General features: G+C 35.9%; 203 protein-coding genes, 1 tRNA gene, 4 pseudogenes and 1 riboswitch (2 of these 209 cut by a window edge). Of the genes and pseudogenes, 117 read left to right on the top strand and 91 right to left on the bottom strand.

Features of this window, described 5'->3' with window-relative positions:
* From LB450_RS01730 to LB450_RS01715, 4 genes are all read right to left on the bottom strand, one after another.
* Positions 1 to 726, bottom strand: partial view of a DNA gyrase/topoisomerase IV subunit A gene (locus tag LB450_RS01730; protein ID WP_224486122.1) — the 5' end (the start) only. Its footprint begins 1,866 nt before the window's first position; the window shows 726 of its 2,592 coding nt (coding positions 1-726); it begins with the start codon at positions 724 to 726; its stop codon lies beyond the left edge, outside the window.
* A complete protein-coding gene (locus tag LB450_RS01725; RefSeq protein ID WP_224486121.1) occupies positions 723 to 1,115 on the bottom strand; it encodes a hypothetical protein in 393 nt (130 codons plus the stop codon). The genes LB450_RS01730 and LB450_RS01725 overlap by 4 nt, the downstream gene beginning before the upstream one ends.
* Before the next feature lie 70 nt (positions 1,116 to 1,185).
* A complete protein-coding gene (locus tag LB450_RS01720) occupies positions 1,186 to 3,066 on the bottom strand; it encodes a DNA topoisomerase IV subunit B (protein ID WP_224486120.1) in 1,881 nt (626 codons plus the stop codon).
* 171 nt (positions 3,067 to 3,237) lie between these two features.
* On the bottom strand, positions 3,238 to 3,588 hold the full coding sequence (locus LB450_RS01715; protein ID WP_224486225.1) for a 4Fe-4S dicluster domain-containing protein: 351 nt from the start codon (positions 3,586 to 3,588) through the stop codon (positions 3,238 to 3,240).
* Between the two features lie 61 nt (positions 3,589 to 3,649).
* On the opposite strand from LB450_RS01715, the gene LB450_RS01710 reads away from it, so the two are divergent.
* From LB450_RS01710 to corA, 11 genes are all read left to right on the top strand, one after another.
* On the top strand, positions 3,650 to 4,687 hold the full coding sequence (locus LB450_RS01710; protein ID WP_224486119.1) for an acyl-CoA reductase: 1,038 nt from the start codon (positions 3,650 to 3,652) through the stop codon (positions 4,685 to 4,687).
* 6 nt (positions 4,688 to 4,693) lie between these two features.
* The gene (serC, locus tag LB450_RS01705; RefSeq protein WP_224486118.1) at positions 4,694 to 5,764 is read left to right on the top strand and encodes a 3-phosphoserine/phosphohydroxythreonine transaminase; all 1,071 of its coding nucleotides are present in this window, start codon (positions 4,694 to 4,696) and stop codon (positions 5,762 to 5,764) included.
* 10 nt (positions 5,765 to 5,774) lie between these two features.
* Positions 5,775 to 6,725 carry an NAD(P)-dependent oxidoreductase gene (locus LB450_RS01700; protein WP_224486117.1) on the top strand — a complete coding sequence of 317 codons (951 nt, stop codon included), beginning with the start codon at positions 5,775 to 5,777 and terminating at the stop codon, positions 6,723 to 6,725.
* Between the two features lie 5 nt (positions 6,726 to 6,730).
* A complete protein-coding gene (locus LB450_RS01695) occupies positions 6,731 to 7,501 on the top strand; it encodes a septal ring lytic transglycosylase RlpA family protein (RefSeq protein ID WP_224486116.1) in 771 nt (256 codons plus the stop codon).
* 8 nt (positions 7,502 to 7,509) lie between these two features.
* Complete coding sequence (locus LB450_RS01690; RefSeq protein WP_224486115.1) at positions 7,510 to 7,917, top strand: DUF6146 family protein; 408 nt, start codon at positions 7,510 to 7,512, stop codon at positions 7,915 to 7,917.
* Positions 7,918 to 7,936: 19 nt separating this feature from the next.
* Positions 7,937 to 8,260: a DUF6787 family protein gene (locus tag LB450_RS01685; RefSeq protein ID WP_224486114.1), complete on the top strand. Its 324-nt coding sequence runs from the start codon at positions 7,937 to 7,939 to the stop codon at positions 8,258 to 8,260.
* Between the two features lie 51 nt (positions 8,261 to 8,311).
* Entirely contained in the window at positions 8,312 to 8,620 is a 309-nt protein-coding gene (locus LB450_RS01680; RefSeq protein ID WP_224486113.1) for a hypothetical protein, read from the top strand.
* A gap of 46 nt (positions 8,621 to 8,666) precedes the next feature.
* Positions 8,667 to 11,078, top strand: coding sequence for a TonB-dependent receptor (locus LB450_RS01675; RefSeq protein WP_224486112.1), 2,412 nt, complete (start codon positions 8,667 to 8,669; stop codon positions 11,076 to 11,078).
* Positions 11,079 to 11,106: 28 nt separating this feature from the next.
* Positions 11,107 to 11,673, top strand: a complete 567-nt coding sequence (locus tag LB450_RS01670; RefSeq protein WP_224486111.1) for a type 1 periplasmic binding fold superfamily protein — start codon at positions 11,107 to 11,109, stop codon at positions 11,671 to 11,673.
* A gap of 194 nt (positions 11,674 to 11,867) precedes the next feature.
* Positions 11,868 to 12,272 (top strand): glyoxalase, encoded by a 405-nt coding sequence (locus LB450_RS01665; RefSeq protein ID WP_224486110.1) that lies wholly within the window; start codon positions 11,868 to 11,870, stop codon positions 12,270 to 12,272.
* Positions 12,253 to 13,362 carry a magnesium/cobalt transporter CorA gene (gene corA / locus LB450_RS01660; RefSeq protein WP_224486109.1) on the top strand — a complete coding sequence of 370 codons (1,110 nt, stop codon included), beginning with the start codon at positions 12,253 to 12,255 and terminating at the stop codon, positions 13,360 to 13,362. The genes LB450_RS01665 and corA overlap by 20 nt, the downstream gene beginning before the upstream one ends.
* On the opposite strand, the gene LB450_RS01655 is transcribed toward corA, so the two are convergent.
* The 21 genes from LB450_RS01655 to LB450_RS01555 form a co-directional block, all read right to left on the bottom strand.
* Positions 13,359 to 14,144 carry a tRNA pseudouridine synthase A gene (locus tag LB450_RS01655; RefSeq protein ID WP_224486108.1) on the bottom strand — a complete coding sequence of 262 codons (786 nt, stop codon included), beginning with the start codon at positions 14,142 to 14,144 and terminating at the stop codon, positions 13,359 to 13,361. The two genes, corA and LB450_RS01655, sit on opposite strands and share 4 nt — an antisense overlap.
* Positions 14,145 to 14,162: 18 nt before the next feature.
* Positions 14,163 to 14,765 (bottom strand): bifunctional phosphoribosyl-AMP cyclohydrolase/phosphoribosyl-ATP diphosphatase HisIE, encoded by a 603-nt coding sequence (hisIE, locus tag LB450_RS01650; protein ID WP_224486107.1) that lies wholly within the window; start codon positions 14,763 to 14,765, stop codon positions 14,163 to 14,165.
* Between the two features lie 127 nt (positions 14,766 to 14,892).
* Entirely contained in the window at positions 14,893 to 15,648 is a 756-nt protein-coding gene (hisF, locus tag LB450_RS01645) for an imidazole glycerol phosphate synthase subunit HisF (RefSeq protein ID WP_224486106.1), read from the bottom strand.
* Between the two features lie 10 nt (positions 15,649 to 15,658).
* Positions 15,659 to 16,384, bottom strand: a complete 726-nt coding sequence (gene hisA, locus LB450_RS01640) for a 1-(5-phosphoribosyl)-5-[(5-phosphoribosylamino)methylideneamino]imidazole-4-carboxamide isomerase (RefSeq protein ID WP_224486105.1) — start codon at positions 16,382 to 16,384, stop codon at positions 15,659 to 15,661.
* 59 nt (positions 16,385 to 16,443) lie between these two features.
* Positions 16,444 to 16,818, bottom strand: a complete 375-nt coding sequence (locus LB450_RS01635) for a four helix bundle protein (protein ID WP_224486104.1) — start codon at positions 16,816 to 16,818, stop codon at positions 16,444 to 16,446.
* A gap of 207 nt (positions 16,819 to 17,025) precedes the next feature.
* Positions 17,026 to 17,625 carry an imidazole glycerol phosphate synthase subunit HisH gene (gene hisH, locus LB450_RS01630; RefSeq protein ID WP_224486103.1) on the bottom strand — a complete coding sequence of 200 codons (600 nt, stop codon included), beginning with the start codon at positions 17,623 to 17,625 and terminating at the stop codon, positions 17,026 to 17,028.
* Positions 17,626 to 18,759, bottom strand: coding sequence for a bifunctional histidinol-phosphatase/imidazoleglycerol-phosphate dehydratase HisB (gene hisB, locus LB450_RS01625; protein ID WP_224486102.1), 1,134 nt, complete (start codon positions 18,757 to 18,759; stop codon positions 17,626 to 17,628).
* Positions 18,756 to 19,796, bottom strand: a complete 1,041-nt coding sequence (gene hisC, locus LB450_RS01620; RefSeq protein ID WP_224486101.1) for a histidinol-phosphate transaminase — start codon at positions 19,794 to 19,796, stop codon at positions 18,756 to 18,758. The genes hisB and hisC overlap by 4 nt, the downstream gene beginning before the upstream one ends.
* Positions 19,797 to 19,805: 9 nt before the next feature.
* The gene (gene hisD, locus LB450_RS01615; RefSeq protein WP_224486100.1) at positions 19,806 to 21,095 is read right to left on the bottom strand and encodes a histidinol dehydrogenase; all 1,290 of its coding nucleotides are present in this window, start codon (positions 21,093 to 21,095) and stop codon (positions 19,806 to 19,808) included.
* A complete protein-coding gene (gene hisG / locus LB450_RS01610) occupies positions 21,095 to 21,952 on the bottom strand; it encodes an ATP phosphoribosyltransferase (protein ID WP_224486099.1) in 858 nt (285 codons plus the stop codon). The genes hisD and hisG overlap by 1 nt, the downstream gene beginning before the upstream one ends.
* Before the next feature lie 207 nt (positions 21,953 to 22,159).
* Positions 22,160 to 22,975: a prohibitin family protein gene (locus LB450_RS01605; RefSeq protein ID WP_224486098.1), complete on the bottom strand. Its 816-nt coding sequence runs from the start codon at positions 22,973 to 22,975 to the stop codon at positions 22,160 to 22,162.
* 11 nt (positions 22,976 to 22,986) lie between these two features.
* The gene (locus LB450_RS01600) at positions 22,987 to 24,999 is read right to left on the bottom strand and encodes a vWA domain-containing protein (protein WP_224486097.1); all 2,013 of its coding nucleotides are present in this window, start codon (positions 24,997 to 24,999) and stop codon (positions 22,987 to 22,989) included.
* Positions 25,000 to 25,008: 9 nt separating this feature from the next.
* Positions 25,009 to 25,755, bottom strand: a complete 747-nt coding sequence (gene fabG, locus LB450_RS01595) for a 3-oxoacyl-[acyl-carrier-protein] reductase (protein ID WP_224486096.1) — start codon at positions 25,753 to 25,755, stop codon at positions 25,009 to 25,011.
* Positions 25,756 to 25,820: 65 nt separating this feature from the next.
* Positions 25,821 to 26,696: a succinate--CoA ligase subunit alpha gene (gene sucD / locus LB450_RS01590; protein ID WP_224486095.1), complete on the bottom strand. Its 876-nt coding sequence runs from the start codon at positions 26,694 to 26,696 to the stop codon at positions 25,821 to 25,823.
* A 74-nt stretch (positions 26,697 to 26,770) separates the two neighbouring features.
* A complete protein-coding gene (locus tag LB450_RS01585) occupies positions 26,771 to 27,181 on the bottom strand; it encodes a hypothetical protein (protein WP_224486094.1) in 411 nt (136 codons plus the stop codon).
* On the bottom strand, positions 27,178 to 28,113 hold the full coding sequence (locus LB450_RS01580; RefSeq protein ID WP_224486093.1) for a UDP-3-O-(3-hydroxymyristoyl)glucosamine N-acyltransferase: 936 nt from the start codon (positions 28,111 to 28,113) through the stop codon (positions 27,178 to 27,180). Before LB450_RS01580 ends, LB450_RS01585 begins: the two co-directional genes overlap by 4 nt.
* A gap of 10 nt (positions 28,114 to 28,123) precedes the next feature.
* Positions 28,124 to 28,690, bottom strand: a complete 567-nt coding sequence (gene efp / locus LB450_RS01575) for an elongation factor P (protein ID WP_224486092.1) — start codon at positions 28,688 to 28,690, stop codon at positions 28,124 to 28,126.
* A gap of 6 nt (positions 28,691 to 28,696) precedes the next feature.
* Positions 28,697 to 29,479 carry an acyl-ACP--UDP-N-acetylglucosamine O-acyltransferase gene (gene lpxA / locus LB450_RS01570; protein WP_224486091.1) on the bottom strand — a complete coding sequence of 261 codons (783 nt, stop codon included), beginning with the start codon at positions 29,477 to 29,479 and terminating at the stop codon, positions 28,697 to 28,699.
* Position 29,480: 1 nt separating this feature from the next.
* On the bottom strand, positions 29,481 to 30,875 hold the full coding sequence (locus tag LB450_RS01565; RefSeq protein ID WP_224486090.1) for a bifunctional UDP-3-O-[3-hydroxymyristoyl] N-acetylglucosamine deacetylase/3-hydroxyacyl-ACP dehydratase: 1,395 nt from the start codon (positions 30,873 to 30,875) through the stop codon (positions 29,481 to 29,483).
* Complete coding sequence (lpxD, locus tag LB450_RS01560; RefSeq protein ID WP_224486089.1) at positions 30,862 to 31,896, bottom strand: UDP-3-O-(3-hydroxymyristoyl)glucosamine N-acyltransferase; 1,035 nt, start codon at positions 31,894 to 31,896, stop codon at positions 30,862 to 30,864. Before lpxD ends, LB450_RS01565 begins: the two co-directional genes overlap by 14 nt.
* Positions 31,897 to 31,920: 24 nt before the next feature.
* Positions 31,921 to 33,150, bottom strand: a complete 1,230-nt coding sequence (locus tag LB450_RS01555) for an HD domain-containing protein (RefSeq protein WP_224486088.1) — start codon at positions 33,148 to 33,150, stop codon at positions 31,921 to 31,923.
* A gap of 37 nt (positions 33,151 to 33,187) precedes the next feature.
* On the opposite strand from LB450_RS01555, the gene porX reads away from it, so the two are divergent.
* From porX to LB450_RS01525, 6 genes are all read left to right on the top strand, one after another.
* Complete coding sequence (porX, locus tag LB450_RS01550; protein WP_224486087.1) at positions 33,188 to 34,738, top strand: T9SS response regulator signal transducer PorX; 1,551 nt, start codon at positions 33,188 to 33,190, stop codon at positions 34,736 to 34,738.
* 4 nt (positions 34,739 to 34,742) lie between these two features.
* Complete coding sequence (gene tsaE, locus LB450_RS01545) at positions 34,743 to 35,153, top strand: tRNA (adenosine(37)-N6)-threonylcarbamoyltransferase complex ATPase subunit type 1 TsaE (RefSeq protein ID WP_224486086.1); 411 nt, start codon at positions 34,743 to 34,745, stop codon at positions 35,151 to 35,153.
* A gap of 57 nt (positions 35,154 to 35,210) precedes the next feature.
* Positions 35,211 to 36,416, top strand: a complete 1,206-nt coding sequence (locus LB450_RS01540; RefSeq protein ID WP_224486085.1) for an alanine dehydrogenase — start codon at positions 35,211 to 35,213, stop codon at positions 36,414 to 36,416.
* 9 nt (positions 36,417 to 36,425) lie between these two features.
* Complete coding sequence (locus LB450_RS01535; RefSeq protein WP_224486084.1) at positions 36,426 to 36,800, top strand: DUF4258 domain-containing protein; 375 nt, start codon at positions 36,426 to 36,428, stop codon at positions 36,798 to 36,800.
* 58 nt (positions 36,801 to 36,858) lie between these two features.
* A complete protein-coding gene (locus tag LB450_RS01530) occupies positions 36,859 to 37,149 on the top strand; it encodes a hypothetical protein (protein WP_224486083.1) in 291 nt (96 codons plus the stop codon).
* A gap of 132 nt (positions 37,150 to 37,281) precedes the next feature.
* Positions 37,282 to 38,706: an MltF family protein gene (locus tag LB450_RS01525; RefSeq protein ID WP_224486082.1), complete on the top strand. Its 1,425-nt coding sequence runs from the start codon at positions 37,282 to 37,284 to the stop codon at positions 38,704 to 38,706.
* Here LB450_RS01525 and LB450_RS01520 read toward each other — a convergent pair.
* The gene (locus LB450_RS01520) at positions 38,703 to 39,881 is read right to left on the bottom strand and encodes a hypothetical protein (protein ID WP_224486081.1); all 1,179 of its coding nucleotides are present in this window, start codon (positions 39,879 to 39,881) and stop codon (positions 38,703 to 38,705) included. The two genes, LB450_RS01525 and LB450_RS01520, sit on opposite strands and share 4 nt — an antisense overlap.
* Positions 39,882 to 40,068: 187 nt before the next feature.
* Between LB450_RS01520 and LB450_RS01515 the strand changes: the two genes are divergently transcribed.
* Both LB450_RS01515 and clpB read left to right on the top strand, forming a co-directional pair.
* Entirely contained in the window at positions 40,069 to 42,297 is a 2,229-nt protein-coding gene (locus tag LB450_RS01515) for a TonB-dependent receptor family protein (RefSeq protein WP_224486080.1), read from the top strand.
* Between the two features lie 219 nt (positions 42,298 to 42,516).
* Positions 42,517 to 45,102, top strand: a complete 2,586-nt coding sequence (gene clpB, locus LB450_RS01510) for an ATP-dependent chaperone ClpB (protein ID WP_224486079.1) — start codon at positions 42,517 to 42,519, stop codon at positions 45,100 to 45,102.
* 73 nt (positions 45,103 to 45,175) lie between these two features.
* Here the strand turns inward: clpB and LB450_RS01505 are convergent, their stop codons facing one another.
* The 3 genes from LB450_RS01505 to rpmH all read right to left on the bottom strand — a co-directional run bounded on the left by LB450_RS01505 (position 45,176) and on the right by rpmH (position 48,787).
* Positions 45,176 to 45,685, bottom strand: coding sequence for a gamma carbonic anhydrase family protein (locus tag LB450_RS01505; RefSeq protein WP_224486078.1), 510 nt, complete (start codon positions 45,683 to 45,685; stop codon positions 45,176 to 45,178).
* Positions 45,685 to 48,537, bottom strand: coding sequence for a carbamoyl-phosphate synthase large subunit (gene carB / locus LB450_RS01500; RefSeq protein ID WP_224486077.1), 2,853 nt, complete (start codon positions 48,535 to 48,537; stop codon positions 45,685 to 45,687). The genes LB450_RS01505 and carB overlap by 1 nt, the downstream gene beginning before the upstream one ends.
* 88 nt (positions 48,538 to 48,625) lie before the next feature.
* Positions 48,626 to 48,787 carry a 50S ribosomal protein L34 gene (rpmH, locus tag LB450_RS01495; RefSeq protein ID WP_224486076.1) on the bottom strand — a complete coding sequence of 54 codons (162 nt, stop codon included), beginning with the start codon at positions 48,785 to 48,787 and terminating at the stop codon, positions 48,626 to 48,628.
* Between the two features lie 134 nt (positions 48,788 to 48,921).
* Here rpmH and LB450_RS01490 point away from each other — a divergent pair, with 134 nt between their 5' ends.
* Positions 48,922 to 49,437, top strand: a complete 516-nt coding sequence (locus LB450_RS01490) for a DUF2892 domain-containing protein (protein WP_224486075.1) — start codon at positions 48,922 to 48,924, stop codon at positions 49,435 to 49,437.
* A gap of 5 nt (positions 49,438 to 49,442) precedes the next feature.
* Here the strand turns inward: LB450_RS01490 and LB450_RS01485 are convergent, their stop codons facing one another.
* The 5 genes from LB450_RS01485 to LB450_RS01465 form a co-directional block, all read right to left on the bottom strand.
* Positions 49,443 to 50,180 carry a response regulator transcription factor gene (locus LB450_RS01485; RefSeq protein ID WP_224486074.1) on the bottom strand — a complete coding sequence of 246 codons (738 nt, stop codon included), beginning with the start codon at positions 50,178 to 50,180 and terminating at the stop codon, positions 49,443 to 49,445.
* On the bottom strand, positions 50,177 to 50,779 hold the full coding sequence (locus tag LB450_RS01480) for a sensor histidine kinase family protein (RefSeq protein WP_224486073.1): 603 nt from the start codon (positions 50,777 to 50,779) through the stop codon (positions 50,177 to 50,179). The genes LB450_RS01485 and LB450_RS01480 overlap by 4 nt, the downstream gene beginning before the upstream one ends.
* Positions 50,780 to 51,273: 494 nt before the next feature.
* Entirely contained in the window at positions 51,274 to 51,642 is a 369-nt protein-coding gene (locus tag LB450_RS01475; protein WP_224486072.1) for a sulfite exporter TauE/SafE family protein, read from the bottom strand.
* 9 nt (positions 51,643 to 51,651) lie between these two features.
* Positions 51,652 to 52,587, bottom strand: coding sequence for a lytic transglycosylase domain-containing protein (locus LB450_RS01470; RefSeq protein WP_224486071.1), 936 nt, complete (start codon positions 52,585 to 52,587; stop codon positions 51,652 to 51,654).
* Between the two features lie 18 nt (positions 52,588 to 52,605).
* Positions 52,606 to 53,256, bottom strand: coding sequence for an alpha/beta hydrolase (locus tag LB450_RS01465; RefSeq protein ID WP_224486224.1), 651 nt, complete (start codon positions 53,254 to 53,256; stop codon positions 52,606 to 52,608).
* A gap of 157 nt (positions 53,257 to 53,413) precedes the next feature.
* Between LB450_RS01465 and LB450_RS01460 the strand changes: the two genes are divergently transcribed.
* The 5 genes from LB450_RS01460 (at position 53,414) to LB450_RS01440 (ending at position 61,395) form a co-directional block, all read left to right on the top strand.
* The gene (locus tag LB450_RS01460; protein WP_224486070.1) at positions 53,414 to 53,713 is read left to right on the top strand and encodes a GNAT family N-acetyltransferase; all 300 of its coding nucleotides are present in this window, start codon (positions 53,414 to 53,416) and stop codon (positions 53,711 to 53,713) included.
* Between the two features lie 117 nt (positions 53,714 to 53,830).
* Entirely contained in the window at positions 53,831 to 56,671 is a 2,841-nt protein-coding gene (gene uvrA / locus LB450_RS01455) for an excinuclease ABC subunit UvrA (RefSeq protein ID WP_224486069.1), read from the top strand.
* A 6-nt stretch (positions 56,672 to 56,677) separates the two neighbouring features.
* Positions 56,678 to 57,364 (top strand): LOG family protein, encoded by a 687-nt coding sequence (locus LB450_RS01450; RefSeq protein ID WP_224486068.1) that lies wholly within the window; start codon positions 56,678 to 56,680, stop codon positions 57,362 to 57,364.
* Positions 57,365 to 57,367: 3 nt separating this feature from the next.
* The gene (locus LB450_RS01445; protein ID WP_224486067.1) at positions 57,368 to 58,591 is read left to right on the top strand and encodes a T9SS type A sorting domain-containing protein; all 1,224 of its coding nucleotides are present in this window, start codon (positions 57,368 to 57,370) and stop codon (positions 58,589 to 58,591) included.
* A gap of 41 nt (positions 58,592 to 58,632) precedes the next feature.
* On the top strand, positions 58,633 to 61,395 hold the full coding sequence (locus tag LB450_RS01440; protein WP_224486066.1) for a metalloprotease: 2,763 nt from the start codon (positions 58,633 to 58,635) through the stop codon (positions 61,393 to 61,395).
* 54 nt (positions 61,396 to 61,449) lie between these two features.
* Here the strand turns inward: LB450_RS01440 and folE are convergent, their stop codons facing one another.
* Together folE and msrA are read right to left on the bottom strand one after the other, a co-directional pair.
* Positions 61,450 to 62,034: a GTP cyclohydrolase I FolE gene (gene folE / locus LB450_RS01435; protein ID WP_224486065.1), complete on the bottom strand. Its 585-nt coding sequence runs from the start codon at positions 62,032 to 62,034 to the stop codon at positions 61,450 to 61,452.
* A 3-nt stretch (positions 62,035 to 62,037) separates the two neighbouring features.
* A complete protein-coding gene (gene msrA / locus LB450_RS01430) occupies positions 62,038 to 62,583 on the bottom strand; it encodes a peptide-methionine (S)-S-oxide reductase MsrA (RefSeq protein WP_224486064.1) in 546 nt (181 codons plus the stop codon).
* Between the two features lie 129 nt (positions 62,584 to 62,712).
* Here msrA and LB450_RS01425 point away from each other — a divergent pair, with 129 nt between their 5' ends.
* The 12 genes from LB450_RS01425 (at position 62,713) to LB450_RS01370 (ending at position 75,805) form a co-directional block, all read left to right on the top strand.
* On the top strand, positions 62,713 to 63,372 hold the full coding sequence (locus LB450_RS01425; protein WP_224486063.1) for an ABC transporter ATP-binding protein: 660 nt from the start codon (positions 62,713 to 62,715) through the stop codon (positions 63,370 to 63,372).
* On the top strand, positions 63,356 to 64,132 hold the full coding sequence (locus tag LB450_RS01420; protein WP_224486062.1) for a TIGR02757 family protein: 777 nt from the start codon (positions 63,356 to 63,358) through the stop codon (positions 64,130 to 64,132). The genes LB450_RS01425 and LB450_RS01420 overlap by 17 nt, the downstream gene beginning before the upstream one ends.
* A 66-nt stretch (positions 64,133 to 64,198) precedes the next feature.
* Positions 64,199 to 65,413 (top strand): sensor histidine kinase, encoded by a 1,215-nt coding sequence (locus tag LB450_RS01415; protein WP_224486061.1) that lies wholly within the window; start codon positions 64,199 to 64,201, stop codon positions 65,411 to 65,413.
* A gap of 5 nt (positions 65,414 to 65,418) precedes the next feature.
* The gene (locus tag LB450_RS01410) at positions 65,419 to 67,341 is read left to right on the top strand and encodes a BatA domain-containing protein (RefSeq protein WP_224486060.1); all 1,923 of its coding nucleotides are present in this window, start codon (positions 65,419 to 65,421) and stop codon (positions 67,339 to 67,341) included.
* Between the two features lie 5 nt (positions 67,342 to 67,346).
* Entirely contained in the window at positions 67,347 to 68,597 is a 1,251-nt protein-coding gene (locus LB450_RS01405) for a dihydroorotase (protein WP_224486059.1), read from the top strand.
* On the top strand, positions 68,587 to 68,940 hold the full coding sequence (locus tag LB450_RS01400; RefSeq protein ID WP_224486058.1) for a hypothetical protein: 354 nt from the start codon (positions 68,587 to 68,589) through the stop codon (positions 68,938 to 68,940). The genes LB450_RS01405 and LB450_RS01400 overlap by 11 nt, the downstream gene beginning before the upstream one ends.
* Positions 68,940 to 69,599, top strand: coding sequence for an alpha/beta hydrolase (locus LB450_RS01395; RefSeq protein WP_224486057.1), 660 nt, complete (start codon positions 68,940 to 68,942; stop codon positions 69,597 to 69,599). Before LB450_RS01400 ends, LB450_RS01395 begins: the two co-directional genes overlap by 1 nt.
* A gap of 19 nt (positions 69,600 to 69,618) precedes the next feature.
* Positions 69,619 to 70,227, top strand: coding sequence for a uridine kinase (gene udk / locus LB450_RS01390; RefSeq protein WP_224486056.1), 609 nt, complete (start codon positions 69,619 to 69,621; stop codon positions 70,225 to 70,227).
* An 18-nt stretch (positions 70,228 to 70,245) separates the two neighbouring features.
* Positions 70,246 to 70,578, top strand: coding sequence for an FtsB family cell division protein (locus LB450_RS01385; protein ID WP_224486055.1), 333 nt, complete (start codon positions 70,246 to 70,248; stop codon positions 70,576 to 70,578).
* Positions 70,571 to 71,974, top strand: a complete 1,404-nt coding sequence (locus LB450_RS01380; protein WP_224486054.1) for a methylmalonyl-CoA mutase subunit beta — start codon at positions 70,571 to 70,573, stop codon at positions 71,972 to 71,974. The genes LB450_RS01385 and LB450_RS01380 overlap by 8 nt, the downstream gene beginning before the upstream one ends.
* A 1-nt stretch (position 71,975) precedes the next feature.
* Positions 71,976 to 74,102, top strand: coding sequence for a methylmalonyl-CoA mutase (scpA, locus tag LB450_RS01375; RefSeq protein ID WP_224486052.1), 2,127 nt, complete (start codon positions 71,976 to 71,978; stop codon positions 74,100 to 74,102).
* Between the two features lie 176 nt (positions 74,103 to 74,278).
* A complete protein-coding gene (locus tag LB450_RS01370; RefSeq protein ID WP_224486050.1) occupies positions 74,279 to 75,805 on the top strand; it encodes a GH3 family domain-containing protein in 1,527 nt (508 codons plus the stop codon).
* On the opposite strand, the gene LB450_RS01365 is transcribed toward LB450_RS01370, so the two are convergent.
* The 5 genes from LB450_RS01365 to LB450_RS01345 all read right to left on the bottom strand — a co-directional run bounded on the left by LB450_RS01365 (position 75,806) and on the right by LB450_RS01345 (position 81,114).
* A complete protein-coding gene (locus LB450_RS01365) occupies positions 75,806 to 76,354 on the bottom strand; it encodes a hypothetical protein (protein ID WP_224486049.1) in 549 nt (182 codons plus the stop codon).
* 49 nt (positions 76,355 to 76,403) lie between these two features.
* Positions 76,404 to 77,282 carry an HAEPLYID family protein gene (locus LB450_RS01360; protein ID WP_224486047.1) on the bottom strand — a complete coding sequence of 293 codons (879 nt, stop codon included), beginning with the start codon at positions 77,280 to 77,282 and terminating at the stop codon, positions 76,404 to 76,406.
* Positions 77,283 to 77,327: 45 nt separating this feature from the next.
* Positions 77,328 to 77,711 carry a hypothetical protein gene (locus LB450_RS01355; RefSeq protein WP_224486045.1) on the bottom strand — a complete coding sequence of 128 codons (384 nt, stop codon included), beginning with the start codon at positions 77,709 to 77,711 and terminating at the stop codon, positions 77,328 to 77,330.
* Positions 77,712 to 77,733: 22 nt separating this feature from the next.
* Entirely contained in the window at positions 77,734 to 80,337 is a 2,604-nt protein-coding gene (locus tag LB450_RS01350; RefSeq protein WP_224486044.1) for an AsmA-like C-terminal region-containing protein, read from the bottom strand.
* Positions 80,338 to 80,424: 87 nt separating this feature from the next.
* Complete coding sequence (locus LB450_RS01345) at positions 80,425 to 81,114, bottom strand: queuosine precursor transporter (RefSeq protein ID WP_224486043.1); 690 nt, start codon at positions 81,112 to 81,114, stop codon at positions 80,425 to 80,427.
* A 113-nt stretch (positions 81,115 to 81,227) separates the two neighbouring features.
* Between LB450_RS01345 and folK the strand changes: the two genes are divergently transcribed.
* Entirely contained in the window at positions 81,228 to 82,370 is a 1,143-nt protein-coding gene (gene folK / locus LB450_RS01340; protein ID WP_224486041.1) for a 2-amino-4-hydroxy-6-hydroxymethyldihydropteridine diphosphokinase, read from the top strand.
* Here folK and LB450_RS01335 read toward each other — a convergent pair.
* Positions 82,362 to 83,411 (bottom strand): flavin monoamine oxidase family protein, encoded by a 1,050-nt coding sequence (locus LB450_RS01335; RefSeq protein WP_224486040.1) that lies wholly within the window; start codon positions 83,409 to 83,411, stop codon positions 82,362 to 82,364. The two genes, folK and LB450_RS01335, sit on opposite strands and share 9 nt — an antisense overlap.
* A gap of 166 nt (positions 83,412 to 83,577) precedes the next feature.
* Here LB450_RS01335 and LB450_RS01330 point away from each other — a divergent pair, with 166 nt between their 5' ends.
* From LB450_RS01330 to LB450_RS01305, 6 genes are all read left to right on the top strand, one after another.
* Positions 83,578 to 84,381, top strand: coding sequence for a serine O-acetyltransferase (locus LB450_RS01330; RefSeq protein ID WP_224486039.1), 804 nt, complete (start codon positions 83,578 to 83,580; stop codon positions 84,379 to 84,381).
* On the top strand, positions 84,374 to 85,261 hold the full coding sequence (gene cysM / locus LB450_RS01325) for a cysteine synthase CysM (RefSeq protein ID WP_224486038.1): 888 nt from the start codon (positions 84,374 to 84,376) through the stop codon (positions 85,259 to 85,261). Before LB450_RS01330 ends, cysM begins: the two co-directional genes overlap by 8 nt.
* A gap of 106 nt (positions 85,262 to 85,367) precedes the next feature.
* Positions 85,368 to 86,339: a 3-oxoacyl-ACP synthase III family protein gene (locus LB450_RS01320; protein WP_224486037.1), complete on the top strand. Its 972-nt coding sequence runs from the start codon at positions 85,368 to 85,370 to the stop codon at positions 86,337 to 86,339.
* A gap of 14 nt (positions 86,340 to 86,353) precedes the next feature.
* Positions 86,354 to 87,178 carry an SDR family oxidoreductase gene (locus tag LB450_RS01315; RefSeq protein ID WP_224486036.1) on the top strand — a complete coding sequence of 275 codons (825 nt, stop codon included), beginning with the start codon at positions 86,354 to 86,356 and terminating at the stop codon, positions 87,176 to 87,178.
* 122 nt (positions 87,179 to 87,300) lie between these two features.
* A complete protein-coding gene (locus LB450_RS01310) occupies positions 87,301 to 89,184 on the top strand; it encodes a T9SS type B sorting domain-containing protein (protein ID WP_224486035.1) in 1,884 nt (627 codons plus the stop codon).
* A gap of 85 nt (positions 89,185 to 89,269) precedes the next feature.
* A complete protein-coding gene (locus tag LB450_RS01305) occupies positions 89,270 to 89,446 on the top strand; it encodes a Lacal_2735 family protein (RefSeq protein WP_224486223.1) in 177 nt (58 codons plus the stop codon).
* Here LB450_RS01305 and holA read toward each other — a convergent pair.
* Positions 89,443 to 90,450, bottom strand: a complete 1,008-nt coding sequence (gene holA / locus LB450_RS01300) for a DNA polymerase III subunit delta (protein ID WP_224486034.1) — start codon at positions 90,448 to 90,450, stop codon at positions 89,443 to 89,445. The two genes, LB450_RS01305 and holA, sit on opposite strands and share 4 nt — an antisense overlap.
* 43 nt (positions 90,451 to 90,493) lie before the next feature.
* On the opposite strand from holA, the gene LB450_RS01295 reads away from it, so the two are divergent.
* The 4 genes from LB450_RS01295 (at position 90,494) to LB450_RS01280 (ending at position 93,038) form a co-directional block, all read left to right on the top strand.
* Positions 90,494 to 90,934, top strand: coding sequence for a type I restriction enzyme HsdR N-terminal domain-containing protein (locus LB450_RS01295; RefSeq protein ID WP_224486033.1), 441 nt, complete (start codon positions 90,494 to 90,496; stop codon positions 90,932 to 90,934).
* A gap of 4 nt (positions 90,935 to 90,938) precedes the next feature.
* Positions 90,939 to 91,943 (top strand): glycosyltransferase family 2 protein, encoded by a 1,005-nt coding sequence (locus LB450_RS01290; RefSeq protein ID WP_224486032.1) that lies wholly within the window; start codon positions 90,939 to 90,941, stop codon positions 91,941 to 91,943.
* Between the two features lie 65 nt (positions 91,944 to 92,008).
* Positions 92,009 to 92,851 (top strand): OmpA/MotB family protein, encoded by an 843-nt coding sequence (locus tag LB450_RS01285; protein ID WP_224486031.1) that lies wholly within the window; start codon positions 92,009 to 92,011, stop codon positions 92,849 to 92,851.
* Between the two features lie 113 nt (positions 92,852 to 92,964).
* Positions 92,965 to 93,038: transfer RNA gene (locus LB450_RS01280), tRNA-Arg, on the top strand.
* Between the two features lie 270 nt (positions 93,039 to 93,308).
* On the opposite strand, the gene LB450_RS01275 is transcribed toward LB450_RS01280, so the two are convergent.
* Positions 93,309 to 93,476: a hypothetical protein gene (locus LB450_RS01275; protein WP_224486030.1), complete on the bottom strand. Its 168-nt coding sequence runs from the start codon at positions 93,474 to 93,476 to the stop codon at positions 93,309 to 93,311.
* A 131-nt stretch (positions 93,477 to 93,607) separates the two neighbouring features.
* On the opposite strand from LB450_RS01275, the pseudogene LB450_RS13890 reads away from it, so the two are divergent.
* From LB450_RS13890 to selD, 5 genes and pseudogenes are all read left to right on the top strand, one after another.
* Positions 93,608 to 93,874: pseudogene (locus LB450_RS13890) on the top strand (transposase); the annotation flags it as partial.
* A complete protein-coding gene (locus LB450_RS13745; RefSeq protein ID WP_224486029.1) occupies positions 93,871 to 94,224 on the top strand; it encodes an IS3 family transposase in 354 nt (117 codons plus the stop codon). The pseudogene LB450_RS13890 and the gene LB450_RS13745, both read left to right, overlap by 4 nt.
* Before the next feature lie 12 nt (positions 94,225 to 94,236).
* Positions 94,237 to 94,692, top strand: a pseudogene (locus LB450_RS01260) (transposase); the annotation flags it as partial.
* A 203-nt stretch (positions 94,693 to 94,895) separates the two neighbouring features.
* Positions 94,896 to 95,891 (top strand): annotated as a pseudogene (gene mnmH / locus LB450_RS13675) (tRNA 2-selenouridine(34) synthase MnmH); the annotation flags it as partial.
* 21 nt (positions 95,892 to 95,912) lie between these two features.
* Positions 95,913 to 96,944 (top strand): selenide, water dikinase SelD, encoded by a 1,032-nt coding sequence (gene selD, locus LB450_RS13670; RefSeq protein WP_262902680.1) that lies wholly within the window; start codon positions 95,913 to 95,915, stop codon positions 96,942 to 96,944.
* A gap of 550 nt (positions 96,945 to 97,494) precedes the next feature.
* Here selD and LB450_RS01250 read toward each other — a convergent pair.
* Complete coding sequence (locus tag LB450_RS01250; RefSeq protein ID WP_224486026.1) at positions 97,495 to 99,633, bottom strand: tetratricopeptide repeat protein; 2,139 nt, start codon at positions 99,631 to 99,633, stop codon at positions 97,495 to 97,497.
* 321 nt (positions 99,634 to 99,954) lie between these two features.
* Between LB450_RS01250 and LB450_RS01245 the strand changes: the two genes are divergently transcribed.
* Positions 99,955 to 100,431, top strand: a complete 477-nt coding sequence (locus LB450_RS01245; RefSeq protein WP_224486025.1) for a PAS domain-containing protein — start codon at positions 99,955 to 99,957, stop codon at positions 100,429 to 100,431.
* A 13-nt stretch (positions 100,432 to 100,444) separates the two neighbouring features.
* Here the strand turns inward: LB450_RS01245 and LB450_RS01240 are convergent, their stop codons facing one another.
* Genes LB450_RS01240 through LB450_RS01220 form a run of 5 tightly spaced genes read right to left on the bottom strand, consistent with a single transcriptional unit; the run spans position 100,445 to position 104,479 of the window.
* Positions 100,445 to 101,968 (bottom strand): PH domain-containing protein, encoded by a 1,524-nt coding sequence (locus LB450_RS01240; protein WP_224486024.1) that lies wholly within the window; start codon positions 101,966 to 101,968, stop codon positions 100,445 to 100,447.
* Complete coding sequence (locus LB450_RS01235) at positions 101,955 to 102,476, bottom strand: PH domain-containing protein (RefSeq protein ID WP_224486022.1); 522 nt, start codon at positions 102,474 to 102,476, stop codon at positions 101,955 to 101,957. The genes LB450_RS01240 and LB450_RS01235 overlap by 14 nt, the downstream gene beginning before the upstream one ends.
* A 1-nt stretch (position 102,477) precedes the next feature.
* Positions 102,478 to 103,062, bottom strand: coding sequence for an SPOR domain-containing protein (locus LB450_RS01230; RefSeq protein ID WP_224486020.1), 585 nt, complete (start codon positions 103,060 to 103,062; stop codon positions 102,478 to 102,480).
* A gap of 34 nt (positions 103,063 to 103,096) precedes the next feature.
* On the bottom strand, positions 103,097 to 103,930 hold the full coding sequence (locus LB450_RS01225; protein WP_224486019.1) for a 1,4-dihydroxy-2-naphthoyl-CoA synthase: 834 nt from the start codon (positions 103,928 to 103,930) through the stop codon (positions 103,097 to 103,099).
* A gap of 12 nt (positions 103,931 to 103,942) precedes the next feature.
* Positions 103,943 to 104,479, bottom strand: a complete 537-nt coding sequence (locus LB450_RS01220) for a cysteine dioxygenase (protein ID WP_224486018.1) — start codon at positions 104,477 to 104,479, stop codon at positions 103,943 to 103,945.
* A 71-nt stretch (positions 104,480 to 104,550) separates the two neighbouring features.
* On the opposite strand from LB450_RS01220, the gene LB450_RS01215 reads away from it, so the two are divergent.
* Positions 104,551 to 105,930: a pyridoxal phosphate-dependent decarboxylase family protein gene (locus LB450_RS01215; protein WP_224486017.1), complete on the top strand. Its 1,380-nt coding sequence runs from the start codon at positions 104,551 to 104,553 to the stop codon at positions 105,928 to 105,930.
* Here the strand turns inward: LB450_RS01215 and LB450_RS01210 are convergent.
* Positions 105,920 to 106,414, bottom strand: coding sequence for a YkgJ family cysteine cluster protein (locus tag LB450_RS01210; protein WP_224486016.1), 495 nt, complete (start codon positions 106,412 to 106,414; stop codon positions 105,920 to 105,922). The two genes, LB450_RS01215 and LB450_RS01210, sit on opposite strands and share 11 nt — an antisense overlap.
* Positions 106,415 to 106,443: 29 nt before the next feature.
* On the opposite strand from LB450_RS01210, the gene LB450_RS01205 reads away from it, so the two are divergent.
* Positions 106,444 to 107,145, top strand: a complete 702-nt coding sequence (locus tag LB450_RS01205; protein WP_224486220.1) for a class I SAM-dependent methyltransferase — start codon at positions 106,444 to 106,446, stop codon at positions 107,143 to 107,145.
* Here LB450_RS01205 and LB450_RS01200 read toward each other — a convergent pair.
* The 3 genes from LB450_RS01200 to LB450_RS01190 form a co-directional block, all read right to left on the bottom strand.
* Positions 107,138 to 108,781, bottom strand: a complete 1,644-nt coding sequence (locus LB450_RS01200) for an amidohydrolase (RefSeq protein ID WP_224486015.1) — start codon at positions 108,779 to 108,781, stop codon at positions 107,138 to 107,140. The genes LB450_RS01205 and LB450_RS01200 overlap by 8 nt on opposite strands.
* On the bottom strand, positions 108,778 to 109,911 hold the full coding sequence (locus LB450_RS01195; protein ID WP_224486014.1) for a hypothetical protein: 1,134 nt from the start codon (positions 109,909 to 109,911) through the stop codon (positions 108,778 to 108,780). Before LB450_RS01195 ends, LB450_RS01200 begins: the two co-directional genes overlap by 4 nt.
* Positions 109,912 to 110,003: 92 nt before the next feature.
* The gene (locus LB450_RS01190) at positions 110,004 to 111,740 is read right to left on the bottom strand and encodes a TonB-dependent receptor (protein ID WP_224486012.1); all 1,737 of its coding nucleotides are present in this window, start codon (positions 111,738 to 111,740) and stop codon (positions 110,004 to 110,006) included.
* Between the two features lie 104 nt (positions 111,741 to 111,844).
* Here LB450_RS01190 and LB450_RS01185 point away from each other — a divergent pair, with 104 nt between their 5' ends.
* The gene (locus LB450_RS01185; protein WP_224486011.1) at positions 111,845 to 113,221 is read left to right on the top strand and encodes an aldehyde dehydrogenase; all 1,377 of its coding nucleotides are present in this window, start codon (positions 111,845 to 111,847) and stop codon (positions 113,219 to 113,221) included.
* Here the strand turns inward: LB450_RS01185 and LB450_RS01180 are convergent.
* The 15 genes from LB450_RS01180 to LB450_RS01110 all read right to left on the bottom strand — a co-directional run bounded on the left by LB450_RS01180 (position 113,193) and on the right by LB450_RS01110 (position 133,100).
* Positions 113,193 to 114,053, bottom strand: a complete 861-nt coding sequence (locus LB450_RS01180; protein ID WP_224486010.1) for a 5-oxoprolinase subunit C family protein — start codon at positions 114,051 to 114,053, stop codon at positions 113,193 to 113,195. The genes LB450_RS01185 and LB450_RS01180 overlap by 29 nt on opposite strands.
* Before the next feature lies 1 nt (position 114,054).
* The gene (gene pxpB / locus LB450_RS01175; RefSeq protein ID WP_224486008.1) at positions 114,055 to 114,762 is read right to left on the bottom strand and encodes a 5-oxoprolinase subunit PxpB; all 708 of its coding nucleotides are present in this window, start codon (positions 114,760 to 114,762) and stop codon (positions 114,055 to 114,057) included.
* The gene (gene pxpA / locus LB450_RS01170) at positions 114,752 to 115,501 is read right to left on the bottom strand and encodes a 5-oxoprolinase subunit PxpA (RefSeq protein ID WP_224486007.1); all 750 of its coding nucleotides are present in this window, start codon (positions 115,499 to 115,501) and stop codon (positions 114,752 to 114,754) included. The genes pxpB and pxpA overlap by 11 nt, the downstream gene beginning before the upstream one ends.
* Before the next feature lie 60 nt (positions 115,502 to 115,561).
* The gene (locus tag LB450_RS01165) at positions 115,562 to 117,100 is read right to left on the bottom strand and encodes a YifB family Mg chelatase-like AAA ATPase (RefSeq protein WP_224486005.1); all 1,539 of its coding nucleotides are present in this window, start codon (positions 117,098 to 117,100) and stop codon (positions 115,562 to 115,564) included.
* Between the two features lie 154 nt (positions 117,101 to 117,254).
* Positions 117,255 to 118,889, bottom strand: coding sequence for a glucose-6-phosphate isomerase (pgi, locus tag LB450_RS01160; RefSeq protein WP_224486004.1), 1,635 nt, complete (start codon positions 118,887 to 118,889; stop codon positions 117,255 to 117,257).
* Entirely contained in the window at positions 118,890 to 119,750 is an 861-nt protein-coding gene (locus tag LB450_RS01155; RefSeq protein ID WP_224486003.1) for an N-acetylglucosamine kinase, read from the bottom strand. It lies immediately after the preceding gene.
* Positions 119,751 to 119,823: 73 nt separating this feature from the next.
* Complete coding sequence (gap, locus tag LB450_RS01150) at positions 119,824 to 120,819, bottom strand: type I glyceraldehyde-3-phosphate dehydrogenase (protein WP_224486002.1); 996 nt, start codon at positions 120,817 to 120,819, stop codon at positions 119,824 to 119,826.
* Positions 120,820 to 120,847: 28 nt separating this feature from the next.
* Positions 120,848 to 121,834: a 6-phosphofructokinase gene (gene pfkA, locus LB450_RS01145; protein ID WP_224486001.1), complete on the bottom strand. Its 987-nt coding sequence runs from the start codon at positions 121,832 to 121,834 to the stop codon at positions 120,848 to 120,850.
* A 106-nt stretch (positions 121,835 to 121,940) separates the two neighbouring features.
* Positions 121,941 to 123,380: an alpha-amylase family glycosyl hydrolase gene (locus LB450_RS01140; RefSeq protein ID WP_224486000.1), complete on the bottom strand. Its 1,440-nt coding sequence runs from the start codon at positions 123,378 to 123,380 to the stop codon at positions 121,941 to 121,943.
* A 62-nt stretch (positions 123,381 to 123,442) separates the two neighbouring features.
* On the bottom strand, positions 123,443 to 125,338 hold the full coding sequence (locus LB450_RS01135; protein WP_224485999.1) for a glycoside hydrolase family 13 protein: 1,896 nt from the start codon (positions 125,336 to 125,338) through the stop codon (positions 123,443 to 123,445).
* A gap of 9 nt (positions 125,339 to 125,347) precedes the next feature.
* Positions 125,348 to 127,456, bottom strand: coding sequence for a glycoside hydrolase family 97 protein (locus tag LB450_RS01130; protein WP_224485998.1), 2,109 nt, complete (start codon positions 127,454 to 127,456; stop codon positions 125,348 to 125,350).
* 13 nt (positions 127,457 to 127,469) lie between these two features.
* On the bottom strand, positions 127,470 to 129,755 hold the full coding sequence (locus tag LB450_RS01125) for a glycoside hydrolase family 65 protein (RefSeq protein ID WP_224485997.1): 2,286 nt from the start codon (positions 129,753 to 129,755) through the stop codon (positions 127,470 to 127,472).
* Between the two features lie 18 nt (positions 129,756 to 129,773).
* On the bottom strand, positions 129,774 to 130,433 hold the full coding sequence (gene pgmB / locus LB450_RS01120) for a beta-phosphoglucomutase (protein ID WP_224485996.1): 660 nt from the start codon (positions 130,431 to 130,433) through the stop codon (positions 129,774 to 129,776).
* Positions 130,434 to 130,436: 3 nt separating this feature from the next.
* On the bottom strand, positions 130,437 to 131,948 hold the full coding sequence (locus LB450_RS01115; RefSeq protein WP_224485995.1) for an MFS transporter: 1,512 nt from the start codon (positions 131,946 to 131,948) through the stop codon (positions 130,437 to 130,439).
* A gap of 108 nt (positions 131,949 to 132,056) precedes the next feature.
* Entirely contained in the window at positions 132,057 to 133,100 is a 1,044-nt protein-coding gene (locus LB450_RS01110) for a LacI family DNA-binding transcriptional regulator (protein WP_224485994.1), read from the bottom strand.
* Positions 133,101 to 133,291: 191 nt separating this feature from the next.
* On the opposite strand from LB450_RS01110, the gene LB450_RS01105 reads away from it, so the two are divergent.
* The 4 genes from LB450_RS01105 to LB450_RS01090 are packed head-to-tail and all read left to right on the top strand — an operon-like array spanning position 133,292 to position 142,331.
* A complete protein-coding gene (locus LB450_RS01105; RefSeq protein WP_224485993.1) occupies positions 133,292 to 136,210 on the top strand; it encodes a SusC/RagA family TonB-linked outer membrane protein in 2,919 nt (972 codons plus the stop codon).
* An 11-nt stretch (positions 136,211 to 136,221) separates the two neighbouring features.
* Positions 136,222 to 138,111 carry a RagB/SusD family nutrient uptake outer membrane protein gene (locus LB450_RS01100; RefSeq protein WP_224485992.1) on the top strand — a complete coding sequence of 630 codons (1,890 nt, stop codon included), beginning with the start codon at positions 136,222 to 136,224 and terminating at the stop codon, positions 138,109 to 138,111.
* On the top strand, positions 138,098 to 139,429 hold the full coding sequence (locus tag LB450_RS01095; protein WP_224485991.1) for a SusE domain-containing protein: 1,332 nt from the start codon (positions 138,098 to 138,100) through the stop codon (positions 139,427 to 139,429). The genes LB450_RS01100 and LB450_RS01095 overlap by 14 nt, the downstream gene beginning before the upstream one ends.
* 58 nt (positions 139,430 to 139,487) lie before the next feature.
* Positions 139,488 to 142,331, top strand: coding sequence for an alpha-amylase family glycosyl hydrolase (locus tag LB450_RS01090; RefSeq protein WP_224485990.1), 2,844 nt, complete (start codon positions 139,488 to 139,490; stop codon positions 142,329 to 142,331).
* A 547-nt stretch (positions 142,332 to 142,878) separates the two neighbouring features.
* Here the strand turns inward: LB450_RS01090 and LB450_RS01085 are convergent.
* From LB450_RS01085 to LB450_RS01070, 4 genes are all read right to left on the bottom strand, one after another.
* Positions 142,879 to 144,711, bottom strand: coding sequence for a CocE/NonD family hydrolase (locus tag LB450_RS01085; RefSeq protein WP_224485989.1), 1,833 nt, complete (start codon positions 144,709 to 144,711; stop codon positions 142,879 to 142,881).
* A 492-nt stretch (positions 144,712 to 145,203) separates the two neighbouring features.
* Positions 145,204 to 146,463 carry an aminotransferase class I/II-fold pyridoxal phosphate-dependent enzyme gene (locus tag LB450_RS01080; RefSeq protein ID WP_224485988.1) on the bottom strand — a complete coding sequence of 420 codons (1,260 nt, stop codon included), beginning with the start codon at positions 146,461 to 146,463 and terminating at the stop codon, positions 145,204 to 145,206.
* 40 nt (positions 146,464 to 146,503) lie between these two features.
* Positions 146,504 to 147,568, bottom strand: a complete 1,065-nt coding sequence (locus tag LB450_RS01075) for a PLP-dependent cysteine synthase family protein (protein WP_224485986.1) — start codon at positions 147,566 to 147,568, stop codon at positions 146,504 to 146,506.
* 74 nt (positions 147,569 to 147,642) lie between these two features.
* Positions 147,643 to 149,778 (bottom strand): S9 family peptidase, encoded by a 2,136-nt coding sequence (locus tag LB450_RS01070; RefSeq protein WP_224485984.1) that lies wholly within the window; start codon positions 149,776 to 149,778, stop codon positions 147,643 to 147,645.
* Positions 149,779 to 149,862: 84 nt separating this feature from the next.
* On the opposite strand from LB450_RS01070, the gene LB450_RS01065 reads away from it, so the two are divergent.
* From LB450_RS01065 to LB450_RS01045, 5 genes are all read left to right on the top strand, one after another.
* Positions 149,863 to 150,180, top strand: coding sequence for a YbaB/EbfC family nucleoid-associated protein (locus tag LB450_RS01065; protein ID WP_224485983.1), 318 nt, complete (start codon positions 149,863 to 149,865; stop codon positions 150,178 to 150,180).
* A gap of 218 nt (positions 150,181 to 150,398) precedes the next feature.
* Positions 150,399 to 151,184, top strand: coding sequence for a polysaccharide biosynthesis/export family protein (locus LB450_RS01060; protein ID WP_224485982.1), 786 nt, complete (start codon positions 150,399 to 150,401; stop codon positions 151,182 to 151,184).
* Positions 151,184 to 153,658 carry an exopolysaccharide transport family protein gene (locus LB450_RS01055; protein WP_224485980.1) on the top strand — a complete coding sequence of 825 codons (2,475 nt, stop codon included), beginning with the start codon at positions 151,184 to 151,186 and terminating at the stop codon, positions 153,656 to 153,658. The genes LB450_RS01060 and LB450_RS01055 overlap by 1 nt, the downstream gene beginning before the upstream one ends.
* A 15-nt stretch (positions 153,659 to 153,673) precedes the next feature.
* A complete protein-coding gene (locus LB450_RS01050) occupies positions 153,674 to 154,954 on the top strand; it encodes a nucleotide sugar dehydrogenase (protein ID WP_224485979.1) in 1,281 nt (426 codons plus the stop codon).
* Positions 154,951 to 155,934, top strand: coding sequence for an SDR family oxidoreductase (locus LB450_RS01045; protein WP_224485978.1), 984 nt, complete (start codon positions 154,951 to 154,953; stop codon positions 155,932 to 155,934). Before LB450_RS01050 ends, LB450_RS01045 begins: the two co-directional genes overlap by 4 nt.
* A gap of 120 nt (positions 155,935 to 156,054) precedes the next feature.
* Here the strand turns inward: LB450_RS01045 and LB450_RS01040 are convergent, their stop codons facing one another.
* Genes LB450_RS01040 through LB450_RS01030 form a run of 3 tightly spaced genes read right to left on the bottom strand, consistent with a single transcriptional unit; the run spans position 156,055 to position 157,746 of the window.
* Entirely contained in the window at positions 156,055 to 156,627 is a 573-nt protein-coding gene (locus LB450_RS01040) for a YceI family protein (RefSeq protein WP_224485977.1), read from the bottom strand.
* Between the two features lie 29 nt (positions 156,628 to 156,656).
* On the bottom strand, positions 156,657 to 157,289 hold the full coding sequence (locus LB450_RS01035; RefSeq protein WP_224485976.1) for an NAD(P)H-dependent oxidoreductase: 633 nt from the start codon (positions 157,287 to 157,289) through the stop codon (positions 156,657 to 156,659).
* A complete protein-coding gene (locus LB450_RS01030; protein ID WP_224485975.1) occupies positions 157,282 to 157,746 on the bottom strand; it encodes a MarR family winged helix-turn-helix transcriptional regulator in 465 nt (154 codons plus the stop codon). The genes LB450_RS01035 and LB450_RS01030 overlap by 8 nt, the downstream gene beginning before the upstream one ends.
* Before the next feature lie 162 nt (positions 157,747 to 157,908).
* Here LB450_RS01030 and LB450_RS01025 point away from each other — a divergent pair, with 162 nt between their 5' ends.
* The 3 genes from LB450_RS01025 to dnaN all read left to right on the top strand — a co-directional run bounded on the left by LB450_RS01025 (position 157,909) and on the right by dnaN (position 159,814).
* Entirely contained in the window at positions 157,909 to 158,220 is a 312-nt protein-coding gene (locus LB450_RS01025) for a rhodanese-like domain-containing protein (protein ID WP_224485974.1), read from the top strand.
* Between the two features lie 3 nt (positions 158,221 to 158,223).
* Positions 158,224 to 158,616 (top strand): rhodanese-like domain-containing protein, encoded by a 393-nt coding sequence (locus LB450_RS01020; RefSeq protein WP_224485973.1) that lies wholly within the window; start codon positions 158,224 to 158,226, stop codon positions 158,614 to 158,616.
* Between the two features lie 76 nt (positions 158,617 to 158,692).
* The gene (gene dnaN / locus LB450_RS01015; protein WP_224485972.1) at positions 158,693 to 159,814 is read left to right on the top strand and encodes a DNA polymerase III subunit beta; all 1,122 of its coding nucleotides are present in this window, start codon (positions 158,693 to 158,695) and stop codon (positions 159,812 to 159,814) included.
* A 78-nt stretch (positions 159,815 to 159,892) separates the two neighbouring features.
* Here the strand turns inward: dnaN and LB450_RS01010 are convergent, their stop codons facing one another.
* Positions 159,893 to 160,252 (bottom strand): DUF4870 domain-containing protein, encoded by a 360-nt coding sequence (locus tag LB450_RS01010; protein WP_224485970.1) that lies wholly within the window; start codon positions 160,250 to 160,252, stop codon positions 159,893 to 159,895.
* 137 nt (positions 160,253 to 160,389) lie between these two features.
* On the opposite strand from LB450_RS01010, the gene mnmE reads away from it, so the two are divergent.
* The 9 genes from mnmE (at position 160,390) to LB450_RS00965 (ending at position 167,779) form a co-directional block, all read left to right on the top strand.
* Entirely contained in the window at positions 160,390 to 161,802 is a 1,413-nt protein-coding gene (gene mnmE, locus LB450_RS01005; protein ID WP_224485969.1) for a tRNA uridine-5-carboxymethylaminomethyl(34) synthesis GTPase MnmE, read from the top strand.
* Positions 161,803 to 162,259: 457 nt separating this feature from the next.
* Complete coding sequence (locus LB450_RS01000) at positions 162,260 to 162,700, top strand: helix-turn-helix domain-containing protein (protein ID WP_224485968.1); 441 nt, start codon at positions 162,260 to 162,262, stop codon at positions 162,698 to 162,700.
* The gene (locus LB450_RS00995) at positions 162,700 to 163,830 is read left to right on the top strand and encodes a tyrosine-type recombinase/integrase (RefSeq protein WP_224485967.1); all 1,131 of its coding nucleotides are present in this window, start codon (positions 162,700 to 162,702) and stop codon (positions 163,828 to 163,830) included. The genes LB450_RS01000 and LB450_RS00995 overlap by 1 nt, the downstream gene beginning before the upstream one ends.
* Positions 163,820 to 164,692: a hypothetical protein gene (locus LB450_RS00990; RefSeq protein ID WP_224485966.1), complete on the top strand. Its 873-nt coding sequence runs from the start codon at positions 163,820 to 163,822 to the stop codon at positions 164,690 to 164,692. The genes LB450_RS00995 and LB450_RS00990 overlap by 11 nt, the downstream gene beginning before the upstream one ends.
* A 151-nt stretch (positions 164,693 to 164,843) precedes the next feature.
* The gene (locus tag LB450_RS00985) at positions 164,844 to 165,197 is read left to right on the top strand and encodes a helix-turn-helix domain-containing protein (RefSeq protein ID WP_224485965.1); all 354 of its coding nucleotides are present in this window, start codon (positions 164,844 to 164,846) and stop codon (positions 165,195 to 165,197) included.
* Positions 165,198 to 165,260: 63 nt separating this feature from the next.
* Positions 165,261 to 165,695 carry a SprT family zinc-dependent metalloprotease gene (locus LB450_RS00980; protein WP_224485964.1) on the top strand — a complete coding sequence of 145 codons (435 nt, stop codon included), beginning with the start codon at positions 165,261 to 165,263 and terminating at the stop codon, positions 165,693 to 165,695.
* Complete coding sequence (locus LB450_RS00975; RefSeq protein WP_224485963.1) at positions 165,686 to 166,039, top strand: hypothetical protein; 354 nt, start codon at positions 165,686 to 165,688, stop codon at positions 166,037 to 166,039. Before LB450_RS00980 ends, LB450_RS00975 begins: the two co-directional genes overlap by 10 nt.
* The gene (locus LB450_RS00970) at positions 166,029 to 167,243 is read left to right on the top strand and encodes a primase-helicase family protein (protein WP_224485962.1); all 1,215 of its coding nucleotides are present in this window, start codon (positions 166,029 to 166,031) and stop codon (positions 167,241 to 167,243) included. The genes LB450_RS00975 and LB450_RS00970 overlap by 11 nt, the downstream gene beginning before the upstream one ends.
* A 92-nt stretch (positions 167,244 to 167,335) precedes the next feature.
* Positions 167,336 to 167,779 carry a hypothetical protein gene (locus tag LB450_RS00965; RefSeq protein WP_224485961.1) on the top strand — a complete coding sequence of 148 codons (444 nt, stop codon included), beginning with the start codon at positions 167,336 to 167,338 and terminating at the stop codon, positions 167,777 to 167,779.
* A gap of 381 nt (positions 167,780 to 168,160) precedes the next feature.
* On the opposite strand, the gene LB450_RS00960 is transcribed toward LB450_RS00965, so the two are convergent.
* Positions 168,161 to 168,367 (bottom strand): hypothetical protein, encoded by a 207-nt coding sequence (locus LB450_RS00960; RefSeq protein WP_224485960.1) that lies wholly within the window; start codon positions 168,365 to 168,367, stop codon positions 168,161 to 168,163.
* A gap of 409 nt (positions 168,368 to 168,776) precedes the next feature.
* Positions 168,777 to 168,874, top strand: a riboswitch (SAM-I-IV-variant riboswitch).
* 57 nt (positions 168,875 to 168,931) lie between these two features.
* Here LB450_RS00960 and LB450_RS00955 point away from each other — a divergent pair.
* From LB450_RS00955 to LB450_RS00900, 12 genes are all read left to right on the top strand, one after another.
* Positions 168,932 to 169,594, top strand: a complete 663-nt coding sequence (locus tag LB450_RS00955; RefSeq protein WP_224485959.1) for a hypothetical protein — start codon at positions 168,932 to 168,934, stop codon at positions 169,592 to 169,594.
* 52 nt (positions 169,595 to 169,646) lie between these two features.
* Entirely contained in the window at positions 169,647 to 170,039 is a 393-nt protein-coding gene (locus LB450_RS00950; protein ID WP_224485957.1) for a hypothetical protein, read from the top strand.
* A gap of 283 nt (positions 170,040 to 170,322) precedes the next feature.
* Complete coding sequence (locus tag LB450_RS00945) at positions 170,323 to 172,029, top strand: DNA cytosine methyltransferase (protein ID WP_224485956.1); 1,707 nt, start codon at positions 170,323 to 170,325, stop codon at positions 172,027 to 172,029.
* A gap of 2 nt (positions 172,030 to 172,031) precedes the next feature.
* A complete protein-coding gene (locus tag LB450_RS00940; RefSeq protein WP_224485955.1) occupies positions 172,032 to 173,777 on the top strand; it encodes a nuclease-related domain-containing DEAD/DEAH box helicase in 1,746 nt (581 codons plus the stop codon).
* Entirely contained in the window at positions 173,774 to 176,263 is a 2,490-nt protein-coding gene (locus tag LB450_RS00935; protein ID WP_224485954.1) for a hypothetical protein, read from the top strand. The genes LB450_RS00940 and LB450_RS00935 overlap by 4 nt, the downstream gene beginning before the upstream one ends.
* A complete protein-coding gene (locus LB450_RS00930; protein WP_224485953.1) occupies positions 176,260 to 180,537 on the top strand; it encodes a helicase-related protein in 4,278 nt (1,425 codons plus the stop codon). The genes LB450_RS00935 and LB450_RS00930 overlap by 4 nt, the downstream gene beginning before the upstream one ends.
* A gap of 1 nt (position 180,538) precedes the next feature.
* Positions 180,539 to 182,851 (top strand): DUF1998 domain-containing protein, encoded by a 2,313-nt coding sequence (gene drmB / locus LB450_RS00925; RefSeq protein WP_224485952.1) that lies wholly within the window; start codon positions 180,539 to 180,541, stop codon positions 182,849 to 182,851.
* An 82-nt stretch (positions 182,852 to 182,933) separates the two neighbouring features.
* The gene (locus tag LB450_RS00920) at positions 182,934 to 183,650 is read left to right on the top strand and encodes an HNH endonuclease (RefSeq protein ID WP_224485951.1); all 717 of its coding nucleotides are present in this window, start codon (positions 182,934 to 182,936) and stop codon (positions 183,648 to 183,650) included.
* Between the two features lie 159 nt (positions 183,651 to 183,809).
* The gene (locus tag LB450_RS00915; RefSeq protein ID WP_224485950.1) at positions 183,810 to 184,688 is read left to right on the top strand and encodes a hypothetical protein; all 879 of its coding nucleotides are present in this window, start codon (positions 183,810 to 183,812) and stop codon (positions 184,686 to 184,688) included.
* A 272-nt stretch (positions 184,689 to 184,960) separates the two neighbouring features.
* A complete protein-coding gene (locus LB450_RS00910) occupies positions 184,961 to 185,260 on the top strand; it encodes a MerR family transcriptional regulator (protein WP_224485949.1) in 300 nt (99 codons plus the stop codon).
* A gap of 600 nt (positions 185,261 to 185,860) precedes the next feature.
* On the top strand, positions 185,861 to 186,157 hold the full coding sequence (locus LB450_RS00905) for a type II toxin-antitoxin system HigB family toxin (RefSeq protein ID WP_224485948.1): 297 nt from the start codon (positions 185,861 to 185,863) through the stop codon (positions 186,155 to 186,157).
* 1 nt (position 186,158) lies between these two features.
* Positions 186,159 to 186,518 carry a helix-turn-helix domain-containing protein gene (locus LB450_RS00900; RefSeq protein ID WP_224485947.1) on the top strand — a complete coding sequence of 120 codons (360 nt, stop codon included), beginning with the start codon at positions 186,159 to 186,161 and terminating at the stop codon, positions 186,516 to 186,518.
* A 391-nt stretch (positions 186,519 to 186,909) separates the two neighbouring features.
* Here the strand turns inward: LB450_RS00900 and LB450_RS00895 are convergent, their stop codons facing one another.
* The gene (locus tag LB450_RS00895; RefSeq protein ID WP_224485946.1) at positions 186,910 to 187,923 is read right to left on the bottom strand and encodes a hypothetical protein; all 1,014 of its coding nucleotides are present in this window, start codon (positions 187,921 to 187,923) and stop codon (positions 186,910 to 186,912) included.
* A 262-nt stretch (positions 187,924 to 188,185) separates the two neighbouring features.
* Here LB450_RS00895 and LB450_RS00890 point away from each other — a divergent pair, with 262 nt between their 5' ends.
* From LB450_RS00890 to LB450_RS00880, 3 genes are read left to right on the top strand one after another with little or no spacing between them, the layout of a single operon-like run.
* Positions 188,186 to 188,647 (top strand): hypothetical protein, encoded by a 462-nt coding sequence (locus LB450_RS00890; protein WP_224485945.1) that lies wholly within the window; start codon positions 188,186 to 188,188, stop codon positions 188,645 to 188,647.
* Positions 188,648 to 188,675: 28 nt separating this feature from the next.
* Positions 188,676 to 190,544: an adenylate/guanylate cyclase domain-containing protein gene (locus LB450_RS00885; RefSeq protein ID WP_224485944.1), complete on the top strand. Its 1,869-nt coding sequence runs from the start codon at positions 188,676 to 188,678 to the stop codon at positions 190,542 to 190,544.
* Positions 190,545 to 190,561: 17 nt separating this feature from the next.
* Entirely contained in the window at positions 190,562 to 191,083 is a 522-nt protein-coding gene (locus LB450_RS00880) for a Pycsar system effector family protein (protein ID WP_224485942.1), read from the top strand.
* A gap of 528 nt (positions 191,084 to 191,611) precedes the next feature.
* On the opposite strand, the gene LB450_RS00875 is transcribed toward LB450_RS00880, so the two are convergent.
* On the bottom strand, positions 191,612 to 192,070 hold the full coding sequence (locus tag LB450_RS00875) for a DUF4494 domain-containing protein (RefSeq protein ID WP_224485941.1): 459 nt from the start codon (positions 192,068 to 192,070) through the stop codon (positions 191,612 to 191,614).
* Positions 192,071 to 192,379: 309 nt separating this feature from the next.
* Here LB450_RS00875 and LB450_RS00870 point away from each other — a divergent pair, with 309 nt between their 5' ends.
* The 9 genes from LB450_RS00870 to nhaA all read left to right on the top strand — a co-directional run bounded on the left by LB450_RS00870 (position 192,380) and on the right by nhaA (position 205,377).
* Positions 192,380 to 193,369, top strand: a complete 990-nt coding sequence (locus tag LB450_RS00870) for a DNA topoisomerase IB (protein ID WP_224485940.1) — start codon at positions 192,380 to 192,382, stop codon at positions 193,367 to 193,369.
* Between the two features lie 58 nt (positions 193,370 to 193,427).
* The gene (locus LB450_RS00865; protein WP_224485939.1) at positions 193,428 to 194,366 is read left to right on the top strand and encodes an endonuclease/exonuclease/phosphatase family protein; all 939 of its coding nucleotides are present in this window, start codon (positions 193,428 to 193,430) and stop codon (positions 194,364 to 194,366) included.
* A 699-nt stretch (positions 194,367 to 195,065) separates the two neighbouring features.
* Positions 195,066 to 195,578: a helix-turn-helix domain-containing protein gene (locus LB450_RS00860; RefSeq protein WP_224485938.1), complete on the top strand. Its 513-nt coding sequence runs from the start codon at positions 195,066 to 195,068 to the stop codon at positions 195,576 to 195,578.
* A gap of 381 nt (positions 195,579 to 195,959) precedes the next feature.
* A complete protein-coding gene (locus tag LB450_RS00855; RefSeq protein ID WP_224485937.1) occupies positions 195,960 to 197,717 on the top strand; it encodes an ice-binding family protein in 1,758 nt (585 codons plus the stop codon).
* A gap of 60 nt (positions 197,718 to 197,777) precedes the next feature.
* On the top strand, positions 197,778 to 199,733 hold the full coding sequence (locus tag LB450_RS00850; protein ID WP_224485936.1) for an OmpA family protein: 1,956 nt from the start codon (positions 197,778 to 197,780) through the stop codon (positions 199,731 to 199,733).
* Between the two features lie 329 nt (positions 199,734 to 200,062).
* Complete coding sequence (locus LB450_RS00845; protein ID WP_224485935.1) at positions 200,063 to 201,172, top strand: AI-2E family transporter; 1,110 nt, start codon at positions 200,063 to 200,065, stop codon at positions 201,170 to 201,172.
* 632 nt (positions 201,173 to 201,804) lie between these two features.
* On the top strand, positions 201,805 to 203,406 hold the full coding sequence (locus LB450_RS00840) for an aryl-sulfate sulfotransferase (RefSeq protein WP_224485934.1): 1,602 nt from the start codon (positions 201,805 to 201,807) through the stop codon (positions 203,404 to 203,406).
* Between the two features lie 174 nt (positions 203,407 to 203,580).
* On the top strand, positions 203,581 to 203,946 hold the full coding sequence (locus tag LB450_RS00835) for a cupin domain-containing protein (RefSeq protein ID WP_224485933.1): 366 nt from the start codon (positions 203,581 to 203,583) through the stop codon (positions 203,944 to 203,946).
* Positions 203,947 to 204,060: 114 nt separating this feature from the next.
* Positions 204,061 to 205,377: a Na+/H+ antiporter NhaA gene (nhaA, locus tag LB450_RS00830; protein WP_224485932.1), complete on the top strand. Its 1,317-nt coding sequence runs from the start codon at positions 204,061 to 204,063 to the stop codon at positions 205,375 to 205,377.
* 576 nt (positions 205,378 to 205,953) lie between these two features.
* Here nhaA and LB450_RS00825 read toward each other — a convergent pair.
* Positions 205,954 to 207,015 (bottom strand): IS110 family RNA-guided transposase, encoded by a 1,062-nt coding sequence (locus LB450_RS00825; RefSeq protein WP_224485929.1) that lies wholly within the window; start codon positions 207,013 to 207,015, stop codon positions 205,954 to 205,956.
* Positions 207,016 to 207,254: 239 nt separating this feature from the next.
* Between LB450_RS00825 and LB450_RS00820 the strand changes: the two genes are divergently transcribed.
* The 4 genes from LB450_RS00820 (at position 207,255) to LB450_RS00805 (ending at position 210,004) form a co-directional block, all read left to right on the top strand.
* Positions 207,255 to 207,596, top strand: coding sequence for an acyloxyacyl hydrolase (locus tag LB450_RS00820; RefSeq protein ID WP_224485928.1), 342 nt, complete (start codon positions 207,255 to 207,257; stop codon positions 207,594 to 207,596).
* A 43-nt stretch (positions 207,597 to 207,639) separates the two neighbouring features.
* Positions 207,640 to 207,888 carry a hypothetical protein gene (locus LB450_RS00815; RefSeq protein ID WP_224485927.1) on the top strand — a complete coding sequence of 83 codons (249 nt, stop codon included), beginning with the start codon at positions 207,640 to 207,642 and terminating at the stop codon, positions 207,886 to 207,888.
* A 32-nt stretch (positions 207,889 to 207,920) separates the two neighbouring features.
* The gene (locus LB450_RS00810; protein ID WP_224485925.1) at positions 207,921 to 208,814 is read left to right on the top strand and encodes a lipid A-modifier LpxR family protein; all 894 of its coding nucleotides are present in this window, start codon (positions 207,921 to 207,923) and stop codon (positions 208,812 to 208,814) included.
* Between the two features lie 113 nt (positions 208,815 to 208,927).
* A complete protein-coding gene (locus LB450_RS00805; RefSeq protein WP_224485924.1) occupies positions 208,928 to 210,004 on the top strand; it encodes an alkane 1-monooxygenase in 1,077 nt (358 codons plus the stop codon).
* A gap of 102 nt (positions 210,005 to 210,106) precedes the next feature.
* Here LB450_RS00805 and LB450_RS00800 read toward each other — a convergent pair whose 3' ends face one another.
* The 3 genes and pseudogenes from LB450_RS00800 to LB450_RS00790 form a co-directional block, all read right to left on the bottom strand.
* Positions 210,107 to 210,436: a nucleotidyltransferase domain-containing protein gene (locus LB450_RS00800; protein ID WP_224485923.1), complete on the bottom strand. Its 330-nt coding sequence runs from the start codon at positions 210,434 to 210,436 to the stop codon at positions 210,107 to 210,109.
* A 1-nt stretch (position 210,437) separates the two neighbouring features.
* A pseudogene (locus tag LB450_RS00795) lies at positions 210,438 to 210,914 on the bottom strand (nucleotidyltransferase substrate binding protein).
* A 357-nt stretch (positions 210,915 to 211,271) separates the two neighbouring features.
* Positions 211,272 to 213,695 carry an alpha/beta hydrolase family protein gene (locus LB450_RS00790; protein WP_224485922.1) on the bottom strand — a complete coding sequence of 808 codons (2,424 nt, stop codon included), beginning with the start codon at positions 213,693 to 213,695 and terminating at the stop codon, positions 211,272 to 211,274.
* A 138-nt stretch (positions 213,696 to 213,833) separates the two neighbouring features.
* Between LB450_RS00790 and LB450_RS00785 the strand changes: the two genes are divergently transcribed.
* Both LB450_RS00785 and LB450_RS00780 read left to right on the top strand, forming a co-directional pair.
* The gene (locus LB450_RS00785; protein ID WP_224485921.1) at positions 213,834 to 214,673 is read left to right on the top strand and encodes a glycoside hydrolase family 16 protein; all 840 of its coding nucleotides are present in this window, start codon (positions 213,834 to 213,836) and stop codon (positions 214,671 to 214,673) included.
* A 280-nt stretch (positions 214,674 to 214,953) separates the two neighbouring features.
* Positions 214,954 to 216,579, top strand: coding sequence for a family 16 glycosylhydrolase (locus LB450_RS00780; RefSeq protein ID WP_224485920.1), 1,626 nt, complete (start codon positions 214,954 to 214,956; stop codon positions 216,577 to 216,579).
* A 77-nt stretch (positions 216,580 to 216,656) separates the two neighbouring features.
* Here LB450_RS00780 and LB450_RS00775 read toward each other — a convergent pair whose 3' ends face one another.
* Positions 216,657 to 217,088, bottom strand: coding sequence for a nuclear transport factor 2 family protein (locus LB450_RS00775; protein ID WP_224485919.1), 432 nt, complete (start codon positions 217,086 to 217,088; stop codon positions 216,657 to 216,659).
* Positions 217,089 to 217,251: 163 nt separating this feature from the next.
* Between LB450_RS00775 and LB450_RS00770 the strand changes: the two genes are divergently transcribed.
* Positions 217,252 to 217,638, top strand: coding sequence for a DUF2784 family protein (locus tag LB450_RS00770; protein WP_224485918.1), 387 nt, complete (start codon positions 217,252 to 217,254; stop codon positions 217,636 to 217,638).
* 286 nt (positions 217,639 to 217,924) lie between these two features.
* Here LB450_RS00770 and LB450_RS00765 read toward each other — a convergent pair whose 3' ends face one another.
* From LB450_RS00765 to LB450_RS00755, 3 genes are read right to left on the bottom strand one after another with little or no spacing between them, the layout of a single operon-like run.
* Complete coding sequence (locus tag LB450_RS00765) at positions 217,925 to 218,707, bottom strand: dienelactone hydrolase family protein (RefSeq protein WP_224485917.1); 783 nt, start codon at positions 218,705 to 218,707, stop codon at positions 217,925 to 217,927.
* A gap of 56 nt (positions 218,708 to 218,763) precedes the next feature.
* On the bottom strand, positions 218,764 to 219,480 hold the full coding sequence (locus LB450_RS00760) for a DUF3307 domain-containing protein (protein WP_224485916.1): 717 nt from the start codon (positions 219,478 to 219,480) through the stop codon (positions 218,764 to 218,766).
* Positions 219,477 to 220,082 carry a SatD family protein gene (locus tag LB450_RS00755; RefSeq protein WP_262902888.1) on the bottom strand — a complete coding sequence of 202 codons (606 nt, stop codon included), beginning with the start codon at positions 220,080 to 220,082 and terminating at the stop codon, positions 219,477 to 219,479. Before LB450_RS00755 ends, LB450_RS00760 begins: the two co-directional genes overlap by 4 nt.
* A gap of 165 nt (positions 220,083 to 220,247) precedes the next feature.
* On the opposite strand from LB450_RS00755, the gene LB450_RS00750 reads away from it, so the two are divergent.
* The 4 genes from LB450_RS00750 to LB450_RS00735 all read left to right on the top strand — a co-directional run bounded on the left by LB450_RS00750 (position 220,248) and on the right by LB450_RS00735 (position 223,365).
* Positions 220,248 to 221,177 carry a phospholipase A gene (locus LB450_RS00750; protein ID WP_224485915.1) on the top strand — a complete coding sequence of 310 codons (930 nt, stop codon included), beginning with the start codon at positions 220,248 to 220,250 and terminating at the stop codon, positions 221,175 to 221,177.
* A gap of 187 nt (positions 221,178 to 221,364) precedes the next feature.
* Entirely contained in the window at positions 221,365 to 222,627 is a 1,263-nt protein-coding gene (locus LB450_RS00745; RefSeq protein ID WP_224485914.1) for a DEAD/DEAH box helicase, read from the top strand.
* Between the two features lie 11 nt (positions 222,628 to 222,638).
* Positions 222,639 to 222,866: a VF530 family protein gene (locus LB450_RS00740; protein ID WP_224485913.1), complete on the top strand. Its 228-nt coding sequence runs from the start codon at positions 222,639 to 222,641 to the stop codon at positions 222,864 to 222,866.
* Positions 222,859 to 223,365, top strand: a complete 507-nt coding sequence (locus LB450_RS00735; protein ID WP_224485912.1) for a DinB family protein — start codon at positions 222,859 to 222,861, stop codon at positions 223,363 to 223,365. Before LB450_RS00740 ends, LB450_RS00735 begins: the two co-directional genes overlap by 8 nt.
* A 46-nt stretch (positions 223,366 to 223,411) precedes the next feature.
* Here LB450_RS00735 and LB450_RS00730 read toward each other — a convergent pair whose 3' ends face one another.
* Positions 223,412 to 223,873, bottom strand: coding sequence for a YehS family protein (locus LB450_RS00730; protein WP_224485911.1), 462 nt, complete (start codon positions 223,871 to 223,873; stop codon positions 223,412 to 223,414).
* Positions 223,874 to 224,060: 187 nt separating this feature from the next.
* On the opposite strand from LB450_RS00730, the gene LB450_RS00725 reads away from it, so the two are divergent.
* Together LB450_RS00725 and LB450_RS00720 are read left to right on the top strand one after the other, a co-directional pair.
* Positions 224,061 to 224,744, top strand: coding sequence for a type 1 glutamine amidotransferase domain-containing protein (locus LB450_RS00725; RefSeq protein ID WP_224485909.1), 684 nt, complete (start codon positions 224,061 to 224,063; stop codon positions 224,742 to 224,744).
* Positions 224,745 to 224,863: 119 nt separating this feature from the next.
* On the top strand, positions 224,864 to 226,435 hold the full coding sequence (locus LB450_RS00720) for an NAD(P)/FAD-dependent oxidoreductase (protein ID WP_224485908.1): 1,572 nt from the start codon (positions 224,864 to 224,866) through the stop codon (positions 226,433 to 226,435).
* 76 nt (positions 226,436 to 226,511) lie between these two features.
* On the opposite strand, the gene LB450_RS00715 is transcribed toward LB450_RS00720, so the two are convergent.
* Positions 226,512 to 228,086, bottom strand: coding sequence for an asparagine synthase-related protein (locus LB450_RS00715; RefSeq protein ID WP_224485907.1), 1,575 nt, complete (start codon positions 228,084 to 228,086; stop codon positions 226,512 to 226,514).
* A 118-nt stretch (positions 228,087 to 228,204) separates the two neighbouring features.
* Between LB450_RS00715 and LB450_RS00710 the strand changes: the two genes are divergently transcribed.
* Complete coding sequence (locus tag LB450_RS00710) at positions 228,205 to 228,651, top strand: Lrp/AsnC family transcriptional regulator (RefSeq protein WP_224485906.1); 447 nt, start codon at positions 228,205 to 228,207, stop codon at positions 228,649 to 228,651.
* Here the strand turns inward: LB450_RS00710 and LB450_RS00705 are convergent.
* Positions 228,648 to 230,192 (bottom strand): hypothetical protein, encoded by a 1,545-nt coding sequence (locus LB450_RS00705; protein ID WP_224485905.1) that lies wholly within the window; start codon positions 230,190 to 230,192, stop codon positions 228,648 to 228,650. The genes LB450_RS00710 and LB450_RS00705 overlap by 4 nt on opposite strands.
* 145 nt (positions 230,193 to 230,337) lie before the next feature.
* On the opposite strand from LB450_RS00705, the gene LB450_RS00700 reads away from it, so the two are divergent.
* Positions 230,338 to 230,686: the 5' end (the start) of a 2-isopropylmalate synthase gene (locus LB450_RS00700; protein WP_224485904.1), read on the top strand. It continues 827 nt past the right edge of the window; the window shows 349 of its 1,176 coding nt (coding positions 1-349); the start codon lies at positions 230,338 to 230,340; its stop codon lies off the right edge, out of view.

Below are 230,686 nucleotides of genomic sequence, written 5' to 3'. Positions count from 1 at the left end.
TCTTATTTCAATGTTTGCTCTAACACGAAGTTTCCCTCCTCTCAATCCGTCATTATAATTAGACACATCCACAACGCCGCCAGTGGCAAAATCAGGATAGATACTAAAACGTTTACCTTCCAGATGTTTTATGGATGCTTCTATAAGCTCAATGAAATTGTGAGGTAGTATTTTTGTACTCAGGCCAACAGCAATTCCCTCAGCACCCTGAGCTAATATCATTGGAAATTTTACTGGAAGATTTACAGGTTCTTGCTTTCTACCGTCATATGAAATTTGCCATTCTGTAGTTTTTGGATTAAAAACCACATCCAAGGCAAATTTAGACAAGCGTGCTTCAATATACCGTGAAGCTGCGGCACTATCACCGGTTAGAATATTTCCCCAATTTCCCTGAGTATCTATGAGAATATCTTTCTGACCTATATGGACAATAGCATCTCCAATACTCGCATCTCCATGAGGATGGTATTGCATGGTATGCCCTACAATGTTAGCGACTTTCGTGTAACGGCCATCATCCAAATCTTTCATGGAGTGTAAAATACGTCTATGAACAGGTTTAAAACCATCTTCAATGGCGGGCACAGCCCTTTCCAATATGACATAAGACGCATAATCCAAGAACCACTCCTCGAACATTCCGGTGACTTTAATGGATTCGTCTTTAGCAGTTGAGTCAAAATCATCTTGAGAACCAGAAGTCAAATCTAAATCGTCACTCATAAGTTAGGTAAGTTTTTTTCTATTATTTTATCGAGAGATAACTTTAAATATTTCGTTTTTTTTGGGCTCAACATACTGATATTTATATGAATATTTTTATCTGTATATTTTGTTGAGTATACAACGCTTAATCTTCTATAAACCAGAAAATTATATATTTGATAAGTTTTAATTTTTTCTTTTTTTATTTCATGAATTTTAGTTCTATAATTCATGAATTCTGATAGAATTGCACCTCTATTGAGAAAACTAACTATACTGCCCTCACTATCATACTCAAAGTATTTTCCAGCAAAATAAATATAAGTTAACCATAAACCAACAAAAATTAATGAAGCATGATAATATTTATCTGAAGGAAAAAGTTGTTTTCCTAATTGCTGATTCAAAAAAATGATTAGAAAAAAGAGTATCACCGAAAAGTAATAGACAACGGGAATTCTTTTGACTAATTTATGATTACTTAATCTCATGTATTTCTTCTTCAACTTCCTCCACTAGGTCGATTTCCACTTTTAAATTATCGATAATAAAATTCTGCCTATCTGGGGTGTTTTTACCCATATAAAACTCTAAAATCTCTGGAATACTTTTGTATTTATCCAACATCACTGGGTCCAATCGAATGTCATCACCAATAAAATTTTTAAATTCATCAGGAGAAATTTCACCTAAACCTTTAAAACGTGTTATTTCCGGCTTCCCCCTAAGTGCCTTTATTGCTTCTCTTCTTTCGGTTTCTGAATAACAATAGAAGGTTTGTTTTTTATCTCTAACTCTAAACAATGGTGTTTGTAAAATATACAAATGTCCTTCTTTAATCAATTCTGGAAAGAACTGGAGGAAAAAGGTAATAATCAATAATCTAATGTGCATCCCGTCCACATCGGCATCGGTAGCGATAACAATATTATTGTATCTTAAATCTTCTAATGAATCTTCAATATTTAAAGCCGCCTGTAAAAGATTAAACTCCTCGTTTTCATAAACAATTTTTTTACTTAACCCGTAGGAATTTAAAGGTTTACCTTTTAAACTGAAAACCGCTTGAGTATTGACATCTCTGGATTTTGTAATACTCCCACTTGCAGAATCCCCCTCAGTAATAAATAGCGTAGTTTCCAGATACCCTTCTTTTTTGGTATCCTCTAAATGAATTCTACAATCCCTAAGTTTCTTGTTGTGAACGCTTGCTTTTTTAGCTCTGTCTTTCGCCAGTTTACGAATTCCAGAAAGTTCCTTTCTTTCCTTTTCAGCTCTAAGAATTTTCCTGTGGAGCAACTCGGCGGTTTCATTGTTTTTATGAAGGAAATTATCCAACTTTTGCTTTAAAAAATCTAAAATATAAGTTCTTACCGTCGGTAAGTCACCTCCCATATCTGTTGAGCCAAGTTTGGTTTTGGTCTGACTTTCAAAAACAGGTTCCATCACTTTGATACTAATCGCAGAAACTATAGATTTCCTGATGTCGCTGGGTTCAAAATTCTTTTTATAAAATTCTCTTATAGTTTTTACAATGGCTTCTCTAAAGGCAGACTGGTGAGTACCCCCTTGAGTCGTGTTTTGTCCGTTTACGAACGAGTGGTATTCTTCTGAATATTGAGCCTTGCTGAAAGTAATAGCAACTTCAATATCATTACCTTTTAAGTGAATGATTGAAAACAATCGGTCTTCCTCTCTTATTGTATCACTCAATAAATCTTTTAAACCTTCTTCTGAATAATATTTTTCTCCATTGAATAGTATGGTTAATCCTGGATTGAGATAGACATAAATCTTAAGCATTTTCTCAATATATTCATTTCTGAAATTATATTTTTTAAAAATTGCTTCGTCAGGAACAAAGGTAACTTTGGTTCCTCGTCTCCTGGACGTTTCATCAAGATCTTCTTTGTTTATTAAATTACCTTGCTCAAATTCAGCAGAAACTGACTTATTCCCTCTTGTAGATTCCACTCTGAAGTAGCTTGATAAAGCATTTACAGCTTTAGTTCCTACGCCGTTTAGACCAACAGATTTTTTGAAAGCATTGGTGTCGTATTTACCCCCAGTGTTCATTTTGGAAACCACATCCACCACTTTTCCCAGGGGAATTCCTCGACCGAAATCTCTTACAATTACTTTTGAATTCTGAATGGAAACCTCGATGGTTTTACCAGATCCCATGACAAATTCATCTATAGAGTTGTCTAAAACTTCTTTTAATAAGATGTAAACTCCATCATCTGCTCCGGAACCATCACCGAGCTTACCTATATACATTCCTGGTCGCATACGAATATGCTGCTTCCAGTCAAGCGATTTGATATTATCTTCTGTGTACTTTGTTTCTTCTGCCATAATTTTTCTAAACACCGAAATATACTACGATTTCTTTAAAATAAAAATCTGAAGCAAATTTAAAATCTAAGAGTTAGTTTAAATTCTCAATTATGTTTTTATTTTACTCTAAATAAAAAACCTCTATAACGCTGAAGCATAGAGGTTTAAATTCAATTATGATCAAACTCATTATTCTTTGTGCATAAAAGATTGTTTACCGAGTAATTCTTCTTCTGTTTCCTCATGTTCTTCGTCTGGAACACAACAATCAACCGGGCAAACTGCCGCACATTGTGGTTCTTCATGAAATCCAAGACACTCTGTACATTTATCTGCTACTATATAATACAATTCATCACTTACAGGTTCCTGTGCTTCTTCAGAATTCACTTCTTTACCATTTGGGAGTACGATATCTCCTTCTAAATCTGTACCATCAGCGTATCTCCAATCATCTGCTCCCTCATAGATTGCGGTATTAGGACATTCGGGCTCGCAGGCACCGCAATTGATACATTCGTCTGTTATTTTAATAGCCATTTGAGTAATATTTATGTAAGTTTGTTCAAAAATAGCAACACTACAAAGATTAGCCAAACATATGACTTTAGAAACCAGAATAGAGGCATTTTCAAATCTAGGATTTTCTTTACAAAACTACACAGATTATAAAGACTCAGGCTCTAATTTTTCACAAAAATTGACTAATGTTATACGACAGGCTGAGCTACAAAATGCATGGTTTTCTCAAGATCAAATTCACTCTGCATTACAAGAGTGGGCAAAAGCTTTAACCAGAGAAAATTTATCAAACTGGCTTAAAGCCTACAAAACGGAAGGATTTACTAAACAGAGAGTTGCCGTGGTCATGGCAGGAAATATTCCTTTGGTCGGTTTCCATGATTTTTTAAGTGTACTCATTACGGGTCATGATTTCATTGGAAAATTATCCTCTAATGATAGTATATTAATCCCTTTTCTTGCTGAAGAACTTATAAACATTCAACCTGAATTTAAGTCTAAAATCCAATTCACAAAGGATAGATTACCGGATTTTGATGCTGTTATTGCTACTGGCAGCAATAATACCGCTCGTTACTTTGAGTATTACTTTAAAGACAAACCACACATCATTCGTAAAAACAGAAATTCAGCGGTAATTCTGGATGGAACTGAATCAAAAGAAGAATTAGAAAACTTAGGTGATGATATTTTTAAGTATTTCGGTATGGGATGCAGAAACGTTTCTAAACTATTTGTCCCCGAAGGCTATGATTTTGATAGTTTTTTTAAAGCCATGTTCAACTATAAAGACATCATAAATCACCATAAATACGCCAATAATTACGATTATAACAAGGCTGTTTATCTCATGAGTTCTGTAAAATTACTGGACAACGGCTTTTTACTTTTAAAGAAAGACTTACAATTTTCTTCACCAATTGGTGTTTTGTTTTATGAAACTTATTCAGATGAAAGCCAATTGGCACAAAGACTGAAAGAAGAAACTGAAAACATACAATGTATCGTTGGTCGACATAAATATAGCCATATAGATTTTGGACAGGCACAATATCCTAAGCTTTCAGATTATGCGGATGGTGTGGATACTATTAATTTTTTGATTCAAACAAACTAATACGTCATGGAAAGACCTCATAATTTTAGTGCTGGACCCTGTATACTTCCTTTAGAAGTTTTTGAAAAAGCCTCACAATCAGTTATAGATTTGGATGGTTCCGGATTATCTGTTTTAGAAATTTCGCATAGAAGTTCTGCTTTCGTAGAGGTTATGGAAAAGGCCAGATCACTTGCCTTAGAGCATTTGAATTTAGAAAATAAAGGTTATAAAGCCTTATTTATGCAGGGGGGAGCAAGCATGCAGTTTTTAATGACGGCTTATAATCTTCTGGAGACAAAAGCTGGTTATTTAGATACTGGAACCTGGGCTTCAAATGCCATCAAAGAAGCCAGACATTTTGGTGATGCTGAAGTAGTAGCCAGTTCGAAAGAAAGCAATTACAACTTTATTCCAAAAAATTTCAGCATCCCGAAAGGTTTAGATTATTTACACTGCACAAGTAATAATACTATTTATGGCACTCAAATGAAGACGTTTCCAAATTCAGAAGAAACTCCACTCATTTGTGATATGAGTAGCGACATTTTTTCAAGAGAAATCGATTTTTCTCAATTTGGACTTATTTATGCTGGTGCTCAAAAAAATATGGGGCCTGCAGGAGCTACACTGGTTGTAGTGAAAGAAGATATTTTAGGCAAAATATCCCGACAAATTCCTTCCATGATGAATTATGAAGTCTTTATCAAAAAAGAAAGCATGTTCAATACACCGCCGGTATTTTCGGTATATGTATCTATGCTTACCCTGGAATGGTTATCCCGAAATGGTGGCATTTCAGCAATCGAAAAAAAGAATCGGGCAAAATCTGAACTGATATATTCTGAAATTGACAGGAACTCACTTTTTGAGGGCTTTACAGCTAAAGAAGACCGTTCTATGATGAATGCAACGTTTACATTGAAAGACGACAAATTAGCTCCAAAATTTGATGAACTATGGAAGTCGGCCAATATCAACGGGTTAAACGGTCACAGAAGCGTTGGAGGCTATAGAGCTTCTATGTATAATGCACTATCAATTGAGAGTGTAGAAGTCCTTGTGGACGTAATGAAACATTTTGAAAACACTATTTAACTACTTTTAAATGAAAATATTAGCAACAGATGGCTTTTCTGAAGTTGGCACCAAATTACTCATAGACGCTGGTCATGAGGTCATTATAAAAAACATAGCCTCAAATCAGTTGACAAATTATATCAATGCAAACAAAATTGAAGGCATTTTAGTAAAGAGCTCTACTCCTCTTTCGAAATCGATTATTTCTGAATTGACTTCACTTAAATTTATAGGAAATTGCGATAGAAGTTCAAATCATATTGATTTAAACGCCGCAAAACAAAAAAACATTAAGGTTTTTCATGCAGAGCATGCCTGGAGCAATAGCGTTGCTGAACTAAGCATTGCTCACCTCTTAAGCTGTATGAGACATCTTAAAGACTCAAACCGCGAGATGCCGCTAGAAGGAGATCAAAACTTCAATGCTTTAAAACGGTCCTTTTCTGGCGGTAGTGAATTAATTGGAAAAACTCTTGGTCTTATTGGTTTTGGAAAAATAGGTCAGGAAGTTGCAAAGAAGGCCATTGCTTTAGGGATGGAAGTCAAATTCTATGATAAGAATGTAGAATCTGCTGAATTAAATTTGACTTTCTATGACAAGCAGAGTATAAAATTCAATTTAAAATCATCCTCTTTAGATGAACTTTTGTCAACTTCAGATGTGGTAAGTCTTCACACTCCTGAAACTGAAAGCTATCTAATAGGTTCAAAAGAACTTCAAAAAATGAAGCCAACTGCTGGGATTATCAACACTTCCCACAGTAAATGTTTAGATGAGGTAGCATTGGTTAAATCCCTTGAAAATAATGAATTAAGTTTTGGAGCCTTAGATGTTTTTGAAGATGAGCCTCAACCCCCTATTCAATTGCTAATGAATCCTAAACTTTCATTAAGTCCACATATTGGAGGAGCCACACAAGACACGCAGGATCGCATTGCTGAAGAACTCAGTAATCACATCATATCATTTTTGAACTAAACATTATGAAGGCATTTTTTATAGGGTTATTATTAATAGTAAGTCAGGTTGGCTTTTCTCAAACTCAAACTGGCAAAGCATCGTTTTATGCCGACAAATTTGAAGGAAGACCTACGGCCAGTGGCGAGATTTACGAACACAATTTAGCGACGGCTGCTCATAGAAAACTGCCTTTTGGAACCAAAGTAAAAGTCACAAACCTTGAAAATAATAAAACAGCTATTGTTAAAATCAATGATAGAGGACCTTTCATAAGAGGAAGAATCATCGATTTATCAAGATCAATAGCAAATGCTCTTGATATAATCAAAAGTGGAGCTACAGAAGTCAGAATAGAAGTCCTTGATAAAAATGCTTCAGTTTCAAATAAAAAGGCAGAATATGTAGCTACTCCGGCAACAAATAATAAGAAAAAACAAGTAGAACAACTTGCACAGGTAAGAAAAGAAAGCGCTGAAAATTTTAAAAACACAACAAAAGATGATTCTGAGGAAAAAGAATCTTACGAATTAATTGTCGATGAAGTCACTCCAAACTTCTATGGTGTACAGATTGCAAGTTTTTCAGAAAGTGACAATTTGATAAGGTTAGCTTATAAGCTCAAAGCAAGTTATAAAAGCAAAGTTCTTGTTCAGGTTAAAACTGTTGATCAAACCAAATTGTACACTGTAATTCTAGGTCAATTTGACAATAGAAAAGCTGCAGAAGGTTTCAAAACTAATTTACAGGATAAATATCCCGGCTCATTTATAGTAGATATGACTGTAAAGAATTAACTTTAGATATGAACTATTTTATATTTATTCTCTTTCTATCACTTATAATTGGGTGTTCGAGCCAAAAAAAAGGATCTGATCAAAATCCTGATGATTCTGAAATCGTAAATGATACGATTCGTATTGCAAACGATGAGTTGGAATATGAAATTATAATTTTTGAACCTGGCTTTAATTCCTGGCTTGTCACTCAAAAACCAAGAGGCTACTATAGTCAGACTTATTTGGAACAAAGAAATAGGATTTTTGTAACCAATTATAATATCAGAGCTAATAATCCAACGCAGTATGGTCCAGATTTGTATCCAATGCAAATCAACTACGAATATAATGTTGATTATGGCTACGAAGTGAACTACCTCCTGTATAATTATTTCATATATTTTCAAGAGGAATATGGGCAGAGATTGAGATAAGCTTTTGTATTTTTGCGAAATGAAAAAATTAAAAGAACGCTGGGGCATTCAATCCAACTTTCAATTGGTTATCATTTTTGTAGTCTTTGCCATTACAGGCTCATTGTCCGCGTATCTGGCTAAACCAGTTTTAAACTTTATAGGATTATCACGTGAAGTATTTCCAGAACATTTTTTTGGAGGTTTTTTCTACTATTCCCTTAGAATACTGCTTATTTTTCCCATATATCAAGTTCTTCTAGTAGTAATTGGCACCTTATTTGGCCAAAATAAATTCTTTTGGGATTTTGAAAAGAAAATGCTTTCAAGACTAGGACTTGGCTCCCTTTTCAATAATGACTAAATATATTTATAGTTTGTAAAAATATATTATATTCGTATAAACTAATTGATTTTGAATTTCAAACAAATATTGAGTTTACTGCTGTTTATGGTGTTTACGACTACTGTCGTCAATGCTCATGCATTAAGTCATTTGTTTGAAGAAGATAATTCAGCCATAGAGCATTGCAAAACCTGTGATGAATATGTGCTGACTAGTCACGAAGATTTCAGTTTTATCGCTCCTTCTTTTCCAGAATTGACTTTTTACACTTTTGAAACAAAAGTTGAAACTTCAGTTTCATTTCATTTAGAATGCCTTTTTATAATTCGGAAATCAGGTAAATATTACAACAAACCTCCCCCATTTAAACTAGTTTAAAGTAGCCCTTACACTTTATCAATATCACTAGTTTAAAATATTTAATATGATTCAGAAGTTTAGTCTTTTGTACTTTCTCTTAATTCTTAGCCCATTTGTTTTTTCCCAGGATTGTGATTTATCGATTTCAGGTCAAATCATAGACATTCATGATAACACACCTCTTCAGGGTGCTGTAGTTGTTATTCAAGGAACAGATTCAGTTTCGTACAGCGATGAAAATGGTTATTTTGAAATTAACGCGATTTGTAAAGGCCTACTCACACTTACAGTCACTCATCCCTATTGTGAAACTCAGACCAGGAAAATAACTCTTACTGAGGATACCAAAATCAACTTTAAGCTTGAGCATCATCTGGAGGAACTCAATGAGGTTTTGCTTAAAGGGAAACTTTATGATACAGAACTCAACTCTTCTATTTCCAGTCAAATAAAAACTGATGAACTCGAAAGATTTAGTAATGCTTCACTTGGAGATGCCCTGAAAAGCATAAGTGGAGTCTCCTCTTTAAATACGGGAAGCTCTATAGTAAAACCGATTATAAATGGCCTTCATAGTTCCAGAGTTTTGATCATCAACGATAATGTGAGACTCCATGATCAACAATGGGGAGAAGATCACGCCCCTAATGTAGATATCAATTCTGCTGCGAATGTAACTGTTATCAAAGGAGCTTCGGCCTTGAAATATGGTGGAGATGCTATAGGTGGTACTATTGTAATTGAGCCCCAAAAGGCACCTATAAAAGACACCTTGATTGGAAAAACGATATTAAATGGCGCAACAAATGGACGTGGGGGGACACTTTCGTCTAGCCTGATAAAAGCTAATTCCAGCGGATTCAATTACAGAATTCAAGGAAGCTTAAAAAGGCTTGGAGACTTAAAGGCGCCTGATTATCAATTGACTAATACAGGACAACAGGAAAACAATATCAGTTTGGGTGTTGGTCTTAACAAAATAGATTACGGTGTTGATTTCAGTTATAAATTGACAAATTCAGAAATTGGTATTCTTAGAGCTTCGCATATTGGAAATTCCAGAGATCTCGTCAACGCCATCAATAGAAAAGAGCCCTTTTTTAGTGATGATTTTTCTTACTCCATAAATAATCCAAAACAAGAAGTTACCCATCAAATTTTTAAGCTCAACACCTTCAAACGTTTAAAGAATATAGGCGAAGTGAGTTTACAGTATTCATTTCAAAACAACGACAGATTAGAGTTTGATGTTAGACGAGGTGGCCGAAGCGATAATGCGGCTATGGACATGAATTTAAAAACGCATACGCTTATCGCTCAGCTGGAATGGACAGAATTGAAAGATTTTCATTCTGACTTTGGAATAGAATTTAATGCACAGACCAATTCTACCAATCCAAATACCGGCGTAAGACGATTAATACCAGATTACAACATGTATTCTGCAGGTATATTTGCCACCACTATTTACTCTTTGACAGAAAACTGGAAAATTGATGCAGGAGTTAGATACGATTTCAACACAATCGATGCTGATAAATTTTATCAAACCTCCAGATGGCAAAATTTAAACTACGATCGACTATTCCCTGAATTCGAAGTTGAGAACTTTGGAAATCAAATTCTTACAAATCCTAACTTCGATTATCATAATATTTCAGGAGTTATTGGGGCTACACATAGGTTTAAAAATGGGTGGAAACTAATTTCAAATATCGGTTCAGCCAGTAGGGCTCCAAACCCTTCAGAACTGTTTAGCGATGGATTACACCACAGTCTGTCGAGCATTGAGTTTGGTGATTTACAACTTGATTCCGAGCAATCTGTTAAAGCTGGAGTTGGACTTCAGGGAGAGGTTGATAATTTCGGGTTCAGTATTCAGCCTTACTATAATTATATATATAATTTTATCATCCTGGAGCCTGATGGCATTGAAACCACTATACGTGGAGCCTTTCCCTTGTATTCGTACAGACAAACCGACGCCAGACTGTATGGTATAGATGTAAGTGCTAGTTATACTTATCAAAATTTTGATATCCTATCCAATTTAGCCTACGTCAACGGGCAAGATATTAGTAAAGATGAAGCGCTTATCAACATGCCTCCTTTTAATATGTCGAATACCCTAACTTATACCAAAACAGACTGGAATAATTTTTACTTATCTGTCAACAGTCAATTTGTGGCTAAACAAAATCAGTTTCCAGATAATAACTTCAACACAGACATTGTCAATACAACCACAGGTGACTTTGAAAGTGTAATGGTTGACATCAGTTCAACACCTGAAGCTTACCATTTACTTAATTTAAGTACAGGGTTTGAATTTGAAATGAAATCAAAAAAAGTAAGCCTTAATCTTAATATCAATAACCTATTGAACACAAATTACAGAGATTACCTTAACAGGTTAAGATTTTATGCTGACGAAGTCGGCACTAATGCTATGTTACAACTAAAACTCAATTATTAACCCAAATTCAATTTTAAAAATTAAACCTATGAAAACAATCAAATTATTAAGCCTAAGCTTAATTGCCTTAGTGACATTTAGTGCATGTTCAGATGATGACGAAACACCACAACTCATCAATGAAGAGGAAGTCATCACAACCTTAAACGTTTACTTAACTACTAGTGGAGGAACTGAAGAACTTGCTTTTTCATACCGGGACCTTGACGGGGATGGAGTTAATCCTGAAATCAAAACATCAACTTTAAGTGCTAATACGATTTACTCTGGAAGAGTTGAATTTTTGAACGAACTGGAATCTCCGGCAGAAGATATCACAGAAGAAGTTAGAGAAGAAGCTGAAGAACATCAGGTTTTTTATGTGCCGTCAAGTGCATTAAATGTCACAACACAATACCAGGACCTGGATGCTAATGGAAATCCTATTGGTGTAGACTTTAGTTTGGAAACAAATGCTTCAAGCTCTGGAAACATGACCATTTTTCTAATTCACGAAGGGGATAAATCTGCTGAAGGTGCTAGTGAAGGAATCTTGTCCGATTCAGTAGGTGGGGAAACAGATATTCAAGTCACGTTTAATGTCACAGTTGAATAATTAATCCACAAAAAAGATTAAATACTCAATCTTAGGATGAAAATTCAATAATGCTGAGCTGATAGGTAAAAAATCGGAGGGTAAGACTTTATAAAAAGTCTTACCCTTTTTATTTAAAAAAATCTGATCATCTTAAAAGATTTCTGAAATTTAAAGCTAAAAAAGATTTTCTTACATTAGTAAAAATATAAGTTATGACCTCAAGAGATGAATTGGTTTTATCTATAAGATTAGAAATTCCAAATGCTAAAGTTGATCAATCTACCCTCGGTTTAGAATCGTTTCAAAATTCAACCTTAAGACCCATTGCTAAATTTCAAAATGAATTGATTCTTTCCATTTTTGAGAATTATATCAAACGATATAAAAATGTGTTTTATAAGTTAGGAACTGAAGAAAAACTTAACTATATCGAGAATACGGTAAAGAAAGATTCTAAATTTAAAAACCTAATAAGAGGAGTCTTTATGGGACATTTTACTGTTGATGAATATGAGTTTTACCACAAAAATTCTTCAGAAGTCAATAAAAGAATTATTAATTTGACCAAAGAACGTTTACAAACTCAACTTCACTATTTTGAAAAACAAAGTGCATAATACCTTAAGACATTTACATTATCCAAAAGCCTTAAAGCTGAAACGTAAACCTATACAGAATCAAATACCAGGAAAGATAACCTATGTGGGTGAAGAAACTTCTGAAAAGACGGTGATTAATGTCATCAGTTTTAATGAAGAAAAAGTCATTTACCATAACAATTGTCCTGTAGAAAAAGTACTTGATTTAGTCACACACGAAACAGAATTCAAACACTGGATCAATTTTATAGGTGTTCATAATGTTGAAAAACTTGGTCATCTGGGTTCATTGCTCAAAATTCACCCATTGATATTAGAGGATATTGCCAATACTAAGCAAAGACCCAAATTGGATGAGTTCGATGATTATGTATTCTTTGCTCTTAAAATGATTTTTCACAACGATGCTGGTTTATTGATTAAGAATCACTTCGGAATTGTCTTTAACCAGTCTTATATTATCTCTTTTCAGCAATCTCAGGATACTATTTTTAACTCTATACGCGAGCGCATTCAAAATAAAGTAGGAAGGATTCGCATGAGAGGAACAGATTATCTTTTTTATGCCCTTGTTGACGCTGTGGTTGACAATTATTATAATGTTACTGAAACCATAGAAGAAAAAACTGAAAACCTTGAAGACAGAATTTTGAAAGATGCGCATAATGCGTCTACAACAGAGATTCAATTGTTAAAACGAGAAATTTTAAGTGTTCGTAAAGCCATTTTTCCTGCGAAAGAACTCATTAGAAAGCTTCAGGTTTCAAAACATGAGCTTTATGATCAGTCAACAAAAGCCTATATAGCCGATTTATATGACCACATTTTGCAAGTCACAGAAAACGTTGATATTTATCGGGAGATCGTATGGGGATTGATGGATATGTATATGAGTAGTTTGAGTAACAAGATGAACAAAGTTATGAAGGTTCTCACCATCATGTCTTCGATCTTTATTCCCCTCACCTTTATCGCAGGTGTTTATGGGATGAATTTTGAATATATGCCTGAACTCAGTTATAAACCAGCCTACTTTATTGTTTTAGGAATTATGTTTCTAATGGTTATGGCTCTTATTTATTTTTTCAAGAGAAAGAATTGGTTTTAAGGCTTTAAAGAAACCCTATTCAAAATTAAACCTGAAGCTTGAGCAATATGTTCAAGTTTCATTTTGTTTTTACCGTCAATTATTTTTTTGAGATCCTCAAGACTTATTTTGTGCCGTCCTAGGTCTATCAATGCTCCCATCATCAAGCGAATTTGCTGGCGTTTGAAGCCTTCTCCAACTACCTTCAGCACATAGCTAAGCTCAGGGAAAAAATTAGCGGTGTAAATTGAATTCTCTGTGAGTTCACAGACATCGATTTTCCCCTCAGTTTGAGTTTCAGGATTAGGTCGAAATGCGAAAGAATAAAAGTCATGTTCACCCTCAAATAACTTCGCCCCTTTTTTCATGAGTGCAATGTCTAGGTCTTCCTGCAGATTGACCATGAAAGGTGCACAAAAAGGGTGCATTTTCTCTTTTATACAAAAGAAGTAGAGGTATTCTTTGACTTTAGGATGCTGAATGATATTAAAATCAGCTGTGGTTTCTTCTATAGAAAGACATTTTATATCCTGAGGTAGATTTTTATTAAAGACCTCAAGAAATGTATCTAAGTTTAATTCATCTTCATAGATGAATAGCTCGGCGTAAGTTTGGTTAACAGATACCATCGCATCGGTTCTGCCGGCAGCAATCACTTTGAAGCGCTTGCCCTCTAAAACATAATTTAGCGTTTTATTAAGCATGTGCTCAATGGTCAATACGTCTGGTTGTTTTTGCCAGCCATGGTATCGAAACCCTAAATATTGAAGTTGAATGAGATAATAAAATCGTTTATACTGCATAAAATGGCAGGTGACTTACTATTTTTTAATTCTAAACTTTAGAATGTCTTCCACATCTTTTAGTTTAAAACCTTTCTGCTGAAGCAGTATGAGGTAATGAAAAAGTAAATCTGCACTCTCATTCAAAAACAGATCATCATTATCGTCTTTTGCTTCGATGACCACTTCAACGGCCTCCTCTCCTACTTTCTGAGCAATTTTGTTAACGCCCTTTTCAAAGAGACTGGCTACATAACTTTCATCTGGTTTCCCTTCCTCTTTACGCTGTTTGATTGTATTTTCCAAGTGAGTTAAAAATCCAAAGGTGGTTTCATTATCTTCTTTCCAGCAGGTATCTGTTCCTGTATGACAAGTCGGTCCGTTGGGGTGAACGCTGACGAGCAAGGTGTCATTATCACAATCCACTTGGATATCAACAAGATCCAAAGTGTTACCGCTTTCTTCTCCTTTAGTCCATAATCTATCTTTGCTGCGGCTGTAAAAAGTAACCAATTTTGTATCCATTGTTTTTTTGTAGGCTTCTTCATTCATGTAACCTAGCATTAAAACATTTTTGGTCACTGCATCTTGAATAATAGCCGGAACTAAGCCATCATTATTTTTATTAAAATCAATCGTCATAAGTATTTTTTTTATTCAAACCTGTTTATTTTTTATCTTCCCGAATCGAAATGACATTCGAATGTACTCGAAGTAACATCTGACTGCGTTTAAGATAAAATTACCCACAGATTCATTATTTTCAATGTTATATTCTAATAGAAATTCCGTTGGTTTTAAGTTCTTTTTTTAGGTCAGAGATGTCTATTTCCTTAAAGTGAAACACACTCGCTGCCAATGCTGCATCTGCTTTACCCAGTTTGAAGGTATCTTCAAAGTGCTTTACATTTCCAGCACCACCTGAAGCAATGATAGGAATGTGAAGTTCTTCCGACAATTTTGCCAAAGCTTCATTAGCAAAACCAGCTTTGGTGCCGTCGTGATTCATAGAAGTGAATAGAATTTCTCCGGCACCTAATTCCTGAACTTCTTTTGCCCATTCTAATAAATCGATATCTGTAGGTTGCTTCCCTCCTACCAAATGTACTTTCCAGTTGCCGTCGATTTGCTTAGCATCAATAGCTACTACTACACATTGAGACCCAAAACGCTTGGCCACTTCTGAAATTAACTGAGGATTTTTTACAGCCGCAGAATTGATTGACACCTTATCTGCACCTGATTTCAAAAGCAAAGCCACATCTTCAACGGAAGATATTCCGCCACCAACGGTGAAGGGAATATTGATATGCTTAGCAATATCTTCGACTAATTTGGCTAAAGTTTTTCTTCGTTCTTCTGTAGCTGAAATGTCCAAAAAAACCAATTCATCTGCATAGTTATCAGCATAAATTTTGGCTAATTCTACTGGATCACCTGCATCTCGTAGTTCAACAAAATTCACGCCCTTGACGGTACGGCCGTTTTTGATATCCAAACAGGGTATTATTCTTTTTGTAAGCAAAGTCTTCTATTTAGTGTTCTAAAATAAATTTTTCTAATTCTTTTAAGCTGATTCTGTTCTCATAAATCGCTTTCCCAATAATGACGCCTTCACAGCCAATTTCGAATACATCTTCTAAATCCCGAAGATTTGAAATACCGCCGGAAGCGATGAGTTTGAGCTCAGGATTTTTTTTAAGGATAGAGGTATACAAATCAACCGAAGGTCCTTCTAACATACCGTCTTTAGAAATATCTGTTGAAATCACATATTCAATACCTTCCTTTACAAAATCCCTGATAAACTTTTCAATTTGAAGGTCTGAAGATTCTTTCCACCCACCAGTGGCAATCTTACCATCTTTAGCGTCGGCTCCAAGAATAATCTTTTGTGAACCAAATTTAGCAACCCAATCCAAAAATAAAGCTTTATCGGATACTGCTATACTTCCTCCAGTGATTTGCTGAGCACCACTTTCAAATGCAATTTGAAGATCTTTATCAGATTTTAGTCCGCCCCCAAAATCAATTTTCAAACGGGTATGCGTTGCAATGCTTTCAAGAATCTTGTGATTCACGATGTGTTTTGACTTAGCACCGTCCAGATCCACAAGATGTAAATATTCAATACCGCTGTCCTCAAAAGCCTTGGCGACTTCCAGTGGGTTTTCATTATACACCTTCTTGGTGTCGTAATCACCTTTAGAAAGTCTTACACATTGGCCTTCAATGATGTCTATAGCTGGTATTATTCTCATGAATCAAAATTAAAAGTTAGAAGTACAAAGGTAGAAGTATAAAAAGTATAATCTTTACTTTAAGTCTTCCTTCTATCTTCATTTTTTATGTTTCTTCTGGCTGTGTTAATCGAAGCAACAGTAATTGCTAAAAGTTCTTTTCCTTCATTCTTCAAAATCTCAACTTCTTTAGAGTATTCAGGTAAAATTTCACCGAAAATCTCTAACCAATATACACTTTCATCAACTTCCTCTTCTACGATTTTTAGCTTGTTAATAAAATCTGCAGTTGATTTTGCACGTTGTGATGCCCTATAATTTGCTCCCACAGAACTACTACTCCTAATCAATTGATTTACAAAGGCATTATATTCTCTTGATTTTGGAATTTTCAAACAAAAATGCCAGCAATCCATTGCAAATCTTTTAGTTCTATTTAGTAATTCAGTCTTCAATTTTCAAAGGGTATTAAATATTAAACGTACAATAGTCGAAGGAAAAGCAAACATTTTTTTTGACATCTTTCATAGAATTACTTTTTAATTTGTACTTCGAACTTCTAATATAGCACTTCGTACCTCTAATATTTTTCTTTGTATTTCAATTGCTTTTTACTTCGTACTTCTAATATTGTACTTTGTATTTTGTTTACTTTGTACATTTTACTTCGTACTTCTAATATTCAAGTTTATAAAATTCTTCAAAATCTCTTCCCCTAGTTTTCCAGACTTTTCCGGATGAAATTGAACGCCATAAAAGTTGTCTTTATGAAGGGCAACGCTATAGTTTAAACCATAATCTGATGTGGCTATACTGTTTTTGTGAGTTGGGACGTAATAACTGTGTACCAAGTACATATAGGAGTTTTCCGCGATGTTAGTAAATAATTCTGATTTCAAGTCAAATATAATATTCCAGCCTACCTGAGGGACTTTCAAATCTGTTTTGAACTTAACCACATCGACATCAAATATATCTAAGCCTTTGGTATCACCTTCTTCGCAGTGGTTACACATCAGTTGCATACCAAGGCAAATGCCTAGAACGGGTTGTTTCAAATTAGGGATTACAGTGTCCAGACCAGTGCTTTTAAGCATGTTCATGGCACTACTGGCTTCTCCTACCCCTGGAAAAATGACCCGATCTGCTGTTTTAATCGTTTCTGCATCACTGGTTAATTCTGACTCGTAACCTAAACGCTGCAGTGCAAACTCTATACTTTTTACATTTCCAGCACCGTAATCTATTATGGCTATTTTCATCTAAAGTTGTCCTTTTGTACTTGGTAAAATCATTTTTTCAGCATCGCGCTTTACTGCCATTTTTATGGATTTAGCGAAGGCTTTGAAGATAGCTTCAATTTTGTGATGTTCGTTATCGCCTTCAGCTTTTATGTTTAAATTACACTTCGCGCCATCAGTAAAGGATTTGAAAAAGTGTATAAACATCTCAGTAGGCATTTCACCGATTTTCTCTCTCTTGAATTCAGTATCCCAAACCAGCCAGTTTCTTCCTCCAAAGTCAATGGCAACCTGAGCTAAGCTATCGTCCATCGGTAAACAAAATCCATAGCGTTCAATACCGAGTTTGTTGCCTAAGGCTTTGGCAAAAACTTCGCCCAGAACAATAGCCACATCTTCTATCGTATGGTGTTCATCAACCTGAAGATCGCCTTTGGCGAGTAAGTTTATGTCTATATGACCATGTCGTGCTATTTGATCTATCATGTGATCAAAAAAATGAATTCCAGTAGAGATATTACTTTCCCCGGTACCATCCAGATTAATGCTGACTTCTATGTCGGTTTCTTTGGTGGTTCGTTTTAAACTTGCGGTTCTGGTCTCTAACTTCAAAAAGCTGTAAATCTCTTTCCAGGAATTGGTCCTCAAAGCAACAAAAGATTCTAATTCAGAATCAGAATTCTCCGTTTCTCCTTCGCCTAAATTGGTTTTATTATCTATAAAAATACCTTTAGCTCCAAGGTTTTTAGCCAGCTCTACATCGGTCATTCGGTCACCGATGACAAATGAATTTTCAAGATCATAGTCAGATTCAAAATACTTGGTCAGCAAGCCTGTTTTAGGCTTTCGTGTAGGTGCATTGTCTTCTGGAAAGGTTTTATCTATGTATGTATCTTCAAAATAAACACCTTCATTTTGAAAGGTATGAGCGATGAAATTTTGAACCGGCCAGAAGGTGTGTTCAGGATAAACTTCTGTCCCCAGACCATCTTGATTGGTAATCATAACCAGTTCGTAATCCAGTTCAGCAGCGATTTTACTCATGTAGGTAAATACCTCCGGGTAAAACTCTAACTTTTCAAAACTATCGATTTGCTCATCGGCAGGTTCCTTGATAAGCGTTCCGTCTCGATCTATAAATAAAACTTTTTTCATGTGTTAAGTTGTTTTAGAACCTTGAGTAAACTTTGATTTTGCTCTGGAGTTCCAACCGTAAATCTCAAAGAATTTTCGCAAAGATGCTGATTTGTTCGATTTCTAACGACAATTTTTTGATCTAAAAGTTGATTGTATCTATAATTAGCATTATCGACCTTACAAAGTAAGAAGTTGGATTCTGAAGGATAGATATGCTCAATCCAGCTTATCGTTTTAAATGCTTCTGAAAGTAGTTCGCGTTCAGATTTTATAATCTCAACTTGAAATAAATAATTTTCAAAGTTTTGAACGACTTCCAAAGCCTTTTTTTGACTCAATTGATTGATGTTATAAGGTGGCTTAATTTTATTAAGCACTGAAATAATCCGCTCACTGGCAAAACACATTCCTACGCGTATTCCCGCGTGGGCAAGTGCTTTAGAAAAGGTCTGAGTAATGATTAAATTGGGATAATCATTCAATTCTGAAATAAAAGAACTATTGGAAGCGAAATCGATATAAGCTTCGTCAATCACCACCAATCCGTCAAAATCATCCAGAATTGTCTTGATATCATTGATCTGCAATAGATTACCTGAAGGGTTATTTGGAGAACAAATAAAAATTAATTTAGTGTTTTCAGTGATTGATGAAAGCACCGAGTTGACATCAATCTGGAAGCCCCTTTTTAAAGGAACTATAACCGTTTTAATATCGTTTAAATTTGCCAAAACCTCGTACATCCCGTAAGTTGGCGGCATGGTAATAATTTCATCTTCTTTAGGCTCACAAAAGGCTCTAAAAATTAAATCTAGAACTTCATCGCTTCCATTTCCTAGTAAAATATTTTCCTTTGGAATTTGTTTTATGTCAGAAATTGCAGCCTTTAGCTCATGTTGATAAGGATCGGGATAGCGGTTATAATCCGTGTTAAACGGGTTTTCATTGGCATCCAAAAACAGATAATCTTCAGCATCTGCATTGAATTCATCCCGAGCAGAAGAATAAGCAGACATATTCTTCACATTTTTTCTTATCAGGTTATTTAAAATCATTTTCTAATATTATTTATTTTCAACCTCATTTCTTCTCAAAGTCATCGCATTTTTATGAGCCTGTAAGCCTTCGGCTTCAGCCATCAATTCCACGGCTTCACCAATATGTTTGATGCCTTCCTCGGTTATTTTTTGGTAGGTAATCGCTTTGTTAAAACTATCCAGGTTAACTCCACTATACTGCTTGGCATAACCATTGGTAGGCAACGTATGATTGGTTCCAGATGCATAATCTCCGGCACTTTCAGGGGTGTATTTTCCTATAAATACAGAACCTGCATTGTTGATGTTTTCAACAAAATAATCATCATTCTTAGTAGAAATGATAAAGTGTTCAGGACCATAAAAATCAATCAGCTCCAAAGCTGAAGCCTGGTCTTTGACCAAGACGAATTTTGAATTTTCTATAGCTTTAGCTGCCATCTCTTTTCTTGGAAGATCCTTCAATTGATTATCGATTGCCGTTTTCACTTTCTCAATCGTAGCTTCATCAGTAGAAACCAAAACCACCTGAGAGTCGAAACCATGTTCTGCCTGACTTAACAAATCAGAAGCTACAAATTCTGGATTAGCCGTTTCATCTGCCACGACCAAAAGCTCAGAAGGTCCAGCTGGCATATCTATTGCCACATCAAAAGTAGTCGCCACTTGTTTAGCTACTGTTACATACTGATTTCCTGGCCCAAATATTTTATAAACCTTGGGGATAGTCTCTGTTCCAAAAGTCATTGCGCCTATCGCCTGTATACCACCGACTTTAAAAACTTTGTCAATTCCACAAAGCTGTGCTGTATACAAAGTCACAGGGTTGATATTTCCTTGTTTATCTGGTGGCGTGCATAATACAATTTCACTGCAACCCGCAATTTTTGCAGGGACGGCCAACATCAAAATTGTTGAAAACAATGGAGCGGTACCACCAGGAATGTATAAACCTACTTTTTGAATTGGTTTTTTGGCTTGCCAGCAAGTCACACCTGGCTGCGTTTCCACTTTCACAGGCTCAGTTTTCTGAGCATTGTGGAATTTGTGAATATTTGATTTAGCAAGTTGAATTGCAGATTTTAAGTCTTCTGAAACTTGGTCTTGCGCATTTTCAATGTCGGCTTCACTTACTTCAAAACTTTTTAAATCCACACCATCAAACATACTAGTATACTTCAGCACAGCTTCATCTCCACTTTGCTGAATGTTTTTAAAGATATCGTCTACTGTAGTTTCGATGTCTTTAAACGTGCGGGTAGGCCTTTTTAATAACTCAGCCCAGTCTTCTTTCTTCGGAAATTGAATCGTTTTCATTATAATATCATTTTTTCAATTGGACTTACGAGAATACTTTCAGCTCCAGCTGATTTTAACTCATCTATTATATCCCAAAACTTCTCTTGTTGAATGACCGTATGCACAGAACTCCAATTGGTTTCAGCCAAAGGCATTACCGTTGGACTTTTCATGCCTGGTAAAATTTTGATGATATCATCAAGCTTATCGTTAGGTACATTCAAAAGCACATATTTTGTATTTTCGGCTCTTAAAACGGAATCAATTCTAAATAAAAGTTTATCGAGAAGGATTTGCTTTTCAGCATTTAAACTTGGTGAACTAGTTAAAACGGCTTCACTTTTCAAAATAACGTCAGACTCTTTCAGGTTATTTTTGAAAAGCGTACTTCCGCTGGAAACAATATCACATATAGCATCGGCCAGACCGATATTAGGTGCTATTTCTACAGATCCGTTGATGATATGAATGTTAGCCTTAACCTCATGCTTATCTAAAAATTTCTGAAGCGTTTTTGGATAGGAAGTAGCGATTTGCTTGCCTTCAAGATCTTTTACGCTTTTAAAATCAGATTGCTTAGGAACTGCAAGTGAAACTTTACATTTTGAAAAGCCCAATCGCTTTTGGATTAATAAATCTTCCCCTTTTTCGTGAAGCAGATTTTCGCCCACAATTGCTAGATCAGCTATACCATCTCTTAAATACTGAGGGATATCTCCATTTCTCAGATAAAAAATTTCGAGAGGAAAATTGGAAGCATCTACTTTCAATTGATCCCTGCCGTTATTAATCGAAATTCCGCAATCCTTTAAAATTTTCAAAGATTCATCGTGAAGTCTTCCCGATTTCTGAATAGCTATTTTTAATTTTTCCATGTTTTATTCTTCAAATTTTGAAATTAAAAAACCCGTTAAAGCTTTATGCTCAAACGGGTTTTGTATATGTTCTCAACTCTACATATTACATTCCAACCGCGTTGAGCGAGCTAGGTAAGTGATGATGTAGATTATAATTTTTCATTACAATGCAAATTTAAACTAAAAACTTTATTTTTAAAATGCTTTTAAGTTTTTAAGAAAAAATTAGTTATTACCTAATATGATAGGCATTCCATCTTTCCCAGAACCGATAACAATTACTTTTGAATTATCAGATTTTGACAACTCGATAGTAGCTTGGATTCCTTTTTCTCTCAAAACTTTGTCAGTTAAGGATGAATTCAGAATTTCGTTTGCTCTTGCTTTACCTTCAGCCTCAATCTCTACACGACGCTTCTCTTTGGTAGCTTTTTCTAAACGAAATTCATACTCCAAAGATTCCTGCTCTTGCTTCAATTTTCGTTCAATAGCTTGTTTAATCGTGGGAGGAAGAGATACATCTCTTACTAGAATTCTATTCACCTGGACGTACTGATTTTTCAACAATTGCTGAGTTTCATCATACATTTCATTCTGAATAGACTCTCTTTTTTGTGCGTATAATTCTTCTGGTTTGTAACGCCCTACAACTGTTCTTGTTGCAGATCTTACCGCTGGTTGAATTAAACGCGAAATATACTTATCTCCCCTTTCTTTGTGCAATAGTCCTAACTGATCATAAGTTGGTTCAAACCAAATTGTTGCATCCAGTTTAATGTCCAATCCGTTTGAAGACAGAACCTGCATAGATTCATCAATTGTTTGTTGTCTTACTTCGTAAATAAACACTGTATTCCAAGGGGCTACAATATGAAAACCTTCTTCCATAGGTGCTTCATCGGTAACAACACCTCCACCAAATCGCTTAAACAAAACACCAGCCTCACCAGAATTGATGTTTACAGTAGAGTTGGCAATAAAAATAATAGCAATAACAACAACAATTATAATGGGTACTATCGCTTTAGGTAATCTTTCCATAATAATAAAATTTAAATTAGGCCTTTATATTTTCTAAAAAGCCATTCTGAACTCAAAGTTAAGGCTAATAAAAGAATAAGCCATTCAAAATCGATTAAACTCTGTGATTTTTTGATAGATTTTTGAATTGCTTTAGGCTTATCTGCCTTTAGTTTTGAAATTAATTCAGTTCGATTAGAAAAGATGTATATGTTTTCCTTAGATACAAGTTTCTGAAGACTTTTGTTGTCAGCATTTTCAAACTGCAGCTCACCTGAATGGTCTAAAATCTGAAACCGGCCTTCTTTTGTCAGGTCGACTTCTGAACTTTTGATTTTGTAGGCATATTCTCCTGATTCTAGCTTAGACAAGTCAAAAGTATATTCCTCCTCTCCTTTTAATATTCTAAACGTTTTAACATCGCCTGAAATGATATTTTCCAGTTTTATATCAAAATCAAAACGCGTATCACTTTCAAAATTAACATTGTAATACCTCACATTCAAAAATTGATTATCTCCTGAATTTATAACAGGTTCAACTTCAACTATGAGGGTGTTTTTTGATTTTGACTGAGATAAAAACTGAATGATTTTCTGAAAATTCTGATCAAATTTGATAAACGAAGACTTATCCACAAAATGCTTTGCTCTCCACCTCCAAAAATTCTCTCCAAACAATACAGATTGTTTGACGTTGTTTTCTGTTCTAAACATCCATAACGGAGATCCCACATCAACCCCATTCAATTCTTTCCTCAATAAAATTGAATAGTTTTTATTCAACTCCACATCACCGAATTTATCTTTAATTGGTGGATAGTTATTAAAGCTTAAAGCAGAAACCAGAAATAAACTAAAATCTGGATTCAATGCTGTTGTGTACTCCTCGGTTGCCGAAATCAACTCTTTTTGAAACCCAAGATTCAAGTTGTTCAATAAACCATAGTTAGTGTGTGAGCCCCCGATTATAAAATAATTTATTGATTTATCCTTAGCTTGTTTAATTAAATCCTGAAATGAGGCCTGAGGCTGATAGAAAATAAGCAAATCATATTCTGAAAGCTTACTAATGTCATCTGTAGACTTATAGTCAAATTCCAGGTCTTTATTGGACTCTAGTACTCTATTGAAAAAACCGATATCCGGATGGATCAGATCTGAAATCAAAAGTATTTTAGATCTTGAATCTATAACATCAACTGAAACTGTTTTCTGATTATTGATTCTGTTTTTTTCCTCTGAAAGTGGTTCTAATTCCACTTTAAAAACCTTCATCCCAACAGGTTCAGCAATAAGAAGAAATTCAGTTCTCACTGTACCTTTAGAGGGAATTTCGATAGTTTTAGAAGCTAAAACCTTATCATCCTGACTAATTTTCAACCTTTGTGATGTCGATGCAGATGTATTTTGACTTACGAAAACTTCAACAGGGAATTTGTTTTTAAAGTAAGAATAGTTATTGACGTTGATTAAGTCAATTTTTGTGTCCTGAAAGCTTGTTGTGTCACCTAAGATCAAAACCTTTGCCGAAAGATTAGAATTAAAAGACTTGAAATTATAATCCTCACCCAAAGTTTGATTGCCATCCGTCATCAACACAAAAGAAGTTTTGGAATCACCGAATGTATTGGCATAATCAATAGCTTTAGAGATATCGGTGGAAGTTTCAGAAAAAGTTAGGCTGTCTGCAAGTGTAGTTAAGCGGGAACCAAAACTTATGTAGTCCACATCGTAACTCTCGTTTAGTTCGTCATCATCCCGAAGCTGATTCACAAATTGATTCAATTTCGAAGACTTGGATAGTTTTCCTATAGATTCAGAATTATCAATAGCCAGCACTAGTTTTGGTTTTTTAAGACTGTAGCTGGTTGCATCAATTTTAGGATTGATGAGCAAAATTCCCAGCAAAAAAAAAGACAAAACTCTAAAAAGTGCGAGGACTCTTTGGGTTTTGTCTTTAAGTATAGTTCGATATAAAATCAATGTCAAACCCAATGCACATGCAAAATTTAGTAAAAGCAAGAGCAAAAGTTGACTTGTCATCATTATTGGTTAGGTTAACATGCCACCATCTACGCTTAAGGTTTGTCCTGTAATGTAAGAACTCATGTCACTGGCGAGGAAAACGCAGGCATTGGCAATATCCTCGGGCTGTCCTCCCCGTTTTAACGGAATAGCTTGTCGCCAACCTTCTACGGTCTTTTCATCAAGCTTTTCTGTCATTTCAGTTTCTATAAAACCTGGAGCCACTACGTTGGACCTGATATTTCTGGAACCCAATTCTAAAGCTACAGATTTAGAGAATCCAATAATACCGGCTTTGGAAGCAGAATAATTGGCCTGACCAGCGTTTCCTTTAATGCCAACAACAGAACTTATGTTGATAATGCTCCCGTGTCTTTGCTTTAACATGGGTCTTAAAACAGCTTTAGTCAGGTTGAAAACAGAGTTTAAGTTTACTTTGATCACTTTATCAAAATCATCTTCACTCATTCTCATCAACAAATTATCCTTGGTTATTCCTGCATTGTTGATCAACACATCTATGCTTCCAAAGTCTTTGATGATGTCATCTGCTAGTTTTTGAGCCTGGTCAAAATCTGAAGCATCAGACTGGTAGGCTTTTGCATTAACGCCAAATGTTTTAAGGTGGTCCTCTAGTTCCTGAGCAGAGCTTTCAGACGAGTTATAGGTAAAGGCTACATTGGCGCCGTGTTTTGCAAAAACTTCTGCAATTCCTTTACCAATTCCACGGCTACCGCCAGTGATAATTACATTTTTCGAGTCGAGTAATTTCATAAAGCTTTAAGTTTAAATATAAAAAAAGCCCTTGTTTTATAAACAAAGGCTTTTGTATACTAGTATTATTTAGATAAAACTTCTGCTACTTTTTTACCAATTTCAGCAGGAGAATCCACTACGTGAATTCCAGAATCTTTTAAGATTTTTTTCTTTGCCTGAGCGGTATCTTCACTTCCGCCTACAATAGCACCAGCATGTCCCATTGTTCTTCCAGCAGGAGCTGTTTCACCAGCGATAAAACCAATGACAGGTTTTTTACTTCCGCTTTCTTTATACCACTTAGCAGCTTCAGCTTCTAGCTGTCCACCAATTTCTCCTATCATCACTACACATTCCGTATCTGGATCTCCAACAAGCATTTCTACGGCATCTTTAGTCGTAGTTCCAATAATAGGATCTCCTCCTATTCCGATAGCTGTTGTAATTCCAAAACCTTCTTTCACCACCTGGTCTGCAGCTTCATAAGTCAATGTTCCAGATTTAGAGACAATACCAACCGTTCCTTTTTTGAAAACAAAACCTGGCATAATACCAACTTTAGCTTCATCTGGAGTAATCACACCAGGACAGTTAGGGCCAATTAATCTACAGTCTTTTCTTTTAATGTAGTTTGAAGCCTTAATCATGTCTTTAACAGGAATACCTTCAGTAATGGTTATGATTACTTTGATGCCGGCGTCTGCAGCTTCCATGATGGCGTCTGCAGCAAAAGCAGGTGGTACAAAAATGATAGTTGTATCCGCACCTACCTTTTCTACAGCATCAGAAACTGTATTGAAAACCGGCTTACCGAGATGTTTAGTCCCTCCTTTTCCTGGAGTAACACCACCAACGATATTAGTTCCGTAATCTATCATTTGTTCAGCGTGGAAAGAACCCTCGCTCCCTGTAAATCCCTGAACAATTATTTTTGAATTTTTATTGACTAAAACGCTCATAAGTTTGTTTAATTTATGTTGAACAAAAGTAATTTTTTAAGACGAGCCTTAAAAATAATTAAGTATTTAATTGTCTAATTGTGGTCATTAATAAAGGATAAAATGCCATCCAAGCCATCGTCAATAGGTTGAGACATAATATGACCTTTAAAAAGTTGATTGTTTTTTATCTCCCAAATGCTAAAAAAATCTGCTAAACCGATCAAATCTTGAGATTCCATGGTTTCAACGTTGTAAGTAAATCGTGCGCAAACCTTATTATCCTCTTCTATAAGATGAGAAAATTCTGGTGACATGTTTTCAAACGATTTACCCATTTCCTGAGACATTGACTTGAATTTATCATAGTCAAATTGAAAAAAACCCTTGCTGCTACTCCAGTCTATCTTGAGGTCTGGATGTATATATTTTTCAAATTCAGTTGAATTTTTATAATATTTTGAAGTAAAAAAATTTTTGACCAATTCTTTATTACTTTTACTCATAAATTTTTTAATTTTTTGATGATTTCTGGTATTCGATTTATGTAGGCCAGTTCCCTGTATTTCTTTTTGATGTCATCTGCCGGCGTTCCAAAATAAGTGGTATTGGGTTTTAAATTCTTGCTAATCCCTGATTGAGCATAAATAATAACTCCTTTTTCAATGGTCAGTCCACTTGCAATACCAACCTGCCCCCAAATTGTCACTTCGTCTTTAATTACTACACAGCCGGCAATACCGGTTTGTGAGGCGATAAGACATTTTTTTCCAATCACCGTATCGTGACCAACCTGAACATGGTTATCAATTTTGGTACCTTCTCCTATGGTAGTGACACCTGACACACCCTTATCTATAGTACAAAGCGCACCGATTTCTACGTCATTTCCAATTTTAATGCTACCGCCAGAAAGAAGTTTATCATGTTGTGCAGGACGGTTTTTATAATAAAACGCATCTGCACCAAGAACAGTTCCTGAATGGATTTGAACATTGTCACCAATTTCTACACCATCATAAATAGAAACATTGCTGTGAATGATACAGTTATCTCCAATTTTTACATGATTTCCAATAAAAACATTGGGTTGGATAATTGTATGTTCTCCAATTTTTGCTGAAGTTGATATGGGCTGACTAGCAGGTTCAAAAGGAGAGAAATGAGCGGTAATCTTATTAAAATCGGTGAAGGGATCCTTTGAAATCAAAAGTGCTTTTCCTTCAGGGCAATCCACTTTTTTATTAATGAGTACCACACTAGCCTTCGACTCTAAAGCTTTATCATAATATTTAGGATGATCTACAAATACAATATCACCGTGTTCTACGACATGAATTTCATTGATTCCTAAAATTTCAAAATCTGGTTGACCTACAAATTCAGTATTGATGAGCCGAGAAATCTGTTTGAGACTTTGTGGTTGTGGAAACTTCATTTAACTTAACTTATTCTTTGATTCGCTCCTTGTAAGTCCCTTTTTCTGTTTCAACCTTTACTTTATCCCCTTCATTGATAAATAAAGGAACATTGACTTCTGCGCCGGTTTCGAGTGTAGCAGGTTTTGTTGCATTGGTAGCGGTATTTCCTTTAAGGCCAGGTTCAGTTTGAGTCACTTCCAAAACCACGTGAGGAGGCATGTCTACTGACAATGGCAGATTGTCTTCTGTATTGATTAAAATAGTAACCACTTCACCTTCTTTTAATAAATTAGGCATGTCCAAAGCAGCTTCAAGAAGTCGGATTTGTGTGAAGTCTTCTACATGCATGAAGTGATAAAATTCTCCTTCCTGGTATAAAAACTGATATTTGTGAGTTTCGACTCTTACTTCATCAATTTTGTGACCTGCCGAAAAGGTGTTGTCTATCACTTTACCAGTGGTTACACTTTTTAGTTTTGTTCTCACAAAAGCCGGTCCTTTACCGGGTTTCACGTGTAAAAACTCAGTTACTTTAAATATATCATGATTGTATCTTATGCACAATCCATTTCTAATGTCGCTTGTTGTTGCCATAATTTTTTAGTTTGAAAAATATCCTTTCATGATTCCTCTCTGAGAATCTTTTATAAACTGAAGTATTTCGTCTCGTTCTGAAGTGGCCTCCATTTCAGCTTCAATAATGGAAACTGCCTGACTATTATTGTAATTTTTTTGATAAAGAATTCTATAGATATTCTGAATCTCTCTTATTTTATCGGTATCGAAACCTCTTCTTCTCAATCCCACTGAATTTATACCAACATAGGATAAAGGTTCTCTACCCGCTTTTACAAATGGGGGAACGTCTTTTCTTACCAGAGATCCGCCAGTAATAAAGGCGTGACGACCAATACTACAAAACTGTTGTACAGCAGCCATACCAGCAAGAACAGCATGATTACCAACTACGATGTGACCTGCGAGTGTACTATTGTTGGAAAACACACAATTATCCCCAACAATGCAATCGTGAGCAATGTGGCAATAGGCCATGATCCAACAGTTTTTACCTATTTTGGTCTTCATTTTATCGCTAGTCCCTCTGTTGATGGTTACACATTCTCTTATCGTTGTATTATCACCAATTTCGGTAATAGTATCTTCGTCTTCGAACTTTTTATCTTGTGGAACGGCAGAAATGACCGCTCCGGGAAATATGCTTACGTTTTTACCAATACGAGCCCCTTCCATTATGGTAACATTGGAACCAATCCAGGTTCCCTCTCCGATTTCAACATTATTATGAATTGTTGTAAATGGTTCTATCACAACATTTTTGGCGATTTTTGCACCTGGGTGAACGTATGCTAGAGGTTGATTCATATTATTTAGTTTTTACAATTTGTGCCATGAGTTCAGCCTCACAAGCTAATTTATCATTTGCATAAGCATAACCTTGCATATGACAAATTCCACGGCGAATAGGAGTTATAAGCTCCAATTTAAAGATAAGTGTATCTCCTGGAACCACTTGTTGCTTAAACTTAACATTATCTATTTTGATAAAGTAAGTTAAATAGTTTTCAGGATCTTCTACAGTGCTTAAAGCCAAAATACCTCCGGTTTGAGCCATGGCTTCAATCTGAAGCACACCAGGCATGACTGGTTTACCAGGAAAATGACCTACAAAAAAAGGTTCATTCATGGTCACGTTTTTTGTCCCGATCACCGACTTATCTGTCAATTCAAAAATTTTATCTACAAGCAAAAATGGTGGTCTGTGAGGAAGTCTATTCATAATTTCCGTCACATCGTAAAGTGGAGGCTTGTTAATATCAAACTTAGGAACCTTATTTCGTTTTTCAAGTTTAATGATTTTAGCAAGCTTTTTAGCAAACTGAGTGTTGATGGAATGCCCGGGCTTATTTGCAATAACTTTACCTCTAATATGTGTTCCTACCAATGCTAAATCTCCAATAACGTCTAATAATTTATGTCTAGCAGCTTCGTTTGGATAATGAAGCGTAAGGTTATCTAAAATTCCGTTGGGTTTTACTGAGATTTCATTTTTACCAAAGGCCTCCTGCAATCTTTCCATTGTTTCAGGTGATAGTTCTTTATCAACATAAACAATGGCATTGTTGAGATCGCCACCTTTTATAAGACCATTAGCAAGCATAGCTTCCAGCTCATGCAAAAAACTAAATGTTCTTGAATCAGCAATTTCCTTTTTGAAATCACTCATTTTATTAAGGTAGGCATTCTGTGTTCCTAATACTTTTGTGCCAAAATCTACCATTGTAGTCACCTGATACTCATCAGCTGGCATAACAATAATTTCGGATCCAGTTTCTTCATCTTTAAAAGAAATGACTTCCCCGACAATAAATTCATCTCTGGGAGCATCCTGTTCTTCTATACCAGCTTCCTCCAAAGCTTCTACAAAAAACTTAGATGAACCATCCATAATTGGAGGTTCTGAAGCATCCAGTTCCAAAAGTACATTATCGATGCCTAAGCCAACACAGGCTGCAAGCACATGCTCTGAAGTTTGAATAACAACCCCGTTCTTTTCAAGACTTGTTCCTCTATCGGTATTGGTAACTAAAGCAGCATCTGCTGGAATGACAGGTTCCCCTTCCAGGTCTGTTCTTTTAAAGGCGAGCCCATGGTTTGTAGGTGTTGGTTTAAAAGTAAGGGTAACATTTTGACCAGTATGAAGTCCAACTCCCTGAAGAGTAACTTCTTTTTTTATGGTGGTTTGATTAGTGATTTTCATTCTTGGAAAGTTGTTTTTCAATAGTGTCTATGCGGCTGATAATTTTTGGGAAATTTCGGAAATGAACATACGATTTATTGAAATCGCTATATCCAAACGCTGGAGAACCTTGTATAGCTTCGTCATCTTTAATATTTCTTCCAACCCCAGTTTGAGCTTGAATTTTGACGCGATCACCAATTTTGATATGTCCAGCTATCCCCACTTGCCCGCCAATAAGACAATTTTTTCCTATTTTGGTAGATCCGGCAATACCCGTTTGTGCAGCTATTGCAGTATGTTCGCCTATCTCTACATTGTGAGCTATTTGAATTTGATTGTCCAGCTTTACTCCTTTCCTTATAATAGTGGAACCTAAAGTGGCTCTGTCTATAGTCGTAGCGGCACCAATATCCACGTAATCCTCTACAATAACGTTTCCTATTTGTGGGATTTTTGAGTATTCACCATTATCTGAAGGTGAAAATCCAAATCCATCCGCACCAATAATGACACCGCTATGAAATGTGCAATGACTCCCTATTTGTGTTTCAGAATAAATTTTACTTCCCGCAAATATGGTGACATGGTCCCCTATAGTCACATTGTCTCCTATGTAAACGTTTGGATAAATTTTTGCTTTGTCACCTATGACAACATTCTCTCCTATGTAAGCAAAAGCTCCTATATAAGGTTCTTCTCCAAGTTTAGCCGAATCTGATATTGAACTTGGGGTTTCTATTCCTTTTTTGTCTAGCTTAATTTGATTGTAAACTTCAAGTAATTTTGAAAAAGCCTCGTAAGAATCTTCTACCTTGATCAAAGTAGTAGATAAAGGCTGATTGTTCTTAAAACTTTTATTGACTATACATATACTAGCCTCAGTTTCATAAATATACGAAGTGTATTTAGGATTGGATAAAAAAGTAAGTGAACCTTTCTGGCCTTCCTCTATTTTAGAAAGCTTATCGACTTCGGTATCGGGGTTACCCTCGATAACTCCATCTAGTATGTCTGCTATTTGTTGAGCTGTAAATTTCATCGTGGCAAAAATAGAAAAAAACGGTTAATTATAGGATTTTGGATAACATATGTAATATTTGATAACTGTCTTTGAAAGCGCCTTTAGGTTCAATTGGTCTGAGGCTGAAGAAACATCTTTTATTTCTCCATTTTTAAACCACATATTAATGTGTTCTTTATCAGGCTGATAAGCAAGGTTTGAGGTAGAACCGTCAAAAACAAAATAATTAGCTTCAGCTTCAGAGATATTAAAACTCTGCTGAACTTTTTTCAAATATTCTTCGAGTTTACTTGGATTAATAGGTTCATTTCTTAACTTAATTTTTAGTAAGTCCCTGTTTAGGATCATTTGACTTAGTTTACTCAACACGAAATCCTCATGATACTGCCATACTTTTAAAGCCGAAATAATGTCATAATCATCCAATTTTGAAAATAACTCTAAAGTGATATCATCAAAGTTTTCTGAATCAATTTTATGTCTTAAAAAATAATTTAAAGTTGAATTTTCAATGCTTTCCTGAGTCGTTTCAAAAACCAATTTTGCTCTACGCAGTAATTTAATAAGGATTTGCTCGGCACATAGGCTTGTTTTGTGTAAATACACCTGCCAGTACATCAGTCTTCTGGCGACAAGAAATTTTTCTATTGAATAAATCCCTTTTTCTTCCACCACAAGTTCATTATCAACTACATTCAGCATATTGATAAGTCGTTCACTATTGATGTTCCCCTCAGCTACACCCGTATAAAAACTGTCCCGCTTAAGGTAATCGAGTCGATCTATATCCAATTGACTTGATATGAGTTGACAAAGAAATTTCTTTTTGTGATTTCCTCTGAAGATGTCAATAGCTAAATCCAATTGTCCGTTAAATTCTGAATTCAATTTATTCATAAATTCTAAGGATAGATATTCATGAGACAAATCACTAACAATAGAATGCTCCAACGCATGAGAAAATGGGCCGTGACCTATATCGTGAAGCAAAATCGCAATAAGAACCGCTTCTTCCTCTTCATCAGAAATTTCGATCCCTTTTGATTTTAAAATGTCCAGCGTTTTTTTCATGAGATGAAGGCAGCCCAATGCATGATGAAACCTGGTATGGTTTGCTCCCGGATAAACCAAATGAGACAATCCCATCTGAGTAATTCGTCTTAACCTTTGAAAGTAAGGATGTTCTATAAGGTCAAAAATTAAAGGACTCGGAATGGTAATAAATCCATAAATTGGATCATTTATTATTTTAAGTTTGTTTCTTTGATTCAATTCAATTCTTTTTTAAAAAACAAATATACAGCTATATATGTCAAAGATAAAAGTACTTTGGGTGGATGATGAGATTGATCTACTGAAGCCTCATATTTTGTTTTTAGAGAAAAAATCTTATGAAGTAACAACCTGCCAAAGTGGTACTGAAGCTATAGATGAAGTTGTCAAAACCAATTTTGACATTGTTTTTTTAGATGAAAACATGCCTGGTCTTACAGGTTTGGAAACTCTAAACGAATTGAAAGCCATCCGAAGTGACTTGCCTGTCATTATGATTACCAAAAGCGAAGAAGAGTATATCATGGAAGAAGCCATAGGCTCTAAAATTGCAGACTACCTCATAAAACCTGTCAATCCCAATCAAATTCTTCTAAGCCTAAAGAAGAATCTAGACCATACTAGATTAATCTCGGAAAAAACAACTTTAAATTATCAGCAGGAGTTTAGAAAGATCTCAATGGAATTAACCAACGTAAACTCCTACCAGGAATGGATAGACTTATATTTAAAATTAATTTACTGGGAGCTAGAGCTAGAAACCGTTGAAGACAGTGGAATGTTTCAAATTCTTGAATCTCAAAAGAATGAAGCCAATATTCAATTCTGTAAATTTATAGATAAGAATTACCCCACCTGGTTTGAGAAAAACGCTGACGCTCCCACTCTATCTCACACGCTTTTTAAGTCTAGAATATTACCAGAATTGTCCAAAAAGCAGCCAACCCTTTTAGTTGTAGTGGATAATTTAAGATATGACCAGTGGAAATCTTTTGAATCTACAATAAACAATCATTATAAAAAAAGCAGGGAAGAACCGTATTTCAGTATTTTACCAACGGCAACTCAATATGCTAGAAATGCTCTATTCTCTGGTTTGACTCCGGCAGACATGGAAAAGCTTTATCCAGAATATTGGTTAAATGACACCGATGAAGGCGGGAAAAATCAGTACGAAAAGGAGTTTTTAGAATCCCAGCTTAGCAGACTCGGAAAGGATTACAAATTTCAATACCACAAAATAACTACTGTTTCAAAAGGTAAAAAATTGGCTGAAAATTTCAGAAGCCAGAAAGACAATGACTTGACTGTACTGGTCTATAATTTTGTAGATATGCTGTCTCATTCCAAAACTGAATTGGAAGTGATTAAAGAATTGGCTTCCAACGATAAATCCTACAGATCTTTAACTCAAAGCTGGTTTAAAAACTCCCCATTGCTGGATATTATCCAGCAAGCACAAGGTTTAGGTTTTAAATTGATAATGACCACAGACCATGGCACCATCAATGTAAAACACCCATCCAAAGTCGTTGGAGACAAAAACACAAGTTTGAACTTGAGATACAAAACAGGTAAAAGCCTTACTTACAATGAGAAAGATGTGGTTGTCGCAAAGGATCCTAAAAAAATTCAATTGCCAAGCATCAATATGTCGAGTTCTTTTATTTTTGCCAAAGAAAATTATTTTCTGGCTTATCCCAATAATTATAATTATTACGTAAACTATTATAGAAACTCATACCAACACGGAGGCATATCTTTGGAAGAGATGATCATCCCTTTTGTGGTGATGGAACCTAAATAAACTAATGAAATTAAATTATAAACTAGAAAATCTTGAGCGTATTGCCTCCGAAATCCTAGAACAGGCGAAGTCAAAATACATTTTATTTTCGGGTGAAATGGGAAGTGGGAAAACGACTCTTATCAAGGAACTCGTTAAAAAATTGGGTAGTCACCATCAAGTGTCCAGCCCTACTTTTTCACTGGTAAATGAATATGAAGGTGAAAACTCAGCCATTTATCATTTTGATTTTTATAGAATAGAAGATGAGACCGAAGCTTATGATATGGGATTCGAAGATTATCTTGACGATTCTCACTATGTATTTATAGAATGGCCGGAAAAAATTTCTAATCTTTGGCCGGAACATTACAGTCACGTCAAACTTGAAGTAAATGAGAATCAGTCTCGTTCTTTGACTTTGAATGAGTTTTAAATGAATAAGAAGGCTTTCCGATTTATTTTAATTATTTTCGCTTAACTAATTATTTCAATGAATTCACATTCTGCAAATTCACCATTTTCTGCTTCTGAATTACTTCCACAAGAAGAAATGCTTGAGATTCAGCGTTCTAAAGGACAATTGTTTATAGGTCTTCCTAAAGAAACCTCCTATCAGGAAAAACGAGTTTGCCTTACTCCAGATGCTGTTAATGCTCTAACACAAAACGGTCACAGAGTTTTAATTGAAAGCAATGCTGGTTTGCAAGCTAACTTTAGCGATAAAGATTATAGCGAAGCTGGTGGAGAAGTGACTAAAGATACAAGTAAGGTTTTTGCTTGTCCTATTATTCTGAAAGTTGCCCCTCCTTCTGAAGATGAGCTAGAAATGATAAAGCCTCAAGCTATATTAATTTCAGCTTTACAATTAAAAACACGAAAAAAATCATATTTCGAAACTCTTGCAAAAAAAAGAATTACAGCTCTTGCTTTTGAATTTATTAAAGATGAGTTTGGTGGTTATCCTGCAGTGAGGGCCTTGAGTGAAATCGCTGGGACGTCTTCCATTTTAATTGCAGCAGAGCTTTTATCGAATATGTCTGGAGGAAACGGACTCATGCTTGGAAATATAAGTGGAGTTCCTCCTGTAGAAATTGTCATTCTTGGAGCCGGAACAGTTGGTGAATTTGCTACTAGAAGTGCTTTAGGTCTTGGCGCAGGGGTAAAAATATTTGATAGTTCTCTAACAAAATTACGCTGCTTACAAAGCAATATGGGACAACCTCTGTTTACATCTACTTTGCAACCAAAGATTTTACTTAAAGCGCTGAAAAGAGCAGATGTAGTGATAGGTGCTGCAAAGGGAAATAACAGAGCTCCTGTCATAATTTCTGAAGAAATGGTGAAAAAAATGAAAAAAGGTGCTGTCATCATTGATGTAAGTATAGATATGGGTGGTTGCATAGAATCTTCTGAGATGACCACTCACGACAGTCCTACTTTTGTAAGACATGACGTAATTCACTATTGTGTGCCCAATATACCCTCTAGATATTCCAGAACAGCCTCTTTATCCATAAGTAATATTTTCACTCCTTATCTGCTTCATGTAGGAGAAGAAGGAGGGTTGGAACCTGCCTTAAGAATTGATGCCGGACTAAGAAACGGACTTTACTTTTACCATGGGATTTTGACTAATAAATCTGTTGCAGAATGGTTTGATCTCAACCATAGAGATCCTAATTTACTTATCTTTTAAAACTATTTCATGAAATTTATTCAAAGACTTGGCTACTATTTGTCTGGATTTGTCGTAGGTATAATTATGCTTATGTTTTTTTTAGGCGGCAAAAAAACCTCTTGTGACTGGGGACTGGATGCCAGAGTTTTAAAAGACATCCGAAATAAGGAACGTGTTGTTTCTGAGGATGCTCTGGTTTTTTTCAAAGAAAAACAGATAGATACTTCCTATATTTCCTATATCTTAGAAGCCGGGGATATAAATTTCAAACAAAGTAACATTGAAGCTAAACCTTGTAAAATCTATCAAGTTGAAGGTGAAGTTGACGAACAAAAGTTAGGTTTAATATTTGAAAATTGCGATTCTACTGCAGTTTTAAAAAGAGTCTTTAATTTAAAATGATTTTGTTTTTTTATGTTCACTTTTATTTTATGTTTGTTAAAACCTAACTCAATTTAGAATGAAACGTATCATCATCGATTACAAAAAACTTACCCCCGAAATACTTTCAATGCTTGTTCAAAAATACCCTGATGGATACGATGATCGGGATGTTTTGGTTTTTAAAAATTCAAAAAATGAAACTGTAGAAGCTGTAGAGGTAAAGACTGAAGATACGACTTACCTTGTAAAGATTAGTACGAGATTAGAAGATACAATGACCAAATTTGACGTGGAAGACTTTGAAACTGATGAAATGGACATGAATTATGTGGATTTACCTCAAAGCGACAATGAAGACGACGACTAAGATTAAGTGATTTATTATCAAACCCTTATAATTTAAAAGTCAGCTGTGTCTGGCTTTTTTATTTTCAAAACATTAAGAAATTACTTTGATGCATCAAAGTAATTACTATATTGAAAATTATTATATACCAATATGAAAAAAATCCTACTCTTATTATCGATTATTATTTTGAGCTGTCAGTCTAAACCAACTCAAGATAAAGAAGTCGATGAAAACGCAAAAAGATTTTCCAGAGATTTAGATGAAATAAAAGAAAGCGGTGTTTTAAAAGCACTCACCATATACTCTGGAACTACCTATTTTTTATATAAGGGTAGACCTATGGGGTTCGAATATGAATTATTGGAAAGACTTGCCAGTGATCTGGATGTAGAGCTTGAAATGATAGTCGCCAAAGACGAAAACAAACTTATTGAACTCCTACAGAAAGGGGAAGGTGACCTTTTAGCCTATGGGTATACCATAACCGAATCTAGAAAAAAACGCATTAATTTTACAACACCACTCTACTTATCACATCAAGTTTTAATACAAAGAAAACCTGAGAACTGGAGACGGATGAAATTACACGAGATCAAAAATTACCTGGTAACCAATCCTGTAGAACTTATTGGAGATACTATTTCAGTGAAACAAAATTCTTCATACGCCTCACGTGTCAAAAATTTATCTAATGAATTGGGGGGTGAAATCGTTATAGACACACTTGAAGGCACTTTATCAACTGATAAAATCATTAAAATGGTTGCAGATGGTGATATTAAATATACCATTGCAGATGAAAATATTGCTTTTATCAATTCTTCCTATTATCCCATATTAGATATCAGTACATCTTTGAGTTTATCTCAACGAATAGGATGGGCCGTAAGGAAAAGGGATACTCAGCTACTGGCCAACGTGAATCAATGGTTAGAGAATGCAAAAAAAACCACAGACTACCATGTCATTTATAACAAGTATTTCAAAAACAAAAGACTTTATAAAAAAAGAGTGAAGAGTGATTTTTATAGCATAAATGAAAATAAGATTAGCCCTTATGATGACATTATCAAAAAGAACGCAGATATTATCAATTGGGACTGGAAGTTATTAGCTTCTGTTGCTTACCAAGAATCACAATTCAAACCAAATAGAGATTCCTGGGCTGGTGCTAGTGGTTTAATGCAGATAATGCCTGCAACGGCAAGAGAACTTGGAGTTACAGACCCTTACAATCCAAACCAAAGTTTAAAAGCTGGAGCCAAATATTTAGATCAAATGATGCAAAGCCACAAAAATATTAAAGATAGTGTTCAACAGATAAAATTTGCATTAGGTTCGTATAACAGTGGTCTTTATCATGTGAAAGACGCTCAAAAACTAGCCGAAAAACAAGGCTTGGACCCTTTAGTTTGGGATAACAATGTTGAACTTGCTTTGCTTGACCTGAGTTTCCCCGAGCATTATAACAAACCATTCATCAAATATGGTTACGTAAGAGGAGAAGAACCCTTCAACTACGTAAGAGAGATTTTTAAAAGGTATGAACATTATCAGCAGTTTATTGAAGATTAATTAGACTGTTGTTGGTTAAGAATGGATTTCAATTTAGATTTCATGTCTTCAGAAGCATCGATAAGCATTTTTTCATCAGACGGGTACTCCACTGGACTTCCTCTTAACAGAAAGGCTTCATCTTTGTTTAAAACTCTTCTGTCTCCTTCAAAATCTGCGAATTTATTTTCAAAAGCAAAAGAACTTTCTAAAGGATAAGAGTTTATTTTTTGATCTGAATTCAGGTCGAAGTAATCCACTTCAGCCATAACCACAACTTCCTTAGACTGAACAGTTTCATATAAAATACCACTTGCTTTCACAAGAACATCTTCCCTGATTTTATTGCCTTTTTCGTCTAAAATGAACTCTCCATTTCTATCTTTCCTGTATCTCCAACCATCTACTATTTCTCTTTGTAAAGTGATTTGCCTTTCAAAAAGGCGTTCCGGAGAAAACTGAATTGAAGTAAAATGAACCTCCACAGAATAATCATAAGACACGTTTTCTCGAGGATCAACGTGGTATTCTGTCCAGAAATCATCTAAGTTATAGGCCGTAAAGTTGAGTATCCTCTCCTCTACCTTAAGAGGAATTATTTGTTCTGTATCATTAAATAATGAAATCAAAATAAAATCAATTCCCTTCAGATAAGCCTCTCTTTTTAAATCCGATACGTTTTTATATTCTGGATCCAAATTTTCTAGCTCTACAAAACTATTATAAGCTATGCGGCTATCGATTTTATTATTAGTGCTTAAAAGATCAGTAGCTTTTTGGTACAGGTAATCGGCATAATTTTCTTTTTCAACAATTATGTTTTCACTAAAATCATAGAATTCAAAAGCAATGGTTTCCCCTTCTTCATTCTGAAGTGGTGATAAAGGTTTAATTCTATTTTGAATACTTTGAAGTCTGACATAAGACTCATAAATAGACTTTGAATTGTCGTTTAGTGTTTCTTTCTCCAGAAAGTTTATTCGCTCTAAAGTAGACGCTCTGTATTTTTCAAAAGACTGTTTGAGTAAGCTTGCGTAGGTTCCGCTCTTATTATTTTGTTTGTTTTTTTGAAGCTGTTCTATAGACCTGTCAATTGCTTCTATAAAATTTCCAGAATTGACTGCTCGTTGAGTTTTTTTAATAGAATTGCAAGAAAATAGACATAAAACAACAACAAAAAGTAAAGTTTTTTTCATAATTCACATCTTATAAGACACTTCTAATATAGTCAAAACTAATATACTATAGAATTTATTTATCAAATTCTCAAAAGCATAAGAAGTTTTATTTAAATTAAGTCTAAATAAACTTGTGGTATTCAAAGTTGGCTATTAATTTTGCACAAAAATAAGTTTAATTATAATTAATCTAAATAAATTTAGAATGAATTTAAAGCGCATTACAGCTAGTTTGTTATTTCTAAGTACAGGATTTTTAACAGCTCAAAATCAAAAGCCGATAGCAAATGATTCCATTCAAGATTTAATGGAAGTTACTATTATAGCTAACAAACTTTTAGGCAGCAAATTTGAAGCTAGAAACCGGACAGGTTCTGCCTATTTCCTATCTAAACAAGAGCTGGAACAACAAAATTATTTTGATATCAATAGGGTTTTAGGCCAGGTTCCAGGGGTAAACATTTATGAAGAAGATGGTTTTGGTTTAAGACCAAACATAAGTTTGAGAGGAACATCTCCAGAGCGTTCTTCTAAAATAAACATCATGGAAGATGGAATTCTAATGGCTCCGGCGCCTTACAGTGCTTCTGCTGCTTATTATTTCCCGAATATCAATAGGATGCAAGCAGTTGAAGTTTTGAAGGGAAGTAGCCAAATTCAATACGGACCAAATACCACAGGTGGTGCTATTAATTTTGTTTCAACAGAAATTCCATCAACCTTTAAAGCAAATGCACGTGCCAGTTACGGTTCTTACAGTACATTCAACGGATATGCCAATGTGGGTGACTCCTTCAAAAACTTTGGTTATATGGTCGAATATAACAGAAGACAGTCTGATGGTTTTAAAAATCTGGATAAGGGTGGTAACACGGGATTCGAAATGAATGATTTAGTTGCTAAGTTCAGAGTCAACACAAATCCTGAAGCTAGTGTTCAACAGTCCTTAGACTTCAAATTTCAATATTCTGATGAAGAGTCGGATGAAACTTATCTCGGCTTAACCAACGAGGATTTCAGAAAAACCCCTTTCAGACGCTATGCAGGTTCGCAAAAGGATCTGATGAGTACAGATCATACCCAATTCATGTTAACGCACACGGCAAATTTTTCGGATTATTTTAGGGTAACAACTACTGCTTATCGAAACGATTTTAAAAGAAATTGGTATAAATTGAACGATGTTTCTGCAAATGGACAATCCACAAGTATTGCAAATCTTCTTGATAATCCAGGTGATTTTCCTCTCTTATTTGGGATAGCAAATGGTTCACAAGATTTTGCAGGATCTGCTTTAAATTTAAAAAACAACAATAGAGCATATTACTCTCAGGGCATCCAAACCAAAGCAGATTATCATTTCTTAACAGGTGATGTATATCATGATATTGAAGTTGGATTAAGATTACACCAAGATGAAGAAGATAGATTTCAATGGAAAGACGGTTATAACATGATAGATGGCAATATGAATTTAGTAAATGCTGGTGTTCCAGGGACAGATTCAAACCGAATAACCGATGCTAATGCTTTTGCAGCTCATGTCTTATATAAATTGAAATATGGAAAACTTACCATTACTCCGGGGATTCGGTATGAAAATATAAAATTGGAAAGAAATGATTATGGCAAAAACGATGTAAATAGGACGGGGTCTGATCTTTCATCAAGGTCTAATGAAACCAATGAATTTATACCAGGTATAGGAGCAAATTATAAACTGAATAGAGAATTCTCTTTGTTTGGAGGTATTCACAAGGGATTCTCCCCTGGAGGAACTCGCCCAGAAGAAAGTTCTGAGCAGAGCGTGAACTACGAATTGGGAACTCGTTTCAACCATAACGGTCTATCTGGAGAAGTCGTAGGTTTCTATAATGACTACAGCAACTTGCTAGGGAGTGATTTTGCAGCATCTGGTGGTGTTGGAACATTAGATCAGTTTAACGCTGGTGAGGTAAATGTAGCTGGAATTGAGGCACAAGCAGGGTATGATTTCTTGAAGAGTAATTCAAATTTTAGCTTACCCCTTACAATAGCCTACACGTTTACCGATGCTACTTTCCAAAATTCATTCGATAGTAATGTTGGAATTTGGGGAACAGTAGAAAATGGAGATGAAGTTCCATACCTCTCAAGACATCAGTTCAATATAGGATTGAGTTTCATTGCCACTAAATTTGAGGCCCATGCCAATGCTAGATATAGAGGAGAATTCAGAACACAGGCGGGTTCAGGAAGTATTCCTGCCAACGAGAAAGTAGGAAGCAATTTTCTAGTTGACCTCTCTGTAAAATATCACCTCAATAAGAATTTAAGTTTAACCTCAAATCTTATTAATGTATTAGATAATGAATATGAAGTAGCTAGAGTTCCCGCTGGATTAAGACCTGGCCATCCTTTTGGTGTCTATGGAGGTTTTGAATTTAGATTTTAAGTCATTTGAATTAGTTTTCGTTTATAGTAAAAAAAGCTTGAATTTTAGGATTCGAGCTTTTTCATTTTCAGTCCTTCTAGTTCATCTTGATTGTATCGTTATCTTTTATTAATTTTCATTAAAACTGTCAAAATGTTAGTTAAAAAGAATATTTAGCTGTCAAAATGTCAATAATATAATTAGGTACATGGTTTGAAATCTATATTTAAAATTGAAAACATGGATTTTAAAAACTTCACAATAAAAACGCAAGAAGCTGTTCAAAAGGCTCAGCAACTTGCTCAGGAATTAGGACATCAACAAATAGAAAATGAGCATATATTTAAAGCTATTTCTGAAGTTGATGAAAATGTTACCCCGTTTCTGCTGAAAAAACTGAATGTGAATACTCAGCTTTTTCTTCAAATACTCGATAAAAATTTAGAAAACTTTCCTAAAGTGTCTGGTGGCGATATCATGCTTTCAAGAGAAGCAGGAAAGACCATCAACGAAGCGAGTATTGTTGCTAAAAAAATGAATGATGATTATGTTTCCATAGAACATCTCATATTAGCTATTTTCAGAAGCAAAAGCAAGATAGCACAGGTTTTAAAGGATCAGGGAGTTACAGAGAAAGCTTTGGAATCAGCTATTCAAGAACTTAGAAAAGGAGATAGGGTGACTTCCCAAAGTGCTGAGGACAACTACAACTCTCTTGAAAAGTATGCTAATAACCTCAACAAAATGGCTGAGGAAGGTAAACTAGACCCTGTCATTGGACGGGATGAAGAAATACGAAGAATACTTCAGATACTTTCCAGAAGAACCAAAAATAACCCTATGCTAGTTGGTGAGCCTGGGACTGGTAAAACAGCTATTGCAGAAGGTCTTGCTCATAGAATAATAAATGGTGATATTCCTGAAAATCTAAAATCTAAGAAGATATATAGCTTAGATATGGGTGCCCTTATTGCTGGCGCCAAATACAAAGGTGAATTTGAAGAACGTCTAAAAGCAGTTATTAAAGAAGTCACCTCCAGCGATGGCGATATTGTTTTATTCATAGACGAAATTCACACACTTGTAGGTGCTGGGGGTGGCCAGGGTGCCATGGACGCCGCCAATATTTTGAAGCCTGCTCTTGCCAGAGGAGAGTTAAGAGCTATTGGAGCCACTACGCTGGATGAATTTCAAAAGTACTTTGAGAAGGACAAAGCTCTTGAGAGACGTTTCCAAAAAGTGACTGTAAATGAACCAGATACCGAGAGTGCTATTTCAATCCTCAGAGGAATTAAAGAAAAATACGAAACTCACCATAAAGTCAGAATTAAAGATGAGGCGATCATTGGTGCCGTAGAACTTTCTCAGCGTTATATTACCAATAGATTTCTCCCCGATAAGGCTATTGACTTGATGGATGAGGCAGCTTCAAAACTTAGAATGGAAATCAATTCTAAACCAGAAGAACTCGATGTTTTAGACAGAAAAGTTATGCAGCTGGAAATTGAAATTGAAGCGATAAAACGTGAAAATGACGAAACCAAATTAAAATCACTCAGAGCAGATTTAGCAGATTTAAAAGAAGAACGTAACACCCTCCATGCACGTTGGAAAAATGAAAAGGATATCGTAGATAATATTCAAAAAATAAAGACTGATATCGAGGATTATAAACTTGAAGCTGAAAGGGCAGAACGCGAAGGTGATTATGGAAAAGTAGCTGAGATTCGATATGGTAAGGTTAAAGAAGCTCAGGAAAAGCTGGAAAAACTTCAAAATGAAGTAGAAAACCAGAAATCTGATAATACGCTGATCAAAGAAGAAGTTACTTATGAAGATATAGCTGAAGTCGTTGCCAAATGGACTGGCATACCTGTAACTAAAATGTTGCAATCCGACCGTGAAAAACTTCTTAAACTTGAGGATGAATTACATAACAGAGTTGTGGGTCAGGATGAAGCTATACAAGCTGTTTCAGATGCAGTAAGAAGAAGCCGGGCAGGATTGCAAGATCAAAACAGACCAATAGGTTCATTCCTGTTTCTTGGTACAACCGGAGTTGGTAAAACAGAATTGGCCAAAGCCCTTGCTGAATATATGTTTGATGATGAGAGTTCAATGACTCGAATAGATATGAGTGAATACCAGGAAAGACATTCGGTAAGTCGTTTAGTTGGTGCACCTCCTGGATATGTGGGTTATGAAGAAGGTGGACAATTGACGGAAGCTGTGAGAAGAAAGCCTTACTCTGTGATTTTATTGGATGAAATCGAAAAAGCCCATCCAGACACCTTCAATATTTTATTGCAGGTTCTAGATGAAGGCCGATTAACTGATAACAAAGGGAGATTAGCCGACTTTAAAAATTCAATTATTGTGATGACGTCCAATATCGGCAGTCATATTATCCAGGAGAAATACGACGCAATAGCAGATGTAGAAACAGCGATGGAAGGCGCTAAAGTTGAAGTGCTGGGTCTTTTAAAACAAAGTGTAAGACCCGAATTCTTAAACAGGATAGATGATATTGTAATGTTCACACCACTTTCTAAGGATAACATCAAAAAGATTGTAGAATTACAAATCAATGATTTAAAGAAAATGCTGATGAAGCAGGGCATCACCATAGATGCTACAGATGATGCTATCGATTACATAGCCAGAATTGGTTTTGATCCGCAATATGGTGCAAGACCCGTAAAAAGAACAATTCAAAAGGAAGTCTTGAATACGCTTTCAAAAGAACTTCTGGCAGAGCATATAAAAACCGACAGTATTATTTTACTCGACCAGTTTGATGGAGAATTGGTTTTTAGGAATCAGTAAGTTTATGTTATAAGTTAAAAATCCCGCTTCAAAATTGATTTGAAGCGGGATTTTTTTGTCTGTCAAATGAATATCAATCTATCCAGGTTTTATAAAGCGTATAATTTTTAGCCGTACGTTTTATCATTTCTAAATTATCTTCAGAAACAGTTTTTAACCTTTTGGCTGGAATTCCCGCGAAAATAGAATGAGCTTCAACTCGAGTACCAGCTGTCACAATTGCTCCAGCGGCTACGATACTTCCGCTCTCAATAACGGCATGATCCATCACAATGGCACCCATTCCTATCAAAACATCGTCGTGTATTGTACAACCATGAACTATGGCTTTATGACCTATGGAAACCCTGTTCCCAATCTTTGTCGATGCCTTCTGATACGTACAGTGAATAATTGCTCCATCCTGGATATTGGTCTCATCCCCTATTTCAATTGAATTCACATCCCCACGTACCACAGCATTATACCAAATACTACAATTCTCCCCTAGCTTGACATCACCAACCAGGGTTGAATTTTCAGCTAGAAAACACGATGAAGGTAATTGAGGAGAAATTCCTTTTATAGATTGAATTAAGGCCATTATTTGCTTAGGTACATTTTACGTCTTCCATACAATTCATAGAAGGTGTCATCTTTCAAACTGTCTATGAACAAAATGCTTTCTCCTGTACTCTTCATCTCAGGGCCTAACTGTTTGTTTACGTTATGGAACTTATCAAAAGAGAAAACCGGCTGTTTTATCGCATACCCTTCTAGCTGAGGATTGAAAGTGAAGTCGGTTAATTTATTTTTACCCAACATGATTTTGGTAGCATAATTCACATAAGGTTCTTTATAAGCCTTTGCGATAAATGGAACTGTTCTGGAAGCCCGTGGATTGGCTTCTATAATGTAGACGTTATCATCTTTTATGGCAAATTGAACGTTTAGCAAACCAACGGTATTGAGTGCCAGAGCGATTTTCTTAGTATGGTCTTTAATTTGTTCCAGAACCAAGTCTCCAAGATTAAAAGGTGGAAGCAATGCATTGGAATCTCCAGAATGTACCCCACAAGGCTCAATATGCTCCATGATCCCAACGATGTAGACCTCTTCGCCATCACAAATGGCATCTGCTTCTGCCTCTATAGCTCCATCGAGATAATGGTCTAAAAGCAATTTATTATTAGGAATTTTTCTCAATAAATCAATCACATGATTTTCGAGCTCTTTTTCATTAATAACAATTTTCATTCCTTGTCCTCCAAGAACATAAGAAGGTCTTACAAGAATTGGGAAATCCAGCTCTCTTGCGAGGTCTAAGGCTTCTTCGGCTGTTTCAGCCACACCAAATTCTGGATAAGGAATATTATTTTCTTGTAATAATTTAGAGAAGCTCCCTCTATCTTCTGCAAGGTCCAGAGATTCATAACTGGTTCCTAAAATCTTAATGCCATATCTGCTTAGCTTTTCAGCAAGCTTCAAAGCTGTCTGACCCCCAAGCTGAACAATTACCCCTTCGGGATTCTCATGCTTGATGATATCGTAAATATGTTCCCAAAAGACAGGTTCAAAATAAAGTTTATCTGCTGTGTCAAAATCAGTGGACACCGTTTCAGGGTTACAGTTGATCATGATGGTTTCATAACCGCATTCTGCAGCAGCCATGACGCCATGAACACAACAGTAGTCAAATTCTATCCCCTGACCAATTCTATTTGGTCCAGAACCTAAGACAATCACTTTTTTCTTGTCAGTGACAATGCTTTCATTTGTATTTATTCTGTCTCCATCCTTGTTGACAACATCCGCTTCAAAAGTTGAATAATAATAGGGTGTATGTGCTTCAAATTCTGCAGCGCAGGTATCTACTAGTTTGTAGATTCTATTCACGTTTAATTCCTCACGCTTAACGTAAACTTCGCTTTCCAGGCATTTCAACATGTGAGCGATTTGGCGATCAGCAAAACCTTTTTGTTTAGCCTCAAGCATCAAATCTTTGCTGATATTATCAATAGAGTATTTTGAAATTTCCTTTTCCAAATTGAAAAGCTCTTCGTATTGTTTGAGGAACCACATATCAATTTTGGTGATTTCGTGAATTCTACTCAGTGGTATTCCCATTTGAATAGCATCGTAAATCACAAAAACCCTATCCCAACTAGCAAATTCCAGTTTACTTAGAATTTGATTGTAATCGGTATAACTTTTACCATCTGCACCTAGTCCATTTCTTTTGATTTCCAGGGATTGAGTTGCTTTGTGTAAAGCTTCTTGAAAAGAACGACCTATTCCCATCACTTCGCCTACAGACTTCATTTGAAGTCCCAAGGTTCTGTCTGAACCTTCAAACTTATCGAAGTTCCATCTTGGGATTTTTACAATCACATAATCAAGAGTAGGTTCAAAAAACGCCGATGTAGTTTGCGTGATTTGGTTTTGAAGTTCGTCTAAATGGTAACCTATGGCCAATTTAGAAGCGACTTTGGCAATGGGATAACCCGTTGCTTTTGAAGCCAAAGCTGAGGACCTTGAAACTCTTGGATTGATTTCAATGGCAATAATATCTTCCTTTTCATCTGGACTTACGGCAAACTGAACATTGCATCCACCTGCAAAATCTCCAATACTTCTCATCATTTTGATAGCCATGTCTCTCATCTTTTGATAAGTCCTGTCGCTTAAAGTCATGGCTGGAGCAACAGTTATGGAATCTCCAGTATGAATACCCATGGGATCCATATTTTCTATACTACAGATGATAGTCACATTATCATTGCGATCTCTTAACAATTCTAACTCAAATTCTTTCCACCCAAGTAGAGCTTTATCTATTATCACTTCGTGAATAGGAGAAGCTTCAAGACCCCTGGTGAGCAATTCTTCAAATCGATCTTCTGAATAAACAATAGACGCTCCACTTCCTCCTAAAGTAAAAGAAGCTCTAATGACTAAAGGAAACCCAAAGGTTTGTGCCACTTCTTTTCCCTGTAAAAAAGAGGTTACCGTTTTGGATGGAGCTACTCCTACTCCAATATCTTGCATCAATTTTCTAAATTTCTCTCTGTCTTCTGTAATATTGATGGCATCGATATCTACACCGGTAATTTTTACATCAAAATCTTCCCATATTCCCTTATCATCTGCTTCAATACAGAGATTTAAGGCAGTCTGTCCTCCCATAGTAGGTAAAACTGCATCAATTTCTGGGTGATCCTTTAAAATCTCAATTATCGACTTAGTTGTCAGTGGCTTTAGATAAACATGGTCTGCCATAGAAGGATCGGTCATAATCGTTGCAGGATTACTGTTTATCAAAATAGTTTTAATTCCCTCTTCTCGCAGTGATCTTAAGGATTGAGATCCTGCATAATCAAACTCACAAGCTTGTCCTATTACAATTGGACCAGAGCCGATGATAAGCATTGTTTTGATGGCGTTGTTTTTTGGCATAGTAGAAGTGTTTTAAAATGGAACTATTGGGTATAAAAAAAGGCGTTGCGAAATGCAACACCTTCATATTTTGAAATTAATTAAACATTTATCTTTTTCTTAAACTCATTTCAGAAGAAACACTTAATTTTTTTCTTCCTTTAGCTCTTCTTTGTTTAAGAACTTTACGACCATTTACAGAGGACATTCTCTCTCTAAATCCGTGTTTATTCTTTCTCTTTTTATTAGAAGGTTGAAAAGTTCTTTTCATTTTTTTATGACTTTAAATAAATTATCTATTTCTTAAAACTGCGTGCAAATATACGATTCATTTTTAGTTTTACAAGTCTTGTAGCAAAGTTTTTTCCATTTGTTTTTGCTAGATTTGCACTTAAAATAACTAGCATGTTCAACAAAAACTTCAAACTTATTATAGCAGGGCTAATCATAGCTTTTGGAATTTATCAAATTGTAGAAAATAACATCGGCAACGGTATCGCTCTAATTCTGCTCTCTGGAATTTTCATTTTCCTTTATTTTAAAAATGAGATGATTCTGCTTGCTTTTCTTAGATTGAGAAAACAAGATTTTGAAGGCGCAAGAAAATGGCTTGATAAAATTAAAAATCCTGAAACTGCCCTTACTCAGAAACAACAAGGTTACTTCAATTATATACATGGGTTATTGTTGTCTCAAACCAATATGACAAAAGCTGAAAAATACTTCAAAAGAGCTATTAAATTAGGATTGTCTATGAAACAAGACCTGGCAATGGCAAAATTGAATTTGGCTGGAATTGCAATGACCAAAAGAAGAAAGCGTGAAGCTCAGTTGCTCCTCAAGGAAGCTAAATCATTGGACAAGCACGGAATGCTTAATGAACAAATCCAGATGATGAAACAGCAAATGAAGCGTTTCTAAACTACCTATCTACAATGTTTTTTTCTATAGTGAGAGGGAGATACTCCTGCGTGCTTTACAAATGCATTAGTAAAACTAGAATTGGATCTGTAACCAAGGTCAAAAGCAATCTCTTTAACAGGCTGGTAGGTATTCTTCAATTTTGAAGAAGCCAGTTTCATCTTTTCATCAAAAACATATTGATATGGTGTAATCCCAACTTCCTTGGCGAATTCTCTTATGAAATGAAACTTACTCCAACCAGAAACTCTTATAAGCTCGTCCGTTTTTATTTCTTGGTTGATATTGGTATCTATATATTCTAATGCTCTTTTTATAGGTTTTGAATATTTGCTTTCCTCTAAATCTTCAGGAATAGTATTATCATCCGATTCTGCTTTTTTATTATATAAGGCAAGTTCAATATTGTTAATGATATCGATCTCCCTAAAAGGCTTTGAAAAATAACCCACCGGCTTTGTGGTTTGAATCCTTTTTAAAGTTTCATTATCCGTATACCCAGTGATATAAATAAACGGAAGATGTGATTTTGAATTTAAATAAGAGCCGATTTGTATACCTTCATACTTTTTGCTTAGGTCTATATCGAGAAGTATAAGCTCTGGTTTAAATGTATCCAGATTTTTGATACAGCACGCATAGCTATCACAAATATTTACGTCATAACCATTTTTCTCTAAAATCGTTTTGATTTCAAATGAAATGATTTGGTCGTCTTCTACTACTAGGATTTTTGTTTTCATAAGATTGGGAATGAAAGTTTTACGTATTTTTTCTCATAATCGAATTTACCTTTCAATTGCATAACCAAGAGATCTAGAATTTTGTACTGACTTTCAAATAACTCATGAAAGTTTTCATGAGTTTTGATACTAGAAAAGGAGAAATTAAAAAATGCTTTAGAGTTCTGATGATATATTTCGAAATACAGATCATCATCAAGGCTTTTTCTAAAATCATTAATTTCAATAATAATATAGCTCAAAATTAATAAGTCATCGACTTCTACATTAATTTCTGATATATCATTAAGTTCAAAATCAATTTTTGATGATGAATTTTTTAAATACTGAAAAAAATGAAGCATAAATGATTGCAATGACACTCGAGAGTCTTTTGGCAGATACTCTTCTTTGTTACTAATGTAATAAAGATCATAAACATGAGTAAGCGCAAAAATCCTATCTACAATAATGGTTTTGTCATCGAAATAAGACCTATTGGTTGAGGTCTGTATATTCATCAAACTAAGTTGTGTTTGTAAATTGTTTTTAAATCTGTGAAGAGTTTTATAGAGAATTTCCTTCAGTCTTTCATTATCTTCTTTTACCCCATTGGTCATAAAATTTATTTCTTAAATAGTTGGTTACTACAAATATAACAAACTCTTATCAATTTTTTTACAATTATTGCTAATTCATCATAAATATTGATTAAGCGAATCTTAATTGATTTTAAAATTTAACAAGGTTTATTGAGCAATGGAAAGGCTTAAGCTCCTTATCTAAGCATTATTTTAGATTTTTTTCCAAAATAAAATAGCTTTCAACACTATTTTTTTTTTAAAATGATAGTAAAATACTAGCCAGAATTAAAACTAATTTTCTGCTAAAATTGAGAAGATTTACATCAAACAGACACCAATAAAACAAAAACTCTAGAAGTATTTAAAAACAACTTAGAAATCCTTATATCCTTAACAAAAATCAGTAATGGAATTATAATTCACATTAGATAACCACTTAATTTCAAGCTTGTCTGATAACGGGTTTGGCTAAAAAATAATGAGAACACTAACTGAAGAAAGTCTTTAATCCAACATCATAAACACCTCAGTTATTTACTAAATATCATTCTGAAACCCAACAGGACTAAAACCACTCCGAATATTCGTCGTAATAATTTCTCATCTAGACTAATCGCTAATTTGGAACCTAAATAACCGCCTATAACAAACATTGAAGCCATAACCAAGGCATATTTCCAGTTAAGACTTCCATCTTGGTAATAATTATAAGCAGCTGCTAATGTGACCGGGACAGCTAAAACAGCTAAACTTGTTCCTTGTGCTTGGTGCTGTGAAAATCCTAAAAGTAAAACCATTAAAGGAACCATAACAACTCCTCCTCCTACTCCTAAGACACCACTTAGAAATCCCGCAAGTAATCCAATAACGACTAATGCTATAAGTGTAAGTAAAACCATGGCAGATAATTATTTTAAAACTTTAATAGTGTAATTTTTTTTGGAATAGTTATTCAGATGCTTGTCTCTAAGCCACGGATTATGAATTTTCAGTGTCTTGTAATTCATATCAAATTTTTCTGCAAATCTTACAAAGTCGTTTACAGCCGTGTCCACTTCTACAGTTTTAAGAGGTTGAATTTCATAAAGGTGTTTTTCTTCGTAATGAAACCCAAATTCCTTTGCATTAGATAAAATATGTTTTAAAGCAATAATTCTAAACACATATCTGGAGGTTTCAGGATTAAGCAGTAAATCGTAATAATTTTCAACTTCCTGACGTTTCAGTTCTTTAGAAATTCCATAATTCCCGGCATTGTAAGCTGCTGCAGCCAGCGTCCAGCTTCCAAATCGTTCTTTAGATTTTAAAAGGTATTCACAAGCTACTCTTGTAGATTTTTCAATGTGATAACGTTCATCTACATTATCATTTACTTCAAGCCCATACTCTTTAGCTGTGGCCTTCATGATTTGCCAAAACCCTGTGGCACCAGCATAAGAAACCACGTGCTCCAAACCACTTTCAGCTATTGCTAAATATTTAAAATCATCCGGAACTCCATACTCTTTTAAAATCGGCTCTATAATTGGAAAGTATTTGTGAGATCTTTTGATGAGAAGTAAAGCGTTTGACTGCCAATAGGTGTTTACCAATAGTTCCTTATCCAGGCGTTCTTTTATATCTGGGATTTCAAGAGGTGTTGGCTCACCAGCAAAATCGATTTTTTCTGGAAGATCTATAGCGAAAACATTGTAATCCTTTTTAAAACTTTTTTCTATAGTTTTAGTTGAATCTGTAACTACTTCCGTAGCTATAAAGCTGGAGATTGCATAATAAGTCCCTAAGGTAAGAGTTACGATTCCTAGAGTAAATATTATCTTTTTAAAAAAAGTATCAAGTTTCATAATATGTATTCTTAAATTTTAGGAGTTAATTTTCCCATTCAATATTAACTCTGGCAAGTGTTTATTGAACCACTTGTATTTCATAAGGATCATAATATGCGTTCCCTTTGGAATAGCAATACTATTTTCAATGTTTTTAATAGGAAATACTAAATCTTCATCTCCATGAATATGTATTATATCCTTAATAGGTTGAGTTTGATTCCAGCATAACATTTCCTTTATTGCCCAATCCAAATATTCTCTATCATTGATAGAGAGATAGTGCTGGTAAAGTTTTAAGCGCTTACTAACCAAATCACCTAAAGGTAATTTTTCTATATGAGTCATATAGTTCAGCAAACCTGTAGGTAAAACTTTATATACACCGGTATCTCTTGCTATTTTCATTCTTTTCGGGAGCTCATGTTTCGTTTTCACACTGGAAATAATAATGAGTCTTTTTACGCTTACTAATTTACTCATTTCCTGAACCAAAACTCCACCGAAAGAAACACCTATAAGCACAACAGGTTCATTTTTAACGACTTCTTCTACCATTCGTCTGGCATAAGATGAAAGCGTCTCTTCCTTCGCAGGGATTTTCCAGGACAGCCAAATTATTTTAAATTCGGCTTTTGGCAATTCTATCCTTTCAAATATTGTCGGATTTGCCGCCATACCCGGCATCATATAAACCTTAACCACTACTGCTATAATTTTTATTTAATTCATTTACAAAAATAGGTTATAAATATATTGTTTACCTTTGTAGATTAATAAATTAATTCACAAATCATTACATTTTGTAAATTGATACAAGGTTTAAGATTTACAAATCTTTGATATGGAAAATAACTTTGACGTAACTAAAAACGAGTTTCAAAGGCAATACGAAACTAAAATTGACGGAGAGCTTTTAGCAGTTGAATTTTCTGAACACGACAGAAAAATTTTTCTTACTAAGCTAACGGTTCCTGAAAAATTTATGGATTCTGAGGTTCAAAATCAGTTTATTTCAAAAATTCTGGACAGTTTTAAAGATACTCGCTTCAAAGTGATGCCTACTTCTCCCGAAATAGCCAAATTTTTTAGAAAAAACAGATTGAAATACAAAGACTTGCTTCCTGCAGGAATAAGTATTTAAAGCTTACAGTCAAATTCAAATTTCCAATTTCATTTTAGCTTTCAACAATTGATAAGCAAATGGTATTATGCCTCATAATATCATTTAGATTACTTAAATTCGCGCGTTGAAATAACTATGAGAAAAAAAGAAGAATTTATTGAAGTCCTTGGGGCTAGAGTTCATAATTTAAAAGACATTGACGTCACTATTCCTAGAAATAAACTTGTGGTCATCACAGGCTTATCTGGCTCAGGAAAATCATCCCTGGCCTTTGATACTATTTATGCTGAGGGACAACGCCGCTACATCGAAACGTTTTCAGCGTACGCCCGGCAATTCCTGGGAGGTTTGGAGCGACCAGATGTCGATAAAATTGATGGCCTCTCTCCTGTTATTGCTATTGAGCAAAAGACCACTTCCAAGAGCCCCCGAAGCACAGTAGGTACAATTACTGAAATTTACGATTTCCTTAGGCTTCTTTTTGCCAGAGTTGGAACTGCCTACAGTTATAAAACCGGTGAAAAAATGGTGAGTTTCACCGATGAACAAATTCAGAATAAAATCATTGAAGATTTTGAAGGAAAAAAAGTCAATATTTTGGCTCCCGTCATTCGTTCTAGAAAAGGACATTACAGAGAACTTTTTGAACAAGTTGCCAAACAAGGCTTTGTAAAAGTTAGAATTGATGGTGAGATAAAGGATATTGAAAAAGGCATGAAAGTGGATCGCTATAAAATCCACGATATTGAAGTAGTTGTAGATCGGCTTAAAATTGACGATGATACCAACACCAACAAACGATTAAGCGAAAGTATTGCTACTGCCATGAAGCAGGGCAATAATGTGATGATGGTTTTGGAACACAGCAAAGAAGAAGCTAAGTTTTTTAGTCGAAATCTGATGTGTCCTACAACGGGCATCTCCTACCCTAATCCCGAGCCAAACAACTTTTCTTTCAACTCACCTAAAGGGGCTTGTCCAAAATGCAATGGACTTGGCGAGGTTTATGAAATTAATCTCGATAGAATTATTCCAGACCCAACTTTATCCATCAAGTCAGGCGGGATAGAACCTCACGGGAAGGAAAAGAAAAACAATTGGGTTTTTAAACAATTGCGGTCTATCGCTGAGCATTTTGATTTTGAATTAACAGATCCGATTGAAACCATTCCCAAAGAAGCATTAGAGGTTATTCTTCATGGTGGCAAAGCTAATTTTAAAAAATACAGCGAAGCTTCTAAAGTGAACAAAACGCTTAGTTATAACTTTGAAGGTGTAGCTAAATTCATTGAAGATACGTTTCATCAGAAAGAATCCTCTGCAGCACTTAAACGCTGGGCAAAGCGATACATGGATAAAAAACCATGCGAAACTTGCGAAGGAAGTCGATTGAAAAAGGAATCCCTGTATTACAAAATCGATGAGAAAAATATGGCCGACATCGTCCAAATGGATGTTGATGAATTAGTTGTTTTTTTTAAAGATTTACTCAAAAGACTTGGCAAAAGCGAACAAAAGATTGCTGAAGAAATTATCAAAGAGATTAAAACCAGACTTTCATTTCTTGAAGATGTAGGTCTCAATTATTTAAACTTAAATCGCGGTTCCAAAACCTTGTCTGGTGGTGAAGCACAACGTATAAGACTAGCTACGCAAATCGGTTCTCAGCTTGTTGGTGTTTTATATATACTTGATGAACCAAGCATTGGTTTGCATCAGCGCGACAATGAAAAACTCATCAATTCATTAATAGCCTTAAGAGATGTAGGAAATTCTATTATTGTTGTGGAACATGATAAAGACATGATCGAAAGAGCAGACCATGTGATTGATATTGGCCCTCATGCTGGAAAAAACGGAGGCGAAATAATAAGTGAAGGAGATCCTAAAACCATTTTGGGCCATAACACACTCACTGCGGATTACCTCTCTGGCAAAAGAAAAATTGAAATTCCTGAAAAAAGAAGAAAAGGAAATGGGAAGCACTTGCATTTGATGAATGCCACTGGAAACAATCTTAAAGACGTTTCGATCAAAATTCCACTTGGTAAACTCATTGTAGTCACTGGAGTTTCAGGAAGCGGCAAGTCAACGCTCATTAACGATACACTTTATCCGGTGCTGAATAATCATTTTTTTAATGGAAAAATGGAAGCGCTTCCTCATAAAACCGTTAGAGGACTCAAGCATTTGGATAAGGTGATAGACATCAATCAGTCGCCTATTGGAAGAACGCCACGTTCCAACCCTGCCACTTATACGGGTGTTTTTGGTGAAATACGAAGTTTGTTTGCAAAGACTCCAGAAGCACTTATCAGAGGTTATAAACCTGGAAGATTCAGCTTTAATGTGAAAGGTGGTCGCTGTGAGACTTGTGGAGGTGCTGGTGTGAAAGTGATAGAAATGAATTTTCTCCCGGATGTGTATGTAGAATGCGAAACCTGTATGGGTAAACGTTTCAATCGCGAAACTTTAGAAATACGCTACAAAGGCAAATCTATTAGCGATGTATTGCAAATGACTATCAACGAGGCTACAGACTTTTTTGAACCTATTCCAAAAATTCACAGAAAATTAAAAACCATCAAAGATGTGGGGCTAGGTTATATTACATTAGGTCAGCAAAGTACAACCTTGTCTGGTGGTGAAGCTCAAAGGATTAAACTTGCTTCAGAATTATCAAAAATAAGTACTGGAAATACGTTTTACATTTTAGATGAACCTACAACCGGTCTTCATTTTGAAGATATTCGCGTTTTGATGGAAGTTCTTCAAAAATTAGTTGATGTAGGAAATTCTGTTTTAATCATTGAACATAATATGGATGTGATTAAACTTGCAGATTATATTTTTGACATCGGTTATGAAGGCGGAAAAAAAGGAGGTGAACTGGTGGCTAAAGGAACTCCAGAGCAGGTATCAAAAAATAAAACAAGCTATACAGCTCAATTTTTAAGAAAAGAATTAAATCAATAAAACATTATGGTTGAAAAACATCCTAAAAACTGGAATGAAATAAAGACAAATGACAGCTGGGCATTGTTCAAAATCATGAGCGAGTTTGTTTACGGTTATGAACGGCTAAGCGAGATTGGACCCTGTGTCTCTATTTTTGGATCTGCAAGAACTAAACCTGGCGAAAAATACTACGAACTTGCTGTGAAAGTAGCTAATAAAATAGTTGACAAAGGTTATGGTGTCATTACTGGTGGCGGACCTGGAATTATGGAAGCTGGAAATAAAGGTGCTAATCTGGGCGGCGGAACTTCTGTTGGTCTTAATATAGATTTACCTTTTGAGCAACATGATAATCCTTACATCGATTCCAATAAAAACCTTGACTTCGATTACTTCTTTGTTCGTAAGGTCATGTTTGTAAAATATTCTCAAGGCTTCGTGGTTATGCCAGGCGGTTTTGGAACTTTAGATGAGCTTTTTGAAGCAATTACACTTATACAAACTGGAAAAATAGCTAAGTTTCCAATCATTTTAGTAGGCACAGAGTTTTGGAGTGGACTACTGGACTGGATTAAATCGACATTAGCAGAAAAGCTTAGAACCGTAAATATTGAAGATCTGGACCTCATAGATGTGGTTGATACTGAGGATGAGGTCGTTGAAATCTTAGAGAAATTTTATACTCAATACGATTTAAGCCCAAACTTTTAAGCAATGAATAAAATAATACTTCTTTTTCTGATTTTTTTATGTTCAACATTTAGTTTTGGACAAATTCAAATTAAAACCATGTTTTACAATGTCCTGAATTTTTCCAGTGCCCCACCCAGGGAGCGTGTAGACATTTTAAATTCAATTTTAAACACTTACGAACCGGACTTATTTATGGTAAGTGAAGTCGAATCCAAAGCAGATGCTGATAATATTCTAGATTATTCGTTTAACTATACTACTGAAAATATAGTCCAGGCACCCTTTTTAGAGAATCCTGGAGGATATATTAATCAAACCCTCTATTACGACGCCGACATATTTAAGTTGAATTCTACATCTCAGATATCAACCAATTATAGAAATATAAACCATTATAGCTTCGAACTCAACACCAGTTCTAAGATAGAATTTGAAGTTTTTGTGGCTCATTTTAAGGCTTCCGGTGGTGAAATAAATGAAAACGAACGCTTATATGAAGCCCAGCAGTTTATCAAATATATCGAAAGCTTTCCTGCTGATACAAATATTCTTCTTGCCGGGGATTTCAATATGTATTCCTCATCAGAGCCTGCTTATCAGACCTTATTGAATGGGACCGATAATTTAAAGATGCAAGATCCTATTAGTACTCCAGGAGAATGGCATAATGATGCAAATCTTGCTGGTATCCACACCCAAAGTACCCGCTTAAGCAATTACGATTTTGATGATTATGGCGCTGGTGGAGGTTTGGATGACAGATTCGATATTATGTTGATTTCGGAGGCATTAAATTCAGACACAAACAGTATTAGCTATGTCCAGGATTCCTACAAGGCATGGGGAAACAATGGCAACTGCTTTAATGATAACATCGATGACATGAATTGTGACGGAGAATACTCTCAGCAATTAAGAGACTGGCTTTACTTGATGAGTGATCATCTGCCAGTGGTGATGAGTTTAAATATTACAGAAGAATTTTTATCCACCACTGATTTCAATACCGAAAAATCTGTTCTACTCACTAGCGGAAATCTTGTTTCGCAACGCCTGGAGTTGAAATTTTCTCCAAGTCTTCTTTCTGAAAAGGTTTTCATTTACAATACTCTAGGACAAGAAGTTTCCACTTTTGACGTTTCAAGCTTAGAATTTACAATTGATGTTTCTACTTTACCCGAAGGGTTGTATTTTTTAAAAGTGAATCAAACTTCTAATACTCAGAAATTTTATATAAGCCGTTGAGACATAACTCATTTTATCTAGCCTTTTGTTTGATTTCTTTTTTGAGTTTTTCTCAAAATAAAATCACGGCTGATATTTTAACCTCAGAGGATTTAAAAATACATTCTGTCGCTGAAACTATCACTTTTAAAAACACAAGTGATAAAGTTTTAAATTCGATTTATTTATATGATTGGTTAAATGCGTTTTCTGATAAAGAGAGTCCCCTAGCCAAACGTTACGCACAGGAATATGTGAGAAGGTTTCACTTTGCCTCAGGTTTTGAAAGGGGTGGCACGACTATCCACTCTCTTTTTGTTTCTTCTTCAGATTCTAATTGGAATTATGTAGAAGGACAACCCGATCTGATTGAAATTAAACTAGAAAAAACTTTACCTCCGGGAAAATCAATTGATATAAATTTAAATTATACACTAATTGTTCCGGATTCAAAATTCACTGGTTTTGGGTGGAATCAACGAGAGCTGAATTTAAAACAATGGTTGATTACTCCTGCAATACTTAATGGCGATTGGATAGTGTATAGCCATAAAGATCTCAACGATTTTCCGCTTCAGAGATTGGATTATGAGTTGAACTTTGAATTTCCAAATATGTATAGCGTAAATTCAAATTTTGAACAATCAAACTTAGAAAGCCATCTCAGTGGGTATAAAAAGGTATACCTGACAGGTGAAAATCTAGCTGGTACTTCAGTGTTTGTAGAACAAATCAGTGATTTTGAAACTGTACAGACAGATCATGTGACTTTAATTACCAACTTAAAGGACAGTGAATTAAGACCTGAGATAGAAGCGCTCATCCTGGATAGAATTGTTTATTTTCTGAAAGATCGTTTTGGTGACTTCGGATTTGAAACCATGATGGTTACTGAAGAAGACTATAATTCCTCTCCTGTGTATGGTCTCAATCAGTTACCCAGTTTTATCAGGCCTTTCCCAGACGGATTTCAGTATGATATTAAAGTCCTTAAAACCATTACCGATCAATATTTGAGGCGCTCACTTCTTACCAATACAAGGAAAAACCAATGGCTTCTGGATGCTATGCTGGTTAAAGTTATGATGGATTATATTGACACCTATTATCCAGATGTTAACTTACTCGGCTCTTTTTCGAATTTTATTGGTGTTAAGTGGTTACATGCTTCAGATTTGATGTTTAATGACCGGTACAACTTTATTCACCAGACCACCATTCGACAGAATTTGGGACAGCCCGTTGATTTCCCCCAGGATAGTCTTCTAAAGTTTAATCAAAAACTATCCAATCCATACAAAGGCGGTTTAGGTTTAAAATATTTAGAAGATTATCTGGGAAAGGATATCGTTGATGAAAGTTTAAAACAATATTTTAATCACTACAACACGGAATTCTCTAATCCAGAGGATTATTTTGAGATTTTATCATCACGAACAGATAAAGATATTTCCTGGTTTTATACTAATTATTTGGGAAGTTCAAAAGATATTGATTTTAAAATCAAGTCGGTTAAGAAAGTGTCAGATTCTCTCAAAGTCAAAATCATCAACAAAACCAGAAATGCAATGCCGATAGCTGTTTACCAGCTAAAAAATGATAAAATCCTTTCCAAAAATTGGGTAAAAGCTTTCAAAAAAGACACTGTAGTTTATTTAAAAGATTTAAATAGTGATCAAATCGCTGTAAATTATGAGGAGGTAATTCCGGAAATCAACCCCAGAAATAATTTTAAAAGTCGCGGAAAACTTCTCAATAAGCCGTTTCAATTTAGACTCCTTGAGGATATTGAAGATCCAAAGTATAATCAATTATTTATAACGCCAGAATTTACTTATAACCTTTATGATGGCCTTTCTTTAGGACCAAAATTATACAACACCTCTCTTCTTCCTAAACAGCTCAGTTTTAAAATAAATCCAAAATATGGACTCACTAGTAATGCTGTTGTTGGAGGAGCTTCTATAGATTACACCCAGTTCTTCAAAGATGATGATCTGTTTCAAATAAGATACGGATTAACGGGGTCTCGATTTTCTTATAACCAAGACTTGTTTTACAGGCGTTATTCTGGTTATATCGGTTTAACTTACAGACCACAAGACTTACGTGATAATGCAAGACACAATCTTTTTGTGAGAACAGTAAATGTTGACAAAGATGAAAGCGAATTTGTAGAATCCAATGAACCAAATTATAACATCTTCAATGTACGTTATAATTTTTCTGATAAAAGCCTTGATCAATCTTTCACGACCTCCGTAGATTATCAGATCGCTCAAAAATTTAGTAAAGTTTCTACAACGTTCAGCTTTAGAAAGCTTTACAATAACAATAGACAAATCAATTTACGGTTTTTTGGGGGTCTGTTTTTGTATAATGACGAACAGGATTCCAATTTTTTTAGCTTTGCTTTAGACAGACCCACAGACTACCTTTTTGATTATAATTATTATGGCAGGAGTGAAGAAAGTGGTCTTTTTAGTCAGCAGTTTATAATGGCTGAAGGTGGTTTTAAATCACAATTTGACCAAAGATTTGCCGATAACTGGATTGCTTCCACCAATATAAGTACTACCATTTGGAATTGGATATTTATTTATGGTGATGCCGGTTTTTTTAAAACCACCTATTCCAATCCGCAATTTCGATTCGACTCCGGGGTTCGATTAAGCTTTGTTGAAGATTATTTTGAACTCTATCTACCAGTCTACTCCAGCAAAGGTTGGGAAATTACCCAGGACAATTATGACCAAAATATTCGATTTATAGTCTCTTTAGATTTATCTACCATTTTCAAATTGTTTACTAGAAAATGGTACTAATAAAAAAGCAGATTCAATATGAATCCACTTTATATGTTCTGCCTGGTTTGATTTTTAACTAATCAATTTAAGAAACTCATTCCGTGTTTCTTGTTTTTTGAATTCACCTCTAAATCCAGATGTAGTCGTGGCTGAATTTTGCTTTTGCACCCCTCTCATCATCATGCACATGTGTTGAGCTTCAATTACTATGGCAACACCTTTGGGTTGTAAAGTGTCATTGATACATTCTAATATATCATGCGTGAGTCTTTCCTGGACTTGCAGTCTTCTGGCAAAAATATCTACAACTCTTGGAATTTTACTCAATCCTACAATTTTTCCATTTGGGATATAAGCGATATGCACCTTACCGAAGAATGGCAACATATGATGTTCGCACAAGGAATATAACTCGATATCCTTAATGAGCACCATATCATCATAATCTTCATCAAACATGGCTCCCAGAAGAATTTTTTGCGGGTCCATTTCGTAACCCTGAGTCAAAAACTGCATCGCTTTGGCTGCGCGTTCAGGCGTTTTCAATATACCGTTTCTAGATGGGTCTTCGCCAATGTTTTCAAGAATTGATAAATAATTTGATTTTATCTCACCAACAAAAGGTTGTGTGTATTCTTCGTAAGTTTTATAGGACATGAGTTATGATTTAAGTTGATGACTAAATTTTTTTCTTAAGGTGGTTAGTTTTGGTTCGATGACCAATTGACAATATCTATTTTCAGTAAAATTGTTATAAAAATTCTGATGTTCTTCTTCCGCAGTATAAAATTCAGAGACCTGAGATAGTTGTGTCACAATTTTATCATCAAAAATTTCCTCAGATTCTAATTCCTTTATAACAGATACTGCACAGTTTTTTTGTGATTCTGAATGATAAAAGATTTCACTTCTATATTGCTCACCAACGTCATAGCCCTGTCTGTTTAAGGTTGTAGGATCGTGTGTTGAAAAGAATACGTATAAAAGTGTTTTATAATCCACAACCTCTGGATTGTAGGACACTTGAATAGCTTCTGCATGACCTGTTCTGCCCATCACCACTTCTCTGTATGGCGGGTTTTTGATATTTCCGCCGGTAAAACCTGACTTCACTTTCTCTACCCCTTCTATACGCTGGAAAACTGCCTCTGTACACCAAAAACATCCGTTGGCAAAAGTGGCTAATTCTAAATTTTGATCTGACATAAATTATATTTTGTTCAACAAATTTACATATATATTAAACAATATTTTTTAATTTAAGGAAATATTAGTAGCTCACGACTTTTTTTTAATTCAGATTTTATTCTGACTTTTGAAGTTCAATCACGATACATGATAAAGGCCAAGCACATCAGCAAACATTACGGAGAGCTGAAAGTTCTAGACGATATAAATTTAGAAATACAACAAAAAGAAATCATCTCCATTGTTGGTCCTTCTGGAGTAGGAAAAACGACTTTACTTCAAATTTTAGGAACGCTGGAGCAACCAGACAAGAATAATAAATCTAGTATAGAAATCAGTGGCCAGCAAATAAACGGGCTTAAAAAGAAAGCCTTAGCCAGGTTTAGAAATGAAAACATCGGTTTCATTTTTCAATTTCACCAACTCCTTCCTGAATTCTCTGCCATAGAAAATATTTGTATTCCTGCTTTTATTAATAATACCTCAAAAAGTGAAGCTGAAAAGCGAGCCAAGGAGTTGCTGGGTTATTTGGATCTTGGACACAGAGCTCATCACAAACCCAACGAATTAAGCGGTGGCGAACAGCAACGTGTAGCGGTAGCAAGAGCGCTCATCAATCAGCCAAAGGTCATCTTTGCAGATGAACCCTCTGGAAACCTGGACTCTGCCTCTGCAGACAAACTGCATCAATTGTTTTTAAATTTAAGAGATGAATTTGATCAAACCTTTGTCATAGTAACCCACAACGAAGAATTGGCCGATATGGCCGACAGAAAACTAGAAATGAAAGATGGCAAATTTGTCTAAAATCCGAAAGTTAAAACCCTTTTTAGACGAAAAAGTTGAGCTTTATAACCAGTTTAAATTCATAGCAACCGACCCGATATCTATTCCTCATAAATTTCAGAAAAAAGAAGATATAGAAATTGTAGGTTTTTTGATTGCAACGATAGCCTGGGGCAACAGAAAAAGCATCCTAAACAATGGAGATAAACTGTGCGAAATTTTACAATTTGAACCTTTTGATTTTATTGTGAATCACACAGAACAGGATCTTAAAGCCTGTAAGGGTTTCGTACATAGAACTTTCAATGCTGAAGACCTAAAATATTTCATCAGGGCTTTGAAGTTTATTTATGAAGAACACAATGGCTTAGAATCTATTTTTCAAAAACACCAAACCAAAAACTCATTGCAACCCGCAATTCATCAGTTCAAATCGATTTTTTTCCAACTTGATCATGAAAAAAGAGCCGAAAAACACGTCAGTGATCCTGAAAAAAATTCAGCAGCAAAACGTATCAATATGTTTCTGCGATGGATGATAAGACGGGATACAAACGGGGTCGATTTTGGTATTTGGAAGAGTTTATCCCCTTCATTATTATCCTGTCCACTCGATGTACACTCGGGAAGAATAGCAAGAGAACTGGGCCTTCTTCAAAGAATGCAAAACGACGCCAAAGCTGTAAATGAACTCGATACTAACCTGAGGCTTTTAGATCCAAAGGATCCTGTAAAGTATGATTTTGCACTCTTTGGTTTAGGGGCTTTTGAAAATTTTTAGAACTAGATATAAATCTTAAGTTTTGTATATTGCAGTCATTTTAAATCAAGTTGAGAATAAGCTTTAATGAAAACCAATCCTAAAACTGAATCCCAAAGACTATCTGCACTAAGGTCCTTAAATATTTTAGACACCTTACCAGAACAAGAATATGATCAAATTACCAAGTTGGTAGCTTCGATTTGCGATACACCTGTTGCTTTAATCTCATTACTCGATGAAAACAGGCAATGGTTCAAATCCAAAGTTGGTATGGACCATTGTGAATTAGGCAAAAAATATTCGTTTTGCAACTTTGCAATACAAAGCGATGATGAAATTATGGAAGTTTTTGATGCGCGTAAAGACGAAAGGTTTAATGGAAATCCATTAGTTGAAGGCGAAGAGCAAATGGTTTTTTATGCTGGTGTTCCCCTGAGAGACAAGGATGGTTATGGCCTGGGTACCCTTTGCGTAATTGACCATCAGCCTCGAACTTTATCGCTCAAGCAAAGAGAAGGTTTATTGTTTTTAGCCAACCAGGTGATCAAATTGTTTGAACTTCATAAAATTAACAAAGGCCTGAAGAAAACTCAAAAACAATTAAAGGAAAAAAATGCTCAATTAAGAAATTTTGCGGGTGTCGTCTCTCACGATATGAAGATGCCTTTGGCTAATATGATTGTGACCATCGATATTCTAAAAGCAAAATATAAAGACAAACTTGATGATGCAGGTTTTGATTATCTCAATAATCTAAAGAAATCATCCTTTCAGCTGAGTGACTATATTTCCAACATTCTCACCCATTACGAAAGCGATTCCATTACCAGTAATGAAGATTCTCTTGAGAAATTTGATGTTCACTCGCTAGTTGAGGATATTGTAGAAATGCTGGATATCGGTGACGATTGCGATATTTCTTTTCCTGAAGAAAGCATAGATATTTATACCAATCGCGTGGCTTTGGAACAAATCCTGCTCAACCTGATTGGAAATAGTCTTAAATATAATGATAAGCCGAAAATTGAAATCGATATCGATTTCAAAAAAGAACCTGGTTTTTACAGATTCTTTGTCAAAGACAATGGCATTGGTATTCCAAAGGATAAACAAAAAGAAATTTTTAATCTGTTTTCTACAGCTGCAGAAAATGACAGGAAAGGCAACAAAGGAAACGGCATTGGGTTATCTACCGTCAAGAAAATGATTCACAATTTAGGTGGGAAAATAATGGTAAACTCGATAGAGAGTAAAGGAACCACCTTTGAGTTTACCATAGAGCGAACTAAAAAGTTATAAAATCAATGATTTTAGAAAAGCCGGATGTTCTTTACTTTCTCTTTTTACTGATTCTACCCATTTTAGTTCATTTATTCCAGCTCAGAACATACAAAACCACTAAATTTAGCAATGTAGCTCTGCTAGAACGCATCAAATTGCAATCCAGAAAAAGTTCGATACTCAAAAAATGGCTGATTTTAATTACCAGACTTTTAGGTCTGGTTTTTTTGATTTTAGCCTTTGCCAAACCTTTCATTCCTTCTACAGAAACCGCTTTGGAAGAAGATGAAATCTCGATTTATCTGGATAATTCATATTCTATGGAATTGCCAGGTGAGCGCATGTCATTACTCGAAGAAGCTAAACAAAACCTATGGAAGCAACTTGGTGAAGAGCAGAGATTTTCACTGTTTACAAACGATAGGACCTGGAAAAATGTGACTAAAAACGATATCAAAGCAGATTTTTTTTCTATTGATTTTGCTCCCGATCACCTGAGTTTTGAAAACCTGTTGCTTCAAGCGGAGTCTATGTTCCAAAAGCGGGAGTCCAGCCATAGTTTATTTATAATCTCAGATGCGCTTAACTTCAAAGATGACATTCGCCTGAAACCTGGCAATGATTTGAATCTCAATTTAATAATAAAACAACCTGCTTCACTAGAGAATTTCAACATTGCCTCAGCTCATTTGAAAGCCAACAACACCAGTAAAAGCTTAGAAGCAGAACTGAAATCTCTGGCGGAGACAGATAAAGACGTCACAGTGTCGCTTTACGATAATGACGAGCTCATTGCAAAAACCAAAGCTGATTTTGAAGAGTCCACTTCTGCTTTAGTCAATTTTGACTTGTCCAACAAAGATTTCCAGCGAGGGAAATTAGAAATAGAATCAGACGGCATGTCTTATGACAATACTTTGTTTTTTAGCCTGAACAAAGAAAAACAAATCAATGTGTTGTCGCTTCATTCCCAAACCAATTCATACAAATCCTTCTTAGCTTCCATCTATCAGACGGAGTTGTTTAATTTCAGCGAATATTCCATTTTCAATTTTGATTACGCGAGAATTTCTGAAGTTGATCTGCTCATCCTGAACGAAATTAAAGAGGTAAATCCTATTCTCATCAGTCGATTAAGAGAGTTTCAAAAAAATGGAGGCACTCTAGTTATCATCCCAGATGAATCTACAGCTCCAGGAACTTTTAAAGAACTTGTTAATACTCCTGCTATCTATCAAAATCCAACCGTTGCAAAAAGAGAAATCACCAGCATCAATTTTGAGCATCCCCTGTTTGAAAATGTCTTTTCGGAGGAAATTCAAAATTTTGATTACCCCTCTACCTCCAGGTTTCTGAACATACATCCTTCCTTTACTCCTATTTTAAAATTCAGCAATGGACAATCTTTTTTAGCCGAAAAGAACAGGACTTACAGTTTTGCTTCTGCTCTTCATCCTAATGTTTCCAATTTCACCAATTCACCATTGGTAGTTCCTGTGTTTTATAATATGGCTTTGCAAAGTAGTCCAAGCCCTCAGCTCTACTCTGTTCTTGGTCAGGAAAATCTTATCAATGTAAAAGCAAACCTTGGAAAAGACGAAGTTTTAAAACTAAAAAGCGATAACCAACAAGTGATACCGCAACAATCGCGACTTGGAAATTCTATCCAAATCAACACTCAATATCAACCCAAATCGCCAGGACATTATCAACTTGTTCAAGGGGATTCAACCTTATTACACTTGAGTTTCAATTTCAACCGCAACGAAAGCCTGCTCAACCCCTTAGATATAGGCGATCTGAAAGTCAAAACCTTTTCTTCAATTCCAGAAGCCTTTAATTCTTTTACAGAAGACAGGAAAATCCTTGAGCTTTGGATTTGGATGCTTATTTTTGCAGTTGGTTTCTTTTTAATGGAACTTTTAATACTAAGATTTTTAAATTAATGCCTATGTCTTCCATACTTTTAAAATCTGCCAAAATTCTAGATACAGAGAGCTCATATCATTTACAAACCAAAGATCTTTTGGTAGAAGATGGAGTGATCACTAAAATAGAAGATACCATTGAAAGTGCTGATAAAATTATAAATAGAGAAAACTTACATGTTTCCAACGGATTCTTTGACAGCTCTGTGTCTTTTGGTGAGCCTGGCTTTGAAGAACGGGAAACGCTTGCCAACGGAGTAACCACAGCAAGGCGATCGGGGTTTACAGGCTTCTTGTTGAATCCAAATCTGGACCCCATTACCGATACCAATTCAGCAGTTAAGTTTTTACAGCAACAAATCGATACTCAACTTATCGATATCAAACCACTTGGTGCGCTTACCAAAAGTTTTGACGGGAAGAATCTGGCAGAACTTTACGACATGCAAATGGCTGGTGCTGTTGGGTTTTACGACTTTAAAAATCCTATTGCAGATGCAAACCTCTTCAAAATAGCTTTACAATATGTCAAGAGTTTTGATGGTCTTATTTTTTCTTATCCTCAGGACAGATCCATAGCGGGTAAAGCTCAGGTCAATGAGGATGAGTTCAACACTTATATCGGTCTCAAAGGCATGCCGAATCTGGCAGAAGAGTTACAAATCGCCAGAGATTTGTATATTCTTGAGTACACTGGTGGAAAATTACACATTCCCAATGTGTCCACCAAGGCTTCTGTTCATCTGATAAAAAAGGCTAAAGCAAAAGGTCTTAAGGTGACCTGTAGCGTAGCCTTACCCCATTTATTCTTTAGCAGTGAAAAGCTGGAAAGCTTTGATAGTAAGTATAAAATTCTTCCTCCCTTACGAACCAAAGAAGACACAAAGGCTTTAAAGAAGGCCGTTAAGGATGGAGTTATAAGTATGGTGACCTGTGATCATGAACCTATGGATGAAGAACACAAGGAACTAGAGTTTGAAAATGCGAGTTACGGCAGCATTGGCCTGGAATCGGCATTTTCAGTAATGAACACCTTATTTGGTGTCGAAATGGCTTCAGACTTATTATCCAAACCCAAGACGAATTTTGGATTGCAGACCTCAAAAATTGAAGTTAACCAACGGGCAGATTTAAGCTTATTCGACCCAAATTCAGAATATACCTTTCAAAAACAGCATATCTTTTCAAAATCCAAAAACAGCATGTTCCTGGGAGAAAGCTTAAAAGGAAATGTGATTGGAAGCATTTATAACGACACGATTTATGAAAATTAAAAAAGAAAGAAGCGGAAAAACTGCTGCTATCGTCGCCTATTTCACAATATTTGGAAGTATACTGGCTTTGTTTCTCAACACGGATGAAAACAAGCATGAGTTTGCTAGTTTTCATATAAGACAGGCTTTAGGTATCAATTTACTCATCATTTTTTTTGGTGTCATCATCAATGGATTGTACGATAGCCTGAGTGAATTACAAAACATGATGATTGGCTCTGCGTTTTACCTGGCTTATTTTATCCTTTGGATTTACGGGTTTATTGGTGCTGTTTCTGGAAAAGAAAATAAAGTTCCATTGATTGGAAACCTGTGTCAAATCATTTTTAAAAAACTAACTTAATGACAACTAAAGATTTATCTCTGACGCACCTCATAAGACCTTCGAGCTTATCAGGAAAAGCGCCACTCCTGCTCATGCTGCACGGTTATGGAAGCGACGAAAATGATTTATTTTCGTTTGCCAGCGAATTGCCTGAAGACTACATGATTATTTCACTGAAAGCACCCAATTCTATGCAACCGATGGGCAATGCCTGGTATGCGATCAACTTTGATGCAGAGCAGGGAAAATTCAGTGACTTAGAGCAGGCAATTGAATCCAGAGAATTGGTGAAAAAATTTATTGAAGAAGCGATTGAAGCTTACCCGATTGATCCTGAAAATATCACCTTGCTTGGTTTTAGTCAGGGAACTATTTTGAGTTTTGCTTTAGGGCTCTCCTATCCTCACCTGGTGAAGAATGTCATAGGCTTGTCTGGCTATGTGGACCCCAATATGCTTAAAGCTGGATATGAATCCAATGATTTTAGCCACCTGAAAGTTTATAATTCTCATGGAAAAGTGGACCAGGTGATTCCTGTGGAATGGGCTAGAAATAATAAACCATTTCTGGAAGAATTGGATATCGATTTCACTTATGAGGAATATCCTGTAGGGCATGGGATTAATCCACAAAACTTCCAAAGTTTCAAAAACTGGCTAGCTAAAGAAAACAACTAATTATTTACACCTATTTACTATGCTCATTATTGGCATTGCTGGGGGAACTGGAAGTGGTAAAACCACCGTTGTGAACCAGATTATAAACGAACTACAACACGATGAAGTCGATGTGATTTATCAGGATTCTTATTATCAGGATTTGTCGCATCTAAGTATGGATGAACGGAAACAGATCAATTTTGATCATCCAAAGTCTATAGATTTTGATCTTTTTGTAGAACATTTGAAACTTTTGAAATCAGGCGAATCTATCGAACAGCCTGTGTATTCCTTCAAAGAGCACAACAGAACTAAAGAAACTATCACTACCAAACCCAGGAAAGTGATGATTGTAGAAGGGATTTTGATATTTACACATCCTGACATCAGGGAAATGTTTGATATCAAAATTTTTGTTCATGCCGATAGTGACGAGCGCTTAATGAGACGTCTCAAAAGAGACATTTCTGAACGTGGAAGAGATTTGGAGGAAGTTTTGCATCGTTACAAAACAACCTTAAAACCCATGCATCAGCAGTTTATTGACCCTACCAAGGAATTCGCAGATATCATCATCCCTAATAATCGCTTCAACACGGTGGCTATTGATATAGTTCAAACTATAATTAAGGAAAGACTCCTCTAATTTTAGTAACTTACGTCTATGAAATATAAAGACCTTAAGAAAAAAACCTGGTTTAAATTCATGAGCAACAAGTATGTATTGGTGCTCACGGTCTTTGTGGTATGGATGCTATTCTTGGATAGTAATTCCTGGTTGATTCATAGAGAACTAAATCAGGAAATTAAAGAAATTAAAGCCAATAAAACCTACTATCAAGAAGAAATACAAAAGGATAAGCAAGTTCTGAATGAGCTGGATGATAGTATTGAGATAGAGCGTTTCGCCAGAGAGACCTATTTCATGAAGCGTCCTGATGAAGATATTTATATTATCGAATACGAAGACAGCTTAAAAACTGATAAAGATGAGTAAGACATTATTTGAAGAGTTTAACCAGGTTTCGGCTAAAGCCTGGAAGCAAAAAATTCAAGCGGACCTGAAGGGGGCAGATTATAACGAAACCTTAGTCAATTCTACAGATGAAGGTATCGATATAAAACCCTTTTATCATGCTGATGATCATGACTACGAATTTTTGCTTCCAAAATCCCCTGCCTGGTATGTGACTGAGAAACTTTATCTCGAAAATGTTGACATTACCATTGAAAATGCCAAAGATGTTATAGAACGTGGTGCGGAAAGTCTTTGGATTACCATTCCTGAAGCCGATGACAAGAAATTAAAATTCTTTGAAGCATTAAGTGATGATGAAACTCCGCTTTATGTTGAGTTTTTAGTTCAGGATCTTGATTTTTTTAAGAAGCTTGATACTATTCTAAAAAAACAAAACAAAACAGTCTGGTTAGGCTTTGATCCTCTTCACCAGCTAGCTTCGTCTGGAAATTGGTTTAAGAGTCAAAAGGAGGATTTTGAAGTCTTTTTAAAAACAACACCACTTGAAAGTTTTGAAAACCAAATTAATATTGATGCCAGGCTTTATCAAAATTCTGGGGCTATTATTATTCAGCAACTTGCTTATGCTTTGGCTCATCTTAATGAATATCTGAACATTCTAAATAATTCAGATTCAACATTGAATTCAATCAAAGTCAATATGGTTGTTTCTCAAGGCTCCAATTATTTCTTTGAAATCGCAAAACTCAAAGCCCTCCAACTTTTGGTCAATAGTCTGGCCAGCGAATATGATTACGACATAAAGCTTCATATTATAGCTGAACCCAGCAAGCGTAATCATACGATTTACGATTACAACATGAATATGCTACGTACCACTACTGAATGTATGAGTGCGATTCTTGGTGGCGCAGATTGGGTAAATAACTTAGCTTACGATGAAGTTTTTCATAAGCGAAATGAATTTGGCGAACGTATTTCCAGAAATCAACTGCTGATTTTGAAACAGGAAAGCTATTTTGATAAAGTGCTGAATCCAGTAGATGGCACCTATTACATTGAAAATTTGACCAAAGAATTAGCTGAAAAAGCCTTAAGTATTTTCAAAACAATTGAAGCAGGAAAAGGCTTTATTCATCAGTTATTTGAGGGTAAAATTCAGAAGAAAATTAAAGAAAGTGCTGAAAATGAACAAGCTAAAGTTAGCTCAGGAGATTTTACTTTGGTTGGGTTGAACAAGTACAAAAACCTTGAAGACCAAATGTCGCAAAATCTGGAGCTTTTTCCATTTCTCAAGCAACATCAAAGAAAAACACTTATCCAACCTATTCTTGAAAGACGCCTGGCCGAACCCCTTGAGAAAGAAAGGCTGGAAAAGGAAAAAACGAATCCATCTTCAAAATCGAATGTGTAGTATGGGAAGAAAGAATATACAGCAGATGACTTTAAAGTCGGCGTCTCAAAAAGACCACGACGAGTTGTCAAAATTTGAAACCGCAGAGCAGATTAAAATCAAATCTACCTATTCAAAAAAAGATTTAGATAAAGTAGAGCACCGTGATTTTGTAGCTGGGCTTGCTCCCTATCTGCGTGGTCCCTACTCAACAATGTATGTGAGAAGACCCTGGACCATACGGCAATATGCAGGTTTTTCTACTGCTGAAGAAAGTAACGCTTTCTACAGACGAAATCTTGCTGCCGGACAAAAGGGACTTTCGGTAGCTTTCGATTTACCAACGCACAGAGGCTACGACAGTGATCATAAACGCGTCGTTGGCGATGTAGGAAAAGCAGGTGTGGCTATTGATACCATCGAAGATATGAAGGTTTTATTTGACCAGATTCCTTTGGACAAGATGTCTGTTTCGATGACCATGAACGGCGCAGTTTTACCGATTATGGCGTTTTACATCGCTGCTGCAGAAGAAACTGGTGTAAAACAGGAACAGCTTTCGGGAACGATTCAAAATGACATTTTGAAGGAATTTATGGTAAGAAACACTTACATCTACCCTCCTACACCCTCCATGAAAATCATCTCCGATATCTTCGAGTTTACGTCTCAGAACATGCCAAAGTTTAACAGCATCAGTATTTCCGGGTATCACATGCAGGAAGCTGGAGCTACAGCAGATATTGAACTGGCCTACACCCTGGCAGACGGACTGGAATACATCAAAAAGGGACTGGATGCTGGAATGGATATCGATACGTTTGCGCCAAGGCTTTCCTTTTTTTGGGGAGTGGGTATGAATCACTTTATGGAAATTGCCAAAATGAGGGCCGCCAGAATGCTTTGGGCGAAACTGGTAAAGCGATTCCATCCTAAAAACCCTAAATCTTTAGCTTTAAGAACCCACTCACAAACCAGTGGCTGGACACTTACTGAGCAGGATCCGTTCAATAATGTGGCCAGAACCTGTATTGAAGCAACTGCAGCAGCTTTTGGCGGCACCCAAAGTTTACATACCAATGCCCTAGATGAAGCTATTGCATTACCGACAGACTTTTCGGCTAGAATCGCAAGAAATACTCAGATTTATCTTCAGGAAGAAACAGGAATCACCAGCACAGTAGATCCCTGGGCAGGCAGCTATTATGTTGAAAAACTGACTCACGACATCGCTCAACAGGCCTGGAAACACATCGAAGAAGTAGAAGAACTGGGGGGGATGACTAAGGCTATAGAAGCCGGAATTCCGAAACTGAGAATAGAACAGGCTGCCGCCAAAAAACAAGCCAGAATTGATAGCGGAACTGATAAAATCATAGGCATCAATGCGTATAGATTAAAGCAGGAAGATCCTATCGTTACTTTGGAAGTGGATAACCAGACGGTGAGAAAACAACAGCTGGATAAGCTTTCAAAAATAAAAGCTGAACGCAATGATGAAAAAGTCAAACAAAGCTTAAGCGAACTCACCCGAATTGCCAAAGAAGAAAACGGAAATCTTTTGGAGGCTGCTATCATAGCAGCCAGAGAAAGAGCAAGCCTCGGAGAAATAAGTGATGCTTTGGAAGAAGTTTACGGAAGACATCAAGCCAAAATACAATCCTTTAGTGGAGTTTATAGCAAAGAAATGAAAACAGACGAATCCTTTAGTAAAGCGCAGGCCCTGGCTGATGAGTTTGCTGAAAAAGAAGGCCGCCGACCAAGAATCATGATTGCCAAAATGGGACAAGATGGTCACGACAGAGGCGCTAAAGTGGTAGCCACTGGCTATGCCGATGTAGGTTTTGATGTGGATATCGGCCCTTTATTTCAGACGCCGCAGGAAGCTGCAAGACAGGCTGTAGAAAACGATGTGCATATTCTGGGGGTGTCCTCCTTAGCCGCTGGTCACAAAACTTTAGTTCCTGAAGTTATTGCTGAGCTCAAAAAACTAGGTCGGGAAGATATCATGGTCATTGTAGGAGGTGTGATCCCTTCTGCAGATTATAAATTTCTTTTTGATGCCGGTGCTGTTGCGGTTTTTGGACCAGGAAGCAAAATCAGCGATGCTGCGATTCAGATATTAGAGATTTTGAACGATAGTTTTTAAGACACAGGGGAATGATCTTTTCAGACCTCACAGTCCCAAAGCTTCGGGACTGTGAGGTCTTAGAGATATCTATATCAACAATAGATGATCTGTACAGATTAATTTTATTTTAATACTAAATTCAGAAAAAAAGACTAGCATTATAGTAGTTTAGTATTTACTAAAAATTTTCATCCATGGCTATCATAGGAAACCTCATAAAGGGCGTTATCAACCTTAGAAATTCAATTTCTTCTGAAACGAATCACGTTGAAAATCAAAGAGAAACGTTCAAATTCCTGCTCGAGAAAGCGAAGCATACAGAATTTGGAAAACACTTTGGGTTTTCCAAACTATTAAATTCTAAAAACTCATATCAAGAATTTAAATCCACTATACCTTATTTTAGTTATGATAAAATCCATAATGAGTGGTGGTACAAGCTTCATGAAGGTAAAGATAATGTCACCTGGCCAGGGCATCCTAACTATTTTGCTTTGAGCTCTGGAACAACAGGAAAAACAAGCAAACGGATTCCTGTAACCGATGATATGATTGAAGCCATTAAAAATGCGGGGATCAAACAGGTTTTGGCGATGGAAAACTTCAACTTACCCGCTGATTTTTTTGAAAAGGAAATCATGATGTTGGGAAGCTCCACCAATCTGGAGAAAAACAATAACCACATTGAAGGGGAAATTAGCGGAATAAGCGCCAGTAAAATTCCGTTTTGGTTTCGAGGATTTTACAAACCAGGAGAAGAAATTTCAAAAATCGATGACTGGGACGAACGCGTCCAGAAGATTGCTGAAAATGCTAAGACCTGGGATATAGGTGCCTTAAGCGGGATTCCTTCCTGGATGGAACTCATGATGGAAAAAGTAATCGACTATCATAAAGTTGACAACATTCACGACATCTGGCCAAATCTAAAAGTCTACACTTCTGGCGGGGTTGCCTTTGGACCTTACGAAAAAAGCTTTAAGCGCTTAACGGGTAAGCCGGTTGAAGTAATTGATACGTACTTAGCTTCAGAGGGATTTATAGCCTTACAAACCCGACCAGAGACAGGTTCCATGCAACTTTTGACCGATAACGGAATCTTTTTTGAGTTTGTACCCTTCCAGCCAGAATATATCAACCAGGATGGTTCTTTAAAACCAGACTCACCAAGTATAGGTATTGAGGATGTTGAACTCGATCAGGATTATGTACTTCTTGTCAGCACGGTGAGTGGTGCCTGGCGTTACAGCATTGGAGACACCATTCAATTTACGGATATTGATAAAGCTGAAATCAAAATCACCGGACGAACCAAATTCTTTTTAAATACGGTTGGTTCTCAGCTTTCTGTAAACAAAATGGATGCAGCTATGAAGGAACTGGAAGATCAGTTTGATATGGATATTTCAGAATACACCATTTGTGCTAAGCGTGCTGATGATGATGAATTTTACCACTTTTGGTATCTCGGGGCTTCAAACACTGACTTAAACACTTCAAAAGTTGCTGATGTTTTGGATGAAGCACTACAAGCCGCCAATAAGAATTATAAAGTCGCCAGAACTAAAGCATTAAAAGGAGTCAAAGTCAACCTTATAAAACCTAAAGTGTTTTACGATTGGAATGCGAGAAACAAAAAGAAAGGCGGGCAAGTAAAGATGGAACGGGTAATGAGTGAAGAAAAATTCGAAGACTGGGAAAAATTTGTACAAGAGCACTAATTAGCGCTCTTGTACAATTTCCATTATTTCTTCTGGTGAAAGGTAAAACCGTTTTATTCGTTTTTTATAATCTTCATCAATATCTGCATGATTTAGGATAAAGTCTTTCGTCTTCAGGATAAACTCTTCCATACCTTGATTCACCGCAAAGGTATCTGCAGCACGCTCAGCCTCAACAATATGTTTTTCCATATACAAGTATCTTACCCCAAACCAAATCAGGTTTAAAACACTCCGATTTTCGTAATCCAAAACATGCCCCAACTCATGCCCTATCCAACCCGTCATGACGTCTGGTGGGACATTTATAGTTTTAAATTCTTTATCAGAAATTTTGAATTTTTCACTTATAAAAATATAATATTCACGCTTCGATCTTGGTTTAAACAGACTTTTGAACCTTGGCTGAGCCTGCATAGTCGACTTTTTAATGTCAGATTTGAACTTGAAAGTGATTTTGACATTTTTCAACTGAGGAAAATATTTCAAGGCTAGCTCGATTTCATCTTTTATAGATTCTGGATATATGTGGTAATCTTGAGCTTTCATACTATAGCTTAGGTGAATGAAAGATTGTAAAATAACTAAAATAAAAAGGTTAATGCTTAGTTTTTGGCTCATAAATTAATCTAAAAAATGTGCTAAACCTGTCATTATTGGCTTCAATAGGAATTCCTGTTACTATTCCGATCATCAAATGTTCCGAAATCCCTAAACGCATTTGAGGTCTTAAGGTGGTTTCTAAATTTCCATATAAGACAATTTTATTGATTTCTAAACCAATAAAGTTACGAGTTCCTGTAATCATATAATGAAAACTTGAATTTATCTGATAAAAGAATTCGTTTTCAAAACCGCTAAACCCTCTTTCCCACAAGGGACCAGTATAGAGTAAGGAATGGAAGTTTGTCCCAAACCGTTTTGCAACTACCAAAAAGGGACTTATTAAGTTTCCTGTAAATAAACGACTTGAACTATAATTGTCAAACGCATTCATTGTAAATTTATGAAGATATCCCCCCGCCATAGATAAATTGTGTTTGGGATCGACAAGAAATGTATATTGAGCTGCTAACTGAAGACCTTCCAGTTTACTCCTTGGTAAACTATTTTCTCCATTGGATACTCCTCGTCTGTCATAATAGAACGTAAACGGAAGTTCTACTTCCAAACCTAAACGATCTATTACAGCCCATTCATACTCTAGTAAAGTTTCGTATTCTTCGTAATTGTTATTGTCCTTAATACCAAAGCCTAGGTTCCATTCTCTTTCCCCTTTCCTTGCACCGAGATCCCTAATCAGATCAATATAGAGTGGTTCTGCATGTAGAACTTTGGCTGATAAGTTTTCTTGTTCCTCGGTTTCTGCTATATAAATACTATCTTTTTCTTGTTTTGTAATTTGACTAAATACAGAAATAGAGCATATGACGAATACTGAGAATAAGGCTATTCTCAACGAAATTAATGTTGACATTGTTTTAATGAATTAGAGTTATAATTGATTGTAAAAATTGAAAATTTAAACTCTAAATTCTGGAGGGGGTAAAAATATTTTTGAATGATTTTGACTATAAATTAAATCCAAATAGCTGATAGTCAACCTATCTTTAGTATTAAAATTAAAAGATGAAAAATTAGAACTATATAGGGTATTAATTAGGTCTAATTGAATTTTCTTTGAAGCTGAATTCTCCGGAAGTTCATTATCATGAGCCTGTTCGCCAAAAGCGTCTTCAAAACCTAAACCTTTTTCAATTATAAGTTCTATAATTGTCTCCTGTTCGTTATAATCTATGCATTTAAGGTATATATCAGGAGCATCTATACTCGAGTTTAAAAACACAAGTATTAAGAATCCAAGAATATTTTTTCCAAAGAGTCCCTCTCTTATATGACTTAGCATCAACTATAATGTTTGTTCAAATCTAATTATTTTTTTTCTTTTTGGTAAAATTTCCGAAAATATCTTTCACTTTGTCCTTGACTGACTCTTCTTTGGTTTGGGTACTATCCGTTTGAGTGCTGTCTTTAGCTTTGTTACCACCAAGGATAGAATTAATCTGATCTCCAACTTTGTCTTTTATTGTATTTGTAGCCTTTTCCTTTTGAGTCTGAATGATTTGTGACGTCAGGCTTTGTATTGCATTTTGAGTGTTTACCTGAACCTTAGGATTTTTAAAATTTCCGGACAAGGTCACAGGGACATCCACGCTCATTTTGCTTAAATCTGTATTGCTTAGTTGAGCCAGCTTACCCCCTACTTCATCTCCAAAATATTTGGCAGGAACATTAAATTTCAACTTGTAATTTAATTCATTGCTGAATGTGTGTTTGCCAGACACATCAACTCTAATATCATCAAAATTGAAATCAAAATTATCAGCATTAATAGCGCCGTTATCAAAATTCAGTTTAGCAGTTAAGTCTTTGACTTTCAGATTATCAAAATCGAAAAAATTAAATTCAGTGTTCAATTGAGACAATAAAAGCATTTTATCTTTTTGTACTTCTGCGTTGATAACTTTCGCGAGGGCATTACCCGTTAGAGACGTGTAAATCGGCATTAGGTCTTTGGTGAGATTTCCCTTTAAAGAAATTTCTGTAGAAGCAATTCCATTCAAGGCCTGAGCAATAGGTGCTAAGCCCTTTACCAGTTCCATTTGCTCAAAAGCCTCTAAAATCTTGATTGTATTAAGGCTTAATTTCATATCAAAATTTGGAGAACCCGCTGTAGATACCATTCCATCTAAATTGATGTTACCCCCAAAGATATCTGCATTAATGCCCTTTAATATGGCATTTTCTTCCTTTAAAACCAGACTTCCTGTTGCATTCTTCAGGACAAGATTATCATATTTTACACTTTTTGCATCAAAATTCAATGAAATATCAAGGAATTCTGGGATTTTAATAGCTTCAGCTGAAGAGCCAGATGCTGTTTGAGTATCTGAAATTTCAGAACTTGTATCAGCTTCTACCATAAAATCAGCAACGTCAAAATTGGTTGATGTCGCCTTAAAATTGCCTTTCAAAGGCTGGTCTGAAAAAGCAAAGCCTAGGAGATTAGTCAAGTTTCCTGTCATCTTCAAGTCTGTAGAACCAGACGTCATTTCAAAATTATTTAGTTTAGCCGTATTGCTAGTAAAGTTGACTGTAGCCACATCAATGTGAAGAGGTTTTGCCAGTTCTGGTGAAGCATAATCAAACTTAGATAACTTCATAGAGCCTTTAGCATTTACGTTTTGATAGGCTTCGCGCTCAACGGAGTTCATGTCAAAATTAGCTGCTAAATCGGCGTTTAAAATTCCATTCAATTTCTGTTCAATATCAAGTGGATAAGCTTTAGAAATATTTGCCAAATTTAATACCCCATCTACTTTAAAGTCAACTAACATATTGGTTGTCAGATTATTTATAGTTCCACTGCCAGCAAATCGGTCTTGATCTATTCTGAATTTAACACCGTTAAAATTGATGTAAGTGTCTTCAACAAGTCCTGTTTCATTTTTGATTTCAACATCAATTGAAATATCCTCCACCTTTTTAGGTAACTCTGGGTACTGAAACGAAGCATTTGAACTTGACGCTGAAATATCTAAGGTTGGAATATATGTATCATCTACTTTCCCTTTGATTACCCCATTTAATTTAAAATCACCCGTCGTAGTAACTCCATCAAGGTTTGCAGCATAAGTTTCAGGAATCAATGCTAGAAAGTTTTTGAAATCTGAAGACGGTGTTGAAAATTGAATATCAATATCATTATAATCTTCAAAAAGCTGAACATAACCTTCAAATTTTAGAGGAAGCTGATTAATTATAGCTTCATTATCTAAAAAAGAGAACTTCATATTCTCCAAATCCATTTCTAAATCGGCATCCAATACGATCGAATTATCTTTCAAATAATTGGCTCCGTCATAATCAAAAGAAATCTTAGAATCTGTTTGGGTGTGTAGGGTGAATACAGAAGATTTAAAATCACCGTCACCACTATGATTAAAATCTTTCAGTTTTAAAAATATAGTTCCACTTTCATCTAGATAGTTGATTTTAGAAGAATTGATTTCGTAGTGGTCTAAATTTAGTTGAAACGGTTTTTTTGTTTCACCCGAGGATTTAGAAGTTTCTGGAGCTTTGGCTATGTCATAATTAGCATTGCCAAGAGAATCGATCTTTACATTGATAAAAGCTTCATTCAAATAAATCTGATCGATACTTAAACCTTTATCTTTAAAAAGCTGCATAACTCCCATAGTGAGGTTGAACTCTTTAGCATAAACCAAAGTATCCCCTTTAAAAGGAGCTTCGTTTATAAGCCTTAGCTTTTCTAAGCTTAAGCTGGCATTAGGAAAATTTCTAAATAAACTCAAGTCTAAAGAAGACCATTCCACCTGAGCATTAACATTATCATTGGCTGCTTTTTTCACCATTTTCTCTATGCTTCCCTGGAATAAGACTGGGGTAAGAAATAAAGCTATGATTAATAGTAAAACAATAATTCCTATAATTTTAAGTGCCTTTTTCATAAATAAAATTTGACCTAAAATTACACAAAGCCATTTCCTTTATACCCAAAAAAGAATTAAAATTTAGAATTGTTCAACTTCAGGAGGCTAGGATTCAGGCAATTCTTCACCCGGTTCGAGGTTAAATTTTTTACGCAAAAAATAAACGATTAAATACAAAAAAGGCGTGTCTATAACGGCGATAAGCACTTTAAAAAGAAACCCGCTTAAAAGAAGCCCCCAAAAGAGTTCCCACTTCAGTTCCCCGAAAACACTAAGTAAAAAAACCACCGCAAAGGTGTCTACAAATTGAGATAAAAACGTAGAGAAGTTATTTCTTAACCACAGATGCTTTCCCCTGGTCAGTTTTTTCCAAAAGTGGAAAATGTAGATGTCCACATATTGGGCAAGCAAGTAGGCCATCATCGATGCACCAACAGCAATAGTCGTTGCCCCAAATACATCAGTAAATATTTCATTACTCACAGGAGACCAGCTGGTTGAAGGCACAGCATCTGCAACCATTATAATAAGCAGTGAAAATACGGAAGCAAAAATACCTAAAGTAACTACCTGGTTAGCTTTCTTTTTTCCATAAACTTCGCTTATAGAGTCTGTAATTAAGAAAGTTATAGGATATGGCAAAACACCGACAGAAATTTCAAATCTGTATAGACCAAAGAAATCCCAATAAAAAAATTTCTGGAAGATAAGATTGGAAACGACTAAAGAAGTAATAAACAAAGCTCCTAAAATAAGATAAATGCGGTCTGATGAAAATTTTTGTACTGCTGTCAATTATATTTGGATTTGATATTTACCTTTGAAGCAAATTTAAGATTCAAATCTAAGCAAACACTTAATTTGACAGTCGATTGTAAATCAATATTTAATAAAATTTTCTAAATAGATTGAATAACATCACCACAACATATATTGCCTTAGGAAGCAATAAGGGCAATAAACTTGATTCACTTGAGGAAGCAGTTCTTGAAATTTATAAAACAATTGGTGATGTAACACAGGTTTCCAAGGTCTATAAAACACCAGCCTGGGGGTTTGAAGGTGAAGATTTCTTAAACGTCGTTATAGAGGTTAAAACCAGATTTTCTGCTGAAATCACTCTAAAAAAACTCCTGGCTATAGAACTCAAGCTAGGTAGAACTCGAATAAAAGACAAAGGTTACCAGGCCAGAACAATAGATCTTGATATACTATTTTATGGTGAAGAGATCATAACTACCGAAACCCTGGAAGTTCCCCATCCAAAATTGACTGAACGGAATTTTGTGTTGTATCCCTTAGCAGATTTGGTTCCAAATCTTGTCCACCCTCTCTTAAACCAAGACATTTTGTATTTGGTGAAAAGCAGTAAAGATGTATCTCCAATTAAAGCTATCTCAGACCGAATTCAACCTAAAAAAGCTGAATTCAGACAGGTGAATTACCTGACTATTGAAGGAAACATAGGATCGGGAAAGACCAGCCTGGCAGAAATGATTGCCGAAGATTTTAATGGAAAATTGATTCTGGAACGTTTTAAAGACAATCCATTTTTACCTAAATTCTACGAAGACCAAGCTCGCTTTGCTTTTCCACTTGAAATGTCCTTTTTGGCAGATCGGCATCAACAATTGATGGATGATATCTCACAGCTCGATTTATTTTCAGACTTTGCGATTTCAGATTATAATCCCAACAAATCTCTGATTTTCTCTAAAGTTACCCTTCAGGAAGACGAATATGCCTTGTACAAGAAGATTTTCAATATCATGTACAGCGAAGTTCCAAAACCAGACGTATATGTTTATCTGTATCAAAACATAGAAAGTTTACTAAGTAACATCAAGAAAAGAGGTCGAGAATATGAACAAAATATTTCGCCAGAATACCTGAAAAACATACATAATGGCTATCTGAACTTTTTCAACTCTCAAAATAAGATCGACGTAAAAATCATCGATATTTCAGATTTGGACTTTGTAGCCCATCGTGAGGACTACTTATTTCTTTTAGAAAAAATCTCAGAAATAAACATAAAAGCTTCAGGTTAATTTGTTCAAAAGCAATTCTCCTACTTCTAGTCCTCGATGAACGGCTCCATCCATATATCCAGGCGTTTGTGCTGCCGTTTCGGAGGCTGAAAAAAACAGGCTGTTATTATAAAAACCTTCTCTTAGCCGAGGGTTTCCATTGTTTTGATGTGGAACGAGCAACTCAGCCTTTTCATGAACAGTAAATTTTTCATCTCTCCAATTGACATCGGCATAAGACAGACTAGGCGCTGTTTTATTGGAAAAAACACTTTTAAGGTGTTTTAAAACCTGAGTTTTTCTGTCTTCTTCTGAAAGTTTAGAATAGCCTGAGTTTAAAAATCCTACAAGTGCATTTTGTGAAGTATTCACGTCACTATGGTCATACATTTCCTGTATAATTTGTTGAGGACTCATCAGAGTACCTGTAAATCCATCCTTTTTCCAAAAATCTGAATCAAACGCAACAGAAAACTTGATAGAATCTGACATCCATGTGTGTGTGTTCGAAAATAAAACTTTTGACGACTCTGAAAGGTGAGGCTCAAATTCAATACTGTCTGCTATCAATTGAACAGGAATGCTTATCACTAAATAATCCGCTTCAAACTGATTGTGCTCAGTTTCCACATAAAAACGATCATTAAATTTAACAGATTTTACGACTTTGTCATAATGAATTTTAACTGAACTTTCCTGCTTTAATTTATTGATAAGTTCAGAAGTTCCGTTTTCAAATTTGAAAGTAGGTGATCCCTGAGTTGGTATTTGAAAACGTTCAACAGAGCCTTTGGGCCTGAAATCGTAAAGTGCTTCCCTCCCGTTTTCCTGCTGTTTATACGGAATTTCTAAATTCCTGACTAGCGCCAAAAGACTTGTGTGCTGTGGACCAAACCAGGTCGCTCCCAATTCCAAATGAACGGAATTTGTTTTTTTAGTATAAATCCGACCTCCAGGTCTTGATCTGGCTTCTAAAATTTCAATATCGAAATTTGAATCCTTTAAAGCATAAGCAGTTGATAGCCCGCTCAATCCTGCTCCAACAATTAAAACTTTTGGCATCTTGGTTTTTTGCAAATATCCATTTAAAAATTGTGCCTTCTATGTTGAGAAATTGTAAAGTAAGTTTAAAATTAAAGAATGGAAGTTGTACTTAGCATTTGAACTCTTACTTTCACATTTTATAAGCAATTTTGATCATTTGATTCAAAGTTGTTAAATTAGTTATATGTCATCACAATTGAAACAAGATATTATTCAGAAGATAGAAGTAGAGAAAGCTAAAGTTTCCAACTTATATCAAATCAAAAACAAGACTATAAAGTTCACTGAACAGCTTTTTCTCACACTTTTTGATAAGGAAACCGACGTCACCACCGGGATGGATGAATTGGAACTGCAGTTCAAAATCTTAGCAGATTTGGTTTGCTTTAAGGAAGAAGACCCATGTAGAGAGATTTGGACAGATTTCATGAAAAAACTTCCCGATATTCTTCAGAAACTGAATAATGACGCCTGCTTTATCAAAGATAATGATCCTGCAGCCAATTCTATAGATGAAGTTTACCTGGCTTACCCTGGATTCTATGCTATCTCCATCTACAGGTTGAGTCATGCTCTACTGGAGTTTGGTTTACCTATCGTACCCCGTTTAATGTCTGAATGCGCTCACACTTCTACTGGAACTGACATTAACCCCGGAGCTGAAATCGGAAATCCATTTTTTATTGATCATGCTACTGGAGTCGTGATTGGCGAAACTTGCAAAATTGAGGATAGGGTAAAAATTTATCAGGGAGTTACACTTGGAGCTTTGTTGGTGGATAAAAACTTGAAGCACCAAAAAAGACATCCAACTATAAAAAGCGACGTTACCATTTATGCCAATGCTACTATTTTAGGAGGGAATACCGTCATTGGCGAAGGCTCAACCATCGGTGGAAATGTCTGGTTAACCAAATCTGTACCCAGCAATTCCTTTGTCACCCATAAATCTATGGTTAAAATCAACGAAAATAAAAATCATGAGTAAAAGCATATTAGATCTTATAGGAAATACGCCCATAGTAGAGGCTAAAACTTTGGTGAAAAATCCAAATGTAAAATTATACCTCAAACTGGAGGGCCAAAATCCTGGAGGAAGTGTCAAAGACCGCGCGGCCTACAATATGATCAAATCGGCACTGGAACGTGGAGATATTGACCAAAACACTAAACTTATCGAGCCAACCAGTGGAAATACGGGAATAGCCCTGGCTATGGTAGCCGGGATTTTTGGCCTGGATATTGAGTTGGTCATGCCCGAAAATGCCACACAGGAACGCGTGCAAACCATGATGGCTTATGGAGCTAAAGTTACCCTTACCGATGGTGAGAAAGGCATCATGTATTCCAGAGATTATGCAGAAGAAAAGGTAAAGACTGGCAATTACTATATGTTCAATCAATTTGCAAATGAAGACAATTGGAAAGCGCATTATAAATCAACTGGTCCAGAAGTTTGGAGAGATACAGACCAAAAAGTAACCCATTTTGTTTCCTCAATGGGAACAACCGGAACTATTATGGGAACTTCTCGATTTTTAAAAGAAAAAAACAAAGACATCCAGCTTGTGGGTGTTCACCCGGCTGAAGGGACCAAGATTCCAGGTATTCGCAAATGGCCTGAAGAATATTTGCCTAAAATTTACGATCCTGAACGCGTAGACCACATTTATGAGGTTGATGAAGAAGAAGCTAAAAAAATGGCCAGGTACCTCGCGGAAAAAGAAGGCATTTTCTCAGGAATGAGTTCTGGTGGCGCTACAGCTGCGGCAGTCAAACTTTGTGAAGGCCTGGAACACGGAGTTGTTGTAAGTATTATATGTGATCGCGGAGATCGTTACTTATCCTCAGACCTATTTGAATCTTAGTTAGGGCAAGGAGTTAAATGTTAAAATTAAAAGTCTTTTAGCAGTTTTATTCTGAAAAGTGAATTAAAAACTTAAATTTCGCCACTTAACGCATAAATAATCGTCTATGCCTAACGTATATATCAGTGGAACGGGAGCTTATGTCCCTCCAAAAATAGTCCCTAATTCTTTTTTTGAAAAAGTAGGCTCTTCAGATGAATGGATTTTCAATAAACTTGGAATTAAAGAACGCCGAATTGTAGAAGATGAAGCTACAAGTGACCTTGCTTACAAAGCCGGCCTTGATGCTGTGGAGAATGCAAACCTTAAGGTGGAAGATATCGACCTTATCATTGTGGCAACAACTACTCCAGACCGGCAGGCACCTTCCTGTGCCTGTTTTGTTCAGGAGAAAATGAAAGCCTTTAACGCTGTAGCTTTTGATGTCGCCGCTGTTTGTTCTGGTGCTTTATTCACCATTTCGGTGGGTTATCAATTTGTCAAAAATGGAGTATACAATAATGTATTGGTTATTGGTGCCGATACGTTTTCCAATATTATCGACTGGGAACGCAGAGATTCTGTGTTTTTTGGAGATGGTGCAGGAGCATTAATTCTGAGTAAAACCGATGAGGACAAAGGTTTTATCGACTTCAATTTACATTCTGACGGACGTGGAAAAGAACATTTCACCATCCCAGGTGGTGGCTCTGAGACTCCATGTTCTAAAGAAACTTTAGAAAAAAGAATGCATTATTTTCAAATGAATGGAAAAGAGGTGTTTGATACGGCAACCAGAGTAGTTCCTGAATCTATACATGAGCTATTAGAAAAAACAAAGACATCTATTGATGATGTAAGTTTTATGATTCCACATCAGCCTAGTATTGGTATTCTGAAATCTATTGCAAAACAGATACATATGCCTTTCGATAAGGTGATGACCAATATGGACCGGTATGCTAATACATCAGGGGCAACGATTCCTTTGGTATTAGACGAAGTGCATAAGGCAAATAAGTTTAAGGATGGGGATTTACTCCTGTTTGCAGCCGTTGGTGCTGGATGGACCTGGGGAACTGCACTTTATAAATGGTAATCAAAATTTAAGACATGCTTAAAGGAAAAACATATCTCATCACAGGAATTGCAGATGAGCATTCGCTGGCCATGTATGTGGCCAAAAAAATTAAAGAAAACGGTGGCCAGGTCATTTGTACAGGACTCGGCGTAAGTAAGTTTCACGAAGACTTATCAGACAAAGCCAAGTCTTTTCTAAATCAAAATTTTAAAGACTTCCAGGACAGTGTTCATCAGGAATTGGGTAAAGACACCCCAACAGAAATACTGGATGTATCTGTGGATGACAGCATTGAAGATTTTTGCGAGCAACTGAAAGCAAAAAAAATAAAAGTCGATGGTTTTTTACATGCGATTGCCATGGATAAAACCATACGGAACAAAGTTGTGAAGCCTTTATTGGATGTGACTTTTAAAGAATTTTGCGATACCATGGAAGTCTCTGCGTTTTCTTTGATCAGTCTGACGAGTCATCTTTTCAAAAACAACCTTTTAAACGCCGATGCTTCTATTTGTTCCATAAGCTATATTGCGGCTTCCAAAGTTACTTTTCACCCTTACAGAAACATCAGCATCGCTAAAGCTGCTCTGGAACGCATAACCGTTGAACTTGCCGATGAAATGGGTAGAAAAAATGGAACGCGGGTGAATTGTATACGTTTTTCTCCCTATATGGGAAGTAAAGCCGGAAATGCTACGCTTAATCAGAAAGATGTGGAACACGCGCATCGTAAAAGTCCGCTAGGCAATGCCCTGCCTGAAGATTTAGCTCACGAAGTCTTACACCTGTTAAGACCTTACGGAAGAATCACCGGTGAAATAAGACATGTGGACGGGGGGTATAATATTATGGGGTAATCGTAAAATCAAAAGCCTTCACCCTTTAGAGTATATTAGTTTTAGGACCTATTCGTAAAAAGAATAGGTCTTTCTTATTTTCAGTAATCGTATTTTTACAGACTTAATTTATCGATGTCATTTTGAATAAAAAATTAATAACAGGAGTAGTATTCATTTTAGCAAGTTTAAGTTTACAAGCACAGTCTGGCTTAGGCTTTTGCCAGGGAAATTCTGGTGATCCCATTTTTGAAGAAGATTTTGGTCAGGGGACAGAAAATGGGCCAGCACTTACTTCAGAGGTTACTACTTACGAATTTGTGAATCAAGCTCCACAGGATGGACAGTATACCATTTCTAATAATTTAATGCAACTTGGTAGCTTTCATAACGCCTCAGATCATACAGGGAACGCAAATGGAAAAGCGCTCATTGTAAATGCTAGTGATGACCCTAGTTCTGAATCAGGTTTATTTTATCAAATTCCGATTAATGGACTCTGTATCAATAACTCCTACGAGTTTTCAGCTTTTTTGATGAATGTTTATGATACAGGTAACGGTGTATGTTCTGGAATAGAAATTCCTGTCAATGTTAAATTTCAGATTTGGGATGAAACTGATACTAACATTCTAGCTGAAGGCAATACAGGAGATATTTACGGGACTAATTCTCCAGTATGGGAGCAGTTTGCTTTAACTTTCACGACCCCACCTGGACAGAACTCTGTGATTTTGAAAATGATTAATAATGGTATAGGTGGTTGTGGAAATGACTTAGCTATTGATGATATTGTTTTTAAATCCTGTGGTGATTTTACCGAAATCGTAAACGAAAACGGTGTTACTAGTCTTCAGATTTGTGAAGGGGAGACTGTGAATAAGTTGACTTTAGAGGCCAACCCCGATTTCAGCGTGTACGACACCCACAGCTATCAATGGCAAAGCAGTGCTGACGGTGAAAACTGGACCAGTATACCTGGCGAGACCGATAACCAGTTAATCATTTCAGAAGTGAATGAGACTCAATTTTTTCGCTCACTGGTTGCTGAAGACCCAATGAATATCAATAACACCTCCTGCAATAGTATTTCCACAACTTTTGAGGTTGAAAAAATTGATTTTATTGACCCTGTCAGTCTCGGAGAAGTTTTTATTTGTGATGGTGTAGTGCGGGAAGTTGCCGTGGAAGCTGACTCCTCTATTAGAGTGGATTGGTACGACAGCGAAAATGGTGGCAATCTATTAGCAGAAGATACGTTTGACTATGAGCCTGAAAATAATGGCACTTTTTATGCTGAAGCCACAACGGTAGAGGGAAACTGTACCAATCCCGATCGTGTGGCTATAGAATACGCTGTTTATGAAACTCCGGAACTTTTCGATGAAACTCTAGAAATTTGTGAAGGAGAAAGTATAAGCCTGAGTGAGGATTATAGTCATGTAGATTATTTATGGAGTACTGGAGAGATTAGTCGTTCGATTGTGGTTGACAGTGCAGGAGTTTATACCCTTGAATTAACTACTGGAGACAATTGTGTTGTTTCCAAGGAATTTAGAATTGAGACTATTCCATCCCCTATAATCGCAAATATCTCTAAAACTGATAACGCATTGGTTATCAAAACCACTTTCGAGGGTGATTTTAGCTATTCTATAGATGGATTTAGTTTTCAAAGCGAACCCGTATTTAATAACTTAGAGGGTGGTTTATACACTGTTTATGTTCGTGAAAATAATGGCTGCGGGGTAGTGACAGAGGAGTTCCTCTATATAGATGTCCCCAAATTTTTCACACCTAATGCTGACTTCCAAAACGATACCTTCAAGATTGGAGGGGATGCTCATTTTGATACATTCAAAATCCTTATTTTCGACAGGTATGGTAAAGTTCTAATCCGGGGAAACAAGGCACCATTTGAATGGGACGGCACTTACAATGGTAAAAATTTGCCCTCCGACGATTATTGGTACCAGATCAAATTAAATGATAAAGTGTATACTGGAAATATCTCATTGATCAGATAAAACCTTAAATCTCAATAATCTTTCGTTAATTCTATATAGAATACAACATGAATCAGTTTTGAAATTTAACTTTGAAAAAAAAGCTATGTTCGGATTATTTAAAAAGAAAACAGAATTAGAAAAACTTCAGGAAGAATATAAAAAACTTCAAAAAGAATCTTTTGATCTGTCCAAAAGTAACAGACAGAAATCTGATGCCAAACTAAAGGAAGCAGATGATGTTGCTAAGAAAATCGATCGGTTAAAAGCTGAAAATAACTAGCGCATCAATTTTACCAATAATTCCTTCAGCAAATCTCCACTAGAAATTTGATTGGCTTTCACTCCTTTGCTTTTCATATCGACTTCTCTGATCAGGGCAATGGCCTGGCTGGATTTTTTCATGGAATATTTTTGTGCTGCAAAGCTGTAATCCTTCACAAAATAGGGACTGACACCTAAAGCCTTGCTCGCTGAATATTGTGATTTATCTTTCAAAGCGTGGTATCTCAATAATTTATTAAAAAATGAATTGAGTGTTGCTATCGTTAATGGTAAAGGATGGTGTTTTGGATTTTGAGCAAAATACGAAACAATCTGCTGAGCTTTCACTTCGTCCTTAATACCGATCGCTTTATTCAACTCGAAACTATTGAAATCTTTGCTTATCCCAATATTTTCTTCGATGAGTTCTGGAGTGATTTTCGTAGACCTGGGTATAACATATTGAAGTTTCTCCAGCTCTTTATAAATAAGAGATAAATTATTACCCAGGAATTCGACAAGCATCTCTGAAGCTTTTGGCGCTATAGAATAGCCTGAAGCCGATAAGGTTTCGGAAATCCACTGCGGAACCTGATTATCGTAAAGGGGTTTGGTTTCGAAATAAATGGCATCTTTCTTTAAAAGCTTAGTCACTTTCAACCGACCATCCATTTTTTTGTACTTGACACAAAACACCAGGATAGTGCTCTGCTGAGGCTGTTCCACATAAGAGGACAAACTTTCGATTGTTTTCATCAGCTCCTGAGCTTCTCTTACAATAACGACTCTATGCTCTGCCATCATTGGATATTGTTTAGCCTGACCAATCACATCCTCTATACTGACATCCTTACCATAAAGAATGCTTTGATTGAAGGCTTTCTCCTCCTCAGAAAGCACTGTCTGCTCAATTTTGTTGGCTATAAGATCTACAAAAAAAGTCTCTTTCTCCCCTACTAAAAAATAGATAGGTGAAAATTTGCCTTGATCGAGGTCTGCGAGTATAGATTTAAAATCCTTCATATAAGGTAAGCTTCAATTTGATTCAATTTTGTTTCTTTGACTTATGCTAAAATTGAATTTTCCAGAATATTCATTCAAGCTCAAAAGTAAAGAAAATAAGCCTGCTATATTTTCTATTTTGAGGAAAAAATATTTTGTCTTAACTCCTGAAGAATGGGTAAGACAGCACTGCGTAAAGTATTTAATTTCAGAAAAAAACTACTCAGTTTCACTTTTAAATGAAGAGCGACAAATTCACTTGAATGGTATTTCCAAACGTTATGATATCGTTGGCTTTAAACCTGATGGCGCTATTGAACTCGTCGTTGAATGCAAAGCCCCTCATATAGACATAAATCAAGAAACTTTCGATCAGATCGCCAGATACAACATGGTTTTAAAAGCAGAGTATTTGATGATCACAAACGGATTGAAGCATTATTTTTGCCAGATGGATTATAAAAAGGAAACTTATGTTTTCTTAGAAACTTTGCCCTCACATTAACTGTATGAACGTAGCAATTGTTATTTTGAACTGGAACGGTAAGAAACTGCTAGAGCGGTACCTTGCATCTGTTGTGACCCATTCTGAAAATGCCAAAATTTATGTAGCAGATAATGCCTCTACGGACGGTTCCCTGGAGTTATTAACTCAGAAATTTCCCGAGGTAGTCATTTTGAAAAATGAATCTAACTTGGGTTTTGCTGGCGGGTATAATGAAGCCCTTAAGTATGTAGAGGAAGATATTTATATCCTCCTGAATAATGATGTAGAGGTCACTCATGGATGGCTTACAGGACTGCTTTCTATATTTGAAACCTCTGGTAACATAGCAGCCATTCAACCTAAAATAAAATCTATTCAGCATCCTGGAAAGTTTGATTATGCAGGAGCCGCCGGTGGATTCATTGATGCTTTAGGTTATCCTTTTTGCAGAGGTCGTATTTTTGATCACATAGAAGAAGATAAAGGACAATACGATACAGATCTTGAGATTTTTTGGGCCAGTGGTGCTTGTTTCGCCATTCGGAAAGACTGTTTTAGAGAAGCTCAAGGATTCGATGAAAGCTTTTTTGCACATCAGGAGGAGATTGATTTGTGCTGGAGGCTTAAAAATTCAGGCTATTCGATTTGGTATGCTTCCCAAAGTGAAGTTTATCATCAGGGCGGCGGAACCTTATCAAGTTCAAGCCCCAGAAAAACATTTTTAAATTTCCGAAACTCTTTAAGTAGCCTTTTAAAAAATTCACAAAAAAATCCAATCCCGGTAATTTTTATTAGAATGGTTTTGGATGGTTTAGCTGCAATACGGTTTTTGATCCAAGGGCAATTCTTTCACTTTATTGCCGTTTTCAAAGCCCATATCAGTTTTTATGGTCTGATTCCTGAACTGCTAAAAAAAAGAAATCAATTAGAAAAAAAGAATCAAAGATTTTATGTGGGTAGCATAGTTTGGTATAGATTTGCACGTAAGATATATAGGTTTAGCCAATTGAAACCTGACAATAAATAATTGTTAAGCCTTGACTTTTTAAACGAATAGAATTTAAATTTGTATAACTAAAATTAATAAAAAACATGAAAAAATTATTTGCTATTGCCATTACAGGTATCTTAATGACGTCTTGTGTTTCTAACAAGAAATTTTCAGAAATGGAAGACAAGTACCAAAACACTAAAGACCAGCTAAATTCAGCTGAAATGAGACTTTCTGCCTGCGAAGATGAAAAAAAATCACTAAGAGCTTCTTATGAAGGTCAAATTAAAACGCTACAAAGTACTAATGCAGCCATATTAGATACTCAAAGTGATATTGTTACTATTTCCAAAAAAGGTGCTGAAAATTTAGAGCGTTCATTGGAAAGTATGAAAGAAAAAGATCTTCAAATTAAAACGATGAACGATGCCATCAACAAAAAAGATAGTGTAACCTTAGCATTAGTGACAAGCTTGAAAGGAGCATTGAATGATATCAATGACGAGGATATTCAAATCAATGTTGAAAAAGGCGTTGTATTTGTGTCCATTTCAGATAAATTATTATTTGGAAGCGGTAAATACAAAGTAACTGATGAAGCTAAAAGAGTTCTGGCTAAAGTTGCTGAAGTGGTTAATGACAAGAAAGACTTCGAGTTTATGGTAGAAGGCCATACAGATGATGATCCTATTTCAAGAACCAACATCGAAGATAACTGGGATTTAAGTACAAAAAGAGCTACCTCTGTTGTAAGAATCTTGCAGGAAGAGTACAATGTAGACCCTACTCGAATGACTGCAGCTGGAAGAGGTGAATACATCCCTGTAGCTAGCAACGAAACGGCTAACGGCAGAGCTAAAAACAGAAGAACTAGAATTGTAATTCTTCCTAAGCTGGATCAATTCTTCGGAATGATTGAAGAAGGAATGAAAAAGGCTAAGTAGTTAAGCTTACAGATATGAAAGCCTCACTTTATGTGGGGCTTTTTTATTTTATAAAAATAGATGTATTAGTTGCGTAAAAGAAGATTATTTCTATCTTTGCACTCGCAAAAACAGGTCGCGTAGCTCAGTTGGATAGAGCATCTGCCTTCTAAGCAGACGGTCACAGGTTCGAATCCTGTCGCGATCACACCTATTTAATCTAACCCCCTGTAAACACAGGGGGTTCTTTTTTAAACACCCCTATTTTCCCGACATCTTCCCGACATTTTTTTAGTCGTAAAGCTACATAAAATAGCTTCTTAATTAATTAATTAGAAAAGATTGAAATCTAACTCATTTATAAGATAGAATTGCATTTATTTTGGAATTCATAAGCTGATTATTTATTTGGATTCATTCCGTAAGAAGGTTCTCTTTAAAAGCCTATAAAAGAAAAAAGAATCTTGTCATTTTAATTTTATTTGATATTATTTAGTTCTTCAAAATCAAAGTCGTGTTTTTGACATTTTTCATAAATCCATATTTGAGCCTGCTCTATTATCGAGTCAATGATTTTATTCATCCAGATTATGGCTCCTTGTTTTTGGGCTTCTGGAATCATCGCATCATGAAAACCAATGGTCATAATCATATCTTTATAATACCTCTACAAAATCGGACCATTAGTTAAGTTGAAAATTTATTAACTTTAAATTATGGACAAAATGAGAAAATCACGAAGAAAACCCGCCTGTTCCGGCCGGCAGGTTCACATCAGAATTCAATACAAAAGTAGCTATTGAAGCTTTAAAAGAGCGGTATAGCTTATCGGAACTAGCCGAACGTTTTGAATTGCACCCTAACCAAATCAGTCAATGGAAACAAGAGTTTTTAGAAAAATCCAGCGATGTTTTTGATAAAAAATCATCTAAACCAAAAGAGCAGGAAGTTGATTTGGATAAGCTCTATGCAAAAATTGGTAAGCTTGAAATGGAGCGAGACTATTTAAAAAAAAGCTTGAAGACTTTGGATCTACTGCAATGAAAAAAGAATTGATTTTACAACAAAAGGACCTCTCATTAAGTATTAGAAACCAATGTGAGCTTCTAAATTTATCAAGGAGTAGTTTGTACTATAAACCCTTAGGTGAAAAGCCAGAAAACTTAAAAATAATGCAAATTATGGATAAGCACATCTTAGAGGAACCAACAGCTGGAGTTCTCACTATGCAATCCATGTTAGAAGATAAAGGCATTAAGGCTAGCTATGAGCGTGTAAGGCGTCTAATGCGTAAGGCTAACATTCGACCTATTTATCCTAGAAGACACTTAACAGTTCTGGGAGAAAAGAAGTATGTACATCCTTATCTCTTAAAAGACTTGAAAATAGAGTGAGCTAACCAGGTATGGGAGATAGACATAACCTACATACCTATGCATAAAGGGTTTATGTACCTTACGGCTATAATTGATGTATATAGCCGAGCTATTATGGCGTGGGGATTATCTAACACCTTAGATGCACAGGCAAGCATAGTAGTGGTCAAAAACGCCATAAAAACCAAAGGCAAGCCTGAGATATTGAACTCTGATCAAGGAAGTCAATTTACCTGTTTAGCTTATGTGGATTTTTTAAAGGATGAAGGAATAAGAATTAGTATGGATGGCAAAGGAAGAGCTTTAGATAATATCTATATTGAACGATTTTGGAGAACCATTAAGTACCAACACATCTTTTTAAACCCAGCTTATGATGGTATAACTTTGTACCGAGGAATTAAAAAATGGATAGATAAATATCATAACAAAAACCATCAGGGAATAAATCAAAAACCAATAAGAAAGTATAAAAATGCAGCCTAAGAATTCAACTAAGAAGCAGCTAAAACTGGTCTAAAGAAATGAGGGTATTATAAAGTTTATACATTTTTTTTTCAAAATATTTTAGACAGCCTACGTTTTCCTTAAAACTAGTGTTGAATTAATAGTTAGCATTCAATTAATAAACTAAAGTGAAAACTTCCATTCATAATTTAAATGACTATTAATAAACTCTATGTTTGTGTATGGTTAATTTCATAAACATACAAGCAGCTTTAGACCTTCAATTGCCGATTATTGACGTCCGTTCTCCCTCAGAACATGAAAAGGGTCATATTCCAAATTCATACAATATTCCTTTATTCAGTAATGAAGAGAGGGTACATGTAGGAACTGTTTATAAGCAGCAATCCAAAGAAGCAGCTATTGAGTTAGGCTACACTTATGTTAATCCTAAACTTCAAATTTATATCCAGGAAGCAAAAAAAGTAGCTTCAAAAGGTTCTGTAATTATTCATTGTTGGAGAGGAGGGATGCGAAGTCAATCTTTTGCAGAACATTTAATGGCTAACGGGTTCGATGAAGTAAAAGTGATAGAAGGCGGTTACAAAGCTTTTAGAAACTTTGTTCTTGATTATTTTAAAACGTCTTTTCCTCTAAAGATTATTGGTGGTTATACGGGGAGTGGGAAAACTGAAATCCTTCACGAATTACAGAAACAAGGCGAACAGGTCATAGATTTAGAAGGCTTTGCGAATCACAAAGGCTCTGCTTTTGGGGGTATTGGTCAAGGAGAACAGCCAAGTGTAGAGCAATTTGAAAACAATTTGCAGTACCAGTTTTCTAAATTAGATTTAAAGAGAATCATTTGGCTGGAGGATGAAAGTCAGAATATTGGTAAAGTGATTTTACCAGCCTCATTATTTCATCAAATGCATAAGGCTGAAGTATTATTTTTGGAAATACCCAAAGAAGAACGCGCCAAACATCTGGTGAATGGGTATGCAGATTGTGGAGATGAGTTTTTGAAGGATGGAATCCTAAGAATAAAGAAGCGTCTGGGAGGACTTAGAACACAACAAGCCTTAGATTTTTTAGCTTGCAAAGATTATTATAATGTGGCGTTGATGACGCTCAATTATTACGACAAATACTATTTACTTGGAATTCAAAAAAAATTGACTTCCGGAATAAGAAAACTCAAACTAGCTTCAACGAATCATCATCAAAATGCACTAGATATACTAAAACATATGAAAGAAATGGAAAACATCAAACTGACCGCATATAGTCACGGAGCTGGATGTGGCTGCAAAATATCACCTGCTTTGTTATCGGAGATGCTGCATACGGATCAGCCACAAGTATTGGATAAAAATATTATTGTAGGAAACAGTACACGCGATGATGCTGCCGTTTACGATATGGGAGATGGCACCGGTATTATCACTACTACAGATTTTTTTATGCCTATAGTGGATGATCCTTTTACCTTTGGACAAATTGCAGCAACCAACGCCATAAGTGATATTTTTGCTATGGGTGGACAGCCTATCATGTCAATTGCAATTTTTGGCTGGCCTATCGATAAACTTTCTGCTGAAGTTGCCAGAGAAGTATTAGCTGGCGGTCGTGACGTGTGTTCAAGAGTGGGAAGTCCACTGGTAGGCGGACATAGCATTGACAGTCCTGAGCCCATTTTTGGATTGGCGGTAACCGGGAAAATAGATTTAAAGCACCTTAAGCGAAATGATTCAGCCACTCAAGGCTGTAAACTTTATCTCACCAAACCTTTGGGCGTTGGGATATTATCTACAGCTGGCAAACAAGGAAAAATTGATGAAAAGGATATAGGTATTGCAGCCAAATCCATGACCACACTGAATTCTATCGGTTTTGAACTTGGAAAAATCGAGGGTGTAAAAGCGATGACAGACGTTACCGGCTTTGGACTTTTGGGACATTTGGTTGAAATGTGTGAAGGAAGTCACTTATCTGCAGAGGTCCAATTCGATAAAGTTCCTGTATTTGATGAAGTACATAAATATATTGAACAAGGATGCATACCTGGGGGAACCTATAGAAACTGGAAAAGTTACGGGCATCATACCAGTTTGAAAGACGAGCGCTACAAAGAAATTCTTTGCGATCCACAAACGAGCGGAGGTCTGCTAATTGCTGTTGAAGAAGGAGAACATTTGAAGGTTGAACAGTTGCTCAAAGAAAATGGACTTCAGGCGGTTTCAATAGGAGAAATGAAAGCTCAGGAAGACACTTTAATCAATGTAGTTTAAGAAGTCGGTCATTTAATTCATTTAAACACTGATTTAATTTACCGAAAATATAAATTAATGATAACTTTTAATGCGTTTTATTTCCCGACATCTTCCCGACAAAAATTATATGTATTCATACTTAATATAACAATTATAAAAGTTTCAAGGTAGAAAAGTTTATGATAAGTATATATATGTATAAATTAAGTATAAAAACTACTTCCTGTCGCGATCACGACAAGCACAAACCACATTCTAACGAATGTGGTTTTTATGTTTTACACAAGTGTCAAAAGCATAGCTTTTGTATACGCATGGTAAATATAAAAAGCAAAATGGCGAAAGCCATGGTTTTGCATTTCCAGCAGAGAACGCACTCAGGATATGTAATCCTGTCGTTATCACAAGTGAAGAGTCAAAAGCAATAAAAACGCAAGGCTAACTTGAGCGTTTTTTTGTTTGAGTAAACTGGACCTCAAAGTATTAAACTACTTTGGAAATAAATAAATTCAGTATAAGTTATTGATTCATAATAATTTATTTCAAAAGCCATTAAAAACAAGGAGGTTTAGTTGCAATAGTCCCTTATGATATCATTAGCTTTTTGACTTCCTAATTCTGCGGCTTTTAAAAAATCTAAACAACCGCTATCTATTTTATCCAGATTCATTTTTATGATTCCTCTATTAAAATAGGCTTCTAAATAATCAGGTTTAAGGTCTATAGCTTTTGTGTAGTCATATTCAGCTCCAATATAATCTTCTAATTTTAATTTTGCGTTTCCCCTATCAAAATACGTTTCCATAAAATCTGGGTTCATTTCTATTGCTTTTGAATAGTCGGCTACTGCTTCTTTATAGTCTCCTAACTTTACTTTGACAAAACCCCTGTTAATATAGGTTTCAAAATTATCAGGATTAAGCTCAATAGCTTTTGAATAATCAGCAGCTGCACCTCTATAGTCTTCCAGATTAGCTTTGGCAAGACCTCTGTTTTTATAGGTTCGATTATCATCAGGATTAAGTTCCAAAGCCAGTGAATAGTCAGCAACTGCACCTATATAATCTTCTAAATTAGCTTTGGCAAGACCTCTGTTTTTATAGGTTTTGAAATTACCAGGATCCATTTGCATAGCTTTTGTAAAATCAGTGACTGCGCCTTTATAGTCTTCTAATTCTAATTTAGCATTTCCTCTATTAAAATAGGCCTCTAAATACTCTGGATTAATTTCTAAAGCCTTTGTAAAGTCTTCTATAGCAGCTTTATAGTCTTTCAACCCAGCTTTTGCATTTCCTCTATTGTAATACACTTCCCCGTTATCAGGACTAAGCTCTATAGCCTTTGAATAATCAGCAATTGCTCCAGTATAGTCTTCTAAATCAGCTTTGGCAAGACCTCTATTTATATAGGCCTTAGAATCATCAGGATTTAGTTCTATAGCTTTTGAATAATCAGTATCTGCTCCTTTATAGTCTTCTAATTTTGATTTGATAAATCCTCTGTTAAAATAGGCTTCCAAATAGTCAGGATTGATTTCTAAAGCCTTTGTAAAATCGTCTATAGCAGCTTTGAAGTCTTTCAATCCTGCTAAAGCATTTCCTCTATTGTAATACACTTCCGGAGTATTTAGACCAAGCTCTAAAGCCTTTGTGTATTCAGTGACTGCTCCTTTATAGTCTCCTGATTTTAGTTTAGCATTGCCTATATTATAATACATTTCCGAACTATCAGGGCTAAGTGCTATAGCTTTTGAATAATCAGCAATTGCTCCACTGTTGTCTCCTAAAAAAGCTATAGCAAGACCTCTATTAAGATAAGCCTCCGAATTATTAGGATTAATCTCTATAACTTTTGAAAAATCGGCAACAGCGCCTTCATAGTCTTCTAATTTGGTTTTAAAAAAACCTCTGTTAAAGTAGGCTTCTGAATAATTTGAATTAATTTCTAAAGCCATTGAAAAGTCATTTACAGCACCCTTGTAGTCTCTCGACCCTGCTTTAGCATTTCCTCTGTCATAATATAGTTCCGAATTTTCAGGACTAAATTCTATAGCTTTTGTATAATCAGCAACTGCTCCACTATAGTCTTCTAATTCAGCTTTAGCGAGACCTCTGTTGTAATAGAGTTCCGAATCAGCAGGATTCAGCTCTATAGCTTTAGAGTAATCAGCAACTGCACCACTATAATCTTCTAAATTCGCTTTGGCAAGACCCCTGTTATTAAAGGTCTTAAAGTCAGCAGGATTTATGTTTATAACTTTTGAATAATCAGCAACAGCCCCTCTGTAGTCTTCCAAATTAGCTTTAGCCAGACCTCTGTTTTTGAACGTTTTAGAATCAGCAGGATTAATTTCTATTACTATTGAATAATCAGCAATTGCTCCTTTATAATCTTCTAGTTTTAGCTTAGCATTCCCTCTATTATAATACGCTTCCAATTTATTAGGTTCAAGCGCTATAGCTTTAGTATATTCAGCTATAGCTCCTCCGTAGTCTTCTAGTTTTTGTTTAGCGTTTCCCCTATTGAAATAGGCTTCTAAATAATCAGGTTTAATTTCTATAGCTTTTGTGTAATCATCAATTGCCCCTCTGTAGTTTTGTAACTCCATTTTCTCATTTCCTTCATTAAGATAATTGTTTGCTGTTTGGTTGTAAGAGTTGGGAATGGATATGAAAATAAATGATAAAATTGTAAGGATTTTTTTCATAATAGAAATTATTTAATATCAAGTGAAAATACAATTTTACATGAAATTACTACAGATAACTTAATAATAAGCCTTGATTTAGATTTCAACGTTTGATGAAAAAAGCCAACAATTTTACTGCTGAATCGTCTAAAACTAGTCCAACTATAAAAGTTTAATATATAAAGCTATTTAAAATCATCTCGATATATTAAATACAAAAGTTGAAATACAAAAACCAAAGACCGTTTTTTTATGTTTACTATAACTATTTTATAAGCTTGATAAATCATAATTAAATTTAAATTTGTACACTGATATTCAATTACTTAAAACTGAATTATGAAAAGAGGACCACTATTATCTTGGGATATTTATTCTGAATATATTTTTAACTTTTTTAAGTCACTTAGAAAGAAAAAGGAGATTGAGCGATTAAATCAATTTCAGGAGAAATTCAAATGGGATTTTCAGATTGAGGAAACGCTCTTTAAAAATGAGTACAAGGCCTTGGTAATCACCGATAAGAATCAAAAAATAATTTGGGTAAATGAAGGCTTCAAAGATATGACTGGCTACAGCCTCAACTTTGTTATTAATAAAAGTCCAAAATTTTTACAAGGCGAAAAAACTTGTCGAAAAACCTTACAAAACATAAGAGAACACCTCGCTAAAAACTCAATTTGCGAAGAATCCATGGTGAATTATAGAAAAGATGGCAGAGAGTACATCTGCGAGATTAAAATTTATCCTATCCTAAATTCCAACCATAAAGTAGAGCATTACTTAGCTTTAGAAAATGAATTACAATTGAATTAATCTCCTAAGCTTCTTAAATCCAACCTTTGTCTGTTGACTCCACCTTAGAGATCAAATAATTCAGAAGTTCAACCGCTTCTTTTACTTTCAAATACTCTATAGTAACTGTTCCGGAAGCGGTCTCTAGGTTCATATCAGCATGTCCGTTATACTGCTGAAAAATATTTCGACTCAGCCTGACAGATTGGAGTTTATGAATTTCTATAATTTTGAACTTGGTGTCAATAGAACCCTTTCTAATAGAAATGAGGTCAGAATTGAAACCAATACTGCTCTTTTTGACTCTCAAAAAAGCTATCCAGGATAACCCAAGTAAAATTATGATTAAACCAACAATACTTACCCAGTTAAAATAAACAAAATAAGCAGCTGCTGAAAGCCCTATAACTATGGCTAAATTCTTATAAAAATACCTAAAGAAAAGCCTTGGTTGTGAGCGAGACAATTCATAGTTAAGGTCACTTAATTCTAAATGGAATAACGAGTGAAATAAAATGCCCAGGTTTTCTTTCGATAATCCCACCAAGCCAATCTTTTGCTTTTCTGTTAATTGCTTGGACGAAGCCTGACTCACAAATACACTCCTGATTTTAAATAACTCTTTTACGGGATTGGTTCTGATTTCAAAAATTTGAGTTTTAGTCTTCTTTATAACCTTATTTTCTCTTTTGAAAAGTCCATATACAACTTCATAATTTTGCTGGTTTTTAAATATTTTCAGGTTATAATACTTTAAAACAGTAGTCAAAACAGTAATCAAAAAACCTGCTATAAAAACGACAATAATTACAAGGCTTATAAAAGAAAGGGTTTCTGGGATTCGGTTTTTAAAATCTTCTTCGAGGTTTAAATCAAAAATAGTGGTAAGAAAATCCATTATAAAGTTGTACAAATACGCTAAAAAAGCAAGCAACAATCCTACGCCCTTAAACAAATTTGAGCTTATGCCTACTTTAATCAGGGTTTTAAAGTCCAATTGAAATAAAAGTGTGTCTTCTTTGGAAGGAGTTTGTTCAGTTATTTCACTAGTTTTATCCTCATCAAGATTTAGCTCTGCGCCCTGAACTTTATTTTTTTCTTCTATTAGCTTTGCTTTAAGGGCATTGGCAAACTCTTTATCTAAAGCTTTAATTTTGATTTCAGCAGTGCCTTCTCCTGCTGTTTCAATATCAAACCCAACTACGTTTAATAACTGTTGAAGCACATTCTGCTGAAGATTGATGTTTTGAATTCTCTCAAAAGGGATTTCAATGTGACTCAATTTGATAACACCACTATCCAGATGAAAAGCATCTTCTTGAATTGAAAATTTAAATTTCTTATAAGATAAATAAGAAAACACAAATTGAAGAATAACCAATAAAGCCAGGCCTATATAAATATAGGTTCCGTAATTATTAAATAAATTTTTTTGTAAAAAAGGGATTGCTAAAATATAGATGTTTTGCTTTACCCTCTTAGCGATATCGGTGAAAAATATGAGAAAAATGCCATTAAAGGACTGCAGTCTTGGTGTTGAAAAATCAATTTGTACCATCCACTACCGTTGTTTTGTCCAAAACTTTAGCTTTCAATTTTTGAGCGGTTGATTTTTCAAGTCCATCAATAATCAAATCTCCAGATGATGCTCCTGCCGTGTAGAGTCTTAGTGAATACAAAGAAAACAATCTGGAAAGTGGACCTTGCTTTATTTCGACATGCTGTATTCTATTATAAGGAACAACTGTTTCTGTAAAGTGAAAGAAGCCAGATTGGTAAATCATATCGTGCTGCCTCACTCCAAATTTTTTGAGTGGAAATCCTTTTTCTATCTCAATGCTTCTGAGAATAAAAACAATACTCAGAATAATTAAAGCAGTTAGAGGTATCCATTTCGGAAACGCATCAAAAAATAAGCTCACAATCGGAATAGCAAACAATAAGATAAACACAGCCAACTCATTGAGCCATATCTGTTTTTTATATCGTTTTTGTATGGATTCTAAATCAACTGACTTAAAATCTGGCAGATCTGAACTATGAATTTCTATATTTTCAAATCTCATACTAATAAGTGGCTTCTACCCGTTCACCGTCTCTGTACAATCCAATGAATGCATCTTTAAAGTCGAGTTGGCTAACGACTTTACGTAATTTTTCTGCCTCTTCTTCTGTTTTAAAGACCCCTAAAGTGTAGAGATTAAAATCTTTATAATTTGCATTGTGGACAATACTGAAATTATCTGATGATAATGGTGTATTAAATTTCTTGAATGCACCTAGTTGAACTGCGTAAAACTCTTTTAGCTCAAGAGGGTTTGTATATTGAGAAACTTTATCTTCCAGTTCCAAAACTTTGGCCTGATAGTCATCTATAGTAGACTGTTTTATAACCACTTCATCTTCTGCTATTTTAGAACCTTCTTCATTAAGCCCGAAAAGCCTGGGCTGGAACATAACCGCAAAAATCATAGCTAAAAAAAGCAGTCCAAGAATTGCAGTAGAAATGACCAATCCTTTTCTCTCGGATTTTATATTTCTTTTCTCTTTATAAACCTGAACGAGTTCCTTGTCTTTTTGTTCAAGTTTGGCTTTCGCTTCATTTTCTTTGTTTACAATGTCTTGAAGCTCTTCTTCAGTTAGGATTGGCATGGTCTTATGTATTATTGATTATTTATAAACTAATTTAAGAAATCCATTTGATATTTTTAAAGTTTGGTTTTCTTTTTTCCAAAAATGCATTTCTTCCTTCTTTAGCTTCCTCTGTCATATAGGCCAAACGGGTGGCTTCGCCTGCAAAAACCTGCTGTCCAACCATTCCATCGTCTGTGGCATTGAAGGCAAATTTTAGCATTTTGATAGAGGTTGGAGATTTTTCTAAGATTTCCTGAGCCCACTCATAGGCAGTTGCTTCTAATTCATCGTGGGGAATAACAGCATTGACCATTCCCATGTCGAAAGCATCTTGAGCAGAATAATTTCTACCTAAAAAGAAAATTTCTCTAGCTTTTTTTTGTCCTATCATTTTTGCCAGATAAGCAGAACCATAACCCCCATCAAAACTTGTAACATCGGCATCTGTCTGTTTAAAAATAGCATGTTCTTTACTTGCTAATGTCAGATCACAAACCACATGCAAAGAGTGACCGCCTCCAACAGCCCAACCAGGAACCACCGCAATTACAACTTTCGGCATAAATCTGATCAGTCGTTGGACTTCTAAAATGTTAAGTCTTGGTGTGCCATCATCATCTACATAACCTTGATGGCCTCTGGCATTCTGATCTCCTCCGCTACAGAAGGAATATTTACCATCTTTGGGAGAAGGGCCTTCTCCCGAAAATAAAACCACTCCTATATCCGGATCCTCCCTTGCATCAAGGAATGCTTCAAAAAGTTCGCTTACTGTTTTGGGACGAAAAGCATTTCTTACTTCTGGTCTGTTGAAAGCAATTCTGGCAACTCCTTCGCTTTTTTTATACGTTATATCTGTAAATTCTTTAACCGTTTTCCAGTTCATTCGTAAGTATATTTAGTTTGTAAGTATCATTTTATTTTCAGAGTAGTAATCCAATTCTTTAAAAATAAACTTGTTTTTATCTTCGTCATAAATTGAACATTCATCTATGGGTCCAACATAGAGATGCAGACTCATAGATTTTCCTTCATTGATGTTCTGCAGAGAATGATAGCCAAGATCATCATTCATATAAGAAAGCCTATCCTGAGTCATTTTTACGTCTGCAATCAACTTAAGTTCGTCATTTTCTTCAACATAGCGTTTTTCTTGAAGTTTTCCGTTAGCCAGATACACCCAGCACTCTTCACCGTTATGACAATGTATTGGTGTATCCTGATCTTGCTCCCAGCATAAAAGCAAAAGTTCAAAATCATCTGTTCTGAGCACGCAGTTTCTGGTGTAGCTCTCTTCAGACCAAAAGGCATATGGCAAGAGATCTTCATCTGGAATAGATAAATTTCTGGCTATATCAAAATAATCTTGTCCTTCACAGCTTGGTAATATTTCTAAAAGTTTGTTTAAAGATGTTATGTTTTCTGTAGAGTCCATGCTTTTTAATTATTTTTATCAAAATCGAAACTATTTCGATAAGTAGTAAATATAAATTTCAATTAAGGCTTATGCAAGCAGACCTTGAATTATTTCAAAAACTTTCTGAGAAACTTATAACTCACGAGAAACAAAATGGAGTTGTAAAACCGATAAAAGCAGAGAAACTCTTAGACGTTCTAAATCTTGAACTCAGCAATGAAGCTTTAAATGAAGATACTTTTGAATCTTTGCTCGAAGACATAGTCTTAAGCACCCCAAGGACTTCTACAAAATTGTTTTTCAATCAACTTTTTGGGGGTAGAAATTCGAAGGCTACTTTGGGCGAATTATTAGCGGTTATGCTTAACAACAGCATGTACACCTATAAAGTGGGTGGACCTCAGGTGGGAATCGAAAAGGTCATCATCAATAAGGTTTGTGAAATGCTCAATTTTGGCAAAAATGCTGACGGCACCTTTCCTCCTGGTGGATCCATGAGTAATTTCATGGCCATGCTTATGGCAAGAGATGCTTATAATCGAGACATTAAATTTGAAGGGGTTTCAGAAAAAATGATCATTTACACCTCGGATGCTTCGCACTATTCAATTACCAAAAATGCTATGTTTGGTGGAATAGGTATAGAGCAAATTCGAAGAATCCAAACCGACGAGTTTGGGAAAATGATTCCTGAAGCTCTTCAGAAACAAATTGAAAAGGATATAAAGGATGGATTAAAGCCGTTTTTCGTCAATGCTACAGCTGGTACAACAGTTCTAGGTGCTTTCGATGATATTGATGCTATTAGCGATATTACCAAAAATTATAAAAATCTTTGGCTTCATGTAGACGGTGCCTACTGCGGCTCGGTTATCTTTAGTAAAACTTATAAGTATCTTGTCAATGGTGTTGAAAGTGCAGATTCTTTTAGTTTTAATGCTCATAAGATGCTGAATGTACCACTCAGTTGCTCTATTTTAATTACAAAAGAAAAACACAACCTCAAACATAGCTTTGCCTGTCAGGCTGATTACTTGTATCAAACCGATGGTGATGAATACAATTTAGGAAAAACCTCTTTACAATGCGGAAGAAGAAATGATGCCTTAAAATTTTGGACTCTATGGAAATCAGTCGGGACGGCTGGTCTGGAACAAATGGTAGATCAACAATTTAAGCTAGCTCAAACTGCACGCAATTACATAGAAAGCCATTCAGAATATAAACTGTATTCTTATGAAGACTCTATTTCAGTATGCTTTAACTATAAAAACATAGATCCTAAAGATTTGTGTAATTCTTTATATGAAGACGGAAAGTTAATGGTGGGCTATGGTGAATTCCAGGGAATTACATTTGTTCGATTGGTTGCCATTAACAGCAACAATCGGGAAGAAGATATACTCAACTTTTTCAAGGTTATGGAGACTTATGTTGAAGAAAAACAACTAGAATTGGTTACAACTTAATCTGTTCCATCATTTTCTCAACAACTTTAAAAGCTGCCGGACAAATTTCCACGTTTTTTAAAGTAAGATTTGAAATTTGTTGAAATTTTTTCCGGTCTGTATGGGGGAATTCTGCACAAGCCTTTGGTCTTACAAAATAAATCGAACAGTAATTATCTCCGCCCAAAAACGGACAGGGAACGCTTTTTAGGACATAATCCTTATCCTCATCAATCCTTAAGTATGTATCTATAAAGGCTGATGGTTTCATTCTGAAGTGCTTGGAAATTCGTTCTATGTCTTTGTTGGTAAACAGAGGCCCGGTTGTTTTACAACAATTGGCACATGTAAGGCATTCCACCTCTTCAAACGTTTCGTCATGCAACCTCTGCATGGTTTGATCCAGATGTTTTGGTGGTCGCTTTTTTAAACGTTTAAAAAAGTCTTTATGCGTTTTATGTTTATCTTTGGCAAGGCTAGGTAAGTCCTTCAGAAATTCTTCCATCCCACAAATATAAAATCAACAAATTGAATATGACGTCTGCTTCCAAAGATATATTTGGTCTCGCTGTGGAAAGCTACTTTCTAAAAAAAGACCAAACCCCTATTATAGTTCATAACGAAGATTTCTATGATGATGAAATTACAGTCGGATATCTTTTTAGAAGTTATGAGGAAATGCCAGAATTAGAGCAGTTAGCTTTGGATTTATGTCAAGGTAAAGTTTTGGATGTAGGTTGCTGTGCTGGAAGTCACAGTTTAAAATTGAAAGCAAAAGGACATCAGGTCCTGCCTATAGATATTTCAAGGAAATGCATTCAGACTTGTCATAAGAGAGGTCTTCAAGAAGCTCAGCAAATTGACTTTTTCAATCTTGAAAATCAGAAATTCGACACTATTCTTCTGTTGATGAATGGTATTGGAATTGCAAAAACAGTAAAAAATCTATCTTTTTTCTTTCAGAAATTAAAAAGCCTGATGCATCGAACGAGTCAAATTTTACTAGATTCTTCAGATTTGATTTTCCTTTATGAAGATGAAGTCTTAGAAGAAAATTCATATTATGGCGAAATGACTTTCAAAACAAGTTACAAAAAACAGGTATCACAGTCTTTCCCCTGGTTGTATCTTGATTTTGATTTGCTTAAAAGTAAAGCTCAAAATGAAGGCTTAAGCTGTGAGCTGATTTTTGAAGACGACCACTACGGATTTTTAGCTAAGCTAAAGCTTACTTAAGTTCATAGACTTTTTCCCCGTCAATATAAGTTGCCAAAACTTTAGTTTTTGGGATTTGATGTTCTTCAACCTGCATTGGATTTTGATCCACAATGATAAAATCTGCAAATTTTCCCGCTTCCAGGCTTCCTTTTTCGTTTTCTTCAAAATTGGCGAAAGCTGCCCAGATAGTCATCCCTTTTAAGGTTTGTTCTCTAGTAAGCTTTTCGTCAGGATTGAAACCACCTTCAGGGTAGTGCTCAAGATCTTGTCGAGCAACAGCAGCATAAAAGGTCAAAAACGGATTTACTTTTTCAATAGGGAAATCGGTACCCAAAGCCACTTTTCCCGCCTCCTGAAGTAAAGTTTGATAAGCATAAGCATATTGAACTCTTTCTGCTCCTAACCTATCTTCTGCCCAATACATATCGCTTGTTGCATGCGTAGGCTGAACTGAAGGAATACTATTTTCTCCATCAAAATAACCGAAATCTGAATCATCCATTACTTGTGCATGCTCTACTCTCCAGCGTTTATCTGAATCCTTTTTCAGCAATTCATCGTAGGTTTCCAGCACCACATAATTGGCAGAATCACCAATAGCATGCGTATTCATTTGGAAATCTGATTTTTGAATGCGTTCGGCAAGGGCTTGAAACTCATCGAGGTCAATAATCATACTACCAAAATGATGATCGAGATCTGAATACGGTTCTTTCAAAACAGCACCTCTCGAACCTAAAGCACCATCAGCATAAACCTTGATAGACCTTACATTTAACCTGTCGGTTTTCAAAATCCCAGACTCTAAAAACTCACTGATGTTTTTTTCATTATTGCTCAGCATGGCATAAATTCTCAACTTGAGATCACCATTTTGCTGTAAGGTATCGATGAGATGAATCACATCTGAATTTAATCCCGCATCCACCAGACTTGTTAAACCAAGGGAAATCGCTATTTCTTCAGCAGATTTTAAAGCTCGAATTTGCGCTTCCTTATCGATTTCCGGAAAAGTTGCCTTGAGTGTTCCCATGGGGTTATCAATCAAAATCCCAGTGAGTTTACCTTCTTTTTTTTGTATTTCTCCTCCAAAGATTTCAGTGGTTTCATCAATTCCTGCTTTATCTAAAGCAGCTTGATTTACAATCATAGCATGCCCGTCAATCCTGGTTAAGGCAACAGGAATATCTGGAAACAGAAGATCTAAGGTATCTTTTGTGGGAAATTCTTTACTATCCCAGTCATTTTGATCCCAGCCTCTGCCTATAATGTATTTTGTTTTCGGATATTTTTTTTGGAACGCTTGAATTCTTGAGATCACATCCTTATAGCTCACAGTACCATCGAGATCTACCCTGCTCAGCTTCAATCCCAAATTGTAAAGATGCGCATGAGCATCAATAAGTCCTGGAAGTATAGTTTTTCCTTGAACATCCAGTACCTCTTCTGCAGAATATTTAGCAGTCAGATCTGAAGTAGTTCCTACTTGTATTATTTTACCATCAGTAACAGCAAATGCTTCAGCCATAGAAAAATCTTCATCTACTGTGTAAGCATTCGCATTGATTACAAGTAAATCTACTTGTTCTTCAGACTTACAACCAAGGGCTATCAAATTCAGGGTAAATAAAAGAACAATAACTAAATATTTCATGTAAAAAAATTTGTAACGGCTTGATAGATTTCATCTCTAATGGCTGCATTACCACTAGCAGCGAGAATAATTGAAACTAGCAATCCGATCATGGCATAACCAAAATCTTTACCAATCATGAATACAGCTTTTTTCTTGTGCTTATTCCCTTTTTTCTTACGGGATAGACTTATAGCTATTTCTCGACCACCAATTATTCCTAAAAACACCCAGGTAGTACTCAACGGAACGGTGGATATAAATAGTTTATATATAAGCAAAATTACATAGGATAAATCGATAAGTGTCGCTGCACGAATATCAGATACTCGCGTTTTTTCACTTACCACCCCTTGAATTCTATCACCTCTCAGATAAAAGAGCAAACCTAATCCGAAGAAAATAGATAATGCAAATACTGAAAACTGGAAAACACTTTGTTCTCGAGGTAAATACACAGCAATATTAGCTCCGTCCTGCATCACCCATGTGGCCCAAAGTGAACCACTTACAATCCATTGTACGGCAACCCAGTAATTACTGTGTTTCCGACTTTTAAAATATTTTCTGATGGTATTATATGACAGGTACCAAATGAAAAAAGAGATTACAAAAGCAAGGAGGTAACCCGACCAACTTTTAAGTACAACTGAGGTGATACCTGAAGTATCGGCACTAAACACACTAAGCAAGAGAAATGTTGTAGATACGGGCATTTTCAATCTTGTCAATATAAGCAGGACCAGCGGAGCAATAACTTGAAAAAAGGTGAACTTATCAGGGTGCGGATAATCTGTAGTGCCATCTGGATTCGTAAGCCTTTGGTAAGTGACATCACCATCAAAATAAATAAAACTAAAAGTAACAGTGGCTAAAAATATACCACCGATAAACAGCCATAAAATCCACCACTTATTGGCTTTATTACTTTCGATAAATGTCCCAAGAGATTGAATACTGTCATTGGCAACCGCTGCATAAGCAGCAAAAAAAAAGCCAATCCACATACCTAAATTAGCACTAGTTGTAGCTGTTGCTGCTAAAATTAGTCCAACAACGACTATGATTAAAAACGTTTTCTCCTCAGATACGAAACTTAAAATATTTAAGTAAGGACGATCACGGTCGTTACGGTTAAATTTTTCAGCCATTTGCTAGTGTTATTTCTGAATTTATTTGAGGCAAATCTACTTAAATAATGTTTTCTAATGTTTCCTTTTCGTTAAGAAAATTAAGGAAATGTTTACCAGTCAAATTGATAAATCACACCACCTAAGACTTGTAATCCCTGGATTTCATAATTCTGCCAGCGGTTGTACGAATTATCCAAAAGGTTATTGGCATTGGCAAACACAGAAAGCCTTGGAATTATTTTATACTCTACAGAAGCATTAACGTCCAAAAAACCATCCACAGTGGTACTTGTTGATCCACTTAAAACTGGTAAATACCTTTCATTTCTTTCACCAACATAAAACAGGGAAGCCGAAAAATTCAAATTTTCGGTAAAATTATAATTCATATAGGCTTTCAATTCAATTTCTGGAAGATTCCAGGCCTCTTCGCCTTTTTCGGTAGAAAAACTGGAATACTTACCATAGACTCCTAAACTAAAGTCACTTTCTATTTGATAAGCCAGATCTGCGGAAATAGATAAAATCTCTAAGTCATTGTAAATGATATCAAAAGAATTCTCATAATCAAAAGCTCTTTTAGAAGAAGCGGCATTCACATTACCAAGGTTTGGGTTTATGCTAAACAGCGCATAATCTTTGGTGCTGGAATAATTAGTTTGGGCAGCTAGCGAAAGATTATTGAACAATTTTGTAGAGAAACCCGCAAAAGCGTTGTACTGTTGATTACTAGGTTTAATAAGCAGTGTTGGAGAAATAAAAGGATTTTGAGAGCTGAAATTTTCATAGGTGTTTTGTTGCAAGCCTCCATTTACTCCCAAATTGATTTTGATACTTTCCTGATTCAAAAAGAATTCTGCATCCACATCTGGATAAAAGAAAACTTCGCTTGTACTTGATTCAAAATCATTTAAAAACACCACTTTGGCTCCAAGTTTAAGATTTACATTCTCAGGCTTCAAGTCTACAAAGGGGTTTAAACCAGCCTGAAATAGTTGGTAGTTTATTTCGTTTGAGTCAAAAAATGAACTTTCAAAAGTGCCGTTCAAAAAACGAAAGTCACCTTTGACAGATAAAGTCTGATAACTAATCGGGATTTCTGCAAGGGATTTTAATTCTAAAAGTTGTTCTGAACTCTTATAATTATCGGTAAAATTTTGAAGTTTAATATCAGCGTCCCTAAGAATACCATCATGAATTTTTATACCCCCTAAAGCAGCAATCTTTGTATAGCTTTGCTTTGGGTCGATAATGTTTAGTTCTTCTTGAGATAAGCTCATGGCTGAATCCTCTGGTAACCCATAATAATTCACTTCTCTGTGATTAAAATCAATTCCCGAATTCCAGTCAAAATACCGGTCTTTTGAAGTCATAGTTAAGCCTACTGAAGTGTTGGAGAAATCATCATCCAGAACCACATCTTCTATACCTCCCTGAGAGGACAAATGAGAGAATTGGATATCTATATTCCGATCTCTGTTAAGATCGAAATCAGTGTAGAAATCGGCTAGAATCGTAGAGAAATTACCGGCTCCAAATCTTGCGTAATTTTGATAAAGCTTTTGAGGCGAAGCCATTCTCACTCCAGAAGCCGCCCCTTTGGCAGGAGTAAAAGTAGAGGCCACAGGAACATCTATAAATGAATAAGTAATTGCTCTTCTCTTCTGCTTTATGGTATCTTTTTCACTTGGTTTTTGCTTTATTTTAAAAGCGTCATTCACCGTCGGTGAATACTGTTTTATAATGATAAGTTTATCGGTGCTAATGGTGTCACGCTGAGCATAACTTTGAGCACAAAAGAAAACACTCAACAAAAAGAAAACATAAGACTTTTGGTATAATTCCATTTTATTTTGATTAGTCCCTACAAATAACGGTATCTTTAAAACATAATAACTGTTTAGTTATTAATTTTATTTCATAACAAGTCCAAATTTAAAAAAACAAAAAGATGAAAGAAGGCGAAATTGTCAATTTACTTCATTCTCAGGATCAATTTTTAAAATCTGGAGCCAAATCCTCGGTTGAGGATCGTATTTCTATTCTGAAAAAATTTAAAGCATGCATTAAAGCACACGAACAGGACATTATTGAGGCTGTATATAAAGATTTTCAAAAACCAGAATTTGAAGTCTTAACTACAGAGCTTTTTGTTGCTTACAAAGAAATCAATCTGTTCATAAAAAAACTAAAGAACTGGTCCAGGCCAAAGTCGGTTTCGTCTGCCTGGCTCAATTTCCCCTCTTCAGATAAGATATATCACGTGCCCTGGGGAAAAATTTTAGTCATAGCACCCTGGAATTATCCTTTCCAATTGGCCATCACACCGGTTATTGGAGCCTTAGCCTGTGGAAATTCAGTTGTGCTCAAACCTTCCGAACATGCACCCTATACAGCAGATGTATTAGAAAAAATCATAAGCGAAGTCTTCGAAGCAGAGCAGGCAAAAGTGATTCAGGGTGCTGTAGAGACTGCAAAATTACTTCTTGAGCAGAAATGGGATTATGTTTTTTTCACAGGTAGCGTTCCTGTAGGTCGAATAGTTTCTCAACAAATCGCAAAGCATATGACGCCTCACACCTTAGAGCTGGGGGGTAAAAATCCTTGTATCGTAGATGCCTCTGCTAACCTGGATGTGGCAGCTAAAAGAATTTGCTGGGGTAAATTTTTAAACGCTGGTCAAACTTGTATCGCACCAGATTATTTACTTATCGACTCAAAAATCAAAGCAAAATTTCAGGATAAATTAATTTCCACCTTGAAAGAATTTTATGCTGACGGAACTTACAACGACTATGCTAGATTGATTCACGATTCTCATTTTGACCGCCTTACAAACTTACTTAAAAATCAGTCAATCATTTTTGGGGGAGAAACCGATTCTGAAACTAATTTTTTGTCTCCTACTCTTGTTGAATCACCAGACTTTTCGTCTCCACTCATGGAAGAGGAAATATTTGGTCCCATTTTACCGCTTTACTCCTATTCCTCCTTTGCTGAACTGGATACAACAATCACGTCTTTCGATAAGCCTTTGTCCCTTTATGTGTTCAGTAAAAGCAAGGACTTTGTTCGGCGTGTCAATGAAAATTTTGATTTTGGAGGTGGTGTCATAAACGATACCATTGTTCATTTTGTAAATGACAAACTTCCTTTTGGGGGTGTGGGCGCCAGCGGACTTGGGAATTATCACGGAAGGGCTTCTTTTGAAACCTTTACACGAAAAAAATCAATAGTCAATCGCAAAACATGGTTAGACATACCAATAAAATATCCACCATATACTCGGGTAGATGCTTTTAAATCTTTTCTGAATTTATTTCGGTAAGGTTAAATGAAAATCTTGTTTTTGTTCGCATTTGTGAAAGTAAATTAATAGCGCTTTCAGATAGCTGAAGAATTCTTGGATAACCCCCTGTTACCTGAGCATCTCTCATCAAAACAATCATTTTACCTTCTGGTGTAAACTGAACCGTTCCTGGTAAAACAGGACCGGTAACGATTTCTTCCAGCTCATTACCCAGACGTTCACTGATTTCATAAGCCATCCGATTTTGAGATTTCGAGAGCGAAAACTTTGCATTGCAAAGTTGATACTGTAAAGTTTCGCTTAGTTTGTGAAATTCCGGACCTTTATAAACGTCTAAAGTTGAATCTTTGTAGTAATCCACATCCAGTTGAGGGTAATCACCGCCACTTTCCCCTTCAAAATCAGAGAACATGACCTTATCATTTTTTTCAAATCGGTGTTTATTCAAAGCTTTATAAAAACTCTGACTTCCAAGCAAACTCCGAGATTCAAAGCCTTCTCTAACAGCTACGTAACCCCAGCTTCCTTTGGCTAATTCCTTGATAGCTAATACATCACCTGCTTTTGCTTTCAAAATACTATTCACATCAACTTTAGCCTCATTTAGGGTAATTACACCTCCAATAGCTGCAACACATAAAAAAGTTGGAACTCCTAATTCAAGTTCAAGACCTTGCTGAAAAAATTCAATACAGGCACAACCTTCTGGATTATCCAAAATCTGATTTGCAAATCTATAGAGATGCAGATCCATTGCACCAGAAATAGGAATGCCTTGCGGCATGCCTTCTCTTCTGCCTTCGTCTTGTAGTGTTGAATATAATCCAGGGGTTTTAATAATCAGGCCCATATTACCATGTATTTGCTGTTGATTGAGAGTCAAGAGATTCGTATTCTTTTTTGGAAATAGGTTCAAATTGAATTTGATCTCCAGCTTGTAAATAACACAATTGCTTTGTGTGTTCCTTATTAAATAATCTAAGTGGACTCCTGCCTATTATTTGCCATCCACCTGGAGAATCTAAAGGGTAAATCCCAGTTTGCCTGTCGGCAATTCCTACAGATCCAGCTGGAATTTGTCTTCTGGGTTGAGATTTTCTTCGGTGATAAAGCGATGAATCCAGGCCTCCTAAATAGGGAAAACCAGGTAAAAATCCGATGAAGTAAACCGTATAAACAGCATGGGTATGCTTCCTGATAATCTCAGAAATAGAAAGCCCTAAATCTTCTGAAAGCAACTCCAGGTCCCAACCAAAATCTTTCTCATAACATACGGGTATTTTCTTAACCTCTGCCTCTGGTTTTTTTCTTAGATTTACTTCAGAAATGAGTTGCAAAAGCTTCTTTTTTTCATCATAGAAATTATTTATAGTTGAACTGTAAATAATTAATAATGAATTGAATGCATTTACTACCTGAAGTATTTGTTTAGTATCTTGATCAACTAAATTTTCTTTAAAACTAAGAATGAATTCTAAGAGCTCATCGTTGATTTCTGAATCAAATTCAACCAGTATTGACGTTGTATTGAAATGGAAAATACGTGTTTTATCGGTCATGTCTGTGTCCTATTTTGATTCCTTTTTTGGTTAATCTGGATTTCAAAACTTCCAAAATTTTTAAAGCATTTGGCGTATCACTATGCACGCAAATGGTATCAAATTCATGCCTGATTATTTCACCAGATAAAGTTAAAACTTCTTGATTTTCAATCATAGCTAAAACGCGCTCAGATATCAATTCTGGATTATGCAAAACAGCTCCGTTTTCTTTTCTGGAAACCAGACTTAAATCATTTTGATAAGCCCGATCTGCAAAACCTTCCATCCAAAGTGTAATTGATTTTGGCAGCTCTAGTGTAAACCTGACTCGAGGTGGCGAAAATAAAATCAGCTCCTGCCCTCTTTCTTTCACAACTTCCAAAATTAAATCTGCAATGGATTGACTTTTACGCTTATCGTTGTATAGAGCTCCATGAGGTTTGATGTGATGAAGTTTTACAGTATTGGCATCGCAGGCTTTCTCAACAAAGTCGATCTGACTGTGCAAGTGTCGCTTTAAATCTGTAGCAGATATTTCCAGAGATAAACGTCCGAAATTTTCAAAATCAGGGTATGACGGATGTGCGCCAACATTCACTTTATGTAATTTTGCTAATCTCACCGTTTGCTCTACCGTTTCATAATCACCAAAATGACCGCCACAGGCTATATTGCAAGAAGAAACTAAAGGCATAATATCAACATCAAACTTTCCTCCTTCTCCAAGATCACAATTGATATCTATGGTTTTATTCATACCGAAATATAGGGAATGATGAGAACTTTAGAAACTTTACAGGCTTAATCTTATGTAAAATCAACCCAGCCAGCCATCGCGATCCAAACTTCGGTACTGAATAGCTTCAGAAATATGGGGCCCAGTGATTTTTGAGGATGCTTCCAGGTCGGCAATAGTCCTTGCTACTTTCAGAATCCTGTCATAAGCTCTGGCCGATAAATTGAGCCTCTCCATAGCTGTTTTTAAGAGAGTTTTAGAAGACTCTTCCAGTTGACAAAACTGCTTGATGTGCTTCACGTTCATTTGAGCGTTATAATGCACATTTTCAAAATCTTTAAACCTCTCCGTTTGGAACTCCCTGGCTTTAGTAACACGTTCTCTTATTTCAACACTGCTTTCACCTTTGCGTTCATCGCTTAATTTTTCGAATGGCACAGGAGTCACTTCAATATGAATATCGATTCTATCCAACAAAGGCCCACTGATTTTTCCCAAATAACGTTGCATCTCGGCAGGAGAAGAGGTCACTGGAGCATCTGGATCATTGAAATACCCACCAGGACTTGGGTTCATACTTGCCACAAGCATAAAACTAGAGGGATAGGTTACGGTAAACTTCGCTCTGGAAATCGTGACTTCTCTATCCTCGAGTGGCTGACGCATTACTTCTAACACCGTTCTCTTGAATTCCGGTAATTCATCCAAAAACAAAATCCCATTATGAGCCAGTGAAATTTCACCAGGCTGCGGATAAGCCCCACCACCGACTAAAGCCACATCCGAAATGGTATGATGAGGACTCCTGAAAGGCCGTTCTGCCATTAGCCCTACATTTTCTTTAACTCTGCCCACCACCGAATGAATTTTGGTAGTCTCCAAAGCTTCGTGAAGACTCATAGGCGGTAAAATACTTGGGAGACGTTTGGCTAACATGGTTTTGCCTGAACCCGGCGGACCAACCATGATGATGTTATGACCTCCGGCAGCTGCGATTTCCATACAGCGCTTGATGGATTCCTGTCCTTTTACGTCTGCAAAATCAAATTCCGGGTGGGCCAGGTTATTATAAAACACCTCTCTGGTATTGATTTGAGTAGGCTCTAAAGCGTCTCCTTTGTCGAAAAAATTGATAACCTCACTGATGCCTTCAACACCAAAAACTTCCAGATCATCCACAATAGCAGCTTCCTTAGCATTCTGCTTAGGTAAAATAAAGCCTTTAAAGCCTTCTTGTTTAGCTTTAATAGCAATTGGCAATGCTCCTTTAATGGGCTGTAAACTTCCATCAAGTGATAATTCACCCATGATGATATACTTATCAATCTCTTCGGATTTTATCTGATTAGATGCTGAAAGAATACCTAATGCCAGCGTTAAATCATAAGCAGAACCTTCTTTACGCATGTCGGCCGGAGCCATGTTGACGATAATTTTCTTACCAGGAAATTTAAACCCATTGTTCTTGAGGGCAGCCTGAATTCTAAAACTGCTTTCACGAATGGCATTGTCTGGTAACCCAACCAGATGATAACCAATCCCCTTTTCCATATTGATTTCAACGGTGATAATTTCAGCATCCACCCCAAACACCGAACTTCCAAAAACCTTAACTAGCATAATTTCAAGATATTAGATATTTAAAATTATGCTTTTTTATATTTAATTGTTATAAAAAACAGGAAATTTGAGACTATTAAAGTTAAAAATAGTCTTAAAACACAAAATCCGAAATGAAAATTTCGGATTTTGATGCTCTTATAAAATTTAATTCTTAAGACTTATAGTGTTTAAGAAGTTCAGTCGTTGATAAATCATGCTGATTCTCAATTTGATTGGACTCAATGTCTTTAAGCGTGGCTTTGGCTAATTGCTTGCCTAGTTCAACACCCCACTGGTCATAACTGAAAATATTCCAAATCACTCCTTGTACAAATATTTTATGTTCATACATGGCCACCAACTTTCCTAAGGATTTTGGGGCTAATTTTTCTATCAGAATAGAAGTTGTAGGTTTATTTCCCTCGAACACCTTAAAAGGCAATAGTTTCTGAATTTCTTCTACACTTAAGCCCTGGTTTTCCAATTCTTTATGAACCTCTTCTTTGGACTTCCCTTTCATCAGGGCTTCTGTTTGAGCAAAATAGTTCGCCATCAGGATATCGTGATGTTTTAAATTGCCATGCAGTGACTTTTTAAAACCTATAAAATCTAAAGGAATTAGCTTAGTCCCCTGATGAATTAATTGAAAAAAGGCATGTTGGGAATTGGTACCCGGCTCCCCCCAAACGATAGTTCCTGTTTGGTAGTTCACCTTAACACCAGCTCTGTCAACGCTTTTTCCATTGCTCTCCATGGATGCCTGCTGAAGGTATGGTGCTAATTTTTGAAGGTATTGCGTGTAAGGAATGATAGCTTCACTTTCTGCTCCAAGAAAATTATTATACCAGATGCCAAGTAAGGCAAGAACAACAGGCATATTATTTTCAAATTCTGAAGTTTTGAAATGATTATCCATGTCCTCAGCACCATCCAATAAGTCCTGGAAGTTTTTAGAACCTATACTCACAGCAATAGAAAGCCCAGCAGCACTCCATAAAGAAAAGCGACCTCCAACCCAGTCGTACATGGGAAATATGTTCTCTTTATCGATACCGAAATCTTCCACTGCTGAAATATTGGTAGAAACAGCTACAAAATTATGCTTGACATCGGCTTTGGTAGCCGTTTTTAAAAACCAATCCCTTACAGTGTTGGCATTTGTCAAGGTTTCCTGAGTACTAAACGATTTAGACACGATCAAAAACAAAGTAGTTTCTGGATTGAGGTCTTTTAAGGTTTCAGAAACATGGTCGCCATCAACGTTTGAGATAAAATGAGGTTTGATGTCTTCTTGGTAATAGGCTAAGGCATCTACAATCATCTGCGGTCCCAAATCTGACCCCCCTATCCCAATATTTACAACATCTGTAAATTTTTTCCCAGTGTAGGAGTTTCGCTCTCCTGAGTTAACCTGATCTGCGAAGGTTCTCATTTTATCCAAAACAGATTGAACGTCGCCATAAACGTCTTTTCCTTCAACTTTCGCTGAATTGTTTTCAGAAGTTCTCAAGGCTGTATGCAACACTGCTCTTCCTTCAGTCTCATTGATCACATCACCCTGAAAGTAGCTTTGGATGGCATTTTTCAAATCAGCTTCTTCAGCAAGATTTATCAATTGCTCGAAAACATCTTTATCGAGTAGATTTTTAGAAAAATCTACTAAAATGTCTTTGTTCTGAATTGAAAACTCATCAAAGCGTTTTGAATTAGATTCAAATAAGGATTTTAAATTGAATTCTTTTTTAGAAAGAGATTCGAGTTCTTTCCAGGATTTGAAATTTATAGGCGAAAGGCTTTGTAATGACATTTAGTATACTTTTAAAACGTTTTGTTTATAATGCTCTATTAGACCATCAATTGGTCTTCTTATAATGTTTCCGATATCAAGATGGTAGCGTTTAGCAACATCTCTTATGATATCTTCAGAAAAGAAAGCGATGGAACCGATAAAGTGGATAGGTACATTCTGCGCCTGTTTGTAACACATCACTCGGCGCTCGATAAACTTCTCTATACCTTCATAAATCAACTTATAAAAATATCCGTTTCTTTCTTCAGACGTAAATATAAATTCAGCAAATGAAGCTAAATACGTATTGGGATTATCTTCTTTGTATACTTTTCTTTTGATAGTGTCAGCATCTAAATCGTAACGTTTAGCAAATTCACGACTCATGTCATCCCCCATAAATTTATAATAATAATCACGAATAAGACGTTTTCCAAAATAGTTTCCACTGGCTTCATCCATCAACACATAACCAAGCGACTCAACTTCCATATGAACTTTTTTACCATCAAAAAAGCAGGAATTAGATCCAGTACCTAAAATACATACAATTCCAGGTTTTGTTGTAGCTGCAAGAGCTGCCGCTACCATATCTTCATCTACATTTATTTCAGCATCTTCAAAAAAATCATTTAAAATCATTTCAAGATTTTTTACAGGCGTTGGCGTTCCACAACCAGCTCCATAAAAATCTACCCGAGTTACTTTCGGTATTATTTCTTTAAGGTCTTCGTTTTCTTCTAAGCGGGATTTTAAAGTCTCTGGTTTAAAAACTGCAGGGTTTAGCCCTTTAGTTCTAGTTTTTAATTCTACTTCACCTTTGTCGTTTAATAGAATCCAATCGCATTTTGTTGAACCGCCATCTGCTATGATAATCATATAAAAAAGTTTAGATTAAAATAAAAAAAGCTTATTCCATCAGTTGAAATAAGCTTTTTTAATTGATTTGTATTTATAATTTAGCTATATGTAAAGCTAAATCTACAAGTTTAGCAGAGTAACCGTATTCGTTATCATACCAAGCTACTAACTTGAAGAAATTATCATTTAAAGCTATTCCAGCATTAGCATCAAAATTTGATGTAGCTGCTTCTGAAACAAAATCTTGAGAGACAACTTCATCTTCATAGTAAGCTAAAACACCTTTCATTGGACCATCAGCAGCAGCTTTCATAGCAGCTTTAACTTCCTCATACGTAGCAGATTTTTCAGTTCTCACCGTTAAATCTACAACAGATACGTTGGCTGTAGGAACTCTAAAAGCCATACCTGTCAATTTACCTTCTACTTCTTTGATCACCTTACCTACAGCAACAGCTGCACCGGTACTCGTTGGAATAATGTTATTGATAGCACTTCTGCCAATTCTGTAATTTTTTGCAGAAGGAGAATCTACTGTAAATTGAGTTGAAGTTGCTGCATGAATTGTAGTCATAAGACCTTCAACAATTCCAAAGTTATCGTTGATGACTTTTGTCATTGGAGCAAGACAGTTAGTTGTACAAGATGCGTTAGAAACAACCGTATCTTCAGCTTTCACATCATTCTCATTAACTCCCATCACAAACATTGGAGCAGTTTTAGAAGGTGCAGAAATCACAACTTTTTTAGCACCTGCGTCAATATGTGCAGATGCATTATCTTTTTCTTTAAATATACCTGTACAATCCAAAACAACCTCAGCTCCTACTTCGTTCCATTTTAACTGCTTAGGATCTTTTTCGGCAGTAATCCTGATTGACTTTCCGTCAACTACCAGATTTCCGTCTTTTACTTCAACAGACTTACTGAATCTCCCGTGAACGGAATCGTATTTGAGCATGTAAGCCAAGTGATCTACATCTAGCAAATCGTTGATACCTACAACATCAACGTCTTTATTATCCATTGCTATTCTAAAAGCAATTCTACCAATACGGCCAAAACCGTTAATACCTATCTTTGTCATAATTATTTAATTTTAAAATTATTCGTTATTAAGTGGATACAATATCAGCAACTCTTATGAGATCTGTATCCAATATTTTTTTTATGTTAATCGCTGTTTCAAATGGAACATACACAATCTTTTTATGCTCTATGCCCACCATGATATTAGATTTCCCTTCGAGTAAGGCATCTACTGCACCTACACCTAATCTGCTTGCTAAAACCCTATCAAAACAACTAGGAGAACCTCCTCGCTGGATATGTCCGAGAACAGTAACTTTCACTTCATATTCCGGAAGATTCTTTTGAATAGACTCAGCAACTTTAGTGATGTTTTTACCGATTTGATCTCCTTCAGATACCACTACAATACTAGACGTTTTTCCAGTTTTTCTGCTTTTATCTAAAGACTCAATAAGCCTGTCAATTCCTAAGTTTTCTTCAGGGATAAGTATCTCTTCGGCACCAGCACCAATACCACTGTTTAAAGCGATATCACCGGCATCTCTTCCCATCACCTCAACTAAGAACAAGCGATCGTGAGAACTTGCCGTGTCTCTTATCTTATCTATAGCTTCTACAACTGTATTTAAAGCAGTATCATAGCCTATTGTATAATCGGTACCATTGATATCATTATCTATGGTACCTGGAATTCCAATGATGGGCATATCAAATTCATTGCTGAACACGGAAGCTCCTGTAAACGTACCATCACCACCAATAACCACCAAGGCGTCTACATTTCTGGACTTAAGATTTTTAAATGCCTGTTCCCGACCTTCTTTCATCATAAAATCTTTAGAACGGGCAGATTTAAGGAAAGTACCTCCTCTGTTAATCGTGTTTTTGACATCTCTGGGACCAAGTTCAACAAACTCATTTTCAATTAAACCTTGAAATCCTCGATAAACACCGTCACATTTCAGACCTGAGTATGCTGCATTTCTTACAACAGCTCTTATAGCTGCATTCATTCCGGGAGAATCTCCTCCGGAAGTTAAAACCGCGATTTTATTTAGTTTCTTATTCATTACTTCAAATATATTTTAAATATAAGATAATTACTAATTAAGTTTTGGACTAAAACGATTTCGATAGATAAACATTATTAAAATTTTATAAAAAAACGGTCAAAAATCACTGAACTAACAAAACTTTGTATTCCCAGGGCTTGAAATTGAGTATTTGATCAGTTTTTAATTCAAAAACTTCAGAAGTCATAAAGTCTCTATATTTACCTGAAAAAGACGTTTTAAATTCCTGGGCTTCATCGGTGAAATTAGCTAAATAAATTAAAGCCTCATCATTTTTAGACCTTTTGAATGCGATAATTTCTTCATCATTGGATGTAGAAAGTCGTTTGTAAGCAGCTGCTTCTTTAGCACCGTACAAAGCTAAATTCGTGTTTTTAAGTTCGCCTAATTTCACATGCACATCCCAAAACTCTCCTTTTGTTTTAGGGATGCTGTCATTTTCGAAAAATTTAAGTCTTTTATCCATCCCATATTCCTGTCCACTATAAATCAAGGGCATTCCAGGCAAGGCATAAGTAAAAGCCAACATGGTTTCAGAGGCATCTCCCATGCGTTCTTCTACGGTTCCATTCCAGGAGTTTTCATCATGATTTGTTATGAAATTCATCAGGTAATCGTCTTTTTGATAGGTGGTATCGATTTTTGCCATGTAAGCATCCCACTCTTTTACACCCATCTCACCTTTGGCTATTTCATTCATAAGATGATGACCTTCCCAGTTATAGCCCATATCAAATGCTTCGTAAAACAAATCTTTATCTTCACTTTCAGCTAACATAAAAACAGGTTTTACTTTTTTTAATTTGGGTACGACATAGTTCCAGAATTCTGTAGTCACATTACCAGCTACATCGGCTCTAAAGCCATCTATATTTTTTTCTTTTACCCAATACACCATCTCATCTTTCATAGCAGTCCACAAGGAATCATTTTCATAATTAAGATGTGCTACATCCGTCCAACCCCAGGATTCACCTGTATCTGGATTTATAGGATCTGTCACATTGCCTTCTTTGTCTTTATGGTAATATTCCGGATGCTCTTCAATCCATTTATGATCCCATCCTGTATGGTTGGCTACCCAGTCTAAAATCACATACATCCCGTTATCATGCGCCGTGTCTACTAGCTCATCAAAATCTTCTATGGTTCCAAATTCCGGATTGATGGCTGTGTAATCTGAAATTGCGTAATAACTTCCCAAATACTTCTTCTTTTCCTCTGGATCCTCGATATCTTCAATAGATAACTCTGGAGTTGCCTTTCTGTTCTTCATAGAAATAGGATAAATCGGCATCAACCAAATCACTTTCACACCGAGCTTTTTAAGCTCTGGAATGTCTTTGGTAAACGCATCAAAAGTTCCTTCTGGGGAATACTGACGGATGTTTGCTTCGTAAATCACGGAAGATTCTAAAACTTCATTGGTAATAGGTTCAATATTACCAGTAGTGTCTTCTTTATTTTCTCCTGATTTTTGGTTACAGGCTGTAACCAAAAGGAATACACCCATTACAAGGCTTAAAAATTTTATAGTTCTCATAGTATTTTCAATTTATATCTAATTATTTTATAAGTAATTCTTTTGAATTAATAAGCATTCAATTATTCCCGGGTACTGTATAGTGTAAACCCAGGCTTTAACTGAAGTTCTTTATCCCAGCTAAAACGTGAACCTTCTATCACATTTTTGAATCGCTTACCGTCTAAATTTAATTCTTCAAATCTGGATAAATCTACTGTTTTGGTTTCCTCATCAGTATTAAGAAAAACTGCAACAATTTCGTCTTCATGAATTCTGAAAACAGGATAAATTCCGTCAAAAGGTGCAAAGTGAAGCATTTCTCCTTCCAGAATAGCTTCTGATGTCATTCTAAAATTTAAAATGGCTTTCAGAAACACTTGAAAATCTAGCTGAGCATCAGTTAAGTTTTTTCCGGTAAAGGCATTCTGAGTATCTCCTTCCCATCCGCCCGGGAAATCGGTTCGTATCAAACCATGATCACCGCGTTTGTCTGAATTTTCCATCAAAATTTCAGTTCCATAATAAATCTGTGGTGTTCTTGGTAAGCTTAAAATAAGCCCCAGCGCCATTTTAGTTTTATCCACATCTTCATTCAACTGAGTGAAAATTCTGTCCATATCATGATTGTCTGGGAAAATCATGACATCCTTGGGCCTCGGATAATAAAAATCATTAGCCAAACCTTCATAAATTTTAGTCAGTCCATTTCCCCAGCCTTCGTTGCCTTCATTAAGCGCCTGTACAATTTTCATTTGCATAGGAAAATCCATGACCGAACGCAAATTGGACTCATAACCATCACTGTTGTTTTGACCTTGCTGCCAGTAACCTACCAGCAATTGATCTGTGGTCCACTCCTCGCCGACTATATTGAAATTTGGATATTCTTTCATGATGGCTCCGGCCCAGTCCGACATAAAGGCTTTGTTGGGATAAGGATAGGTGTCTTGTCTGATGCCGTGTAAGCCCAAAGTCTCCACCCACCAAATGCTGTTCTGAATGATATATTTCGCTAAAAATGGATTCTCCTGATTCAAATCTGGCATGGTTGGTACAAACCAGCCTTCGTGCATAATTTTAGTATCCAATTTTGATGCATACGGATCCTGATTTGTCGAACGCTTATGGTTGGAATTGGGAACCTCTTTTCCTTCTTCATACAAGTCTTGATAATTAAGCCAGTCTGAAAATGGCAGATCATCCATCCACCAGTGTCCGCTTCCGCAATGGTTGGCTATCATGTCCATGATTAAGCCAATTCCTTTATCTGAAGCTTTCTGAGAAAGCTCTTTATACAATTCTAAATCTCCAAATCGCGGGTCTACTTCATAAAAATCAGTGATCGCATAACCATGATATGAAGAGGATGGCATGTCATTGATGAGTAACGGACTTGACCAAATACTGGTAAATCCCATGTCTGAAATGTAATCCAAATGATCTATGATACCCTGAATGTCTCCACCGTGTCTGGCATAATCGTTTCCACGATTGACGCTGGTCTCCTTCAAACTTTCAACCACATCGTTTTTTGGGTCACCATTCGCAAAACGATCTGGTGTAATCAAATACACCACATCCTCATGGTTAAAACCAACATAATCTTCAGCTGGTTTTTCTCTGGAATTTAATGAGAAGTCAAAGCTTAGATGTTTTGTTCCCTTTTTTCTGAATTTAATCTCGAAAGTGCCTGCTTCGGTTTCTTTTGAAATACGCAAGTCTATAAACAAATAATTAGGACTGTCGGCTTGGTGGACTTCAGTAATTTCAACACCATCGTACTTTAATTCTGGTTGATATGTTGAAATATCCTGAGCATGGACCATGAGTTGAATGTCATTCATCTCCATACCCACCCACCAGTTGGGTGGTTCAACTCTAAGGTCTTGAGCATTTAAGTCAACTGAAAACAGGTTCAGAAGAAAAAAACAGCCAAAGACAACTTTTAAAAACGATAACTGAGTTTTAAATTCCATAATTTGATTTTATTTTTCAATAATACTTATTGCAAAACCACCACCTTCAGCAGATTTCAATTTCAAAGTGGATTTGCTGGTTACTTTTTTGGTTGAAATCTTATAAGCTTGCGGATTGGTTTTATAGTGGGCGTCTTTAGCATCTGCATAAATCGTGGCTTCGTAAGTTTTACCTTGTTCTAAAAAGTCTAGGTTTAATTTGGTTTTTCTAGGGGTGGTACCATTGACGTTTCCAACAAACCAGCTGGAAGAATCCTTTGCTTTACGAGCAACAGTGATATATTCCCCAGGTTCTGCTTCCAGGTAATGACTTTCATCCCAATCTAAAGCAACGTCCTTTATAAACTGGAAAGCATCCAAAAAACGTTCATAATTCACTGGTAAATCTGCTGCCATTTGTAACGGGCTGTACATCGTCACATATAATGCCAGTTGATTGGCAATAGTCGAGTTCACATGAGAATTATTGTCCGGATTCAATTTACTGATGTCCATTTCAAAGATTCCAGGGGTATAGTCCATAGGTCCGCCAATTAACCTTGTAAATGGTAAAATAGTGACGTGATTGGGTTTTGACCCACCAAAAGCCTGATACTCTGTTCCTCTTGCCGATTCATTTCCAATCAAATTTGGGTAAGTTCTACGTAGTCCGGTGGGTCTAACAGCTTCGTGAGCATTGACCATGATTTTATAATCTGCCGCCTTTTTAACTGCATACAAATAATGATTAATCGCCCATTGCCCGTAGTGATGCTCTCCTCTTGGGATAATATCCCCTACATACCCACTTTTTACAGAGGTATAACCGTATTTGTTCATAAACTGGTAAGCCGTATCCATATGACGCTCATAATTTCTGATTGCCCCTGAAGTTTCATGATGCATCATCATTTCAATATCTTTTGAAGCGGCATACTCCTGAATTTCCTCAACGTCGAAGTCAGGATATGGGGTTACAAAATCAAACACATAGTCTTTAGATTTACCAAACCAGTCTTCCCAGCCTTCATTCCAGCCTTCAACCAGCAGTGCATCGAAACCATGCTTAGAAGCAAAATCAATATATTCTTTGACGTGTTCTGTATTCGCCGCATGCTTTCCGTTAGGTGTGGTTTTGGAATAATCGGTTTCTCCAAGTTTTACAGAAGGGAGTTCATCGGTGTAGTTCCAGCTGCTTTTTCCAGTAATCATTTCCCACCATACGCCCATATATTTGATAGGTTTTATCCAAGAGGTGTCTTCGATTTTATTGGGTTCGTTTAGATTTAAACTCATGCTGGACGCTAGAATTTCTGTAGCATCATCGGTTACCATGATGGTTCTCCAGGGAGAAACAGCTGGGGCTTGTAAATAGCCTTTATTTCCAATAGCATCTGGCGTTAACCAGGACTTGAACGTCAGAGTAGATTCATCTAGATTCAGATTCATCAAGGAGTACTCTTTTAACGCTGCTTCGTGCAAATTGATGTACAAGCCCTTATCGGTTTTCATCATTAATGAGGTTTGCACTCCAGTTTTGGAAAATGACTCTTGGGAGGCGTTATTCACATAAGCATCCTCAAACAATTCATTGATTTCTGAAAGCTTTGAGGTGGTATAATCGTACTCCTGAGAATCATAATCCCCCGGAATCCAAAACGCAGTGTGGTCACCTGTCATAGCAAATTCGGTGTGTTCTTCTTTAATAACAAAATACACCAGGTTATCTTGCTGTGGAAACTCATATCTAAATCCAAGACCTTCATCAAAAAGACGAAAACGAATGACGATATGTCGATCTTTTTCTGGCTGTTCCAGTGTTACCGCCATTTCATTATAATGATTTCTGATACTAGATTGCTCACCCCAAACCGGTGACCAGGTGTCATCAAAAGAAGAATTTGATACATCTTTCAACTCAAATCCATCTAACAATGATTTATCATCATTTACTAACTCCAGGCCTAATTTACTTTGAGCAATCACTTTTTTACCTTTATAGCTTAACGTATAGACTGGTGTTCCATTTTTTATAAGTTTAAAATTAAGATCAAGCTCAGAATTGGGTGAGCTTAAATTTTGGCCATATGAATTTATGGTCATTACGATTAGCCCAACAAGAGCAAGTATATTTTTCATATCACTTTTATTTTTATTTAACTTCAACAGGTTCTCCGTTGACAATAATTTGGAGTTTTTCACCTTTCTCTAAGCTGAAATTGGTAGTCTCATGACTAATTTCAACTTTCAAAATATGCTTTCTAAAATTCACTTTGAAAGAGTAGAATGTCCATTCTTTAGGGATTTTTGGAGCAAAATGCAATTGGTCATTTTTAACCCGCATTCCGCCAAAACCCTCTACAATACTCATCCAGGTTCCAGCCATACTGGTGATATGGCAGCCTTCTTTTACCTCTTTATTGTAATCATCGAGATCCAAACGAGAGGTTCTCAAGTAAAACTCATAGGCCTGTTCCATTCTATCCAACAATGCAGCCTGTATGCTATGTACACAGGGAGAAAGTGAAGATTCGTGAACGGTAAACGGCTCGTAGAAGTCAAAATGCTTCTCGATATCTTCTTTTTTGAAATGATGCTCAAAAAAGTAAAAACCTTGAAGTGTGTCGGCTTGTTTGATGTAAGGTGAACGCAAAATTCTATCCCAGGACCAATGTTGGTTGATAGGTCGTAGTTTTTGATCCAAATCGTCCACTTTCACCATTTCTTTATCCAAAAATCCATCTTGCTGAAGGTAAACCCCGTACTCTTCAGAATAAGGAAAATAAAGATTGTCGGCGACATTTATCATCGCATCCATCTCTGTATTGGTGAGTTTGGTCTTTTGAATGATTCGCGCATAATCCTCTGCATATTCTTTCTCCACCTTTTTGAGGTTTTTTACAGCAAAATCGATACACCATTTAGCAATATAATTGGTGTAAAAATTATTGTTGACGTTGTTTTCGTATTCATTTGGACCAGTAACGCCAAGAATAACATATTTATCTTTTTGAGTTGAAAAGGTCGCCCGCTGCTGCCAGAACCTGGCAATAGCGATGAGTACTTCAAGTCCCATTTCCGGGATATAAGAATAGTCACCTGTATACCGGTGATAATTGAAAATAGCATAAGCTATAGCGCCGTTTCTGTGGATTTCTTCGAAGGTGATTTCCCATTCATTATGAGATTCTTCTCCATTCATGGTCACCATAGGATACAAAGCAGCGCCATTGGTAAATCCAAGCTTTTCAGCATTCTCAATGGCTTTGCTCAAGTGATTGTAACGGTATTTCAACAGGTTTCTAGCCACCTCCTGGTCTTTTGTCGCCATATAAAAAGGAATACAATAGGCTTCTGTATCCCAATAGGTACTCCCCCCGTATTTTTCGCCGGTGAAGCCTTTTGGCCCGATATTTAATCTATGATCTGTTCCTGTATAGGTTTGATTCAGTTGAAAAATATTGAAACGTATGCCCTGTTGTGCTTTTACATCCCCTTCAATAGAGATATCGCTCATTTTCCAAATCTCATTCCAGGCTTGTTTTTGTGTATTTAAAAGACCTTCAAATCCTTCTGAAGTTGCTTTTTTTAAGACTGATTTTGCTGCTGAAATCAATTCAGGTTTATCGTGATTCAAAGAAGTCGTGTATCCAGCGAATTTCTGAAGGCTCAGCGTATTTCCTTTCGCCACATGCTCTTCAAATGAAATGGAAACTTCCATTTCTTTCTGAAGTGGCTTTCCTTTGGTTTCTGATTTATTCCCATTCAGAAATAAATGTGTCTCCATATAAGTACATACGTGATAGAATGTTTTCAACGTATGGCATTCAATAAAACCCTGAGATTCGTTAACGTCCTTATTGGTGGTATCCCAAAACTGATCTTCCCAATTCGTATCCTGATTGGTGATGCCTGAATCCAAATAAGGTATGAAAGTAATTTTAGCATCAGAATTTACTGGCGTGATGTTGTAATCTATCACCCCTAATTCTTCATGGGCTAAGCTTAAAAATCGTTTTACCTCTACCTTGATGCTTGTTCCATTTTGTAAAGTCGCTTCAAAACTTCTTCCAAGCCAGCCTTCCTGCATATTGAGCTCACGTTTAAAGTTTTCAACCTTTTTACAGCTAAATAAATCAAGTACTTCATCATTGATTACCACATTGATTCCTATCCAGTTCGGTGCATTTAGCACTTTTGCAAAATATTCGGGATAGCCGTTTTTCCACCAACCCACTCTGGTCTTGTCTGGATAAAACACGCCTCCGATATAACTTCCCTGAAAACTGGGTCCTGAATAGGTTTCCTCAAAATTGGCGCGCTGACCCATAGAGCCATTGCCTATACTGAATAAGCTTTCTGAAGATTGAACGCGATTTACGTCGAAGCCGTCTTCTATAATTGACCAAGGGTTTGGTGTAATGTAATCTTGATTCATTGTTATAATTTTTATTTTTTATTTCTTGAAATTGATTAGGGTCTTTAAGGTTTTCTCATTGATTTCTGAGAACCCCTCAAAGTTAAAGTCAGCTTCTCCAAGCACAGATTTGTCACCTATACCGACACTAATCATATGAGCTGTATTTGCCGCCTTAATTCCCGCCTGAGAATCTTCAAAAACTATAGCTTGCTGGGGGGCAACACCCAAAAGCTTACATCCTTTCAGAAATACTTCAGGGTCTGGTTTTGCTTTGGAAACTTCGTTACCATCAACGATATGGTCAAAATAAGAATTGAGCCCTAGCTTGTTTAAAATGCGTCTGGCGTTTTTACTGGCAGAGCCAAGAGCTATGGGATAATTGTTTTCTTTCAAATAATTCAGTGTTTCCAAAACACCTGGTAGAATGTCATCTTTAGACATCTGGTCTACAAAAGACAAATACTCTTCATTTTTTTTTTCCATCAGTCTATTGAACTCTTCTTTTGAAATGTTTTTGTGGCCCCATTCCAATATTTTCTGAAGTGAATTAAACCTAGAAACCCCTTTAAGCTGTTCATTCTCTTCTTCAGAAAAAGAGATATCTAAAGCTTCAGCTAGGTTTTTCCAGGCTAAAAAATGAAATTTTGCGGTATCCACGATGACACCGTCAAGATCGAATATAAATGCTTTTGTCATGATTTATTCTTTATTTAGTCTAGGGTTAGTTTTTACATTTAGGGTGAATACTCCGGCAGCAATCATTGCAAAGCCACCAATAATGAGAGCATAAACAGGTTGGTTTTCAAATAAATTGGAAACTATAAACCCTAGTATGGTGGAAGCTACAATTTGTGGAATCACAATAAAAAAATTGAAAACCCCCATAAAGTATCCCATTTTGGAAGACGGCAGGGATCCGGAAAGCATAGCATACGGAATGGATAAAATTGAAGCCCATGCAATACCTACTCCTACCATACTTAAGATAAGTCCAAGTTTGGTCGTTACAAAGTAGATAGAAATCAATCCGATGCCACCTAAAGTGAGAGCAAACATATGTGTAAACTTATTGCTTGTTCGCTTTGCTAATACCGGTAATGCGAAGGCAACTAAAGCAGCAACACCATTGTAAACAGTAAACATTACCGTTACCCAGTCTGCTGCATCATTGTACAGTTGTGAAGTGGTATCACGAGTATCAAACACATGCCCGGTAACGGCCTGAGTCGTATAAATCCACATGGAAAATAAGGCAAACCATGAGAAAAACTGAACCCAGGCCAACTGCTTCATGGTTTTTGGCATGTTCAAAAGATCTGACACTATAATGGTAAACCCATTAGTTATTCGTTTTTTTCTTAACTCAGATACTATTAAGAATAAAACGCCTACAAAAATAAGACCTATAAATAAAATATAGAGCTCTTTCGTAAGTCCGTTAGTATAAATTAAATAAGAAACCAATGTTCCAATTAAAATCATTATCCAACCCGACTTTTTCTGAGTTGAAATATTTTGATTGATTTCCTTTTCTGTTTTAGGTTCTACTTTCTGTGCATCGCGATTTTCTTCAAATGCCTCTAATTCTTCGGGTGAGTATTCTTTTGAGAATAGCACCGTCCACAGGACAGCCAAAAAGAAAATAACGCCACCTACATAAAACGACCATTTTACGGAGTCGGGGATTTCGCCGGCAGGAGCTGTATTATCGATTCCAATCCAATTTGTAAGTACGTAAGGTAAAGCAGATCCCACTACTGCTCCGATACCGATAAAAAAACTTTGCATTGAAAAGCCAAGGGTCCGCTGTTCTTCGGGTAAATTATCTCCTACAAAAGCTCTGAAAGGTTCCATAGAAACGTTGATAGAAGCATCCATGATCCAGAGCATTCCGGCAGCTACCCATAGCTCAGGTGAATTTGGCATAAAGAATAAAGCAATTGAAGCTAAGATTGCTCCTACCAAAAAATAAGGTTTCCTTCGACCTAGTCTGGTCCAGGTCTTATCACTAAAATAACCAATGATGGGTTGCACGACCAATCCTGTAACCGGGGCAGCTATCCATAATATAGGGATGTCTTCAACATCGGCACCAAGAGTTTCAAAAATTCTGGAAGTGTTTGCGTTTTGAAGAGCAAATCCAAATTGAATGCCAAGAAACCCGAAACTCATGTTCCAGATTTCCCAAAAACTTAGCTTTCGCTTTTGCATATCGTTTAATTTTAAATTAAAACGATAAACTTTATGTGTAACAAAGCCTATCTATTGGAAGTAAAAATATAGCCTTGTTAATTGCAAATATATTTAAATTTTTATGTTCTACAATTTTGTAGTTTCTCTCTCAATGATATCCGTTTTTACAACAGTAGTTTTAAAAGCTTCTTCATCATCGTCTGTGTTCTCTAGCCTTTCAATCAGTAATTTTGCTGCTTCTTCACCCATTTCAAAGCCATGCTGGCTTATTGTAGTCAGTGGTGGAAAAGCGTGTTTAGACAACACACCATCTGTAAACCCTATGATTTGAAGATCATTTGGAATACTTAATCCTTTCTGTCTTGCTACTTTCATCGCAGTGATGGCATAAAGTTCATTTACAGCAAAAAGACCATCTACATCATTGCTTTCAAAATAGTCAAAGATTTGTTGTTCAAGAAATTCTAAATTATCATCAGAATTAAATTTATCATCGATTTTTAGTATTAAATTTTTATCGACATCAATGCCATTTGATTTTAAGGCGTTTATATATCCTTCAGTTCTAAGTCGTCCAACACTCACATAATCTTTGGTGCTGATGATTCCGATATGTTTACAACCACTATTTAAAAGCTTTTGAACAGCTTTTTCTGAAGTTTTTATGTCATCAACAATCACTTTATCACATTCAATTTCATCGATAACTCTATCAAACATAACAATTGGTATACCCTGGTCAATGGTTTCGTACAAATGATGGTAGTCTTTTGCAGATAGGGTTTCTTTTGCCACTGAAATGATAAAACCGTCTATACTTCCGTTGGCTAACATCTCAAGGTTAATCACTTCTTTTTTGAAAGATTCATTGGATAAACCAACAATTACATTATAGCCTTTTTCGTTTGCATAATTTTCTATACCCGAAATCACAGTGGTAAAAAAATGATGAACGATTTCTGGTATGATAACTCCTAGAGTTTTGGTTTTCTTGTTTTTTAAACTCAGGGCAATATTATTGGGTTTGTAATTATAAAGCTTTGCAAATGCCTTAACCTTATTTTTGGTCTCCTCTCCTATTTCCTTGCTATCTCTCAAAGCTTTTGACACTGTAGACACAGAAACATCGAGTTCTTTTGCAATAACTTTTAAAGTTGGTTTTTGCTTCATTTTTGAAAATCTAATTTTATGAATACAAAATAAAGAATTCTTCAATAATTACCACTTAAAATTAAAAAAATAAAAGTTATCAACACGAAATCGTTGTAGTTGTAAGATAATTAAGGCAGTTGAAATTTGTTTATTTAGTTTTAACATCGGAAGTGAAAATATAACCTAATACTAACACAAAAAAATACTCTATGCGTACAATTAAACTCTTAGGTCTGTTGCTTATGCTTTTGCCTATTAGTGTTTTTGCCCAATCCACTGTAAGTGGAACTGTAGTCGACAATTCCGGTATTCCAGTACCAGGTGTTAATATCACAGTAAAAAATACTACAAAAGGAACAACAACCGATTTTGATGGAAATTACTCAATCGTTCTAGAAAAGGGTCAAACCTTAGCTTTCAGTTATCTAGGCTATAGAACACAAGAAGTAAAATTTAACGGTAACACTACTACTATCGATGTTAGTCTTGTCGTAGATTCCGAAGCCTTAAGTGAAGTCGTTGTCGTCGGTTACGGTACTGCTAAAAAAGAAGATTTGACTGGAGCAGTAGATTTAGTAAATTCAAAGGACTTCAATAAAGGACCAATTAATTCAGCACAGGAATTAATTACTGGTAAAATTGCCGGAGTAAACGTCACATCTGCATCTGGTTCTCCAGGAGACGGTCAGAGCATCACAATCAGAGGCTTAGGCTCGTTGTCTTTAGCGAGCGATCCATTATATGTCATTGATGGTGTTCCGATAGATAATGGTGGTGTTGGCGGATCTCGAAATCCACTTAATATTATCAATCCAAATGATATTGCCAGCATAACCGTTCTTAAAGACGCATCCGCAACAGCTATTTATGGGTCGCGTGCTGCCAATGGTGTTATCCAAATCACAACAAAAAAAGGGAAAGACACCAATGAGTTTCGCTTCAATACGTCATTTAACAGAACAATTAGAAACACAATTAAAACCATTGATGTATTGGGCGCTTCAGAATTCAGAAACTTAGTTCAAACTACTGGAACTGAGGATCAAATAGCAAGATTAGGAGATGCTAACACAGACTGGCAAGATCAAATTTATGCTGACCGAGTGGTTGGTGGCGAATTTAACACTAGTGCCTTAGGTAATGCCTATGGTGTACCAATGCGTGTTTCTTTGGGCTATTCAGATCAAAATGGTATTTTAAAAGGAGACAATTTCTCAAGAATTACAGGTGCTTTAAACCTAACACCTACATTTTTAAATGACAAATTAACCTTAACCTTTAATGCCAGAGGTTCTTATGTTGAGAATACATTTGCAGATCGTGGCGCTATTGGTGCGGCAGTCGCATTCGATCCAACACAACCCGTATATGACGAAAACTCACCCTTTGCAGGCTATTATACATGGTTAGATGGTGACCGTCAGCGCGGTTTAGCAACAACAAACCCAGTTGCTCTATTAGACCTGATTGATGACACTTCTGAGGTTAGACGAATAATTACTAATTTAAAAGCAGACTATAGCTTAACGGATGAGCTCACAGCTACAGTAAACGTTGCTTTTGACGAATCTAATAGTAATGGTAGACGAATTACATCAAGTGATATTCCTACAACGGATGCTCCGGGTACCGGACTCCAAACCGGAGCTAGAACAGAATTTAGCCAGACTCAAACCAATAAATTATTTGATGCTTACCTTAACTACAACGCCACTTTAAGTGATAAGCACACTATTGATGCTACAGCTGGTTACTCCTACCAGGAATTTGAATTTGATAACTTTAGCTATGATAGTGAGAGAGAAGAACAGGGGCTGGAATCTGAATTTATAGATAAATCTAAAAGTGTACTGCTATCCTATTTCGGTCGTTTCAATTATAATTTTGACAAAAGATATTTAGTAACAGCTACCTTAAGAGCTGATGCTTCCTCAAAATTGAATCCAGACGATCGCTGGGGGTATTTCCCTTCATTTTCGGCAGCCTGGAATATACACAATGAAGACTTTCTAGAGGATTCTAGTTTGTTTAATCAATTAAAGCTTAGAGCCGGTTATGGTGAAGTCGGAAATGTAAATGGTTTAGGTGATTATCGCTTTTTAACGCGTTATGTTTCCAGTCAGCAAACCGCAAATTATCAGTTTGGGAATGCCTTTTTACAAACCTTTAGACCAGAGCCAGTGAATCCAAATTTAAAATGGGAAGTTGGTTCTACAATTAATTTAGGTCTTGACTACGCTATGTTAGACAATAGAGTATCTGGATCGATAAATGCCTACAGGCGTGAAACTAAGGATTTGATAGCATTTACACTTGTAGATCCATTTACCAATTTTGGTAACCGAATCGATGCGAATATTGGTGATATGGTAAATAGAGGTTTAGAATTCACCTTAAACTTAAAGCCCATAGAAACCGATAATTTTGAATGGAATATCAACTACAATATTTCATTAAATGATAACGAGATCACAAGGCTTCCGGATTTACAAAATGTAGGGGGTATAAGCGGTGGAACAGGCAACACAGTTCAGATACATCAGGAAGGTGAAACGCCGTTTAGTTTTTACGTTTACGAACAGGTTTACGATGCTAGTGGTAGTCCTATAGAAGGCGTTTTCGTGGACAGAAACAATGATGGAATCATTAATAATGATGATAGATACATAAAGGAAGATCCTTATGGAGATATTTTGATGGGATTCAACACTAATTTAAGTTATAAGAATTGGGATTTATCGGTTCAATCCAGAGCAAGTCTTGGAAATTATGCCTACGATAACGTAGCATCTGCCAATGGCTACCGAAGACGAGCTACCGATAATCAAATCCTTTCTAACTTACATTCTGATTATTTCAACACTGGTTTTAACAACATTACTGAACAAAACTTGCTGAGTGATTATTATGTTCAAGAAGCCTCATTTTTCAGAATTGATAATATCACCTTAGGTTATAATTTTGATAGTGTATCAAAAAATACGAATTTCAGAGTATACGGATCTTTACAAAATGCTTTGATAGTTACTGATTATGACGGTATAGATCCTGAAATTTCAGGAGGAATTGATAATAATTTCTATCCGAGACCAAGAACATTAGTGATTGGAGTTAATGTAGACTTTTAAAAAAAATGAAAATGAAAAAAACGAATTTAAAATTAAGTTTTATTGCATTATCTGCACTATTGGTTATGTCTTGTCACGATGAATTAGACCAAACACCAATAGATCCAGATTCTGTAACTGAACAAGATGTATTTGCAGATGCAAATCAGGCAAAAGGTGCTCTTGCTAAATTATATTCTAGTTTAGCTTTAACAGGGCAGCAAGGACCAGCAGGACAACCAGATATTTCTGGAATAGATGAAGGTTTTTCACAATACACCAGAATGCTGTATAACCTTAACGAGTTAACAACAGATCATGCTGTTGTAGGCTGGGGCGATCCCGGGTTACCAGATTTACACGGAATGTCCTGGTCTTCAGGTAATGATTTTACTGAAGCCATGTACTACCGTTTAGCACAAGAGGTTTCATTTACTAATTCATTTATTGGTAATGCGGTCTTGCTTACAGATCCGGTTGTGGAACAGTACATTGCCGAAGCACGATTCCTGAGAGCTTTTGCATACTATAACCTGATGGATTTATATGGTAATGTTCCACTTTCCACTGAAATTTCAACTGAACTGCCAGAACAAGCTAACAGATCTGAGATTTTTGATTTTATTGAACAGGAACTACTTGATATTCAAAATACCCTTGCTGCAGATGGCTCAAACGAATACGGACGTGTAGATCAAGTTGCTGCCTGGGCACTATTATCTAAATTATACCTTAATGCTGAAGTGTTTAAGGGTGAAGCTCGTTACAACGAAGCTGTTGAGTTTTCTGAAAAAGTGATCAACTCCACTTACTCCATCAATACAAACGATGCGAATGGAAACGGGTCTGCTTATGATGAATTATTTTTAGCAGACAACAATGTAAACGGTGCTCAAAATGAATTTATTTTCACACTTAATTTTGATGGTTTACAATCTCAAACCTATGGTGGCACAACCTTTTTAACTCATGCTTCTATTGGTGGTAATATGGATGCTAGAGAGTACGGAGTAAATTCAGGCTGGGCTGGTTTAAGGACTACCAAATCACTAGTCAATAAATTTGATGTTTCTGATGAAGCCCTTAACAACTCTTTTACTACTTCATCAAACTGGGCCATTATTGGAGATGCTACGCCAAATGACTGGAGCGCTCCTGACACTGACATGTATGAAGTTGGGACAGATGTTTACCAATTATTTGTCACTTTAACTGATGGTGAAATGAAATTCAGAAGAGATAATGACTGGGCTGTCAATTATGGTGGCTATGAAGGTGTAGCTGAATTAAATGGCGGTAACATAAGCGTTGATGCTGGCAGATATTTAATCACTTTGGATTTGGCTAACAACACTTATTCGCTTGAATCAATTTATAATGATTTACCTGATGCAAGAGCGATGTTTTATACCGATGGTCAAACGTTGGAGATTGAAGATATCCCTCCATTTGAGCAGGGTTTTGCTGTTACTAAATTCAAAAACATTGATTCTAATGGCAACCAGGGAAGTGACAATACTGGTAACTTCGTCGATACGGACTACCCGGTCATAAGACTTCCTGAAATCTACCTTAACTATGCTGAAGCGACACTTCGGGGAGGTAACGGAAATCAAGCTACTGCTGTCAATCTGATAAACGAAATTAGAGAAAGAGCTTATGGCAATAGCAGTGCTAACATTACAGCGGCAGATTTAACACTGGAATTTATTTTAGACGAACGCTCAAGAGAACTTTACTGGGAAGGACAGCGAAGAACAGATTTAATCAGGTACGATCTTTTCACAACAGATACTTACTTATGGCCATTTAAAGGCGATGTTCAGAACGGGGTTTCAGTACCTGAATTCAGAAGCTTATTCCCTATTCCAAACGACTTACTTTCAATTAATCCAAATTTAAAACAAAATGAAGGCTATTAATAAATTATCTTATTTGAAGTTATTTTCTTTTGTTATCGCATTAAGCTTATTTAGCTGTGATGATGAAGAATTGGTTCAGATCAACGAAAATGCAAGCACAAGCCTAACACTTTCAACTGAATCGGTTGTAATGAGTGAAGAAAATGCTGGTGAAGACATACTATCATTGACTTGGACAGAACCCAATTTTGGGTTCCAGTCTGCTACAGATTACTCACTTGAAGTAGATTTAGTTGGAAATGACTTTAGTAATGCTAAAGTCGTTGCAGTAGGTAGAGATACTTCCAAAGTATTCACATCTGAAGAACTCAACAGTATTTTGCTGAATTTAGGTGCCACACCGATGGAGATTAACCAGGTTGAAATGAGGCTGCTTGTGAGTTTAAGTGATGCTCAAAGAAGCTACACGGAATCCGTAAATATTGATGCTACTCCGTTTTCTTCGATTTTAGATTTATCGACAAACCTGGGAATTGTGGGTAGTGCAACTCCAGGAGGTTGGGGTTCTGAAGATATTTTGGATGTCCCTTTCTATTCTACCTCAGAAAATAATGTCGTTGTAGCTTATGCAACACTAAGAGATGGGGAAATGAAATTCAGAGAGAATAATGACTGGGCTGTAAACTATGGTGATGATGGTAATGATGGCACCTTAGAACAAGATGGTGCTAACATTCCTGTCACAGCTGGTACTTATAAAGTCACTGTAAATACAGAAACTTTAGAATGGTCTCTCCAAGAATATTCCTGGGGAATAGTTGGTGGTGCAACAGTTTACGGATGGGACACCCCGGACGTGAAATTTGAATACAATCCTTACCAGGATAACTGGAAGGCTGCTGCTACTTTTACCGATGGTGAAATTAAATTCAGACAAAATGAAGAGTGGAACGTTGAATATGGCGATACTGGTTCGGACGGTACTTTAGAACAAGGTGGCGATAATATTGCTGTTGAAGCTGGACATTATATCATAACACTTGACTTAAACAACTTAACCTACGAATTGGAGCAAACCGATTTATGGGGCCTTGTTGGGGATGCAACTACCTTTGGCTGGGATGCACCAGACCCTGACAAGTTTTTACCAGATTTTGGAATAAATGAAGGTATGTTCTACTTAAATGGTGTTGAATTAAGTGCAGGTGAATTGAAAGTTAGACAAAATGAAGAGTGGGGCGTCAATTACGGTGACGATGGAAATGATGGAACTCTAGAGTTAAATGGAGCTAATATCCCTTCAACTCCCGGGATTTATAATGTTGAGATGAACTTTGCAGTAAATCCACCAACCATTGATTTTTATGCCTGGCAGTAAATTTTAATAATTAAAAGGTCTACTTAAAACAAGTAGGCCTTTTTTATATCCACAAACTATGAGAAAAATTTTACTTTTAGCAGTGCTCCTATTCTCAACATTAGGTTTTGCACAGCAACAGAATGGAGTATTCACAGTCTCACCGCCTACTTTTGAACAAGATGAAGAGATTACCATTACAGTTTCAGGTATCACGCCAGACATTTGGAGTACAAATGATCTTTATTTATGGGCCTGGTATACTAATTCAAGCGGCGAAGAATTCAATTCACCTACCAATGGTGAATGGACCAATTCCAGTGAAAGTCAAAAAATGACAGACAATGGAGATGGTACCTACTCTTATACCATGACTCCTACCAACTTTTACAATGCTAACGACATTGCCAGTATAGGGATGCTGGTAAAAGCCAAAGACGGCTCCGGAGATAAAAAAACTCAGGATGAGTTGTTTTCAGTTGGAAGTTTCCAGATTACACTAACTTCACCTAGTGATGACTTAAGTGTAATCAATAGTGGTGCTGATTTTACTGTGAGTGCGACAAATACAGCAGGAGATGCTAATTATACCTTATCTGCCAACGGAACTATGATTGATCAACAAACCACAAGTACATATTCCTTTACAGATACCAATATCACTGAAAACAAAAATTACGTTTTAGATGTCACTCAGGGAACAATAACCTTTACAAGAGAGTTTTCGATTATTACAGAACCAACAGTAAATTCAATAGCTATGCCTGAAGATTACGAAGATGGCATCAATTACATAAGCGACACTGAAGCTGTTTTGGTTTTAAATGCCCCAGAAAAAGACTTTGTTTACGTAGCTGGTAGTTTCAACAACTGGAATCCTGACGAGAATTATGCCATGAATGTGGACCCTACTCGTGCCAATAGATTTTGGATTTCCCTAGATGGTTTAACTCCAGGTCAGATAGAAACGTATCAATATTGGGTTGTTGATCAGACTCCTGTGAATGGATCACCTGAAGTGGTTAAAACTGCAGATCCTTTTTCGACTTTAGTTTTATCACCTTTTGATGACCCTTATATTCCTTCAACTACTTACCCTAACTTACCCGCATACCCTGAAGGGCAGGAACGTGAAGTAACGGTTTTACAGACTGCTCAGCAAGACTATAACTGGCAAGTCACAAATTTTCAGAAACCAAAAATTGAAGACTTAATCGTTTATGAGGTTTTAGTGAGAGATTTTGATGCAAATAGAAATTATCAGGATTTAATTGACAAGATCGATTACTTCAAAAACTTAAATGTCAATGCCATTCATTTAATGCCAGTGATGGAGTTTGAAGGAAATGAAAGCTGGGGGTACAATACGTCTTTTCACATGGCCTTGGATAAATTTTATGGCACCGAGGATAAGTTGAAAGAATTCATAGATGTATGTCATCAAAACGGCATAGCTGTCGTTTTGGACTTAGTCTTAAATCACGCTTTCGGAAGAAACCCACTGGTAAGAATGTGGATGGATGATCCTGATGAAGACGGCTGGGGTGGCCCAACTACTGAGAATCCCTATTTCAATACCACACCCAGACATAGTTATAATGTTGGAAACGACTTTAATCATCAAAGTGCTTTAACTCAGGAATATAGCAAAAGGGTTATAAAACACTGGGTTGAGGAATTTAAAATTGATGGCTTTCGATGGGATTTAACCAAAGGCTTTACGCAAAACTGTACTGCATCCGATGAGTCATGTACAAATGCCTATCAACAGGACCGAATTAACGTCCTGAAATCTTATGCCGATTATGCCTGGTCTTTAGATGATAACCACTATGTGATATTTGAGCATCTTGGGGGAAGTACAGAAGAGCAGCAATGGGCTGATTACAGACTGGATGAAGGCAAAGGAATCATGCTATGGGGTAAAATGACCAGTCCATATAACCAACTGACAATGGGTGTTAATTCTGGAAATGACATATCTGGAATGGGACATAAATCCAAAGGCTTTTCCGCCCCAAGACTCCTGGGCTATGCGGAGAGTCATGATGAGGAACGATTGATGTTTAAGAATCTTGAGTATGGCAATTCCTCAAACCCTGATCACAATGTAAAAGAGTTAAATACGGCCATCTCACGAATGTCTGCCCTTGGAGCTGTGACAATTCCTATCCCTGGTCCAAAAATGATATGGCATTTTGGTGATTTAGGAATGGAAAATTCAATTTTCACATGCAGTGATGGTAGTGTCAATCTCCCTGGCGGAAACGATGGCGATTGTAAATTAGATACGAAACCTCAGCCTCAATGGGCAAATAACTGGTTAAGCGACCCCGTAAGAAGTCAGGTTTATGAGGACTGGGCAAGACTACACCAATTAAAAATTGAAGAAGATGTCTTTGAAGGAGAGTATACCATCAATTCAGGAGGTACGTTAACTCCACGAATCCATGTGTATAATAATAGCTTAGCTTCAAATGAACTTAAAGATGTAATAGTCCTGGCAAATTTTGATGTTGTAGAAAGAACAGTAAATCCAAATTTTCCTCATACAGGAACCTGGTATGAGTTGATGGATGAATCTGGTTCTACGTCACTAAATGTGACAAATACAACAGCTGATATAACTATACCTGCTGGTGAATTTAGAATTTATGGTAATGCCATGTCCACGTTAAGCACCAACGAAGTTTCTATGCTCAACTACAGTGTTTACCCAAACCCTGCCAACAGCTTCTTCTCAATTTCAAATAAAGTCGATACTGTTCAAATCTATGATATGAACGGAAGGCTGCTTAAGGAATACAAAGGGGGCTTTGAGGCTAAGCATCGGTTTGAAACCAATAGCCTTAACACTGGATTGTACTTTATTAGATACACCAATGAAGCACAGTCTCAGACGCAAAAATTGCTAATCCATTAGCAGTATTTATTTTAATTATCAAAAAGACCCCAAGTGTACACTCGGGGTCTTTTATCTTATAAAACCCTGTGGAGTTTGCCATGGCTTAGGGATTGCAGTGAAAATCCTGCAATCCCCAAAGTTTTGGGGATGAAGCATTGCAACGTAAAGCCCGACCCCCTATTGGGGGGGGAAGCCCCATAAAAATAAATCTTGAATTATAATGTGGTTTGACGGATTATGAGATGAAACACCCTCCTTTACCCTTTCTCAAGCGTGGGAATTGTCGGACTTATTCTCTGGAGGGGATTATAGGGGTGTATTAAAATGATAACTACCACAGTATACATAAAAGTCGAACTTATCTTGACTTCAATAAAAAACCCCGAGCGCTAACTCGGGGTTTCATGTTATTTTATTCTTTTTTAAAACTTAGAACAATTTTGGTGACTGAGCGATTTTTGGTGATTTCAAGCAGTTCACCAGATTTCGATACAATTCTTTGTCAAAGAATCACACAATCACCGGTAAACTTTCATTTACCGAAAATGGTATCGAAGTCAAAAACTTACTTCACCACAGGAAGCACGATTTTGGAATCTCCATAAATGGTATGCGTATGGGTTTCAAAATCCTCTTCAGCGGCTTCAAAGATATTATCTACATACTTCTGTGGATTTCTATCGATGTAAGGGAAAAAGGTACTTTGCACCTGTATCTGAAGTTTGTGTCCTTTTTTGAAGGTGTGATTTATATCCTGTAAAGCAAAATCAACACTGGTTTTCTTGCCTGGCACAAATGGCTTCGGATCTGAAAAACTTTCCCTGTATCGACCTCTGAAGACTTCGCTTCTCACCATCATGTGGTAGTTGCTCATCTTCAAGTGATTCTGCATCTCTTCAGAATCTTCTGCATCTGCAGGATACACATCAATTAGTTTCACTATCCAGTCGGCTGCAGTACCAGTCGTAGCGACCTCTAAGGCTGCTAATATCTCACCAGATAATTTCATGTCTTCTTCAAGAACTTCGGTTTCATAAACCATCACATCCGGACGACGGGCAGCAAAACGCTGATCGTCTGTCATGAATTTTCTGGGCGTGAACGTCACCTTGATGTCTTCCGTAAAAGGCACAGGTTTGGTGATATCACTTACAAATTTATTTTCAAAATTCGGCATAGCCTCCATGCTTAGCTTCTGATTGTCTCCAAGGAAAAAATCAGTAGGCGTTGCATTTTCTGGTGGCCAGATGTCGTATTCGTTCCATTTCATCGCTCCGGTATCATATACAGTAGCCTCAGCAGCATCAAACTCCCCTTCATTTTTTAAAAAGTGGTTGAAGAATTTGGTTTCATAATTTACCTGGAAATTTTCAGACAAATTATCTCCAAAATATATATTTCCTACCGCCTGTCTTTCTTTCAGTCTGGCCCAGTCACCGTGACTCCAGGGTCCGAAAACCATAGCATTGAAGTTATCGCTATTCTTTTCCAGACTTTTATAAATTTCAAAAGGTCCATAAAGATCTTCGGCATCAAATAAGCCTCCAACGGTTAAAACGGCTGGCTCCACGTCTTTCATGTGCTGCACCAAACCTCTTTCCTGCCAGAACTCATCATAATCTGGGTGATCTTTCAATTGTTGCCAGAAGACATTGTCTTCACCGTAATACTTATCCAGGTTTTTCAACGGACCTATATCCAAAAAGAACTGATAGGCATCCTTAGTACCAATATCTGGAACAGAATACCAGGCTTCTGGTGTAGGACCTTCTTTATCATAACCAAACACTGAAGTTGCAATCCAGTAACTTAACAAATAAGCACCATTGTGATGAAAATCATCAAAATAAAAGTCACCAATCGGTGCCTGTGGAGAGGCTGCTTTCAATGCCGGATGATCGGATAAAACAGACATGGCTGCATAGTGACCAGGATAAGAAATACCCCAGGTTCCTACATTCCCATTGTTGTTATCCACATTTTTAACAAGCCAGTCTATCGTATCATAAGTATCGGTAGCTTCATCGGTTTGCTTGCGCTTTTTATTCGGAATATACCCACGCATATTATCATATTTACCTTCACTCATCCAGCGTCCACGCACATCCTGGTAAACAATGATATTGCCTTGTTCCATCAGGAATTTATTTGGACCAATTCGTCTTCTAAATTGATCCTCACCATAAGGTCTTGAGCTGTATGGCGTCCGTTGCATAAGTATAGGATAAGATTCTGAAGTGTCTTTCGGCGTATAAATTGTGGTGTGCAATTTCACACCATCACGCATTTCGATATCCACTTCCTGTTTGTCGTAATTGGCTTTTACGTCATATTGAGCCATCACACTGGAAACCGCGCATAGCAAAAATAAGAGCACACCAAACTTTAAATTTCTCATATAGTTTATTATTTTGTTCTATGACTTAAAAATACAGCTTTAGTTTAAACCCTCAAGTCATTCCGGGGTTGACTTTTCATCCAGATTCCTGCCTCCCAAGGACCGCAGGCATGTTGTTTACGCGTGCCAGACAGCCCTTAAGTATTCATTTTCAGTGTTTTAAGAAGCGAGTAGGACTTTGCCCGAGGTGAGGAAGCTCCCCTAAAGGATTCCAACAAGGTTGAACTCATAGCATAAAAAATATTTCACACTGCAATGGTCTAACGCAATCTATCATCAGTATTCAAGAGAAGACAAATTGACGCTGCAGATGCAATTCCTTTATAGAGAAAAATTCATTGAATAATGAAGTGAGTGAAATCTGATTTAATAGTTTAGGCTTTGGAAGAATTATAAAGGCACTCTGGTGGTGGATGGCAGTAATCGAAAACCCCATAAAACAAACAAAGCCAGGCAAATGCCTGGCTTTGTTTGCTGATATATTTACACTATTTATTCTCCCATATTTTCCATTAAAGACTGAGAAAGTTTTTTGTAAGTTCCGTTTTCTAAACGCTCTCTTATCGCTGAAAAGGCTTTCAAGGTTAAGTCGATATCTTCCATTGTGTGCGTTGCTGTAGGAATCATTCTTAACAAGATTAATCCTTTTGGAATGACAGGATACACCACTATAGAACAGAATATACCGTGGTTTTCACGTAAATCTTTAACCAAAGCCATTGCTTCTGGAATACTACCTTTAAGATAAACCGGAGTTACACAACTCGTTGTTGTGCCAATGTCAAATCCGTTTTCTTTAAGACCATTTTGAAGAGCATTGACATTGTCCCAAAGTTTGTCTTTAAACTCTGTTGACCTTCTCAATAGCTCCAATCGTTTTAGAGCGCCTTCAACCAATGACATTTGCAATGATTTTGCAAACATCTGTGATCTCAGGTTATATTTTAAATAATCGATAATTTCTTTATCAGCTGCAATAAAAGCACCAGTACTTGCCATGGATTTAGCAAAAGTTGCAAAATACACATCAATTTGATCTTGAACGCCTTGCTCCTCACCTGCTCCAGCACCTGTTTTTCCAAGTGTGCCAAAACCATGAGCATCATCAACAAGCAATCTAAAGTTATACTTTTTCTTAAGCTCTACAATCTCTTTTAGTTTCCCCTGCTCTCCTCTCATTCCGAAGACACCTTCAGAAATAAACAGAACACCTCCGCCAGTCTGCTCAGCAATTTTCTCAGCTCTGGCCAGGTTCAATTCGATACTGTCTAAGTCGTTGTGCTTGTATGTAAAACGCTTACCTAAGTGTAAACGCACCCCATCGATAATGCAGGCATGAGCATCTACGTCATAAACAATCACATCGTTTTTGCCTACAAGTGCATCAATGGTAGATAAGATGCCCTGGTAACCAAAGTTCAATACATAAGCTGCTTCTTTGCTAACAAAATCAGCTAACTCATTTTGTAGTTGTTCGTGAAGTTCGGTGTGACCACTCATCATTCTTGCTCCCATAGGATAAGCACTACCCCACTTTTTGACAGCCTCTTCATCTGCTTTTCTGACTTCAGGATGATTGGCCAAGCCTAAATAATCGTTTATACTCCAGGTAATGACTTCACGTCCTTGAAATTTCATTCTGTTACTGATTTGTCCTTCTAATTTAGGGAAGACAAAATAACCTTCAGCCTGATCTGCCCATTTACCTAATGGTCCTTTATCTCTATAAATTTTTGAAAATAAATCTTTCATTTTTTGATGTGTTTTATATTACAAACTTACCCAATAGCAATCAGTTGATATTTGTAATGTGTGCTTTTTTAAAATTACTTTGATTTTGTTCATCCTCTAAACCTGGATAGTTAGTAAAACCTTGTTCTTTCATCCAGTCGTCAGAAAATACTTTACTCATATACCTGGAACCATGATCTGGAAAAATGGCTACCACTTTGCTATTTGATTCGAATTCTCCTTCTTCAGCGAGCTGCTTTATCCCCTGCATGACGGCTCCACTTGTATACCCCACAAACATGCCTTCTGCTCTGGCAATGTTACGAGCCATATAAGCACTGTCTTCATCACTTACTTTAGTGAATTTATCAATACTATCAAAATCAGTTGCCGTAGGTATTAGGTTTTTACCAAGGCCTTCAATTTTATAAGGATAGATTTCACTTTTATCTAGTTTTCCTGTTTCATGGTATTTTTGAAGAACAGAGCCAAAAGCATCTATGCCTAAGATACGGATATCAGGATTTTTTTCCTTTAAAAATCTTGCAGTTCCAGAAATAGTACCACCAGTTCCACTACAAGCCACAAGATGAGTTATTTCACCTTCGGTTTGAGCCCAGATTTCCGGACCAGTAGTAAGATAATGTGCATCAATATTTAATTCATTAAAATATTGATTGATATAAATGGATCCTGGAGTTTCTTTATGGATGCGTTTAGCTACCTCATAATAAGACCTTGGATCCTCAGGTGCAACATTTGAAGGACAAACGGTAACATCTGCCCCCATTGTTTTCAGTAGTGATATTTTGTCTTTGGAGGATTTAGAACTTACTGCCAGAATACATTTATAACCTTTGATAGCCGAAACCATCGCAATACTAAAGCCAGTGTTTCCAGAGGTAGTTTCAATAATGGTATCACCTGGTTTTAAGTCACCATTTTCTTCAGCTTTTTCAATGATATAATGGGCAATTCTGTCTTTGGAAGATAATCCAGGGTTCTGAGCTTCATACTTAGCTAAAAATTCACCTTGGAAATTATGAGTTATATTTTTTAATCTTATTAAAGGGGTACAGCCTACCATGGATAACAAGCTGTCATGAACATTCAAATTTTTATGCATAAAGCCAACATCTTTTCACGTAAGTAATGTCTATCGAATAAATAACAAAGGGCTAAATTACGATTTTTTTCTGATTACTCTGTTATTTGCTCCAATTCAAGTATAAAAGCATAGTCTTTAGCAAGCTCTTTCAAAGCTTCAAATCGCCCTGAAGCACCTCCATGACCTGCGTCCATATTGGTTTCCAGATATAACTTGTTATTGTCTGTTTTCATTTCCCTCAATTTGGCAACCCATTTGGCTGGTTCCCAATACTGAACTTGTGAATCGTATAAGCCTGTAGTGACTAATAAATTAGGATAAGCCTTAGCTTCTACATTATCATACGGAGAATAGGTTTTGATGTAATCGTAATACTCTTTTTCATTTGGATTTCCCCATTCGTCATATTCGCCAGTAGTAAGCGGAATTGTTTCATCGAGCATGGTCGTCACCACATCTACAAAAGGAACTGCAGCGATAACACCATTATAAAGTTCTGGAGCTATATTAATGACTGCACCCATCAAGAGTCCACCTGCACTTCCACCCATCGCATAAAGATGATCTGGAGAGGTGTATTTTTGATCTATCAAATGTTTAGAAACATCAACGAAATCAGTAAACGTATTTTTCTTCTGAAGTAGTTTTCCGCTTTCATACCATCCTCGACCTAGGTATTCTCCGCCTCTTACGTGAGCAATGGCATATATAAAACCTCTATCCAACAACGATAATCTTGTTGAAGAAAAATAAGGGTCCATAGTAGCTCCATAACTTCCATAAGCATATTGTAAAAGTGGATTTTCACCATTTCTCTTAATCCCTTTTTTATACACTAAAGAGACAGGGATTTCAGTTCCGTCATTTGCTGTCGCCCATATTCTTTCAGATATGTAATTGTTCTTATCAAAATCCGGGTCCTGGACTTCCTGCTCTTTAAGAACGGTTTCAGTTTTATCAACCATATCAAACTCAATCACAGAGGCAGGATTGGTAAGCGAGTTGTAAGAATACCTCAGTTTATGAGTATCAAAATCTACATTGGTGGTAGTACTGGCAGTATAGGTTTCACTTGTAAACGGAAGATAATACTCTTCCCTTTCATCCCATCTTTGAACATGAATCCGCGTTAGACCATTGTAACGTTCACTAGTGACCAGAAAATTATTAAATATGTCGATACCTTCCAGCAAAACATCTTTTCTATGAGCAATCACCTCTTCCCAATTAGTTTCAGCTGTTGCTTTCACAGGCGTTTTCATCAACTTGAAGTTCTGTGCTTCATCTTTGTTGGTCAGTATGTAAAAATTGTCTTTGTAATGCGCCAGATCGTATTCCAGGCCTCTTCTGCGTTCTGTGAATAATTTGAAATCTTCATCTGGACGATCAGCATTCAGGATTTGATACTCATCGGACATAGTGCTAGAGGACCCTATGATGATATATTCTTTGGACTTAGTTTTATAAACGTAAGTGTTGAAGGTTTCGTCTTCTTCTTCAAAAACCATCACATCGTTTTCTGGATCATCTCCCAGTTTATGTTTGAAGATTTGATTGGACCTTAGAGTTTGCTCATCTTTTCTGGTATAAAAAAGCGTTTTGTTATCATTTGCCCAAGTAGACCCTCCTGTAGTCGTTTCAATTTTTTCTGGAAGGATTTCTCCAGTGATTAAATTTTTGATTTGAATGGTATATTTTCTTCTGCTCACGGTATCAATTCCGAAAGAAGCATAGGTATTGTCCGGACTTACACTGATACCACCAAGGTTAAAGTAAGCATGACCTTTCGCCATTGTGTTACAATCGAACATGATTTCCTCTTCAGCATCCATACTCCCCTTTCTGCGGGTATAAATTGGGTAATCCTTACCTTTCTCATAGCGCACCTGGTACCAATACCCGTTGAGCTTATATGGAACTGATGAATCGTCCTCCTTAATTCTTGACTTCATTTCCTCAAACAAATCCTTTTGAAAATCCTTGCTATGGGCAGTTGACTCTTCGTAGTAGTCATTTTCAGCATTGAGGTAGGCTATCACGTCAGGATTTTCTCTGTCGTTCATCCAATAATAATTATCAATTCTATCCTCATTATGAATGGAAAGTGTTTTTGGATTTTTTTTAGCCACTGGTGGCTTAATATCTGTATTTGTCATCTTCGAATTATCGGTTTTGCAAGAAGTCGCAAATATAAAACTTAAGGCTAGAACAGGGATTAATTGTTTCATAAGACTGGATTTAATTTAAATTGGTTTTTCTTAATTTAAAGCATACAATATAGTAATTTTGTAAATCAATTTAACACAGAAATTATGTTTGGAGATATGATGGGGATGATGAATAAAATCAAAGACACCCAAGCCAAAGTTGAAGAAACCAAAAAGCGTCTGGATACTGTAACCCTACTTGAGAAAAGTAACGATGAGTTGCTGAAGGTGAAAATCACTGCTAACAGAGAAATCAAATCGATTGAAATGGATGACGAGTTACTTCAGGACAAAGAACAACTTGAAGATTATTTGATCCTCACCCTCAATAAAGCCATCAAAAAAGCGGGCGATGTCAATGAAGCAGAAATCTCTGCTGTTGCCAAAGACGGTCTACCCGATATTCCTGGTCTTACCAGCTAAAACGAGAGTGGCATACTTTTTCTTAAAACGGTGAGAAGCTTATTTAAATAATTCTAGGATCTACTTTCGATCTAATTTATTGCTTTTTACCTTTAAATTTATTCGTTTATGCTAACTTAGTATTAAATTCAATCTGGGAACGTTAACACATATAATTATAGCTAATCGGATTTTTTTCTAAATCAAAAACTATATTTGCCATAACAATTTACCTTTAGATGAAATTATCTTCAATTATCTTAGTTTTACTTGTCATCATTTCATTTTCATCTTGTATAAGCACAAAACAGCTCACTTACTTAGCTGCTGATGAAGAAATTTCCGATAGCCTGATTTCTATTCAACAAATGCAGCGTCCTTACAGGGTACAAATCAATGACTTATTAAGCATTAGAGTAAAAGCATTAGATCAGGAATTAACGAGTATATTCAATCCTATTAGCGATGCTGAAAACTCTACGGCAACTACTGAAGAAAAGGCTTACTTTGACGGTTTTCCAGTAGACAGACACGGAAACATAAGAATTCCAACTCTTGGTGAAATCAAAGTAATAGGTCTTACTCTGGAAGAAATCAGATTAAAATTGAGAGAAAAACTTCTCAGTGAATATTTTAAAACAGAGGCTAATATTTTTATAACAGTAAAACTAGCCGGATTGCGCTACACGACCCTGGGTGAAATCGGCTCAGGTAGTCAGGTAATCTATAAAGAACAGGTTTCTATTATGGAAGCCATAGCAAATGCTGGAAATATTACCTTATACGGAGACAGAAGAAATGTCAAAATTTTAAGGCAATATCCGGAAGGGCAACGATTGCATCAGATTGATTTGACCAAGATTACCGCTGTCAACTCTCCGTTTTATTACATACAGCCCAACGATTTGATAATTGTAAATCCATTACCTCAAAAATCCTTAGGAATAGGGGAAACTAGTTTTGGCACATTTGCCACTCTTTTTTCTTTGATAACAGGAATCACCATATTATTGTTTAGACTCTGATGGAAGAAGACTTTGAAATTAGCGAATCCAATATCCACTTTGACTTTAAAGGATTTATTGTCAAGATATTTAGCTATTGGTATTTATTTGTCATTAGCATTCTTATTGGATTAAGCATTGCATATTTAATTAATGTGCGCAAACAACCGATATATCAAATCAAAAGTTTGATCACTATAAAAGATGATCAGAATCCATTTTTCACTACCAATACGAGTTTAAGTTTTAACTGGGGAGGAGTTTCAGATAAAGTAAATACCGTCGTTACCACTTTAAGAACAAGAACTCACAATGAAAAAGTGGTTACCAGATTACATTACTATATTCAATATTTAGTAGATGGAAAGTATCAAATGAGAGATGCTTATGGTAAAGTTCCGTTTATAGCCATAGAAGACAGCCTGCAATCACAGCTTATTGGAAGGCCACTGACCATCACTTTTTTGAATGATGATACCTTTGAACTGAGTTTAAATTTTGGGGAGGAAGAACCCCCGGGAAATCTTAGCTTTTACAATTATCATACTAAAAAGCAAGAGCGTTTTTATTTTGAAAAAGACGATTACAAGGCTACTTTTCGAGCTTCAGAATACGTGGATTCACCTTTTTTTAAAGGTCGGATTTTAAGAAATACCCAGCCTGTTGTTGTAGGTAAACCCTATTACATAAGGTTTAATAATTATTATTCTACCGTCAAGCGATTTCAGAGTATAAATGTAAATCCAGAAAGCAAGGGGAGTTCCATTTTAAATCTTTCTCTCAATGGGAATAACAAAGAAAAGCTAGTAGATTATCTCAACACTACCGTCCAGGTTCTCAGTGAGGACATGCTGAACAGGAAAAATCTTTTTGCTACCAAAACCATAAGGTTTATAGATAGTAGTCTGGCTCAAAAATCTAAAGAACTTAAATCTGTTGAAGAAGAATTGAATCAGTTCAAAATCAATAATGACATTATTGACCTGACTTCAGAGAGCAGCGAAATAAGAGGGAGGCTTACAAATCTGGACCTTGAGCAAAATGTCATACAAAGGCAATTAGACTATTATAAAAGGCTTGAAGACTACTTAAGAAGCAGACAAAATTATACTGAAGTGCCAGCACCTTCAGTTGCTGGAATTGATGAGCCCAGTATAAGTTCAGCTGTTGGAAAGATTTTGGCTCTTTCTGAACAACGAAGCAAGTATTCTTATTCCATCAAAAGTGGCGCACCCATATTTGACGATATCGATAGGCAGATCAATGCTACCAAAGAAGTCTTACTTGAAAATATTGAATCCTCAAAAAAAATCCTTCGGGAACAAATAAGTACAGTGAGGCAAAATGTAGCTGAACTTGAAAAAGAAATACGGAAGCTTCCCAAGGAACAACAGGATTTATTGAAAATTGAACGGCGTTACACCATCAACGAAGAAACCTACAGCCTGTTTTTGAACAAACGAAATGAGGCTGGATTGATAAAAGCTGCCAACGTAAGTGATGTTCAGATTATTGATAAAGCAATGGATACTGGAGGTGGCCAGATTGGCCCAAACACTCAGCTTAACTATGTTATGGCTCTGCTTCTGGGTAGCTTTGTGCCTTTGGTTTTTGTTTTTCTTTTAGTCTTTTTAGACAACAAAATAAACAACCCGAAAGACATTAATAAATTGTCACCTATACCTATTCTTGGTGTTGTAGGCAAAAGCAAGTCTAAAGGCAATTTAGCTGTCTTTGGAAAACCCAGATCTGCAATTGCAGAAAGCTTCAGAGGTTTAAGAACAAGTATGCAGTTTATTTTCAAGCAGCAACATATCCAAGGAAATAAAACCATACTCATCACTTCATCCGTAAGTGGAGAAGGTAAAACATTTACAGCCATAAACTTGGCTTCTGTCTTCTCAATGAGCGGTAAAAAAACCCTACTCATCGGTTTAGACCTAAGAAAGCCTAAGATTTTTGAAGACTTTGATATAACAAATGAAATTGGTGTAGTTAATTATTTAATTGATCAAAATTCAATTGAAGATATAACACAAAAGACCAAATTTGACAATTTGGATATTATTGTTTCCGGACCTGTCCCTCCAAACCCTTCTGAACTACTGATGACAGATAAAATGGATGTTCTGTTTAATACACTTAGAGACAAATATGATTGTATTATCATGGATACACCTCCTATCGGTCTGGTGTCGGACGCTTTGAATTTAGGTAAATATGCTGACGCCTCTATTTATCTTTTGAGACAGAATTATACCAAAAAAGCAATGTTGAGTGTCATCAATGAAAGGCATGATAAAGGAGAGATTAAAAACATAAGTTTTATCCTTAATTATTTTCAACATAAAGCCAAATATGGCTATGGCTATGGCTACGGATATAGTTATGGATATGGCTACGGACCTTATGGCAAGGGTTATTTACAGCACGAGAAAAAACGTCCTCTCTGGAAAAAAATCCTGCTAAAATTGAAAAAAACATTTAATATTTAAAAAACTACCTAATTGATGAGTCATCCTACAATTGCAATTATTGGCCTTGGTTACGTTGGCTTACCGCTAGCAGTAGCCTTCGCCGAAAAGTATAAAGTTATTGGGTTTGATATCAATCAGTCTAGAATTGATGAGCTGAAAAAAGGCACCGACCACACCCTGGAAGTGTCTGATGAAAAATTGCGGAAAGCCTTAAGTGAGACTGCCACACCTGCTATGAAATTGTCAACTGATCCAGATGACATGAAAGAAGCAAGCATATTCATTGTAACGGTTCCGACACCGACAGATCAAAATAGACAACCCGTATTGACGCCACTGATAAAAGCAAGTGAAACTATTGGGAGATTATTGAAAGACGGCGATATTGTTATCTATGAGTCAACGGTTTACCCTGGGGTGACTGAAGAAATTTGTGTTCCTGTTTTAGAGCAGTTTTCAGGTAAGACTTTTAATAAAGATTTTTTCGCAGGGTATTCACCCGAGCGTATCAATCCGGGAGACAAAATTCATACAGTAACCAGTATACTAAAAGTGACTTCAGGATCTACTCCGGAAATTGCTAAAAAAGTAGATGAATTATATGCCTCGGTCATTACCGCCGGGACACACCTGGCCAGTAGTATAAAAGTAGCAGAAGCTGCAAAAGTTATAGAAAATTCGCAAAGAGATATCAATATTGCCTTCGTAAATGAATTGTCTAAAATATTTAGACTGCTAAATATCGATACGCATGAAGTTATTGAAGCTGCTGCAACCAAATGGAATTTCACCAAATACAGCCCGGGTCTAGTGGGCGGTCATTGTATTGGTGTGGATCCTTACTATTTAGCTCAAAAAGCTCTGGAAGTTGGCTATAATCCGGAAATCATTCTATCTGGAAGACGAATGAACGACGGTATGGGTAAATATGTGGCCAATGAAGTTATAAAACTTATGCTGAATAAAGAAGCTAAAGTTAAAAATGGAAAAGCGCTGGTCTTAGGAATCACCTTTAAAGAAAACTGCCCCGATACACGAAATACAAAAGCCATAGATGTGATTGAAGAATTGCAGACGTATAATATGCATGTCGATGTCTGCGATCCGTGGGCAAATAAAGAAGAAGTGAAAACACTATTCGGAATTGATTTGTTAAGGTGCAACGAAATTAACTCAACCTACGACAGCATTGTCCTGGCGGTTTCTCACAGAGAGTTTCTAAAATTGGATTTCAGTGCATTAAAAAATGAAAAAGCTATTATATTCGATGTCAAATCTTTTTTACCAACAGATATAATTGATGGTAGATTATGAGGTATACACATGTTTATCACGACACAGATTTAAGTGAATTCAGGTTTCTTGTTACTGGCGGTGCGGGGTTTATAGGCTCCAATATCGTTGAATATTTACTGAAGTTCGGCGCAAAACAAGTTCGTGTTTTAGACAATTTATCCAATGGCTACAGAAAGAATATCTCTGAATTTGAGAATGAGCTTAATTTCGAATTCCAGGAAGGAGACATCAGAAACCCCGAAGACTGCAAAAAGGCAGTTAAAGATATAGACATTGTCTTACATCAAGCCGCCCTGGGCTCTGTTCCTCGTTCCATCGACGACCCTGTTACCAGTAACGAAGTGAATGTGTCTGGTTTTTTGAATATGCTGGTGGCCTGTAAAACTTCTGATTCTGTGAAGCGTTTTGTTTATGCTGCTTCCAGTTCTACTTATGGCGACAGTCCTGCTCTGCCGAAAGTTGAACATAAAATAGGAAAACCCTTATCACCTTATGCGGTAACCAAATACGTCAATGAGCTTTATGCTGATGTATTTGCCAAAACCTACGGGATGGAAATTATCGGGTTGCGTTATTTCAATGTGTTTGGACCTAAACAAAGTCCGCAGGGCGCTTATGCAGCGGTTATCCCTTTATTTATGCAGGCGCTTAAAGACAAAAAACCACCTACTATAAATGGAGATGGAGAGCAAACCCGAGACTTTACCTTTGTAGAAAATGCAGTGCAGGCTAATATTAAAGCTGCTTTTGCTAAAAAAGAATCAACAAATCAGGTCTATAATGTGGCTTGCGGTGAACGCATCAGTTTAAATAAGCTTTGGGAATCTTTACAAGAGGCTTCAAACCTTTATCTAAAAGCTAGTTATGGCCCACCAAGAGTAGGCGATGTTAGAGACTCTTTAGCCACCATAGATAAAGCCAAAAAAATGTTAGGATATGACCCTAAATTCAGTGTGCAGAAAGGAATAAAAATAACCTGGGACTATTTTAAGGAATAATCACTTTATAAGTTTGAGTCAAGGAATTGGTGTGATTTATAAGTCTCAAAACCTTGGCTTTCTTAATAAAAAAAACCTGCCATCTCTGGCAGGTTTTCTTATCAAAACAAAATCAATCAACTAAAATTTTAAATTTATTGCAAGATCGAATTCATCGTAAATCGTCTTATCTCCTAAGTTGTCGAAAAATGAATTTGAACCATATCTTACATCGTATTTTGTTCTGTCGATTGTAAGATTTGTTGTAGCTGTATTTCCATTCATTTTTAAGTCGAAAGCAATCGGGTTGGTTTTACCTTTGATGGTAAGATCACCTGAAATTCCGTAAACATCACCTTTTTTGGCTACTGTATTAATAACAAATCTTGCAGTTTCATAATTATTAACTCCAAAAAAATCATCAGATCTCAAGTGACCCATTAATTTTTCCTTGCTGTCTCCTTCCAGGTCTGTAACATCTATAGAAGTCATGTCAGCTGTAAACTCACCGCCTACAAGCTCACCGTTTTCCATCAAGAAAAAGCCCTCTTTTAGATTGATAGTTCCTTCGTGTGAACCTGTTAATTTTTCACCTTCCCATCTGATGGTGCTTTCTTTCACATCGACTTGTTTCTTTTCAATAGCATTGGTAAATGCTACCAGACTCAAGATAATAGTAGTGGCTAACGCGCCTTTTAATACATTCATTTTCATAGTTTTAAAGTTTAAATTTGGGTTATTGATTAAATTCTTGTAAATAATTTGTCTTTAGATTTTCTTACTTTCTTAGCATCTTTCAGCTGGTCATTTTCATGTCTGTATCCAATCGTCGCTAGAGTAACTGACTTTAAATTTTTGGAACGTAAATCCAGCAATTCATCGAATTCATCTGGATTGAAACCTTCCATAGGGCAGACATCTATTTTTAATTCTGCTGCTGCAGATAATAAATTGCCTAAAGCTATATAAACCTGTCTGGATGCCCAGATCTCTTTTTGTTCATCAGAAAAGGTCATGACTGAATTTTGAATCATGTCATTCAAATCTTTGAAATCCTCCAGTGGTTGATTTCTAGTCTCACTATTGTTTTTGATAAACTTATCAAGATATTTTTCATCCACATTGGTGTTGTAAGCAAATACCAGGAGATAAGAAGCATCGGTAATTTGTGGCTGACTGAAAGCAGCGGGCTTCAATTTTGCTCTTACTTCGGGATCTTTTATCACAAGGACTTCATAAGGCTGAAGTCCGTAGGAAGAAGCCGACAAACGAATGGCTTCCAGTAAAGTTTCTAAATCATCTTCGGAAACCTGCTTTTCAGAATTGAACTTTTTAGTGGCGTAACGCCAGTGTAAATTTTCGATATAGTTATGCATAAGTCTTAGTTCTAAATTTATTTAATAAAGCGTTTAAATGGTGTAATTCATTTTCAGAAAGGCTGTCAGTCATTTTTGTTTCTGCATCATCAACAGCATCGTTAATCACATTTAAAGCATTAATCCCGTCTTCTGTAATTTTGATATCTACTTTTCTCCTATTGGTTTCGCATTGCTCTCGCTCCACATAATTTTTCTTAATCAGTTTATCGACTAATCGTGTCGTATTGCTCATTTTATTAATCATACGTTCCTGTATGGTTTGCAAAGAACAAGGTTCCCCATTTCTACCCTTCAAAATTCGTAAAACATTAAATTGCTGAGTAGTAATATCAAAAGGCTTTAAAGTAGAAGTAATCTCATCTGTGATCCAGTTTCCAGTAAACAAAAGATTGAGCAACGCCCTTTTACATTCTGGTAGCTGTTTAGAAATTTTAAGTTCCTTTTCGATTAACATGTAATTACAATTGTTGTTGATACAAATGTAGTGCGAAGTTCATGTTGAAGTTTAAAAATTAAGTTAAACTTTAGGATGAAAAATTTAGCATAAGATTGATTTAATTTTTATCTAGCTGATAGGATTATTGTATTTTTACGTCTGTAAATTCAAAATTAAACTATGGAAAATTTAAACGAAAAAAAGTGGGTTGAAGGTTTTAAAACTACAGAAGGTGCTGAAATTATTGATGTAAGGACTCCAGATGAATTTAACCAGGGTTACATTGACGGAGCTAGATTGATCAACATCCAAAAGTCTGGAGAATTCATGAAGGAAATAGAGCAACTCCCAAAAGATAAGGACTATTATGTGTATTGCAGATCTGGGGCACGCAGTGAAATGGCTTGTCAGCTCATGAATAAAGCAGGGATTGAAAACACTTACAATCTGGAAGGGGGAATCCTCGGCTGGACTGGAGAGGTGAAAAAATAGCCTATGAGACGATTAGTTTTACTTTCAATTTTATTAGGTCTATTCACATCATGTGTAAGTGATAAAAACAATTCCACTTTAGTCTCTTCAGAAGAAATGAAGGAGCTCATGGTTTTAGACTCGGTACAACTTATCGATGTGAGAACACTTGAAGAGTTTCGGGAAGGGCATCTTCAGGATGCTCAAAACTTAATATATGATGAGGATTTTGCTCGTAAAATAACACAACTCGATAAGTCAAAACCTGTTGCTGTTTATTGCAGAACTGGAAGACGTTCAGAAGAATGTTTTAAAATTCTTAAAGACGCTGGTTTCAAAAAGATCTACCAACTGAGAGGTGGTTTATCTCAATGGGAATATGAAGATTTAATCGTTACCGACAGTTTAGCTCAATAAAGCACTTACAGTAACAAAGAATAGTCATTATTCATCAGAAAAAAATATATTTGCATAGATCAAATACCTTAATCACATGAAATTTATCATTTCCAGTACATATATGTTGAAAAACCTTCAAACGCTTGGAGGAGTTATCAACAATAATAACACCATGCCAATTTTGGATAATTTTTTATTCGAATTGAATCACAACTCACTTAAGATTTCCTCCTCAGATTTGGAAACTACGATGAGTGCCAAACTAGAGGTTGAGTCAAACGATGAAGGAGAAATTGCAGTACCTGCGAGATTGCTTTTAGATACCTTAAAAGCTTTTCCAGAACAGCCGCTTACATTTCATAAACTGGATAACCATACTATCGAAATCAGCTCTGAACAGGGTAAGTATGCACTGGCTTATGCCAATGCAGATGATTTTCCGACGCCGGTAAACATTGAAGATGCCAGTGAAACTGTATTGGTAGGTGATATTTTAGCGACAGCTATCAATAAGACTATTTTTGCAACGGGGAATGACGATTTAAGACCAGTGATGAACGGTGTCTTTTTTAGATTTACAGAAGAAGCGCTGATCTTTGTAGGAACAGATGCTCATAAATTGGTTAAATATTCCAGAACAGATATCAAGACCGATAAGCCAGCAGAATTTATCATGCCTAAGAAGCCTTTAAATCTTTTAAAAGGAGTGCTTTTGGGTAGTGAAGAGGATGTTCAAATTGAATTTAACGAATCCAATGCTAAATTCAGCTTTGAAAATGTAGAATTGACCTGCCGATTGGTCGACGGGAAATATCCTAACTATGAGGCTGTGATACCAAAAGAAAACCCCAACGTCTTAACTATTGACCGTGCTTTATTTTTGAGCTCGGTTAGACGTGTGTCTATTTTCTCCAATAAAACCACACATCAGATACGACTAAAAATCGCTGGAGCTGAATTAAATATTTCTGCTGAAGACCTGGATTACTCCAATAAAGCCGAAGAACGTCTCACCTGCGATTATCAGGGCGACGACCTGACTATAGGTTTTAACTCTAAGTTTTTAACTGAAATGTTGAATAACCTGACTTCAGACGAAATCAAAATCAAAATGAGTTTACCAAACAGAGCTGGTATCCTTACCCCAGTTGATGGACTGGAACAAGGCGAACACATCACCATGCTGGTGATGCCGGTGATGCTTGGCAACCAATAAATCTACTCTTTATTTTTAAATGCAAAACAGCCTCCATTGTGGAGGCTGTTTTAGTTAGGGATAAAGTGAAAATTAGCTTTATTTAAAAAATTCGATACTCAAAGGATAGTGAGTTGGTTCTCCATTATTCGCTTTTATGGCATTGATAATAGGAAAGATTAAAGTCAGCAATCCAACCGCTGCAATAATCACGAATCCAATCAGGATTAGCATTAAAGGCACTGCCACCAGAGCAGCCAAAAGCATTGTCAGCTGAAAGTTTAAAATCTGCTTCCCCTGCTTATCCATATCTTCTATTTTATCTTTTTGAGTTAGCCAGATAATGAGCGGAACAATGAACCCTCCAAAGCCTGTAAACAGGTTGAGGAGTTGTGAAAGGTGAGTGAAAAGTAACATTTGACGATCTTCTCTTAATATGGGGTCTTGATATACTTCCATGATTGTCTTTTTATAATTAGACTTTATAGTTTATTTAATGTTACATAATTTAACAATTAAATCTTAAATACCAAACCTGAGTCTCAATTCCTTGCGAAAAACAATTTAAATTAAAAAACAGACTGTAAATTTGCAGCATGATACATACCGATACCATTGTTGCACTTGCTACAGCTTCCGGGAGTGGAGCTATTGCAATCATCCGAATAAGCGGAGCTCAGGCTTTAGAGCTCTGTACTCCCCTGTTTTATGCTAAGAGTGGGGTTTCCATCCTGGATCAAAAGAGTCACAGCCTGCAACTAGGTACGATTCGAAATGGTGAACGCATTTTAGATGAAGTATTGGTGAGTGTATTTCGCGGTCAGCGGTCTTACACGGGAGAGCCCACAGTTGAAATTTCCTGCCATGGGAGTTCGTTTATTCAGAAAGAAATCATTCAGTTGCTTATTTCCAAGGGTTGTAGAGCAGCTCAGCCCGGCGAATTCACGCTTAGAGCTTTTCTCAATGGCAAGATGGATTTGAGTCAGGCCGAAGCGGTAGCCGATTTGATTTCCAGCGATAATTCTGCCAGCCACCAGCTGGCCATGCAGCAAATGCGAGGCGGGTTTACCAGTCAGCTTAAGGAATTGCGCCAGGAACTCCTGGATTTTGCTTCCCTGATGGAACTCGAACTCGATTTTTCTGAGGAAGATGTGGAGTTTGCCAACAGAGATCAATTTCAGGCTTTGGTATTGAAAATTCAAAAGGTCCTGTCTCGGCTTATCGATTCCTTTGCCGTAGGCAACGTCATCAAAAACGGAATTCCGGTGGCTATTGTCGGCGAACCCAACGTAGGAAAATCCACTTTGCTCAATGCCCTGCTCAATGAAGAGCGCGCCATCGTAAGTGAAATTGCAGGGACGACCCGGGACACCATCGAAGATGAAATCTCCATAGGAGGCATTGGTTTCCGATTTATCGACACCGCGGGTATTCGTGAAACCCAGGACACCATTGAAGGTCTGGGCATACAACGCACCTTCGAAAAGATCAAACAGTCACAGGTGATTGTGAAGCTGATCGATACTCCTAAAGTCTTTGACCAGAACCATGACCTCATCCCTGAGGAGTGGCAGCGGGTCAAAGAAGACATACAGCAACTTAGAGAGGCCTTTCCCGAGCGCCCTTTCCTCCTGCTGGCCAATAAGGCCGATTTGCTTACCGACGCCAATAAAGAAATACTGCGGGCGGATTTTAAAGACCTCCTCTTTATCTCTGCCAAAGCCAAGACCGGCATTGAGGCCATTCAGGAGCAACTCCTCAGCTATGTGGATGCCGGCGCTTTACGCAATAACGACAGCATCGTTACCAATTCCAGACATTACAATGCCCTGCTACTCGCCCTGGAGGAAATCAACAAGGTCCAGGAAGGCCTGAATCAGGGCTTAACCACAGATTTGCTTGCCATCGACATCCGTCAGGCGCTTTACCATTTTGGTGAAATCACCGGTGAAGTGACCAATGATGAACTTCTGGGCAATATTTTTGCTAATTTCTGTATCGGGAAATAAACTTCAAAACATAACAAAATAAAACACGATAAAGCGCTGTAAATCAGCGCTTTATTTTTTTGTGTTTTTCCTTCTGTTTGTTAAATTGTTTTATTTTTTGGTTTTTTTGTACCTATTTGTACCTCGAGACGAAAAATTGATGTTTTTTAAAAACAAGCCTGGTTAACTAATACACTTATTACACTTAAGGATACTTGTTTCACTTATTACACATCGTTGGTCGTCTCTCCAAAAAGGAGAAATAACCGGCGAAATTATTAAATATGTCATCAAAATTAAAGATAAAAAAACCTGTCAATTCTGTAAATCTGAGTTTATAGCCAAGACTACCGTGACAAAATATTGCTCTCACAAATGTGCCCAAAGAGCTTATAAACAAAGGAAAAAAGAAGAAAAGGTAAAAGCAGCTAATGAAAATTCTGAAGCTAAAAAATCAAATCAAAAAACTAGCTCAGAGATGAAAATTTCCTCTCCCGGGCAGGGGGGTGAAATTACTGGCGAAATTACCAACGATGTTGTTCAGAGGGGTGAAATAACTGGCGAAATAACAAACGATGTTATGACTGCTCACGAAGCAGCAAAGGCTTTAGGGGTCACCAGAAAGACCGTTTACAGTATGATTAAAAACGGAAAAATTAGAGCCTATAATATCCATAAACGCCTGACAAGAATTGATAGAGAAAGTGTAGAGCAACTCCTCTACTTTGAGCCAGAAGAAAATAAAGAATATGACTCCGAAGATTTTTATATTATTTCAGAAATAAGTAAGAAGTATAATGTATCCTCTTCTACCGTTTATAAGACCTTAAACGAATATAAAGTTCAAAAAAGAAATGACGGAAAGTTTGTAGTAGTCCCTAAAAACATAGTAGATTTAATCTTTAAAAATTTTATTTAATGGCTGTAAAAGTAAGTTTAAGACAGAAACCCATTAAAGGAGGAAAACTCAGTTTATACCTGGATTATTATCCTCCAATCATCAATAAGGATGGAAAAGAAACCAGAAGAGAATTTCTAAAAATGCACATTTTCGAAAAGCCAGCCAATTCAAAACAGAAATCTCACAACAAAACCAACTTATCCATCGCTGAAAAAATCAGAGACAGCAGGAATTTAAGTATTTACAATAAAGAGTATGGTTTTAAGGATAATGTCGTCTTAAACATTGATTTTATAAAGTACTACCAGGAACTGGTCGATCGCAAATTAAATAAGGTATCAAAAAAAAACCACCAGGCCTGGGAAGCTTCACTGATGCATTACAAGGACTACGCTAAAAAGATTTACACCAGATCCTTAAACAAGAAGCATGTTGAAGGCTATAAAGAACATTTACAAACCGTAGTGAGTAAAAAGACAGGTCATGAGCTTTCATCCGCAACTGTGGCCACTTATTTCAAACATTTCCTTAACGTATTGAATCAGGCTTATGAAGAAGACGTATTAAAAGAAGATATCACAAAAGGAGTCAAAAATGTAAAGGTTGAGAACAAACTAAGGGAGTATTTAACCTTTGAGGAGCTAACCAAGCTTTGGAATACGCCTTTAAAAAATAATACGGTCAAGAACTTATGCTTTTTCTGTACTCATACTGGTTTTAGATTTGTCGAAGCCAGTAAACTGCAATGGGAAGATATCTCAAAAGACAATTCCGGTAATCATGTTGTAAGGGTCTATCACACTAAAGGCAAAAAATATACCTTAAATCCAATCTCAAAAGAAGCTTATCAACTACTTATCGATGAACGTCCAGAGAAGAAAGGAAAAATATTCGACATTACATATGATATTGCCATTAGGGCTGTCAAGGAATGGGTTAAGGCTGCTGAAATAAATAAGAATATTACACTTCATAACTTTAGGCATACCTATGCTGTTCTCCAAATCGAAAATGGAACAGATGTTTTTACTGTGTCTAAAATGCTGGGGCATAAAAATATAAATACAACCATGACCTACGCTAAAGTCACCGATAAAGCAAAAACAAAAACTCTAGATAAAATAAAAATCAATACACATGAAGAATAGTCAAATTTTTGAAAAGAAATATTTTGAAATCATTACAAAGGAAGAAATAGTAGTTTTAGAAAAATTCAAAGATGGAGTAAAAAATGAATTTCAGTTTAATTATGTTTCTAATGGAATATTAGAAACATACACCAATGAAATTAACTCCATACTGGATGATCAATTAGTCAAAGATTCATACAGGTTTATTGAATCAACACTTGACGAATACCAGGGTGATCAGATTTCCAAAATAATTAGAATACTTGACAATGATTTCAATTCATTTGTCTCTGAGCATGAAAAAGAAATTGATCTAACTGAATTAATAGAGAATATCGCAAAATTGCATGCTCTTCAAAGAGTACAGATTAATCACGATATTAATCTCACCCCCTACAGCTTTATGTATAAGCTAAATGACTTTAAGGATTTTACATATAAAAACATAGAAAAGGATAAACCTGAGCTTACAGAAAAACTTAGGTTGAGGATTTACCCAAGTGCTGTGACTGATAACAAAAAGCGTAAAAAGGACTATTCTAGGGAAACAGAAAACACAAAGAAGTTATTAGAATACTTAAGCCAGTCTGATAAAAAAGTTTTATTCAAGGCTTATCTCAATTTTGTGAAAAAAGATGTACCTACAACTGAATTAATGAAATTGACACTAATGATTTCAAACCTAAATGATTTGGATATATTTTTCAAAAATCCGAATGACACTAGTCTTTATACTATGATTAAAAGAGATTTTTCATCAAATGAAATTAAGACTTTAGAAAATTTAAAAAACATATTAAGACAACTTGAGTTAAACAATTTTATTCAATATATAGCGCACCTAAATATAGAGTTTCTTGCAAAAAAAAATAAACATTAGGTTATTTTCAATAAAAAATAAAATATAACATGCTGATTAACAGTTTTATGAAAATTAAGTTTTAAATAAACACCTACCTATCACCCTTCTAACGATTTAATAGAACGAAGCAAATCAAATAGTTTCGAAGTATAATTTTAAATATTATACTATGAAAACAGAATTGTTTATTAAAACAAAAAACGGAGAGCTTCATCCCGTTAATGACATCCAGGTCAAATTCGAAAATGAGACTGGAGAACTTACGACAAGTCCAAAATCTTCTTACTCAAATGCTACTTCTAATGAGCATTTTGATGTCAAAAGTATTGCTGAATTTTTAGGCATGAAGCCTTCTGGTATTTATGGCTTAGTTCATAAACGCAAAATACCACACATCAAGAAAGGTAAGCGCCTTTATTTCTTCAAAAATGAAATCCAGGAGTGGCTTCGCAATGGCAATGTTGATACCGATCAGGATATTCAAAACCAAGCCGACGAATACCTTAGAAAGCATAAAGTCTAATTCAAATGCTCTAGTTTTTTTCAAACTAAGCGTAAAACAAACGTTTATTTAATTCATAATACTATGGAAACATATATTTATACATGTGGTTACTGTTCTAAAGAGTATGTACCACGCAGACGAAAAATTCAAAAATACTGCTCCAATACGTGTCGAGTCAAAGCCCACTTCCAAAAAAACAAGAAGTTGGAGTTGAAAACCAAGACTGGTCTTTCAAAACCTGAATCTTCAGATAAAAACACTAAAGCCACCATCAACCTTGCTGGAATTGGAAATGCAGCTATTGCCAATGTGGCTACTGACACCTTAAAAAATCTGTTCACAAGTGAAGATAACAAACCTTTGACCAAAGGGGATTTCAAACAGTTGATGGCTCAGTTTAAAAAAAGATATGAGAAAATTGATAATATACCTAGGAGAGCAGACGGCACTCAGGCTTATTTTGACAATAAAAAGAAAAAAATTGTATACCTAAAAAACATTTCTCCATGGATTTAAACACCTTAAAAAAAAATAATCTAGCTCCCTATCTGGTAGATTCAAATTATAAGCTTCAAAAAGCATTAGTCTATATCCTTAGGATAATACATAATTTATTACGAAACGAAAACTTAAGTGACCGCTGCAGTATTGAATTAGAAACTACATTACAATTACTCGTAGAGTTAATAGATAATGAAAAGTTATTATTGAAGCCAACGACCAAACGATTGAAAAATAAAATCAATCAAGCGCTTAAAGAAAATCAAGATGGCGATGGAGTCATTGTAAGAGTCGTTAAAAACCCTGAATATAAAATTGAAAAATGTTCACTTCTAAATTTTTACATCTATGATTACTAATAATAATGACAAATACATAAGAGTAGGTACAACTTATTTTAAAGTTGTTTATGAGCCTGATATTTATAATGATAAACAATGCTTCAGACGTCTGGCCAAATGGGACAAAACATCTATAATTGATGACCATGGTAAAGACTTTGTTAAAAACATTAAGAGGTATGATGATTTTATAAATTTTCCATCACATGTAAATTTCAAGAGAGAAGTCAGGGGGTTCTATAACGAATACAACCAACTAAGCGGACCTGTAAAAAAAGGTGACTTCCCTTATACTCAAAAACTACTTCAACAGATATTTGGAGAACACCTGGAACTAGGATTAGACTATCTCAGTATCCTATGGTACCATCCTACTCAGCTTTTACAAGTTTTGTGTTTGGTAAGTAACGAGAGAAATACTGGTAAAACCACATTCCTTAATTGGTTACGCATGCTATTTGAAAACAATGTTGGAGTTATTAAAAAAAGGGATTTTCAAAATCGATTTAATGATTCATGGGTAAACAAACTCATAATAGCTGTAGATGAAGCTAAGTTCGATAAAAAAGAGGATACAGATTACATAAAAGAGTTAGCTACGTCAAAAACACAGCTAAGGGAAAAGAAAAGCATCGATAAAAGGCAAGAAAATTTTTATGGAAAGATATTGTTAGCATCCAATAATATTCATGATTTTATAGTGGTTGATGACGAAGAAATTAGGTTCTGGGTTTTGGAAATCAAAAAACTAAACGAGTATATAGAAGATTTTGATGAGAAAATTAAAGAAGAAATACCTCATTTTAAGTATTACTTAAATCATAGAAAAATTAAATATCCTAAATCCTCCAGAATGTGGTTTAAGCCAAGAGACATTAAAACTGAAGCATTAGCTAGAGTTGTTAAAAACTCTTACGATATAGATGAAAAGGATTTAATTGAAATATTATTGGAATATTTTGATGTCGCCCAGGAGGAAACCATTAAGTTAACCTTAAAAGACATTACACATCTGCTTAAGACTGATCGAAGCCATATAAGGAAAGGAGATATTACAAATATTCTAAACCTAAAATGGAACCTCTATCCTTCTGAATCTACTACTTATAAGTTTTATTATAAAGTCTTTAATGAGTTTAATAATGAGCATAAAACACAAGTCTTAAATAAAAAAGGGAGAGTTTACACCTTTCATAAAACTTTTATTGAAGGCTTACTTTAATGTTGACTTGTTGACTTCTAGCGTAAAAAGTCAACAAGTCAACAACATATTTAAGTCTTAAAAATTTTAAAACGCATAAAAAATTAAAAAATATGGAAAAAACAATTTTTATAGATAAGGTTGAAAAGTATGACATCGGAGGATCTACTAAAGATCTAAAGAAAGCTGAATATATATTTGCTTTGCACGGAATGAGCTTTGAACAAATCTTATCCCAATGTCCCAAATCAGCAAAAACACCAGGCGGAGCCTTTATATCAGGTAGGTTTATAATTTTATACAATTTGAGTTGGAGTTTAGATAGAGTTTTAGTTGCACTAATTAACCATAAAGTTGACTTAGATAAATACTTTGATGCTTTTGCCGACTCACTTTCCCCTCAAACTGTTCAAGCATTTCATGACTTAAAAGAAATCATAAGACAAACTGATGAGTCAGAACTTAATGACATAAGAATTTCCGATAATAATGATGACTTTAAGATTGCTTATAAAAACTATATTGATTTCATGAAATCTGTAAAATTAGTGTATTGATCTAAGTATCCAACTGTTAAACCAACGGCCTTTATAATTGACCGTTGGTTTAACCGTTGGAACACTTGATTACTAAACAATAGTCCGCCTTCAACCCCTCATACTCTAGCCTATCCAGAGTACTTTCCACCTTAGATTCCTTCTGTGGATGAAATAAATCTTTACTGAATTGGTGAGCTATTACTCAGTATGTTTGGTCACACAATTGAACCTTGTAATGTTCTTGCAGTGTTGAAACTTTTTGGATTTGGGACGTATGGGCACACATGAGTTATGTTTAAAAGCATAAAATTAAAAGTCCAATAGTGGACTATTGGACTTTTATAAAAAACATTTAAATAGCTACAATGCGTTTGCAACCGGATTGCTTGTTATCCGATATTAATCGTCACTGTTTCGGTTCATGGCCCAAAAAGCAATTCCTGCGGCGGTGATTAAGCCCCCTAGAAATAAAGCTATATTTCCATCACGCTGTACTTTTTTAGCTTTATTCAGCTGTTTCGAGCCTATACCCTTTTCTGCAATGAGATCTTCCAGTCCTTTAATTCTTCCTTCTAATTCTTCTTTAATCTTAGTATTAAATTCCATAATCAATCGTTTTTAAAATTTGTTATAAACCTTAATATAACGAGATCATTTTAAACTTAAACTGGTTTTTAGATTTCTTAGGAAAGCTTTGTGATACTTTTTGTAATTCTATGTTACTATGCACTATCAGATTGTTTTCTCAAATGAAAAAAAATTTAGGCTTTTCATTACACTAACGGTTTTAAGTCCTTTAACTTTATTTGAATACTTTAATTACGATATTGTAAGGCTAAGGCAAATGGATCTTGAAACGGCTACAATAATCACCGTTGCAAAATAGCAACGGCTAAACCAAAATAACATTAGTCCAAATTGTTTGTTTCAAGTTGTTTATCATTTTTTCACTCATAACAAAATATAATTTTAACATTCACCCTGACTAATTACTCCTAAGAAAATCTTATTTATGCATCAGCATTAAGAAGTATAGCAATATGCGCCAACCGAGTGATAAACACCACGGTGGAAAAACAATGTGGACAGTCTAGGTCAAAATAAACGACACTCTCCCCTTTTATGTTTTTTAATGCAAATAGCTAATGTTTAATCTAAATCCTATTTGTCATGAATTTTTTTAATAAACCACAAAAGCCTTTAAGTCCTGATATTGTCCATATCAGACTCAATTACAACAGCATACGCGTAGTCGATTTCGAAGAAGCAGGCAGGCACCTGTTCATTGAGGTGACCCGTAAGACGGGAAACACCATGCTGGATTTCTCCAATGCCGGTAACTACAGGGCTTACTGCTATAATGCTGCAGGTCATCTGGATACCCAGCACCTTGCTTTTCATAATCATAAAAGCAGCTTTATCGTGGGCACCAAATACAAGAGCATCTTACTCTGGCGCCAGGACCATCTGATGTCATCTGAACTAAACTCTAAAAAATTCAAGTACCTGGATTACATCCCCAAACCGATGCACCTAGAAAACGGCAGCATTGATTTTGTAAACGATGAAGAATTTGTTCAGAAAGATGAGCGCATTCCATTGCTTATGCTAACCCAGCACGGCATCTTTCCTGGAAAGAAGAATTATGGCGTCAAACCGATATATGATTATCGTTTGCTGGATGGTCTGGAAGATCGCCTAGTCGGTTTTGTAGGAAGAGGCTATTTATCCAACAGAGAACGGAAAGGCATTATATTTAAGCATACAGGACCGGAATTGATGAAGCAGATCACAGCAGATGCAAAATCAATAGATCTTGACTGGTGGGCCTGAATTTTTATTTATTTGGGTTACATAGTATTTTACGAACTGAAAAAGCTAAATCATGAACATTAACTCTAAAACAGTAAGCACCTACCAGGCCTCCATAAACCTGGGGCTTCAAAGGCACTATTCAGATGACTTAATTCCTAAGGAAGAAGTCATTCAGTTCATTCATGACTATCAAAAATCCAGGCTAGCTAAAGATGAACGACTTATAAGCGTAAACATATTTGAATCTACTATCGCTTGTATTGGACAAAACGAACCCCATTTGGTTATTCAACTTATCAATTATCCTAAGGCAGATTTAAGTCACCAGGAGATCAAACAGGAAGCAGTGTGTCTGGCCAAAAACTTAATGCATGCATATAATCAGAACAGGATAGTGGTGGTCTGTACCGATGAAACTATTTTGCTGGAAAAGAATGACGCATTGGATCCCAGGATTTTTTAATATGTTTATGCATAAAAGTTATTAATCGAGGAAGAAATGGCAGATACTGACGATAAAAAACGAGAAGTATTAATATGGGCCGGATTATTTCACTTTAAACAAATAATTGCTTGTCTCATTCAAAAACTAAGTATCAAAACAGACATTATATGACGCAATAGAACAAAAAAAATTATAATTGTAAATCTTACTTTATTTTTATTAATTTACAAAAAGCTTTTTTTATTTCGCATTTACAGATGCAAATAACCAAAACTATTATTAAACATACAACATATTTAAATTGACAAAACTTAGAGTAATAGATTTCTTCTGTGGCGCAGGAGGTTTTTCTGAAGGTTTTAGACAAATGGGTTATGAGATTATTAATGGATACGATAATTGGAAACCTGCTGTAGATACATTCAATCATAATTTTAATCTAAATTGTACTCCTACTAACATTTTAGACTTCAAATTTTCAATAGAAAGTATTGAAGCTTTACCTGATACAGAGATTATAATAGGTAGCCCACCATGTGTGAGTTTTTCAAGCTCAAATAAATCTGGAAATGCAGACAAGTCATTAGGAGTTGAATTGACTGAAACTTTTTTAAGAATCGTAGCAGTTAAAAAGCATCAACCTAAATCAATATTGAAAGCTTGGTTTATGGAAAATGTAGTCAATTCAAAAAGATATTTACAGACTGAATATACTTTTAAAGACTTGGGGTTATCAGACTGGGCTGAAAGGCATAGGATAAGTAAAAATAGCATAGCAATTGATTTGTATGATAATACTACAATTATTAATTCTGCAAATTATGGTTCTTTCCAGGCAAGAAAAAGGGTTGTATCAGGTGAAATCATAAAGAATAAAAAATTGATTATTCCACCACAAACACATGGAGAATCAGGATGTGATGGAAAAATTAAGTATCGAATAATAAAAGATATTAAGCAAAATTTCCCTAGTCCATTTAGCACAAAATCAGAAGAAATAATCAACGACCCTCAATATCCTTTAAGTATATCCAAATTATTTATTACAGATCACTTTTATGATACTGGTATATATAAGGTTGAATGGAAGTTTTCTAAATATTTCAAAACTAATCATCCTTTTATGGGTAAGATGTCCTTCCCTGAAAATGAAGATAAGCCAAGTAGAACTATAACTGCGACAAAAATAGCTAACTCAAGGGAGTCTATTATTTACAAAAGCGAAATTAAGAGAGACGGAGATGGGAAATATAGATTACCAACTGTAAGAGAAGCTGCTGTAATAATGGGATTTCCTATAACGTATCAATTCTTAGGAAAAGAAAGTGCTAAATGGCGTATGGTAGGGAATGCTGTTTGTTGCGCTGTAAGCAGGTCTTTTGCAAAAGTAGTTTTAACGGAACTAAACATACCTAAACCTGAAGCTTTAAATTTAAAAGAAGAGTCAAATCTTAAAAATGTATTTAATTTAAATACTTTTTCTCTAAAAGATTTTGATACCCCCCCTACAAAAAACAAAGGTGCAAGATTTAGAAGACATGCATTCAAGGATGGCAATTTAACAGTCACGTTATCAAATTATGATATTGAAAAAAATCAAAAAGTAGCTGAAGGTAAGTGGTTTACTTCTATACAATATGGAACGGGAAAAGGGTTTCCAATACAAAAGATAAGCGATAACTACTACTCAGCTTTAGAAAATTTAATACTAAAATTTAACGGAGGAAATGCTTTTTTAAAACATATAAATAATGGTTTTTCAGATAAAATAGCTGGTGCAAATGAGCTACAGAATCTATATGAAAAACAGAAATCAAATAATCACTTTAAAGAACCAACTGAACTCGTCGATTCGATTAATGAAATTATAAAAAAATGTAATGTTAATGAAGAAACCATTAATCAAAAAGATGATAAGATCTTTTTTTACAAGGAAGAAGTGCCTATTAAACAAGTTTTAGCTTTATATGCCATTAATAAAATTTCTTCCGTTGCAAATAATCAATAAATATGCCTGTAAGATTTCATCCTAATAACCCTGTAGATTCTTTAGAATCTATCATACTAAAGAAAGATGGCTCACCTCTACATGGTGAAATTGATATATACAGAAAATTATGGACTGATTTAAAAGTAAGTGATATAGAATGGGATGTTTGGCACGATTTGAAATTACCTGAACATTCAGACAATTTTAATTATTATAAAAAGACCAGTGCACAAATAGATTTTTTAATTCTTTGTAAATATGGACTTTTAGTTCTAGAAGTTAAGGGTGGTCCAATTTCTACTAAAAATAATACTTTTTACTATGGAAGAGACTTCAATACACCTATGAAACAAAATCCCTTCAAACAAGCTGAGGGGTACAAGTACACTTTAAAAGACAATACGCTAAATAACTTCAAGAACTGCTTTTTTTGTGAAGCGACTGCTTTTCCACACGTTGACTACCCATTTGAATCAAAATTGATTGATTCCAATCTACTTTGGTCTAAACTTACAGCTTCAAATTTTGAGAATTCAATTGAAAAATTCCTAATAAACGCAATTGAATACTCTAAAAACAAACACAAAAAACACTTTAGAAATTACAAAGAGGTATCTCTTAGAGAGTGTGTTGCGATAAAAAAAATACTAAGTCCTATAATAAGTGATAGGAACAAGTTAAACACAATCAACACTCTTGAATGGTTAGGCATACAGAACATAGAAATACTAGAAGGTTTATATAAAAATCCAAGGATAATGATTGAAGGACCCCCAGGCTCTGGCAAGACAACTATTGCTAAAGCTTTTATTGATAAGCAATACAACAAGAATGGGATTTATTTATGTTGGAATAATCTTTTAATGCATTATAACAAATCTATCTTAAATCAAAGAAATCTTGCTAGCAATGTTGAAGTGACAACGTTTTTTAGGTTTTTCAAAAGACTAAATCCAAATTATTCTTTTAATGAACTTTCCTCTATGAGTGAAGATGACTTTTATGATTTAGTTAAGAGTACAATTTATAGACTCGAAGAAGAGGACAAACTAATCCCTTTTGACTTTATTGTAATTGACGAAGCACAGGATTTTTTAGATAGAGGTTTGGATGTTTTTATCAATAAATTCTCGGGATTTAACAATCAGGGATTAAAAAATGGAAACTCTCTTATTCTATACGATATTGATCAAAGCTACTCAATGAGTGGACGAAATGTTGCCGGAATTGCGGATTTAATGACTGAATATTATAGTCATTTTAAAATAAGTGAAGTAAAAAGAAGTGCTCAAAATCCTGAAATTCGAAAATTTTCTTCTGAAGTATTAGAAAATCCAAAAACAATTTCTTCTCAAGCATTTGAAAAGGATTACTCTCAAATAAAAGTATTTCAACATAAAACATTACAGGAAGTAAAAAAACATATTCTCAAAAATATCCTCACTCCAATTAGAGAAACGGATTCATCTCTGATAGGAAAAGATTGCGTGTTACTTATTGAATCAACATTTCTAAAGGGCAATTATAAAGGTGGTGAAGATTTGAGAGAATTATTAATCGTTAAAGATGTTGAGGAACTGGATGAAAACAACATTTCAGACACTGCAAACAAATTGCGTTATACTTCTATTTTAAAATATAAAGGCCTGGAAAAAAAGAATGTTTTTTTGGTCATCTCAAAACCATCCGAGCTCAATAAATATGAGATTTTTATTGGATTGACTAGAGCGATTTTAAATGTTGAAATCAGTATTGTTAAATCATGAATATTTTAAAAAATCATATCAAAGAATGTTTATTCGATTTAATCAAAAATGTTAATGAAGGTTTTGAAGAAGCTTTTTTACAAGTTCAACATCCAAAGAAAGATAAGTATGCTAATATTCTAAAATACACCGAACAAATAATTTATAAAACACAAGAGTTTGAAAGTAATTCATTAAACAAAATTCATTTACATTTTCACATTATTGATAATGATTTGCTTGACGTTATCAGCGAATATGTTCTTGTTCGAGAGTATATTTTTAATAAAAATAGAGATTTCATTTCAGAAGATTTAAATACTAAATTAAATGCACAAATAAAATCACTAAATGGAGTTGAAAAAAGACTAATGCAATGCCCTCAAAATGCTAGAGCAAAGAATGGAGGTAATAAGATTTACAAAAACTGGAAAAAAGAAAAGACTATAATTAAAAGGAGGTTAAGTTTTTTAAAAGCTCTTGACTCCAATTCAAGCTTTGAAGTAAAAAGCTTGATAAACTGTCAAGTAAAAACGAAAAATCACCTGTCAAATTATATAGAAGTAATACCTTATGCAAATACTATTGAAAACGCATCAATAGGATATAATTTTATAAATACCAAATTGACACTTGAAGATATTGACCGTGAAAATAGTCAATTAATTGATGAGTTACGGACGATTATTCTTTATGATTGTGAGCGCAAGAGAGTAATGCAGAATTTTAATTCTGAAATCTTGAATAATTGGAACAAAAATTATGAGACTAAATTTAATAGATTAATAATAATTACATTTAGTAAGAAAAATTTATCTAGCGATAATTTAATTAATAGACTCAAACTAGTAAAAGAACGCTTTAATATAAATTCATTCGAAAGTTATCCTATTCTGCTAGAAGAGTACACTTTATTAAAAGCCATCCAGAAAAACGCAAAAACCAACATAAGATTTATTGGTAATAGCTATTCCACTTTTTGGGAAGACTTTCAACTGGAATGTAAGAGTAACGAATTATACGAACTTCGTTCTATCAAAATGATGAATGTCTATTCGCTTTGTTACAACAACCAAATAAAGGAATACATCTTAGAGCATATTTTTACACCAGATGTGAATAGCCAACTTATTTCAGAAGATAGTAAAGCAGATATCTTGGACTTACCAGAAGATGATATTGTAAATTTAAGAAACTCTTTAATTAATGTATTGGATATTATTATTCTTGAAAATCTAAAGAATACAGTATCTGATGTACTTGATTTTGACTACAAAATAGTTTTAGATGGATCTATCTTAAAAAGTGAAAGTTTTTTTAGTTTGATAAAAAACTCATTGAATGTAAATTCAAATGGGAAATTTATTGACTGGGAAAAACTGGAAGACATCAATACAGAAAAAATCATTATTCTCTCCTACAGAGATCAAGGAAATTTTAACAACCATTTTTACCCGAATATTAACGAAATATCTGTTAGCTATAATACTAGATTGAAATGTATTTTCCCGGCTCTATTTTTTGAGCAGACCTATAAGTGGTCCAAATATAATTTGGTTAAAAGTTATTTTAAAGCTTTAGATCATCCTATAAGAAGGAGTGATTTTGAATGGGATAATCTTCAAGAAAAAATACAAAACCTAAAACCTAAGAAACGGTTAGATATTTCCTGGGATTTGGAAAGCAACTATTCAGGTTCTGATTCAAGAATCACATTTAAAGTTCTCTTTGAGAATAATAAGCACAACACATGTAACCCATCAGATTTGATGATTTACTTTGAAGAAGCTAATTCAGAAAAGAGAATTCAACCTATAAAATGGATTTATCAGAATTTAGACTTAGATGAAAATCACTTGTATGTTCAGAAACTTGACGAATTAATTGATGAATTTAACCCAGCAGAAAAGCTTGTAGACACTGCTCAACAAGAGAAAGATTTAGAAATCCTACGAAACCAATTTGATTTAAAAGACGATAATGTAGGTCGATTATGGAAAATATTACTTTCCAGAAAGGTCGCTGAATCAAATGAAGAGGTTGTCTATAATGATTTAAAGTCCTTATTCTCTAGAAATAATATAAACATGGTGAAACAAAGCTACTTTGAAAGCACTTGGACAAACCCTGAATCAGAATCTTTGGTTCCTAGAAGAAATAAAGCTTTTAAGGTACTTTGCAATTATTTAGAGCTGCCAACAGCCTATTTAAGAATAATATATACCATTAGGAATAGCAATATTAGTGGTAGACGAAATGCTACTCGCATTTATAGTAGAATATTAAAAAATTTATTTAATGATGGCTGTTTTGATGAAGAGGCAATTCAGGGTCAAATTTTAAACAACCGAATAGATTACTATAAAAATAATTTTAGTCTGGATGAATTAGGGATAGACGAAGACAACCCAATCGAAGGACTTAAAACGCTAGTAGATTTACTTAAGCCTGAGATAAGTAAGTTGTCATTTAGAGAAGTAAAAAACATACAAAAAAGAGTAGAATGAATAAAATATTCAATAAAAGAGAAAGCTTAGAACGCTTTATTAGAGAACAGACGCTTGGACCTGGTATTAGCGGTTATCGATATGTAAACTTGAATGGTACTTGCAACACAGACAAAGATCTCAAAACTGAATTTCCAATTAACAATGACTTTGAAATTCTTAATATAATGCCTGCGTCTTTATATAGTACTGGTATATTATTCCCAAAAGATGAGAGTCAATCAGCAGAAGTTGGGGTACAAATGGATTCCAATGATGATGAAAACGAAGATGATAATCAAGAAGAGGAAAAAGAGGAAAGTAAATTAAAACACAATTCGGAAAATGTTGATGGTAATGATAGTTTGGAACTTAATCAAATGTTTCCTCAAACAATGGGACTTACGTTTTGTTTGAAGGAAGATTTCTTGGTAGATGGTAATCTGGGTTTCAATATTTATGCGCGTTATTATCGAAAATTAACAAAAGACGATTTACTAAATGTTGGAGTTTTATGTGAAGTAAATCCAATTTTATTTAATCAGTTTGTAACAAACAACAATTTATCAAAATATATCACTGTTGTAGATTTCGGTATAAATAAATGTTTGAAAGCCAACCACAAACTATCTAGTGATGAAATAAAAGAAATAAATCAAATATTAAGAACTAATGACCAAAATAAAGCAAATGAAATCTTCGAAAAAGATATCAAACCTTATATAAAGGGCTCTTTAAATTTTACTCCAAATAATTTAAGCAGCTTAACACAAACCATTTTTTCTGAACTAAAAAACAAAACAGATAACACAGAAACAAGAAAGAAACTCTATGAAGCTTCTCAAAAAGTGGAATTACTTGAAAATTTTAAAAACCATATTAAGGATCTTCTCAATTTATACAGAAATACCATTTGGGCTTCGGAAAACTTACAAGCTGAAGTAAACATATCTGACATTAATTTTGAAGCACATAAAGCAAAAAAGACTTATTTAGCTAAAAAATCAAAAGACTATAGTGAAAAAATTGAAGTTAAAAGAAATAATAGCACAATATCAAATAGTTTAGAGCACTTATTCAAAATTCAATTAGATAAAGAAGAATATGCTTCATTATCGGCTAATATTCAATTAAGTAGAGATTCTAGAAATTCAGAAGGCAAAAAAGTATTTGTAAAAATCCAATTAATTAATGATAGCACTCCCTTTGAAGAAGACCCAAAAGGTAAAAGATACTACTCAGTTGCCACAGAGAAGGTAAACAACAAAGCTTTTTTTGGTGTGAAAATCGCTTCTGAAAGTGATAATATCGTTCCATACACAAATTACGAGTATAAAAAAGACGCAGATAATCAATTTAATGAGGATACAACCACAAAGTTTATTTATCGTCAGTTTGAGGATTTCGCGATAGGTCACGGATGTTCAGTAAATTGGGCAAAACAGAATAATAAAGTTCGTGTTGAATCAGAGTACTTACCAGCCTGTGAGACGCCTGATATAGAACCTGTGCCAAGAGATAAAAACAAAGAGCCAATTGAGAAAAGTAACGGAGAATTCACTTCTCCTCAATTTTTAGAAAATTCTAAACCACAGGAGTTTAAATGGCTTTCAGCTTTTTCTGATGCCGATAATCGTGAGGTTGTTTCAGGCTTAATAGAGTTTGTAGATTCCTATGGTAAATGGATTCAACAAAAAAGAAAAGATCAGAAATATCAAAGCCAATTTGATGAAATCGCAAATCAAGAACTAGATAAGTGTGAGGTGGATTATAACCGAATGAAGAAAAACATTGAGTGCTTATTAGATGGTAATAACAACGTTGAGAACCTAAATTCTTTTCGCTTGATGAATTCTGCTATGTTTATGCAGTTATTTCATTCGGAAAAAGTGAAGAATGGTGAAATAGAGGACTTGATTGAAGAAAATAATTTCAGTGAGTTTAATGTAGACTTTTACAAAAAAGCTAATGATAAATTATTTTCTAAGAGAGAGTCTGCAGGGTGGAGAGCGTTTCAGCTTGCATTTATTCTTTTAAACTTAGATGGTATTTTCAAACCAGAAAATGATGATCAATGGGTTGCAAGAAACGAATGGGTAGATTTGGTTTGGTTTCCAACAGGTGGAGGTAAAACAGAAGCATACCTCGGTTTAATTGCTTTAACTATTATAAATAGACGTAAGCTATACAAAGAAAGAGGTGGCGGTGTTGCTTCAATAATGCGTTATACTTTACGCCTATTAACAATGCAGCAGTTTCAACGTGCCACACTTTTGATTATGGCACTAGAATTATTGCGAAGATGGGATGAGAATCAATTAGGATTAGAACCTATTACGATAGGCTTGTGGGTTGGTGATAATTCATTACCAAACAAATTATCAAACATTGTAGATAGCAAAGAAAAAAAATCTTTAATAGAGGAGTTTCAAAATTTAAATTCGGAAAAGGAAAAGAAAAATAAAATTCCATTTTCTAAATGTCCTTGGTGTGGATCAAAATTAAAAGGGGAAGTATCAACCGATTCGAGTAATGGAACTTCTACTTATGATAAAGACAAATTGCATTTGAAATGTACAAATACAGAAAAATGCTCTTTCTCTTTTGGAAAAGGACGACCTAGTAAAAAGAAACTTTTTCAAGGTCCAATTCCCGTTAATCTCTGTGACGAAACCATTTACCAACATCCACCAAGTCTTTTATTTGGAACGGTAGATAAATTTGCACAATTAGCACATAAAGTTGATGGAAACAACAATCAAAAAGACTCCAGAAGATTATTTGGAAAAGGAAATTGGGAACAAGGAAAGCCACAAAATGGTTATTTGCCGCCTGATTTAATTATTCAAGATGAGTTGCATCTTCTTTTAGGTCCGCTAGGATCAGCCGTTGCATTATTTGAAGCAGCTGTAGACCAATTATGCACAGAAGATGGTACTCGCCCGAAAATAATATCCTCAACAGCAACTACAAGAAACACACAACTTCAAATTGCTGCTCTATTTGGTAGAGAAGTTAAATTATTTCCAAAACCGGGTGTTGAATGTGATGATTCATTTTTTGCATTTTACAAAAGAAGGTTTAATGGTGCTAAAAATACTGAATCAGAGTATATCGCCAAAAGAAAATATATGGGTGTACTACCAACAGGAAGGACTCAAATTTGGATGCAAATGCGTTTATCTGCCATTTTAATGACTCATAGAGTGATTTTTGAATTGAAAGAACTAGGAAATCATCATCCTATTGACTTTGAAAAGTATGATAAGGAATTCATTAAAGTAATGGATTATTATCATACAATCATATCTTATTTCAATAGTTTAAAAGAGGTTGGAAAAACACAATCTCAAATTCAAACCTACATTCTTAAAGAATTTAGAAAGGTATTTAATCGAATACTAAGACCTCAAAAATTAATGCACGCTCTTTACACATATGGACCAATACAAGAAGCTGAATTAACAGGAAGACTGTCTGGAGAAGAAGTTAAAAATGAATTGAAGAATGTTGAATCTGAGTGGAAACCAGAAAATCGATTTGCTCACATAGAAAATGAGACTAAAACTCGAGGAAAAGTCCCACCTGAATTTTTAGTAGCTACCAATATGATTTCCGTGGGTATTGATGTTTCAAGGTTTAACACAATCATTATGAATTCAATGCCTAGAAATACAGCAGAATATATACAAGCGAGTAGTCGTGTGGCAAGAAATGATTATGGCCTTGTACTTACAGTTCACCACCCATTTAGAGCAAGAGATATTTCTCATTATGAAAAATTTATTGAGTTTCACGAAAAAATGTACAGTTATGTAGAACCGATTTCAATCACACCTTTTACCAAAAAAGCAATTGAGCGATATTTAGGTTTATACTTAGCAACAATGATAAGACACACTCGAAATGAATTTACAAATAGAAATACAGCTAGTGCAATTAATAATTTGACTGATGATGATATAAATGAACTTATAAATGAATTGATGAGCTATTTTGAATTAAAGAAAACCAAATTAGATTCATTCGACTCTCTAATTCAAAACCTACTAAAAGATGAAAATATAATTCAAATTAAAGAATGGCTTGCCATTGCTTTAGATGAATGGAAGGACTTAGAGGATGGACTGGATGATCAAACAGAATTAGTGTTTACCCGAGCTAGACAAAATCAAAAACAACTATACGTAGATATAGACGCTTATGAAGGAACTATTCATAGTAAAAAATGGCAGGTACCAATGTCTTTAAGAGTAATTGAACCAGAGGCAGCTATTAAAATAAACTCAATTTAAAATGAACATACTTCAATCACATCAATATAACCAAGGTATTGGTAAATATAAATTACTATCATCAACAGCTGGTGTGGGATCTATTATAACCACAAAATTTGGTACTTATGTATTAGTTTCCGACATAAATAAATGGCAATTTGTTACTATTTTCAATAATAGAATAAAAATTCTTTTGCAAAGCCCTCCAAAGGATATTTATGATGGAATTAAAAGGGAAGCAAAAAATTTAGGGCTAACACTTGTCGATGATAAACGTTTTGTAAAATTCATACAACATGAAAAAGAACTAATTAATCTAGAATGCTTAGTGGCCATCCCTCAGATGGCTTTAAACGAAAATTTTAATTCTGTAAATTGGACAAAAAAAGTTCACGGAAGAATTGAACCTGCTCATCCAATCGCTATGGCTTTAAATGAAGTTAATAATGGCAACCCTGGGAAAGCTGGAGATTATCAAATACAAGGCACTCATTTTCCTAAATGGTTTTTAGGTGCAAATAAAAAAAATGGCAAAAAAGAATTAAAGAAAGTTGATGAATGGAAGACCGAATGGATTAAAAAAGGTAATACCAAAAGTAATTTTTCTCCTCCTCGTGATGCAAATTCTCCTATTAAAGATGCCGATGGTAATCAAATAAGAACTAAACCATACACAGATGGTAATAATGAACAAAGAGGAAATATCCCTTTATACAAGGAATTATCACAAACAAATTTAATATTAATTTGCCCTAATGGGCATTTATCAGATATTCCATGGTCTAAATATTTAAATTGGAAGACACAAAAAGAAACCTATCAACTTCCAAGAGAAGATTCAGGAGAAAATTTATTCACAGTAGAACCTTGTTGTAGTAATCCAAATTTGAAGTGGTCTGAAAGCACTACGAAATCTGAAGGATATGGCTCTGTTTATATTGAATGTTCTTCTTGTGGTTTGGGCTCTGGAAGTTCTAAAGAAAAACCAAAAATTACATTAGAGGGTATTAACAGTTTAAAACCAAAATGCAAAGGGCATAAACCGTGGGAGATTGACCCAAATAATCCTGAATACTTACGAGATGAAAAGTGTCATAAAAATGGTAATGAAAAAAATAGTGATAGAGAGGAAATGAGTGTGGCATTGGTGACAGCAAATAATACCTATTATGCCAATGGGTTTTCAAGTTTATTTATACCAATGCATCTGGCAGAAAACATCTCTCAAGTATTAAAAAAAGCAATGGATGCTATTAAAGAAAATCTGTCGAAAACTTCTAAGACAAAAGAAAAATATTGGGAGAAAAACATAGAGGATGATTTTGAAGATTTCTTAAGAGAAAATGATATTTATGATGAATCGCTCACAATTGAAAAATTAAGGACAGAATATTTCAAAGTAGAGGGTGAAAATGAAAAACAAGATTTTCACGAAAATTATAGATTTCAAGAGTATAAATGCTTTTCTCAGAACTCTTTTTTTGAAGGTGAAAAAGAAAACAAAGGCTTAAGTTTTAAAGAAATAGATTTAAGTGACAGTTTATCGAGGTACTTTGTTAAAATTCACCAAGTCGATGAGTTAAAAGTAACTAATATCCAATTTGACTTTACTAGGGTAAAGCCTAAAGAAAGAATTGTAAAAATTAATGAAAACGGAGATAGAGAGATTCAAGAATCCTCTGATGGTCAAAATATTTTTTCAATTGATGATAATGAACTATTTGTGTTACCCGCTAATGAAACATTAGGAGAGGGACTCTTTTTTCAATTTGATGAAAATAGAATGGATAAATGGCTAAACGAAAATCAAATACTTCAAAACCGTTTTAATCATTATTTAAATCGTGAAATTAACTCTAACCAACAAGGTGCAAGTTTTATGCAGAAAATTAAAAACCATGGAATCAAGCATTTTTTAATACACTCCTTCTCACATATGATGATGAGAGAGTTAGAGTTTTCCTGTGGATACCCAACAGCCAGTTTAAAAGAAAGACTATATATTTCATCAAACCCTGAAAAGCTAATGTCAGGTGTACTTATCTATACTGCAGAAGGTTCAGAAGGCAGTATGGGAGGTTTAGTTTCACAGGGCGAACCAGAAAAAATACTTGAAATAATTAAAAAAGGACTCGAAAGATCAATTAACTGTTCATCAGATCCACTTTGTTGGGAATCTGAAGGACAAGGAATTTACGATTTAAATCTATCAGCATGTTTTTCATGTTCTTTAGTTGCCGAAACGGCTTGTGAAGAAATGAATTTAGGTTTAGATAGAAGAGTATTAATTGATGAAGAATTTGGATATTTTAGAAGTTTAAATGATAGTTAAGTGGAGAAAAATATATTGTAAATTTATACTTAAAATTTACGATTTGATTTAAACGATAATTAATAGCAATTAAAACCAAATTATGATAATCACCGAAAAATTTGATAATTATACTATTGCTGAAGTAATAAAAGCCTACTTGATAGATGGAGAAAGTCACAGGAATATCCAAAGGAAGATTCTCGGCTTACCTGCCCCAACAAAAGGTGGAGGATTTGTAGCTATGGATTTATTACATCATTATAATATTCATGGTGACAAGAAAGGACTTTTAAATAAAAAATCGATTTCCGAATTAAATACCTCTGATGATTTAGAGTTTAAAAAAGCATTAGATATGATTAACGAGTTTAATCTTATTAAAGAAGAAGCTGAGGAATATTATATTATAAATCAGGAAATAAATAAAAATAATAATCCGACTGAATCTAAGAATAACATAAAAGTTAGAGCTTATCAAAATAAGCTAAGGGAAATTGTTTTAGACAATTACAATTCTACTTGTTCTATTTGTGAAATAAATAAATCGGACTTGCTTGTTTGCAGTCATATAAAACCTTGGATGGCCGACAAAGAACAAAGATTAAATCCTCAAAATGCAATTTGCTTTTGTGTTTTACACGATAAGATGTTTGCCAGGGGTTATTTCTCTATAGATTCTAAATACAATATAATTTTCGGACCAAAGTCTGACAATCAAATAAAAAAACTTTTAAATAACTTAAAATTTAAGGAACCGAAAGTTAATAAACCTGATATATCATTTTTAGAATATCACTATAATGAAATATGTAATTAACTGTAAATAAAATTATATAACAGCAATTACGGCAGATTCGGATACGTCCGAATCCGCCGTAATTGCTAAAGTCATTGCTAAACCGAAAATTAATGCATATTAACCCGTAACTGACAGTTATACGAGACCGTAACCAGTAATTATACAATACTTTAGAAAATGATAGAATGGATTAATGAAATCTTTGGAATATCAAATGAAGTTTCGGTTCCTACACTTATTTCTATAATTGTTTTTCTAATTGGCGGATTAGTAAATTATTTGTTTTCTAAATTAAAAGAATACAACTTAAGAAAATCGAATCGAGAAACTTTTCGCCATTTATTAAAAGAAGTTTGCAAAGACTTAAAAACAAAAGAAAAAAATTTATTAAAATTTTATCCTCAAATTAATTTAAAAAGAGAAGAAACTTGGCGTTTTAAACATAGAGACATCATATATTTAGAAACCATTTTTGAGTTTGATTTCATTGAGATTTATTATTCATTTAGAAAACAATTCTCTTTTTCCTTAAATAAAAAATTGAAGTCGAAAACATTTCATAAAATTTGGGCTTTATTGAGAAAATATAAATTCTATGAACACAAAATAATTCAAGATTTGGATAATTTAACCAAATCCCATAGTGAACAACTTGAAAGATATAATTTCAATATGGAAAAATACAGGGAACTCAAAGAGCTAAATCATCATAAATATATGGTTGAATCTGTTTCCAATAAGGAGAAAGACATTGAAATAAAGTTATTTTTAGAAAAGGAAAATGAAATCTCATATTCATGGGCAGATTTAGGAGAAATAAGAACTCATTACTTTTATTCATATAATAATTTAGTTAAGCCCTTATTAGAGTTAAATAGAGAACAATCGGATTTGGCCATAACACTTGAATATGGAAAAATACTCGTGCAATGTGAATTGGAATATCAACAACTAGAAAGTATTATCAATTCTTATAATCATATTTTTAAAGATTATTATCTAGGTTACAAAAGAGACCATAAACTATTGAAAAAATATCTTGAACTAATAAAATAACTTCTTGCAGCTACCTGTTTAATTCATTTCTAATACTCGCCTACTTACGAAAATCCTCGCGGATTTTCTATCCCGCTTGTATTTCTAAGATTAGGTGCTTGAAAATCTCAATTAATCTAAAAAAACACATTGAAAATCACTTTTCTGATGAATACTAATTCTGTCTTTATGCTTTAATTTAAAAAACTATGCCTCTTACCCTATCCCTTGAAAAACCATGATGTCTATATTTTTTGATTTTAATCACATTAACTATCAAAAATTTATGAATTATGGAATCAACTTACAAGAGACTTATCGATGTGACTTTAGAAGAACTAAAGCATGAGCTGGTAAAAGAAATCAAAAAAGAGTTTAAAGAAGATTTTACCAGAGAACTAAGAGCACTACTAAAAGATTTAAAATACAACGAACCAACACGGTGGGTTTCCAGAAAAAGAGCTGCAGAACTTCTTGATGTTTCATTTGTGACTCTAAATAAATGGAATAAAACTGGTAAACTAAAAGCTCATAAAATAGGCGGTATAGTGAGATATGATCTGGAAGATATCAACAGAAAAAAGACTAGTTAAACACTCCCCTGTTTGACGTAAAAACCGATAGATTTTCTTCAGTTTTGTACCTCAAAAGGTACAAGAAAATCGTAAAATTGAAAGATTTTGAATTTCAATATTTACAACTATTTGTTTTACAGTTACTTACAAAAGGTACAAATTAAATGAGGCAATAAAAGAAGGGTCATTTTGGCCAAATGCTAATTTTTGTGCGCTCGCAGGCCCTGTCATTGCTGGAATGTTAATTTCTTCACGGAAAGTGGTAAAAACTTGTACCTTTTTGTACCTCCATCTCTTGAAACCCTATTTATACTGGTAAAACAACTTTCTGTATCGAATAGATTTCAGGATGTGGGTATTAGGCTGGCTCCCGGATCCTGACTATTAGCCGTTAGCTCTTTTTTTTTATGGCTTGCAACTGGATATCGAATATTCAATACTGAATACTGAATTTAAAATTTTTCATGACTCCCGACCCCTTGCTGTTAGCCGTTAGCCGTTTGCTCTTTTCTTAGGGCTTGCAACTGAATATTAAATACTGAATGATTATTTTGAATTGTAAAATAAAATTACATAAAACAAAATTTAATAGTATATTTGTAACCAATTAAAGACTAGATGCGTGTTGTAACTTATAAACGGATTAAAGAGTTTTCAGCTAAACATGCCGATGCTGAAATTGCTTTAAATTTTTGGTATCATACGGTTACAGCTAAAGAATGGAAAAACCTAAGTGACATAAAACAAAGCTTTAATAGCGTTGATTATGTAGGAAATCATCGCTATGTGTTTAATATAAAAGGAAATGATTATCGGCTTGTTGCTATAATTTCCTTTAATGCACAAAAGCTTTATATTCGATTTATCGGTACGCATAAGGATTATGATAAGATAAAAGACATTAAAAATAGTTGATATGATACAGACAGAAAAAGAGTATAAAGCTTTACTCAATCGTATTGAAACACTTTTGGAGAACCCGGATAATATTGAAAATACCGAAGCCACGGATTATATAGAATTAAACGTGTTGTCAGATTTAGTTGCAGATTATGAGGAGCGTACTTATCCCCTAGCAAAACCTAAGCTTGTTGAAGTTATAAAGTTGCGTATGGCTGAAATGGGATTAAACCAAAAACGACTTTCAGAATTATTAGGGGTTAGCACTTCCCGAGTTAGCGAATATTTAAATGGCAAAAGTGAGCCCACCTTAAAAGTGGCCAGAGAAATTAGTTTAAAAATGGGTATCGACGCCTCTATTGTATTAGGGGTGTAATGAAAAATGAGTTAGTCCACTTACTTACTTTCTTTCTATAGGTTTTATTTTCCTTCAATTCTCTTTAAACGTACTTATTTTTACCGCACAAATCCTAAAAACCCCTTTATATACCGTGTTTTGAAATAATATCGAAGAATAGGTTGTAGGATGTAGGTTTTAGGCTGGCTGACCTTCCCTAAATAGCGTTGACCATTTTCATCAATATACTCATTTACTTTCTTCCTTCATTCCAGCTTTTCCTTCTGAAAGCAGGGTTTTCCTAATTTTCCTCATAAACAAGCTTGATTGTGAGGAAGCAAAACGATTGGGTCAATAAACATAGGCGGATCAAAAGTACTTTACTTTAAGCCTTTAAAAAGTAAAGCTAGCTCAATGGCCTGAAAGTCCGTTATTGTTTTAAGGCCTTGTTTATTCGGTTTTCAAATTCAGTTTTATCATCTACGAACAATGCTAAATTTCTATATTTTCTTTTGATCCCATAAAGTCCAGTCAATTCGTTTTCTTTTTTCAGGCGGATGATAATATTGTGGCTTTCCATCTCGCCTAAAAACGATAGTTTTCGAGTCTCCTCATCCAGCTCTATATCTTTTGATGAAATTTCTATCGAGTTAATTTCTTTTATATCAATAACTGTTTCCGTCATCATTCCATAGCGAAGATAAAGTCGGTCGTTCTCTATGGATATAGGTCTTTTAAACATGGATTTTAAGAACCCAAGAATTTGAATTCCAGAATAAATACTCAAAAATGTCAAAATCCAGGCAGCAGTATCACTCCATTTTGAGAGTAACATATGAAATACTACTGTCTCAATTGCTACTATGAATATAATTGCAATCAGTAATGCAATTGTTCCGCTGTCTTTGTGGTAGGAAAATTCATTAGCCTTCAATTCTCGTCTCTTCCAGTATATAAATCCATAATAGAATACCGCAATTTCAGTTACAACAGGCATTACAACTCCTTTGGGAAGTATGTCGTCGCAGGTATTCTTTAAGGTCGTAAAAAAATCAAAGGCTTTCGTTTTATTTGATTTATAATGTTTTATTGCTTTCCTGACCTTGTAGATGACAAAGGATAGAGCTAAAATTTCAAGGATGGGAAGCACCCAGGTTTTAAAAAGTCTGAGATAATATTGATGTTCGTCGGTTAAGAAGTAAGAACCAATTAAAAGACCAATAAGCATTATAGGAATTACGGTCGTTTTAGGAATTTCAGTTTTGCGAATAAGCAGGAAATAAACCAATGGAACCGTCAGTAACAGATCAGCAGTAATACCCGCTATTAAGGTCTCATTTCCAGTCAGAAATGGCGATTTCATTAATAAAATTAGAATTCCGAAGAGGCTAATTGTAACTCCAAAAGGGATTAAGTTTCTACTTAGAACTAAAACTCTGTTCATTTTGTTTGTTTTTACGCCCGCTAACCTCTGACGACAACTAAATATACATGTTTTTTAAAGACCATTTTAAGAACTATTAAAAAACTGCTGTTCCTTAAAGGAGATATGGATTCTGAAATAAGTGCAGGCATTTAACATTTAATTCCTAAAAAGACTCACATCTTGATGTGGTTTTTACCTTGTTTCAAGGTTTTGAGCGGTTTTCCGTTCCCTATGTAACAGGCATTTAACTATATTTATTAAAACTTTAAATCGACATAAAATGAAAAAAAGATTTGCAATGAAATACTTGATTTTGGCATTAGGTGTTTCCTTAACAACTTTAGTTTCCGCACAAACCACGCATAGCATCATACTGACCTGTAATACAAACAATATAACCAGAGACAATGTAAATGAAGTTTGCAGCTTCGGACAGGAGTCCGATGTGTCTAATGTAGATTTCACAACAGATGTAAATGTAGGAGATATAGTAGTCTGGGAAGGTGAGGCCAGCAATGCGGAAAGTTCCGTTGAATTACACTCGATTAATTATCAGGGCGGGCAAAATGTTTTTGGCCAAAATGTAATCAACGATGTCGATGGGATAGTTACAGGGACAGTCGCGCAGGGTCAGCCGGGAGATGTCGAAAAATACAGTTTAAAATTTAGAGTCTACAGAAATGGCAGTCGGCTTCCAGGTATATTCGAAATTGATCCCAGAATAAGAATTAGAGAATTTTGATCTCAAAAAGCATAAAACTAGGATTTGGATGAATATAAAATCAAAAATAGCAGTTGAATTTATAGCTTCATTCGTTCAAAAAGCCTTCATACTGGGCTTTTTTTTTATTGGAACTGTTTATTCTCAAAACAATCCATCAGATCTTGATAGTTTAGAACATATCTATATGACTGGTGCTTTCGAACAAAACGATGAGCTCTATTTGCTGAGTGAAATTGTTAACAAGCAGGAAGACCTGACAGAAATATTAAAGTACAGTGACCTGCTTATTGAAAAAGCAACAAAAGCAGATTCTCCCCAGTATTTATTCACTGCAAACTTACAAAAGGGAAATGTTTATTTGAATAAAAGTGAACTTTCCAAGGCTTTAGGATACTATCAGATCGCTGCTAAACTGGCCAGTGAAGCTGAGGAGAATGATCGACTCGCTTTAACAAATATCACCATTGGGGGGGTGTATTCAGATATAGGAAACTATAGTATTTCTATTGATTACTATGAAGAGGGCATAAGCCAATTGAGAGATCTCATTAAAATTACAACCCTTAAAACTGATTTAGATAAATTTGAAAAATATCTGGCAGGAGCTTTATTAAACGCTGGAGACGTCTATATAAAAACAGGCGATTTAGAAAAAGCACTTGGATATTTTTATGAATCCAGTGGTTTATGTAAGAAAACAGATTACAGGCTGGGTTCTGCTTATAATCTTGGCAATATAGGCATGGTGTATGCCAAGCAAAATAAACCCAAAATGGCTGAAGCAAACCTTCAGGAAGCCATTAAAATCCTCGAACAAGAGAAGGACTATTATCCCATTTCTGTATATCTGAATTACATTTCGGGAATTTATGTAGACTTGGGTCAACTGGAACTCGCCAAAGATTATGCGAGACGAAGTTTAGAGATTGCTAAAACATATGATCTTAAAAACCAAAGGAGTGAAGCTAATTTACGCTTAGCTAAAATATATGAGAAGACTAATGAGCTTTCTGAATCTTTATTTCATTTTAAAAATTACATATCCACTAAAGACAGCATTAACAATATAGCTACAATTCAAAAACTGGCCAATCAAAGAACAGCATTTGAAGTCTCCCAAAAACAATCTGAACTTGATTTTGAAATACAAAAGCGTAAAAACGATAAAATTTTGACCTACGGATTTCTAGGGGGTATGATTTTAGTTTCAGGTTTAGCCTTCGGATTATACCGAAGAACCAAATTCATCAGCAAAACCAATAAGCTAATCGATGAAGAAAAGAAAAGGTCTGATAACCTGCTTTTAAATATTTTACCCAGAGATACTGCAGATGAGTTAAAAAAGTCTGGTAAAGTCGAAGCTAAAAAATATGAATCGGTTACGGTATTATTTACAGATTTTGAAGGTTTTACAAAGTACGCTGAAAATTCCCCGCCAGAAAAATTAGTGGAAAGTGTAGACCTGTATTTCTCTGAGTTTGACAAAATCATGGAAAAATATAAGTTAGAGAAAATCAAAACCATTGGAGATGCTTATATGTGTGCGGCAGGACTGCCGGAACAAACTGAAAATCATGCGGAACTTATGGCTCAGGCTGCTCTGGATATCATAGATTTTGTCAAAAAATCGAAACAGGTGCATGCTGTAAGTGACCTGAGATTCAATGTAAGGGTTGGTATGCATACCGGGTCTGTAGTTGCCGGAGTTGTGGGAAAAAATAAATTCTCTTACGATATCTGGGGAGACACTGTAAATGTAGCTTCAAGAATTGAGTCTAGCTGTGAACCAGGAAAAATAAGTGTCTCTGAAGACACCTATAAGCTCATAAAGGATTACTACAGATTTGAAGACAGGGGTGAGATTTCTATTAAAAACAGAAGCCCTTTAAAAATGTATTATCTGTATAAAAAATAATATTTAATCTTAGGATGATGGCACAGGATACTAACAATTATTGGGAACAATTAGAACGATTAGAAAAACTCATCAAAGCCTCTGAGCTTAAAGCAGGTGTACTCTTTTCTTTTCATAGCTTAATTTTGGGCTTATTTGTAGACAGAATATCAAATTTTGAACGCATATTTACCGAGAACTGGGTGTTTATTGTCTTTGCTTTGCTATGGATGGCAAGTGTGATTATATCGATTTACTACTGTTTCAAATGCTTTCAGCCTAATATGCAAATGAAGTACAATACCAATGTTTTCTTTTTTAGAGATGCAGCAAATGAATTTAAAGATCCTAAAAAATTTGTTAAAGAAATCACTAAAATCTGCGAAACTAATGAGGAAATCGTTAAACAGTTAAGCTACCAGATTCATGCAGAAAGTGTCATAATTGATAGAAAGTTTTATAACGTCAGGAAAGCCATCACGTTTTTTATTTTAAGTTTTATTTTTGTGGTTCTGATGATGTCTCTCTGGGTATTAGTCGAGATTTTTGGCGTATTCTAGTCAGAAAGCTGTGACACTGATTTATTTCAACCCCTCATTAACTCAAAAACTACCCAACTATAAATTTTTAACTCCTGACTCTTATTCGTTGCTTGTTGTTGGTTGCTCGTTGCTCGTGGGTCTTGTTTCCTGATTCGTGTTTCTTTTCTCTTTTTTCTATCTTCTTTTCTCCCTTTTACCTACACCCCCTACTCCCTCAACTACTCAATAACTCAAACACTACCCTACTATAAATTTTTAACTCCTGACTCTTATTCGTTGCTCTCGGGTCGTGTCTCGTGTTTCGTGTTTCTTTTCTCTTTTTTCTTTTCTCCCTACTACCTACTACCTCCTATCTTCATACTCCCTCAACTACTCAAAAACTCAAAACCTACCAAACTAATAAATTTTATTAACTCCTGATTCTTATTCGTTGCTCTCGGGTCTTGTTTCCTGATTCGTGTCTCTTTTTTCTTTTTTCTATGTTCTTTTCTCCTATCTACCTCCTATCTACCTACTCCCTACTCCCTACTACCTACTACCTTCTACCTACTCCCTACTATCTCCCTCCTCTTCACCACTAAAATAAGGAAACACATCCAAAATAGGCGATTCGGTAATCGAAGGAATGCTGTAATCTCCCATGGTTTCTTCCATAGCCTGAGTTGTATTTTCAAAAGCTTCCTTAACATCATTGGCCTGAACCAGCAGATAAATATTGGTCTTTTTCTCCTTGCCACTTTCTTCATCCATAGCTATTAATGATACCTTGGACTTGAACCAGCGATCCGAATTTTCAAAGGGATGTACTTCTGAAAAGTTCGCCAGTTTTATATTCATAATTCTGAATTCCTCACTCGTGTAAGCCTTCATCTCTTCGCTGATTCTCGATTCAGCTTCGGTATAAGACACGGCATCCAGTAAATAAGTCTCCGTCGTTATTTTTTGTTCCCCGGTGTCCTGTGTTTTTCTGTATTTCACCTTGCATTCAAACCAAATTTCGCTCATAACTTTGTTTTTTAAAAAGCCCAAAAATATACTTTTTAGCAAGTCTCAGACGTGAAATCAAAGCTGGTTTTAAAAGAATGACTTCTCCTTTTTATAAACATTTAGCTATCAATATTTAGCAGATTTAAGGTTGGCAAACTTTAACTTTTAAAAAAAATTAAGCACTGATTGAATCTATATAACCACAAACTTTAATGTCTTGTTCTCTCATCATTTCACTGAGAATCCATTTCAGTAGTCAATTAAAATCATACTTTTATCTCTAAAACATTTTAATAAACCCATACAGTTTGATCATCCATTCTTAGCATGTACTACAGATATAAAAAAGGAAGGGGATTCACCTACCAGGATCCAAAGGGAAACACAATAAAGAAGAAGAGCCTCCGAGACTGGTTTGAGTCTCTGGTCATTCCCCCGGACTGGACGGATGTGGAAATTTCGACCGATAAAAACGCAGACTTACTGGCGACGGGTCGCGATGCCAAGGGCCGCAAGCAATACATCTATCATCCTGAATATAAAGCACGCAAAGAAGCCAAGAAATTTGACCGGATTATCGCCTTTGCAGATCAGCTGGAACACATGCGGCGGGTGACAGGGCAACACCTTCGAAAAAGAAAACATACACGAAACAAAGTCCTGGCTACGATGGTAAGACTCCTTGAGTCTGCTTTTTTTCGCCCTGGCAGTGATGCTTACGCTTCAGAAAACAACAGCTATGGCCTCACTACCCTGCGCAGTAAACACTTACGTATTGAGGGTGACGAACTGATTTTCTCCTACACCGGTAAATCCGGTCAGGAGCAGGAAAAAAGTGTAGTTGATAAAAAACTGGCGGCTATTGTTCAGGATCTGGAAGATATCCCTGGCTATGAAATTTTCAAATACTACGATAATGAGGGGCATAAAATCGATGTCAAAAGTGAAGACCTCAATGCGTATATCCGGGAACATATGGGTGAAGATTTTTCTGCCAAAGACTTTAGAACCTGGTCGGGTACAATGATTGCCGCCATTGCCTTAAATGAGCTTGGAGCCGTAGATGAGGAAGATCAAAAATTACTGGATGAAAATATTCGCAAAGCCGTTATCCGCGTATCAGAAAAATTGGGAAACACGCCTGCTGTAGCGAGAAGTGCGTATATAGATCCCAGAGTGATCGATGAATACACCCAGGGTAAAACCCTGAATTATTTCAAAAGTGAAATCGATAAATTACTGCATTCCAATCAAAGCCTCTCCAGAGAAGAAATTGGTGTATTGTATTTGCTTAAAAATGAACTCGAACAAGACTAAACTAACAGTAAACTTTATTAAATTAATCAAAGCGCATTCAGTCCTGAAAATCAATGCAATGAAAAACCCATTTTTTAAAATTTTGCTTTGGATGGCAATAGCTGTTGTAACTGCCGCATCTGTCTTGCCAAATAGCTTTCCAGACTACTGGCTTATCGACCTGTTCGCCCACTTCAAGCTGCAATACATTTTTATAGCCACTTTGCTTCTTGTCGCCACTAGATTTGTTCTCGCCCATAAAAAATCAGCCTACCTCCTGCTGGTCATCTCAATAGGTTGGAATAGCTTTTACATAGCCCCTTACTACTTCAGTTCTCAACCTGAACTCCCAAAACATAGCGAGACTTTTAAGCTAACAAGCCTTAATTTATTGTCCACCAATCCCAGAACCGATTTGGTTAAGGACTATATCAACAGGGAAAACCCAGATATTCTCATCCTATTGGAATTCACCCCGGAATGGGAAAACGAATTAGAGGCTTTCATCAGCAGGTATCCTCACCGAAAATTGGTCACCAGAACCGATAATTTCGGCATAGCTTTATTGAGTAAGTTCGAGATGGAAAGCACTGTCGATTATTTTAATCTTAACAACAAACCATCCCTCATTGGTCATATCAGTATTCAAAATACCGCATATACCCTTATTGCCACTCACCCCGTCCCTCCTATCCATCAGGCTGCTTTTGAACACAGGAATCAGCAGCTCACCAACATCCTAAGCAGAACCTCAGAATTCGCGAAGCATCTTATCATCGCTGGCGATTTCAACACCTCTTCCTTTTCAAATCATTTCAGGACTTTACTACAAAACGAGATGACAGATAGCCGAATGGGTTTTGGACTTCTTCCCACCTGGCCGGCGGGATATAAAGCCATACAAACCACTCTGGACCATTGCCTAGTTTCAAAAAATATAAGAGTACTGAACCGAACGACAGGCCAATCCGTAGGATCCGATCATTTGCCCATTTCAATCCTCATGGCTATAGATTGACCATCAAGTAAAAGTCTGCCTCCTGATTTTTTATAACTATTTCTTTTGATTTTGCCTCAACCCTGCTTTATGCTCTGCACTACATTTCTTCATGACGCGTCATAGCTTAAACCTCCAGCTTAGTCTGATGATTAACTAAAAGTGTTTATACGTATTGAATAATTAAGAGATAAAAAATGTCATCGGTATCGGTATGAAAACCACACCTCCTGTAAAGCAAATCCATCACATTTGAGAACATTGGTTAAATCAGACCTGATAAAAATTCAATACGTACTGAATTAAACAGACGTATGACGATTAAGTCAAAGCTCAAAGGCATATACCATACCGATAAGGATAACCCTTGCAAATTTAGCAGGACATCAACATCAGAGTTTATTGATAACAGAATCAGTGAAAATTCTAAGCATAAAACAATTCAGCTTACTCTCTTAAAAAGTTTAACACTCTTCAGTCTCCATTAATACCCTTTATTGTAATACTATCACAATAATAAAACAATTGTTAAAATTTAAGAAAAGAAAACTAAATATATAAGTTAACTTATACAAACAATGATAGTCTTATCGGTCATTGTTGAATCTTTTTAAATCAAAATACGATTGGGTTGCCGTGAGTTATGGTATAATGGGTTAAATAAAAAACACCATAAAATTACTTGTAAATGACATTGATAGATTAGTTGAAAAAAAACAGGTGGAAGTAGAGCTGAAAAATCTTAAAAAACCTTTTGAATATATAAATAATAAAATTGCTGAGCCTTCTAAAAATTTGATTCAAAAAAGCCACAATGACCTTAAAAACAGGTTGTCGCCTTTAGGCTTAAAAGTACATAGTTCGAATAAAATAAAGCTGGTCGATCAAGTTAAGGCTACCATCAAAGAAATGCTTAAAAATGCTGACAAGTATCAGGTCTTGAACTGTTCCTCTTATATAAGTATGAAGTTGTCTCATGATTATACTTACTTAGCCAATATTTTTTCTGAAGTCAACGGTATTTCTATTCAACAGTACATTATTCACTGCAAAATTGAACGGGTTAAATTCTATTTTTTAACCAGTGATATCAGTTTAACTGAAATCTCTTACCTGTTACATTACAGTAGTGTAGCCCACCTTTCTTCCCAGTTTAAAAAAACTACAGGACATTGTCCATCCAGCTACAAACAGATATTGAACCAAAAGATTAACATGTTAGGAATAGGTTAATGATCAAAAACCCCCTGACTTTTATATGAATCGATAATTTTCATATTCATTATATTGTTTTTTAAGTAAACTCTAATTCTTTCCATAGTGTTCGAATATCCTTATTCAGTTTTTTTGTTTAAAAATTTTAACATTTTCAAACCAAACTATTTAAAATTTGCATAAGTTTTAGATAAGTTTTCATCTTTCATCAATCTTATACTTCAAAAAAAAGTGCAACTAAGATGCTTAAACCCAATTATACTGTGACATAGGGCTTTCCCTTACTGTTTTTTGAATGTGTGATTTGTATAACATTTAAAGATGTATTCACTCTTAAATTGGTACCGTGAAAATTATTTCACGTTGGCTATAGGCCAGTAACAACCAAATTGATAGAATATGTTTTTCAAGAAATTAAATTTAATCCCCGCATTCGCCATTGCGTTTGCTATGACACTTATGACCACGGGCTGCGCTGAAGATGATGCAGACGAAATCGTGGGCGTGTGCCCGATAGTAGTATCTACCATCCCCGTAGATGAGGCCGTCGATGTACCGCTTGATCAGGTGATTTCCGCCATTTTCAACGAAGAATTGAATGCGGAAACTATAAATTCCGAAACTTACAGTGTAAGTGGCGCATCTGAGCTAGCTGGAACCCTAAGCTATTCAGGAATAACCGCTTTTTTTACTCCTTCTGCAGACCTTTTACCTTTTACAACCTACACAGGCACCGTTACGACGGGAGTAAAAGATCCTTTTGGTAATGCATTGCAGGAAGACTACGTATGGAGTTTCACAACCATCCCCGAAGTTACCTTATCAGTCTCGACAAATGATAGCGGAACTGTTACGGGAGCAGGTTTATTCAATAACGGTTCTTTAGTTACCGTTGAAGCAAGCCCTAATGCAGGGTTTGAATTCACAAACTGGACCATTGATGATGCTGAAGTTTCAACTACTGCCAGCCATGAATTTGAAGTGGTTGGGAACATGGCTTTAGTAGCCAACTTTGAAGTTGCAACCTATACATTAACAACGACTGCTGTAAATGGAACCTTAAGTAAAAACCCTGACCAACCAACCTACAGCCACAATTCGGAAGTCATTCTTACCGCTAATCCGGACACAGGATATGAATTCTCATCGTGGAGTGGTGATGCTACGGGTACAGATAACCCACTAACACTTGTTATGGATTCTAATAAAAGTGTAACAGCAAACTTTACATTGATACCCGTTAATACGTTTACATTATCAGTAAATGCAGAAAACGGTACGGTTAACATAAGTCCAAACCAAACGACTTACAATGAAGGTACAGATGTAATTCTTACACCTAACGCAGATACCGGCTATGAATTTGCATCATGGAGTGGCGATGCTACTGGAAATAACAACCCACTAACGATCACAATGGACGCAGATAAAGTGATCACGGCTAATTTTATTCAGGAAAATACAGGTCAGATTTGTCCAAACCCTGCTGTAGATTTAGGCTTGGCTGGTGATTATGCCATATTGGCTAAATCCGGAATTTCAACTACAGGTACCACTTCAGTGATTGGAGATATGGGAATAAGTCCTAACAGCTCAACAGCCATCACAGGATTTGGTTTAATCCTTGATTCCAGTGGAACGTATTCAACGTCAAGCTTAGTGACTGGAAAAGTTTATGCCTCAGATTATACCTCTCCAACACCAGCCAATTTATCCACAGCTGTAAGCAATATGGAAACGGCATTTACTACCGCGAATGGTATGGCACCAGATCAAACTGAGCTTCTGGCTGGGAATATCAATGGCCAGACCTTATCATCAGGTGTCTATAAATGGTCATCAGGACTTTCAGTAACCAATAGCGTAACCTTAGATGGTGGCGGAGTAGATTGTGCTGAATTTGTTTTCCAAATCGCAGGAGACCTTACTATTGCAGACAACACAGAAATCATTCTGATAAATGGCGCAAAAGCCGATAACATTTACTGGGTGGTAGCAGGTGCAGGTGCCATGCTTGGAACAGACGTTAACTTTAGCGGAAATATTTTATCTCAAACCTTGATCTCTGTAAATACACGCTCATCAGTTGTAGGAAGATTGTTAGCACAATCAGCAGTGACTTTAGACGGGAATGCAATTGTTAAGCCTTCTAATTAAATAAATCATTATCCCCCTCCAGTTGGCGGGGGATTTATAAAAATTCAATTCATTATACTTATGAAAAAAATACTTTTACTTATCATAGTTGCATTTAGTTTTCAAATGCAGACTACAGCCCAGGAGGCTGAATACGAGAAACCCAACTGGTATTTTGGAGTAGCCGCAGGTGCTAACTTCAATTTCTACAGAGGAACCACGCAAAAACTAAATGCAGGTTTAACCGTTCCAACGGCTTTTAAAGATGGTGATGGAGTTGGTCTTTATGCCGCTCCACTGGTAGAATATCATTTCACAAATTCGGTTTGGGGAATTATGCTACAGTCTGGATACGACAATCGCCAGGGCGACTGGGACCAGGTGATTTCACCATGTAACTGTCCAATGGACTTAACAACAGATCATAGCTACATCACAGTAGAACCAAGTGTGAGAATTGCTCCCTTTAAGAATGGATTTTATATTTATGGGGGGCCCAGACTGGCTTTCAATGTAGATAAATCATTTACCTACGAAAAAGGTACCAATCCTAATTTTCCGGCACAGGTGGCTGGTCCGGCAATAACAGAAGAGTTTGGAGATGTGGAAAGCACTATCACCTCAATGCAGGTAGGAGCGGGATTTGATATTCCTTTGTCTTCTAATACGCAGAAGACACAATTTGTACTTTCTCCATTTGTAGCTTTTCACCCTTATTTCGGACAAAACCCACGTGCAACAGAAAACTGGAACATCACAACGCTTAGAGCTGGTGCAGCACTTAAGTTTGGCATGGGTCGTAAAAAGATGATTGAAGAAGTCGAAGTTGTAATCCCAAGCGTAGGATTTACAGTCGAATCTCCTCTTAATCTTCCGGCAGAACGTACGGTTTCTGAAACTTTTCCTTTAAGAAACTACATCTATATGGATCAGGGTTCTACCGAGATTCCAAATAAATATGTGACATTGAGAAAAGAAGACGTAAAAGACTTCGAGGAAAGTCAGGTGAAAATGAACACACCTACAGACCTTTCCGGCCGTGCTAAACGTGGAATGACCGTCTATTACAACATAGTGAACATTCTTGGTGATCGTATGGTCAAAAATCCAGGCGATAACATCACTCTTGTAGGGTCCTCAGAAAAGGGAACTGAAGATGCGGAAGCAATGGCTCAATCGGTTAAAACGTATCTGGTAGAGGTCTTTTCAATAGATTCATCTCGAATCGCAACTGAAGGCAGAATCGATCCTAAAGTGAGTTCAGAAAGAAAAGGAAGAACGCAGAATTTGGATCTTATCCGTGCAGAAGAAAGAAGAGTTACTATAGAAAGTAATTCACCAGCTTTGCTAATGGAATTCCAAAGCGGGCCTACTGCGCCGTTGAAACCTGTACTATTTAAAGTGCAGGAAGCTCCTGAAGACAGCTACGTCACTTTCAAAGCTGATGGTGCCAAAGAGGCGTTCTCCAGCTGGAGACTCGAACTTACAGACGAAAATGGAATGGTGAAAAATTATGGACCCTTCACAGAAGAAGAAGCGAGTATTCCTGGAAAAACCATTTTAGGAAACCAGTCTAAAGGCGACTTCAAAGTCAAAATGATTGGAACCACAGATGATGGTCTTGAAGTTATCGAAGAATCCACTACAAACGTTGTGCTTTGGGGTCCGGCTCAGGCTGATGAGGTTATGAGATTTAGCATTCTGTATGAATTTGATGATGCAACAGCTGTTAGGATGTACGAAAAATACCTCACCGATATTGTTGCACCAAAAATTCCTGAACACAGTAAAGTGTTTATCCACGGACATACCGATTTAATTGGTGATGCGGCAAATAACAAACGATTGTCTTTGGACCGTGCTAACAACGTGAAAACCATCTTAGAAAAAGCACTTGCAAATTCGAACAGAAAAGACGTTCAGTTTGAAGTACAGGCCTATGGTGAGGACACAAGCAAAGCTCATTTCGGAAATAAACTTCCCGAGCAACGTGCTTACAACCGAACAGTCATCATTGATCTTGTTCTGGAGAAATAAAGCTCGATTAAATGTCTATAGATTAAGCCTATTAAAAGAAGGATCTGACTTAAAACTCAGGTCCTTTTTTTATTTTCATTTAGTTTGAATTTGCTGCAGCAAGGCTTGATGTTAAAAACTACATTGCTTCAGGAGAAGCCATAGCTTAAACAACCAGTTTTGTTTCTAAATGGTTTCCAGAATGAAGAACAAAAATACCTGAGTTAAACTGAAAGATATCCACTCCTAAAAAACAGTTCATACATTTAGATTGATTAATTTTACTGCTTTAAATAAAGTTTTTATAAAAAAACACTTGGTCCAAGTCTTTTCGAAAAAATGAAGTGCACATGAAATTATCATTTCAAGAATCCTTTTATACCCTGGCTTTCTTTGCTCTGTTTATAGCGCTTTTAGTCGTGGGAAAATCGATATTAGTCCCCTTAGGCGTGGCCTTGCTGCTCGCCTTTATCTTATATCCGGTTCATAAAAAACTGACGAAGTGGGGTGTGGGAAATATTTTAGCCGGATTTCTTTCCATCCTGGTCATGATCATCATTATAAGTGCAGGCCTTACCTTTTTCTCTGCAGAAATTATAGCCTTATCCGATGAGATTAGCAATTTTGGCTCTAAGCTATCCAGTCTTTACACCGATATCATCATCTACATCAACACCAACGTTAGTCTCGTAGACCAACTCAATGAAGACGAGTTATTAAATGATCTCACTTCCTGGCTGAAAGATTCTGCTGGAACTGTTTTGGGCGGTACGTTCAACAGCACAGCCAGTTTCTTAACGGGGATGATTACCATGTTTATTTATTTGTTTTTGTTTTTAATTTTCAACAAAGGACTGGTAAGGGCGTTTATGAAATTTTCGCCAGCAGATAAAAAGGAACAGTTCTTTACTATGCTCAAGGGGATTCAGCAGGTTGGACAAAAGTATCTTTCGGGGATGCTGACTTTAATTTTAATTTTAGGGACTCTCAACAGCATTGGACTCTGGATTATCGGGATAGACTCTCCGTTTTTATTTGGTTTTTTGGCTGCTTCACTATCCATTATTCCATATATAGGCACAACTCTGGGAGCTATCATTCCCGTATCATATGCTTTCATGTCTCACGACCAGCTCTGGGTTCCATTGGCAGTGGCCATTTTATTTTGGTTTGTTCAGCTGCTGGAAGGCAATTTCTTAAACCCTAAAATCGTGGGGAGCAGCGTCAATGTAAATGCCTTTGCTGCCATTTTAAGCCTGATTATTGGGGCTTCGGTCTGGGGAGTAGCCGGAATGGTATTGTTCCTGCCTTTTGCCGCTATGCTGAAAGTCATTTGCAAGGAGTACGAGGTTTTGCAGCCAATTGGCCTGTTGATCGGAAATGACAATTTTGAAAGAAATAAAAAAAACAGAAAAGGCTTTTTCAAAAGACTGAAAGACAAAGTGATGCGTAAAAATTGAGTTCTGTAATTGTCAGATGGCCTAGCCCGACTAAAATTTAAGCTTCAAAAAATGTATACATCACTTATTACCGGCAAGAGACTCACTGTAATAAATTTCACTATTGTCGCCTATTTTGGCCTGATGTGGGGGATATACGTCTATCAAATAGATACGATCTTCACCAACTTTCTTATGCAATTGTTAACCATCCCTTTTTTTATTGCGCAATTCGTGTTTTTAGGAATCGGCATAGTCCATTTAATAAAAAATCCCGTCAGCTATCTAACCTTTTTTAGTGTTGTCGCCTTGGCAGCCTGTGTTTTCCTCACTTTAAGAAGTTTTATCTTAGTCTAAAGTCCTGACTATCTCAGCACCGAAATACTTCACTTAATGATTTAAAATATGGCCTGTGCAGAGTATAATTCTGGACTTGAAAATTCAGACTTGGAACAATAGTTCAGGAGAGATTTAATTCATCTATCCTTAAAACCGCTGAAAAATTCTTATTCTTTAACGACTATATTTGTTAAGTAGTTACTAATTTTATCAACATCATTTTTGATAATTTATATCCTGTAATCCCTTAAAGAATAATGAATAAACAGATGTCCCTCAAAATAAGTACGATCCTTTGCTATTTTACGCTTTGCATGGCATCCCATGCACAAAACACCCTTGGAACAGCGTTTGTCACCGCAGGTGTTTACGAGGGGTTGACTTTGATGAGTGTAAATACCAAGGCTTTTTTATTTAATAACTGTGGGGAAGTCATCAATGAATGGACCAGTGATTACAAGCCTGGAAATGCGGTATATCTGCTGCCTAATGGAAATTTATTGAGAGCTGGTCAAGTGGAGAGCGGTAGCAGCATTACTATGGGTGGAGCTGGCGGAATAGTTGAACTTTTTGACTGGGATGGCAATTTGATCTGGTCGTATGAGGTTAACGATGATCAAAAGCGTCAGCATTATGACATTTATCCCATGCCGAACGTTAATATACTGATTCTTGTAGCAACAGCGATGAAAGATATGGAAGCCCTGGAGGCTGGCAGAAATCCAACTCAGCTCCCGGATAAGCGCTTATACAATGAGCAGATAATAGAGGTTGAGCCTGTGGGAGCGAATCAAGGCAATGTGGTTTGGGAGTGGAATATAAATCAGCATTTGATTCAGGATTTTGACGCTACAAAATCAAATTACGGAGAGGTTGCAGCGAGTCCTGAAAAACTGGATATCAATTTTCTTAATGGAGGATCTGGCGAGGAAAACTGGCTTCATTTCAATTCCATTCAATATGATGAAACTCTGGACCAAATTGTTATCAGTTGTAGAAATCTGAGCGAAATCTATATCATTGACCATTCAACAACTACTCTTGAAGCTGCTGGCAGTAGTGGTGGCACCTATGGTAAGGGAGGTGATATTCTTTACCGCTGGGGCAATCCTCAGGCTTATCAACAAGGCAGTGAAGCGGATAGGGTTTTATATGGACAGCATTATCCTCACTACATCAAGGAAGGCTTAACTGATGCCGGAAAAATTATACTCTTTAACAATGGATTTGGCAGAACACCAGATTTTTCTGAAGTCATGATTGTTGATCCTCCTGTGAGTTCACCAGGAGTATATCAAAAGCAAACAAATGCGCCTTTTGGCCCGCAACAGGCGGAGGATGTGTACACTGACCTGTCTGAAATTCCCTCTCCTTTTTTCTCAAGAATCGTAAGCAGTGCACAGCGCTTGCCAAACGGGAATACCTTAATTTGTGTAGGCATCAATGGGGAGATTTTTGAAATTGATGCAAATGATAATCGGGTCTGGACCTATATCAATCCTGTAGGAAATAACGATTTGACCATCCCAAACCAGGGTGAAGAACTTATAGACTCCAACCTGATATTCAGAGCGAAAAAATACCCTTTGAATTACCCTGCATTTGTAGATAGAAGTTTAAGCCCTGGAAACCCCATAGAAGGCAACCCCGATCTCAGCAACTGCTATGACGTGTTAAGTAACAATGATGTCGTAGCCAGCGCGGTAAAACTTTATCCTAATCCAGCTTCAAACCTCATTCACCTTGAAGGTATTGAAAACCCTGAGAGAATTGAGATTTTTAACCTGCAGGGAAAGCTTTTGCTAAGCAGAAGCGGAGTGACAACTGTAGATATATCAAGTCTGGTAAAAGGCATCTACATTCTCAGAGCCAGCCATAACAGGCGTAAAATCACTAAAAAAATGATCAAGAAGTAATATCGAGTTATTTGATTTTTAAAATAGGTTTAGAATTTGTAGATTCAATTCAGCTTTAAAAATAAGCAGTAAGAATTAGTTCAGATTAATCATTCAAAAAAAGTAACTCTGGGTTTGAATACAGGTTTGGTCATCTTAACTTAGCGAATTAAATATCCAAATTCAAAAAACAATATGGACATCAAACCTGTCAATCTCAAAGAAAAATTCGATTCCTTTTCAAAACCCTGGAACCCCAAAATCGTTGGAGAACTCAATGGTCAGCACGTCAAAATAGCCAAATTCAAAGATGAATTTATAGCCCATCAGCACGAGCAGGAAGATGAACTTTTTCTCGTCATAGAAGGCCAGATAAAGATTGAACTCGATCATAACACCCTTGAAATCAATGCCGGTGAATTTGTCATCATTCCAAGAGGAGTTCAACACAAACCCATTGGCGTAGGCGAAGCTAAAGTCCTGATGTTTGAGCCAAAATCAACCTTAAATACGGGAAATTCAGAAAATGAATTTACAGTCAGGAAATTGGATGAGATTTAAGTAGTCAGCAAATAAAAAAAGGCTTATAAAATTAGAATTGGATTATTTCAAGAAAAACACATCAAAATAAAATTAAACTGATTAAATTTAAATGTTCAACTAGATTGTGCTTCAATGAAAAAGTCAAATTTAGACACGCTTCTCCTACTGCCCATTAAACATTTCATTCAGAAAAAAACATCTGTTGGTAATTTGCTTATTATCTCCGCGGTTCTAGCTATGATCGTGGCTAACTCTCCATTGTCTGAAACCTATCATGATTTCTGGAAACACTATATGTACTTTGGATTCGAAGATTTTAGCATTAAGAAAAATCTGCTGCATTGGATCAACGACGGTTTAATGTCAATTTTCTTTTTTCTCATAGGCTTGGAACTAAAGCGCGAAATTCTACACGGCCAGTTTAAAAATCCTAAAAACACCATACTACCAATAGCTGCAGCTATTGGCGGCATGTTAGTACCTGCTTTGATCTATTTTAGTTTTACACAAGGTACCAATGCCGTATCGGGATGGGGAATACCCATGGCTACAGATATTGCCTTTGCTCTTGGCATCATGTACCTTTTGGGAGATAAAGTACCTATATCACTCAAAATATTTTTAACGGCTATTGCCATAGTTGACGATATGGGAGCCGTTGCCGTCATCGCGTTTTTTTACACCTCAGACATATCGATCTTTAATTTAGCTTTAGGAGGCGTTTTTTTATTAATTCTTCTGGGAGCTAATTACGTAGGCGTTAGAAACACCCTGTTTTATACCATCTTTGGAATTGCCGGCTTGTGGCTTGCTGTACTGCTGTCCGGTGTTCATGCTACCATTGCTGGAGTTTTACTGGCCTTTACCATACCTGGAAGTAAAAAAATTAACACCAGGCTTTTTTTAAGAAAAACTAGACAACTTTCTTATAGGATCAAAAGTATGTTTAAAGAAGAAAAAGACGAAGACGAAATTTCAGATCATATAGAAAAATTTTCTTCGCTTTCAAAAGAAGCTACCGCCCCGCTGCATCGGCTTGAGAATGACTTGCACCCTTTTGTGAATTTTGTGATCTTACCCCTATTTGCCTTTGCCAATGCCGGTGTAACAATAACTCAGGAAGCCTTCAGTCATCTACTTTCCCCTGTCACTCTGGGCGTCATTTCAGGATTGCTGGTTGGAAAAATTGTCGGAGTATTTCTCTTTACAAAATTGGCTGTGGTTTTCAACATCAGTTCGCTGCCTGAAGGCGTGACTTTCAAACATGTCTTTGGAATTGGAATTTTAGCATCCATGGGATTCACCATGTCCATTTTCATCACAGAATTGGCTTTTGACAGCGACATGTATAAAACACAGGCTAAAATAGGCATACTCTCAGCTTCAATTATAGCTGGGTTTTGTGGTTATTTTTATCTAAAATATATAGCAAAGCAAGAACGTGAATGATCAGTGAAATTATTCGTTATTCGTTAATCATCAATCATAAATCGTCAACCATTATTCGTTAATCGCTATTCGTTAATCGTTATTCATTATTCGTTATTCGTCAATCGTTAATCATTATTCGTTATTCGTTATTCAGTATTCGTTATTCGATAATCGTTAATCATCAATCGTAAATCGTCAATCGTTAATCGTTATTCGTTATTTGATTGACACCTTATATTTAAACTATGAGATTCCATCTTGTTCTTTACTTCATGATTTTCAGCTTAATAAGCTTTTCTCAGGAAAGTAGAAAAAACAGCAAACCATTTTATTTAGGGTTAAATTATGGTCAGGCTGCTCAGGATAGGTTTCCTTTTAATAATCCAAATTATTTATATACTACTGAGTTTTTTAAACTTCAGATAAATTATCAATTAGCCCATAAAAGATTTATTTATGAGCTTCTTGTGGAGCCCAGCTTGTATTTTTCTGAACATCAATTGCTTAACAAATATTTCATCAAACCCGATAGATTCTGTGTTAACTAACAAGAGGTTTTCTCTTTTATTTTATTATTTTTGTTATTCAAGACGGCTACAAGCTAGTCTGTAAAGGGATACTTTCTGCATTTGCATCTAGTGTCCTTTTTTGTTGGTGATCATTGTCAAACTCAGTTTTATTCTTATCTACTACAAATATAAGTTCTAGCATTTTTCTTTGAACAGCTATCAGTGCTTTCATTTTAATCCCGCTTTTGGCAACTATTCTCGCATATAGTTCTCTATGAGATTTATTATACTTAACGGATGACAGAGAAGGTAGATGCAATGATTTTCTAAGATGCCTATTTCCTTTTTTTGATATTCGCGGTTTACCCTTTACAGATGTACCTGATTGTTTTTCCCTAACATCCAGCCCCGCATAACCAGTCAACTGTTTTTTATTCCTTATTAGCTCGAACCCATTAGTCTCAGCTAATATTATGACCGCGGTGAGCTCTCCCACGCCAGGTATAGTGCATATATTCTTTACTCTTTCCATAATATCTGGATAATCCTTTAGCAATGATGCTATATCCTTTTTGATTTCTTTCTCTTGCCCGTTGAGAAATTCGATTCTCTTTGCAATGCGTTTTAGACTTCTTTCGTTTGGCACAGCTTCTGCTTTTTCTGCGTGTAGCTGATTTTTGACCATTGATCTCTGATCTACTATTTGATCACGCTCTCGGGTTAATTGCTTGAGCTGTCTATAAGCCTCTTTCGGACGATTCCAGTTATCTAGCTTACGTTCAAGACCGAACCTCATTATAGCTTGAGATGCTGTCTTATCAGTAATAGTGTTTATGTCCAATGTCCTAAAAAAATTACTAATCTTATTAGGCAATACAACACTTAAATCAAAACCACTTTCATCAAGGGTATAGGCGAGTTTTTCATGATAAACTCCGGTAGCTTCCATGACATATCTAACACTATCTGCATTATTACTGTTGCTAGCTACCCAACCGATCAAAGATTTTATACCATTGTCAGTATTTTTAAATACTTTATACGATATGATTTCAATGTCCAAATTCTCATAGAGACTTCCTAGAGATACAACTAATTCCATTTGAGCTACATCAATACCTGCAACTTCCTTTAAAACTTTTTTCACATGTTCAATTTTTAAAATTAAAAGTGAAAAATATCTGTTCGTCTTTTCTCCTGGTTGGATATTCTGGATACCGTTAAGGTTCCTTACACTCTGTTCAAACTCTACGAGATATAAAAGGATAAGGTCATATCTATCGGTCGATATATCTTATGATTATCTAGCCATCGGTTGACTCTTATCCTCTTTCACTTATATTTGTAAAACTAAAAATTTATTCCAAAAGCAAACATAGGAGTCCGTTGGATACTGAAGCACAACTCCAGGAGTTTTTAAGATTGAAGTCCTTTCAGGAATATGCCTTACACATCGGTTTAGTTTTACGCTATGAGATAACAGAATCTTTTAGCACTTATGCAGTGGGAAGTGTTGGTCCTATGGTTTCAAATTTAGGAACGGAACGGTTGAGAAAGGGTTTTGCATTTTCTAACGTATTAGGTTTTGGTCTATCCTATAGGCAAAATCGACTTTTATTTGATGTGCGGCTTAGCTTCAGGCACAATTCCAATGCTAACCTTTATTTACCTAACAATGGCCATAATAGTGTTGGGATTGAATCTGGAATGTCGTATCAACTAAAATAATAAGACTATTATTGTATTTAAATCGAAATAAATAACTGCCTTTATGAATAAAATCACTTTAGCACTCATCTTAATATTTGTATTCACTTTAGACTGCTTCAGTCACAACGATGCGCACAATGAATTTAGAAACTCTGCCATAAGCGGAGGAATTGGTCTCGGAACCGTTCTAGCTGCTGTCACTTCCTGGGAAAGAAATAAATCGGTTTTACTGGCCTTTTTACACGGGATTTTTAGCTGGTTATATGTGCTGTATTTCGTTCTCACTAGAAAGCCAAATGAAAGGCGCTAACCGTAAGTAAAAATCTCCTTTAAATTTTAATATTGAATTTAGTTTTGCTCAAATCTTTAATTCTTTTTTCTTGTGTAGTGCTGCTTTCTTCAGCTTCCTGTGCTCAGGTCTTAGATCAAGCCATTCGGTTTACACATGACAATGATCTTTATTTTTTAACCGATAAGCAGTATTCAGCCGGAAATCATTTTGAAATATCAACTCGGCTCAACTCTACACCCGAGGATTATACGAGCCTTACATTTACACTAGGTCAAAACATCTACACGCCCACTAAAAAGAGCAGGCCAGATACGACTCGCTTCGATAGACCCTTTGCAGGCTGGCTGTTTTTAAAAACAAAGTTCGCCAAAGCAGCGGAATCTCAAATCTGGACCGCACAACTGGAAACAGGAATAACAGGTCCTCAAGCCTATGGAGGCAAAGTACAGCGCAGTTACCATGAATTGATAGGAGAACAATTACCAAGCTGGCACCTGCAAATTCCCAATCGGTTTCATGCGGATGCTACGGCTAGCTATAGAAAGGGCTTTTTCAACAATGCAGTATTCATCAAATCTTCAGCTTCTTTAGGAACCAAAACTACCTTCATAGAACAAGGACTTGGGTTGTTTTGGGGGAGCCATTCTAAGTTTAATCAAAATTCACTAACTGGATTAGCACGGCATCAGGATAAAGAATGGTTTTTAAGTATTGGTGGCTTCTATCAATATGTGTTTCACAACAGTCTCATAGAAGGTGGACTTTGGAACAAACAAGCGGCGTTTACCAGTTCCCTTATTCACCATAAGCTTTTACTAAAACTGAAAGGGTTTTACCGCTGGAAAACAAAGAGCCTTGAATTCACCTATAACCTCAACAGCAAAGAGACACCTGAGGCTGCTTCGCATTCTTTCGTTGGCATAACCGTATCTCACTATTTTTAATCCCTGCTGAATTTACCAGGCGTTCATTTTCAATGATAACTTCACCTCTAATGAGTGACGTTGTCATAATTTTCTTTAAATTAGATGCTTATTAAGTTCAAATGAGATTATAGATGCGTTTTGTCGATTTAAAATACTTAACCGCTTATCTCATCCCCTTGTGTGCGATTTTGGGAGTATTCTACCCAGCTCAGTTAAGCTACCTCACACCTATCCTAACCTTTGGTGTCGTACCCGTTTTGGAGTTGTTCACTCCTCAACTAACTCAAAACTTATCCAAGACCGATAAAAGTTCAAAGGCAACTCATCCGTTTTTTGACTGGCTATTGTATTTCAATTTACCCTTGGTGTATTTTATTCTGGGTTTTGCTTTATTTTCGATAGAATTTAATGAGCTGACATCAACTCAAATTATCGGTTTAGTCATAAGTGTCGGTATTGTACTCGGTAGTAATGGCATCAATGTCGCCCATGAGTTGGGACACAGAGAAAACAAATGTAGCCAGTTGGTAGCCAAATTGCTGCTGCTTCCCTCCCATTACACCCATTTTACCACTGAGCATAATTTCGGACATCACGCTAAAGTATCTACACCAGAAGATCCGGCAACTGCCAGACTCAATCAAAGTGTATTTTCTTTTTGGTTCACCTCATCCACACGTCAGTATAAAAACGCCTGGCGCTTGCAAAAACATTTACTCAACTCCAAAAATCAAAAATTCTGGGCTCTACATAATTCGATGCTAATCAATACAATCTTACAATTCGTTTATATCAGTCTTTTATTCATAATTTTTTCTTGGCAAACCGCTGCTTTAGCAATAAGCATGGGCATGGTAGGGTTCTTATTGTTGGAAAGCATCAATTATATTGAGCATTATGGCCTATTGAGAAAACAACGCAAAAGTGGCCGATACTATCCTGTTAAGGAAATTCATTCCTGGAATTCAAACCATTTACTGGGCAGAATTCTGCTTTACGAACTCACCAGACACAGCGATCATCATTACAGAGCCAGTAAAAAGTATCAATTATTGGATTACTATTCTACCAGTCCGGAACTCCCCTACGGGTACCCTACCAGTATTCTCATTGCTTTCGTCCCCCCGCTTTGGTTTGCGCTCATGAATCCCAAAATCCCTAAAGATATGAGAGAATTAGCAACTCAAGAACCCTTAAAAGCTGCTTAGAATCTTACACTTTCTGGTTTTCTACTGAATTTATCAGAGTTCACCTGAATCTTATAAGTTTAGGGTTAAACACATAAAGAGGTTTTCTACACATCAACAAAGCTATACAGTAGTGTAAGTATGTTGCTTTCTCTTATAAATTCTCTCACCTACTCTATTTATATGTTCAAGAAATTCTGGATTTGTAATTTTATCATATATGGTAATATCAAATTTGTAAGGCAACATCAAATCGTCTAAATCAAATTCTATTTCTGTTTGTAAACTCAAATCAATTTCTTTTCCTTTAAGGCTAAGATCAATGTCTGAAGCCGGTTTAAAGTTACCCATTGCTCTTGAGCCATAAATCAATACTTCTTCTACTTCAGAGTATTTTGAAAAGACTGTTTCAATATCTGAAATTTCTTCCTTAGTTAAGCCTGAATTTTTCATTTTATAAAAGTTTTCCTTGGTCACTGTTTTTTTTGGACTCCATTATATTTTTAAATTCTAAAAAAGCTGGATAATATGCTTTCATTATTTTAGAATAAATCTCATTAGCTGTTTCTTCATTGTAGGTGTGTGAAGTTTGGTTTCGGCTTCCAATCATATACATCCAAATCTTCCCGTTTGAGACTAGTTTTAATTAAAAAGCTTCCCTTGTCGCATCTCTACTCCCTGCTACATTTACAATACCTTGGTATGAAGCATAATCTTTCATCACGTTCCAAGCCAATTCGTGAGTATACTCAAATCGCTGTATTAATCCCTCCTTAATTATTTCCTCTGACACCTGAGCATTGTCTATATCATCTTCAGGATTAACCTCATCAATCAAATTATGTTTGATGTATTCAACTGCTTGTGAAATTTTGTGTAGTGCTTTCAAAAAATTTGAAAATCGCTGTTCCAACCTCACGTCTTTATCCATTATATTTTTAATTAATTTTTTGGTATTCTGTATAATTTTAAATTTAATTCGTATCACTCTGTTGTTAAGTCAGAATCATTAGAAAATTTAAAAGGATACTTTTTGTGTAAAAGCCTATTCATTCTTAGTATTAACTTTCATCTTTTAGTTCATCATCTAATATACAAAGAAATATGACTGGCTTTTTTGAAATCCCTAAAAACATCAAACCATTCTTTTTTATTAAATTAAACCCCTAAAAGGGTTTTTTCATAACATCTTTTGTATCAAAGCTCACCAATTAATTCGTGGGCTGTACACAACAAAGACCAGAAGTAAAACTCCTGGCCCTCTCTTTAAATAAAATCAGAAGAAACTCTACTCCTCTATCTCTCTGTTTTTAACATATTTCTCAAGCCATTGGTCTTGCTCCCACAACATGTGCATGATGCTTTCTTTGGCAGCATACCCATGACTTTCCTTTGGTAACATCACCAATCTGGCTGGCGCGCCAAGACCTTTGAGCGCATTGAAATAACGCTCACTTTGCATGGGATAAGTCCCGGAATTATTGTCGGCCTGACCGTGAATGAGCAATAAAGGGGTTTTCATTTTATGAGCATTCATAAACGGCGACATGGTGTTATACACTTCCGGCGCTTCCCAATAATTTCGCTCTTCAGACTGGAAGCCAAAAGGGGTTAAGGTTCTGTTGTAAGCACCACTACGCGCAATTCCCGCTGCAAATAAATCTGAATGTGACAACAGATTGGCTGTCATAAAAGCTCCGTAACTATGCCCGCCAACAGCTACTTTATTTCTGTCGATATAGCCCAGTTCATCTACTGCATCAATCGCAGCTTTGGCATTGGCTACCAGTTGAGTTTTGAAGGTGTCATTTGGCTGCTCATCGCCTACTCCAATAATTGGAAATGCGGCATCATCCAAGACGACATAACCTCTATTCACCCAATAAATAGGAGAACCATAATAAGGATAGGTGAATTCTTTGGAATTGGAAGTCACCTGTGAAGCACTGTTTTTATCCTTGTATTCACGCGGATAAGCCCACATAATCATAGGTTTTTTCTCTTTACTATCCATATCATAGCCTACGGGCAAGTATAAGGTAGCCGAAAGTTCCAGACCATCGTCCCGCTTATAAGTAATCACTTCTTTATGAACATTCTGAATAGCTTTAAATGGATTTTTGAAGTCAGTGATTTGCTCCAGACTTCCCTTTTTATAATTCCTGATGTAATAGTTAGGATAATCATTACTGCTTTCTAATCTTGTAAGCATAAGACCTTTTTCGGCATCAATCATCTTTACAAAAGATTCCAGCTTGTCAGATTCTTCCACTTGAAAGACACGTCTGGTTTTGTTTGTCTTTAAATTGTAATAATCTACAAAAGGAAATTTGCCTTCATCTGAGTAGCCAGCTCCGGTAAGAATCAGGTTATTATCCAGGATTTGCAATACCGATTGATTCCATTTATTTTTAGTTTTTACAAAATCTCCCGGATCATCGTAAGTGTTTTGGTAATTTCTTTCATTGAAAACTACTGGATCTGCTTTGGGCTTGGAAGGATTGAATATACTCGTTTTACTGGTTCTTGTGTTCCACCAGTACTCATAAATAACAGCTGTAGTCCTATTGCCCCAATCGATACCTGAATATCTAAGCCTGGTCCTGGCAAGGGCTTTCTTTTCACCCTTAAAAGGCGCTTTAAGCTGAAAAACCTCATCTCTAAAATCTACCTCTTTATTGGCATCTCCACCATCTAAAGCTTCCACCCAAACTAAAGTTGCGGGCTGGTCGTCTCTCCAGGACATTCTTCTTGGACCTGTGCTTGTTGACATAAAGCCTTTCGGCATTTCTTCCATAAGAGGTAAATCTGCTATGGTATAGGCTAAGTCTCCATCTAGTTCATACACTCGGTGCGATGTTGGAAACCTACCGTAAGTGACGATGTAGGAAAATGGCTTCTTAATTTCAGAAATCATAACATAGTGACCATCCGGAGATATAGACATACGACCATACATGGCAGCAGGCTTCCAAAGGCTCTTGTTACCTTCCAAATCCACTTTATGAATTTCTGAGGTCGCTAAAACTTCAAAATTGAATTCGTCATCATTATTTTTAAGCAAATCCTGATAGGTTCTGTTTTGAGCTTCCACTCCAGCTTCGTTGACAGAAACCGTTGGACCTGTTGGTACTTTGTTATCTGTGTTGATAAGGTCTGGCCTGTTAGCTGGTAAGGTTTTGACCAAAATGGCAGATTCATCTGGCAGCCACGCAAGTGTCGTTCCCATATTCCCATTGACAATCGTCGAAGTGAGCTGGCTTGCAGTTTTTTCTTCATAATCTATAACCCACAACTCGTTTCCGGCATCTGTTGTGTTGGTAAAGGCTATGTAATTGTAATTTGGAGACCAGTTTATATTTGAAATTTTGGGGTTGGAAGGAAGGTTTTTTATGTCTGATTCCAGCTTTTGCAAGGGATCGAATAATTTCAAATTCACATAAAATCGAGTTCGGCTTGAAATATTGGTTTTGGGGTTTATCCTTAAACCTGCAAGCCTTAATTCTTCTTCCGCCAGATCCTGTATAGTTTTATATTGATTTCTGTAGATGAGCAAAGCCTTATCGGCATCCGGACTGGTGCTCATACTCGGTGGCATGGGTACATCGGCTAATTCTAAAATGTTTTCGTGTGGTTTTTGATAATTGAGATCGATTTGACTCATGCTCAACATTGGCAGAAGAGCACATACTAATAAAATTATTTTCTTCATGAATTTTTGAATTTTGTGTGCCTAAAACTAGACAATCTGTACCTAATAATCAAATTAAAAAAAGTCATCATCAGTTAAGTTTTAACAAGCTGTTTTAATTTAAACTCATCCGTATAAATATATTGCGAAAAAAAATATATGACCAGGTTTTCAGTTTCCATACTAGTGTTATTTGTAAGTTTTACTTTATTATCCCAGCAATCTAAAGAGTCTTTTGCAAATACAAACGACCCTGTTTATGATAGATTAGTCTGGTCAGATGAATTTAACTCTGATGGGGCTGTTGATTCTGAAAAATGGTTCCATCAAACCAAATTACCCGGAGGTGGTTCCTGGTATAATGATGAAATTCAACATTACACAGACAGACTAGAAAATACCTATGTAGATGATGGTGTCATGTATTTGGTTGCTAAAAGAGAGACATTCACAGATCAAGGTGTCACCAAAGAATATACCTCTGCTCGGTTAAATTCTAAATTTGCTTTCACCTATGGTCGTGTAGAAGTTAAAGCAAAATTACCTTCAGGAGTTGGTACCTGGCCTGCTATATGGATGGTTGGGAAAAACATCCAGGAACCAGGAGGGTATTGGTATAAAAAAGGCTTTGGAACCACAGCCTGGCCAGCTTGCGGAGAGATCGATATCATGGAACACTGGGGAAATAATCAAAACTTTGTACAAAGTGCAATGCATACCCCTTCCAGCCATGGAGGAACCATAAATCACGCTGGACAAACCATCCCTGATGTTTCTTCAGAATTTCATACCTACTCAATGGAGTGGTATGAGGACCGTATCGTTTTTGCAGTTGATGGTAAAGTGCACTACGTGTATAATCCTCAGAACAAGAACCCAAAAACATGGCCCTACACCAAAGAACAATTCATTTTGCTAAACACGGCTATAGAGCCAACTATCTCAGAAGATTTCAGCGAAGATGCTTTAGAAATTGACTATGTTAGGGTTTATCAATAAAGGCAACGGAATAAGTTTTTCTATCAAAACAGAGTGAGTCATTGCATATTTACAAAACATACAGTCCTAAGGGTTGAATTTTTTGAATTTAAGCTTCAAAACAACTAACCGCAACTTCATCAGCAGACTAAACTGTAATGAAAATAGAAATAGGTTAAACACTGCTATTTTAAAAATTAAAACTGAGAAAGCTTTTCTTCAAACAACAGAATCTCTAATTTTTAACAATTCACTTTATTTAAAAAACTTAAAGTATAAGTATATTATCCCTAAAAAAAACATGCTTAAATATTTACTTGTAACCTTAGTTGCATTAACGAGTTTTAATTCCTTTTCACAATTACTCAGAGATAATTTTGAAGGGAATTCTACCATTACCACCTGGTATGCAGATAACGTTCAAATGGATATAGATTTTAACAACCCCTATTCCGTTACGCAAAACCCTTCCTCTAAGGTGCTAAAATATGATGATAATGGTAGTGGTGAATTTGCAAACATTGGTTTTGATAGTTCCGATCTCATTATTTTAGAGCAAAACACACCTTTTAGTTTAGACATATATGTTCCCTCCTCCAGCATAACCGGAAATCAGACTAATCAAATCTCACTAAAACTTCAAAATAAGAATCAGAGTCAGCCTTGGTCAGATCAATCTGAAATTATAAAACCCATAGTTTTGGACCAGTGGCAAACCGTAACTTTTGATTTTGCGACAGATGACTATGTCAATTTGGATCCAAATTCACCGGATCCCTTATCCAGAACTGACTTCAACCGGGTGGTGCTACAAGTAAATGGTGAAAATAACACTGATGAAGTGATAGCCTACATCGATAATTTTTATTTTGATGGAGGTGAAGCTCCTGCAGAAGAACCTAACCCAAATGACCCTATATATGATGAATTAGTCTGGTCTGATGAATTTAATACCAATGGGGCTTTAGACTCCAACAAATGGTTTCACCAAACCAGACTCCCTAATGGAAGTTCATGGTTCAACGGAGAATTACAGCATTATACAGATAGACAAGAAAATACTTATGTTGAAGATGGCATCATGCATCTGGTGGCTAAAAAAGAAACCTATTATAATCAGGACGTCACTAAAGAATATACTTCAGCAAGATTGAATTCAAAATTTGCTTTTACCTACGGTCGCGTCGAAGTCAGAGCTAAACTACCAACAGGTGCTGGCACCTGGCCTGCCATCTGGATGTTAGGACAAAACATTTCTGAAAACGGTGGGTATTGGAATGAACAAGGTTTTGGGAATACGCCCTGGCCAGAATGCGGGGAAGTTGACATTATGGAGCATTGGGGAACCAAACAAAACTTTGTACAAAGTGCCATGCATACCCCATCAAGTTACGGTGGAACGATAAATCACGGAGGCCAAACCATTTCAACTGCTTCAACAGCATTTCATACCTATACTTTGGACTGGTACGAGGACCGTATGGTTTTTGCAGTTGATGGAGACGTTCATTATACCTATGAGCCAAATGTAAGAAATGACGAAACATGGCCTTTTACGGAGAATCAGTATATTTTATTGAATACAGCAATAGAGCCTAATATAGATCCTGATTTCAATCAGAGTACTTTTGAAATAGATTACGTAAGAGTCTACCAGGAAAGTTCGCTGGGAACCGATGATGTGTCTTCGGCATCTAAACTTAATATTGCTCCAAATCCTGTAAACCAGTTTACAACGGTCATGAAACCAATTGCGAGCTCAGATCAGCGCCTTGAAATCTATACTATTCAGGGCCAACTGATTGAAGTTTATGAGCTGAAAAATCAACAAACAAAAATTGACATGTCAGGCTGGTCTTCTGGTGTCTATCTCTTTAAACAAAGAGGAGCTAATAACAATCAGACCTATAAAGTCATTAAACACTAAGCTTTAATCTTAGTATTTAAATTATAAAAGGGAGTTGAAACTGAGTTTCAACTCCCTTTTATAATTCAGAATAATAATCAGGGTCTCTCCCGGGTATCTGCGATATAACTTATTTTCCAGCCATCATCAGTTTTTAGTAAGGTGATGACATTGGTTCCTGAATGTGAAAGTTTATCATTGACATAAAATAGGTAGGGCAAGGTATATTGAGCTAAATGTTCTTTGACTATGGCTTCTGTTGATGTTATCTTTTCAAAAATAGTAGTCTCTTTGGGAATGGATTTTATGCCTTCAATAAAACCCTGTTTGCTCTGGGAGGTGAGCACCATATCCTTACCAAGAGATAAAGAATGAAGTTTCATATCTTCTAGACATAAATCATTCAATAGGTCAGGATTTTTAGAATTCAACGCCTCAAAAAAAGAATTGACGACGTCGTTTGAAGTTTGAGCATTGATTGGCCAAAAGCAGAAACATAGAAAAGTAGCAATAAATGTAGCTTTTTTCATAAATTTTAGTTTTAGTGTTATTCGATTTTTAAGCTAAGGTATTTATATTGTCATATCTATGGCTGATATGGTCTTAAATTTTTTAAACTTAAATAAGAAAATTATAGTTTTAGAAAGAGATTGAAAAGACAATCCTGATGATTTACTCTCAATACTAAAAACCATGGATGAAAATGAATTCTTATTGAAACTGGGGGACTATTTCTTTATGATTTTTCATTCACTTCTGATATTGTTTAATCTTTTTGCCTGGTTATACAAACCACTGCTAAGATGGCACCTTGCGGTCTTAGCTTTGACATTTGCTTCCTGGGGCATTTTAGGAATCTGGTACGGACTTGGATATTGTCCCGTTACAGACTGGCATTTTAATATTTTGAAAGCCTTAGGAGTTACTGACCTTCCTCAATCTTATATCAGCTACCTTTTACAAAGGCTTTTCGATTTACATTTAGCCGATGATGTGGTCGTTGGACTTACTTTAGGGTGTTCACTGGCAGCTCTCATCCTATCCGTTTATCTAAATTTTTTCAGGAAGAAAAGACATTAAGCTAAAGATAACTAGTCAGTTTTCAGATGATTATGTTATGACAAAGCCTTCAGTCTTTCGGATTGATGATTAAATTAAAATTATTCAAAGGAGCTATCCCTCAGGACGCTGGTTAAAATGAAAGCAAACTATCAAGTTGGATATCGTAAAAATTTAAAGTTGCTGCAAGCAAAATCAATTTAAAACATAAAAGGTGTTGTGAAGATGAATTATTGCTTATATGACCTGTCTCAGCTCTAAGTTAACCAGCTCAAATCATATGATTTTCAGGAGCTGAGTTTAAAGTTTATTTTAAGATCTCGAGTAAATCCTCCCAGGCTTTTTGTCTGGCTGATTTGTTTTCTGAAGAGGCATTGGGTTGGGCACCACTTCTCATAAAGCCATGACCTCCACCCTCGTATATATTGTAAGCATAGAATTTACCCAGAGTATTCATGTGTTTTTCGGTTTCTGGAATTGTCGAATTGACCCTTGCATCATTTCCGCCATAAAACCCGTATACAGGCAACTCTATTTTGACCAACTCCTTTTCTGCTGGTGCAGTTCCATAAAATACAAAGGCTTCCTTAAGATCTGGATTGTGAGTAGCATACTTAAAACTTTGGGAGCCACCCCAGCAAAATCCAATGACAGAAACTTCTCCAGTTCCAGCATCTATGGATTTGGCATACTCAAAAGCAGTATCTAAATCTGAAATAACCTGTTGAGAATCTAAGTTATAAATAGCTGTTCGTGCGGCATCCGAATTTTCAAAATCACTTGTTTTTGAAATCTCCTCTGAAGTATTTGACAACAAATCTGGAGCTACAGCGATAAATCCTTTTTCTGCAAGTTCGTCAGCAAAACGTCTGGCCCAATCGTTAAGGCCCCGGTTTTCATGAATAACGATCAAGACTTTAGCTTTATCCGACACTTCAGGATAAACAACAAAGTTGTGTAAAATTCTTCCATTGCTTTCTAGCTCCACCCATTCGTGATGTCTGGGAGATTGTTCTAGAACTTCTAAATCGGTTTGTGAGAAAGCAGAAACAGTGAGCATGAAGATTAGCAGAGTGATTAGTGATTTCATTTGGATAAGATTTAGGATACTCTAAAGGTATTGCATTTTCTATTTGCATTAACACTTTAATGAAAATAAAACCATAACTGAAGACTCCCCAGAGCTATGACCAAAGCAAGGCCATAACTCAGCAGAGTACCAATAAGAACGTATTCTGTAAGTTTTCTGTCTTTTGATTTAGATAAATCACTAAATCGAAAAATAGATTTAGCAGCTATCAGGAAACCAATGCCAGCCCAATACTCTAAAAACACAAATCCAAAAATAAATAAGCGTTCTAACATCCCAATATACCAGCCGGCTTTTTCTAAAGCTTCACCTTCAAAATCGAGAAGATCCCATTTTGAAAGTACTATTTTCATAATTACCCCAGAAACATAAGTGATAAGCACAAAGGCTAAAACAAGAATCAGCCACTTATCTTGAAACTTTAAAGAATAAGTCCAGTCTATATTGAAATAAAATCCAAGAGCCATAAAAATAACTAACAGATGCAAAGCTTGATCTGCAAAAAAGAGATAAATGGAAGAGACCTGATTTTTTAGTTTTATTTTCAGAAGGTCTATGACAAGATGACTAATGCCTATGCCTGTAATTACGGGCATTATACTTAGCTTGAAGCCAGTAAATAAAAACATGAGTGAGAAATGAATTCCAATGTGGAACCAAAAATATGCTGACCCTGCTCCTTTTCGTTCTTTACTCAGTACCCATTTATAGGGCTGAAGAACAAAATCACCCAAAAAATGGGCAAGTAATAGTTTCAGCAGAGTGCTTATCATGGCTTCACGATTAAGTTGTTATAATAGTTCAGTAACTTTAGAATTTCCTTATAGCCTGTTTTTTGAAGCGTAAAACTTATTGTACTAGCCGATTTATTGAGCTTCTTAGCTATTTCTTTTTGGGTATGACCTGGATGTTTTAAGGCTGTTTTGAGGGTGACCGCGTCTACACTTGTCCATGAATTGAAAGTTAACAACCCGAGTTCCAGCATCAAATTTAAAACAGTATTGTGTTCTTTATTACCTGTTTCTATTGCTAAATTGGTAGCTTTTAGGTTTTCAAAACATTGCCCGGATCTGTAAAATGCCTCGCCTTGCTCTTCTGTTATTTTTCCTGTGGATCCATTAGATTCCCCTATCCCTATAGCCATTCTGACGTCAAGGGAATTGTATTCTTTAATACTGGCTTTTATATAAAAACAAGCCTCTAAACTCTTTTCAATATTTGTTTTAAGTTGAAAACTATCGCCTCTGTAAATCTCCCAGTCTTTCAGATGATCTCCATATCGGTTTAAGGCAAGTTTCAAAGATTCCAGCCAGTCCGAATTTGAACCTTCTCTGGAATTAACGATGTCTCCTGTAATAATAGCTGTTATAACCATGTTCACTTTAAATATTTGACTAATGTATCAAATCATGTAATATTCGACTCTAAAGCCGAATTTTTAAATATTCGACTCTAACATCGAATTATCAAGTATTCGATGTTTACATCGAATTAAAATCTGAAACAATTACCAAAGAATTGTGATGTAAAAATAGCCAAAATGAAGTTAACTCTCTCTATTTTCGCAACTTATACCTTTTCCATGAAAATTAAATATTCGGCTCTATTTTTACTATTTACGTTTATTTCTCATTCACAGTCTGTGTTTGATGAAGACCAAGTTATAGAGAAGACCATGTCTCAACGCTGGGAACTGGACGATGAGGATAAAAATGGATCCTTTAAACTTACTTTTTACAAACCTATTTATGTGTTACCTGTAAGATGGTCCAGTAATCCCAATAAATTGCCTCAGAGTGAAAATCCTGACAATAGTTTTGAGAAGGCTCAAAATTATAACAATGTTGAAACCAAGTTTCAACTGAGTATTAAAACCAAGCTAGTCCAGTCTTTTTTATTTGGACATGGTGATATTTGGCTGGGATTTACACAACTAGCCAATTGGCAAATCTACAATGACCCGCTTTCAAGGCCTTTTCGTGAATTGAATTACGAACCGGAAGTCATCGTAAATTTTCCGATGAAAGTGAATCTATTTGGAATTGATTTGAGAATGGCTGGAATAGCTTTGAATCACCAATCCAATGGAAGGGATTTACCAAGATCGAGGAGCTGGAATAGGATTATGTTTCATGCAGCTTTTGAGAAAGATAATTTTCAACTGTATTTAAAACCCTGGATAAGAATTGAGAGTTCAGATAAAGATGATAATCCTGCTATAAGTGATTATATTGGACGAATGGAAGCTAATGTTATTTATAATTTTGGCAAACATAGCCTCTATGTGATTGGCAAAAACGCTTTAGATTTTGATAAAAACAGAGGCAGCCTGGAAATCAATTATTTATACTCTGTAAAATCCAACCTTAGATTTCATTTTCAAGCTTTTACGGGCTACGGCGAAACTTTAATTGATTACAATCACTATCAAACCACTTTTGGCCTGGGCATTTCTTTTATAGACTGGTAGAAAACAGGACGTTAACATGTATCTGATTCAGATGGAATTTCCAAACCTGTTCATGTTTATAGTTTAAATCAAGCATTTATCCGTCAATTTAAAATTCAAAAATGCCGTGTAGCTTATAAAGCGTACCTTTGCAAATTAATAAAGAAATGACCTGAATCTAATTAGTGTCATTTCATAAACACTTTTTATGTCATTTAAGTCATTAGGACTCTCAGAATCCCTTGTAAAAGCGGTAAGCGAACAAGGTTACGACACCCCAACACCCATTCAAGCCAAAGCGATTCCTCCAGTATTGGAAGGAAAGGACGTCCTTGCCTCGGCACAAACAGGAACAGGTAAAACCGCTGGTTTTACTTTACCTCTACTCGATATTTTATCCCAGACGCCTCCGTTACGCAATAGACCAATCCGAGCTTTGATTCTAACTCCCACCCGGGAATTGGCGGCTCAGGTTCATCAAAATGTGAAAGATTATAGCAAATTTGTGGATTTAAGATCCACTGTTATTTTTGGCGGTGTCAATCAAAAATCCCAGGTATCTACCATCAGAAACGGAGTTGATATTCTAATTGCTACACCTGGTCGACTTCTCGATTTGAACAATCAAGGTCTACTTTCACTTAGCAAAGTTGAAATTCTGGTACTCGATGAAGCCGACCGTATGCTGGACATGGGCTTTTTGAGAGATATCAAAAAAATCATGGGACTTATCCCAAAACAAAGACAAACTCTATTGTTTTCGGCAACCTTTTCAAAAGATATCCGAAAATTAGCCAATGAGTTTTTAAAGAATCCTGTTTCAGTAGAATCTACTCCAGAAAATACGACTGTGGAAGCTATCGAACAGCAAGTCTATCGTGTGGCTAAGGAGAAAAAAACAGATTTGCTTATCAAACTTATTTCTGAAGGAAACTGGGAACAGGTATTGGTATTTTCGAGAACTAAACACGGTGCTAACAAACTGGCTAAAAAACTGGAAGCTGCAAAAATTGGAGCAGCGGCTATTCATGGTAATAAAAGTCAGGGCGCAAGAACCAAAGCCCTTGCAGGATTTAAAAGCGGGTCTGTAAAAGTTTTGGTAGCCACCGACATTGCTTCGCGAGGACTAGATATTCCTCTACTGCCTTATGTGGTGAATTTCGAATTACCAAATATTTCTGAAGATTATGTTCACCGAATTGGAAGAACAGGACGAGCCGGTGCCAGCGGACTTGCTATTTCTCTTGTGAGTGCAGATGAAACTGTGTTTTTGAAAGACATCGAGAAGCTGATTGGTTCTAAAATTCCGATGGACATTTTGGAAGGCTTTGAGCCAGACCCAAATGCATCGACAAAGCCTTTCAATCCACAGCAAAGAGGTAAAAAACCTCGAAATTCTTCGAATTCGAGACCATCTTCTGGAAATAAATCAAGAAATACGAGAACAAATTCCAGCAACTCAAGACGCTAAACCCAAAGGCTGTGGAAACACAAAAGAATAACCCCTTACACGGCATCACTTTGGAGCAAATCCTGGTGGATCTTGAAGCTTTTTATGGATGGAAAGGCCTTGGAGAACGAATTAATATCCGTTGCTTCAAAGAAAATCCATCCATAAAATCAAGCTTAAAATTTTTGCGAAAAACACCCTGGGCCAGAACTAAAGTGGAACAGTTGTATATCAGATTTCAAAGAGAAATTAATGGCTAATTCAGCAGCAGAACATTGGCTTAGAGGACCTGTTGAAGGTATTCCTGCATTACTGCAACCTGCAGCTCATGCCTTTTTGCAAACCAAGCTAGAAGCTCATCGATACACTAATAATTTTGATGAAAACAAACTTTGGAAAACTCCTTTTGGTAGAGCGAGTATTGGCTTTCATTTACAGCACATCACTGGTGTGATTGACAGGATGCTAACTTATGCTCAACAAAAACAACTTTCTGAGACTCAATTTAAATATTTAAAGAAGGAAGGAAAAGCTAATGATGAAGTCACTTTAGCGGTTTTATTGATAAATCTGGATGCAAAAGTCAATGAAGCCCTGCTCTATTTTGAAACTTTAAACGATGCAGATTTAACCGAATTTCGTCCGGTTGGAAGAAAAAAACTTCCCTCAACATGGATTGGTGTTTTATTCCATGCCGCAGAACATAGTCAGCGGCATAGTGGTCAGTTAATGGTAACAGTAAGTGCTTTAAACAACTAGAATATTCTTCAAAATTTAATTTTATCTAAGGTAAATTCAAAAGAACTTATTTCGATTTCTGTTTCAATTGAAGTCCGTAAAGGAAATTTCTTAAATACTGGTCCATCAATTCTCTGTACTGAGGTTGTGTGGGGCGACGCATAAAGGAACTTAATTCGTGCTTACTTACCTTCTTTCCTGCCAGTTGAAATAACTCAATAATGTCTTCAGATTTCAATTCATAAGCGATTTTGAGTTTTTTCAAAACATCATTATTATTTAAGAAAGCTTCGTTTTCTATAGTTTTTCCATCTTGCTTTCCTCTGTTAGCAAGGATTAGACCATTCAGGAAAGCAGCTAACTTGGTATCTTCGAGCTCTACAAAAGCCTCATCCTCATCGCTTTTTAACCAGTCGCTCACCTCGGCTCTGGTGACCTCTACCCCTGCCAGTTTAAAAAAGGACATCATTTTTGAATCGGTATATTCAAAAGTGTAGCGGAGTCTTCGTAAAACATCGTTGTTGGTCATGGTTTAAAATTATAGTTCAAAAATAATGAAGCCAGCTGAAGAATAACTGGTAATTCTAAAAAATAACAAACTAATTTATAAGCTCTTATTTTTTTGACATTTAGATTAACATTTATTAAGACTAAGCTTGACTTAAAACGAATTTGAGATGCCTCAAAAGCCTTAGATTTGTTTAAAAATAATGACCATGAAAAAAATACTTTTTGTCATCACGAGTAACGATCAACTTGGAGACACGGGAAATAAGACAGGATTTTGGATTGAAGAATTTGCAGCTCCTTATTACAAATTGAAAGATGCAGGTTTTGAACTCACTTTAGTATCTCCAAAAGGTGGTCAGCCACCTATCGATCCAAATTCTGAAACCGAAGATGCTCAAACCAAAGCCACCGAACGTTTTGACCTGGATAAAGAAGCTCAGACGTTGTTGGCAAATACACATAAGCTAAGCGATGTTCATGAATCTGATTTTGATGCTGTTTTTTATCCGGGAGGCCACGGCGTGCTGTGGGATCTTGTAGAAGATAAAACATCAATCAAACTTATAGAAGATTTCAATGCCAATAAGAAGCCTATTGCATTTGTTTGTCACGCTCCAGCAGTCCTAAAACACCCTAAAACCGCGGATGGCAAACCATTGGTAGAAGGTAAAAAAGTAACAGGTTTCACCAATCAAGAGGAAGATGCTGTCCAATTGACTAATGTTGTACCGTTTTTACTGGAAGATATGTTGATTAAAAACGGTGGAGTTTACACTAAAATTCAGGACTGGCATCCCTACGCCGTAAAAGATGGTAATTTGATCACCGGTCAAAATCCAGCTTCCTCTGAAAAAGTTGCTGACTTACTAGCCAAACAGCTAAATCAATAATTTCAAATCAAATTTTAGTCCTCTAAAGCCTTCTTGTTGAAGGCTTTTTTTTGTGTCTTAGTACTCATAAGCACTTTCAAACTTAGGATATTCCTTACCTTTGTTATTTACTTTAAATTATGTCCGCTCAACCCCATTATACAGATATACGAGTTAATCCTGAAGTTGCCCATCAACCTGAGGATTTAAAACTAGCTCTAGCCAAACACATAGCTATTTCAACAAAAGAACTTTCAGAATTTAAAATTGTGAAGCGGTCTATCGATGCCCGGGCAAGACAAATTAAATATCAGCTGAGAATCGCCTATTTCCTGAAGGATGAATCCGTCAACTGGCCAGAATTTGAAGAGAAAAAATACCAGAACGTCAACGAAGACAACCCAAGGGTCCTCGTTATAGGCAGTGGTCCTGCCGGGCTTTTTGCAGCGCTGAAACTCCTCGAACAAGGCCTCAAACCTATTGTGATCGAACGCGGCAAAGACGTAAGAGCCAGACGACGGGATTTGGCCAAAATCAACAAAGAGCATCTGGTCAACTCAGAATCCAATTACTGTTTTGGCGAAGGCGGTGCCGGCACCTATTCTGATGGAAAGCTTTACACTCGTTCTGGCAACAAAAAGACCATCAAAAAGATACTTCACACTTTTGTTGAACACGGAGCAAGTGAAGATATACTGGTAGATGCACATCCACATATTGGTACCAATAAACTACCAGATATCATTACCAAGATGAGGGAAACCATCCTGGACTTTGGAGGAGAACTGCATTTTGAAACCAAACTCACAGATTTCATAAGTAAGGAAAATCAACTCATTGGTATTGAAGTCAATGGTGATAAAGAAATCTATGCTGAAGCCTGTATTCTGGCCACCGGACATTCCGCAAGAGATATTTTTTATTTATTGCATGAGAAAAAAATTCAGATTGAGTTTAAAACGTTTGCTATGGGCGTTCGCGTGGAGCATCCCCAGTCCCTAATCGATGAAATACAGTACAAGACTCCTGAACGCGGCGACTATTTACCGCCATCGGCTTACAGTCTTGTGGAACAAGTGGATAACAAAGGTGTGTATTCCTTTTGCATGTGTCCAGGTGGAATTATAGCTCCCTGCGCGACAACGCCCGGAGAAGTGGTGACCAATGGCTGGTCGCCTTCCAAACGGAACAACCCCTACGCCAATTCAGGCATTGTCGTGACCATCGATGATGAGGAATTGGCCGATTTTGAAAGTTACGGAGCCTTAAAGGGCTTGAAGTTTCAGGAAGCTATCGAAAAAAAATGCTGGCAACTCGCTGGGGAAACGCAAAGAGTTCCTGCGCAACGACTTCAGGATTTCATTTCCAAACGTAAGTCAACTTCCATTCCCAAAAATTCGTATCAGCCAGGAACAACTTCAGTAGAAATGGACTTGATTTTCCCTAGGGCGATGACCAAAAGGCTTCGTGAAGGTTTTGAAAAATTCACCCAAAAAATGAAAGGCTTTAATCATCCCGATGCCGTTATCCTTGCTCCAGAGTCTCGAACCTCTTCTCCTGTAAGAATTCCGAGAGATGTAGAAAGCCTGGAACATCCCGAGCTTAAAGGTTTATTTCCCTGCGGTGAAGGCGCTGGTTATGCCGGGGGAATTGTTTCTGCAGCCATCGATGGGGAGCGCTGCGCCGAAGCGGTTGCAAAGCTTTTGTCTTAAACCCCGGCTCGTACATCATCATAAAAAAACTGCCCGTCGAAAGACAGGCAGTTTTCAAGAATTCAAATTCAGCTAATTAATCGGCCTGATAAATTTCTAAAACTCTGGCAGAAGGATCTTTGACGTCTCCACACCATTTTGGCAACCACTGGTAAGGCGTCAATTGGAAATGGGAACCGTATGTCTTTTCAAAGGTCTTTAAGTAAAAGAAAGCTTCTTTGGAAGGTGGCTCCGGGGAGTATTTGAACTTTTCAGATTGAAACGCTTCATCGGTCACCAAGGTTTCGATGTAGTCTTTAATGACCTGGCTCCACGACTTCTGCTTGCTGCTCACACTATCCGAAAATCCGTTTTTACGTCTCCATAAAACTTCACTTGGAATCAAATCTTCCCCTTCAAAAGCTTTTCTGATCAGGTATTTTTCGATTTTTTGATCTGAAAACATTCTCAGTTCCGGAGGAATTGACATAAAGAATTTCACAAAAGCTTTATCGGCAAAAGGAACTCTGGCTTCCAAACCTGCATTGGAAATCGATCTGTCGCCTCGTTTCATGTCAAAAAACTGAATATCTTTTAATAATCTTATAGACTCTTGCTGAAAGCTGTCAGAATCTGGTGCATTTTGAAAATATAGGTAAGAACCAAATTCATCTGCTGTTTCTCCAGAAAATAGAACTTTCACGTCTGAATGATCTCTCACGTATTTAGCAACCAGTTGATGTCCAACCGAAGCTCTTATCGTCGTCACGTCGAAGCTTCCCAACATATAAACCGTATGTTCCAGTTCATCCAGGAAATCCTGTTCTGTGCATACGATGCTGTGGTGCTTGCTGCCAATATGGTCTGCAACTTTCTGAGCGGCTGTAATGTCTGGACTTCCTTCCATACCAATCGAAAAGGTCTCCAGTTGTTTTCCTTTTTCTTTGAGTTTTCTCGCCAAAATTCCTGCGACCAGACTACTGTCCAATCCGCCACTGAGTAAGCATCCAAGAGGTCTTTCACTCATCATTCGCTTCTCTACAGATTCAGTAAGAAGTGTATTGATTTTTTGACAATATTCTTCTTCTGTATATGATGTAGTTTCGTAATCGTGAGTAAAATAAGGAACAACTTGATCTGTATAAGAGTTCCAGTGATGTCCTGGAGGAAATTGATTAAGGTGTTTGGTAAAAGCAATAGCTTTACTTTCTGAAGCAAAATAAATTTCGGAGTCTTCATACCCCATATACATGCCTCTGACTCCAAGATGGTCTCTGGCGGCGATGTATAAATCTTTAGCTTCATCATAAAGAACAAAAGCAAACTCACCATCTATCTCCTGAAGCATTTGCTTTTCTCCTATTAAATTATACAAATCGATAAGGATTTCACAGTCAGAACCCGTTTCCAAAGTGATGTCGTATTTTGCTGCAAGTTCCTGATAGTTGAATATTTCTGCATTAGCCACCAACCAGACTCCATTTTTATACATAGGCTGATTACCCTTTGGTGTTAAACCATTAATGGCTAAACGATGAAAACCAAAATAGGTGTTTTCCTTAATACTTTTAAAGTCTGAGGCATCTGGTCCACGATGTTTGATTTTCATGAACTCATCAATTAAAAACTGACTTGACTTTGCACTTTCGATGGCTACAAATATTCCACACATGATACTATGATTTTAATTATATGAAGCAAATAAGGCATATTACTTAATATAAAACAATACTTAAGCTCAAAATATTAAAAATAAGTTTTAAATTAGCTATTTACTAAAAATAATAAAGATGATAGACCAAACTGACAGGAAAATCTTAAACATTTTAAGTAAGGATGCCAAAGCCTCTTTGAAACAACTTGGAAGTGAGTGCAATATGAGCCCGACAGCGGTTCACCTGCGGCTTAAAAAGCTTGAAGACCAGAAAATCATTACAGGATCCAAGAGTTTAATCGATACTTACCAGCTGGGGTATCAGACCCAAAGTTTTATCGGAATCTATTTCAATAAAGCCAATATTTACAGAACGGTAAGTAAAGCCCTACTTGAAATTGATGAAGTTGTGGAATGCAATTATACAACAGGTAATTTTTCCTTACTGATCAAAGTGGTCTGCAGGGATAATAAGCATCTTACGGAAGTTTTAAGTAATAAAATCCAAACCATAGATGGTGTAGCACGAACGGAAACCTTTATTTGTCTGGAACAAACCTTTACAAGAGAAATTGAATTTTAGGCATTCCGTTGTAAAAACTTGTTTCGGATAATTTGATCTACAGGTAGGTTAGCAATTTTACTTTCCAACCAGGAAATGATATCCAGGTATAAGAATGCCCTGCGTTCATAAGGGTCATTTTCATATTTTTTCAACTTCATAAGCACAGTTTCAAAAGCCTCTTTGACATCGTGTGGATAGATGTCTGGTAATTGTTTCAAAAAGGTGATGATTTCCGTTTGGACTTCGTTAAGCTCATTCATTTTCATCAGAAACTTGTATGTACTCCTCAACTGGGTTTCCAAATGATAATCCATACCTGCATCATAGTGAGCAAAAAGACTTAAAATCCTTGAAAAACACATCAAATCTTCTCGCATGCTTAAAGATTTGTTGTTGATGATATAATTTAAAAACCGAATGCATTCCTTATTATTTCCTACACAAAAATACAAACTGGCTATTTTGTAATAAAACACCATGACATGATGCTCATCGATTCTATTTTTGAAGCGTTTGATACCTTTCAAAATACCATCCACAAGAGCAAGTCCGTCATCAAAAAGCCCTTTCATAAAACATAAGTTCAACTTATCGGTATTCAGGTATAAAAACACAAGTCCCTCAATATTGTCATCTTTTGGAAAAGATTTGTCCTGAATATTCGCCTCCAAATCCTGCATTACCAGTTCAAACCTTTTGTGGTCCTGAATAAAGAACAAGGACTCCAATAAATATTGGTTCCCTTTAAGATACCAAACGGGATTGAGAGAAATCATTTTTGGAAAATCTTGAAATAATTCTACCCATTTTTTTGAATATTTATAACATGAAGTAAAATCCTGAACCAAAAAACTTAACCATAAATAAGAATTGTAAAGCCACAGCTTTTCTCTAAATCCTAAATCTTTGAAATCAAATTCTGGCAGATTGGCATTAAAATAACTTAGAATTTCAGATTTCTCTTCATCACTTTTTACATAACCAGATTTTAATATGATGCTGTAAAGTTTAAGTGACAAATTGGAAAGCCCACCTGCTATTCTATTGAGTTCGCTTACTGAGTTTGACTGTTTGATGAGGTCATCGGCACGAGTTTTAATACTTCGTGTTATATATTGCGACTCAATGAGCTTTTCTAATTCTAGAATTTCGTAAACAAGATTTTTTTCTTCGTGAATAAAAGCTAATTCTTTGGCTTTATCCAGGATTTTCAGGCTTTGCTTGTAAAGTCCTTTATGGTATAAAATAGTAGCAAATTCAGTTTGTTCTTTAACCTGAGAACGGATGTTTTGATGTAATGGATTAAGTTTTAAGCTGATTAAAATTTGCTTGTAGAGGTGAGCTTTGACATTGGCCAATTGTTGTTTTTTAACAAAGCCAGTGCTTAGGATTTCTTTCTCATTATATTTTGACGCTTTATCCAAAAAATTGAACAAGTTCAGAAATTTAGCATCTACATTTCCTTCAATTCTGCCTACATAAAGCTTGAATTGACGTTTTTCTGACTTAGTTAAGGACTTAATCAGCAAAAATAAGTTGTCTTTTTGATCTCTTATCATCAATGAATTATTTATTTATACAACTGATTTCTAGTTACTTAATTGAATTAAAAACTATTGAACATCGTAAAATCTCGGAAAATTGATTATGCAAACACCTAAGCTGTCTATAGTTTTGAATTTGAAACTTATAAATAAATTTGTTATGTCACACCAAAAAGTTGAAATTTTTGACACTTCACTAAGAGACGGAGAACAAGTTCCTGGCTGTAAACTCAATACTGAGCAAAAGCTCATAATTGCAAAAAGACTTGATGATCTGGGTGTTGACGTTATAGAAGCTGGATTTCCTATGTCAAGTCCGGGAGATTTCGAATCTGTTGTTGAAATTTCAAAACTTGTTAAGAATGCCTCTGTTTGTGGATTAAGTCGAGCTGTAAAGAATGACATCAAAATTGCTGCTGAAGCATTGACTTATGCCAAAAAACCGAGAATACATACCGGAATAGGCACCTCAGACTCACACATAAAATATAAATTCAAATCCAACAGAG

It is taken from the genome of Psychroflexus curvus (genome assembly GCF_020164585.1).
GTDB classification, from domain to species: domain Bacteria; phylum Bacteroidota; class Bacteroidia; order Flavobacteriales; family Flavobacteriaceae; genus Psychroflexus; species Psychroflexus curvus.
This window is presented reverse-complemented; position numbering and strand designations above follow the sequence as displayed.

What these genes read in the sequence shown, in the direction of transcription:
- LB450_RS01720 (WP_224486120.1), bottom strand. Translation starts at nt 3,066, where the DNA reads ATGGCAGAAGAAACAAAGTACACAGAAGATAATATCAAATCGCTTGAC.
- LB450_RS01715 (WP_224486225.1), bottom strand. Translation starts at nt 3,588, where the DNA reads ATGGCTATTAAAATAACAGACGAATGTATCAATTGCGGTGCCTGCGAG.
- LB450_RS01710 (WP_224486119.1), top strand. Translation starts at nt 3,650, where the DNA reads ATGACTTTAGAAACCAGAATAGAGGCATTTTCAAATCTAGGATTTTCT.
- serC (WP_224486118.1), top strand. Translation starts at nt 4,694, where the DNA reads ATGGAAAGACCTCATAATTTTAGTGCTGGACCCTGTATACTTCCTTTA.
- LB450_RS01700 (WP_224486117.1), top strand. Translation starts at nt 5,775, where the DNA reads ATGAAAATATTAGCAACAGATGGCTTTTCTGAAGTTGGCACCAAATTA.
- LB450_RS01695 (WP_224486116.1), top strand. Translation starts at nt 6,731, where the DNA reads ATGAAGGCATTTTTTATAGGGTTATTATTAATAGTAAGTCAGGTTGGC.
- LB450_RS01690 (WP_224486115.1), top strand. Translation starts at nt 7,510, where the DNA reads ATGAACTATTTTATATTTATTCTCTTTCTATCACTTATAATTGGGTGT.
- LB450_RS01685 (WP_224486114.1), top strand. Translation starts at nt 7,937, where the DNA reads ATGAAAAAATTAAAAGAACGCTGGGGCATTCAATCCAACTTTCAATTG.
- LB450_RS01675 (WP_224486112.1), top strand. Translation starts at nt 8,667, where the DNA reads ATGATTCAGAAGTTTAGTCTTTTGTACTTTCTCTTAATTCTTAGCCCA.
- LB450_RS01670 (WP_224486111.1), top strand. Translation starts at nt 11,107, where the DNA reads ATGAAAACAATCAAATTATTAAGCCTAAGCTTAATTGCCTTAGTGACA.
- LB450_RS01665 (WP_224486110.1), top strand. Translation starts at nt 11,868, where the DNA reads ATGACCTCAAGAGATGAATTGGTTTTATCTATAAGATTAGAAATTCCA.
- LB450_RS01655 (WP_224486108.1), bottom strand. Translation starts at nt 14,144, where the DNA reads ATGCAGTATAAACGATTTTATTATCTCATTCAACTTCAATATTTAGGG.
- hisIE (WP_224486107.1), bottom strand. Translation starts at nt 14,765, where the DNA reads ATGACGATTGATTTTAATAAAAATAATGATGGCTTAGTTCCGGCTATT.
- hisA (WP_224486105.1), bottom strand. Translation starts at nt 16,384, where the DNA reads ATGAGAATAATACCAGCTATAGACATCATTGAAGGCCAATGTGTAAGA.
- hisH (WP_224486103.1), bottom strand. Translation starts at nt 17,625, where the DNA reads ATGAAAATAGCCATAATAGATTACGGTGCTGGAAATGTAAAAAGTATA.
- hisB (WP_224486102.1), bottom strand. Translation starts at nt 18,759, where the DNA reads ATGAAAAAAGTTTTATTTATAGATCGAGACGGAACGCTTATCAAGGAA.
- hisC (WP_224486101.1), bottom strand. Translation starts at nt 19,796, where the DNA reads ATGATTTTAAATAACCTGATAAGAAAAAATGTGAAGAATATGTCTGCT.
- hisD (WP_224486100.1), bottom strand. Translation starts at nt 21,095, where the DNA reads ATGAAAACGATTCAATTTCCGAAGAAAGAAGACTGGGCTGAGTTATTA.
- hisG (WP_224486099.1), bottom strand. Translation starts at nt 21,952, where the DNA reads ATGGAAAAATTAAAAATAGCTATTCAGAAATCGGGAAGACTTCACGAT.
- LB450_RS01605 (WP_224486098.1), bottom strand. Translation starts at nt 22,975, where the DNA reads ATGGAAAGATTACCTAAAGCGATAGTACCCATTATAATTGTTGTTGTT.
- LB450_RS01600 (WP_224486097.1), bottom strand. Translation starts at nt 24,999, where the DNA reads ATGACAAGTCAACTTTTGCTCTTGCTTTTACTAAATTTTGCATGTGCA.
- fabG (WP_224486096.1), bottom strand. Translation starts at nt 25,755, where the DNA reads ATGAAATTACTCGACTCGAAAAATGTAATTATCACTGGCGGTAGCCGT.
- sucD (WP_224486095.1), bottom strand. Translation starts at nt 26,696, where the DNA reads ATGAGCGTTTTAGTCAATAAAAATTCAAAAATAATTGTTCAGGGATTT.
- LB450_RS01585 (WP_224486094.1), bottom strand. Translation starts at nt 27,181, where the DNA reads ATGAGTAAAAGTAATAAAGAATTGGTCAAAAATTTTTTTACTTCAAAA.
- LB450_RS01580 (WP_224486093.1), bottom strand. Translation starts at nt 28,113, where the DNA reads ATGAAGTTTCCACAACCACAAAGTCTCAAACAGATTTCTCGGCTCATC.
- efp (WP_224486092.1), bottom strand. Translation starts at nt 28,690, where the DNA reads ATGGCAACAACAAGCGACATTAGAAATGGATTGTGCATAAGATACAAT.
- lpxA (WP_224486091.1), bottom strand. Translation starts at nt 29,479, where the DNA reads ATGAATCAACCTCTAGCATACGTTCACCCAGGTGCAAAAATCGCCAAA.
- LB450_RS01565 (WP_224486090.1), bottom strand. Translation starts at nt 30,875, where the DNA reads ATGAAAATCACTAATCAAACCACCATAAAAAAAGAAGTTACTCTTCAG.
- lpxD (WP_224486089.1), bottom strand. Translation starts at nt 31,896, where the DNA reads ATGAAATTTACAGCTCAACAAATAGCAGACATACTAGATGGAGTTATC.
- porX (WP_224486087.1), top strand. Translation starts at nt 33,188, where the DNA reads ATGTCAAAGATAAAAGTACTTTGGGTGGATGATGAGATTGATCTACTG.
- tsaE (WP_224486086.1), top strand. Translation starts at nt 34,743, where the DNA reads ATGAAATTAAATTATAAACTAGAAAATCTTGAGCGTATTGCCTCCGAA.
- LB450_RS01540 (WP_224486085.1), top strand. Translation starts at nt 35,211, where the DNA reads ATGAATTCACATTCTGCAAATTCACCATTTTCTGCTTCTGAATTACTT.
- LB450_RS01535 (WP_224486084.1), top strand. Translation starts at nt 36,426, where the DNA reads ATGAAATTTATTCAAAGACTTGGCTACTATTTGTCTGGATTTGTCGTA.
- LB450_RS01530 (WP_224486083.1), top strand. Translation starts at nt 36,859, where the DNA reads ATGAAACGTATCATCATCGATTACAAAAAACTTACCCCCGAAATACTT.
- LB450_RS01525 (WP_224486082.1), top strand. Translation starts at nt 37,282, where the DNA reads ATGAAAAAAATCCTACTCTTATTATCGATTATTATTTTGAGCTGTCAG.
- LB450_RS01520 (WP_224486081.1), bottom strand. Translation starts at nt 39,881, where the DNA reads ATGAAAAAAACTTTACTTTTTGTTGTTGTTTTATGTCTATTTTCTTGC.
- LB450_RS01515 (WP_224486080.1), top strand. Translation starts at nt 40,069, where the DNA reads ATGAATTTAAAGCGCATTACAGCTAGTTTGTTATTTCTAAGTACAGGA.
- clpB (WP_224486079.1), top strand. Translation starts at nt 42,517, where the DNA reads ATGGATTTTAAAAACTTCACAATAAAAACGCAAGAAGCTGTTCAAAAG.
- LB450_RS01505 (WP_224486078.1), bottom strand. Translation starts at nt 45,685, where the DNA reads ATGGCCTTAATTCAATCTATAAAAGGAATTTCTCCTCAATTACCTTCA.
- carB (WP_224486077.1), bottom strand. Translation starts at nt 48,537, where the DNA reads ATGCCAAAAAACAACGCCATCAAAACAATGCTTATCATCGGCTCTGGT.
- rpmH (WP_224486076.1), bottom strand. Translation starts at nt 48,787, where the DNA reads ATGAAAAGAACTTTTCAACCTTCTAATAAAAAGAGAAAGAATAAACAC.
- LB450_RS01490 (WP_224486075.1), top strand. Translation starts at nt 48,922, where the DNA reads ATGTTCAACAAAAACTTCAAACTTATTATAGCAGGGCTAATCATAGCT.
- LB450_RS01485 (WP_224486074.1), bottom strand. Translation starts at nt 50,180, where the DNA reads ATGAAAACAAAAATCCTAGTAGTAGAAGACGACCAAATCATTTCATTT.
- LB450_RS01480 (WP_224486073.1), bottom strand. Translation starts at nt 50,779, where the DNA reads ATGACCAATGGGGTAAAAGAAGATAATGAAAGACTGAAGGAAATTCTC.
- LB450_RS01475 (WP_224486072.1), bottom strand. Translation starts at nt 51,642, where the DNA reads ATGGTTTTACTTACACTTATAGCATTAGTCGTTATTGGATTACTTGCG.
- LB450_RS01470 (WP_224486071.1), bottom strand. Translation starts at nt 52,587, where the DNA reads ATGAAACTTGATACTTTTTTTAAAAAGATAATATTTACTCTAGGAATC.
- LB450_RS01465 (WP_224486224.1), bottom strand. Translation starts at nt 53,256, where the DNA reads ATGCCGGGTATGGCGGCAAATCCGACAATATTTGAAAGGATAGAATTG.
- LB450_RS01460 (WP_224486070.1), top strand. Translation starts at nt 53,414, where the DNA reads ATGGAAAATAACTTTGACGTAACTAAAAACGAGTTTCAAAGGCAATAC.
- uvrA (WP_224486069.1), top strand. Translation starts at nt 53,831, where the DNA reads ATGAGAAAAAAAGAAGAATTTATTGAAGTCCTTGGGGCTAGAGTTCAT.
- LB450_RS01450 (WP_224486068.1), top strand. Translation starts at nt 56,678, where the DNA reads ATGGTTGAAAAACATCCTAAAAACTGGAATGAAATAAAGACAAATGAC.
- LB450_RS01445 (WP_224486067.1), top strand. Translation starts at nt 57,368, where the DNA reads ATGAATAAAATAATACTTCTTTTTCTGATTTTTTTATGTTCAACATTT.
- folE (WP_224486065.1), bottom strand. Translation starts at nt 62,034, where the DNA reads ATGTCCTATAAAACTTACGAAGAATACACACAACCTTTTGTTGGTGAG.
- msrA (WP_224486064.1), bottom strand. Translation starts at nt 62,583, where the DNA reads ATGTCAGATCAAAATTTAGAATTAGCCACTTTTGCCAACGGATGTTTT.
- LB450_RS01425 (WP_224486063.1), top strand. Translation starts at nt 62,713, where the DNA reads ATGATAAAGGCCAAGCACATCAGCAAACATTACGGAGAGCTGAAAGTT.
- LB450_RS01420 (WP_224486062.1), top strand. Translation starts at nt 63,356, where the DNA reads ATGGCAAATTTGTCTAAAATCCGAAAGTTAAAACCCTTTTTAGACGAA.
- LB450_RS01415 (WP_224486061.1), top strand. Translation starts at nt 64,199, where the DNA reads ATGAAAACCAATCCTAAAACTGAATCCCAAAGACTATCTGCACTAAGG.
- LB450_RS01410 (WP_224486060.1), top strand. Translation starts at nt 65,419, where the DNA reads ATGATTTTAGAAAAGCCGGATGTTCTTTACTTTCTCTTTTTACTGATT.
- LB450_RS01405 (WP_224486059.1), top strand. Translation starts at nt 67,347, where the DNA reads ATGTCTTCCATACTTTTAAAATCTGCCAAAATTCTAGATACAGAGAGC.
- LB450_RS01400 (WP_224486058.1), top strand. Translation starts at nt 68,587, where the DNA reads ATGAAAATTAAAAAAGAAAGAAGCGGAAAAACTGCTGCTATCGTCGCC.
- LB450_RS01395 (WP_224486057.1), top strand. Translation starts at nt 68,940, where the DNA reads ATGACAACTAAAGATTTATCTCTGACGCACCTCATAAGACCTTCGAGC.
- udk (WP_224486056.1), top strand. Translation starts at nt 69,619, where the DNA reads ATGCTCATTATTGGCATTGCTGGGGGAACTGGAAGTGGTAAAACCACC.
- LB450_RS01385 (WP_224486055.1), top strand. Translation starts at nt 70,246, where the DNA reads ATGAAATATAAAGACCTTAAGAAAAAAACCTGGTTTAAATTCATGAGC.
- LB450_RS01380 (WP_224486054.1), top strand. Translation starts at nt 70,571, where the DNA reads ATGAGTAAGACATTATTTGAAGAGTTTAACCAGGTTTCGGCTAAAGCC.
- scpA (WP_224486052.1), top strand. Translation starts at nt 71,976, where the DNA reads ATGGGAAGAAAGAATATACAGCAGATGACTTTAAAGTCGGCGTCTCAA.
- LB450_RS01370 (WP_224486050.1), top strand. Translation starts at nt 74,279, where the DNA reads ATGGCTATCATAGGAAACCTCATAAAGGGCGTTATCAACCTTAGAAAT.
- LB450_RS01365 (WP_224486049.1), bottom strand. Translation starts at nt 76,354, where the DNA reads ATGAAAGCTCAAGATTACCACATATATCCAGAATCTATAAAAGATGAA.
- LB450_RS01360 (WP_224486047.1), bottom strand. Translation starts at nt 77,282, where the DNA reads ATGTCAACATTAATTTCGTTGAGAATAGCCTTATTCTCAGTATTCGTC.
- LB450_RS01355 (WP_224486045.1), bottom strand. Translation starts at nt 77,711, where the DNA reads ATGCTAAGTCATATAAGAGAGGGACTCTTTGGAAAAAATATTCTTGGA.
- LB450_RS01350 (WP_224486044.1), bottom strand. Translation starts at nt 80,337, where the DNA reads ATGAAAAAGGCACTTAAAATTATAGGAATTATTGTTTTACTATTAATC.
- LB450_RS01335 (WP_224486040.1), bottom strand. Translation starts at nt 83,411, where the DNA reads ATGCCAAAAGTTTTAATTGTTGGAGCAGGATTGAGCGGGCTATCAACT.
- LB450_RS01330 (WP_224486039.1), top strand. Translation starts at nt 83,578, where the DNA reads ATGTCATCACAATTGAAACAAGATATTATTCAGAAGATAGAAGTAGAG.
- cysM (WP_224486038.1), top strand. Translation starts at nt 84,374, where the DNA reads ATGAGTAAAAGCATATTAGATCTTATAGGAAATACGCCCATAGTAGAG.
- LB450_RS01320 (WP_224486037.1), top strand. Translation starts at nt 85,368, where the DNA reads ATGCCTAACGTATATATCAGTGGAACGGGAGCTTATGTCCCTCCAAAA.
- LB450_RS01315 (WP_224486036.1), top strand. Translation starts at nt 86,354, where the DNA reads ATGCTTAAAGGAAAAACATATCTCATCACAGGAATTGCAGATGAGCAT.
- LB450_RS01305 (WP_224486223.1), top strand. Translation starts at nt 89,270, where the DNA reads ATGTTCGGATTATTTAAAAAGAAAACAGAATTAGAAAAACTTCAGGAA.
- holA (WP_224486034.1), bottom strand. Translation starts at nt 90,450, where the DNA reads ATGAAGGATTTTAAATCTATACTCGCAGACCTCGATCAAGGCAAATTT.
- LB450_RS01295 (WP_224486033.1), top strand. Translation starts at nt 90,494, where the DNA reads ATGCTAAAATTGAATTTTCCAGAATATTCATTCAAGCTCAAAAGTAAA.
- LB450_RS01290 (WP_224486032.1), top strand. Translation starts at nt 90,939, where the DNA reads ATGAACGTAGCAATTGTTATTTTGAACTGGAACGGTAAGAAACTGCTA.
- LB450_RS01285 (WP_224486031.1), top strand. Translation starts at nt 92,009, where the DNA reads ATGAAAAAATTATTTGCTATTGCCATTACAGGTATCTTAATGACGTCT.
- LB450_RS01275 (WP_224486030.1), bottom strand. Translation starts at nt 93,476, where the DNA reads ATGACCATTGGTTTTCATGATGCGATGATTCCAGAAGCCCAAAAACAA.
- LB450_RS13745 (WP_224486029.1), top strand. Translation starts at nt 93,871, where the DNA reads ATGAAAAAAGAATTGATTTTACAACAAAAGGACCTCTCATTAAGTATT.
- selD (WP_262902680.1), top strand. Translation starts at nt 95,913, where the DNA reads ATGGAAAACATCAAACTGACCGCATATAGTCACGGAGCTGGATGTGGC.
- LB450_RS01250 (WP_224486026.1), bottom strand. Translation starts at nt 99,633, where the DNA reads ATGAAAAAAATCCTTACAATTTTATCATTTATTTTCATATCCATTCCC.
- LB450_RS01245 (WP_224486025.1), top strand. Translation starts at nt 99,955, where the DNA reads ATGAAAAGAGGACCACTATTATCTTGGGATATTTATTCTGAATATATT.
- LB450_RS01240 (WP_224486024.1), bottom strand. Translation starts at nt 101,968, where the DNA reads ATGGTACAAATTGATTTTTCAACACCAAGACTGCAGTCCTTTAATGGC.
- LB450_RS01235 (WP_224486022.1), bottom strand. Translation starts at nt 102,476, where the DNA reads ATGAGATTTGAAAATATAGAAATTCATAGTTCAGATCTGCCAGATTTT.
- LB450_RS01230 (WP_224486020.1), bottom strand. Translation starts at nt 103,062, where the DNA reads ATGCCAATCCTAACTGAAGAAGAGCTTCAAGACATTGTAAACAAAGAA.
- LB450_RS01225 (WP_224486019.1), bottom strand. Translation starts at nt 103,930, where the DNA reads ATGAACTGGAAAACGGTTAAAGAATTTACAGATATAACGTATAAAAAA.
- LB450_RS01220 (WP_224486018.1), bottom strand. Translation starts at nt 104,479, where the DNA reads ATGGACTCTACAGAAAACATAACATCTTTAAACAAACTTTTAGAAATA.
- LB450_RS01215 (WP_224486017.1), top strand. Translation starts at nt 104,551, where the DNA reads ATGCAAGCAGACCTTGAATTATTTCAAAAACTTTCTGAGAAACTTATA.
- LB450_RS01210 (WP_224486016.1), bottom strand. Translation starts at nt 106,414, where the DNA reads ATGGAAGAATTTCTGAAGGACTTACCTAGCCTTGCCAAAGATAAACAT.
- LB450_RS01205 (WP_224486220.1), top strand. Translation starts at nt 106,444, where the DNA reads ATGACGTCTGCTTCCAAAGATATATTTGGTCTCGCTGTGGAAAGCTAC.
- LB450_RS01200 (WP_224486015.1), bottom strand. Translation starts at nt 108,781, where the DNA reads ATGAAATATTTAGTTATTGTTCTTTTATTTACCCTGAATTTGATAGCC.
- LB450_RS01195 (WP_224486014.1), bottom strand. Translation starts at nt 109,911, where the DNA reads ATGGCTGAAAAATTTAACCGTAACGACCGTGATCGTCCTTACTTAAAT.
- LB450_RS01190 (WP_224486012.1), bottom strand. Translation starts at nt 111,740, where the DNA reads ATGGAATTATACCAAAAGTCTTATGTTTTCTTTTTGTTGAGTGTTTTC.
- LB450_RS01185 (WP_224486011.1), top strand. Translation starts at nt 111,845, where the DNA reads ATGAAAGAAGGCGAAATTGTCAATTTACTTCATTCTCAGGATCAATTT.
- LB450_RS01180 (WP_224486010.1), bottom strand. Translation starts at nt 114,053, where the DNA reads ATGGGCCTGATTATTAAAACCCCTGGATTATATTCAACACTACAAGAC.
- pxpB (WP_224486008.1), bottom strand. Translation starts at nt 114,762, where the DNA reads ATGACCGATAAAACACGTATTTTCCATTTCAATACAACGTCAATACTG.
- pxpA (WP_224486007.1), bottom strand. Translation starts at nt 115,501, where the DNA reads ATGAATAAAACCATAGATATCAATTGTGATCTTGGAGAAGGAGGAAAG.
- LB450_RS01165 (WP_224486005.1), bottom strand. Translation starts at nt 117,100, where the DNA reads ATGCTAGTTAAGGTTTTTGGAAGTTCGGTGTTTGGGGTGGATGCTGAA.
- pgi (WP_224486004.1), bottom strand. Translation starts at nt 118,889, where the DNA reads ATGTCATTACAAAGCCTTTCGCCTATAAATTTCAAATCCTGGAAAGAA.
- LB450_RS01155 (WP_224486003.1), bottom strand. Translation starts at nt 119,750, where the DNA reads ATGATTATCATAGCAGATGGCGGTTCAACAAAATGCGATTGGATTCTA.
- gap (WP_224486002.1), bottom strand. Translation starts at nt 120,819, where the DNA reads ATGACAAAGATAGGTATTAACGGTTTTGGCCGTATTGGTAGAATTGCT.
- pfkA (WP_224486001.1), bottom strand. Translation starts at nt 121,834, where the DNA reads ATGAATAAGAAACTAAATAAAATCGCGGTTTTAACTTCCGGAGGAGAT.
- LB450_RS01140 (WP_224486000.1), bottom strand. Translation starts at nt 123,380, where the DNA reads ATGAGAACTATAAAATTTTTAAGCCTTGTAATGGGTGTATTCCTTTTG.
- LB450_RS01135 (WP_224485999.1), bottom strand. Translation starts at nt 125,338, where the DNA reads ATGGAATTTAAAACTCAGTTATCGTTTTTAAAAGTTGTCTTTGGCTGT.
- LB450_RS01130 (WP_224485998.1), bottom strand. Translation starts at nt 127,456, where the DNA reads ATGAAAAATATACTTGCTCTTGTTGGGCTAATCGTAATGACCATAAAT.
- LB450_RS01125 (WP_224485997.1), bottom strand. Translation starts at nt 129,755, where the DNA reads ATGAATCAAGATTACATTACACCAAACCCTTGGTCAATTATAGAAGAC.
- pgmB (WP_224485996.1), bottom strand. Translation starts at nt 130,433, where the DNA reads ATGACAAAAGCATTTATATTCGATCTTGACGGTGTCATCGTGGATACC.
- LB450_RS01115 (WP_224485995.1), bottom strand. Translation starts at nt 131,948, where the DNA reads ATGCAAAAGCGAAAGCTAAGTTTTTGGGAAATCTGGAACATGAGTTTC.
- LB450_RS01110 (WP_224485994.1), bottom strand. Translation starts at nt 133,100, where the DNA reads ATGAAGCAAAAACCAACTTTAAAAGTTATTGCAAAAGAACTCGATGTT.
- LB450_RS01105 (WP_224485993.1), top strand. Translation starts at nt 133,292, where the DNA reads ATGCGTACAATTAAACTCTTAGGTCTGTTGCTTATGCTTTTGCCTATT.
- LB450_RS01100 (WP_224485992.1), top strand. Translation starts at nt 136,222, where the DNA reads ATGAAAAAAACGAATTTAAAATTAAGTTTTATTGCATTATCTGCACTA.
- LB450_RS01095 (WP_224485991.1), top strand. Translation starts at nt 138,098, where the DNA reads ATGAAGGCTATTAATAAATTATCTTATTTGAAGTTATTTTCTTTTGTT.
- LB450_RS01090 (WP_224485990.1), top strand. Translation starts at nt 139,488, where the DNA reads ATGAGAAAAATTTTACTTTTAGCAGTGCTCCTATTCTCAACATTAGGT.
- LB450_RS01085 (WP_224485989.1), bottom strand. Translation starts at nt 144,711, where the DNA reads ATGAGAAATTTAAAGTTTGGTGTGCTCTTATTTTTGCTATGCGCGGTT.
- LB450_RS01080 (WP_224485988.1), bottom strand. Translation starts at nt 146,463, where the DNA reads ATGAAAGATTTATTTTCAAAAATTTATAGAGATAAAGGACCATTAGGT.
- LB450_RS01075 (WP_224485986.1), bottom strand. Translation starts at nt 147,568, where the DNA reads ATGCATAAAAATTTGAATGTTCATGACAGCTTGTTATCCATGGTAGGC.
- LB450_RS01070 (WP_224485984.1), bottom strand. Translation starts at nt 149,778, where the DNA reads ATGAAACAATTAATCCCTGTTCTAGCCTTAAGTTTTATATTTGCGACT.
- LB450_RS01065 (WP_224485983.1), top strand. Translation starts at nt 149,863, where the DNA reads ATGTTTGGAGATATGATGGGGATGATGAATAAAATCAAAGACACCCAA.
- LB450_RS01060 (WP_224485982.1), top strand. Translation starts at nt 150,399, where the DNA reads ATGAAATTATCTTCAATTATCTTAGTTTTACTTGTCATCATTTCATTT.
- LB450_RS01055 (WP_224485980.1), top strand. Translation starts at nt 151,184, where the DNA reads ATGGAAGAAGACTTTGAAATTAGCGAATCCAATATCCACTTTGACTTT.
- LB450_RS01050 (WP_224485979.1), top strand. Translation starts at nt 153,674, where the DNA reads ATGAGTCATCCTACAATTGCAATTATTGGCCTTGGTTACGTTGGCTTA.
- LB450_RS01045 (WP_224485978.1), top strand. Translation starts at nt 154,951, where the DNA reads ATGAGGTATACACATGTTTATCACGACACAGATTTAAGTGAATTCAGG.
- LB450_RS01040 (WP_224485977.1), bottom strand. Translation starts at nt 156,627, where the DNA reads ATGAAAATGAATGTATTAAAAGGCGCGTTAGCCACTACTATTATCTTG.
- LB450_RS01035 (WP_224485976.1), bottom strand. Translation starts at nt 157,289, where the DNA reads ATGCATAACTATATCGAAAATTTACACTGGCGTTACGCCACTAAAAAG.
- LB450_RS01030 (WP_224485975.1), bottom strand. Translation starts at nt 157,746, where the DNA reads ATGTTAATCGAAAAGGAACTTAAAATTTCTAAACAGCTACCAGAATGT.
- LB450_RS01025 (WP_224485974.1), top strand. Translation starts at nt 157,909, where the DNA reads ATGGAAAATTTAAACGAAAAAAAGTGGGTTGAAGGTTTTAAAACTACA.
- LB450_RS01020 (WP_224485973.1), top strand. Translation starts at nt 158,224, where the DNA reads ATGAGACGATTAGTTTTACTTTCAATTTTATTAGGTCTATTCACATCA.
- dnaN (WP_224485972.1), top strand. Translation starts at nt 158,693, where the DNA reads ATGAAATTTATCATTTCCAGTACATATATGTTGAAAAACCTTCAAACG.
- LB450_RS01010 (WP_224485970.1), bottom strand. Translation starts at nt 160,252, where the DNA reads ATGGAAGTATATCAAGACCCCATATTAAGAGAAGATCGTCAAATGTTA.
- mnmE (WP_224485969.1), top strand. Translation starts at nt 160,390, where the DNA reads ATGATACATACCGATACCATTGTTGCACTTGCTACAGCTTCCGGGAGT.
- LB450_RS01000 (WP_224485968.1), top strand. Translation starts at nt 162,260, where the DNA reads ATGAAAATTTCCTCTCCCGGGCAGGGGGGTGAAATTACTGGCGAAATT.
- LB450_RS00995 (WP_224485967.1), top strand. Translation starts at nt 162,700, where the DNA reads ATGGCTGTAAAAGTAAGTTTAAGACAGAAACCCATTAAAGGAGGAAAA.
- LB450_RS00990 (WP_224485966.1), top strand. Translation starts at nt 163,820, where the DNA reads ATGAAGAATAGTCAAATTTTTGAAAAGAAATATTTTGAAATCATTACA.
- LB450_RS00985 (WP_224485965.1), top strand. Translation starts at nt 164,844, where the DNA reads ATGAAAACAGAATTGTTTATTAAAACAAAAAACGGAGAGCTTCATCCC.
- LB450_RS00980 (WP_224485964.1), top strand. Translation starts at nt 165,261, where the DNA reads ATGGAAACATATATTTATACATGTGGTTACTGTTCTAAAGAGTATGTA.
- LB450_RS00975 (WP_224485963.1), top strand. Translation starts at nt 165,686, where the DNA reads ATGGATTTAAACACCTTAAAAAAAAATAATCTAGCTCCCTATCTGGTA.
- LB450_RS00970 (WP_224485962.1), top strand. Translation starts at nt 166,029, where the DNA reads ATGATTACTAATAATAATGACAAATACATAAGAGTAGGTACAACTTAT.
- LB450_RS00965 (WP_224485961.1), top strand. Translation starts at nt 167,336, where the DNA reads ATGGAAAAAACAATTTTTATAGATAAGGTTGAAAAGTATGACATCGGA.
- LB450_RS00960 (WP_224485960.1), bottom strand. Translation starts at nt 168,367, where the DNA reads ATGGAATTTAATACTAAGATTAAAGAAGAATTAGAAGGAAGAATTAAA.
- LB450_RS00955 (WP_224485959.1), top strand. Translation starts at nt 168,932, where the DNA reads ATGAATTTTTTTAATAAACCACAAAAGCCTTTAAGTCCTGATATTGTC.
- LB450_RS00950 (WP_224485957.1), top strand. Translation starts at nt 169,647, where the DNA reads ATGAACATTAACTCTAAAACAGTAAGCACCTACCAGGCCTCCATAAAC.
- LB450_RS00940 (WP_224485955.1), top strand. Translation starts at nt 172,032, where the DNA reads ATGCCTGTAAGATTTCATCCTAATAACCCTGTAGATTCTTTAGAATCT.
- LB450_RS00935 (WP_224485954.1), top strand. Translation starts at nt 173,774, where the DNA reads ATGAATATTTTAAAAAATCATATCAAAGAATGTTTATTCGATTTAATC.
- LB450_RS00930 (WP_224485953.1), top strand. Translation starts at nt 176,260, where the DNA reads ATGAATAAAATATTCAATAAAAGAGAAAGCTTAGAACGCTTTATTAGA.
- drmB (WP_224485952.1), top strand. Translation starts at nt 180,539, where the DNA reads ATGAACATACTTCAATCACATCAATATAACCAAGGTATTGGTAAATAT.
- LB450_RS00920 (WP_224485951.1), top strand. Translation starts at nt 182,934, where the DNA reads ATGATAATCACCGAAAAATTTGATAATTATACTATTGCTGAAGTAATA.
- LB450_RS00915 (WP_224485950.1), top strand. Translation starts at nt 183,810, where the DNA reads ATGATAGAATGGATTAATGAAATCTTTGGAATATCAAATGAAGTTTCG.
- LB450_RS00910 (WP_224485949.1), top strand. Translation starts at nt 184,961, where the DNA reads ATGGAATCAACTTACAAGAGACTTATCGATGTGACTTTAGAAGAACTA.
- LB450_RS00905 (WP_224485948.1), top strand. Translation starts at nt 185,861, where the DNA reads ATGCGTGTTGTAACTTATAAACGGATTAAAGAGTTTTCAGCTAAACAT.
- LB450_RS00900 (WP_224485947.1), top strand. Translation starts at nt 186,159, where the DNA reads ATGATACAGACAGAAAAAGAGTATAAAGCTTTACTCAATCGTATTGAA.
- LB450_RS00895 (WP_224485946.1), bottom strand. Translation starts at nt 187,923, where the DNA reads ATGAACAGAGTTTTAGTTCTAAGTAGAAACTTAATCCCTTTTGGAGTT.
- LB450_RS00890 (WP_224485945.1), top strand. Translation starts at nt 188,186, where the DNA reads ATGAAAAAAAGATTTGCAATGAAATACTTGATTTTGGCATTAGGTGTT.
- LB450_RS00885 (WP_224485944.1), top strand. Translation starts at nt 188,676, where the DNA reads ATGAATATAAAATCAAAAATAGCAGTTGAATTTATAGCTTCATTCGTT.
- LB450_RS00880 (WP_224485942.1), top strand. Translation starts at nt 190,562, where the DNA reads ATGGCACAGGATACTAACAATTATTGGGAACAATTAGAACGATTAGAA.
- LB450_RS00875 (WP_224485941.1), bottom strand. Translation starts at nt 192,070, where the DNA reads ATGAGCGAAATTTGGTTTGAATGCAAGGTGAAATACAGAAAAACACAG.
- LB450_RS00870 (WP_224485940.1), top strand. Translation starts at nt 192,380, where the DNA reads ATGTACTACAGATATAAAAAAGGAAGGGGATTCACCTACCAGGATCCA.
- LB450_RS00865 (WP_224485939.1), top strand. Translation starts at nt 193,428, where the DNA reads ATGAAAAACCCATTTTTTAAAATTTTGCTTTGGATGGCAATAGCTGTT.
- LB450_RS00855 (WP_224485937.1), top strand. Translation starts at nt 195,960, where the DNA reads ATGTTTTTCAAGAAATTAAATTTAATCCCCGCATTCGCCATTGCGTTT.
- LB450_RS00850 (WP_224485936.1), top strand. Translation starts at nt 197,778, where the DNA reads ATGAAAAAAATACTTTTACTTATCATAGTTGCATTTAGTTTTCAAATG.
- LB450_RS00845 (WP_224485935.1), top strand. Translation starts at nt 200,063, where the DNA reads ATGAAATTATCATTTCAAGAATCCTTTTATACCCTGGCTTTCTTTGCT.
- LB450_RS00840 (WP_224485934.1), top strand. Translation starts at nt 201,805, where the DNA reads ATGGCATCCCATGCACAAAACACCCTTGGAACAGCGTTTGTCACCGCA.
- LB450_RS00835 (WP_224485933.1), top strand. Translation starts at nt 203,581, where the DNA reads ATGGACATCAAACCTGTCAATCTCAAAGAAAAATTCGATTCCTTTTCA.
- nhaA (WP_224485932.1), top strand. Translation starts at nt 204,061, where the DNA reads ATGAAAAAGTCAAATTTAGACACGCTTCTCCTACTGCCCATTAAACAT.
- LB450_RS00815 (WP_224485927.1), top strand. Translation starts at nt 207,640, where the DNA reads ATGAATAAAATCACTTTAGCACTCATCTTAATATTTGTATTCACTTTA.
- LB450_RS00805 (WP_224485924.1), top strand. Translation starts at nt 208,928, where the DNA reads ATGCGTTTTGTCGATTTAAAATACTTAACCGCTTATCTCATCCCCTTG.
- LB450_RS00800 (WP_224485923.1), bottom strand. Translation starts at nt 210,436, where the DNA reads ATGAAAAATTCAGGCTTAACTAAGGAAGAAATTTCAGATATTGAAACA.
- LB450_RS00790 (WP_224485922.1), bottom strand. Translation starts at nt 213,695, where the DNA reads ATGAAGAAAATAATTTTATTAGTATGTGCTCTTCTGCCAATGTTGAGC.
- LB450_RS00785 (WP_224485921.1), top strand. Translation starts at nt 213,834, where the DNA reads ATGACCAGGTTTTCAGTTTCCATACTAGTGTTATTTGTAAGTTTTACT.
- LB450_RS00780 (WP_224485920.1), top strand. Translation starts at nt 214,954, where the DNA reads ATGCTTAAATATTTACTTGTAACCTTAGTTGCATTAACGAGTTTTAAT.
- LB450_RS00775 (WP_224485919.1), bottom strand. Translation starts at nt 217,088, where the DNA reads ATGAAAAAAGCTACATTTATTGCTACTTTTCTATGTTTCTGCTTTTGG.
- LB450_RS00770 (WP_224485918.1), top strand. Translation starts at nt 217,252, where the DNA reads ATGGATGAAAATGAATTCTTATTGAAACTGGGGGACTATTTCTTTATG.
- LB450_RS00765 (WP_224485917.1), bottom strand. Translation starts at nt 218,707, where the DNA reads ATGAAATCACTAATCACTCTGCTAATCTTCATGCTCACTGTTTCTGCT.
- LB450_RS00760 (WP_224485916.1), bottom strand. Translation starts at nt 219,480, where the DNA reads ATGATAAGCACTCTGCTGAAACTATTACTTGCCCATTTTTTGGGTGAT.
- LB450_RS00755 (WP_262902888.1), bottom strand. Translation starts at nt 220,082, where the DNA reads ATGGTTATAACAGCTATTATTACAGGAGACATCGTTAATTCCAGAGAA.
- LB450_RS00750 (WP_224485915.1), top strand. Translation starts at nt 220,248, where the DNA reads ATGAAGTTAACTCTCTCTATTTTCGCAACTTATACCTTTTCCATGAAA.
- LB450_RS00745 (WP_224485914.1), top strand. Translation starts at nt 221,365, where the DNA reads ATGTCATTTAAGTCATTAGGACTCTCAGAATCCCTTGTAAAAGCGGTA.
- LB450_RS00735 (WP_224485912.1), top strand. Translation starts at nt 222,859, where the DNA reads ATGGCTAATTCAGCAGCAGAACATTGGCTTAGAGGACCTGTTGAAGGT.
- LB450_RS00730 (WP_224485911.1), bottom strand. Translation starts at nt 223,873, where the DNA reads ATGACCAACAACGATGTTTTACGAAGACTCCGCTACACTTTTGAATAT.
- LB450_RS00725 (WP_224485909.1), top strand. Translation starts at nt 224,061, where the DNA reads ATGAAAAAAATACTTTTTGTCATCACGAGTAACGATCAACTTGGAGAC.
- LB450_RS00720 (WP_224485908.1), top strand. Translation starts at nt 224,864, where the DNA reads ATGTCCGCTCAACCCCATTATACAGATATACGAGTTAATCCTGAAGTT.
- LB450_RS00715 (WP_224485907.1), bottom strand. Translation starts at nt 228,086, where the DNA reads ATGTGTGGAATATTTGTAGCCATCGAAAGTGCAAAGTCAAGTCAGTTT.
- LB450_RS00710 (WP_224485906.1), top strand. Translation starts at nt 228,205, where the DNA reads ATGATAGACCAAACTGACAGGAAAATCTTAAACATTTTAAGTAAGGAT.
- LB450_RS00705 (WP_224485905.1), bottom strand. Translation starts at nt 230,192, where the DNA reads ATGATAAGAGATCAAAAAGACAACTTATTTTTGCTGATTAAGTCCTTA.